General features: G+C 67.1%; 212 protein-coding genes and 4 pseudogenes (2 of these 216 only partly in view). 107 read left to right on the forward strand and 109 right to left on the reverse strand.

Annotation, left to right across the window (positions count from 1 at the left end):
- The 3 genes in view from FHT32_RS19390 to FHT32_RS19400 are tightly spaced (at most 48 nt apart) and all read right to left on the reverse strand, a layout consistent with a single transcriptional unit that may run on beyond the window.
- A protein-coding gene (locus tag FHT32_RS19390) for a thiolase family protein (protein ID WP_176666233.1) crosses the window boundary here: on the reverse strand, positions 1-431 show its 5' end (the start). The gene continues 724 nt to the left of window position 1, outside the view; 431 of the gene's 1,155 nt are visible here — the first part of the coding sequence; its start codon is at positions 429-431; the stop codon falls past the left edge of the window.
- Complete coding sequence (locus tag FHT32_RS19395; protein ID WP_176666234.1) at positions 428-856, reverse strand: Zn-ribbon domain-containing OB-fold protein; 429 nt, start codon at positions 854-856, stop codon at positions 428-430. Before FHT32_RS19395 ends, FHT32_RS19390 begins: the two co-directional genes overlap by 4 nt.
- Before the next feature lie 48 nt (positions 857-904).
- Positions 905-1,891, reverse strand: coding sequence for a tripartite tricarboxylate transporter substrate binding protein (locus tag FHT32_RS19400; RefSeq protein WP_176666235.1), 987 nt, complete (start codon positions 1,889-1,891; stop codon positions 905-907).
- Positions 1,892-2,082: 191 nt separating this feature from the next.
- Between FHT32_RS19400 and FHT32_RS19405 the strand changes: the two genes are divergently transcribed.
- Genes FHT32_RS19405 through FHT32_RS19430 form a run of 6 tightly spaced genes read left to right on the forward strand, consistent with a single transcriptional unit; the run spans position 2,083 to position 9,341 of the window.
- Positions 2,083-2,943: an IclR family transcriptional regulator gene (locus tag FHT32_RS19405; RefSeq protein ID WP_256099066.1), complete on the forward strand. Its 861-nt coding sequence runs from the start codon at positions 2,083-2,085 to the stop codon at positions 2,941-2,943.
- A gap of 38 nt (positions 2,944-2,981) precedes the next feature.
- The gene (locus FHT32_RS19410) at positions 2,982-4,127 is read left to right on the forward strand and encodes an acyl-CoA dehydrogenase family protein (protein ID WP_026346441.1); all 1,146 of its coding nucleotides are present in this window, start codon (positions 2,982-2,984) and stop codon (positions 4,125-4,127) included.
- Between the two features lie 21 nt (positions 4,128-4,148).
- A complete protein-coding gene (locus FHT32_RS19415) occupies positions 4,149-6,275 on the forward strand; it encodes an acetate--CoA ligase family protein (RefSeq protein ID WP_176666236.1) in 2,127 nt (708 codons plus the stop codon).
- Positions 6,272-7,378 (forward strand): CaiB/BaiF CoA-transferase family protein, encoded by a 1,107-nt coding sequence (locus FHT32_RS19420; protein ID WP_176666237.1) that lies wholly within the window; start codon positions 6,272-6,274, stop codon positions 7,376-7,378. The genes FHT32_RS19415 and FHT32_RS19420 overlap by 4 nt, the downstream gene beginning before the upstream one ends.
- Complete coding sequence (locus FHT32_RS19425) at positions 7,375-8,379, forward strand: nitronate monooxygenase (RefSeq protein WP_176666238.1); 1,005 nt, start codon at positions 7,375-7,377, stop codon at positions 8,377-8,379. Before FHT32_RS19420 ends, FHT32_RS19425 begins: the two co-directional genes overlap by 4 nt.
- Positions 8,376-9,341 (forward strand): nitronate monooxygenase family protein, encoded by a 966-nt coding sequence (locus FHT32_RS19430; RefSeq protein ID WP_176666239.1) that lies wholly within the window; start codon positions 8,376-8,378, stop codon positions 9,339-9,341. Before FHT32_RS19425 ends, FHT32_RS19430 begins: the two co-directional genes overlap by 4 nt.
- Here FHT32_RS19430 and FHT32_RS19435 read toward each other — a convergent pair.
- Positions 9,296-10,318 carry a substrate-binding domain-containing protein gene (locus tag FHT32_RS19435; protein WP_176666240.1) on the reverse strand — a complete coding sequence of 341 codons (1,023 nt, stop codon included), beginning with the start codon at positions 10,316-10,318 and terminating at the stop codon, positions 9,296-9,298. The genes FHT32_RS19430 and FHT32_RS19435 overlap by 46 nt on opposite strands.
- Positions 10,319-10,464: 146 nt before the next feature.
- On the opposite strand from FHT32_RS19435, the gene FHT32_RS19440 reads away from it, so the two are divergent.
- The 7 genes from FHT32_RS19440 (at position 10,465) to FHT32_RS19470 (ending at position 16,127) form a co-directional block, all read left to right on the forward strand.
- Positions 10,465-11,328, forward strand: coding sequence for an SDR family NAD(P)-dependent oxidoreductase (locus tag FHT32_RS19440; protein WP_176666241.1), 864 nt, complete (start codon positions 10,465-10,467; stop codon positions 11,326-11,328).
- An 8-nt stretch (positions 11,329-11,336) separates the two neighbouring features.
- Positions 11,337-12,329 (forward strand): tripartite tricarboxylate transporter substrate binding protein, encoded by a 993-nt coding sequence (locus FHT32_RS19445; protein WP_176666242.1) that lies wholly within the window; start codon positions 11,337-11,339, stop codon positions 12,327-12,329.
- A gap of 7 nt (positions 12,330-12,336) precedes the next feature.
- Positions 12,337-12,909, forward strand: coding sequence for a carboxymuconolactone decarboxylase family protein (locus FHT32_RS19450; RefSeq protein ID WP_176666243.1), 573 nt, complete (start codon positions 12,337-12,339; stop codon positions 12,907-12,909).
- 16 nt (positions 12,910-12,925) lie between these two features.
- Positions 12,926-13,903: a tripartite tricarboxylate transporter substrate binding protein gene (locus FHT32_RS19455; protein ID WP_176666244.1), complete on the forward strand. Its 978-nt coding sequence runs from the start codon at positions 12,926-12,928 to the stop codon at positions 13,901-13,903.
- Positions 13,900-14,757 (forward strand): SDR family NAD(P)-dependent oxidoreductase, encoded by an 858-nt coding sequence (locus FHT32_RS19460; protein WP_176666245.1) that lies wholly within the window; start codon positions 13,900-13,902, stop codon positions 14,755-14,757. The genes FHT32_RS19455 and FHT32_RS19460 overlap by 4 nt, the downstream gene beginning before the upstream one ends.
- A 72-nt stretch (positions 14,758-14,829) precedes the next feature.
- The gene (locus FHT32_RS19465) at positions 14,830-15,339 is read left to right on the forward strand and encodes a nuclear transport factor 2 family protein (protein ID WP_176666246.1); all 510 of its coding nucleotides are present in this window, start codon (positions 14,830-14,832) and stop codon (positions 15,337-15,339) included.
- Positions 15,336-16,127 carry an SDR family NAD(P)-dependent oxidoreductase gene (locus FHT32_RS19470; RefSeq protein WP_176666247.1) on the forward strand — a complete coding sequence of 264 codons (792 nt, stop codon included), beginning with the start codon at positions 15,336-15,338 and terminating at the stop codon, positions 16,125-16,127. Before FHT32_RS19465 ends, FHT32_RS19470 begins: the two co-directional genes overlap by 4 nt.
- A gap of 21 nt (positions 16,128-16,148) precedes the next feature.
- On the opposite strand, the gene FHT32_RS19475 is transcribed toward FHT32_RS19470, so the two are convergent.
- The 8 genes from FHT32_RS19475 to FHT32_RS19510 all read right to left on the reverse strand — a co-directional run bounded on the left by FHT32_RS19475 (position 16,149) and on the right by FHT32_RS19510 (position 24,756).
- The gene (locus tag FHT32_RS19475) at positions 16,149-17,462 is read right to left on the reverse strand and encodes a hypothetical protein (RefSeq protein WP_256099067.1); all 1,314 of its coding nucleotides are present in this window, start codon (positions 17,460-17,462) and stop codon (positions 16,149-16,151) included.
- A 106-nt stretch (positions 17,463-17,568) separates the two neighbouring features.
- Positions 17,569-19,800 (reverse strand): LamG-like jellyroll fold domain-containing protein, encoded by a 2,232-nt coding sequence (locus tag FHT32_RS19480; RefSeq protein WP_176666248.1) that lies wholly within the window; start codon positions 19,798-19,800, stop codon positions 17,569-17,571.
- A 612-nt stretch (positions 19,801-20,412) separates the two neighbouring features.
- The gene (gene aroQ / locus FHT32_RS19485) at positions 20,413-20,856 is read right to left on the reverse strand and encodes a type II 3-dehydroquinate dehydratase (RefSeq protein WP_176666249.1); all 444 of its coding nucleotides are present in this window, start codon (positions 20,854-20,856) and stop codon (positions 20,413-20,415) included.
- A 31-nt stretch (positions 20,857-20,887) separates the two neighbouring features.
- On the reverse strand, positions 20,888-21,709 hold the full coding sequence (gene aroE / locus FHT32_RS19490) for a shikimate dehydrogenase (RefSeq protein WP_176666250.1): 822 nt from the start codon (positions 21,707-21,709) through the stop codon (positions 20,888-20,890).
- 13 nt (positions 21,710-21,722) lie between these two features.
- Complete coding sequence (locus FHT32_RS19495; protein ID WP_176666251.1) at positions 21,723-22,952, reverse strand: CaiB/BaiF CoA-transferase family protein; 1,230 nt, start codon at positions 22,950-22,952, stop codon at positions 21,723-21,725.
- Entirely contained in the window at positions 22,949-23,410 is a 462-nt protein-coding gene (locus tag FHT32_RS19500) for a MaoC family dehydratase (RefSeq protein ID WP_176666252.1), read from the reverse strand. The genes FHT32_RS19495 and FHT32_RS19500 overlap by 4 nt, the downstream gene beginning before the upstream one ends.
- A gap of 27 nt (positions 23,411-23,437) precedes the next feature.
- Positions 23,438-23,830 carry a VOC family protein gene (locus FHT32_RS19505; RefSeq protein WP_176666253.1) on the reverse strand — a complete coding sequence of 131 codons (393 nt, stop codon included), beginning with the start codon at positions 23,828-23,830 and terminating at the stop codon, positions 23,438-23,440.
- Entirely contained in the window at positions 23,827-24,756 is a 930-nt protein-coding gene (locus tag FHT32_RS19510; RefSeq protein ID WP_176666254.1) for a ketopantoate reductase family protein, read from the reverse strand. The genes FHT32_RS19505 and FHT32_RS19510 overlap by 4 nt, the downstream gene beginning before the upstream one ends.
- Before the next feature lie 102 nt (positions 24,757-24,858).
- Between FHT32_RS19510 and FHT32_RS19515 the strand changes: the two genes are divergently transcribed.
- The gene (locus tag FHT32_RS19515; protein ID WP_176666255.1) at positions 24,859-25,815 is read left to right on the forward strand and encodes a LysR family transcriptional regulator; all 957 of its coding nucleotides are present in this window, start codon (positions 24,859-24,861) and stop codon (positions 25,813-25,815) included.
- A gap of 156 nt (positions 25,816-25,971) precedes the next feature.
- Here FHT32_RS19515 and FHT32_RS19520 read toward each other — a convergent pair whose 3' ends face one another.
- Positions 25,972-27,240, reverse strand: coding sequence for a hypothetical protein (locus FHT32_RS19520; protein ID WP_176666256.1), 1,269 nt, complete (start codon positions 27,238-27,240; stop codon positions 25,972-25,974).
- A 532-nt stretch (positions 27,241-27,772) separates the two neighbouring features.
- Here FHT32_RS19520 and FHT32_RS19525 point away from each other — a divergent pair.
- On the forward strand, positions 27,773-28,210 hold the full coding sequence (locus FHT32_RS19525; protein WP_371132231.1) for an SRPBCC domain-containing protein: 438 nt from the start codon (positions 27,773-27,775) through the stop codon (positions 28,208-28,210).
- 143 nt (positions 28,211-28,353) lie between these two features.
- Here FHT32_RS19525 and FHT32_RS19530 read toward each other — a convergent pair whose 3' ends face one another.
- Genes FHT32_RS19530 through FHT32_RS19540 form a run of 3 tightly spaced genes read right to left on the reverse strand, consistent with a single transcriptional unit; the run spans position 28,354 to position 30,681 of the window.
- Complete coding sequence (locus tag FHT32_RS19530; protein WP_176666257.1) at positions 28,354-29,106, reverse strand: nitroreductase; 753 nt, start codon at positions 29,104-29,106, stop codon at positions 28,354-28,356.
- The gene (locus FHT32_RS19535; protein ID WP_176666258.1) at positions 29,090-29,671 is read right to left on the reverse strand and encodes a DUF4863 family protein; all 582 of its coding nucleotides are present in this window, start codon (positions 29,669-29,671) and stop codon (positions 29,090-29,092) included. The genes FHT32_RS19530 and FHT32_RS19535 overlap by 17 nt, the downstream gene beginning before the upstream one ends.
- A gap of 14 nt (positions 29,672-29,685) precedes the next feature.
- The gene (locus tag FHT32_RS19540) at positions 29,686-30,681 is read right to left on the reverse strand and encodes a tripartite tricarboxylate transporter substrate-binding protein (RefSeq protein ID WP_176666259.1); all 996 of its coding nucleotides are present in this window, start codon (positions 30,679-30,681) and stop codon (positions 29,686-29,688) included.
- Between the two features lie 134 nt (positions 30,682-30,815).
- Between FHT32_RS19540 and FHT32_RS19545 the strand changes: the two genes are divergently transcribed.
- Positions 30,816-31,796 carry a LysR substrate-binding domain-containing protein gene (locus FHT32_RS19545; RefSeq protein ID WP_176666260.1) on the forward strand — a complete coding sequence of 327 codons (981 nt, stop codon included), beginning with the start codon at positions 30,816-30,818 and terminating at the stop codon, positions 31,794-31,796.
- A gap of 331 nt (positions 31,797-32,127) precedes the next feature.
- On the opposite strand, the gene FHT32_RS19550 is transcribed toward FHT32_RS19545, so the two are convergent.
- Both FHT32_RS19550 and FHT32_RS19555 read right to left on the reverse strand, forming a co-directional pair.
- Entirely contained in the window at positions 32,128-32,448 is a 321-nt protein-coding gene (locus FHT32_RS19550) for a type II toxin-antitoxin system RelE/ParE family toxin (protein WP_176666261.1), read from the reverse strand.
- Positions 32,448-32,726: a type II toxin-antitoxin system Phd/YefM family antitoxin gene (locus tag FHT32_RS19555; RefSeq protein ID WP_176666262.1), complete on the reverse strand. Its 279-nt coding sequence runs from the start codon at positions 32,724-32,726 to the stop codon at positions 32,448-32,450. Before FHT32_RS19555 ends, FHT32_RS19550 begins: the two co-directional genes overlap by 1 nt.
- A 263-nt stretch (positions 32,727-32,989) precedes the next feature.
- Here FHT32_RS19555 and FHT32_RS19560 point away from each other — a divergent pair.
- Positions 32,990-33,205 (forward strand): annotated as a pseudogene (locus FHT32_RS19560) (transketolase C-terminal domain-containing protein); the annotation flags it as partial.
- 253 nt (positions 33,206-33,458) lie between these two features.
- Here FHT32_RS19560 and FHT32_RS19565 read toward each other — a convergent pair.
- From FHT32_RS19565 to FHT32_RS19585, 5 genes are all read right to left on the reverse strand, one after another.
- Entirely contained in the window at positions 33,459-34,145 is a 687-nt protein-coding gene (locus FHT32_RS19565; RefSeq protein ID WP_176666263.1) for a GntR family transcriptional regulator, read from the reverse strand.
- Positions 34,146-34,217: 72 nt separating this feature from the next.
- Positions 34,218-35,672, reverse strand: coding sequence for a dihydropyrimidinase (gene hydA / locus FHT32_RS19570; protein ID WP_176666264.1), 1,455 nt, complete (start codon positions 35,670-35,672; stop codon positions 34,218-34,220).
- Between the two features lie 23 nt (positions 35,673-35,695).
- Entirely contained in the window at positions 35,696-36,418 is a 723-nt protein-coding gene (locus FHT32_RS19575) for an amino acid ABC transporter permease (protein ID WP_176666265.1), read from the reverse strand.
- Between the two features lie 48 nt (positions 36,419-36,466).
- On the reverse strand, positions 36,467-37,300 hold the full coding sequence (locus tag FHT32_RS19580) for an ABC transporter substrate-binding protein (RefSeq protein WP_176666266.1): 834 nt from the start codon (positions 37,298-37,300) through the stop codon (positions 36,467-36,469).
- A 75-nt stretch (positions 37,301-37,375) separates the two neighbouring features.
- Complete coding sequence (locus FHT32_RS19585) at positions 37,376-38,272, reverse strand: dihydrodipicolinate synthase family protein (RefSeq protein WP_176666267.1); 897 nt, start codon at positions 38,270-38,272, stop codon at positions 37,376-37,378.
- A gap of 108 nt (positions 38,273-38,380) precedes the next feature.
- Here FHT32_RS19585 and FHT32_RS35310 point away from each other — a divergent pair, with 108 nt between their 5' ends.
- From FHT32_RS35310 to FHT32_RS19600, 3 genes are read left to right on the forward strand one after another with little or no spacing between them, the layout of a single operon-like run.
- Positions 38,381-41,329 (forward strand): FAD-dependent oxidoreductase, encoded by a 2,949-nt coding sequence (locus tag FHT32_RS35310; RefSeq protein ID WP_176666268.1) that lies wholly within the window; start codon positions 38,381-38,383, stop codon positions 41,327-41,329.
- Between the two features lie 5 nt (positions 41,330-41,334).
- Positions 41,335-42,582: a M20/M25/M40 family metallo-hydrolase gene (locus FHT32_RS19595; RefSeq protein ID WP_176666269.1), complete on the forward strand. Its 1,248-nt coding sequence runs from the start codon at positions 41,335-41,337 to the stop codon at positions 42,580-42,582.
- Positions 42,583-42,605: 23 nt separating this feature from the next.
- Entirely contained in the window at positions 42,606-43,076 is a 471-nt protein-coding gene (locus tag FHT32_RS19600) for a hypothetical protein (RefSeq protein WP_176666270.1), read from the forward strand.
- A 286-nt stretch (positions 43,077-43,362) separates the two neighbouring features.
- Here FHT32_RS19600 and FHT32_RS19605 read toward each other — a convergent pair whose 3' ends face one another.
- The 3 genes and pseudogenes from FHT32_RS19605 to FHT32_RS19615 form a co-directional block, all read right to left on the reverse strand.
- Positions 43,363-43,779, reverse strand: a complete 417-nt coding sequence (locus tag FHT32_RS19605) for a phage integrase family protein (RefSeq protein WP_176666271.1) — start codon at positions 43,777-43,779, stop codon at positions 43,363-43,365.
- 286 nt (positions 43,780-44,065) lie between these two features.
- Positions 44,066-44,569 (reverse strand): annotated as a pseudogene (locus FHT32_RS19610) (hypothetical protein); the annotation flags it as partial.
- Between the two features lie 89 nt (positions 44,570-44,658).
- On the reverse strand, positions 44,659-45,651 hold the full coding sequence (locus tag FHT32_RS19615; RefSeq protein ID WP_176666272.1) for an acyltransferase: 993 nt from the start codon (positions 45,649-45,651) through the stop codon (positions 44,659-44,661).
- 178 nt (positions 45,652-45,829) lie between these two features.
- Here FHT32_RS19615 and FHT32_RS19620 point away from each other — a divergent pair, with 178 nt between their 5' ends.
- Entirely contained in the window at positions 45,830-47,704 is a 1,875-nt protein-coding gene (locus FHT32_RS19620; RefSeq protein ID WP_176666273.1) for a CocE/NonD family hydrolase, read from the forward strand.
- 2 nt (positions 47,705-47,706) lie between these two features.
- On the opposite strand, the gene FHT32_RS19625 is transcribed toward FHT32_RS19620, so the two are convergent.
- Complete coding sequence (locus FHT32_RS19625) at positions 47,707-48,594, reverse strand: LysR family transcriptional regulator (RefSeq protein ID WP_176666274.1); 888 nt, start codon at positions 48,592-48,594, stop codon at positions 47,707-47,709.
- A 97-nt stretch (positions 48,595-48,691) separates the two neighbouring features.
- Here FHT32_RS19625 and FHT32_RS19630 point away from each other — a divergent pair, with 97 nt between their 5' ends.
- A complete protein-coding gene (locus FHT32_RS19630) occupies positions 48,692-49,441 on the forward strand; it encodes an SDR family NAD(P)-dependent oxidoreductase (RefSeq protein WP_176666275.1) in 750 nt (249 codons plus the stop codon).
- Between the two features lie 7 nt (positions 49,442-49,448).
- On the opposite strand, the gene FHT32_RS19635 is transcribed toward FHT32_RS19630, so the two are convergent.
- The 20 genes from FHT32_RS19635 to FHT32_RS19730 form a co-directional block, all read right to left on the reverse strand.
- Positions 49,449-52,211 carry a winged helix-turn-helix domain-containing protein gene (locus tag FHT32_RS19635; protein ID WP_371132205.1) on the reverse strand — a complete coding sequence of 921 codons (2,763 nt, stop codon included), beginning with the start codon at positions 52,209-52,211 and terminating at the stop codon, positions 49,449-49,451.
- On the reverse strand, positions 52,192-52,818 hold the full coding sequence (locus FHT32_RS19640; RefSeq protein ID WP_176666276.1) for a response regulator transcription factor: 627 nt from the start codon (positions 52,816-52,818) through the stop codon (positions 52,192-52,194). Before FHT32_RS19640 ends, FHT32_RS19635 begins: the two co-directional genes overlap by 20 nt.
- Positions 52,819-52,850: 32 nt before the next feature.
- Positions 52,851-53,480 carry a response regulator transcription factor gene (locus tag FHT32_RS19645; RefSeq protein WP_176666277.1) on the reverse strand — a complete coding sequence of 210 codons (630 nt, stop codon included), beginning with the start codon at positions 53,478-53,480 and terminating at the stop codon, positions 52,851-52,853.
- 96 nt (positions 53,481-53,576) lie between these two features.
- A complete protein-coding gene (locus FHT32_RS19650; protein ID WP_176666278.1) occupies positions 53,577-54,071 on the reverse strand; it encodes an Ohr family peroxiredoxin in 495 nt (164 codons plus the stop codon).
- A gap of 50 nt (positions 54,072-54,121) precedes the next feature.
- The gene (locus tag FHT32_RS19655) at positions 54,122-54,493 is read right to left on the reverse strand and encodes a c-type cytochrome (RefSeq protein ID WP_256099068.1); all 372 of its coding nucleotides are present in this window, start codon (positions 54,491-54,493) and stop codon (positions 54,122-54,124) included.
- Positions 54,494-54,503: 10 nt separating this feature from the next.
- Entirely contained in the window at positions 54,504-55,079 is a 576-nt protein-coding gene (locus FHT32_RS19660; RefSeq protein ID WP_176666279.1) for a YceI family protein, read from the reverse strand.
- Between the two features lie 178 nt (positions 55,080-55,257).
- On the reverse strand, positions 55,258-56,013 hold the full coding sequence (locus tag FHT32_RS19665; protein ID WP_176666280.1) for an SDR family oxidoreductase: 756 nt from the start codon (positions 56,011-56,013) through the stop codon (positions 55,258-55,260).
- A 23-nt stretch (positions 56,014-56,036) separates the two neighbouring features.
- Positions 56,037-56,516, reverse strand: a complete 480-nt coding sequence (locus FHT32_RS19670) for a carboxymuconolactone decarboxylase family protein (RefSeq protein WP_145760058.1) — start codon at positions 56,514-56,516, stop codon at positions 56,037-56,039.
- A gap of 197 nt (positions 56,517-56,713) precedes the next feature.
- Entirely contained in the window at positions 56,714-57,727 is a 1,014-nt protein-coding gene (locus FHT32_RS19675) for a bestrophin family protein (RefSeq protein WP_176666281.1), read from the reverse strand.
- Between the two features lie 102 nt (positions 57,728-57,829).
- Positions 57,830-58,429, reverse strand: a complete 600-nt coding sequence (locus FHT32_RS19680) for a peroxiredoxin-like family protein (RefSeq protein ID WP_176666282.1) — start codon at positions 58,427-58,429, stop codon at positions 57,830-57,832.
- Complete coding sequence (locus FHT32_RS19685; RefSeq protein ID WP_176666283.1) at positions 58,426-58,632, reverse strand: hypothetical protein; 207 nt, start codon at positions 58,630-58,632, stop codon at positions 58,426-58,428. Before FHT32_RS19685 ends, FHT32_RS19680 begins: the two co-directional genes overlap by 4 nt.
- A 173-nt stretch (positions 58,633-58,805) precedes the next feature.
- Complete coding sequence (locus tag FHT32_RS19690; RefSeq protein WP_176666284.1) at positions 58,806-59,624, reverse strand: alpha/beta fold hydrolase; 819 nt, start codon at positions 59,622-59,624, stop codon at positions 58,806-58,808.
- Between the two features lie 590 nt (positions 59,625-60,214).
- Positions 60,215-60,478, reverse strand: a complete 264-nt coding sequence (locus FHT32_RS19695) for a ubiquitin carboxyl-terminal hydrolase 14 (protein WP_176666285.1) — start codon at positions 60,476-60,478, stop codon at positions 60,215-60,217.
- Between the two features lie 331 nt (positions 60,479-60,809).
- Entirely contained in the window at positions 60,810-61,334 is a 525-nt protein-coding gene (locus tag FHT32_RS19700) for an Ohr family peroxiredoxin (RefSeq protein ID WP_176666286.1), read from the reverse strand.
- Positions 61,331-61,771: a carboxymuconolactone decarboxylase family protein gene (locus FHT32_RS19705; protein WP_176666287.1), complete on the reverse strand. Its 441-nt coding sequence runs from the start codon at positions 61,769-61,771 to the stop codon at positions 61,331-61,333. Before FHT32_RS19705 ends, FHT32_RS19700 begins: the two co-directional genes overlap by 4 nt.
- Before the next feature lie 6 nt (positions 61,772-61,777).
- Positions 61,778-62,971 (reverse strand): bifunctional alpha/beta hydrolase/OsmC family protein, encoded by a 1,194-nt coding sequence (locus FHT32_RS19710; protein ID WP_176666288.1) that lies wholly within the window; start codon positions 62,969-62,971, stop codon positions 61,778-61,780.
- An 11-nt stretch (positions 62,972-62,982) separates the two neighbouring features.
- A complete protein-coding gene (locus FHT32_RS19715) occupies positions 62,983-63,369 on the reverse strand; it encodes an OsmC family protein (protein WP_176666289.1) in 387 nt (128 codons plus the stop codon).
- A gap of 27 nt (positions 63,370-63,396) precedes the next feature.
- A complete protein-coding gene (gene wrbA / locus FHT32_RS19720; protein ID WP_176666290.1) occupies positions 63,397-63,999 on the reverse strand; it encodes an NAD(P)H:quinone oxidoreductase in 603 nt (200 codons plus the stop codon).
- 130 nt (positions 64,000-64,129) lie between these two features.
- The gene (locus FHT32_RS19725; RefSeq protein ID WP_218088309.1) at positions 64,130-64,498 is read right to left on the reverse strand and encodes a hypothetical protein; all 369 of its coding nucleotides are present in this window, start codon (positions 64,496-64,498) and stop codon (positions 64,130-64,132) included.
- 48 nt (positions 64,499-64,546) lie between these two features.
- A complete protein-coding gene (locus tag FHT32_RS19730) occupies positions 64,547-65,326 on the reverse strand; it encodes a sensor histidine kinase KdpD (protein ID WP_176666291.1) in 780 nt (259 codons plus the stop codon).
- 547 nt (positions 65,327-65,873) lie between these two features.
- On the opposite strand from FHT32_RS19730, the gene FHT32_RS19735 reads away from it, so the two are divergent.
- The 6 genes from FHT32_RS19735 (at position 65,874) to FHT32_RS19760 (ending at position 72,781) form a co-directional block, all read left to right on the forward strand.
- Positions 65,874-67,814 (forward strand): winged helix-turn-helix domain-containing protein, encoded by a 1,941-nt coding sequence (locus tag FHT32_RS19735; RefSeq protein WP_176666292.1) that lies wholly within the window; start codon positions 65,874-65,876, stop codon positions 67,812-67,814.
- Positions 67,815-67,977: 163 nt separating this feature from the next.
- Positions 67,978-68,874 carry an RNA polymerase sigma-70 factor gene (locus FHT32_RS19740; RefSeq protein WP_176666293.1) on the forward strand — a complete coding sequence of 299 codons (897 nt, stop codon included), beginning with the start codon at positions 67,978-67,980 and terminating at the stop codon, positions 68,872-68,874.
- Between the two features lie 156 nt (positions 68,875-69,030).
- A complete protein-coding gene (locus tag FHT32_RS19745) occupies positions 69,031-70,035 on the forward strand; it encodes a LysR family transcriptional regulator (protein WP_176666294.1) in 1,005 nt (334 codons plus the stop codon).
- Between the two features lie 309 nt (positions 70,036-70,344).
- Complete coding sequence (locus FHT32_RS19750) at positions 70,345-71,172, forward strand: alpha/beta fold hydrolase (RefSeq protein WP_256099101.1); 828 nt, start codon at positions 70,345-70,347, stop codon at positions 71,170-71,172.
- 24 nt (positions 71,173-71,196) lie between these two features.
- The gene (locus tag FHT32_RS19755; protein ID WP_176666296.1) at positions 71,197-72,060 is read left to right on the forward strand and encodes a hypothetical protein; all 864 of its coding nucleotides are present in this window, start codon (positions 71,197-71,199) and stop codon (positions 72,058-72,060) included.
- 7 nt (positions 72,061-72,067) lie between these two features.
- Positions 72,068-72,781 carry a dienelactone hydrolase family protein gene (locus tag FHT32_RS19760; RefSeq protein ID WP_176666297.1) on the forward strand — a complete coding sequence of 238 codons (714 nt, stop codon included), beginning with the start codon at positions 72,068-72,070 and terminating at the stop codon, positions 72,779-72,781.
- 108 nt (positions 72,782-72,889) lie between these two features.
- Here FHT32_RS19760 and FHT32_RS19765 read toward each other — a convergent pair whose 3' ends face one another.
- Entirely contained in the window at positions 72,890-73,348 is a 459-nt protein-coding gene (locus FHT32_RS19765; protein WP_176666298.1) for a carboxymuconolactone decarboxylase family protein, read from the reverse strand.
- Between the two features lie 232 nt (positions 73,349-73,580).
- On the opposite strand from FHT32_RS19765, the gene FHT32_RS19770 reads away from it, so the two are divergent.
- The 13 genes from FHT32_RS19770 to FHT32_RS19830 all read left to right on the forward strand — a co-directional run bounded on the left by FHT32_RS19770 (position 73,581) and on the right by FHT32_RS19830 (position 86,189).
- A complete protein-coding gene (locus FHT32_RS19770) occupies positions 73,581-74,204 on the forward strand; it encodes a glutathione S-transferase family protein (protein ID WP_176666299.1) in 624 nt (207 codons plus the stop codon).
- A 164-nt stretch (positions 74,205-74,368) separates the two neighbouring features.
- A complete protein-coding gene (locus FHT32_RS19775; RefSeq protein WP_176666300.1) occupies positions 74,369-75,418 on the forward strand; it encodes a glutathione S-transferase family protein in 1,050 nt (349 codons plus the stop codon).
- 143 nt (positions 75,419-75,561) lie between these two features.
- Positions 75,562-76,956: an amidase gene (locus tag FHT32_RS19780; protein WP_176666301.1), complete on the forward strand. Its 1,395-nt coding sequence runs from the start codon at positions 75,562-75,564 to the stop codon at positions 76,954-76,956.
- A gap of 28 nt (positions 76,957-76,984) precedes the next feature.
- Positions 76,985-77,881 (forward strand): tryptophan 2,3-dioxygenase, encoded by an 897-nt coding sequence (locus FHT32_RS19785; RefSeq protein WP_176666302.1) that lies wholly within the window; start codon positions 76,985-76,987, stop codon positions 77,879-77,881.
- A 160-nt stretch (positions 77,882-78,041) separates the two neighbouring features.
- Entirely contained in the window at positions 78,042-78,725 is a 684-nt protein-coding gene (locus tag FHT32_RS19790; RefSeq protein WP_176666558.1) for a nitroreductase, read from the forward strand.
- Positions 78,726-78,790: 65 nt separating this feature from the next.
- A complete protein-coding gene (locus FHT32_RS19795) occupies positions 78,791-79,741 on the forward strand; it encodes a ring-cleaving dioxygenase (protein ID WP_176666303.1) in 951 nt (316 codons plus the stop codon).
- Positions 79,742-79,832: 91 nt separating this feature from the next.
- The gene (wrbA, locus tag FHT32_RS19800) at positions 79,833-80,462 is read left to right on the forward strand and encodes an NAD(P)H:quinone oxidoreductase (protein ID WP_176666304.1); all 630 of its coding nucleotides are present in this window, start codon (positions 79,833-79,835) and stop codon (positions 80,460-80,462) included.
- 135 nt (positions 80,463-80,597) lie between these two features.
- Complete coding sequence (locus FHT32_RS19805; RefSeq protein ID WP_176666305.1) at positions 80,598-81,521, forward strand: LysR substrate-binding domain-containing protein; 924 nt, start codon at positions 80,598-80,600, stop codon at positions 81,519-81,521.
- Positions 81,522-81,641: 120 nt separating this feature from the next.
- Positions 81,642-82,772, forward strand: coding sequence for an iron-containing alcohol dehydrogenase (locus FHT32_RS19810; protein WP_176666559.1), 1,131 nt, complete (start codon positions 81,642-81,644; stop codon positions 82,770-82,772).
- A gap of 115 nt (positions 82,773-82,887) precedes the next feature.
- Positions 82,888-84,123: a hypothetical protein gene (locus FHT32_RS19815; RefSeq protein ID WP_176666306.1), complete on the forward strand. Its 1,236-nt coding sequence runs from the start codon at positions 82,888-82,890 to the stop codon at positions 84,121-84,123.
- A 30-nt stretch (positions 84,124-84,153) separates the two neighbouring features.
- Positions 84,154-84,906: a hypothetical protein gene (locus FHT32_RS19820; protein ID WP_176666307.1), complete on the forward strand. Its 753-nt coding sequence runs from the start codon at positions 84,154-84,156 to the stop codon at positions 84,904-84,906.
- 65 nt (positions 84,907-84,971) lie between these two features.
- The gene (locus FHT32_RS19825) at positions 84,972-85,625 is read left to right on the forward strand and encodes an acyloxyacyl hydrolase (protein ID WP_256099069.1); all 654 of its coding nucleotides are present in this window, start codon (positions 84,972-84,974) and stop codon (positions 85,623-85,625) included.
- 156 nt (positions 85,626-85,781) lie between these two features.
- Entirely contained in the window at positions 85,782-86,189 is a 408-nt protein-coding gene (locus tag FHT32_RS19830; RefSeq protein ID WP_176666308.1) for a cupin domain-containing protein, read from the forward strand.
- A 14-nt stretch (positions 86,190-86,203) separates the two neighbouring features.
- On the opposite strand, the gene FHT32_RS19835 is transcribed toward FHT32_RS19830, so the two are convergent.
- Complete coding sequence (locus FHT32_RS19835; RefSeq protein ID WP_371132206.1) at positions 86,204-87,013, reverse strand: helix-turn-helix transcriptional regulator; 810 nt, start codon at positions 87,011-87,013, stop codon at positions 86,204-86,206.
- A 96-nt stretch (positions 87,014-87,109) separates the two neighbouring features.
- On the opposite strand from FHT32_RS19835, the gene FHT32_RS19840 reads away from it, so the two are divergent.
- Positions 87,110-88,303, forward strand: coding sequence for an MFS transporter (locus FHT32_RS19840; RefSeq protein ID WP_176666309.1), 1,194 nt, complete (start codon positions 87,110-87,112; stop codon positions 88,301-88,303).
- A 16-nt stretch (positions 88,304-88,319) separates the two neighbouring features.
- Here the strand turns inward: FHT32_RS19840 and FHT32_RS19845 are convergent, their stop codons facing one another.
- Both FHT32_RS19845 and FHT32_RS19850 read right to left on the reverse strand, forming a co-directional pair.
- Entirely contained in the window at positions 88,320-90,083 is a 1,764-nt protein-coding gene (locus FHT32_RS19845; RefSeq protein WP_176666310.1) for a GMC family oxidoreductase, read from the reverse strand.
- A gap of 11 nt (positions 90,084-90,094) precedes the next feature.
- Positions 90,095-90,841, reverse strand: coding sequence for a gluconate 2-dehydrogenase subunit 3 family protein (locus FHT32_RS19850; protein WP_176666311.1), 747 nt, complete (start codon positions 90,839-90,841; stop codon positions 90,095-90,097).
- Between the two features lie 331 nt (positions 90,842-91,172).
- Between FHT32_RS19850 and FHT32_RS19855 the strand changes: the two genes are divergently transcribed.
- Positions 91,173-91,514 carry a hypothetical protein gene (locus FHT32_RS19855; RefSeq protein ID WP_176666312.1) on the forward strand — a complete coding sequence of 114 codons (342 nt, stop codon included), beginning with the start codon at positions 91,173-91,175 and terminating at the stop codon, positions 91,512-91,514.
- Positions 91,515-91,551: 37 nt separating this feature from the next.
- Here the strand turns inward: FHT32_RS19855 and FHT32_RS19860 are convergent, their stop codons facing one another.
- On the reverse strand, positions 91,552-94,281 hold the full coding sequence (locus FHT32_RS19860; RefSeq protein ID WP_176666313.1) for a winged helix-turn-helix domain-containing protein: 2,730 nt from the start codon (positions 94,279-94,281) through the stop codon (positions 91,552-91,554).
- Positions 94,282-94,523: 242 nt separating this feature from the next.
- On the opposite strand from FHT32_RS19860, the gene FHT32_RS19865 reads away from it, so the two are divergent.
- The gene (locus tag FHT32_RS19865; RefSeq protein WP_176666314.1) at positions 94,524-96,011 is read left to right on the forward strand and encodes a catalase; all 1,488 of its coding nucleotides are present in this window, start codon (positions 94,524-94,526) and stop codon (positions 96,009-96,011) included.
- Between the two features lie 203 nt (positions 96,012-96,214).
- Positions 96,215-97,132 (forward strand): MBL fold metallo-hydrolase, encoded by a 918-nt coding sequence (locus FHT32_RS19870; RefSeq protein ID WP_176666315.1) that lies wholly within the window; start codon positions 96,215-96,217, stop codon positions 97,130-97,132.
- A 227-nt stretch (positions 97,133-97,359) separates the two neighbouring features.
- On the opposite strand, the pseudogene FHT32_RS19875 reads toward FHT32_RS19870, so the two are convergent.
- The 7 genes and pseudogenes from FHT32_RS19875 to FHT32_RS19905 form a co-directional block, all read right to left on the reverse strand.
- Positions 97,360-97,737: pseudogene (locus tag FHT32_RS19875) on the reverse strand (transposase); the annotation flags it as partial.
- Positions 97,738-97,809: 72 nt separating this feature from the next.
- A complete protein-coding gene (locus FHT32_RS19880) occupies positions 97,810-98,202 on the reverse strand; it encodes a chorismate mutase family protein (protein WP_176666316.1) in 393 nt (130 codons plus the stop codon).
- Between the two features lie 10 nt (positions 98,203-98,212).
- Entirely contained in the window at positions 98,213-99,256 is a 1,044-nt protein-coding gene (locus tag FHT32_RS19885) for a tripartite tricarboxylate transporter substrate binding protein (protein WP_176666317.1), read from the reverse strand.
- Between the two features lie 245 nt (positions 99,257-99,501).
- A complete protein-coding gene (locus FHT32_RS19890) occupies positions 99,502-101,406 on the reverse strand; it encodes a phage integrase family protein (RefSeq protein ID WP_176666318.1) in 1,905 nt (634 codons plus the stop codon).
- Complete coding sequence (locus FHT32_RS19895; protein WP_176666319.1) at positions 101,403-101,666, reverse strand: hypothetical protein; 264 nt, start codon at positions 101,664-101,666, stop codon at positions 101,403-101,405. Before FHT32_RS19895 ends, FHT32_RS19890 begins: the two co-directional genes overlap by 4 nt.
- A 1,738-nt stretch (positions 101,667-103,404) precedes the next feature.
- The gene (locus tag FHT32_RS19900) at positions 103,405-104,496 is read right to left on the reverse strand and encodes a ParB/RepB/Spo0J family partition protein (protein WP_176666320.1); all 1,092 of its coding nucleotides are present in this window, start codon (positions 104,494-104,496) and stop codon (positions 103,405-103,407) included.
- 324 nt (positions 104,497-104,820) lie between these two features.
- The gene (locus FHT32_RS19905; RefSeq protein ID WP_256099070.1) at positions 104,821-105,975 is read right to left on the reverse strand and encodes an AAA family ATPase; all 1,155 of its coding nucleotides are present in this window, start codon (positions 105,973-105,975) and stop codon (positions 104,821-104,823) included.
- A gap of 697 nt (positions 105,976-106,672) precedes the next feature.
- Between FHT32_RS19905 and FHT32_RS19910 the strand changes: the two genes are divergently transcribed.
- Complete coding sequence (locus FHT32_RS19910) at positions 106,673-107,986, forward strand: RepB family plasmid replication initiator protein (protein ID WP_371132207.1); 1,314 nt, start codon at positions 106,673-106,675, stop codon at positions 107,984-107,986.
- 103 nt (positions 107,987-108,089) lie between these two features.
- On the opposite strand, the gene FHT32_RS19915 is transcribed toward FHT32_RS19910, so the two are convergent.
- On the reverse strand, positions 108,090-109,916 hold the full coding sequence (locus tag FHT32_RS19915) for a sigma-54-dependent Fis family transcriptional regulator (RefSeq protein ID WP_256099071.1): 1,827 nt from the start codon (positions 109,914-109,916) through the stop codon (positions 108,090-108,092).
- A gap of 256 nt (positions 109,917-110,172) precedes the next feature.
- Between FHT32_RS19915 and FHT32_RS19920 the strand changes: the two genes are divergently transcribed.
- The 3 genes from FHT32_RS19920 to FHT32_RS19930 all read left to right on the forward strand — a co-directional run bounded on the left by FHT32_RS19920 (position 110,173) and on the right by FHT32_RS19930 (position 112,795).
- Positions 110,173-111,648: a benzaldehyde dehydrogenase gene (locus FHT32_RS19920; RefSeq protein ID WP_176666324.1), complete on the forward strand. Its 1,476-nt coding sequence runs from the start codon at positions 110,173-110,175 to the stop codon at positions 111,646-111,648.
- Between the two features lie 35 nt (positions 111,649-111,683).
- Complete coding sequence (locus FHT32_RS19925; RefSeq protein WP_176666325.1) at positions 111,684-112,451, forward strand: coniferyl-alcohol dehydrogenase; 768 nt, start codon at positions 111,684-111,686, stop codon at positions 112,449-112,451.
- A gap of 101 nt (positions 112,452-112,552) precedes the next feature.
- Positions 112,553-112,795 (forward strand): hypothetical protein, encoded by a 243-nt coding sequence (locus FHT32_RS19930; RefSeq protein ID WP_176666326.1) that lies wholly within the window; start codon positions 112,553-112,555, stop codon positions 112,793-112,795.
- A gap of 52 nt (positions 112,796-112,847) precedes the next feature.
- Here FHT32_RS19930 and FHT32_RS19935 read toward each other — a convergent pair whose 3' ends face one another.
- Positions 112,848-113,873, reverse strand: coding sequence for a PASTA domain-containing protein (locus FHT32_RS19935; protein WP_218088312.1), 1,026 nt, complete (start codon positions 113,871-113,873; stop codon positions 112,848-112,850).
- Between the two features lie 19 nt (positions 113,874-113,892).
- On the opposite strand from FHT32_RS19935, the gene FHT32_RS19940 reads away from it, so the two are divergent.
- Complete coding sequence (locus FHT32_RS19940; protein WP_176666327.1) at positions 113,893-114,942, forward strand: helix-turn-helix domain-containing protein; 1,050 nt, start codon at positions 113,893-113,895, stop codon at positions 114,940-114,942.
- A gap of 121 nt (positions 114,943-115,063) precedes the next feature.
- Here FHT32_RS19940 and FHT32_RS19945 read toward each other — a convergent pair whose 3' ends face one another.
- Complete coding sequence (locus FHT32_RS19945; RefSeq protein WP_176666328.1) at positions 115,064-115,939, reverse strand: helix-turn-helix transcriptional regulator; 876 nt, start codon at positions 115,937-115,939, stop codon at positions 115,064-115,066.
- A 100-nt stretch (positions 115,940-116,039) separates the two neighbouring features.
- Between FHT32_RS19945 and FHT32_RS19950 the strand changes: the two genes are divergently transcribed.
- Together FHT32_RS19950 and FHT32_RS19955 are read left to right on the forward strand one after the other, a co-directional pair.
- A complete protein-coding gene (locus FHT32_RS19950) occupies positions 116,040-116,513 on the forward strand; it encodes an ester cyclase (protein ID WP_176666329.1) in 474 nt (157 codons plus the stop codon).
- A 597-nt stretch (positions 116,514-117,110) separates the two neighbouring features.
- The gene (locus FHT32_RS19955; RefSeq protein ID WP_218088314.1) at positions 117,111-117,866 is read left to right on the forward strand and encodes a DUF4303 domain-containing protein; all 756 of its coding nucleotides are present in this window, start codon (positions 117,111-117,113) and stop codon (positions 117,864-117,866) included.
- A gap of 189 nt (positions 117,867-118,055) precedes the next feature.
- Here the strand turns inward: FHT32_RS19955 and FHT32_RS19960 are convergent, their stop codons facing one another.
- Entirely contained in the window at positions 118,056-118,337 is a 282-nt protein-coding gene (locus FHT32_RS19960) for a hypothetical protein (protein WP_176666330.1), read from the reverse strand.
- 114 nt (positions 118,338-118,451) lie between these two features.
- Here FHT32_RS19960 and FHT32_RS19965 point away from each other — a divergent pair, with 114 nt between their 5' ends.
- Entirely contained in the window at positions 118,452-119,054 is a 603-nt protein-coding gene (locus FHT32_RS19965; protein WP_176666331.1) for a hypothetical protein, read from the forward strand.
- Positions 119,055-119,409: 355 nt separating this feature from the next.
- Here the strand turns inward: FHT32_RS19965 and FHT32_RS19970 are convergent, their stop codons facing one another.
- On the reverse strand, positions 119,410-119,760 hold the full coding sequence (locus FHT32_RS19970; RefSeq protein ID WP_176666332.1) for a hypothetical protein: 351 nt from the start codon (positions 119,758-119,760) through the stop codon (positions 119,410-119,412).
- 108 nt (positions 119,761-119,868) lie between these two features.
- Between FHT32_RS19970 and FHT32_RS19975 the strand changes: the two genes are divergently transcribed.
- The 8 genes from FHT32_RS19975 (at position 119,869) to FHT32_RS20010 (ending at position 127,544) form a co-directional block, all read left to right on the forward strand.
- On the forward strand, positions 119,869-120,930 hold the full coding sequence (locus FHT32_RS19975; protein WP_256099072.1) for a ThuA domain-containing protein: 1,062 nt from the start codon (positions 119,869-119,871) through the stop codon (positions 120,928-120,930).
- A gap of 106 nt (positions 120,931-121,036) precedes the next feature.
- Complete coding sequence (locus tag FHT32_RS19980) at positions 121,037-123,259, forward strand: PQQ-binding-like beta-propeller repeat protein (protein ID WP_176666333.1); 2,223 nt, start codon at positions 121,037-121,039, stop codon at positions 123,257-123,259.
- Between the two features lie 40 nt (positions 123,260-123,299).
- Entirely contained in the window at positions 123,300-123,374 is a 75-nt protein-coding gene (gene pqqA / locus FHT32_RS35440) for a pyrroloquinoline quinone precursor peptide PqqA (RefSeq protein WP_080898329.1), read from the forward strand.
- Between the two features lie 54 nt (positions 123,375-123,428).
- A complete protein-coding gene (pqqB, locus tag FHT32_RS19990; RefSeq protein WP_176666334.1) occupies positions 123,429-124,349 on the forward strand; it encodes a pyrroloquinoline quinone biosynthesis protein PqqB in 921 nt (306 codons plus the stop codon).
- Between the two features lie 90 nt (positions 124,350-124,439).
- Positions 124,440-125,126, forward strand: coding sequence for a pyrroloquinoline-quinone synthase PqqC (pqqC, locus tag FHT32_RS19995; protein WP_218088335.1), 687 nt, complete (start codon positions 124,440-124,442; stop codon positions 125,124-125,126).
- Positions 125,123-125,392 (forward strand): pyrroloquinoline quinone biosynthesis peptide chaperone PqqD, encoded by a 270-nt coding sequence (gene pqqD / locus FHT32_RS20000; protein ID WP_176666336.1) that lies wholly within the window; start codon positions 125,123-125,125, stop codon positions 125,390-125,392. Before pqqC ends, pqqD begins: the two co-directional genes overlap by 4 nt.
- Positions 125,370-126,548 carry a pyrroloquinoline quinone biosynthesis protein PqqE gene (gene pqqE, locus FHT32_RS20005; RefSeq protein WP_176666337.1) on the forward strand — a complete coding sequence of 393 codons (1,179 nt, stop codon included), beginning with the start codon at positions 125,370-125,372 and terminating at the stop codon, positions 126,546-126,548. The genes pqqD and pqqE overlap by 23 nt, the downstream gene beginning before the upstream one ends.
- 12 nt (positions 126,549-126,560) lie before the next feature.
- The gene (locus FHT32_RS20010) at positions 126,561-127,544 is read left to right on the forward strand and encodes an alpha/beta fold hydrolase (protein ID WP_371132208.1); all 984 of its coding nucleotides are present in this window, start codon (positions 126,561-126,563) and stop codon (positions 127,542-127,544) included.
- Here the strand turns inward: FHT32_RS20010 and FHT32_RS20015 are convergent.
- From FHT32_RS20015 to FHT32_RS20035, 5 genes are read right to left on the reverse strand one after another with little or no spacing between them, the layout of a single operon-like run.
- The gene (locus FHT32_RS20015) at positions 127,525-128,907 is read right to left on the reverse strand and encodes an ELWxxDGT repeat protein (protein WP_176666338.1); all 1,383 of its coding nucleotides are present in this window, start codon (positions 128,905-128,907) and stop codon (positions 127,525-127,527) included. The genes FHT32_RS20010 and FHT32_RS20015 overlap by 20 nt on opposite strands.
- Positions 128,908-128,964: 57 nt before the next feature.
- The gene (locus tag FHT32_RS20020; protein WP_176666339.1) at positions 128,965-130,245 is read right to left on the reverse strand and encodes a TRAP transporter large permease; all 1,281 of its coding nucleotides are present in this window, start codon (positions 130,243-130,245) and stop codon (positions 128,965-128,967) included.
- On the reverse strand, positions 130,242-130,805 hold the full coding sequence (locus FHT32_RS20025; protein ID WP_176666340.1) for a TRAP transporter small permease: 564 nt from the start codon (positions 130,803-130,805) through the stop codon (positions 130,242-130,244). The genes FHT32_RS20020 and FHT32_RS20025 overlap by 4 nt, the downstream gene beginning before the upstream one ends.
- Positions 130,802-131,257, reverse strand: a complete 456-nt coding sequence (locus FHT32_RS20030) for a type II 3-dehydroquinate dehydratase (RefSeq protein ID WP_176666341.1) — start codon at positions 131,255-131,257, stop codon at positions 130,802-130,804. Before FHT32_RS20030 ends, FHT32_RS20025 begins: the two co-directional genes overlap by 4 nt.
- Before the next feature lie 20 nt (positions 131,258-131,277).
- Complete coding sequence (locus FHT32_RS20035) at positions 131,278-132,279, reverse strand: TRAP transporter substrate-binding protein (RefSeq protein WP_176666342.1); 1,002 nt, start codon at positions 132,277-132,279, stop codon at positions 131,278-131,280.
- 151 nt (positions 132,280-132,430) lie between these two features.
- Between FHT32_RS20035 and FHT32_RS20040 the strand changes: the two genes are divergently transcribed.
- Positions 132,431-133,213, forward strand: coding sequence for an IclR family transcriptional regulator (locus FHT32_RS20040; RefSeq protein ID WP_176666343.1), 783 nt, complete (start codon positions 132,431-132,433; stop codon positions 133,211-133,213).
- Positions 133,214-133,238: 25 nt separating this feature from the next.
- Entirely contained in the window at positions 133,239-134,255 is a 1,017-nt protein-coding gene (locus FHT32_RS20045; RefSeq protein ID WP_176666344.1) for a TRAP transporter substrate-binding protein, read from the forward strand.
- 226 nt (positions 134,256-134,481) lie between these two features.
- Here FHT32_RS20045 and FHT32_RS20050 read toward each other — a convergent pair whose 3' ends face one another.
- On the reverse strand, positions 134,482-135,378 hold the full coding sequence (locus FHT32_RS20050) for an oxidoreductase (protein WP_176666345.1): 897 nt from the start codon (positions 135,376-135,378) through the stop codon (positions 134,482-134,484).
- Between the two features lie 87 nt (positions 135,379-135,465).
- On the opposite strand from FHT32_RS20050, the gene FHT32_RS20055 reads away from it, so the two are divergent.
- On the forward strand, positions 135,466-136,350 hold the full coding sequence (locus FHT32_RS20055; RefSeq protein ID WP_176666346.1) for a MurR/RpiR family transcriptional regulator: 885 nt from the start codon (positions 135,466-135,468) through the stop codon (positions 136,348-136,350).
- A complete protein-coding gene (locus FHT32_RS20060; protein ID WP_176666347.1) occupies positions 136,350-137,210 on the forward strand; it encodes a DMT family transporter in 861 nt (286 codons plus the stop codon). The genes FHT32_RS20055 and FHT32_RS20060 overlap by 1 nt, the downstream gene beginning before the upstream one ends.
- Positions 137,211-137,358: 148 nt before the next feature.
- Here FHT32_RS20060 and FHT32_RS20065 read toward each other — a convergent pair whose 3' ends face one another.
- The gene (locus FHT32_RS20065; protein WP_176666348.1) at positions 137,359-137,877 is read right to left on the reverse strand and encodes a hypothetical protein; all 519 of its coding nucleotides are present in this window, start codon (positions 137,875-137,877) and stop codon (positions 137,359-137,361) included.
- A gap of 171 nt (positions 137,878-138,048) precedes the next feature.
- Between FHT32_RS20065 and FHT32_RS20070 the strand changes: the two genes are divergently transcribed.
- Positions 138,049-138,786, forward strand: coding sequence for an IclR family transcriptional regulator (locus tag FHT32_RS20070; RefSeq protein ID WP_176666349.1), 738 nt, complete (start codon positions 138,049-138,051; stop codon positions 138,784-138,786).
- Between the two features lie 359 nt (positions 138,787-139,145).
- On the opposite strand, the gene FHT32_RS20075 is transcribed toward FHT32_RS20070, so the two are convergent.
- Complete coding sequence (locus FHT32_RS20075; RefSeq protein ID WP_176666350.1) at positions 139,146-140,135, reverse strand: tripartite tricarboxylate transporter substrate binding protein; 990 nt, start codon at positions 140,133-140,135, stop codon at positions 139,146-139,148.
- A gap of 145 nt (positions 140,136-140,280) precedes the next feature.
- Here FHT32_RS20075 and FHT32_RS20080 point away from each other — a divergent pair, with 145 nt between their 5' ends.
- The 5 genes from FHT32_RS20080 (at position 140,281) to FHT32_RS20100 (ending at position 144,766) form a co-directional block, all read left to right on the forward strand.
- Positions 140,281-140,838 carry a VOC family protein gene (locus FHT32_RS20080; protein ID WP_176666351.1) on the forward strand — a complete coding sequence of 186 codons (558 nt, stop codon included), beginning with the start codon at positions 140,281-140,283 and terminating at the stop codon, positions 140,836-140,838.
- Positions 140,831-142,342, forward strand: coding sequence for a bifunctional 3-(3-hydroxy-phenyl)propionate/3-hydroxycinnamic acid hydroxylase (locus FHT32_RS20085; RefSeq protein ID WP_176666352.1), 1,512 nt, complete (start codon positions 140,831-140,833; stop codon positions 142,340-142,342). The genes FHT32_RS20080 and FHT32_RS20085 overlap by 8 nt, the downstream gene beginning before the upstream one ends.
- A gap of 159 nt (positions 142,343-142,501) precedes the next feature.
- Complete coding sequence (locus tag FHT32_RS20090; RefSeq protein WP_176666353.1) at positions 142,502-143,350, forward strand: fumarylacetoacetate hydrolase family protein; 849 nt, start codon at positions 142,502-142,504, stop codon at positions 143,348-143,350.
- 13 nt (positions 143,351-143,363) lie between these two features.
- Positions 143,364-143,678: a nuclear transport factor 2 family protein gene (locus tag FHT32_RS20095; protein WP_176666354.1), complete on the forward strand. Its 315-nt coding sequence runs from the start codon at positions 143,364-143,366 to the stop codon at positions 143,676-143,678.
- A gap of 116 nt (positions 143,679-143,794) precedes the next feature.
- Positions 143,795-144,766, forward strand: coding sequence for a tripartite tricarboxylate transporter substrate binding protein (locus FHT32_RS20100; protein ID WP_176666355.1), 972 nt, complete (start codon positions 143,795-143,797; stop codon positions 144,764-144,766).
- 220 nt (positions 144,767-144,986) lie between these two features.
- On the opposite strand, the gene FHT32_RS20105 is transcribed toward FHT32_RS20100, so the two are convergent.
- From FHT32_RS20105 to gabT, 7 genes are all read right to left on the reverse strand, one after another.
- The gene (locus tag FHT32_RS20105; RefSeq protein WP_256099073.1) at positions 144,987-146,465 is read right to left on the reverse strand and encodes an NAD-dependent succinate-semialdehyde dehydrogenase; all 1,479 of its coding nucleotides are present in this window, start codon (positions 146,463-146,465) and stop codon (positions 144,987-144,989) included.
- A 61-nt stretch (positions 146,466-146,526) separates the two neighbouring features.
- Positions 146,527-147,492: an agmatinase gene (speB, locus tag FHT32_RS20110; protein ID WP_176666356.1), complete on the reverse strand. Its 966-nt coding sequence runs from the start codon at positions 147,490-147,492 to the stop codon at positions 146,527-146,529.
- Between the two features lie 14 nt (positions 147,493-147,506).
- Positions 147,507-148,325, reverse strand: a complete 819-nt coding sequence (locus FHT32_RS20115) for an ABC transporter permease (protein ID WP_176666357.1) — start codon at positions 148,323-148,325, stop codon at positions 147,507-147,509.
- Between the two features lie 22 nt (positions 148,326-148,347).
- A complete protein-coding gene (locus FHT32_RS20120; RefSeq protein WP_176666358.1) occupies positions 148,348-149,604 on the reverse strand; it encodes an ABC transporter permease in 1,257 nt (418 codons plus the stop codon).
- Between the two features lie 34 nt (positions 149,605-149,638).
- Positions 149,639-150,667: an ABC transporter substrate-binding protein gene (locus FHT32_RS20125; protein ID WP_176666359.1), complete on the reverse strand. Its 1,029-nt coding sequence runs from the start codon at positions 150,665-150,667 to the stop codon at positions 149,639-149,641.
- Between the two features lie 76 nt (positions 150,668-150,743).
- Positions 150,744-151,850, reverse strand: coding sequence for an ABC transporter ATP-binding protein (locus tag FHT32_RS20130; RefSeq protein WP_176666360.1), 1,107 nt, complete (start codon positions 151,848-151,850; stop codon positions 150,744-150,746).
- A 27-nt stretch (positions 151,851-151,877) separates the two neighbouring features.
- Positions 151,878-153,170, reverse strand: coding sequence for a 4-aminobutyrate--2-oxoglutarate transaminase (gabT, locus tag FHT32_RS20135; RefSeq protein WP_176666361.1), 1,293 nt, complete (start codon positions 153,168-153,170; stop codon positions 151,878-151,880).
- Between the two features lie 171 nt (positions 153,171-153,341).
- Between gabT and FHT32_RS20140 the strand changes: the two genes are divergently transcribed.
- On the forward strand, positions 153,342-154,751 hold the full coding sequence (locus FHT32_RS20140) for a PLP-dependent aminotransferase family protein (protein ID WP_176666362.1): 1,410 nt from the start codon (positions 153,342-153,344) through the stop codon (positions 154,749-154,751).
- Positions 154,752-154,867: 116 nt separating this feature from the next.
- On the opposite strand, the pseudogene FHT32_RS20145 reads toward FHT32_RS20140, so the two are convergent.
- From FHT32_RS20145 to FHT32_RS20175, 7 genes and pseudogenes are all read right to left on the reverse strand, one after another.
- Positions 154,868-155,026, reverse strand: a pseudogene (locus FHT32_RS20145) (ketopantoate reductase C-terminal domain-containing protein); the annotation flags it as partial.
- A gap of 83 nt (positions 155,027-155,109) precedes the next feature.
- On the reverse strand, positions 155,110-156,900 hold the full coding sequence (locus FHT32_RS20150; RefSeq protein WP_176666363.1) for an acyl-CoA dehydrogenase: 1,791 nt from the start codon (positions 156,898-156,900) through the stop codon (positions 155,110-155,112).
- A 108-nt stretch (positions 156,901-157,008) separates the two neighbouring features.
- Positions 157,009-157,545 carry a MarR family transcriptional regulator gene (locus FHT32_RS20155; protein WP_176666364.1) on the reverse strand — a complete coding sequence of 179 codons (537 nt, stop codon included), beginning with the start codon at positions 157,543-157,545 and terminating at the stop codon, positions 157,009-157,011.
- A 74-nt stretch (positions 157,546-157,619) separates the two neighbouring features.
- On the reverse strand, positions 157,620-158,426 hold the full coding sequence (locus FHT32_RS20160; protein WP_176666365.1) for an alpha/beta fold hydrolase: 807 nt from the start codon (positions 158,424-158,426) through the stop codon (positions 157,620-157,622).
- Between the two features lie 118 nt (positions 158,427-158,544).
- Positions 158,545-159,762, reverse strand: a complete 1,218-nt coding sequence (locus FHT32_RS20165) for a 2Fe-2S iron-sulfur cluster-binding protein (RefSeq protein WP_176666366.1) — start codon at positions 159,760-159,762, stop codon at positions 158,545-158,547.
- Between the two features lie 6 nt (positions 159,763-159,768).
- Entirely contained in the window at positions 159,769-160,620 is an 852-nt protein-coding gene (locus tag FHT32_RS20170) for a xanthine dehydrogenase family protein subunit M (protein ID WP_176666367.1), read from the reverse strand.
- The gene (locus FHT32_RS20175; protein ID WP_176666368.1) at positions 160,617-162,998 is read right to left on the reverse strand and encodes a xanthine dehydrogenase family protein molybdopterin-binding subunit; all 2,382 of its coding nucleotides are present in this window, start codon (positions 162,996-162,998) and stop codon (positions 160,617-160,619) included. Before FHT32_RS20175 ends, FHT32_RS20170 begins: the two co-directional genes overlap by 4 nt.
- 431 nt (positions 162,999-163,429) lie before the next feature.
- On the opposite strand from FHT32_RS20175, the gene FHT32_RS20180 reads away from it, so the two are divergent.
- The 13 genes from FHT32_RS20180 to FHT32_RS20240 all read left to right on the forward strand — a co-directional run bounded on the left by FHT32_RS20180 (position 163,430) and on the right by FHT32_RS20240 (position 175,174).
- Positions 163,430-163,747, forward strand: coding sequence for a non-heme iron oxygenase ferredoxin subunit (locus FHT32_RS20180; protein WP_176666369.1), 318 nt, complete (start codon positions 163,430-163,432; stop codon positions 163,745-163,747).
- The gene (locus FHT32_RS20185; RefSeq protein WP_176666370.1) at positions 163,744-165,015 is read left to right on the forward strand and encodes an NAD(P)/FAD-dependent oxidoreductase; all 1,272 of its coding nucleotides are present in this window, start codon (positions 163,744-163,746) and stop codon (positions 165,013-165,015) included. The genes FHT32_RS20180 and FHT32_RS20185 overlap by 4 nt, the downstream gene beginning before the upstream one ends.
- Before the next feature lie 9 nt (positions 165,016-165,024).
- The gene (locus FHT32_RS20190) at positions 165,025-166,335 is read left to right on the forward strand and encodes an aromatic ring-hydroxylating dioxygenase subunit alpha (protein WP_176666371.1); all 1,311 of its coding nucleotides are present in this window, start codon (positions 165,025-165,027) and stop codon (positions 166,333-166,335) included.
- On the forward strand, positions 166,332-166,847 hold the full coding sequence (locus FHT32_RS20195; RefSeq protein ID WP_176666372.1) for a nuclear transport factor 2 family protein: 516 nt from the start codon (positions 166,332-166,334) through the stop codon (positions 166,845-166,847). The genes FHT32_RS20190 and FHT32_RS20195 overlap by 4 nt, the downstream gene beginning before the upstream one ends.
- Positions 166,848-166,864: 17 nt before the next feature.
- Positions 166,865-167,860, forward strand: coding sequence for an amidohydrolase family protein (locus FHT32_RS20200; protein WP_176666373.1), 996 nt, complete (start codon positions 166,865-166,867; stop codon positions 167,858-167,860).
- 23 nt (positions 167,861-167,883) lie between these two features.
- Positions 167,884-168,927, forward strand: coding sequence for a 2,5-dihydroxypyridine 5,6-dioxygenase (locus FHT32_RS20205; RefSeq protein WP_176666374.1), 1,044 nt, complete (start codon positions 167,884-167,886; stop codon positions 168,925-168,927).
- Positions 168,924-169,568, forward strand: a complete 645-nt coding sequence (locus tag FHT32_RS20210; protein ID WP_176666375.1) for an isochorismatase family protein — start codon at positions 168,924-168,926, stop codon at positions 169,566-169,568. The genes FHT32_RS20205 and FHT32_RS20210 overlap by 4 nt, the downstream gene beginning before the upstream one ends.
- Positions 169,569-169,657: 89 nt before the next feature.
- Positions 169,658-170,836: an ABC transporter substrate-binding protein gene (locus FHT32_RS20215; RefSeq protein WP_176666376.1), complete on the forward strand. Its 1,179-nt coding sequence runs from the start codon at positions 169,658-169,660 to the stop codon at positions 170,834-170,836.
- 15 nt (positions 170,837-170,851) lie between these two features.
- Positions 170,852-171,721 (forward strand): branched-chain amino acid ABC transporter permease, encoded by an 870-nt coding sequence (locus FHT32_RS20220; RefSeq protein ID WP_176666377.1) that lies wholly within the window; start codon positions 170,852-170,854, stop codon positions 171,719-171,721.
- Positions 171,718-172,731, forward strand: a complete 1,014-nt coding sequence (locus tag FHT32_RS20225) for a branched-chain amino acid ABC transporter permease (protein WP_176666378.1) — start codon at positions 171,718-171,720, stop codon at positions 172,729-172,731. Before FHT32_RS20220 ends, FHT32_RS20225 begins: the two co-directional genes overlap by 4 nt.
- The gene (locus FHT32_RS20230; protein ID WP_176666379.1) at positions 172,728-173,495 is read left to right on the forward strand and encodes an ABC transporter ATP-binding protein; all 768 of its coding nucleotides are present in this window, start codon (positions 172,728-172,730) and stop codon (positions 173,493-173,495) included. The genes FHT32_RS20225 and FHT32_RS20230 overlap by 4 nt, the downstream gene beginning before the upstream one ends.
- Entirely contained in the window at positions 173,476-174,198 is a 723-nt protein-coding gene (locus FHT32_RS20235; protein WP_176666380.1) for an ABC transporter ATP-binding protein, read from the forward strand. The genes FHT32_RS20230 and FHT32_RS20235 overlap by 20 nt, the downstream gene beginning before the upstream one ends.
- A gap of 103 nt (positions 174,199-174,301) precedes the next feature.
- Positions 174,302-175,174 (forward strand): LysR substrate-binding domain-containing protein, encoded by an 873-nt coding sequence (locus FHT32_RS20240; RefSeq protein ID WP_176666381.1) that lies wholly within the window; start codon positions 174,302-174,304, stop codon positions 175,172-175,174.
- Here the strand turns inward: FHT32_RS20240 and FHT32_RS20245 are convergent.
- From FHT32_RS20245 to FHT32_RS20275, 7 genes are all read right to left on the reverse strand, one after another.
- Positions 175,171-176,118: an IS481 family transposase gene (locus FHT32_RS20245; protein ID WP_176666382.1), complete on the reverse strand. Its 948-nt coding sequence runs from the start codon at positions 176,116-176,118 to the stop codon at positions 175,171-175,173. The two genes, FHT32_RS20240 and FHT32_RS20245, sit on opposite strands and share 4 nt — an antisense overlap.
- Before the next feature lie 120 nt (positions 176,119-176,238).
- Entirely contained in the window at positions 176,239-177,222 is a 984-nt protein-coding gene (locus tag FHT32_RS20250) for a Bug family tripartite tricarboxylate transporter substrate binding protein (RefSeq protein ID WP_176666383.1), read from the reverse strand.
- 114 nt (positions 177,223-177,336) lie between these two features.
- Positions 177,337-178,113 (reverse strand): enoyl-CoA hydratase/isomerase family protein, encoded by a 777-nt coding sequence (locus FHT32_RS20255; protein ID WP_176666384.1) that lies wholly within the window; start codon positions 178,111-178,113, stop codon positions 177,337-177,339.
- A gap of 13 nt (positions 178,114-178,126) precedes the next feature.
- The gene (locus FHT32_RS20260) at positions 178,127-179,317 is read right to left on the reverse strand and encodes a CaiB/BaiF CoA-transferase family protein (RefSeq protein WP_176666385.1); all 1,191 of its coding nucleotides are present in this window, start codon (positions 179,315-179,317) and stop codon (positions 178,127-178,129) included.
- A 43-nt stretch (positions 179,318-179,360) separates the two neighbouring features.
- Complete coding sequence (locus tag FHT32_RS20265) at positions 179,361-180,140, reverse strand: SDR family NAD(P)-dependent oxidoreductase (RefSeq protein ID WP_176666386.1); 780 nt, start codon at positions 180,138-180,140, stop codon at positions 179,361-179,363.
- Between the two features lie 11 nt (positions 180,141-180,151).
- Entirely contained in the window at positions 180,152-181,288 is a 1,137-nt protein-coding gene (locus FHT32_RS20270; protein ID WP_176666387.1) for a thiolase family protein, read from the reverse strand.
- 6 nt (positions 181,289-181,294) lie between these two features.
- Positions 181,295-181,651 (reverse strand): Zn-ribbon domain-containing OB-fold protein, encoded by a 357-nt coding sequence (locus FHT32_RS20275; protein WP_256099075.1) that lies wholly within the window; start codon positions 181,649-181,651, stop codon positions 181,295-181,297.
- Between the two features lie 187 nt (positions 181,652-181,838).
- On the opposite strand from FHT32_RS20275, the gene FHT32_RS20280 reads away from it, so the two are divergent.
- Both FHT32_RS20280 and FHT32_RS20285 read left to right on the forward strand, forming a co-directional pair.
- Positions 181,839-183,032 (forward strand): 2-methylaconitate cis-trans isomerase PrpF family protein, encoded by a 1,194-nt coding sequence (locus tag FHT32_RS20280; RefSeq protein WP_176666388.1) that lies wholly within the window; start codon positions 181,839-181,841, stop codon positions 183,030-183,032.
- Entirely contained in the window at positions 183,029-183,808 is a 780-nt protein-coding gene (locus FHT32_RS20285; protein WP_176666389.1) for an SDR family oxidoreductase, read from the forward strand. The genes FHT32_RS20280 and FHT32_RS20285 overlap by 4 nt, the downstream gene beginning before the upstream one ends.
- A gap of 75 nt (positions 183,809-183,883) precedes the next feature.
- On the opposite strand, the gene FHT32_RS20290 is transcribed toward FHT32_RS20285, so the two are convergent.
- Positions 183,884-184,690, reverse strand: coding sequence for a helix-turn-helix domain-containing protein (locus FHT32_RS20290; RefSeq protein ID WP_256099076.1), 807 nt, complete (start codon positions 184,688-184,690; stop codon positions 183,884-183,886).
- Positions 184,691-184,835: 145 nt separating this feature from the next.
- On the opposite strand from FHT32_RS20290, the gene FHT32_RS20295 reads away from it, so the two are divergent.
- Genes FHT32_RS20295 through FHT32_RS20315 form a run of 5 tightly spaced genes read left to right on the forward strand, consistent with a single transcriptional unit; the run spans position 184,836 to position 190,523 of the window.
- Positions 184,836-186,866: an FUSC family protein gene (locus tag FHT32_RS20295; protein WP_176666390.1), complete on the forward strand. Its 2,031-nt coding sequence runs from the start codon at positions 184,836-184,838 to the stop codon at positions 186,864-186,866.
- A complete protein-coding gene (locus FHT32_RS20300) occupies positions 186,863-187,069 on the forward strand; it encodes a DUF1656 domain-containing protein (protein WP_176666391.1) in 207 nt (68 codons plus the stop codon). The genes FHT32_RS20295 and FHT32_RS20300 overlap by 4 nt, the downstream gene beginning before the upstream one ends.
- A 27-nt stretch (positions 187,070-187,096) precedes the next feature.
- Positions 187,097-188,083: an HlyD family secretion protein gene (locus tag FHT32_RS20305; RefSeq protein ID WP_176666392.1), complete on the forward strand. Its 987-nt coding sequence runs from the start codon at positions 187,097-187,099 to the stop codon at positions 188,081-188,083.
- Entirely contained in the window at positions 188,080-189,534 is a 1,455-nt protein-coding gene (locus FHT32_RS20310; protein WP_256099077.1) for an efflux transporter outer membrane subunit, read from the forward strand. Before FHT32_RS20305 ends, FHT32_RS20310 begins: the two co-directional genes overlap by 4 nt.
- 53 nt (positions 189,535-189,587) lie before the next feature.
- Positions 189,588-190,523: a LysR family transcriptional regulator gene (locus FHT32_RS20315; protein WP_176666393.1), complete on the forward strand. Its 936-nt coding sequence runs from the start codon at positions 189,588-189,590 to the stop codon at positions 190,521-190,523.
- A gap of 150 nt (positions 190,524-190,673) precedes the next feature.
- Here the strand turns inward: FHT32_RS20315 and FHT32_RS20320 are convergent, their stop codons facing one another.
- On the reverse strand, positions 190,674-191,564 hold the full coding sequence (locus tag FHT32_RS20320; protein WP_176666394.1) for a LysR substrate-binding domain-containing protein: 891 nt from the start codon (positions 191,562-191,564) through the stop codon (positions 190,674-190,676).
- Between the two features lie 112 nt (positions 191,565-191,676).
- Here FHT32_RS20320 and FHT32_RS20325 point away from each other — a divergent pair, with 112 nt between their 5' ends.
- Genes FHT32_RS20325 through FHT32_RS20365 form a run of 9 tightly spaced genes read left to right on the forward strand, consistent with a single transcriptional unit; the run spans position 191,677 to position 199,216 of the window.
- On the forward strand, positions 191,677-192,690 hold the full coding sequence (locus FHT32_RS20325; RefSeq protein WP_176666395.1) for a tripartite tricarboxylate transporter substrate binding protein: 1,014 nt from the start codon (positions 191,677-191,679) through the stop codon (positions 192,688-192,690).
- A gap of 10 nt (positions 192,691-192,700) precedes the next feature.
- Positions 192,701-193,519, forward strand: coding sequence for an alpha/beta fold hydrolase (locus FHT32_RS20330; protein WP_176666396.1), 819 nt, complete (start codon positions 192,701-192,703; stop codon positions 193,517-193,519).
- Between the two features lie 52 nt (positions 193,520-193,571).
- On the forward strand, positions 193,572-194,999 hold the full coding sequence (locus tag FHT32_RS20335; protein WP_176666397.1) for an FAD-dependent oxidoreductase: 1,428 nt from the start codon (positions 193,572-193,574) through the stop codon (positions 194,997-194,999).
- Positions 194,996-195,814, forward strand: a complete 819-nt coding sequence (locus FHT32_RS20340) for a sugar phosphate isomerase/epimerase (RefSeq protein WP_176666398.1) — start codon at positions 194,996-194,998, stop codon at positions 195,812-195,814. Before FHT32_RS20335 ends, FHT32_RS20340 begins: the two co-directional genes overlap by 4 nt.
- Positions 195,801-196,616 (forward strand): shikimate dehydrogenase, encoded by an 816-nt coding sequence (locus tag FHT32_RS20345; protein ID WP_176666399.1) that lies wholly within the window; start codon positions 195,801-195,803, stop codon positions 196,614-196,616. Before FHT32_RS20340 ends, FHT32_RS20345 begins: the two co-directional genes overlap by 14 nt.
- The gene (locus tag FHT32_RS20350) at positions 196,613-197,503 is read left to right on the forward strand and encodes an alpha/beta fold hydrolase (RefSeq protein ID WP_176666400.1); all 891 of its coding nucleotides are present in this window, start codon (positions 196,613-196,615) and stop codon (positions 197,501-197,503) included. Before FHT32_RS20345 ends, FHT32_RS20350 begins: the two co-directional genes overlap by 4 nt.
- Before the next feature lie 23 nt (positions 197,504-197,526).
- Positions 197,527-198,321 carry an SMP-30/gluconolactonase/LRE family protein gene (locus FHT32_RS20355; RefSeq protein WP_176666401.1) on the forward strand — a complete coding sequence of 265 codons (795 nt, stop codon included), beginning with the start codon at positions 197,527-197,529 and terminating at the stop codon, positions 198,319-198,321.
- A complete protein-coding gene (locus FHT32_RS20360) occupies positions 198,305-198,589 on the forward strand; it encodes an SMP-30/gluconolactonase/LRE family protein (protein WP_176666402.1) in 285 nt (94 codons plus the stop codon). The genes FHT32_RS20355 and FHT32_RS20360 overlap by 17 nt, the downstream gene beginning before the upstream one ends.
- Before the next feature lie 24 nt (positions 198,590-198,613).
- A complete protein-coding gene (locus FHT32_RS20365; RefSeq protein ID WP_371132209.1) occupies positions 198,614-199,216 on the forward strand; it encodes a nuclear transport factor 2 family protein in 603 nt (200 codons plus the stop codon).
- On the opposite strand, the gene FHT32_RS20370 is transcribed toward FHT32_RS20365, so the two are convergent.
- The gene (locus FHT32_RS20370; protein ID WP_176666403.1) at positions 199,177-199,458 is read right to left on the reverse strand and encodes a hypothetical protein; all 282 of its coding nucleotides are present in this window, start codon (positions 199,456-199,458) and stop codon (positions 199,177-199,179) included. The two genes, FHT32_RS20365 and FHT32_RS20370, sit on opposite strands and share 40 nt — an antisense overlap.
- Before the next feature lie 108 nt (positions 199,459-199,566).
- Between FHT32_RS20370 and FHT32_RS20375 the strand changes: the two genes are divergently transcribed.
- Both FHT32_RS20375 and ligD read left to right on the forward strand, forming a co-directional pair.
- Positions 199,567-200,505 (forward strand): Ku protein, encoded by a 939-nt coding sequence (locus FHT32_RS20375; RefSeq protein WP_176666404.1) that lies wholly within the window; start codon positions 199,567-199,569, stop codon positions 200,503-200,505.
- Between the two features lie 31 nt (positions 200,506-200,536).
- A complete protein-coding gene (gene ligD / locus FHT32_RS20380; RefSeq protein WP_176666405.1) occupies positions 200,537-203,074 on the forward strand; it encodes a DNA ligase D in 2,538 nt (845 codons plus the stop codon).
- A gap of 134 nt (positions 203,075-203,208) precedes the next feature.
- Here the strand turns inward: ligD and FHT32_RS20385 are convergent, their stop codons facing one another.
- Entirely contained in the window at positions 203,209-203,991 is a 783-nt protein-coding gene (locus FHT32_RS20385) for an exodeoxyribonuclease III (protein ID WP_176666406.1), read from the reverse strand.
- Between the two features lie 56 nt (positions 203,992-204,047).
- Positions 204,048-204,392, reverse strand: a complete 345-nt coding sequence (locus tag FHT32_RS20390) for a hypothetical protein (protein WP_176666407.1) — start codon at positions 204,390-204,392, stop codon at positions 204,048-204,050.
- 371 nt (positions 204,393-204,763) lie between these two features.
- Here FHT32_RS20390 and FHT32_RS20395 point away from each other — a divergent pair, with 371 nt between their 5' ends.
- The 3 genes from FHT32_RS20395 to FHT32_RS20405 all read left to right on the forward strand — a co-directional run bounded on the left by FHT32_RS20395 (position 204,764) and on the right by FHT32_RS20405 (position 206,423).
- Entirely contained in the window at positions 204,764-205,096 is a 333-nt protein-coding gene (locus tag FHT32_RS20395; RefSeq protein WP_256099079.1) for an SDR family oxidoreductase, read from the forward strand.
- A gap of 136 nt (positions 205,097-205,232) precedes the next feature.
- Positions 205,233-205,505 carry a hypothetical protein gene (locus FHT32_RS35445; protein WP_176666409.1) on the forward strand — a complete coding sequence of 91 codons (273 nt, stop codon included), beginning with the start codon at positions 205,233-205,235 and terminating at the stop codon, positions 205,503-205,505.
- A gap of 108 nt (positions 205,506-205,613) precedes the next feature.
- Complete coding sequence (locus tag FHT32_RS20405) at positions 205,614-206,423, forward strand: polysaccharide deacetylase family protein (protein ID WP_218088315.1); 810 nt, start codon at positions 205,614-205,616, stop codon at positions 206,421-206,423.
- Positions 206,424-206,560: 137 nt separating this feature from the next.
- Here the strand turns inward: FHT32_RS20405 and FHT32_RS20410 are convergent, their stop codons facing one another.
- From FHT32_RS20410 to FHT32_RS20455, 10 genes are read right to left on the reverse strand one after another with little or no spacing between them, the layout of a single operon-like run.
- Positions 206,561-208,420: an FAD/NAD(P)-binding protein gene (locus tag FHT32_RS20410; protein WP_176666410.1), complete on the reverse strand. Its 1,860-nt coding sequence runs from the start codon at positions 208,418-208,420 to the stop codon at positions 206,561-206,563.
- Complete coding sequence (locus FHT32_RS20415; RefSeq protein WP_176666411.1) at positions 208,410-209,339, reverse strand: DMT family transporter; 930 nt, start codon at positions 209,337-209,339, stop codon at positions 208,410-208,412. Before FHT32_RS20415 ends, FHT32_RS20410 begins: the two co-directional genes overlap by 11 nt.
- Positions 209,332-212,382, reverse strand: coding sequence for an AMP-binding protein (locus FHT32_RS20420; RefSeq protein WP_176666412.1), 3,051 nt, complete (start codon positions 212,380-212,382; stop codon positions 209,332-209,334). Before FHT32_RS20420 ends, FHT32_RS20415 begins: the two co-directional genes overlap by 8 nt.
- Positions 212,379-214,166 carry an FAD-binding oxidoreductase gene (locus FHT32_RS20425; protein ID WP_176666413.1) on the reverse strand — a complete coding sequence of 596 codons (1,788 nt, stop codon included), beginning with the start codon at positions 214,164-214,166 and terminating at the stop codon, positions 212,379-212,381. Before FHT32_RS20425 ends, FHT32_RS20420 begins: the two co-directional genes overlap by 4 nt.
- Positions 214,163-215,188, reverse strand: coding sequence for an ABC transporter ATP-binding protein (locus tag FHT32_RS20430; RefSeq protein WP_176666414.1), 1,026 nt, complete (start codon positions 215,186-215,188; stop codon positions 214,163-214,165). Before FHT32_RS20430 ends, FHT32_RS20425 begins: the two co-directional genes overlap by 4 nt.
- A 4-nt stretch (positions 215,189-215,192) precedes the next feature.
- Positions 215,193-216,206 carry an ABC transporter ATP-binding protein gene (locus FHT32_RS20435; protein ID WP_176666415.1) on the reverse strand — a complete coding sequence of 338 codons (1,014 nt, stop codon included), beginning with the start codon at positions 216,204-216,206 and terminating at the stop codon, positions 215,193-215,195.
- Positions 216,203-217,114, reverse strand: a complete 912-nt coding sequence (locus FHT32_RS20440) for an ABC transporter permease (RefSeq protein WP_176666416.1) — start codon at positions 217,112-217,114, stop codon at positions 216,203-216,205. The genes FHT32_RS20435 and FHT32_RS20440 overlap by 4 nt, the downstream gene beginning before the upstream one ends.
- Entirely contained in the window at positions 217,111-218,088 is a 978-nt protein-coding gene (locus FHT32_RS20445; RefSeq protein ID WP_176666417.1) for an ABC transporter permease, read from the reverse strand. Before FHT32_RS20445 ends, FHT32_RS20440 begins: the two co-directional genes overlap by 4 nt.
- A gap of 38 nt (positions 218,089-218,126) precedes the next feature.
- Positions 218,127-219,155 carry a M14 family metallopeptidase gene (locus FHT32_RS20450; RefSeq protein ID WP_176666418.1) on the reverse strand — a complete coding sequence of 343 codons (1,029 nt, stop codon included), beginning with the start codon at positions 219,153-219,155 and terminating at the stop codon, positions 218,127-218,129.
- Positions 219,152-220,744 (reverse strand): ABC transporter substrate-binding protein, encoded by a 1,593-nt coding sequence (locus tag FHT32_RS20455; protein WP_176666419.1) that lies wholly within the window; start codon positions 220,742-220,744, stop codon positions 219,152-219,154. Before FHT32_RS20455 ends, FHT32_RS20450 begins: the two co-directional genes overlap by 4 nt.
- A 169-nt stretch (positions 220,745-220,913) precedes the next feature.
- On the opposite strand from FHT32_RS20455, the gene FHT32_RS20460 reads away from it, so the two are divergent.
- On the forward strand, positions 220,914-221,789 hold the full coding sequence (locus FHT32_RS20460; protein ID WP_176666420.1) for a helix-turn-helix transcriptional regulator: 876 nt from the start codon (positions 220,914-220,916) through the stop codon (positions 221,787-221,789).
- Between the two features lie 42 nt (positions 221,790-221,831).
- Here FHT32_RS20460 and FHT32_RS20465 read toward each other — a convergent pair whose 3' ends face one another.
- On the reverse strand, positions 221,832-225,677 hold the final stretch of the coding sequence (locus FHT32_RS20465; RefSeq protein ID WP_176666421.1) for a DUF4781 domain-containing protein. The gene runs 5,988 nt beyond the window's last position; 3,846 of the gene's 9,834 nt are visible here — the last part of the coding sequence; the start codon falls outside the window, past its right edge; it ends in the stop codon at positions 221,832-221,834.

Genomic DNA, 225,677 nt, shown 5'->3' on the forward strand with positions numbered 1-225,677 from the left:
GCGAACTTCACCGCGGGAACGTTGGCCGTCTCGCTCAGGCGGGCGAGGCCTTCCTTGTCGGCCGCGCGCCGGGCATCGCCGTGCTTGTCCACGCCCACCGCCAGCACCACGTCGCTGACGCCGCGCGCCACCTCCATGCACGCCTGCCGGAAGGCGAAGGAGCCCGATGCCGATGCGTTCTCGACCTGCGTGACCGCCAGCCCGCTCGATCCGAGGTGCCGCAGCATCACGCGCCCGGCCGCCATGCCGATGGAAGTGGTGCCCACGTAGGCGCTGTTCACCTGCGGCCAGGCCAGCCCCGCATCCGCCAGCGCGGCGCGCACCGCAGTCAGGCCGAGGTGCGTGTAGGGCGTCTCGCTCGGAAACTGGTAGGCATGCATGCCGATACCGGCCACGTACACGCCTTCGTTGTCGTCGATCCAGTTGCTCATCGCGCCGCCCCCTCTGCCGCGACGAAGCGGCAGGCGAAGGTCTCGCCGCCGGGCTGCGCCACGCCGATGGCGCGCAGCGCCATGCCGACACGCAGGGCCGACTCGTCCGATCCAGCGATCACGCCCTCCTCGATGAGCCCGTCATCGATGAGGATGTCGGCGGCGATGCGCGGCACTTCCATGCCGGGCAGCAGCGGCACATGCAGCGTGACGTACTCCAGCAGCTTGCCGCCGCCGGGACGCGCCACTTTCTCGGCGCCCTGCAGCGGATCGCCGCAGTGGCTGCAGCCGGGCACGTTGGCGGGAAAGACGAGCTTGCCGCACGCCGGACATTGCGCGAAGAGGAACTCCAGCGACTCGCCGTCGGGCGCGAGTTGGTAGAGCGTTGGATGCTGTGGCTGGAGGCCACGCAGGTCAGTGGTCATGGGGCTGATTTCCTGGTTTTGAAAAAAGGTCGGCAGGCGACGCGCGGACTACTCCAGCTTGGCGCCGGAGTTCTGAACCACCTCGCGCCAGCGCGTCATCTCGGACTTGACGAAAGCGTCCAGCTTCTCGCCGCGCATGCCGCGCATCGGCACGCTGCCGAACTTCTCGGTGGCAGCCAGAAGCTCGGGATTCACGATGACTTCCGCCATGGCGTCGGCCAGGCGCTTGACGATGGCAGCGGGCGTCTTCGACGAGACGAACATGGCGCCCCATGCGCTCGACTCGGCGCCGGGGTAGCCCAACTCGGCGACGGTCGGCAGGTCGGGTGCGCTGCCCAGGCGCGACTTGCCGGTGACTGCCAGCGCCTTGAGCTTGCCCGACTGCACGAAGGGCAGCACCACGGCCGCGTAGTCGAAGGCCAGGTCGAGGTTGCCGGAGATCAGGTCGGTCAGCGCCGGGCTGCTGCCCTTGTAGGGCACGTGCGTCATCTTGATGCCGGCGGTCGTCTGGAAGAGCTCCGCCGTCAGGTGCGTGGCCGTGCCCGCGCCCGCCGAGCCGAAGTTGAGCTTGCCGGGGTTCTTTTTGGCGTACGCCACCAGCTCGGGCACCGTCTTGAACGGCTTGTTCGGGTTGATGACCAGGATCAGCGGCGACTCCGACATGCCGTGCACGGCCGTGAAGTCCTTGACCGGGTCGTAGCGCACGTTCTTATAGAGCGCGAGGTTGGCCGCGTGCGTGCCCTGCGTGCCATAGATCAAGGTGTAGCCGTCCGCCGGTTGGCGTACCGCGTATTCCACGCCGATGGAGCCGCCGGCGCCGGGCCGGTTGTCAACGATCACCTGCTGGCCGAGCTTCTCCCCCAGCTTGAGCGCAAGCAGCCGGGAAGTGTTGTCGGTGATGCCGCCCGGAGGGAACGGCACGACAAAGGTCAGCGGCTTCGAAGGCCAGCCGTCAGCTTCGCCGGCCGCATGCACGGCAGTGGCTAACAGGAGCGCGCTGCTGGCAGCGGCGAGGGCTTTGAGGAAGGTTTTCAAGGGTTGTCTCCGGGTTTTGTGACGCGATTCGATTGCGTTTTTTCTACGAATAGACGTAGACTACTTCAACCCCTCGTTGTTTGACAACCTTGTTTTCTCCCTCTCCGCAGGAAATTTTCGATATAAATCGCCGGCAAATGCATGAATCCCGTAGCTATGATCGATAACTTCTACGACCTATCGGAGGATCCATGCCAACCATCGTCCCTGCAGCCGCCCGCACGATGACCCTGCTCGAAGTCTTTGCGCGCGAAAAGCGCGAGCTGTCCAACTCGGACCTGGCCCGCCTCATGGACCTGCCTGAGAGCAGTTGCTCCGACCTGCTGCATACGCTGCACGAGCTGGGCTATCTGCTGCGCACCGCGCGCAGCCGGCGCTTCTATCCGACCGCGCGCCTGCTGACGGTGGCCAAGGAGATCTCCGCGAGCGACCCGCTGTACGCCGTGGGTGCCGAGGCCTGCGAACTGCTGCGCGACCGCACCGGCGAGACCGGCCTGTGCGGCAGGCTGGAGAACGGCGTCGTGAAAGTCATCGCGCTGAGCGAAGGCCGCCACGCGCTGCGCTACATGCAGCACGTGGGCGACAAGCTCGCGCTGCACGTCTCCGCCCTCGGCAAGGCGATCCTCGCTGTCGGCACCCCGGAAGAGGCGGCGCGCCAGCTGCGCCTGAAGCCGCTGCGCGTGCTGGCCTCCGGCACGCTCACCGACCTGTCCGAACTCGAAGCGCAGGTGGAGCGTGCGCGCGAACAGGGCTGGATCTGGGTCGAGAACGAAGGCAGCGAAGGGCTGACCGCAGTGGCCGTGGCCGGCCAGATCGGCGGCGAGACGCTGGCCCTGTCGGTGGCCGGGCTCACCCATCGCATGCGCGACCAGCGCGAGCGCTGCCTGGAGGCGCTGCAGGAGGTCAAGGCCATCGTCTTCCGCAAGCAGGCCGCCGAGGGCGCCACGCGTGAGCAGCCGGCGACGGCATCGGCCTCTTCTTCTCCGGCTTCTTCTTCCTCTTCTTCCTCTTCCCGCCGCGGCACCAAGGCCTCGCCTCCCGCAGAGCCTTGAGCACCGCCCATCTTCATCACCAACAAACAGGAGACAACGTGTACACTCAGACTGCAGAACAAGCCATGCTGCGCGACAGCATCCGCCGCTTCATGAAGAGCGAGGTCGCGCCCATCGTCGCGCGCCACGACCAGGAGAAGACCTTTCCCTTCGAGCTGCTCAAGCCCTTGTCGGAGTTCGGCTACCTGGGCGGCCGGCTGTCGGAAGAAGAAGGCGGCATGGGCCTGGACCAACTCACCTGGGCGATGCTGATGGAGGAAGCGGGTTACGCCTGGCTCTCGCTGCGCACGATCCTCAACATCACCAACGCGGCGATCAACAAGCTCGCGGCCGAGGCCACGCCCGCGCAGAAGGAGCGCTTCCTCAAGCCGCTGCTGAACAATGAGCGCCGCTGCTTCAGCGCCATCAGCGAGCCTGGCACGGGCTCCAACATCGCGCAGGTGCAGACCCGCGCCGACCTGCAGGGCGACCACTACGTGCTCAACGGCCGCAAGCTGTGGATCACGAATGGCGCCTTCGGTGACTTCGGCATCGTCGTGGCGCGCACCTTCAGCCCCGACTGCCAGGGCCAGCTCTCCACCTTCCTGGTCGAGAGGGATGTTTCCCCCTATGAAATGCGCCGCGTCGACACGATGGTGCTGCGCAGCACCGGCACGGCCGAGCTGGGCTTCGACAACGTCAAGGTGCCGCGCGAGAACTTGCTGGGCGAGGAAGGCGGCGCACTCAAGAAGATGCTGATCGGCCTGGACAGCGCGCGCGTGAACATCGCGATGGGCGCCGTGGGCGCCGCGCAGTCGGCGCTCGACCTCTCCATCGACTACGCGCGCACGCGCACGCAGTTCGGCAAGCCCATCGGCAGCTTCCAGCTGGTGCAGAAGCTGATCGTCGACATGACGATCCGCGTGGAGGCCGCACGCGCGCTGGGCCTGCGCGCCGCCGCCGCACTCGACTCGGGCCATGACGCGCGCACCGCCGCGTCCATCGCCAAGCTCTACGCCACAGAAGCCGCCCACGAGGTGGCCAGCATGGCACTCCAGGTGCACGGCGGCCTGGGCTACGCCACCGATTACCCCATCGAACGAATCTTCCGCGACACCCGCGGCGGGACCATTCCGGAAGGCACGACCGAAGTGCAGACGCTGATCGTCGGGCGCGAGATCCTCGGCATCTCGGCCATCGCCTGAACGCCGCGGGAGTCGCACAGCATGACCCATCCGGCCTTCAGCACCGACCTGTCACGCCTCATCCATCCGCGCGCCATCGCCCTCGTCGGCGCGTCCGAGCGGCCGCAGAGCATCGGCGGGCGCACCCTGAGCAACCTGCTCGACCATTCGCAGATCGACGGCGAGCTCTACCTGGTCAATCCCACCAAGACCGAGCTGCGCGGCCATCGCTGCTGGCCCAGCATCGCCTCGCTACCGCAGACGCCAGACGTCGCCGTGATCGCCGTTCCCGCGTCGGGCGTCATCGCGGTGATGGAGGAATGCGCAGCCCGGCGCGTGCCCTTCGCGATCATCCTCACCTCGGGCTTCGGCGAGGCCGGTGCCGAGGGCGAGCGGGCCCAGGCCCGGCTCAAGGAGATCGCCGAGCAGGCCGGCATGCGCATCTACGGCCCGAACTGCCCCGGCCTGACCAACGTCAACGCCCGCCTGGGCATGACCTTCTCGCCGTCGTTCCCGCACGACCTGGTCAAGGGCCCGATCGGCCTGGCCACGCAGGGCGGCGGGCTGGGGCGCAACGTGATGCAGGCGATGGAGCGTGGCATCGGCATCGGCCTGTGGGCCTCCACCGGCAACGAGGTGGACCTGGAGGTGGCCGACTTCATCCATTACATGGCGACCGCGCCGGACATCAAGGTGATCGTGACCTTGCTCGAAGGCATCAAGGACGGCCCGCGCTTCCTGGCCGCGCTGCAGTGCGCGGCGGACAACGGCAAGCCGGTGATCGCGCTGAAGGTCGGCAAGTCGGAGTACGGCCAGCGCGCCGCGCAGTCACACACGGCCTCATTGACGGGCTCGGCCGAGGTCAACAGCGCGGTGTTCCGCCAATACGGCGTGATCGAGGTCGACGACATCGACGAGCTGGTCGACACGGCCTGGCTCTTCGCGCGCGCCATGCCCGGCGAGCGCGAGGAGATCGGCGTGTACTGCTCCTCGGGCGGCACCACCGCGCTGACCGCCGATGCAGTGGGCACCGCCGGCCTCACGCTGGCCGAGTTCGCTCCCGAGACCACCGAGTTGCTTCGCAGCAAGCTGCCCGATTACGCGGCCATCAACAACCCTGTCGACACCACGGCCGCCGTGCTCAGCGACGCGGACCTCGTCGAGAGCACGCTGGGCGCGGTGGCGGCGGACCCCAACACGGGCTGCGTTGTCACGCCGATCGCGCTGGACTACGGCGAGACCACCATCCGCATGGCGCAGACCATCATCGCCGCGCAGAAGCGTGTGCAAAGCCCCATCGTCCCGATCTGGATGAGCGACCGGTTGGGCGAGGGCTACCGCATGCTGGTTGCGGCCGGGTTCGCGCCGCCGCGCTCGGTCGGCAAGGCGATCGCCGCCATCAGGCGCTGGACGGAATGGGGCCGCTGGCGCCGCAGCGCGGCCGGGAGCTCTGTGCGCCGCCTGCCGACGGCCGTGCCCGCAGCGCCGGCCGGTGCCTTGCGCAACCTGTCGGAACTGCAGGCCAAGGCCCTGCTGGAGAAGGCCGGCATCCCGCTGCTGCCGGTGGCGGTGGCGCGCACGCGGGAAGAGGCGCGCCAGCTCGCCGATGGCATGGGCTACCCGGTGGTCGCGAAGATCGCAAGCCCCGACATCCTGCACAAGTCCGACATCGGCGGCGTGCGCGTCGGCATCGCCGACGGCGCGCAGCTGGCGCTGGCGTGGGACGACATCATGGCTTCGGCCAGGCATCACAAGCCCGATGCCGCCATCGACGGCCTGCTGATCGAGAAGATGGCACCGGGCGGCGGCGTCGAGCTGATGGCTGGCGTCACACGCGACCCGGTGTTCGGGCATGTGATGACCTTTGGCCTGGGCGGTGTCTACGTGGAGATCCTGCGCGACGTCACGCGCCGCCTGCTGCCGCTGAGCCCCGAGGACGCCGCTTCGATGGTGCGCGAGATGCGCTGCTTCCCGGTGCTCGACGGCGCGCGCGGCCGCCCCGTGGCCGACGTGCCCGCACTGGAGCGGCTGCTGATGGGCGTGTCCGAGTTCGTGACGGCGAATGCGCAGCGCATCGAGGAGATGGACCTCAACCCGATCTGGGTCGGCGCGCGGGGCGAAGGCGCCGTGCCGCTCGATGCGGTGATCGTCGAGCGAGGCGCCGCATGAGCGCCGCCCGCCCGCTCGCGGGCATCACCGTCCTCGACTTCAGCGAACTGCTGCCCGGCCCCTTCTTCACGCAGAACCTCGCGGAGATGGGCGCGCACGTCATCAAGGTCGAGCGCCCGCCCGGCGGCGACAACGCACGGCGCATGGGCCCGGGCGGCTTCGAGGCGGTCAACCGCGGCAAGCTCAGCCTGCTCGCGGACCTGAAGGACGAGGCGCAGCGCGCCCGCATACACGAGCTCGTGGCGCAGGCCGACGTGCTCGTGGAGTCGTACCGACCCGGCGTGATGGCGCGCCTGGGCCTGGACTACGCGAGCCTGCGCGAGCGCTTTCCGCGCCTCGTGTACGTCTCGCTCAGCGGCTACGGGCAGGAGGGGCCGTGGGCGCAGCTGCCCGGCCACGACATCAACTACCTCGCCGCGGCGGGCGCGCTCGCGGTCTCGGGTGAACCCGGCGGCCCGCCCACGCAGAACTTCGGCCTGCCGGTGGCGGACCTGTGCGGCTCGATGTATGCGCTGTCGTCCACGCTGGCGGCGCTGCTGCAGCGCGAACGCACGGGCTGCGGCCAGCACCTGGACGTGGCGCTGGCCGACTGCGTGCTGCACTGGATGAACCCGCGCCTGGGCACCTACCGCGCCGACGGCGCGGACAGCCTCGAGCGCCAGCGCGCGTCCACGCAGCTGAAGCCCGCGTACGGTAGCTTCAGCTGCCGCGACGGGCAGCACCTGAGCGTCGCCGCACTCGAAGACCATTTCTGGGCGCGGCTTTGCGAGGTGCTCGACATGGGCGAGTTCGCAGGCGAGGCCTATCGCACGCTGGGCGCGCGCAAGAAGCAGGCACAGGCCATCAACGACCGCATTGCGCAGCAGCTCGCCGCGCGCGATTCGGCCGAAGCCTTCGAGACGATGGCGCGCAAGGACCTGCCCGTCGCGCCCGTGGTGCCGCCTGCAGATCTCGCTGCGCTGCCGCAGTTCGCGCAGCGCGGCCTGCTCAACGGCGCCGAGGCGCTGTCGCTGGTGCGCTTTCCGGTGCCGCTCGCGGGCGTCGATCCGTCGGCGCTGGGCGACGCGCCCGGCCTCGACAACGCACGGCAGCTGCTGCAGTGAGCCAGCCACCGCTGCCCACGCGGCTGACGCGGCTCTTCGGCCTGGCCTACCCGATCCTCGGCGGCGGGCTGATGTGGCTCTCGGACGCCCGCTACGTCGGTGCGCTCACCAACACGGGCTGCATGGGCTTCATCACGCCGCGCTCCTTCGATGGTGAAGCCGCGCTACGCGAGCAGCTGCGGCGCTGCAGCGAGATCACCGGGGGCCGTCCCTTCGGCGTCAACCTCACGCTGTCGGCGCGCCCGCAGGCCAACGCCGGTGTGCAGGGCTCGTTGGAGACCGCGCTGGCGCATGGGGTGCGCCACTTCGAGACCGCGGGCTATGCGCCCGATGCGCTGATCCGGGCCATCCACGAAGCCGGCGGAATCATGATCCACAAGGCATCGAGCGTGCGGCACGCCCTCGCCGCCCAGGCGGCCGGCGCCGACGCGGTCGCGCTGGTCGGCATGGAGGAAGGCGGGCACCCCGGCGCCAACGAGCTGCCCACCATGCTGATGGGCGCGCTGGCCACAGCGCGCGGGCAGTTCCACGTTCCGCTGGTGCTGGGCGGCGGCATCGGCCACGGCAGCCAACTCGCCGCGGCACTCGCGCTCGGTGCCGACGGTGTGCTGATGGGAAGCCGCTTCCTCGTGAGCGACGAGGTCTCGGCCCATGCGGCCTACAAGAAGCACCTGCTGGGCTGCGACGAGCACAGCACCATGCGCCTGCTGCACACGCTGGGCAACACCTGGCGCGTGCTGCGCAACGACACCGCCGCGCAGGTCGACGCCATCGAGCGCGCCGGCGCGGCCGACCATGCAGCCTTCGGCGGCCTGCTCGACAGCCGCGTGGCGCGCGACCGCTGCTACGGTGACGGCGACTGGCGGGGCGGCATGCTCTCGCTCGGGCCCGCCATCGGCTTCGCCACGCGCACCGAGCCGGTCGCCGCGATCGTCGAGGAAATCATCCGGCAGGCACGCGCTGCCGTGACGCACCTGAACGCATCCACCGCACTGCAATGACCCAAGTACTCCCATTCCTCGACCGACTGGCTCTGCCACTCATCGCAGCGCCCATGCTGCGTGTCTCCGGCATCGAACTGGTCTCCGCCGCTTGCGTCGCAGGCGTGATCGGCGCCTTTCCGACGGCCAACTGCCAGACGCTCGACGAATTCGACGCCTGGCTCACCCGCCTGGACGAAGAAGCCGCCGCAGCGCCCGGGCGCACGGCGCCCTACTGCCCCAACCTCATCATGCGGCGCGACCCCGCGCGGGTGATGGCCGAGGTCGAGCTGATCGCCAGGCACCGCACGCAACTCGTGATCACCAGCGTGGGCTCGCCTGCCGCGGTGGTGCCGCGCCTGCACGAGGCCGGCTGCCGCGTGTTCGCCGACGTGACCTCGCTGCACCATGCAGTGCGCGCCATCGAGTCGGGCGTGGACGGCCTGGTGCTGCTCACCGCGGGCGCCGGCGGCCACACCGGCTGGGCGAACCCGTTCGCCTTCGTGCGCGCGGTGCGCGGCGTATTCGACGGACCCATCGTGCTCGCGGGCGGCCTGTCGGACGGTGTCGCCCTGCGGGCCGCCAGGGAGCTCGGCTGCGACCTCGGCATCATGGGCACCCGCTTCATCGCCACGCAGGAGAGCCTGGCGAGCGGCGACTACCGGCAGATGCTGGTCGACAGCTCGATCGACGACGTGCTGCTCACGCGCGGCTTCACCGGGCTGCCCGCCAGTTTCCTGGCGCCCTCGGCACGGCGGCTGGGCATCGACATCTCGACGCTCGACGAAAGCATCTCGGTAGAAGAAGCGAGAAGACGCTACGGCGGCGGCGCCAACGCGGCGCCCAACCAGCGCTGGACCGACATCTGGAGCGCCGGCCACTCGGTGTCCGGCGTGCGCGCGGTGCCGACGGTCGCCGAGCTGGTGGATGCGCTCGTTCAGGAATACCGCGGTGGCGCGGCTACCGAGTCGCGCTCGATATAGCGCAGCCCGACGCGCGCCTTGCGTTGCGGCAGGCCGTTGTCGGCGATCCGCGTGAGCAGCAGGTCGACCAGGCAGCGCGCGGTCTCGGCCTGATCGATGTCGAGCACGCTCACCGCGGGGTCGTGCTCGGCGGCGAAGGGCGTGTCGCCGATGGCGACCACCGAGATGTCGCGCGGCACCTGGAGCCCGCGCGCGGCGATGGCGCGCAGTGCGCTGTTGAGCATGTGCGTGCCCTGCACGATGAGTGCGGTAGGCCGGTCAGGCCGCGCAAGCAACTCGGTGACCTCCGCCTTGACCGAGGCCGTGACGCTGCGCGCCTGCACCAGCAGATCGGGCACGGACAGGCCCGCGGCCTGGAACGCCGAGCGAAAACCCTGCACGCGGCGGCGCACCGGGCGCGTGTCGCCCTGCCAGAGCACGAGGGCGATGTCGCGGTGTCCCAGGCCGAGCAGGTGCTCGACCACGCGCCGCACACCGCCCGCGTGGTCGATGAGCACCGCGTCGTGGGCGCCGCTGACCTCGCGGTCGAACACGACGGCCGGCATCGGCAGCACCCGCAGCGCCTCCACCAGCGCCGCGTTGCGCTCGTTGCCGGGCGCGAGGATCACGCCGTCCATGCCGCGCTGCGTGAACGTTCCCAATGCCTTCGTTTCGCGGTCGACGTGGTTGGCGCCGTTGGCCAGCAGCAGCAGGTAGTCGTGGCGCAGGAACTCGTCCTCCAGCGCGCGGAACACCTGCGCATACAGCGGGTTCGAGATGTCGGGCAGCAGGCACCCGACGGTGCGGCTGAGCCGTGAACGCAGCACGCGCGCCGCGTGGTTGGGCCGGTAGCCCAGCGCCGCCGCCGCCTGGTTGACCTTCTCCTGCGTGGCCGCCGACGCGCCGGCGCCGTTCATCGCGCGCGATGCGCTGCCCAGCGAGACGCCCGCCAGGCGCGCCACGTCGCGCAGATCGATCTTCTGTTTTCCTGAATTCATTCGGATGGAGATTCCCTTGCGAGCAAGGAGACGGGGGACTGGGACGGGGTGAATCTTAGGTGACAGCGGGCGAGGGTTTCCACCATTTCGGAAACGTTTCCAAAACTGAACCATGACCGCAACGAAAGACGAAGAAGGAGACACGCATGTCCTCGCCAGCCATCCAGCCCGGGCAGCAGCTTTTTGCCGAAGCGCTCGGAGACCTCCGCCCCTCCGCGCAACGCCTCGATCAGCGGCGCATCCTGGTGGTGGGCGCGGGCCAGCGCGACATCGACGACCCCGATCCGCCCGTGGGCAACGGCCGGGCGATCTCGCTGCTGTTCGCCCACGAGGGCGCGACGCTGACTTGCGTCGACATCAACCCCGTCTCGCTGCAGCAGACCTGCGACCTGGTGCGCGCATCGGGCGCGACGGCCCAGGCCGAGGTGGCCGACGTCGCGCAGCCGCAGGCCGCTGCCACGACGGTGGAGCGAGCGGCGCAGAAGATGGGCGGCCTCGACGGCCTGGTGATGGTGGTGGGCGTGGCCAGCGGGCTGTCGCTGGACAACCAAACCGCCGAAGCCTGGGACCGCGAGCACGCCACCAACGTGCGCTCCTGCATGCTGTTCGGGCAGCAGGCGCTGCGGCACATGGCGCCCGGCGGCTCCATCGTGCTGCTGTCGTCGATCGCCGCGCTGCGCAACTCCAGCTTCAACCCGGCCTACGAGACGACCAAGGCGGCGCAGGTGTCGCTCGCGCGCTCCATCGCGATGGCCGGACAGGCCAGGGGCGTGCGCTGCAACAGCATCCTGCCCGGCCTGATGGACACGCCCATCGGCCGCGCGGCGACGCGCCGCAGGTCCGATCGCCTCGCGATGCCGCTGCCCTTCGGCCGCCAGGGCACGGGCTGGGAAGTGGCCTATGCGGCTCTGTTCCTGATGTCGCACGAAGCCTCCTACGTGAACGGCCACGCGCTGGTCGTCGACGGCGGCCTGACCGGCGGCATCGCCGCACCGCGCGCCTCGGCCTGAGCAAGACCATGCAGCCGCTGCACAGACGCCGTTTCCTCCAGGCAGCCGCCTGCACGGTCGCGGCGCCGCACCTGGGCGCCGCAATGGCGGCACGCGACGATGCCTACCCCAGCCGGCCGCTGCGCCTGATCGTGGGCTTTCCCGCGGGCGGATCGGCCGACCAGTCCTCGCGCCGCCTTGCGGAACAACTGGGCCGCCAGTTGGGCCAGCCGGTGATCGTCGACAACCGGCCGGGCGCCTCCGGAAACATAGCGGCCGCGGTCGCGGCGCGCAGCGCACCCGATGGCTACACGCTCTTCTACGGCAGCAACGCGACCCACGCGATGAACGTCAGCCTCTATCCGAAGCTGGACTACGACCCGGTGAAGGACTTCGCGCCCATCGCGCTCGAGGGCAAGGTCTACAACGTGCTGTGCGTCAACCCAGCCTTCGAGGCGCGCGACCTCAAGAGCTTTATCGCGATGGCCAGGGCGAAGCCCGAACGGGTTGCCGTCGCCACGCCCGGGAACGCCACCAGCGGACATCTGTCACTGGTGCTGCTCAACCGCGCCGCCAAGGTGCAGCTCGCGCACATTCCGTACAAGGGCAGCGCGCCGGCGCTCACCGATGTGCTTGGCGGACAGGTGCCGGCAATCTTCGACAACGTGGCGGGCAACCTCGCCTACATCCGCGGCGAGAAGATCCGCCCGCTGGCCGTCACCTCGCGCAGCCGGCTGCCGCTCCTGCCGCAGGTGCCGACCTTCGAGGAATTGGGCCTGCCCGATTGCGAGATCGCGGCCTGGGGCGGCCTGTGGGCGCCCAGCGGCACGCCGCCGCCCATCATCGACAGGCTCAACCAGGAAGTGAATCGGGCGCTGCAGACCGCGGCAGTGGCCGATCGCATGCGCGAACTGACGATTGACCCCCAGGGCGGCACGCCCCAGGCGCTCGCCGAGTTCGCGCGCAGTGAAACCCTCCGGTGGCGCGAGGTGATCCGCGCCGCCGCCATCCGACTCGACTGAAAAAACCATGGCTCGCATCCCCTACTTCGACCTCGCCGAGGCGCCCGCGGAACTCCACGCATTGCTGGGCGGGCGCCCACCGCTGAACATCTACCGCATGGTCGCCCACGGCGGCGCCACCGCGCAGGGCTTCCTGGCCCTGGGCTCCAGCATCCTGCGGCACTCCTCGCTGCCGGTGTCGCTGCGCGAGCTGGTGATCCTGCGCGTCGGCGCGCTGTGCGGCTCCAGCTACGAGGTGACCCAGCACCGCCGCGTGGCTGCGCAGGCCGGCGTGCCGGCCACCAAGGTCGAGGCGGTGCTCCACCATCCGCAAGGCAGCATCGCGCGGCAACCCTTCGACAGCCTCGAATGCCGCGTGCTCGACTTCACCGATGCCGTCGTGCGCCAGGTCAAGGCACCGCGCGAGATGTTCGATGCGCTGGCCGCCGAGCTGCCGCACCAGCAGCTGATGGAGATCGTGATGACCATCGGCTACTACATGCTGGTGTGCCGGGTGCTCGAGAACTTCGAGGTCGACCTGGAAGGCAGCGACGTGCTCGCTGGCCACGCCCCATGGGCCGAGATCCTCAGGCAGAACTGATCCAGGAGACACACAGATGAACCTCAACCGCCGGCAATTCGCCGTCGCCACCGGCCTGTTCCCGCTCGCTCCGATGCTGCGCGCCCAGGAGGCAACCTATCCCGCCAGGCCCATCACGCTGGTGGTGCCGTTTTCGGCGGGCAGCGTCGTCGACCTGCAGGCCCGCGTGATCGCGCGCGTGCTCGCCGCACGACTGGGCCAGCCCATCGTGATCGACAACAAAGTGGGCGTGAGCGGTTCGATCGGCGCCGAGTTCGTCTCGCGCGCGCCGCCCGACGGCTACACGCTGCTGCTGGGCACGCAAGGCACCCAGGGCACCAACATCGCGCTGTACAAGACGATCCGCTACGACCCGGTGAAGGACTTCGTGGCCATCCACGGCCTCTCGGGCAACCCGAACGTGCTGGTGGTGAACCCCAAGCTCGGCGTCGGTTCGGTGAGTGAACTGGTCGAGCTCGCGAAGAAGAATCCGGGCAAGCTCAATTTCGGCTCGGGAGGCAACGGCACGGGCGGGCACCTGTGCCTGGAGCTGCTGCAGACGCGCACCGGCGCGCGCTTCACGCACGTGCCGTACAAGGCGACTTCGGCGGCCCTGGTGGATCTCGTCTCGGGCAACGTCGATGCGATGTTCGACTTCCTCCAGACCGCCGCGCCGCACATCCGAAGCGGCAAGCTGCGCGCGCTGGCGGTCACGCGCGGACAGCGCATGCCCATGCTGCCGGAGGTGCCGACCATGGCGGAGGCCGGCTACCCGGGTGTCGAGTCGCTGACCTGGGGCGGGTTCTTCGCGCCCGCGAAGACGCCGGAGCACATCGTCAAGCGCCTGTCGGTGGAGACATCGGAAGCGCTGCGCTCGCAGGAAGTCAAGAACACGCTCGAATCGGCGGGGGGCTTCATCATCGACATGCCGCATGCGGAGTTCCAGGCCTATGTGGCCAAGGAGGCCGTCAAGTGGACCGACGTCCTGCGCACGGCAGGGGTGACGCTGGAATGAGCGCGTCGTCCATACCGCGCACACTCGCCGCGCCCGCCGTGGCCGCCGTCACCAGTGCCGGCGGCGGCATCGGCCGCGCGCTGGCTCTGGCCTGCGCGGGCGAAGGCATGGCCGTGGCGCTCGCCGACGTCGAGGTGGAGGCGCTCGCAGCCACCGAGGCGCTCGTTCGATCGATGGGCGTGCCCACGCTGGCGCAGCGTTGCGACGTGAGCCGCGCCGCCGATGTCGAAGCCTTCGCGCAGGCCTGCGACGACCGCTTCGGCGGCGTCGACTGGCTCTTCAACAACGCGGGCGTCGCCGTGCTGGGGCCCGCCTGGGCCGCCACCGATGCGGACTGGCAGTGGGTGCTGGGCGTGAACGTGCTGGGCGTCGCCAACGGCGTGCGCAGCTTCGTTCCGCGCATGCGCGCACGCGGCCGGCCCGCCCACGTGATCAACACGGCGTCGGCCGCCGGGCTCGCGACGCTGGCAGGCTCCGCCGTGTACAGCGCGAGCAAGCACGCGGTGGTCGCCTTCTCGGAATGCCTCGCGCACGACCTGGAACAGGCCGGTTCTCCGATCGGCGTGACCGTCGTCTGCCCTTCGCTGCTGCCCACGGGCATCCACGTGTCGCAGCGCAACCGGCCCGACAACCTCGCCGATACCGTCGCACCCGCGGCGGGCTATGACGAAAGGGTGCGCGCAGGCATGGCGGCATCCCCCATCGACGCGACGGACGTCGCCTCGGCCACGCTGGCTGCCGTGCGCGCGGGGCGCTTCTACGTCATCCCGCACGCCCACACGGGCGCTTCGGTCGAGAAGCGCATGCACGCGATCCTCGCCGACTTCGGCAGGGAGCACCCTGACGCGGGGTGAGACGGCGCCCTCTTCCCTCAACACGACGGCCCTGCACTGCCAGGGTCGAGCACTTTTCCAGGAGACTTCGAAATGAACACCGAATCCAGCGACAAGCTCGCACAGGTCGCGCAGCAACTGCAGGCCCTGCAGCGCCGCGTCGACCAGCTTGAGAGCGTGGAGGCCATCCGCGCCCTGCGTGCGCACTACCACACGCTGGTCAACGAGGACCAGGGGCCCCGCCTGCATGAGCTCTTTGCGCCCGACGCCAGCATCATCTACAACGGGCGCCCCGAGGTCTTCGGGCGCGAGGCCATCCGCACCTTCTTCGAGAACTTCCCCGTGCAGTACGCGCGACAGTTCATCCACCAACACGAGGTGAGCGTCGACGGCGACACGGGCACCGGCCAGTCCTACCTCGACGGCCGTCCCGTGCACGGCGGCAAGAGCTTCTACGTGGTGGGCCGCTTCGACGACGCCTACGTGCGTATCGACGGCCAGTGGTACTTCAAGAAGGTGGTGCTGACCGTGCACTACATGATCGAGGCGGCAGAGCACTGGGAGACCCTGCTCCCGGTGAAGAAGAAGGCGGAGGCCGCATGAGCATCGCTTCGCTCTTTAACCTCGCCGGGCGCAGCGTGCTGGTCACCGGCGCCGCCAGCGGCCTCGGCCTGGCATACGCGGAAACGATGCTGGAGGCCGGTGCGCGCACGCTCATGACGGACATGGATGCGCAGGCGCTGGACACGGAGGTGCAACGCCTGAAGTCGCGCCACCCACTCGTGGAAGGCGCGACGCTGGACGTCGCCGACGCCGCGGCCGTGGATGCCCTGGTGGACGACATGGCCGCGCGCCACGGCGCCATCGACTGCGTGTTCGCGAACGCGGGCATCAGCGCAGGACGCGGGTTCGTCGTGGAGGCGGGCCAGTTGGAGAACATCGACCTCGCGCACTGGGACAAGGTCCTGCGCATCAACCTCGACGGCGTGCTGCACACCGTGCGCGCGGCCGCTCGGCACATGAAGCCGCGGCGGGAGGGACGCATCGTCGTGACCACGTCGATCGCGGGTCTGCGCTCGGAGTCGCTCTCGGGCTACGCCTACGTCGCGTCCAAGGCGGCGGCGAACAACCTGGTCCGGCAGGCTGCCATGGAACTGGCGCCACACAACGTGCTGGTGAACGCCATCGCGCCCGGCCCCTTCGCCACGAACATCAACGGTGGGCGCCTGCGCCTTCCGGAATCGGCGGAGCGCATGCGGACCCACATCCCCCTGGGCCGGGTGGCCCAGTGCGATGAGATCAAGGGGCTGGCCCTGCTGCTGGCCTCGCCTGCTTCCAGCTACATGACGGGGGCGGTTATCCCCGTCGATGGCGGCGCCTCGGCGCGATAGCCGTCGAGCGGCAAGAGCCGGCTACTTCAACGCGGCGCCGCCTCGCGCGAGGTATTGCGCGGAAAGGCGCGCGAACTGGCCGCCGTCGGTAGCGATTGAGGTCTGGTTGCCCCAGCCGGGGCCAAAGACGATCCCGAAGGTGTGCATGTCGCCGTATTCCTGGGTGTTGGTCAGCATGTAGTCGACGCGGTTGTCGCGGTAGTGCCCGTCGGTGCCGCCGGGCGTGTCGGAAGGAACGCCCATGGGCGTCTGCCACCACAGGATCGGCAGGCCGTTGCCCAGGGCTGCGCGATAGTCCGAATACTGCTTCTGCGAATCGTGGAAGTTCGGGCTGGTCTTGTTGCTCGCGTCCCAGTAACGATCGCTTCCGTTCTGGCATCCGTCGGGCCTCGGCGTTACCTCCCGGCAGCCCGCGTCGCGGTCACTGGTCTGGGCGACGATGAAGTCCGCCTGGTTCGCGCCGGCGGTTTGCATCATCGCGCCGATCTCGGCGGGCGTGCCGTTCCAGAACGCGGGCGGGAACCCGATCAGCGCCTTGGGCGCGACCTTCCGGCCCATCTGCACGACGCACTGTCCGAGGCCCGCGATGGTGTCGGGCAGCGTGCTGCATTCCGGCTGACCGCTGACGAGAGCGCGAATCTTCGTCAGATCGTGATCGGACCGCTTCCCTGCAGCGAAGCCCCAGAAGTCCGGCTCCACGTTGATCAGAACGGGTTTGTCCCGCTTCGCAATGAGCTGGTACATCAGTCGGACCTGGCCCCAGTATTTGTCCATGAAGGCCGCATCGACGGTAGTGTCGACATTGCCCTCGCCGTTCGCCGTCATCTGATAGAGCGTGAACATGGGCACCGCGCCGTAAGCTTGGGCGTCCTGCGCGAACTGGGTGACGAAGGCGCCACCGGCGTTCCAGTCGGGCCAGCCGCCTCCGTTGTAGCCCACGATCCCCACAAGGTAGTGCTCCACAATGTCGGGGTGGATGTCCTGGCTCTGCAAGTCATCGGTGGAATTGGCGCTCAGGCCAACCAGCACCCGGGCAGGTTTGCCGAGCTTGTTCGCCAGGGCGACGGTGGCCGCGACGGGTACGGTGCCGCCGCTCGTACCTCCATTGCCGCCCTGGGTGCCGCCGCCGGAGGCGTTGCCGGCCGTTTGGCCTCCGTTGTTCTGGCCGCCGCTGCCCTGGCCCGCATCGGCTGGATTGCCGGCGCCGGACTGGCCCGTCGGGCTGCCGGCCAGCGGAATGCCTGCCCCTCCGCCGCCGCCACTTCCTCCGCCACAGCCGAAGAGCAGCAGCGAGGCCATCAGCGCGGAAACGCAACGTCGAGAAAGAATGTCCATGAGAAAAGTCCGAAAGGTCGAAGGGAAACAAACACCGGCACGCGTGTGAAGGCGCACGCCGGCTCGGGTTCAGGGTAGTCCGGGCAGCGCGGCTACCCGACGACGCTCAGCGGGCGAGGTTCGCGATGAATGCCGCATCCTTTGCACCGCTGTAGATGCGGAAGTCCTGCATGCGCCCCTTGAAGTACGGATCGCCGCCGTACTGGGAGCGCCCCAGCCAGGTCCGGGTGGTCTTGCCCATCTGGAAAGGAGTCATCCAGATGCCATCCGCGGTGGCCACCTGCGCGCCATCCATGTAGAGCGTTCCCACGGTGCCCGAGAGCGTGACCGCCAGGTGCACCCAGCGCCCGGTGGGTGTCTCTCCGCCGGCCACCGACTCTTCCTTCCAGAACTGATTGCGAGAGCCTGAAAAACGCAGCTGCTTGTTGCCGTCGCGAAGGATGAGGATCATGTAGGCCACGTCGTTGGAACCGAAGTCGAAAACGCGTGCGATGACCGACGCCGTATCCCAGTAGACCCACACCGCGACCGTGAAATCGCCCAGGGCCGACACGGCTCCGTCGGGCAGCTGGATGTGGCCGCTGCGGCCGTCGAGCTGCACGGCGCTTCCGCCGTTGCGTCCTTCGCCCCAGCTCGTGCCGCCGATCAGCTGCCCGTGCAGGCCGCGGCCGCTGGCGTCGTTAGCATCGCCGTTGAGCGGCAGGTGCAGCCACAGCTCGCCCGGGACCGCCACGCGCAGGGTGTCCGCGCCGGTCATCTCTCCGGCGTCGGTCACCGCGTCGATCCGGTAGTACCAGGTGCCCTGGTCGGGATCGTCGGTGTAGGTGCGTGGGTCGGTGACCGGCGCGAGGGTCGTGAACGGACCGTTGGGCGACGCCGCGCGCTGCACGAGGTACTGCGAAGCGCCTGCGGTGCCCCACCACGACAGCTGCACCTTTCCGTCGTTCAGGAACGCGCTCAGCCCGCTGGGCCTGGCGGCAGGGACCGGATCGCGTGCATAGAGCAGCGTGCCGATGCCCGGCTGGTCTCCGCCGTCGACGCGCTCGGGCCGCATCTTGTCGAGCATCGCCTTGGTCCAGGGGGCCGAGAGTCCCTTGCGGCTCACATAGTGGCTGTAGATGAGGTCCCAGTTGGGCCGCGGGCTGTTCGTGCCCGCCGCAGCGGTCCCCGCTCCGTGGACACCGTCGTAGGGGGCGAACGGCATCGTGTACAGCGCGTTGCCGTTGGCATCCGCGAGGTTCGTCTTGGCCACGTACTCCGCACCGGCCAGCAGCCGGTTGTTCCAGTAGCCGAAGAGGTCCTCGCCCTGGTTCCAGGCCATCTGGCACAGCATGCCGGCCAGCGAGATGCCGAGTGTGGAGTGGCCCTGGTCGCGATGGCTCTCCTGCCATTGACCGAGGTAACCGGGGTGCACGTAGTAGACGTTGTTGGCGCTCGCGCCGCAGCCACGTCCGCTCTTGTAGTAGTTGCTCGCCTCGGCGACCAGGTCGGGCCGGTCGCAGAACACGCCGATCGCATAGACGGCGCAGATGTTGGCCAGGTCCCAGTTGGCCCAGTAGTGGGTGACCTTTCTGATCTCGGTGCCGTTGTGGTTGACCAGGAAGTCGTGGGCCTTCGGGTAGAACACCTTCAGCAGCATGGCCTGGAAGCGCGCGACGTCTTCCTTTGCCCAGCCGGGGTAGCTGCGCATCAGTTCGGCGGCGTTGGCCCACTGGTTGCCGTAGAGGCCCGAGGCGAGGAAGACGTTCGAGTTGCCGCCCAACTCGGTCAAGGTCGACGACCACGCATTGAGGAACTCCACCGCCTTCTTCGCATAGCGCTCGTCTTTGGAGATGTTCCAGCGCAATGCGAGATGAAGGGCGCGCACCATGTCGCCGATCATCTGCCAGTAGTTCTCGCCATCGACGCCGCGCGTCACCAATGCCAGGGGACGCGGCTTCGCGTCCAGGTTGGTGTTGTTCGTCTTGAGCATCATGTTCAAGCCGCCCACCCAAGGCTCCGCATTGGCGGCCAGCTTGTCGCGGATGCGCTGTAGATCGTCTTCCGTAACGAGCAGGCCGGGGTGCACGATCTTGCGTACCTGGGGCTCAGGGGCGGTCGGCTCGGGCGCTGGGGTGTCGGGGGTAAGGGGGGCAATGGGCGTATCGGCGCCGGCGACAGCGGCGGGGGTGGCACCCGGTGACTGCTGCGCGGTGGCTCCCCCTATCGGCGAAAAACTTCCGCTGCTACCACCTCCGCAAGCGGTCGTGCCGAGAGCGAGTGCGCTCGCCGTGCCGATGAAGAAGGTGCGCCGGTCCAGCAGGGTCGCATTCTTGTCGTCGTCCGAGGGATGTGTCATTTTGCGTAAATATGTAAACAAATGAATCTGCAAGCTGCATGCCATTCACTTCGATCGCTCGATGAAATGAAATCGGTAAAACCGATGGATGCATTGCGCGTGTGAGAAGGACACGCAGCGGCAGAAAGTGACATTCGTTGTCACATGAGAAGCCGGCGAGGCGACATTGAATGTCACTGCCCTTTGGCATGTCCGCACGAGTTCGACCGGCACGACAGTGCAAGGCTTAGGAGTGTGACCTGTACAAAGGCCGGAACGAGCGCTGAATTGCCTCTGAAAATGAGCGACTGAATTTCATTTTCGGAATGACCGGAAGCACTGCAACTTGCTTGCGTTCATTCCATCTCGAAGGCGCAGTGATGCCGACGCTTTCGCCGAACGCGACATCGTCTTCTTGCAATCGGCGTTGCAGCACCGACGCTCGCCATGACATCGAAAGACGGGCGTGCGGTGATCAGCGACACCGCGTTTTCTTTCCCCTCCGGGTCAATGCAGGCCCCGGCTCCTCGCAACCGTCCGCCTCATGTTCCTCAAGCGGCGCGGATATCTCGCTGCGAACCCGCTACGGCGTCGCCCTGCTTCTCCGGGCGGGCTCGCGCAACTTGCTTCTGCTTAGAGAGCGCTTCGCGCCGCCGACACGGCAGCACGCAAGGCGAGCAGGTAGCTGTCCAGGCCGAAGCCGCAGATCTGGCCTTTCACGATGTCCGCGAACACCGAGTGATGCCGGAATTCCTCGCGCGCATGGATGTTGGACATGTGCAATTCGACCACCGGTACCGTGAGGATCGCCAGCGCATCGCGGATGCCGTAGCTGTAGTGCGTCCATGCGCCTGCGTTGATCAGGACCGCGTCGACGCCGTCGGCGAAGCCCTGGTGGATGCGCTCGCACATGGCGCTTTCGCTGTTGGTCTGAAAGCTCTCGACCTCGGCGCCCAACTCCTTGCCGAGCGCCTGCAGCTTCGCGTCGATCTCGGCGAGCGTCGTGGTGCCGTACTGCTTCGGATCGCGCTTGCCGAACATGTTGTGGTTGATGCCGTGGAGCATGAGGATCTTCATGGGGTCTTTCCTTCTTGCAGCTATAGCGGCCTCAGGCCAGCGGGACGGTCATGCGCTCGATGACCGGGCGGGTGTCGGGCCGCACGCCGCGCCACCACAGGAAGGCTTCCGCCGCCTGCTCGACCAGCATGCCCACGCCGTCGGCGAGCTTGGGCACGCCGGCGTTCTGCGCGAGCCGCAGGAAGGGCGTCAGGCCCTTGCCGTACGCCAGTTCGTAGGCCAGCCCTGCGTTCTGGAAGGTCTCCGCCGGCACCGGTGGCAGTTCGGCCTTGAGGCTGGCCGAGGTGCCGTTGATGACGATGTCGAAGCGCTCCCCGGCCAGGTCCGCGTAGGCGCGGGCGTGCACGGGGCCGTGCACCGCGAACTGCGCAGCGAGGTCGACCGCCTTCGACAGGGTCCTGTTCGCGAGCACCAGTTCGGCCGGCTGTTGCGCGAGAAAGGGCAACAGGGCTCCGCGCACCGCACCGCCAGAACCGAGCACCAGCATGCGCGCGCCCTTGAGGGCGAAACCCAGGTTGCCCTGGATGTCCCTGGTCAGCCCCACGCCGTCGAAGTTGTCGGCAATGATGCGGTCGCCTTCGAATTTGAGCGCATTGGTGGCACCGGCCAGCTCGGCACGCTCCAGCCGCTCGGTCGCCAGGGCCAGCGCCTGCAGCTTGAATGGCGCCGTCACGTTCAGGCCGAGCCCGCCCGCCTTGCGAAATGCGTGCGCGTCGTCCGCGAAGCGCTCGAGCGAGCCTTCGATGGCGCCGTATTCGATGTCCTGGCCGGTCGCCTGCGCGAAGCTGCCGTGGATCAGCGGCGACTTGGTGTGGCCGATGGGATTGCCGATGACGGCGTAGCGGTCGGTCATGCTGCTTTCCTCCTCAAGCGCTGTAGAGGACGCCGTCGGCCTGCATCTCGGCGATCTGGGCGGCGTCGTAGCCCAGGCTCGCGGCAATCTCGGCGTTGTGCTCGCCGAGCTCCGGCGCCACCTGCGTGATGGAGGTGTCGCTGCCCGACATGCGAAAGGGCAGGTTGGGCAGGCGGATCTTGCCCAGCACCGGGTGCTCCTGTTCCACCACCATGCCGCGCGCCTGGATCTGCGGGTCGGCCAGCACTTCGTCGATGCGCTGCACCTTGGCGCAGGGCACGTCAATGCCGTCGAGCATCTTCAGGATCTCGGCCACGGGGCGCTGCGCCACCCACGGGCGGACCACTTCGAGGATTTCCAGACGGTTTGCGTTGCGCCCGGCCGCGCCGTGCAGGCGGGTGTCGCCTCCGAAGCCCGCGGGTCCGCCGTTCTGTTCGACGAGCGCGGCGAAGCGCTTCCATGCGTCGTCGACCTGCGCGGCGATGACCAGGTCGCCGTCCTGCGCGCGGAACACGCCGTACAGGGTCGAATTGGGCATGTCGTGGCCGGTCTGCACCGGTACTTCCTTGCCGCCCGACAGCGTGTAGCACTGCACCGCGTATTCGTGCATCGACACCAGCGTGTCATACAGCGCCATGTCGATGTGCTGTCCACGGCCCGACTTCACGCGGCCCAGCAGCGCTGCGTTGATCGCCGCCACCGCGTGGATGCCGGTGTACATGTCGCCGAGCGAGATGCGCAGCAGCGGCGGCGCCTCGCCGGGGTTGCCGACCATCTGCATGATGCCGCTCTTGGCTTCTGCAATGAGACCGAAGCCGGCGCGGTGCGAGTCCGGTCCGGTATGGCCGTATGCGGAGATCGAGCAGTAGACGAGGCCCGGGTTGGTCTCGGCCAGCTCCGCGTAGCCCAGGCCCAGTTTTTCGAGCGCACCGGGGCGGTAGTTCTCGACGAACACGTCGGCGCTGTCGACCAGCTTCTTCATCAGGGCGCGGCCGCGCGGGTCCTTGGTGTTGACCGACAGGCCCTTCTTTCCCATGTTCTGCTGCAGGAAGTAGCCGCTGTGGTCGCCGACGAACCAGGCGTGCTGGCGGCCGGCATCGCCGGTGCCCGGGCGCTCCACCTTGATGACTTCGGCACCCAGCGCCGCCAGGCAGCGGCCCACGTAGGGGCCGGCGAGGAAGTGGCTGTAGTCGATGACGCGGATTCCCGCCAGCGGCAAGGCCTGCCGTGCTGCCGCGTTCATGCCGGCCTCCTGGGCACCATCACGCGATGCTCGCCCTTCTGCACCACCTCGTCGCGCTGGTTGATCAGCTCGGACGGCAGCACCAGGATGCCCCAGCCAGGCTTGCTCTTCGATTCGCGCTTGGTCTCGACGCGAAATCTCACCCGCACCGTGTCGCCGAGCTTGATGGGCGCGACGAAGCTCCATTCCCAGCCCAGCGACATGCCGGGCATGAAGCGCATGTCGCTCCTGGTTTTCAGGCCGTCTGCGATCGAGAGGCCGAACAAGCCATGGGCCACACGGGTGCCGAAAGGCGTGGTGCGCGCGTAGGCCTCGTCGGTGTGCACGGGCGTGTGGTCGCCCGTGAGGTCGGCGTAGGCCATCACGCGGGCTTCCGTCACTTCGTACGGTGGGCTGATGCATTCCTCGCCGACGACGGCGTCGTCCCAGTACTTGTCTTCGATGGTGAGTGTGTTCATGGTGTGCGTCTCCGGTTCGAACAGGGGTCAGGCGCGTGGATCGATCGCCAGCGCCTTGGCAACGGCGCCGGGGCTGGCCTGGATGAATTCGACGGCCAGGCCATCGGGCAGGCGCAGCCAGTTGCGGCCCTGCGGCATCTCGGTGACGCCGAAGGCGTTGGCGGCGGCCAGCGCGGCCTCGAGGTCTTCGCACATCACGCCCAGGTGGCCCAGCCGCCCTTCGGGGCCGTCGTAGTCGGGCTTGGCCATGAACTGCATGCCCCCGAGCGTCCAGTACTGGATGGGCTCCTCGACGGTGCCCTGCACCTCCCGCATGGTCATGCCGCACACGTCGTGGAAGAACTTGATGTGCCAATGGATGTCGCGCACCCAGATGGCGACGTGCTCGACATAGGCTTTGGGTATGGCCTGGGTGGTCATTTCGCCTCCATGCGGCGTTCGATGCCCTTGACCGCGGCGACCAGCGTCTGGTTGACCGGCGTCGGTATGTCGTATTTGCGGCCCACGCGCACCACTGCGCCGTTGATGAAGTCGATCTCGGTGATCGAACCCTTCTCCAGGCTCTGCAGCATCGAAGTCTTGAATTCGTAGGGCAGACCCTCTGCAGCCATCAGCCAGGCGTCGCGCGGCGCCTTGATCGACAGCTTCACCCCGCTGGCCTCGGCAACCGTCATTGCTTCCGCGACCGCGGCGATGGCCGTGGCTTCGATCTCCGGCACCGCGTAGAGGCTTCCGTAGACCTGGCCGGTGATGCCGCTGAGCGCACCGGTCGCGACGTTGATCAGAAGCTTGTCCCACATCGCGCCGAGGATGTTGCCGCTGACCTCGCAAGGCAGCTCGGCGCGCTCGAACTCGGCGGCGATCGCCTTGGCGCGTTCGCTGATGCGGCCGTCGATCTCGCCGATCACCGTGCGCTTGCCCTGCGTGCCGGCAATGACATGACCGGGAGCGAGCATCACCCCGCCGACGTAGGTCTTGCCCGCCAGCACATGGCCGGCGCCCACCACTTCGGAGAGGATCTCTTCATGGCCCATGCCGTTCTGCAGCGACATCACGGCAGTGTCGGGCCCCACGATGTTGCGTGCTCCTTCGATGGCTGCACGCGTGTGGAAGGATTTGACCAGCACGATGATGAGGTCGGGGGCCTCGAGCTTCGTGCTGTCGAGCGCCGCGCGGACCCGGACGACACGCTCCGATTCACCGACCTTCATGCGCAGGCCGTCGCGGTTGATTGCGTCGACGTGGGTCTGGAAGGGGTCGATCAATGTGACGTCGGACCCCGCCGCAGCGAGGGTCCCGCCGATGGCGCAACCCAATGCGCCGGCGCCGAGAAAGTAGATTTTCATGTGAGCCTTCGTTCGGAATGACCTGACGATAGGTTCCTGTTCCCATGTTGCCCATAGCATGGGTTGAATGATCTACATTTCGTATTGAAATGGAGGTGCCGCTTGGACCACGACGACGACATCGAAGACGACGCGTCCCTTCTCAGCATCAGGCTGCTGCGCCTGTTCGACCTGCTCTACAGCACGAACAGCGTGACGCGGGCCGGCGAGGCGATGGGCCAGAGCCAGCCGACCGTGAGCAACTGGCTCGCCAGGCTGCGCCGGCAGCTGGGCGACGATCTTTTCGTCCGCACCACCACCGGCATGCAGCCCACGCCGCGCGCGCAGGAACTGATCGTGCCCGTGAGAGAAGCCCTGGCCGCGCTGCGCCGCGTGGCCGCGCCCGCCGAAGCCTTCGATCCGTCGGTCGCGACGCGCCGCTTTCGCATCTGCATGACCGATGCCAGCCACATCACCCTGCTGCCACGCTTGCTGGCGCATGTGCGGGCGGTCGCACCCGGCGTTCGCCTGGAGGCCGCGCGGATCGACGACCAAACCGCCCAGGCGTTGCAGTCCGGCGAGGCGGACCTCGCGATCGGCCTGGTGCCCCAGCTCGAGTCGGGCTTCTACCAGCAGGTCCTTTATCCCCAGGACTGGGTGTGCCTCGTGAACGCGCGCCATCCGCGCATCGGCGCCAGGGGATTGCGCCTGCGCGAGTACAAGGCCGAGGCCCATGTCGGCATCGTCGGAGGCACCGGCGTCTTGCTGCTGGAGGCGGCACTGCAGCGGCAGAAGGTCGAGCGCCGTGTGTTGCTGGAGCTGCCGGGGTTCCTTGGCCTTGCGGCCGTCGTGTCCACGACCGACCTGATCGCGACCGTTCCGCGCCATATCGGCGAGACCCTCGCCGGTTCAAGCGCAAGCGCCTTGAAGGTCCACGGTTGCCCGGTGCCGGTACCGCCCTTCACCGTCAAGCAGCACTGGCACGCGCGCTATCACCAGGACCCGGCCAGTCGCTGGCTGCGCGCCTTGTGCGAAGAGCTGTTCGCAGCCAAGCCCTCCAAGGCCAGGTCGCGAAACTAGCTGCCCGAACGGCATGCGCGTGGACCTCGCCGGCACGGTGCGTCGATGCGGCGATACGGCGGGGCGCTCGCTCCTTGTTTTTCTCGAGTACTGAAACCGTCTTGAAGCGCAGAACCTCGGCCGGGCCCCGGTCGACTTCGCAGACTGCAGCGAGACTCAACCTGCGGGGACGAAGCCTTTCATCTGCTGGAACACTTCCTGGTGACCGAATGTTCCCTGCGAAAGTTTGAAGTACCGAAGGATGATGCGCTCGATCACACAGGCGGCGTTGTTGTATGTCTCGGGACTGGGATGCCCCGCCTGCCACCCCTTGTCGGAGAAGAGGCGCATCAGGTCGTCGAGCGTGCAGGGCCTTCCATCAAGGCTGAGCGGCGTGTTTTTTTCTTCGGCGAAGATCCGCTTCAGCGTTTCCACGCGAGCCTGGTTCCAGTACAGATTCTTCGGATCGTTCGGCCCCTGCAATGCCTTCTTGACGATGCGGTCCCGGCGCAGCGTCTTGTTGTCGTCGTCCTTGATCAGGTCCATCTCGAAGGTCGCGAGCATGTCCTCGCCGCCCGCGACCATGAATGCCGGGTAGAGCCCGTCGTCCGTCTTCTGATAGTTCTTCGCGAGATGGGGATGAGAGGTGGTTTGGGGACGCTTGCGAAACGGTGCCTGGATGGAAACGAATTGCTGGGTCGGCGACGCAAGGTCCTTCGGTTCGGGAGGAGGTACCTTGGCGAACGGCTTCGGCACAGGCTGCCTCGTCGGATAGCCGACCCCGATCCCAACGATGGGCTTGGCGAGCTGCTTGTGCAGAGCCACGACATTTCTCTTCACGCTTGGGCTCGTGTGCCGAGTTCCTTCTGTCTGCACCACATCCTGGTCCATCAGCAGAATGCGCTGCGGCCGGTAGGGCAAGGAATCCGCGAAGGCCAGCGCCGCGGCGCGTGCAGCGCCGAAACCCGTCATCTTCCCTCCGTCCCAACCGATCAGATGCACGTTCCGGAAGCGCCTCATGATGTTGGACAGCGCGCCCTGATAGGGCCTGAAATCGAGCGTATGAACCAGGATATAGAGCGGTTCGTTGCGAAGGTTCATCGGATGCCACGCGAGGCTGTAGTCTTCGTCCAGTTCGCGGGCGAGCTTCAGGGCGCTCCCGCCGCTGATGACGAAGACGGGCACGTTGGCAGAGCGCAGATGCGGCTCATGCGCAGGCCCCGCGCGAAGGAATGAGAACCAGCCGGTGCCCTCCAGATTGGGGTTGTCGTTCTGTGTCGCGAGCAACCGGCAGATGTCGACGCGCCTTTCCAGCACCTTCTTCATGCTCTGTATCGCTGCGACGCTCTGGAGCTTCTCGACGATCACGGGCGCGTACTTGCACTCCGGACGCGTCCCAAGATCGACCCATCTGGGATTGATCGTGATCTCGATAGGGTCAGACATGTTTGCATCCTTTATCTCGATTGGCGCGGCGGCCGGAGTCATCAGCGCGTCGGCGAGGGCCCGTTCAACACACCTGGCTTGCGCCAAGCTGGCGGCAAGTCCACCGCACGTGCGTGCGGTTGCGGCCAGTTGAGCCACTGAACTCTCGCGTGACGAGCAATATGTGGAAGAACAACTGAAGGCCCAGCCAGTTCTGCGGAAGAGTGCTCTCAAATGCCACCACGCAGCGGCAACGCTGCCTGGCGACAGATCATTTCGCTCCAGCCAAGGCAATGACCATCCCGCGAATATAGGAGGGGGTCGAACCCCTTAATACGCATTTCTTAATCCTCGGCACAACGGCAGGGAAGGTCCGAACAACTCGCGATCCCGGGCCCGCCATGCGCGTGCTGCCCATGAGATCAGGCCTGCCGTGCAGCAGATCGACGGCTTGCTCCACAGAACGTCGCCCTGCATGATTGGCGGTCTAGTTCGCACCTTTGCCAGGCGCACCGGACGCATGTCCTTTCAAACAGTCCAGTAATCCATCCGCATTGCGGCCGACCCTCAACAGATATGGGCCGCGCTTACGGATCCCGACGCCGGGAAGAGATGGCGCAACGCGCATTTCAAGACGGACTGGCAGCCTGGGAGTGCCATCGAAATCGAAGCGATCATCGGAACGGCGCGCTACAGGGACAAGGGGCAAGTGGTCCAGTCCGAGCCGCCTTCGCTGCTTCGATACACCTATTGGTCCCGGGTGTCCGGTCTGCCGGATGCGCCGGAGTCCTACTCGTCGATCACGATGGCGCTCGAGGCCGAGGGCACGGAAACGGTCCTGACGGTCACGCAGCAGGTGCCGCCCTCGCCCGTACGTCGTGACAAGGGCTGGGAGGTCGGGGAGGATTCAGGCTGGCACCACATCGCGTTCTACTGGCGCGTGACGCTCCCGATCCTGAAGAGGGCCGTGGAGGAGCGCCAAGGAGACTGAAGGGGCGGCGGATTGTCTCGATGCCGAGCCCTGATGCGAGCGCTCAGCGTCCCCAGAACCGCGCCAGTCGTCCCACCTTGATCAAGGACCTCTGGGCGCTGCGGGTTTGGCTGCAGCTGGAGGACCGATTGCGCGAGTTCGCTCTATTCAGCTTGGGCTTGGACAGCAAGCTGCGAGGCTGCGGTCTTGTCGGCCTGAAGGTCAGAGACGTCGAACCCCGCGTCGGACACGAATGCTTCCACACCCTGCCGCGGCATCGCCATGCCATTGGCCGGTGCCGCAGGGTCGCCGAAGCCCATGGCCATGCCGCACACCGTGAGTTCGTTGGACTCCATCCGCAGGTGCCGCGCGATACGCGCGTGGAACGGCGCGAAGGACACCTGCGGGCAGGTGTCGATGCCGCGAGACTTCGCCGCGATCATCACGCCCTGCATGTACAGGCCGAGATCCAGCCAGCTGTGGTGGCCCAGCCGTGCATCGATGCTGAAGATCAGCCCCACCGGCGCACCGAAGAAGCTGAAGTTGCGTTCGGTCTGCGCCGCGCGCGCCGCCGTGTCGTCGCGGTCGATGCCGAGCGCGCCGTAGTAGCGCACTGCAAAGTCGGCCCTGTGCGCGCACAGCGCCTGCGGCAGCGGGTCCGGGAAGTGCGAGGGCGCAGCGAAGTCGCCGCACCGGAAGGCCATCGCGAGGTCCTCGCCGAAAGCCTTCAGCGGCGCGCCCGCGAGCACGTGCACACGCCACGGCTGCGTGTTGGAATTGCTCGGAGCGCTCGCGGCCACGGCCAGGATCTCGAGCACCGTGTTCCGCTCCAGCGTTCGCGGCAGGTAGGCACGCACCGACCTGCGCGCGCGCAGCACGTCGTCCACGCAGCGACCCGCGTCAGGCGGCAGGCTCATGCGTCGGCTCCTGGGCCTGCGGTGCGGCGTGGTACGCGATGCGGCCCGCGGGCAGGAAGAACAGCGCGATGACGGCCCCTCCCCTCGCCTCCGGATAGTGATGGCTGCCAGGCGCAGGCGCGGTCCAGCCGGCCTCGCACCAGCCGTTGGGTCCGTTGAGCGCCGCACCCGGGTTCAGTGGCACGACCATGTTGAGCTCGCCGTAGGGGTGTGCGTGGTACTGGCCGCGGTAGGTTCCCCCTGGATGACCCTGCGTGTTGCCGCGGCTGTCCATGTAGACCGCCGTGATGCTGAAGTACCGCGTGCGCTCGGAGGGCTCCGCGATGCGGCTGCGCCGGTAGATGGGGCCGTCGAGCGCCACGTTCGCAGCCCAGCCGTCGCGCACGCCCTGAGTGACCAGCTGCGCGAGCGTGCGGTACAGCTCGCTGTGCGGACCGCAGGCCTGGTTGAGCCAGCGCTCGGTCTCGGTGCCGGCCGTCATGTCCTGCACCTGTTCGAGGAAAGGAATGGCGCAGGCGATCAGCGCCTCGCGGCCCGCGTGGTGTTCGTCGTTCTTGGGAATCATCGGATGCCTTTCTGTCATTCGTCGGAGCGAAAGCCCGAGGCGCGGACCACCGGGCCCCAGGACTCCCGCTCGCGCTGGATCAATGCCGCGTACTCGCGCGGCGCGAGGGTGCCGACCTCCAGGCCCACCTGTTCGAAGGCCGCCAGCAGCGCTGGATCCCTGGCGGCGACCCCTATGGATTCGTACAGCGCGTGTACGGTGGCCGCGGGCGTGCCCGGCGGCGCGAACACGCCATAGGTCTCGGCACCGCGAATCTCGGCGTGGCCCTGCTCGGCGAAGGTCGGTACGCCGGGCATGAAGCGGGAGCGTTTCTCGCTCGCCACGCCGAGGATGCGGATGCGGCCTTGCTGCAGGTACGGCAGGAAATCCGCCACGAAACCGAAGTACGCCGGGATCTGCGCGCCGACCAGGTCCTGCATCGCGGGTGCGGAGCCCCTGTAGCCGACGTGCTGCAGCTTCAGCCCGGCCGCTTCCGAGAGCTGGTAGCCCAGGAAGTGCGCCATCGAGCCCGCCGCCGGCGAGGCGTAGCTGGCACCGCCGGGCGTACCGCGCACCCACCGCACGTAGTCCGCCAGGTTCCGGACGGAAGCCGGCACGGCATTGCTCACCGCGAGCGCGCAGTTCGCCGTGACCAGCGGCGACACGGGCGCGAAATCGGCGGCGGGGTCGTACATGAGGCGCGTGTACACGTGCGGGTAGATGGTCAGCGCCGAGGTCTGCGTGCACAGCAGCGCGCTCGCATCGGGCCGCTCCCGCCTGAGCTGGCTGCTCGCGATGCGGCCCGCCGCACCCGCGCGGTTGTCGACGATGTAGGCGCGGCCCTGCTTGCGCCAGGCCTCGGTGAGCTGCCGGGCGGTGGTGTCGAGCGTCCCGCCCGCGGGGTAGCCGACCAGCAGCTTGCCGGTGGGGCCGACGCCCTGACCCAGTGCGTGCGGCAGCCATGCCGCGGCCGGTGCCGCGAGTGCCGCACGTGCAAAGGCGCGGCGGGAAAGTCGTGCGTTGATGTCCATGTGCTGACCTCTTTGTGCCCGAAGGCGGGAATGCGGCGAATGATCGGCGTACCGTGAGTTGTATGGAACTGATGCCTTTGCAAGTTCACAATGCGCGAGATTCAATTCATGACAACCACCTCACGGAGACGGCGATGAGCATCGGCCGCATGGACCTCAACCTGCTGAAGGTGTTCGACGCCGTCTACGAAGACCGCAACCTCGTGCTCGCGGGACGACGGCTGCACCTGAGCCAGTCGGCCGTGAGCCATGCGCTCACACGGCTGCGCGAGGTGGTGGGCGACGAGCTGTTCCTGCGCACCGGCAAGGGTCTCGCACCCACGGGCCGGGCCAGCGCCATGGCACCGGTGCTGCGCGACGCGCTGCGGCGCATCGAGGCCACGCTGGGTGTCGAGCCGTTCGAGCCCGCGCACTCGTCGCGGCGTTTCGTGATCGCCGCGAACGACCATGTCACCGCGGTCATCGTCGCGCCGCTGCTGCGTGCGCTGCAACAGGCCGCACCCGGCGTGGACCTGGTGATCCGCCCCTCCACCCGGCTGGACCTGGCCGAGCAGATCGACCTCGGCCGCATCGACCTCGCGATCGGCATCTTCTCGCAGGTGCCCGTGCGACTGAATGCAGACACGCTCATGACGCAGGGCGAGAAGATCCTGATGCGCAAGAGCCATCCGGCCTCGCGCCGCAAGCTGCAGGTGAAGGACCTGGCCCGCTACCCGCTCGTGACCTTGTCCGTGGGCGGGCAGGAAGAGGGAGCGGTCGACGGCTTCATTCTGGAGCGCGGGCTCGCGCGCCAGTCGGAGATGTTCGACCGGCACGCACTCGAAGAAGCGCTGCGCGGCACAGATCCGCCGCCCCGGCAGCGCGTGACCGTGCCGCACGCGCTGGCCATCCCGGCGCTGCTGCGGGACAGCGACATGCTGTCGATCGTGCCCGCGTCGCTGGCGCAGGCGCTCGCGCGCGGCGGCGATCTGGTTGGGCGCCAGCCGCCATACCGCGCCGGCCAATCGGTCACGCGGGCGGTCTGGCACCGGCGCAACGACCACGATGCCGGACACGTGTGGTTTCGCGGGATGGTTGCAGCGGTCGCGAAGGTGGCCTGTCGAAGCAGCCAATGAAGCCTTCCTTCCGGCCCCGCCCCCTCGACGAGGGCCGCTGAGCGATAGACACCGGCCCCAGGGGCTGTCTACGTGATCGCGGCCGAAACGCCAGCGATCAACATCATCCGTGCGCTGGTGGCAGCGGCACATCCACACCTCGCTCCGGACGAGCCCCGGGGCGCTCGCGCGCTCGAATCAGCGGCCGAGCGGAATCGCCGAAGCCCACGGCCCGCACGGTGAGGCGCAGCCGTCAGGGACAGCGCTGAATGCTTCATCGAGATAAAGTCTTACCGAACATTGAAGGACCGTACGTACCCGAAGCCGCAGCAAGGCACGTCGCACCCATCCATCAGATTCGCAGAAGGCGCTTCATCAAAAGCGTTGGGTAGTCCTGCCGATGGCCCGCCACGGCGTAAACGACGGTGTCATCGTCAATACGCCGGTAGACCAGCTTGTGGTGTGAGGTAAAGACGTTCTGGTACTCGAAGATGCCGACGGAAGCAAGCTCCGATACAGGCGCCCCCGTCAAGAAACCTGTGTCGACCAGGGCCAGCTTCTCGAAAATCTCGTCTTCGGCCTTGAGCCAGTCGGATTCGCTCCACTTGTCGAGCATGTACTCCTGAAGCGAAAGCAAGTCCTCCTGGGCATCGGGAAGAATGCGGACGGCCATTACTTGCGGCGTTGGCGAGCCGCGGCCAGTTGCGCGCGGGATTCGGCAGCGGAAATACCTTGACCCTGCATGCGATCCTTTTCACCCAACGCCATGATTTTCAAAGCGGCGATCAGCGACTCTTTTTCCTGGAACTGCCTGACGCTCTCGATCACCATGGTGGCCTCTCCATTCTGGGTAATGAAGAAAGGCGTGCCGTTCATCTCCAGGTCTTCGGAAATCTGGGCGGCGTGGCTCTTCAGGTAGGAGATTGACTTGATGTTGGAGATGGAAGGCATAGCAACTCCCGAGGTGCGAAGGACTGAATTTAGTACCGAATTTAGTTGATGTCAAGGAGGGGCGCACGACACGGGAATGCGCGCATGGTGGGCGTGCAGGCACTTGGCGCAGATCGCGCGCCGCCATGCGGTGCGCGAAAACCGCTAGCAAGTATTCATTCGGCCGCCCGCCCCTACGGCAGAAGCGGCGTGTTTGCGAATGAAACCGAAAGCCGTTCGATGAAGATAGTGACTGGTGTGGAAGCCGAGAAGACCTTCACGCATCCCGTCGTGAGGTGGTGGTCGCAGAGAACCACTCGGTGATCGGCGGCCTTGGAGAGGCTGTTGCGAGCCTCCTGATGCGAGCAGGTGTCATGCTTCCATTCCGCCAGATCGGCCTTCCCGATCTCTTTCTCGACGCAGGGGCGCTGCCGACCTTGCACGATCGCTACGGGATTTCGACGCAGGCCATGAGCCAGCAGATCAAGGGCTGGCTCTAGCCGCAGACAAACCAGTTCGACCACGAGAACGAGCGAGACCCACTGAATCTGGGGCAGCCAGTCCCTCCCTCTGCCCTGCGGCACCCCGCAGGCTGTCAGACGTGCACTTCCCAGGATTCAAGAGTGATCAACGGTCGATGGTGTTCGATGCGATCGGTGCCACCTGCAAGCGCCACGGCTTCAGCCCCGCGCTGTTTTCGGCCTGGCAGATGCAAACGGGCACGCCTTGCGTCTCCCCTTGGACGCCGCGGAACTACTCGACGAGCGCGCGCTTCACGTCTTCCTGCAGATTGCGCAGGTGCTCGCGCATGGCCACGCGTGCGCGCTCGGCGTCGCGCGCGCGCAGCGCGCGAACGATCTCGCCATGCTCGTCGTGGTTTTCCGGCTGCCGGTGCAGCGGACTGTGCAGCCGGAAGAGCCGCGCATTGACGCGCAGTTCTTCCACCAGCCGCGGGAACACCACGTTGCCGCTGGCCGTGGCGATCAGCAGGTGGAAGCGGTCGTCGAAGTGCCAGTGTTCGGTTTCGCTGTGCTCGCTGCCGCCGAGCGTCGCGATGTCGGCCTCGAGCGTGTCGATCTCGGCATCGGTGATCTTGCCCACCGCCAGCGCGATGGCCTCGCACTCGATCACCTCGCGCGCGCGCATGCAGTCGAAGTACTCCTTGGTTCCCAGGGCGCGCACGGCGTAGGAGCGCGCGTCGCGCCGCACCAGCAGCCCCTCGCCCGCCAGCCGCACCAGGGCCTCGCGCATGGGCGTGCGCGAAATGCGCAGGTCTTCCGCCAGCCGTGCCTCCTGCAGCGGGCTGCCGGCCGATATCTGGCGATCGAGGATGAGGGTGCGCAACCGGTCGTAGGCCTGTTCGGCCAGGCTGGCCGAGCGCACCTCCAGGGGGGCGATCGTGATGGTGGCGGGCTGCGAGGGGCTGGGAAGGCTGGGCATGCGGGAAAGGGCGAAAGCCTCGAGGGCGGGTGAGCTTAGCAGGGCCGGCCAGGCGGCCTCAGCGCCATTCTTTCAGAGCCATTTGTCCAACGGATTGCCGTCGTTCGGCGCGCGCGGCCGCAGGCACGGCAGGAACTGGCCGGAGCCGGGCTCGGCCTGGAACACGCCGTCCTGCCACACGATGCGCCCGCGCGAGACGGTCAGGCCGGGCCAGGCGCGCAGCCGCATGCCCTCGTAGGGCGTGTAGTCGGCATCGTGGTGGAGCATGTCGTTGGACAGCAGCTTCTCCTGGCCCTCGGGGAACATGTCCCACACCACGAAGTCGGCATCGCTGCCCACGGCGATGGTGCCCTTGCGCGGGTACAGGCCGTACAGGCGCGCGGGGTTGGTGGCGGTGAGCTCGACGAAGCGGTGGATGTCGACGCGCCCCTTGAGCACGCCTTCGCTCATGAGCAGCGGCAGGCGGGTTTCCACGCCGGGAATGCCATTGGGGATGCGGTCGAAGGAGGCGTTGTCGCCGGCCACGCGCTTGCCGTCGCTGCCGTTCATGTTGAAGGGCGCGTGATCGGACGAGACGATGGTGAAGAGCCCGCTCGACAGGCCGTTCCAGATGAACTGCTGGTTCGCCTTGTCGCGCGGCGGCGGGCTGCAGATGCAGCGTGCGCCGTGCATCGGGTCGTCGGGGTCGATGCCCAGGTCCTCGGCGCTCAGGAACAGGTACTGCGGGCAGGTCTCGGCGTGGATGGGCAGCCCGCGCCCGCGCGCCCAGTGGATCTGTTCGACGGCCTCGCGGCCCGAGACGTGGACGATCAGGATCGGCGTGTCGACCAGTTCCGCCAGTGCGATGGCGCGGTGCGTGGCCTCGCGCTCCACTGCCATCGGCCGCGAGTTGGAGTGATAGCGCGGCGCGGTGAGGCCCGCGTCGAGCAGCTGCTCGGTGAGCCAGGCGATGCAGTCGCTGTTCTCGGCGTGGATCATCGTCATCGCGCCGTGGCGGCGGGCGGTGGCCAGCACTTCGATGATCTGGCGATCGTCCAGCTTCAGGTCGTCGTAGGTCATGTAGATCTTGAAGGAGGTGTAGCCCTTCTCGATCAAGGCGGGCAGCTCGCGCTGCGTCACGTCGCGCGTGGCGTCGGCCACGATGAGGTGGAAGGCGTAGTCGATCACCGCCTTGCCCTCGGCGCGGCGGTGGTAGTCGTCCACCGCCTCCTGCACGCTGCGGCCCTTCTGCTGCGCGGCGAAGGGCAGCACGGTGGTGGTGCCGCCGCAGGCGGCCGAGCGCGTGCCGGAGAGGAAGTCGTCGGCGAAGCGCGAGCCGTCGCTGGTGGGCTGGTCGAAGTGGCAGTGGCCGTCGACGCCGCCTGGCGTGACCAGCCGGCCGCGCGCGTCGATCTCGCGCGCGGCGCTCGCATCGAGCCCCTGCGCGATGGCGCAGATGCGGCCGTCGCGCACGCCGATGTCGGCGGTGTAGCGGTCGCCGGCGGTGGCGATGTCTGCGTTGCGCAGGATCAGGTCGTAGGTGCGCATGGGGCGTGCGTTCTTTCTAGCTTCTAGCGCTGCTCGAGCGCGGGCTCGGCGGGTACCGCTGCCGGCGTGGAGCCATTGCCATAGGCACGGCCATAGTGGCGCTCGATGCGGCGCTGGACGAAGTCCCAAGCGGTGGTCATGAGCAGGTAGTAGATGGCGGCAACGATGAAGAGCTCCAGCACCATGAACTTCTCCTGGATCAGCACCTGCGTGCGGCGCAGCAGCTCCTCCATGGAGATCACCGAGGTGATCGAGGTGGTCTTGAGCAGGCCGTTGATGCTGTTGCCCAGCGTGGGCACGATCAGGCGCATGGCCTGCGGCAGCACGATGTAGCGCATGGTCTGCGCGCTGCTGAAGCCCACGGCGCGCGCCGCGTTGGTCTGCCCCGCGGGAATCGACTGGATGCCGCCGCGCACGATCTCCGCGAGGTAGGCCGCCTCGTTGAGGATGAGGCCCAGCAGCGCCGACTCGATCACCGAGAGCTTCAGCCCCAGCTGAGGCAGGCCGGTGAAGATGATGATGAGCTGCACCAGCAGCGGCGTGCCGCGGAACACCCAGATATAGAAGTGCGCCGGGGCTGCCAGCCAGCGGTGGCTGGACAGGCGGGCCAGTGCCAGCGCGCAGCCCACCACCATCCCGCCCGCGATCGCCGCGAGCGTGAGCCACAGCGTGGTCACCGCGCCGCTGAGGATGTACGGGTTGAACAGGTAGTCGAAGAAGCCCGACCAGCTCCAGCCTTGTCCCATGGAAGTTTCCTTCGCTTGCTCGATGGCGATGCGGACGACGGCGCCCCGTCAGCTCGCCGGGCCCTTGACGGCCACGGCACCCTCGGCGGCCTTGACGCCGTACTGGTCGAACAGCTTCTGGAAGCTGCCGTCGGCCTTCATGTCGTTCATGACCTTGGCCATCGCGGCGGCCAGCTCCTTGTTGCGCGCGGCCAGCGCGACCGGCGTGGGGAACAGGCCGTTGAGCACGCGCTCGAAGTCGCCGCGCTTCTGGTATTCGGCGCCGGTCGAGTCGATGGACAGCGCCACCTCCACCTGCCCAGCGCGCAGCGCCTGGAAGGCCATCGCGAAGTTCTCGAAGGTGCGGATGGTCATGCCCTTCATGCCCTTGTCGGTGAGTTGCTTGTCGAGCTCGCGCGCCTTGCGCTCCTCGAAGCCACCGAGCTCCACGCCGATGCTCTTGCCCGAGAGGTCATCGGGCTTGGCGATCTTCAGCGGGTTGCCCTTGGCTGCACTGATGCTGATGGCCTGGTCTTCGTAGACGAGCATCTGCATCAGCTTGGCACGCTCCTCGGTGAAGAAGATGCCGGTGTTGATCACGTCCCAGCGGCCGGCCTGCAGGCCGGGGATCATGGCCGAGAACTCGATGCGCACGTACTCGGGCGTGAGGCACAGGCGCTTGGCGATCTGCTCGCCGAGCTCCACGCGCATGCCCTTGAGCGCGCCGGACTGGTCGACGAACTGCATCGGCGGCAGCGTCGGGTTGACCGACATGGTCAGCGTACCCTTCTTGACGAGGGCCGAATCGGGCACGGGCGACTTGCAGGCCTGCTGCGCGTTCGCGGCGCCAGCGAAGGAGACGAAGAGTGCCGTTGCCGACGCGAGAGCGGGAAGCCGTTTCATGGTGTGGTCCTTGAGGAGGGGATCGAGGCGACGAGGTGGGAAATCGGGTGAGATGGAAACGAGGTGCCGGGTGCTTCAGGCGCGGATCGAGTCCAGCAGTTCGAGGCGCGCGAGCTCGCGGCGCAGCTCGGCGGCATCGGCATCGGGCAGCGGCAGGCGCGGGGCGCGGGGCTTGCCGACGGGCAGGCCCATCATCGACAGGCCGTCCTTGGAGGCCGCGACGTAGCGGTGGCCGCCGACCCAGCGCACGATCGGCAGCATCTTCTTGTAGAGCGCGAGTGCCGCAGGCATGTCGCGCTCGTCGGCCACCAGCTCGAACAGGCGCGCCGACATCTTCGGGATGAGGTTGGAACACACGGCCACCCAACCCTGTGCGCCGAGCCAGAACGACTCGTAGCCGAGGATGCCCGCGAACACGGTCATGCGGTCGCCGCACAGCTCGATGATTTCGCGCACGCGGGTGACTTCGAGCGTCGACTCCTTGATGTACCTGCAGTTGTCGATGCGCGAGAGGCGCGCCACCAGTTCGGGCTTGAGGTCGACGTTGGCGGTGGCCGGGTTGTTGTAGACCATGATCGGAATGCCGATCGCCTCGCCCACCTTGCGGTAGTGCTCGAACAGCTCGTCGTCGGTGGGCGTGCTGTAGAAGGGCGGAATGATCATGACGCCGTCGGCGCCCATGCTCTCGGCCTCGCGGCTCAGCCGCACGCACTCGTCGGTCCACTCCGCGCCCGTGCCGATCAACACCGGCACGCGTTTTGCAGCGGTGCTCACGCAGGTTTCGATCACCTGCTGGCGCTCGTCGGGCGTCAGCGAGAGGAACTCACCGGTGCTCCCCAGGGGGATCAGCCCGTGGATGCCTTCCTCGATTTGCCAATTGACCAGCTTCTTCAGCGCAGGCACGTCCACGTGCTTGCCGTCGGCGGTCATGGGGGTGATGAGCACCGTATAGGTGCCGCGGAACGCTGTCATGGGCAGTCCTTGGGAAAATTCGGGACAATTCGGTATATGTATACGTTGAGTATACGTATACAATTGAGTGCGTCAATCGTAAGTTGACGTTCTTCCTTCGCACTGCCCATGAGCGCCAGACTGACCCACCCTTCCATCACCCCGGCCGGACGCCCCGTGCGCTTCTGGTACGACGGGCAGCCCGTGGAGGGGCTGGAGGGCGAGACCATCGCGGCGGCGCTGGCGGCCGGCGGCATCAAGGCGATGCGCCACACCCGCCGCGGCGAGCGCCGAGGTCTTTATTGCGGCATGGGCGCGTGCTTCGACTGCCTCGTCACCGTCGATGGGCAGGCCAGCCAGCGCGCCTGCCTCACGAAAGTGGCCGACGGCCAGCAGGTGCGTTCGACCCAGCCCGTCGGCACGCCCGACGATCCGCTGCAGCCGCTCGCACCCCAAGCTGGCGCCGAACCCGAACGCGGGCAGGTCGACGTGCTCGTCGTCGGCGCGGGCCCGGCCGGGCTTTCGGCCGCGCTCGCCGCGCGCCAGGCCGGCGCCGACGTGCTGGTGCTCGACGAGCGCCCCCAGCCCGGCGGCCAGTTCTACAAGCCGCTCGCGCCGTCGCACGAGGCGCCCTCCCCGGCCGACCGCCAGTTCGCGCAGGGCCTCGCGCTCGAACATGAAGTCCGCGCCGCCGGCGTCGTCATCGCCTCGGGCGCGCAGGTCTGGGCGGCCTTCTCTCCGCGCGAAGTGGCCGCGCTCGTCGACGGGCGCGCCTGCGTGATCGGCTGCCGGCAACTCGTCATCGCACCCGGCGCGTACGAGCGCCCCGTGCCCTTCCCCGGCTGGACCCTCCCCGGCGTGATGACCACCGGCGCCGGCCAGACGCTGGCGCGCGCCTACCGCGTCGCACCCGGACGCCGCGTGGTGATCGCCGGCAACGGGCCGCTCAATCTGCAGCTCGCCGCGGAGCTGCTCGCGGGCGGCGCCGAAGTCGTCGCTGTGCTGGAGTCGGCCCCACGCCCTTCGCCGCGGCAATGGCGCCATCTGCTGAGCGCGGCGTGCACGGCGCCCGATCTGCTGCTCGACGGCTGGCGCTATCTGCGCAAGCTGCGCGCCCACAAGGTGCCCGTGCTGTGGGAGCACGCCGTCGTATCCGCGGAAGGCACCACCGGATTGAGCTCGGCGCAGGTGGCTCAAATCGATGCCCGAGGCCACGCACTGCCCTCCACGCTGCGTCGCCTCGAAGCCGACACGCTCTGCCTCGGCTACGGCTTCATCCCCTCCACCGAACTCGCGCGCATGCTGGGTTGCGAGCACCGCCTCGCGCCCCGCCATCTCGGCTACCTGGCAACCGTCACGCAGGAAGACGGGGCCACCAGCCTGCCCGGCGTGTACGTGGTCGGCGATGGTGCCGATCTCGGCGGCTCCCGCGTCGCACTCGCGCGCGGCACGCTGGCGGGCACCGCGGTCGCGCGCAACCTCGGCCTGAAGGCCCCCGAGCCCCGCGAGGCCACTGAAAAGCTGCATCGCGCCGAATGCTTCCAGCAGGCGCTGTGGTCGATCTACGCGCCGCCGCCCGTCACTCTCGCGGCGGTGCCCAACGAAACGCTGCTGTGCCGCTGCGAGGAAATCAGCTTCGGCTCGGTGCGCGAGCAGATCCGTGCCGGCAGCGACACGCTGGCCGCGCTCAAGCGCAACACCCGCCTGGGCATGGGACGCTGCCAGGCGCGCTACTGCGGCGTCACCGCCGGCCGTCTGCTGGCCGAGATGACCGATCGGCCGCCTCAGGTGGAACAGTACTTCGCACCGCGCCCGCCCGCCAAACCGGTGCCGGCCGGCGCGCTCGGCTTCGAGAAACCCGAATGGGGCGGCCACAAGCCCGCCATTACGCCCAACCTCGCGCGGCCGGTGGAGCAGCCACCCTTCGAGGGCACGCTGCGCACCGACGTGCTCGTAATCGGCGCCGGCGTGCTCGGCTCCTGCCTCGGCTACTACCTTTCAAAGGCGGGCCAGGACGTGACGGTGGTCGACCGCGACGACATCAACCTGCAGGCCTCTGGCGCCAACGCCGGCAGCCTGCACGTGCAGCTGCTGTCCTTCGACTTCGGCACCAAGGCGCAGGAAGGCGGCGGCCCGGCCGCGGCGACGCTGCCGCTCGGGCCGATGTCGGTGCGCCTGTGGCAGGAGATCGAGGCCGACTGCGGCGAGGACCTCGAGATCAAGATCACTGGTGGCCTCATGGTGGCCGACAGTGAAGCCGGCATGCGCTTCCTCGAGGCCAAGGCCGCGCTGGAGCGCAGCCACGGCATCGACGCGCAGGTGATCGACGGCACGGAGTTGCGCCGCCTCTCGCCCGCGCTCTCCGAGCAGCTGCTGGGCGCCGAGCTCTGCCCCATGGAAGGCAAGATCAATCCGCTGCGCGCCACCTACGCCGTCGCCCGGCGCGCGCAGCAGCAGGGTGCGCGCATGCTGCGCGGCTGCGACGTGCAGTCCATCGAGGCGATGCCCGGCGAAGGCGCCGGCTTCATCGTGCGCACCTCGAGCGGCAGCATCCACGCAGGGCGCGTCGTGAACGCGAGCGGCGCCTGGTCGAGCGCGGTCGGCCGCATGCTGGGCGTGAACATCCCCGTCAAGGGCGCGCCGCTGCAGATGATCGTGACCGAGCCCGCGCCGCCGCTGGTCAACCACCTCGTCGCACATGCCGACCGGCACCTGAGCCTGAAGCAGGCCACCAGCGGCGGCCTCATCATCGGCGGCGGCTGGACGGCCGCCTTCAGCGAGGACATGCGCCTCAACCGTGCCGAGCGCGAAAGCATCGAAGGCAACCTCTGGGTGGCAGCCCACGTGCTGCCGGCCGTGCGCGGGCTGCACATGGTGCGCTGCTGGGCCGGAATGAACGTCAACATCGACGGCGCGCCCATCCTCGGCGAGGTGCCCGGCCGCCCCGGCTTCTACAACGCCGTGACCTCCAACGGCTACACGCTCGCCCCCGTCACCGCGCGGCTGGTCACCGACCTCCTCGTGCGCAGGCGCACCGACATCGACATCAGCCCCTTCCTCATCGACCGCTTCCTCTGACCGCCATGACCGAAAACGCTTCCCCGCGCGACACGCTGCGCGACTACATCGACGCGCACTTCGACGAGCAGGTGCGCACCCTCGCCGAACTCGTGCGCTGCCCCTCCGACAACCCGCCGGGCGATTGCGCCCCGCATGCCGAGCTCACCGCCCGGCTGCTCGAAGCCATGGGCTTCACGGTCGAGCGCCACGAAGTGCCCGCCGAGCACGCGGCCGCGCACGGCATGCGCAGCGTGACCAACCTCATCGTGCGCGAGCGCTTCGGCGACGGCCCGGTGGTGGCGCTCAACGCACACGGCGACGTGGTGCCGCCCGGCGCAGGCTGGAGCGTCGACCCCTACGGCGGCGAGGTGCGCGACGGCTGGCTCTACGGGCGCGGCGCCGCCGTGTCGAAGTCGGACTTCACCACCTACGCCTTCGCGATGCGCGCGCTCAAGCACCTTGCGGCCGCCGGCACACCCCTGGCCGGCAGCGTCGAGCTGCACCTGACCTATGACGAGGAAACCGGCGGCATGACGGGCCCGGAGTGGATCCTCTCCAAGGGCCTGAGCAAGCCCGACTTCGTGCTTTCCGCCGCCTTCTCGCACCACGTCGTGGTGGCGCACAACGGCTGCCTGCATCTCGAGGTCGTTGTGCGCGGCACCTCGGCGCACGCCGCGCGGCCCGACACCGGCCACGACGCGATCGAAGCCGCGGCCACCCTGCTGCCCGCGCTCTACCGCTACCGCGACAGCCTCGCCGACCGCCCGTCGCGCACGCCGGGCATCACCCATCCCACGATGGTGGTGGGCCTGATCGACGGCGGCATCAACACCAATGTGGTGTCCGACGTGCTGACCCTGCGCATCGACCGGCGCATCGTCCCCGAAGAGTCGCCCGAGGCTGTCGAAGCCGAGCTGCGCGAGGTGATCGAGTCGGCCTGCCGGCCGCTGCCCGGTATCTCGGTCGAGATCCGCCAGATCCTTCTGGCGCGCCCCTTCGCGCCTGCGCCGGGCGCCGACGAATTCGCCGAGCTCGTGTGCCGCGAGGCCAGCGAAGTCATGGGCAAGCCGGTCACGCCGATTGGCGTGCCGCTGTACACCGATGCGCGCCTCTACAGCGAGGCGAGCATTCCCACCGTGATGTACGGCGCAGGCCCCGAGTCGCTGCTCGAAGCCAACGGTCACCGCGCCGACGAGCGCGTGCCGCTGGACGAACTGCGCAAGGCCACACGCGTGGTCGCCAACACGCTGCATCGGCTGCTCACACGCTGACTCCCGTCTCGTCGGCGACGCGCATGGCCGAAATCAGCACGTCGAGCGGTGCCGCGATTCCGGTGCGCGCCAGTGCAAGTTCCCTGATAGCCGCATGGCCAACCCGTGCCGGCTCATCCACGGCACCAGGGCACCAGGGCAAAGGCAACCCTGAATCGCTTGGCGCGTCCTCCCATGTTTTGGCGATGAAGAGACGCTGCAAACCTTTACGCTTGCAGCAGCACGGGCATGCGGGCTCGACGAAGCCCCGGCCCCTCATCACCATCCGCACCATGACCGAGACAGAAACCTTGCCCGACGAGGAACTGGGCGCCCAGGCCACGCAGTGGCGCCGACGAGCGCTGCAAGGCGACCTGCATGCCCGTGGCATTGCCCATCAGCTGGAGGCCGAACTGCGCCGGCGCGCCGGCGCCCTCCCCCCTGACTACGAGATGCTGGACCTGCGGCCGCTCGAGCATCGGCAGGTCAAGCGACGCTGGTGGAAGCCCTGGTGATCCGGCCGCGGCGCGCCAGGCTTGCACACCCATGCGGGTTCGACGCGGAAGTGACCTGATCGGGCGAAACGCTCGATCAGGCTGCCCTTCGCCGAAGGCCAGGCACGCAGGTCCGCGTCGAGCGTCCATCGCATGCAGATGGCGCCTCGGCCTCATGTGTGTCCTCACGGAAAGTGCTCGGCGGGTTCGGGGATCGCCACCCAGTCGTGCTTTCCTTCCTCCCGGACCGAGCGCTGGCACAGAAGGATGAGGGAACGCCTCCTGTGTTCGCCGACCGCCGCACGGATCAGGCTGCATGCTCCGATGCCGCCTCGCGACACGAGCCGCTTGCGCGGGCCTTCAGGCCCCGGGGGTTCACGCGGATGCCCGTGCTTTCCTGTTGTTCATGCAGCCACTGCACGAGACGTTCGGCGCGCGTGACGCCGATGCCGCGCACCGGATACCACCAGGTGGTGCCCGTGTCGTTGATGCGCTGCGCCAGCTGTCTCAGCGTGCCGAAACCCGCCTGCGCGAGCCGTTCGGACAACAAGGGATCGAACCAGATCGCCACGCTGTCATGTGCCTGCGGCGCGTCCGCGCGCGATCGAACCGCGTCCCTCTCCCATGCGCGGGGCGTTCCGGTCTTCTGTGCGCTCAGCGGATGATGTGGCCTGCCCGTGACCGCTCCCTTCGCCTGAACGGCAATTCGCGGGGTGCTTTTCATGCGTCTCCTGTCTGGGTTCTCGTGTGCGCACGGAAGGGCGCGCGCGATCGGCTTCGCCCCGCGACCCGCGCACACCGTGGATCGGAATCGAACAGACCCTGCACGGGACATGCCAGGCGCCAGGGCGTTGATCCACAACGGTATTTCTGGCGCACCGGGCCGCCGATGTGCGCCATTCAGACAAATTGCATGCCCAAGCTTCGGACATGTGTCTGAACAGCGATCAGTATTTACCAGATGAGCGGGCCCGTGCGATACACCGGTACGCCCGGATTTCAAGACCCCCAGCCAGCACCTGTGCCATGACCCCGTCTCCGCCAGGATGCCTGAGCAGCGACTGGTGCAAGCGCATCAACGGCGCCGGCAGATCCAGGAACGGCGTGCCGTTGCGCAAGGCGCCCGGTTTGCGCTGCACCAACTTGATGTAGTGCTGCCGGTCGTAGCTGGTCTGGTCGCTGCCCGGCAGCCGGGCATGGCTGGCCAGGCCAGCCGCTCGACGTAGCCGTCGAAGGGGAGCGGCATGGGCATGAGGTGATGCTTCTCCAGCTCCCACATCTCTGCCACGGTGAGCTGCCGATGGATTGGGTGCGTGGTGTCACTCCACACCGAACGACACCGCTCGCTCGGCCAGGCATTGAGTTCGATGAACGAGCCAAAGCGCCGGGTTGCGGCTGGGGTAGGCCACCAGCCAGAAGGCTCGGCTGGCGCACAGCTTCATGTGCGCCACTTGCACGTTGTAGAACACGCCACCGACGACCATGGCTTCGACGCTCCAGTCGCACTTGAGGGCCCCTTAGTACGTGTGGTGACTTCGAGCAGCTCTTTTCTTGATCTTTCGCAGACCGACGAATCGCCTGTTCGCCTCTGGAACAAGGGCTCCTACGAAAGCCGAAACGACTCGCCCCGGCTGGCTCGCCACCTCCGAAGGGGCACATCAACTGCGTGAAAGCAGATCGCGGCCAAGGTGACGGACAACGACAAAGTCACGCTCAGCTTGAGCCACGGGGATGTCGACTTGGCAAATAGCGAAACTATGGGAAAGTGCCAAAGGTAGATCCCATACGACAGTCTGCCGATGTAGACCAACGGTGGCCAGGAAAGCAATCGGCTCCTCGCGCTCGCGGCCGCATGGCAGATCAGCACGAAGGCGGCGAGCTCCGCCAAAGTGATGCGAAGTGTCACCGCTTCGAGCTGATCCGCGGTCGGTAGCGACGGCAGTGCAGCATCAAACGCGAGTGCGCCAAGGGCAACCAACAACGCCCATCTTGAGACCCTGAACTGAGTCAGTGCTGCGATCGCACCAAGCATGATGCCGCTCGTGCGCGTATCGAAGCTGAAATAGGCCTGCTTCCACCCCAACGTCCACGCAACGCCATAGCGCCACGCGGTGATCACCGCGAATGCAGCCAGAAGCCATGTGACCGGGCGGCGCGTCCGCAGAAGCAGCGGCAGCAGAAACGGCCAAAGCAGGTAGAACTTCTCCTCGACGCCGAGTGACCACGTATGCCCAATGGTGTTCGTCGGGTTCCAAAAGGCCAGCGCGTAGTCGTAGATATAAAGCGCGCCGAGCGTGGCGGCGAGCCACTGGGTATCCGAAGGCCACAGAAAGGGAGCTAGCGCCAGGTAGGCCGCAAGCAGGAGTAGCAGGGTCGGATAGAGCCTGATGGCACGGCGCACATAGAAGCGAGCAACATCGATGGCGCCGCTTCTGTACTCCGCCGCCAGCAAAGAGGTGATGAGGAACCCGGACAGCACGAAGAAAACGTCCAGCCCCACGAACCCGCCCCTGGCTCCCGGCATGCCGCAATGGAACAGGACGACGGCGAGCACCGAAATGGCACGGACGCCGTCGAGCGCTGGGTTGTATTGCATGGATGGAGGCGCCCACGGCAGCGGGCCGAAAGCGCGGAATTATCACGCGCACGTGCCGGCCCTTCTCGTACGCAGGATCTCCGCGGCAACCCACGCCCTCCTGGCGAAAAGCGATACGCTTCGGGCGCGCCCCGCATACGGAGGCGCCACCCGAGGACACGAACTCCCGACACAGGATATGAAGAGAGCCATTTCAGCCGCACTGGTGCTCGCGGCGGCCATGGTCGCGCCGCTGACACACGGCCAGGAGCCCCAGCTGGATCCCGACACAGGCTTGCCCGCATCACGCCCCTTCGCCTTCCCCGACCTGGGGGGCGTTTCGCCGTTCTGGTCCGCCCGCCGCACCGGTTACATCACGACCTCGGACGGAACACGGCTGCGCTACAGCGTTCTCCTGCCGAAGGGAAGCGGCAGGTTTCCAGTGATCCTGACCCTCAATGGCTACGACGCCGGCTCCATCGGCGGCGCGCCCTACCTCAGGCACAAGACATCCATGTCCGTCGAGCTCGACAAGCGGCTCGTGGAGGCCGGCTACGCAGTGATGGGCGTCAACGCGGCGGGCACGGGCTGCTCGAACGGCAGACTCGAATACATCCGCCCGCAGTTGGGCCTGCACGGCGCGCAAGCCGTCGAGTTCGCCGCGGCGCAGCCATGGTCCGACGGCCGCGTGGGCATGGTCGGTTCGTCGTACAGCGGCTCGTCCCAGGTCGCGACGGCGCAGAACCGGCCGCCGCATCTTCTCGCCATCGTCCCGGGCATGGTGCTGACGGACTACCGCGACGCCATCGCGCCGGGCGGCGTACCGGCGCCGGGATTCCTGACGCCCTTTCGGATGCTTTTCCGTGCCTTCTGGAGCGAACTCGTCGCCGAGGTCGCCAAGGAAGAACGCGACGCCGATTGCCTGAAACAGGTCGAGCAGAACCTCAAGGCCGAGGAAACGAACTCGGGCATGCATCTCTCCGTGGCACACCCCCTGCGCGACGAATACATGAAAACCCTCGACCTGGCGCGCCATGCGGATCGCATAGACGCCCCCGTCCTTTCCCTGGAAGCCTTCCAGGACCAGGCCATCACACCGCGCAGCAGCCACTACCAGAGCAGGCTAAACCCTGAAAAGCTGTGGCTCTACCAGACGAACGGCCCGCACGACATGTATCTTGCCAAGGCTTTCCAGGAGACGGCCATCCGCTTTCTGGACCGCTTCGTCAAAGGACAGGACAACGGCTTCGAGCGCGACACGCCCCGCACCACGGTGTGGATGGAGGCATCCCGCACTGGCGACAGCGTGCTGGATCGACGCTCTTCACCCAAGCCGCGCTGGCTCATACGAAAGGGGCCAATCAGGCCGGCCGACCTGTCTGTCAAGGAATTCCACCTGGGCGCCGGCAATGTTCTTTCCGAAACGATCACCTCAGGTGCTGCCGACGCGTTCGACTATCCCGGCACCGGCGTCGTCGTCAACGACGTAACCGGCACCACCTTCTGGGGCCCGCTGCCGGGCGACTGGAAGAAGGCCAGCGTGGCCTACACCTCGCCGGCCCTCGAGCAGGACATGATGGTCTACGGCCCCGGCAGCGCCGACCTCTGGATCATGGCCAACGCCGGGGATGCCGACATCCAGGTGACGGTCACCGAACTGCGACCCGACGGCCAGGAAACCTACGTCCAGCGCGGCTGGCTGCGGCTGTCCAACCGTAACCTCGATACCGCGCGCTCGACGCCGCTGCTCCCGATCCATCTCGAGGATCCGGGGCAACTGATGCCACTGCTGCCCGGTCGGCCGGTCTTCGCGCGCGTCGAGATCAACAAGATGGGCCACTATTTCCGCAAGGCTTCCAGGCTGCGCATCTGGATCGATACGCCGGCCCAGACGGGCGGCCTCGTGTTCGACACCTTCACGCAGCAGCAGCGGGTGTACGTACTGCACAACGCACGATACGACTCTGTCGTGCGCCTGGGCATCCTTGCGGATGTCGAAGGCCCGCCGACCTACCCGGAGTGCGGCCGGATGCTGCTGCAGCCCTGCCGCCGCGACCCTCTGGCCGGCCCCTGAGCTCAGGACAGTCGCGCGATTTCCGAGGCGACGAACTCGATGAAAAGGCGCAGGCGCGCCGGCGCCTGCCGCCCAAACGCGTGCAAGGCGGAAATGGACACGGGCGGCAGCGGCCGGCGCGGCAGCAGGGGGACCAACCGGCCCGCTTCGATGTCGTCCTGCACGAACAGGCGCAGGACCTGCGCGACACCGAGGTCGCCCAGCGCCGCGATGCGCAGCGCTACGCTGTTGTCGGCATCGAATGCGCTGTCTGTGTGCAGCACCGTGCCGTCGGCGAATCGGATGGGAAACGCCTTGCCGCCCAGCATGTAGCGCACATGCGCGTGCTCGCGCAGCGCCTCGACCGAGTCCGGCATGCCTCGGCGGGCGATATAGCCGGGCGACGCGACCAGCACGAGCGGCATCTCGGCGAGGCGGCGCACCGTCAGGTCGGAATCCGCGATCCGGCCGGCGCGGATCGCGACGTCGTAGCCCTCTCGGATCAGGTCGACCTGCCGATCGACCAGGCTCACCTCCAGCTTGACGCCTGGATGCCGGGGAATGAACCTCTCGACCACAGGACCCAGAAGAATGCGTCCGAGATCGCCGGGGGCGGTGACGCGCAGCAACCCCCGGGCGCCGCTGACAGGCTTCACCACATCGCTCGCTTCATCGAGCGCGCGCAGCAAGGGAGCAATCCGCTCGTAGTAGGCGCTGCCCTCCTGGGTCAGTGACAGCACGCGCGTCGAGCGCTGAAAAAGGCGCACGCCGAAATATTGCTCCAGGCGCGCTACGCCCTTGGAAACCGCCGACGGTGAGGTGCCGAGCACTCGTGCGGCCGCGCTGAACGAGCCGGCCTCCACCGTACTTACAAAGGCGACCAGGCCGGGTGCGTGATCAAGGGGGTTCATTGCGGACTCCTGGGCACAAGTGTTTCCATTTCTACCCACTACTTCATTGGCAGGGGGAACCTAGATGGAAGTCTTCTGCATCAACCAAGGAAACTTCATGCAAAGACTCTCCGGCAAAGTCGCCCTCATCACCGGCGGCAACAGCGGCATCGGCCTCGCGACAGCCCAGGCCTTCGCGGCCGAAGGCGCTCGCGTCGCCATCGTGGGAAGGCGCCAGGACGCCGTCGATGCCGCGCTGGCACATCTCGGATCGGATGCAATGGGCTTCGTCGGCGACGTCGCCGATCTCTCGATGCACGAACGGCTGATAGAGGTCGTCAAGAACCGCTTCGGTGCCATCGACATCTACATGGCGAACGCTGGCACAGCCATCCTCGAGCCCTCCTCGGCCGTCACAGTGGACAACTTCGACCTGCAGTTCGCGATCAACACGCGCGCGGTGTTCTTTGGCGTGACCCGCGCATTGCCCCTCATGCGCGACAAGGGGTCGATCATTCTCACGAGCTCGATCGCTGGCACCAAGGTCATGGACAACCATGCGGTCTATGCAGGCAGCAAGGCGGCCGTCGAAGCCTTCGCGCGCAGCTGGGCACTGGAACTCAAGGCGCGCGGCATCCGGGTGAATGTACTGAGCCCCGGGCCGGTCGATACGCCCATCCTGGCGAAGCTCGGCATCTCCGACGACGTGCGCCCGGAGTTCGACAAGCAGATGGCCGCCGCGATCCCGTTGGGCCGCATGGGCCGGCCCGACGAACTCGCGAAAGCAGCGCTCTTCCTGGCCAGTGACGACAGCATGTACGTCACCGGCGTCAACCTGAAGGTCGACGGCGGCATGTCGCTGACCTGAAACCAGCTCAGGCAGAAACGTTGCCGCGCTCATCTCCCATGCGGGCCAGATCGCGCGCGGCACGCAGTTCCCAGGCATGGGCGCCTTGCGCGCGAGCAAGCTCCAGGGCCTGCCGGCAAAGCGACTCCGCCATGCCGGCATTTCCCTGCAGTGCTTCACGCCGGGCCATGGCCCGGTACACCTCGGCCGCGCTCCACTGCCCTCCTCCGCGCATCGCACGCGCCAGCAGATCGTCGTCCACCCATGCCAGGCAGAAGGTCACGAGCATCTCCCGGCGTGGCATGTCCATGCCGAGGGCCTTGCCGGCCACCTGCTCGATGTAGGCCTTGCGCTCCTCGGCGGCATCGAATTCCTCGAGCCTGAGTGCGTCGTCGTAGCACGATGCCCATTCGTGCCAGTAGTCGAGCCCCTTCGACCGGGTCTCGCGTAGCATCGCATCGACCCATGCGCGCGCCGTCGGCCGCTCACCGGTCCAGATCGCCACGGGACAGATCCAGAACAGCGCGACGCACAGCGACATCGCGTGACCCAGTGCCTCGGCCTCCTCAACACAGCGCCGCGCGGTGCTCATCGCCGACTGCATGTCGCCCTGGATCCACAGTGTCCTGGCCAGGATGGCCATGGCCGTGATGCGCGCATCTGGCTGGAAGGTATTGCCCTGGTTGTGCCGGATGGCAGCATCGACGTCCATCGCGGCTTCGGCGTGCGTCTGCGCCTCTGCCAGCGCGCCGCAGAAGAAGCTTGCGAGCGCGAGCATGCGATGCGACAGGTTGCGCGTCACGTCGCTCTCAGACTGGAGCGCATAGGCCCTCAGTGCCTCGGCATGCTGCAACGCAGAGGGATAGTCCCCGCGCGTGACGTTGAGCGCGCACAAGCCCCAGCGTGCCTGGAACTCGAGGGTTCTCACCTTGAACGCCAGCGCGGCATCCAGGGCGCGCTCGCAGGCCTGCGTCATGTCCGCCACGCTGCCGCCGGTGTGCCACAGCGCGTTGTAGAGCGCCAGTTGAAGCCAACCGGCAGCCAGGTGGTCAGGTCGCGGCAGCGTCTGCACATAGGTCAATACCGTCCGGACCCGGTCGCGGTACTCGCCGACCTCCGACAGGCGGAACCACAGCGGCGCCGAGCCAATGGTCAACGCCCCTGCGATGTCCGGATCCTCGTCCTGGGCCACGCTGGCGTCCAAGGCCGCGCGGACGTCGTCCAGCAGCGTGCCGTAGCACTGCACCCACTCTCGGGCATCGAGCGAGGCCAGGTCGGCCGTGGCGCTGCCCATCAGGTCGAGCATCACCCGCGCGTGCCGCCTTGACACCAGTTTCTGCTCTCCCGCGCGCAGCATGAGTGCCTGGGCATAGCTCCGGGTGGTGTCGAGCAGCCGATAGGGGCGGTGCACTCCTTTCTCTTCGTCATAGACCACGAGCGACTTGCTGGCCAGCGAGATCAATGCATCCGAAGCCACGTCGGGATCCAGATCGCTCGCAACGACGCTGAGCGCCGCCTCGGCATCGAAGTGCGCTCGGAAGATCGACAGCCTGCGAAACAGCATCAGCTCGGGCGCGCCAAGGAGGCCCACGCTCCAGTCGAGCGTCGCCGCGAGCGTGCGCTGCCGTGGTAGCACGGCCCGCCGGATCGTCGAATGAAGACGCATGTGGTCGTCGAGCCTCAGCGCGAGATCGCTGGCTGACTGCGCGCCAAGACGTGCCGCCACCAGTTCGATGGCCAGCGGGATGCCGTCGACCTGCTGACAAATGCGTGCGAGCGGGGCCGCGCTCGCATCGTCGAATGCATCGGTGCCCGCCGCACGGGCGCGCTCGACGAGCAATTGCACAGCCGGTGAGTCCAAGGCGTTGGCCAGCGAGACGGAGGCATCCTCGTGTACCGCCAGAGGCAGGAGCCTGGACACATGCTCACCCTCGATGCGCAAGACCTCGCGGCTGGTCGCGAAGATGTGCAGGTCCGGCAATGCGGCGAGGAACCTGTGGAGCAACGGCGCCAACGTCTCGATGACGTGCTCGCAGTTGTCGACCAGCAGCAGGGCTTGCGTGCCTTCCAGGCGCTGGATGATGGCCTGCGCGACCTCCGGCACGTCGCCGCGCACCCCCAGGGCGCGCGCGACCGTACTCAGCACGTGCTCCTGCGAAGTCAATGGCGCCAGATCGATGAAGCAGACGCTGCCACCGTGAACCTCCCTGTATCGCTCCGCGACACGCACCGCCACGCTGGTCTTGCCCACGCCACCCGCCCCAACCAGCGTGACCAGTCGGCTCTCGGACAGCATGGAAAGAAGCCGCGCCATCTCGACGTCGCGTCCTATCAGCTTAGAAAAGCGCACGGGCAACGCCGCCAATACGGCTGCATCTTCCTCGATGGGGGCAGAAGCCTCTGCGAGTGCGACGACCTCGGACGGGCCGAATTCACGACGAACCCTGCCCAGGAAGATATAGCCGCGAAGCGGGATATTGGAGATCCACTCGACACAGCCATTCCCGTCATCGGGCTCGCCCAGCGCCTTTCGCAGGATCGACATGTGCACGCGGACACTGGCTTCCTCGACCACGACGTCAGGCCACACCGCCGCAAGCAGTTCATCCTTCCCGACGACCTCCCCCGCTCGCTTCAGCAGCTCGAGCAGGAGGCCGAAAGCCCTGGAGCCCAAGCGGATCGGCAATCCATGACGTTCAAGCCGCCTTTGCGCCTCCCACAGCGAGAACGATCCGAAGCGCCAGACGCACGAGCCGGCTTCGGCCGATGCGTCAGGCACGAACCAATCCACGTTGCGTGGCCTGGATTGCCACCTGCGCACGCGAACGGACGTGCAGCTTCTCGCATATCCGGGCGACGTGCGCCTTCACGGTGTTGGCCGAGATGTCGAGCTTGCGCGCAATGCCCTTGTTGCAATCGCCCTTGACGAGGAAGCGCAGCACATCCTCTTCCCGGGCGGTCAGCCAGGTGCGAGGGGGGCAGCTGTCGAACAGTGCCGCCGCGCGGTTGCAGAGATAGTGCGAGCCGCCTCGCGCCACATGGCGGATGGCGTCGACCAGTTCGAGCGGATCGGCGCTCTGGAGCAGATAGCCACGCACGCCGCTGTGCATGGCTTGCGCGATCTCGCCCTCCTTGTCTTGGCGTGTCATCACCACGACGCGAGGTCGAGGGAGATCCCGCAGCGAAGCATCTGCACCGTTGCCAATCTCCGACGAGGCCGCCAGCAATCCCATTGCACTGCCGTAGTCCGTCACGACCACGTCGGCGCAGCCCCGGTGAATGTCCGAAGCGGCTTGAACGTCGAAGTCCGGCTCCCGGTCGAGGAGCGCGACCAGACCTGCCATGACAAGCGGGTCCGCGTGCCGGACCCTGACGGAGATGATGGAGTTTTGTGACATGGCGGAGAAACTCGGAGACTTTGGAAAGGTGTTCAGGCTGACAACGGCACATCGGCGAGAGGGTGCCGGGCATCCAGCAGCCCGCGGCGGATCGCTTCGGTGATCGCGCCCGTGCGCGTCTGCTCGCCGAGCTTGGCCAGGATCGTCTTCACGTGCGTCTTGACCGTGCCTTCGCTGATACCGAGCAGCCGCCCGATGTTCTTGTTGCCCAGGCCGCACGCCATGTGCTGCAGCACTTCGAACTCGCGGGCAGTCGGGACGGACTGGACCAGCGTGTCCAGCACCCGGTCCGCCGCCGACCGCGACAGGTAGCGGCGCCCGCCGGCCACACAACGCACCGCATCCGCGAGCTCGTTGGCCGAGCAGTCTTGCAGAAGGTAGCCACGCACGCCGGCGTCGACGGCGCGGCGGATCTGCCACCCACGGTCCTGCTCGCTGACGATGAGAAGCGATGCCACCTTGGCTGCGCCGCGGCGCGGTGCCGCAGCCCGAAGCATCCCGGTCGAATAGTCCGCGACCACCACGTCGACCTCGCCGAGGCTCTCGGGTTGGACGGTGAAATCGGTGCTGGAGCGCAGCAGCGCGGCGATGCCCGTGGCCACATACGGGTCGTGATGTGCGATCGACACGTTGATCCTGAGGGCGTGGGCCAGTGCGGTCATGGGCGCGGTCCTTCTTGAAACCATGGCTGGAGTCTGGGTAAAGGGCGTTCCGTACGCCAGTTAAAGCCTGTCAAACCTTGTTAAGAGCCGGCGCGGTTATGCGGCGAGCGCCACGATGCTGGTCATTCCGTTTCGCGCCAGCTTCGCGTAGGGGCAGAACCGCTCGGTATGGCGCACCAACTCTTCGGCAAGGCTCTTCTCGACACCCGGCAGGTGGATGGTGACGTCGGCCGTGAGCATGAAAAGGCCGTCCATGGGATCGCGCCCGAATGCCACCGACACCTCGACCCGGGCGTCCACGAGAGGGATGCCCTTGCGAGTCGCCAGCAAGTTGAGCGCGCCATGGAAGCACGCTGCATAGGCTGCGGCGAACAGCTGCTCCGGATTGGTCCCGCCACCTCCGCCACCGAGTTCGACGGGAAGCCGCAGCGCTATATCGAGGCACCCATCGTTCGAGCGAGCAACGCCCGAGGCGCGTCCGTGTGCTGCCTTGCCCCCGCTCACGGTGACCTTGGTCGAGTAAAGGGGTTGGAATTCCGGTCCCCGGTACCTGTTCAGGAGGGAGACAGGGGGAGGTTGCAGCTTGGTCATGGTCGAGATTGCACGGAAGGACGCGGTGCGCCGAGCACCGCGCCCGCGGACTATTTCAGCGAGGCCAGGTAGGCGATGAGGTCGGCGCGCTGCTTGGCATCCGCCAGCCCGGCATAGGGCATGACGTTGCCCGGTACAGCACCCTGCGGATTCGCGATGTAGGCATCGAGCGCTTTCGCATCCCACGGGTAGCCCGCGCCCTTCATGGCTCGACTGAAACGAAAGCCCGGCGCGCTACCGGCCTGACGCCCGATCACGCCTTGCAGGCTGGGACCGACGCCATGGCTTCCGTCGATCGAGTGGCAAGCCGCGCACTGGGCGTAGACCTGCTTTCCCGCGACCACGTCCTGGGCGTTCGCAGCGAAGGCGACCAGGAGAATCCACACGAGGCCGAAGAGCGGAATGGTTCGACGCATGTTCATTTCAGGCCCCTCAAGGCGTCTCCAGTTCGAAGGCAGCGCCAATGATCAGTCCGACCTCCTCGCCGATCTGCGGCAGCGCAGCCATGACACCAAAGTCGCTGCGGCGAATCTTGCCGCGAATGTCGAAACCGATCGTGTAGACCTGCTTTGTCGGATTGACGCCTGCGCCGACGAAGCTCGCATCCATCACGATCTCGCGAGTGACCCCGTGCAATGACAGGTTGCCGGCCACCTGGAAGCTCCGGGCCGCCAGGGAGACCGGCGACGTCGACGTGAAGGTCATGGCCGGAAAGCGCTCGGCGTCGAGCCAGTCGCGACTGCGGAGTTCTTCGTCGAGCACGCGGCTCGAGGTCAGGACATTGGCGACGGGCACCGACACCGTCAGCGCTCCCGCGCCGGGTTGCGGCGATGCGATGTCGAGCACGCCCGAAGGACTCAGGAACTCGCCGTAGTAGGTGGAGATGCCGAAGTGCGACACGCTGAAAAGCACGCGCGTGTGCACCGGGTCCAGCCGATAGTGGCTGCGGCGTACCGCACTCAGCTCCTGCGGCAGGGTCGTTGTGGGGGATCTGACGGTATCGGTCATGTCTCTGGATGGAGCCGAATGGCAGTTTGCTGGCCGGAGCTCACGACCTCCGCCGAGAAGGCCGCAGCGCAAGACTGCGCACACGTCAGGGGACGCCTGTCGTGTGTGCCTGCTTTGGTGGCCTGTCGCGGCGGAGGCGCTCGCATCGAGGGAGCCCCGGCAGCGCCTCGGAGACGCGTCAGCGCGGCGCCTTGGGCAGCGCGAACCAGGCCTCGAAGTTCAGCGCACCGATGCGCGGATTCGGCCCCGGCACCAGGGTATCGTCCTTCAGCTCGGCGCCGAAGTAGAGCGTATGCACGTCGGGCACCACGGTGCGCTTGTCGTTGGTGGCCTTGAGGTAACGCGCCACCAGATCCGACAGGCGAACGCGCTCGGGACCCGCGATCTCGACCACACCGTTGCGCGGCTGGCCCAAGGTGTAGTCAGCGACTGCCGCTGCCACGTCGTCCGACGCGATGGGCTGAACGAAGGCCGGCGACAGGTGCACGGAGTCGCCGTCGGCGCCCGACTGCGCGATCGAGCCCAGGAACTCGAAAAACTGCGTCGAATGAACGATGGTGTAGGGGATGCCGGAATCGCGGATGAGTGCCTCCTGCGCGATCTTGGCGCGGAAATAGCCGCTCTCGCTCAGGCGGTCGGTACCAACCACCGACAGTGCCACATGGTGCTTGACGCCGGCCTTCGCCTCGGCCGCCAGTAGGTTGCGCCCCGAGGTCTGAAAGAACTCGAGCACGGCCTTGTCTTCGAACGACGGCGAGTTCGCCACGTCCAGCACCACCTGCGTGCCCGCCATGGCGACATCCAGGCCTTCACCGGTGATGGTGTTCACACCCGACGCGGGCGAAGCCGCGACGACTTCATGTCCAGCCTCGCGCAGCTTGTTGACGACCTTAGAGCCGATGAGGCCAGAGCCGCCGATCACGACGATTTTCATGGGGTACTCCTTGTGCGATGGGTTCAGGAAAGCTTGGCCTTGTCCAGGCCGAAGACCTTGTCGGAAGAGCCGGGCACCGTCTTGAGGGCGATGTTCAAGCGGCTCCACGCGTTGGTGGACATCACCAGGAACGTGAGGTCGGAGATTTCCTTTTCCGACAGCTGCGTGCGCACGCGCTCGTAGATCTCGTCGGGCACGCCTTGCTCGGACAGCTTCGTCAGCGCCTCGGTCCAGGCCAGCGCTGCGCGCTCGCGCGGGATGAAGAGCGTCGAATCGCGCCATGCGGCCAGGTGCAACAGGCGCAGTTCACGCTCGCCCTGGATCTTGGCCTGCTTGACATGCATGTCCAGGCAGAAGGTGCAGCCGTTGAGCTGCGAGGTGCGGATCGCGACCAGATTGCGGATCGGCTCTTCGATCGAGCCTTCTTTGATGGCGTTGAGGAACTCGACGAACTTCTTGAAAATCTCGGGGGACTTTTCAGCGTACTTGATGCGTTGGGTCATGGTTGGGTCCTTGAAGAATCGGCGGATGCCTGGGCTCAGGGCGACTGAGCCACCGTTCACGAGGGTTCGCAAAAGAGAGACTTGATGCTAGGTTTCGTCGCGCCCGGCCGGTAGCCATGCAAGGGGCCTCACCGTGTTGATCGATGCGCACCAATGCGCACCGATACGCGCAACCAGGCCTCGCAAGGCGCTAGGCCTCAAAGAATGATTTCGTGGACCGGTACCGGCAGCACGGGCAGATCGGTCTCGCCGATGAACTCCTTCATCTCGCGCTCGATGGTCCTGGCGATGAGCGTGATGGGTACGTCATTGGCGCTTCCCTCGAACGGGTTTTCGGTGCTTTCGCCCACCTGTTCGAGCGAGGTATACATCCACGAGATCGTGGCGCTGAAAGGAATCACGAGCCACACCATGCAACCCTGCATCAGGCCGCTGATGCCGTCGTTGAGCTTGTCGAACTCCTTGAGGAGCCCGAATGGCAGGAGAACACAGAACGCCCACACGAACAGCGTATTGATGATCGCGTACTGCCGCGGGTAGGGATAGTTCTTCAGGCGCTCCGCGCGCCCCTGCTGGTCGATGAACTCCTTCTGCAGTTTGTTCAGTTCGATGTACGTGGTCAGGGACAGGTCGCCCTGATCGTGAAGCCGCCTCAATGCCCGGCTTTGCAGCCAGAGCACCTGCGTCGCCTTGAGGCTGAGCCTGACCTCATGGATCTGTGCATGCTCGGAGTTCGAAAGATGTCTGCGCAGCTCGTCGTCGATAGGTGTCTCGCGCTCGGGGATCCGATAGATATCGCGGTACTCGACGTTCGACGCCTTCTCCATCGTCTCCCACGGCCTGGCACTGCGCAGCTCGTAGCGCAGGCAGGTCAGCCATGCGACGTGACGATCGATGAGTTCGCGCGCGTCGATGGGGCTGCGCACGAAGCCACCGACGCTCGCGCCCCAGAACCGGCTGCTGTTGAGGATCGAGGTCCAGAGGTGCTGGGCCTCAACCGTGCGGTTGTAGGTCTGCACGTTCTTGAAGCCGACGATGAAAGAGGTTGCGGTACCCAGCAAGCCCACCACGGTCAGGGGAATGGTGAGCCACCGCAGCCCGAGCACTTGGTAGAGCAGCACGGGCACGGTGCCGACGGCCAGCAGCAGATAGATCTGTCGCCGCGTCCAGGCGATGAACTCGGAAACTTTGTAGGTCTTGCCTAGGTGCATGGTGGACTTTCGGAGATGCGAAAGAGCGAGCGGCCGCCCGTTCGGCGGATGCGCGCTCGCTCTGGATGGATTTCTGAGGGTGGGCGGCAGCCCGTGCGGTCGTCAGGGCCGCTGTCGCAGGACCTCGATCGCGGCGACGACCTCGCGCGGACGCGTGCGTTCACGCACGTCTTCCTCGATCGAGGCAAAACAGATCTCGCCAGTGCTGTCGATCACATAGGTGGCGGGAACCGGCAACACCCACTGCCCGTTGCCGTTCAGCACGGGGATGTCGGTGCCGACGCTGCCGTAGTAGGCCACCACGTCGGGATGCAGCGTGTAGGCGAGCCCGAAGCCGTTGGCAGCCTCGAGGGCGCAGTCGCTCAGCACGGTGAACCCGAGTCCGTTGTCCTGGGCCGTGCGCATCGAGTGCTCGGGCAACTGCGGCGAGATGGCCAGCAAGCTCGCGTCGAGCCGGGCCAGCGCGTCAGTGTACTGTCGCCATTCGCGAAGCTGGAGGTTGCAGTAGGTACACCATCCGCCACGGTAGAAGACGACGACCAGCGGGCCGCGCCGCCAGACATCCGAGAGATGCACAGGCTTGCCCGAGGCGTCCGGCAGCGTCACGTCGGGTGCCTGGGTTCCGATGCGCAGAGCCCGGGCCGCGATGCCGGTAGCATCGAACACGGCATCGGCTTCGCTGAGCGCGTCCTCGGGGTTCATTGCGTGCGCTCCAGTGCTGAACCGGGGCCCGCGGCCCGATGCGCGGCAATGGCGACACCACCGGAAGTGTCCTGCAATGCCTCGTAGGCAGCGAGGATGGAGCCGGCGAAGACCGCCGTAGTCAGTACCGCGATGCCCACGGCGTCTTGCAGGCGGCGCGACAGGCCGCCGATGTCAGGGAGAGAGCGTCGCAACGGGTTCATGAAAAATCTCCAGGGCGGTAGAGCATCGCCACCGGCGCTCATGCGCCTTTCAACGAGGCCGACCAAGCGTAGTGCTCGCCAAGGAGTGCCGGTAGACCGGCACAGGGGACCACGGTGTTGCACGACGGGCAACAATGACTTGTGCGATGCCCTGCCCGTGCGTCGCGGCGGCATCAGGGCTGCTGTGCATCCGATCCGGCGGCTTCGACGATCAGACGGGTCACCGGGCCCGGCCTGGAGATCATGACCACGTGCGACGCCCCCTTGACCACAATGGTCTTCATCGACTTCGCGCGCTCGGCCATGAAGGACAGCGCAGCCGGAGGAATGTTCTTGTCCCTGTCACCGTAGATGAACCAGGACGGCACGTTCTTCCATGCGGCGGCGGGTGCCGGTTCGGCCAGCGCCGACTGCGTGATCGGACGCTGTGATACGGCCATGAGATGCGTCGTGTTCGGCGCCACGTCGGCGGCGAACTGGCTGCCGAATTTGTCCTGCAGGATGTAGAGATCCTTGTTGCCGTCGGCCAGCGCGACCGGCGGTGCCAGCGCGGGCCCCAGCGTGCTGCCTGGGAACTTGCCAGACAGGTCCGCCGCGGACTCTCCGACCTCAGGCGCGAACGCGGCTACGAAAACCAGCGCCTTGACGTTGCGTTTTCCCTGCGCAGCGGCGGAGATCACTGAGCCGCCGTAGGAATGACCGACGAGTACGACAGGGCCTTTCACGGAGTCGACGACTGCGCCAACATAGTCCGCGTCGAGTTTCACGCCCCGCAGCGGATTCGCGACGGCGATCACATGGAAGCTGCGCGCCCGCAGTTCGCGCGCCACGTCGTTCCAGCTCGCGGACTCGGCGAAGGCGCCGTGCACAAGCACGATGGTGGGCCGTTCCGACGATACGGCCGCACTGGCCGTGCTGGCTGGTGCCGTCAAATGGATTGCCGCAATGCAGGCGATCGCGAAAGCGCGAGCGAGGGTGAAGAGTCGAGTCATGGTGTTTCCTTCGAAGATGAGTTGCTCGGTGAGTGGACGGGTCGCCCTGGGAAAATCTGTTGAGTGGCGGGGTCGTACTCAGCTCGCCTGGAGTCCGCGGTGCAGATGTCCGGCACCAGCACGGGACTTGCTACCGCTCCCGTGGCGAACTTCAACTCCGCGCTGGCTGCTTCGCCACTGGCCACCGCCGCGGCGCTCGCCATCGTCAGCAGGCAAACGGCCATGTAGCCCCAACGCCAGGCGAAGTCCATCGGACCTTCCGGCGTAGTTCGCGCAGCATGCCGCGACGCACACGGCATCGCGTCGAGCCGTGTCCTCTGCCCGTTGCGCGGCGCGCGTGCACGACGCGCGGCGCCCGGTGCAGGAGACGAAACCAAAGTGGAAATACGCAGCATCAGGTGATTCCCCAGAGGGCACCAAGCCCTGACCCCAGGACGGCTGGAGGGCCGGTCCGCGAACATCGCGGGACGATCTGGATGCTAGGTTTCGGTCTCTTCGGGTGGTAGCCTTGCGAGAGGTACTTCCATGTTGCATGCGGGGCATCAATTCGACACGACGGACACGCGAACGGCAGGTGCGCGCGCTACGAATCAGCCCCTGACGTGAACTTCATCCACGTAGCACCAGCGCCAGTCCTCGCCGGGTTCGATCGACTGGACCAGGGGATGGCCCGTCATGTGGAAATGCTTGGTGGCGTGTTTGTGTTCCGACGAGTCGCAACAACCGACGTGTCCGCATGTGAGGCACATGCGCAGATGCACCCAGCGACCGCCGATGCGCAGGCAGTCTTCGCATCCTTGGCTGGAAGGGGTGACGGAGTGAATCTGATCGAGGTGCGTACAGGTCGTGATCATGCGGTGGTCCTTGAAAGGCGCCCTCCACCCGTCGCGTCGCCGTGTTGCTGATCGGATTTACGCGGGAGTTTCCGCGCCGACGTGAGTTCGTCCCGTGCACGAACGGATGGAAAGTGCACGCCTCATTACAGCCGCCTCGGCAATCTGACACCCGTCATCTTCGTTGCGACGGGCGGAAGGCAAATCGTCAGGCCGCGTGACTCGCGGCCCATGAGGAAAATCGTAGTTTTGAACGCTGCGCCCCGGTAGGCATGTGGCGCGGAAGACGGTGTTGCCCTCGATTCACCAATGCGCGCTGCATTGCCCGATACAAATCCCCATCGAAGCGGACTCAGACAAAGCGGATCGTCGAGCGCATGCCTACGCGCGACATCTTCATGTAGGGGCAGATGCGCTCGGCTTGCGCGACGAGTTCGGCTGCTTCGCGGGCGTCCATCTGCGGCAGGCTGACTTCAAGCTTGGCGGTAATGAGGAAGAGTCCGTCGACAGGATCGCGCCCGAACGAAACCGTGGCCGCAATATCGATGTGCGGCGGAAGACGCGTGCGCATGGACGACGCAGCAATCGCCATGGCACCGTGGAAGCATGCCGCGAAACCGGCTGCGAATAGCTGCTGTGAATTGGTTCCGCCGCCGTCGCCGCCCAACTCCGTCGGCTGCCGCAGAATCAAGTCGAGGTTGCCATCGTCGGATACGGCTCTCCCAGACACGCGCGCATGCCTGGCCTCTCCGCCGGAAACGGCAACGGTCGTGGTGTAGAGCGGAAGGATCTCGTCGCCGGTGTAGGGCGCCAGGAACCGGGCATGCCCGCCGGGATAGCCTTCTGCGTCACCAGGCTCGTCGGCGAGCACGATCATTGCAACGGCCCTCGCGTCGGCGCGCAGGCCTTCCGGCTGCGGGCGTTCTCCAGTGCGATAGCCAGGCTGAGCGCCACGAGTTCGTTGTGCTCGAAAACGGCAGCCACCTGGAGGCATCGCGCTCGCCCCACGCCGGCTTCGCCCGCCGTGACCAAGGCCTCGGCCCAGGATAGTGCGGCTTTCTCGCGCGGCGTGAGGCCTGTCCCGGCATCGAACCAGTCCGAGACCAGCATGAGTTTCCTGACTGGGTAGCCCGCACCGAGCAATGCCAGGAAGTGGGCATCCGTCCTCACGTCGTTGCAATTGAGCTGCGACACCCTGAGATGCGCAAGATCAACGAGCGTCTGGGGAAGCCTCGACGCCGCGATCCAGCGGTTTACGATTTCTGCAACGCGCTCGTGAGCTTCGCCACGCATGGCAAGTGTCTTCACTTTCATCACCACTCAGGACTGTGGGTCGAAAGCGATGGCGTCGAAGCCCGAGCCCTGCTCGAGCGTTCGATGGACCGGACACTTCTGCGCGACCTCCAGCAAATGGGCGCGCTGTTCGTCATCCAAGGCACCCTCGATGGCAACCTGCCGACTGAAGACATCCGGGGGCGAGCGGTCCTTGTCGCGACGATGGTTCACTGCCGTGCGGATGCGGGTCACCGGCCATCCTCTGCCATCGGCGTAATGGCGCAGCGTCATCGTGGTGCATGCGGCAAGCGCCGACGACAGCAGGTCATAGGGCGTCGGCCCGGAGCCGAGCCCGCCAGCGGTCTCGGGCTCGTCGGCCAGCCAGCGGGAGCCACCTGAGCGCAGCGCCAGCTGGAATTTGCCCAAGCCGGTCTCCTCGGCCACAGCATCCGCCGGCTCAGCTGGTGAGATGGCCGGCTCCGGCAGATAGCGCTGGGCCCAGACAGCTATGAGGCTTGCCGCATATTCGGCATCCTCGCGTCTGGACAGCAGATGGTCCGCATCGCCGAGCGATACGTAGCTCTTCGGGTGCCGGGCCGCAAGGAAGATATGCGTCGCGTTCTCGATGTCGACCGTCTGGTCGCGCGGTGCGTGCAGCACCAGCAACGCCCGGCGAAGCGCACCGATGCGCGCGCCCTGGTCATGCCCTCGCAGGTCATCGACGAAGGCCTTGCTCACAGACATCGGTCGTCCAACGACCTTCAGGAGCGTTTCCGGCTCGCCATCCAGTCGCGCCAGTCCCTCGGGGTCGAGCAGGTGCAGCACATGCCCAACATCGAACGGTGCGGCGATCGTCGCCACGGCGCGCGCACTGTCGATGCTGCCCGCCGCCGCGAGAATGGCCGCGCCGCCCAGGCTGTGTCCGATCAGCAGGTCGGGCGGCATGCCCGCGTCCTTCATCGCTTCAGCGGCCGACACCAGGTCCTGCACGTTGAGGCTGAAACTCGAATCCGCAAAACTGCCTTCGCTGTCGCCAAGGCCGGTAAAGTCGAAGCGGAGCACGCCGATGCCGGCGCTAGCCAGAGCGCGGGCCACGCGTACCGCGGCCAGGTTCTTCTTGCCGCAGGTGAAGCAGTGCGCGAAAAGCGCCCAGCCGCGCTGTATGCCTTCCGGCATCTCCAGTGTGCCCGACAGGCGCTGGCCCTCGCGATTGAGGAAATCGAATGAGCGAGTTGGCATGGTGTCTTCCTTCAGGCCACGGTTGTACGAATTCGCACGCCTGACTTCAGCGTCAGCGTGACCGGCGTGCGCTCGGCGATCTCAGCCAGTCTCGCTTTCTGCGCCTCGTCCAACCCAACGATGCGAAGCGACCGTTCCACAGCCATGACATCGCCATCGCGCGACAGATGCAACTTCACCTCCACGGATTCGAGCGGCCACTTCTTGAGATTGGCATACATGCGCAGCGTGATCGCCGTGCATGCACCCAGGGCCGCGATCAGCAGGTCATAGGGCGCAGGGCCGGTGTCTGCGCCACCCAGCGAGGATGGCTCGTCCGCGACGAGCCTGTGGCGGCTGCCCACCTCTATCTGCGTGCGGTAGCCATCGCGACCGATTGCTGCAATGCCATGCGTCATCAGCGAACCTCGTTCTCGAACGGCGTGTCAGGCTACAAGGCGATTGGCCAGCCGCGCCACATGCGTGCCTTGGAAGCGCGCGATCGAAAGCTCGTTGGCGGACGGCATGCGCTGGCCGTCGGCTCCGGCGAGGGTCCCCGCGCCGTAAGGTGAGCCTCCGGTGATCTCGGCCATGTTCGTCAGCCCCGTGCACGAGTACGGCACGCCGACGACCAGCATGCCGTGGTGCAGCAGCGCCGTATGGAACGACGCGATGGTGGTCTCATGGCCGCCGTGTTGGGTGGCTGTCGACGTGAATACGCCGCCGAGCTTTCCGATGAGCGCGCCCGTGGCCCAGAGGCTGCCGGTCTGATCGAGGAAAGTTCGCATCTGGCCCGCCATGCCGCCGAAACGCGTGGGCGTACCGAACAGGATGGCGTCGTAGCCCGGAAGCTCCGCCACCGTGGCGATTTCAGCGTCCTGTTCGACTTTGGCGCCCGCCTGGCGCAATGCCTCGGCGGACATCGTCTCCGGCACACGCTTGACGGTGGCTTCACCGCCGGGAACCGAGCGCACGCCTTCGGCGACCGCTTTCGCCATCTGCTCGAGATGGCCATACATGCTGTAGTAAAGAACGAGGATCTTGCTCACGATGAGGGACTTGAAAGAAGGATGAGATACGGCAATGGCGTCGGGCGAATAGTAGAAAGGCAGGCCGATGGGCACTAGGCGTTTGCCAATGACTACGGTGTTGACGCCTTCGCACCAATCGAGGTGCGGCTCAGTCCTGCAGCAACGTCGCGTCGCGCCAGCACAGCAGGGACAGCACTACGCCTTCGCCGTCGATCTCGAATTCGTCCGGCAGCGGGCCGTCGATCCATTCGAGCTGCACGGCACCTGCCAGTTGCTGCCGAAGCTCTTGCTCCCAGCCCGGACCGCGCGCCATCCAGGTCAGATTCGCATCGTCCCCGTCGGGTGATGACGCAAGCATCACGACGACACGCATCGCTGGCAAGCCGCCGCCCCCTGTGGGCTGGATGGCCCAGAGGCGCTGGATGGCAGCGTTGGCGTCATACCAGCTCGAAAGGACGGTGGACGAAGGCACGTCCTGACGACGTGCATCGAGAGAAGGGTCGAGGGATATTTTCATGAAATGCAATCCATCAAGCGCCGGGGCGCGGGTCGGGAATTCGGGTGCTCAGGAATGGGAGCGGCGATGAAGAGGAATCCACACGTTGAATTCGGCGCCATGGCCGATGCCCGCCGACGTCGCCTTGACGAAGCCGCCATGCGCCACCGTCAAGCCGTGAACAAGTGCGAGGCCGATGCCGAAACCGCCATGAGAACCATCGGCGGCAGCACCACCCTGGCTGAACAGGCCGAAGACGTGCGGCAGGAATTCGGGCGCGATACCGCAGCCGCGGTCCTCGACGCAGATGCGGGCGAAGCCGTCCTCCGCGCGGAGACGTACGACGATCTCGGCCCCTTCGGGCGAGAACTTCATGGCGTTGTCCAACAGGTTGCCGACGATCTGCTCAAGCCGTACCGCGTCGGCATGGCAACGGATCGGATCGCTGGCTTGCACCTCCGTGCGGATACGGCCACCGCGCCAGTTAGCGTCCAGCACAGCAGCTAGGCGCGCCACCAACTCACCCAGGTCCACCTCCGCGCAATGTAGTGCGAGCTTGCCGGTACGCACCCGTGAGAAATCGAGCAAGTCATTGATGATCCGGGTCTGGCTCTCGATGGCGCGCTGGATCGATTCGGCGATACCGCGGATGTGCCCCGATACGGTCGACGCGGGCAATCGTTGCAGGAGCCCAGCGTTCATCTGGATGATGTTCAGGGGCTGCTTGAGTTCATGCGACACCACGGCCAGGGCCCGGTCCCGGGTCGCGCAGCGCAAGTGCAGGGCCGCGCGAGGATCGAGGATCGCTGCCGAGGCGCCTTGGTGATCGGGTTTGGGCAGGGCACTCATGTTCGCTGCGGATGTGCGAGGAAACAGGCAGCGGCAAGCGGGTGCGCGCTGGGCATGGAAGAAGGAGTCATGGGTCATCCGTTCGGAAGTCGACTGAAGGCGTTGCGAGCGGCGCGATCGTAGGAGCCCGCCGCCGCCGCTGGAAGGCATGTGCCGCGGCCCACCGTGTTGTCGGGCAGGCACCAATACCAATCCACCACGAACACGAGGTCGGCATCGTTAGCCGTTTCGGGATGCATCGTCCGACACAGGGCCCATCGACATGGCCCGGCCAGACCTACGATGACCAGCCGGATCGCTCCGGCGAAGCAGTCGCGCAAGAGCTGGAAAAAAACCTGTCACAAAACACCCGGCCCGAACGTCTTTGGTATGGAGACGCGGACGCGTGTCCGGCCGGCATGCAGCCCCGCAGCGACCTGGCCTGCAGTGGCAGCGGCCTCCTGGATGGACCCGATTTGCCGATCAAGACCTCTACCGAATTGACCATGAGCGCTCGCCGAGCCATCGCATGCGGCCTTGCCCGACACCCTTGCTGACGGAGTTCCGCATGTCATCACTGCCTGCCTACCCGCCACAGGCGACCGCCGAAGTCCTATGGCGCTTCGGTCCCTTCGTCGTGTACGAAACACAGCGCCGACTCGAACGCACCGGAGAGGCCGTTCGGCTGGGCTTCCGCTCCTTCGAGCTGCTGCTCCAACTGGTCAAGCACGCCGGCAAGGTGCTCGGCAAGGATGAGTTGCTCGCTACCGTCTGGGCCGGCGTGATTGTCGAGGATGCCAGTGTTCGCGTGCAGATGTCCATGCTTCGCAAAGCCCTGGGCCGACCGGGCGCCAGCGACGACTGCGTCGAATGGATCTCGAACATTCCACTGCAGGGCTATCGACTCAACGGCAGGGTCCTGCGCGAATGCACCGACACCACCCGCCCCGGAACGCTCTCGATGGCGATCGCGGCGTCCTTTGCATCCCAGTCCGCCGCCCCCGCGTTCACGAAGCTGCCGACGCGGCTGACCCGACTAATCGGCCGAGAAGCCGACCTGAAACGGCTGCTGACGGCCATGGACACCAGCCGCATCGTCACCCTTGCGGGCCTTGGCGGCATCGGCAAGACGCGTCTCGCCATCCACACTGCGGAATGCCATCAGACCCGGACGGGCATGCAGATCGCCTTCGTCGACCTTTCGCCACTGATCGGCGAAGACCACGTGGCGGGAGCCTTGGCGCGGGCGCTGGGAGTGCCGTCCGACGCACCCGACACGATGCATGCAATTCACCGGCAGCTCGAAGGGCGCGATGTGCTGCTGCTGATCGACAACTGCGAGCACGTCGTGGACGCACTCGCACCCTTGATCGCCGGACTGCTCGCTGCGCTGCCCAAGCTGCGCATCCTCGCTACAAGCCGGGAGGCTTTCCGCATGGAGGGCGAACGCGTGCTGCGACTGGCGCCGCTCGTCGTGCCCGAGACGGACCGATTGACGTTGGCCCAAGCAATGCGCTCTGCGGCGGTCGAACTGCTGGTGGAGCGGGCGCAGGCCGCCGGCGCGCGCCAGTTCGGCGATTCGGACGGCGCGCTTCTTGCGCGGATTGCACGGCAGGTCGATGGCATCCCGCTGGCCATCGAACTGGTGGCGGCGAGGCTGGGCGTGCAATCGATCAACGACCTGGCGTCGCGACTGAACGACCACATGCGGCTCTACTCCGCCGGCAACGCGACGGTACTTGCACGGCATCGAACGCTTGCCGCAGCCCTCGACTGGAGCATCGCGCTGCTGAACCCGCAGGAGCTCAGCCTCTTTCGCCTCCTGTCGGTCTTTCGAGGCCGGTTCGACCTGAATTCCGCGCTGAGGCTCGCCGAAGGCGACATGGACACCGAATCCGCCTTCGATGCCTTGATCTCGCTGGCCAACAAGTCGCTGGTCTCCTTCGACAACAGCGATGCAGTTGCGCCTTATCGCCTGCTCGGCACGACAAGAAGCTACGCGGCCAATCTGCTCTCACGGACCGGCGAATCGCCCGCACTGGGGCGACGGCACGCCGAACTCATGCGCAGCCTCATGGACGAGGCCACGGCGCAGCTGCCCAGGCTCGACATCGATTCGTGGACCGAGCGATACGCCCATCACCTGGACGACGTGCGGGCCGCCCTCGACGCCTGCCTTGCGCAGCCTGGCGGCACTGAGGCTGACACGACGACCGACATGGAGGTCGGCGTGGCGCTTGCCGTTACCTCCGCGCCGCTGTGGTTTCAGGCCTCGCAGGCCGAGGAGTATCGCAACCGTGTGCTCACCACCATCAACCGCCTCGAGCGGCTGCCGGGTGCTGATGCGAAGACGGTTACCGGGCTGCGCCTTGCGCTGACCGCTCGCCTCACTCTGCGCCCCGAGCCACACAGCGAGCGCCTCGGCATGGAAAGCGAGGCGAAGGCGCTCTACTTGAGCGCCGCTCGCTCCGGACCGGGCTCTGCGTCAAACCGCACCCCCCAAAAGTAGCAGAGGAAGCTCTCGCCAACACAGGCTGCCGCATTGGCAACGGGCTCCTACGCTTGCAACATCTGCGAGTCCCTCCGAAGTGACAAGCAGGCCGTCACAGGCGCGGGGGGCGGCACGTCTTCTTTGGCACGGGGCTTCTCCGCAAGAACCATCCACACACCTCATGAACGACACAGACGGCACCAATGAGATCAGCAACGTCTTCGACAGCCTGCGGCCACGGCTGCACGGCATCGCCTACCGGATGCTCGGCTCGACCGAGGAAGCCGAAGACGTCGTGCAGGACGCCTGGCTGCGCAGGCGCCAGGCGACGAACGGTGCCATCGACAACGAGGAAGCCTGGTTGGTGTCGACCGTCACCCATCTGGCGATCGACCGGTTGCGCAGCGCGAAGGTGGAACGCGAGCACTACATCGGCATGTGGCTACCCGAACCGGTGATGTCCGACAACTCGCCCTCGCCGGAGCAGATGCTGGAGAAGGCGGAGTACATCTCGATCGCCTTTCTCACCGTGCTGGAGCGGCTCTCGCCGGAGAGTCGCGCGGCATTCCTGATGCGCGAGGTCTTCGGCGCCAGCTACGGCGATATCGCCCACATCCTGGGCAAGACCGAAGCCGCCAGCCGCCAGCTCGTGCACCGGGCGAAGCTCCAGATCCTCGAGAAGCGCAAGCGTTTCCGGGTCGCGCCGGAGGAGCACATCCGCCTGCTGAAGGAATTTTCCGAGGCGGCGCAGCGCGGGGACTTCGCCGCGTTGCGCTCCCTGCTGTCGGACGACGCCGAGTTTATCGGCGACGGCGGCGGCAAGGTGCCGAGCTTCGACGCTCCGCTCAAGGGCCGCGACCGCATCGCGCAGCTCTATTTCGCGACCAGCAGGCGGTACGGAGACAAAGTGCGCATGCGGATCGCACCGATCAACGGCGAATGGGGGTTCCTGCGCTTCATCGACGGCGTGCTCGAGTCCGTGCAGTCGGTGGAGACCGACGGCGCGGGAATCACCCGGATCCAGGCCCAGAGAAATCCGGAAAAGCTGGCCGCGCTGGCCTCATTGCTGAAGTTCTAGAGGCTCACTCGCCCTCCCGAGCAGCTCGGAGGTGGTGCCCGGACCGGTCATAACAAACATTGACAGGCATTAACTGGTCCTTGTTTGCCGTCGCGCGCAGAGTGCTCGTTGTGAGAAGGCCGTCCCCACGGCCTTCATGCCACCGAGATGCTGCAAATGACGAATTCTTCCCTGCCCTGCCCCACTTCCATTCCCCTCACGCCGCGTGCGGACCCGCTGGCTTCGAGCTTCGCGACCAGCTATGCGGGTGTCGTGGCCTTCATTGCCGTCGTGACCGAAGGCAGTTTTGCCCGCGCAGCGGACCGGCTGGGCATCGGGCGATCCGCGGTGAGCCGCAGCGTTCAGAAGCTGGAGGATCAGCTCAATGTCAGGCTCTTCACCCGGACCACGCGGAGCACCTCGCTGACGCGGGAAGGCGATCTCTTCTATGCCAACTGCCACACCGGAGTCGACCGGATCGTCCAGGCCGTCGAAGAGATGCGTGACCTGCGCGAGGGCCCACCGCGAGGGCACCTGCGCATCAGCTCGTCCGTCGGCTTCGGCCGGCGCGTGGTCGCCCCTTTGCTCGGCGATTTCCTTGCCGCGTACCCGGAAGTATCGATCGACTTGCTGCTTAACGACAAGCCGACCGACTTCACATCGGACCGCGTGGACATCGCCTTCCGCAACGGCCGTATGGAAGACGCACAGATCATCGCCAAGCAGATCATCCCCATGCAACTGCTGGTCTGCGCCTCGCCGGGCTACCGGGATGCGCATGGCCTGCCGACCTCGCTGGACGAACTGATGAGCCACCAGTGCATCAACTTTCGCACCGCCTCGGGTCGCGTCGCCGAGTGGGAATTCAAGGCGGACGGACTGCTCCGCAGGTTCGCGCCGGCGTCAAAGCTCACCTACAACGATGCGGACCTGGTGCTCCAGGCCGTACTCGATGGACACGGCATCGCGCAAATGGCGGGATACCTGATCTGCGAGCCGCTGCGCAAGGGCTCGCTGGTGACCTGCCTGACGCAGCACGTCCCCGACGACCACGGACACTACATCTGCTACCTGAGCCGGCAGCATCTTCCCTCACGTATGCGCGTCTTCATCGACTTCATGACGACACGCATCCGCGCGGCGGACCTCCAATGCCTCACGGACCTCGACGCACCGGATTAAACGTGCACCGCCGTCTCCGGACGCGTATTGGTGCGCGCCCAGCAACAGCGTGCGTCCCTTCGCGAATCTACCGGCGCGCGAATGCCGAACCTACGATGGCTTCCGTCTCACGGCATTCGCGCTGCACAGGTGCGCCGTGTTCGTAATCCGGATCTCCACCCCGTCTCAAAGGAAATCATGACCACACCTCAGAACCCCTCGCGCAGAAACCTGATCGCATCCAGTGCGGCCGTTGCCACCGGCTCGCTCGCGATGGGCATGCACGGTGCCGCCGCGGGCGCCCCCGGTTCCGGCAACCGCGACCCGAAGATGACCAGCGACACCGTCACGATGAAGGACGGCACGCGCATCTACTACAAGGACTGGGGCAGCGGCCCGGTGGTCACGTTCTCGCATGGCTGGCCCCTCAATGCCGACGCGTGGGACGGGCAGATGCACTTCCTGGCGCGCAACGGCTTTCGCGTCATCGCGCACGACCGCCGCGGCCACGGCCGCTCGACGCAATCGTCGTCGGGCAACGACATGAACGGCTACGCCGACGACCTGGCCGAATTGTTCAACGCGCTCGACCTGAAGAACGTCTCGATGGTCGGCCACTCCACTGGTGGCGGTGAGGTGGCCCGCTACATCGGCCGCCACGGTTCGAAGCGCGTGGCCAAGGCGGTGCTCATCGGCGCGGTGCCGCCGGTCATGGTGAAGTCGGCTTCGAATCCGGAGGGTCTGCCGATCGAGGTCTTCGACGGCATCCGAGCGGGCGTGGCGGGAGACCGTTCCCAGTACTACAAGGACCTGGCCGTAGCCTTCTACGGCGCGAACCGCAGTGGCGCGAAAGTGTCGCAGGGTGTGCTCGACCAGTTCTGGCTCTGGAGCATGCAAAGCGGCCAGAAGAACGCCTACGAGTGCGTGAAGGCCTTCTCGGAAACCGACTTCACCGAGGATCTGAAGAAGTTCGACGTCCCCACCCTGATCATGCACGGCGAGGACGACCAGATCGTTCCCGTGCACGACTCCGCCAAGAAGTCCGCAAAGCTCATCAAGGGCGCCAGGGAAATCTACTATCCCGGCGCACCACATGGACTCACCGCGACGATGCAGGACAAGGTCAACGCGGACCTTCTTGCCTTCCTGCGCAGCTGAACACGGTCATCCAACCCCTTCGCCATGCTGAACCTCCTACTGCAGACCACGATCGAAGAACAGCCCGATGACTGGGACATCTCGCGCTTCAGCCGGCTGGCTTCATTCCTCGCCGCACTGAGAGACAAAGACGGGGGCCTTGCCTTCCGGGTGACCGCCCGCAACCGCACCCAACGCGGCACGCCGGACCCGGTGCTGTCGATCTTGGACGAATCGGACGTAGACCAACTCTGGCTTTTTGCGGTAGACGGGGGCGACGGCTTGACCGACGCAGACTGCATGGGAATCAGCCGGTTTCGCCGCCTTGGTGGCGCGCTCATGGTGACCCGGGACCACATGGACGTGGGAAGCTCCATCTGCAATCTGGGCGGCATCGGGGCCGCCCACTACTTCCACAGCCACAATCGAGAACCCGACGAGAGCCGGCACTGCGTCGACGACACCTACGCCACGAACATCTCCTGGCCCAACTACCACTCGGGCGCCAACGGCGATTTCCAGCGTGTTCGTTCGGTCGGCAGCATTCACCCCGTCATGCGCGACCGGCAGTCCTCGACCGGCGTCATCCAATACCTTCCCTCGCACCCGCACGAAGGGGTGGTCGGAGTGCCGGCGGATGATTCGACGGGTCGGGTGGTCGTCGAAGGACAGAGCCTCGTCTCGGGCCGACGCTTCAACATCGCCGTGGCGTTCGAGCGCTCGGAACATGGTGGTCGCGCCATCGCGCAGTCGACCTTCCATCATTTCGCCGACTACAACTGGGATCCCGCCTGCGGCTGCCCGACCTTCGTGGCCGAATCGCCCGGCGACGGCATGGCGCGGTTCCCCGAGGCATTGCGCTCGACCAAGCAGTACGCCAGCAACCTCGCCTTCTGGCTCAGCGCCTGAGCCGGTCATGCAAGACACACTCCGCATCACCACCGGCGAGGGCGCCTTCTCGGCGTATGTCGCACGCCCCGCAAGCGCGGGCACAGGCGCAACCGCGCCGGCCATCGTCGTGATCCATGAAGTCTTCGGCGTCAATGCTGACATGCGGCAGTCGTGCGACGAACTCGCCGCGCACGGCTACCTGGCGATCTGTCCCGACCTGTTCTGGCGCATCGAGCCGGGCATCGACATGACCGATCGCACGGAAGCCGAGCTGGCGAAAGCCATGTCGCTCTACAACGCCTTCGACCTCGACGCCGGCGTGCGCGACATCGCCGCCACCATCGCAACCGCACGCGCACTGCCTGAGTCGAACCACCGAGTCGGTCTCGTCGGCTACTGCCTCGGCGGCCTCATGAGCTACTTGACTACTGCTCGCGCAGCCGCTGATGCCGCGGTGGCCTACTACCCCGGCAATGCCGACAAGCACCTCGAGGAGGCAGGCGGCATCGGCAGCCTGCTGATGGTGCATCTCGCGGAAGAAGATGAGTACATCCCACCCGACGCACGCAGGCAGATCGTCGCAGCCCTGGGAAAGAGTCCGCAGGTGCAGCTCCACAGCTACCCGGGATGCCATCACGCCTTCGCGCGACACCGCGGCACCGCCTATGACGCGCAGGCTGCAGGCCTCGCGAACGGCAGGACCCAGGCGTTCCTGGCCCAACACCTGAAGAGCGGCTGAGATTCGCCGCGCGCGGTACGTGGCTGCGATGGCCCTGGTCCTCTCCCACTTCTTTTCCTTAATAAAAAAGCCGCTGGCGTGTGCACGACACGCCAGCGGCTTTTTCGCTTATTCGAGCGGCTGCGTCGACGGAGGCGTGCGCATGCCAACGGCCATGCGGTTCCACGCGTTGATGGCGGCGATCGTCCAGCTCAACTCGACGATCTCCTGGTCACTGAACTGCTTCTTGAGCGCTTCGAAGGCCGTGTCCTGGTCACCGTGCTGGTCGGCAAGGCGCGTCAGTTCCTCGGCCCAGGCCAGTGCCGCGCGCTCGCGCTCGTTGTAAAAGCTGGTCTCGCGCCAGGTCGACAGGCTGTTCAGGCGCTGCCAGGTTTCACCGTGCTTGCGCAGGTCGCGCGCGTGCATGTCGAGGCAGAAGGCGCAGCCGTTGATCTGGGAGACGCGCGTCTGCACGAGTTCCATGAGCGAATGACCGAGCGAGGACTTCGCGATCGAGACGTTGACGCCCGCCATCGCTTGATAGGACTTGGCAGAGACCTCGGTCCAGGGTAGTCGGGGTTGGTTCATATTGGATATTCCTTTTGGGACGGACAATGAAAAACGGGGCGCCTTGATGAGTGGCAAGCCCTTTGCTTGGCAGACGGACACATGCAGTGCGTCGTCTGGAAACACATTAAGGAATCGCTACCGCTCGCACTTCAGCCGTTGGTATGGCAACCACCTCCCCCTTTTGCAGGGGCTGCACATTGGAGGGAGAATCGAGTGCAATTCATCGTGCGCCCATCCGTTGGAGTCCACCATGCTGCGTCTCTATGACAGTCGCCTGTCCGGCAACTCATGGAAGGTCCGCATCCTCCTGAGCCAGCTTGGACTGCCTTACGAGCGTGTCACGCTCGACATCCGCAAAGGCGAAACGCGTGATCCTTCGTTTCGACGGATCAGCCGTTTTGCTCGAGTGCCCGTGCTCTTGCTGGAGGATGGCCGCCCCATCGTGGAATCAGGCGCCATCCTGGTGCATCTCGCCGATGGCACCCGCTATTTGCCGGATGATCCACATCTTCGAACTGAAGTGATGAGCTGGCTCTTCTTCGAACAAGCCGATCTTCAGAAAAGTATTGCTACAGCACGCGTGCTCCACTTGTACGGACTCGCCAACGACCAGATGCAAGACATCGCGCGCTATCACGCCGACGGATACCCTGCACTAGAGAAGTTGGACGAATGGCTTCTCCATCACACTTGGCTCGCTGGTGACAGCTACACCATCGCCGACCTCGCGGCTTCGGCCTATGTGTCGCTCGCCGAGCAAGGAGGCTACGCGATGGCGCGATTCTCTGGCATCGAGGCATGGGTGGCACGCGTGCAGGCCCAGCCTGGATGGGTACCTCTGCTTCACGGGGAGGGCACCTCGTCCAGCGCCTGAGTGCCGCCATCGTTCGGATTTCAGGGACCGAGCGTGCAAGCTTTGCCGCCTTCTCACCTCTGACCAAGCTGCCTACGATTTGATTGCCTTCAACGCGTCGTTGAACGCAACCCCGCCGATCGATAGTTGCTGCGCCTGCCTCGCAGGCCGCCAAGAGGACCGTGATGACGAACACCGAACCGCTGATGGAAATGGCCGCCGCCGCACGCGCTGCCGTGCTCGACCTGAACCGAATCACCGTCGTGGGCGGCAGCCCGGATCCACGGTTCGAACTGTTCCATGCGGCAAGCTCCCTGTGCTCGCAGAAGGTCCGCACGGTACTCAACGAGAAAGCGCTTTCCTACCGTTCCAACGACATGCGCATCCTGGGTTCGATGGAGCCCACCGGACTGGTGCCGGCCGAGCACTACAGCCCCGCCTACATCCGACTACGGCTGGTCGCCGCAAGAGAGTTGGGGCGCGGTTTCGTCTCCGGGTATAGCGGACGCACCTCCGTGGAGACGGAAGGGTTCGATCCCTGCGTCGTGCCGCTGCTGGTCGACCATCAGGAAGGCCGGGTGGTCGCCGATTCGCAGCGCATCTGCTGCTACCTCGATGCTGTGGACCGCCAGCCGGTGCAACTGATTCCCGACGATCCCGCTTCACGCGAGGAGGTGATGCGTCAGGTCGGCATCGTCGACCGGATTCCCAACGGCGCGCTGCTCTATGGCTTCCATCCCGACGCCGACCTCAGGCCCGAAGCGCTCAAGACCTCGATGCGAACGGTCTATCACTACAAGGTCATCGCGCTCGAGCGGCTGATCGCCGATAACGCCGGCGATCCCGAGCTGGTGGCCGCCTATCGCGCCAAGATCACGAAGGAAATCGGTGGCAAGCAGGTGTGTCACGATCCGGAGTTCCAGCGTGCCGCACGCCGTCGCGTCAGCCAGTTGCTGGAGAATCTCGAACTCGACCTGGGCAAGGGCTCTTTCGGCTGCATCAACGGCCACCCCTTCTCGCTCGCGGACGTACTGTGGGGCGTCAATCTCGTACGCATCAACTACCTGGGACTCTCCTCGCTGTGGGAAGCCCTGCCCGGTGTTGCTCGCTACTTCGAAGTGCTTTGCAAACGGCGCTCGCTGTGCGAGGAAGCGATCGGGGCCTCGATCGCCTCGATGCCGCACTCGCGCTTCATGGATTCCGTGGCCAGCTGCCTGGCTGAAGCCACGGCCTGAACTTCACGGCGGCGCACGCCTCGCCCCCCCGCGTCCGCTGCATTTCCCGCCCCATCGATCGTCACGTCTTTCATGACGGAGATGGACACGCACGTACCTTGCAAACCGTTGGGCCACCCATTCCGCCTGTGCCCCTGACTGCCATGACAAACAAGAGCGATCACCGTCCTGTAGGCGCCATCCCTCGCGCCCCTGGCCTTCGCAGCGCGTTGCAGGCGCTGGCCCAGCGGCACATCACGGTGTCGGGCTTGGTCGAGCAGGCGCTCGACGCGGCGGAGTCTTCCAAGCGCATCCTTCGTGCATTCGCCGCTATCGACGAGGAGGGTGCCCTGCGCGCCGCGCGGGAGAGCGAGCGGCGCTACGCGGAAGGACGCACGCGCCCCCTCGAAGGACTGATCGTCGGCGTCAAGGACCTGATCGACACACAGGGCCTCGAAACCAGCTACGGCTCGGCGGCCTGGCGCGGCCACGTCCCCACCACCGATGCGGACCTGGTGACTTCGCTTCGCGAGCGCGGCGCGATCGTTCTCGGCAAGACCACTACGCACGAGTTCGCGTGGGGCGTCACCACATCCAGCACGGTTTTCGGCGACACGCTGAATCCGCTGTACCCGACGCGCATTCCCGGCGGATCCAGCGGTGGCGCGGCCGCGGCCATCGCCTACGGTGCCGTGGCGGCGGGACTGGGCACCGACACCGGTGGATCGGTGCGGATTCCGGCGGCGCTTTGCGGCGTCGCAGGCTTCAAGCCGACGTACGGCGTGCTCCCGACGCGAGGGATATTTCCGCTGGCCCCCTCGCTGGACCACCCGGGACTTCTGGGCGAGACGGTCGACGACATTGCCATCCTGGCCGGCGCCTTTTCCATCGATGCGCTCGGAGACCGGAGCTTCTCCCGAGCCCGCCTCGGCGTACTCCGGGAGGTGCCGCCCGTGCCGGCGACCGCGGAGGTGGCATCGGCCTTCGATGCGGCCGTCACGACACTCGGCGAGTTCTTCGCCTGTGTGAACGTCGAAGCCGAAGGGCTGTTCGACGGCGCCTACGAGGCCTTCGCACACATCGTGCTGACTGAAGGGGGTGCCGGGCACTTCAGGCACAACGATGCGGACCGGATTGCCGCGCACTACAGCCGCGAAACCGTGGAGCGCCTCGAACGCGCCAAGGCGATGACGCTCGGCGAATATGCCATCGCCCATCAGACCCGAAGAGACTTCACAGCCAGGCTGCACCGCGCCATGGCTCGCGTCGATGTCCTCGTGCTCCCGACGTGCCCCTGCACCGCGCCGGCTCTGCATGAAAGCTCGATCCGCATCGGCGCGTGGACTGGCACCGTGCGCGAGGCCCTGATGGCCTACACCGCACCTTTCAACGTCGCGGGGTTTCCAGCGATCTCGATACCCCTCGCACCGCGCGACGGTCAGTTGCCTTCCGCGCTGCAGATCGTCGCCAGGCCGGGCCATGACGGCGCGCTCCTGCAGGTGGCGCGGCAGATGGAACAGCTGCTTCGCACCGAAGCCCCCGCATCACCGATGCGCTGACAGATCCCCACGGAAACAGGAGCACAAGATGAGCAACACCACGCAATCCACGGACCGCCCCACGCCTGGCACCACGCCCCCCGGCCAGACACCCTACAGCGCATGGATACAAACCGATACGCTGCATTCGCTGCAGCGCACTGTCAGCGACCATCCCGGCGAACATGCATGGATCACCCACGTACAGGTGTCGGAACTCTACTGGATGCTCATCATCAAGGAGATGCAATCGGCGCAGCGCTTCCTGCGTGCTGGCGATCTGCCGCAGGCCTACAGGACGCTGCAACGCGTCTCGGCCCACCATGCACCGCTGGACGCGATCTGGCGCTCGATCGACTGGATGACGCCCAACGATCTGCTGGCCATACTTTCACGCGCCGTCGGCACCTATGGCCAGGACACGGCCCTGCAAGGCTGGACCTACCGGCAGATGGTCTATCTGTTCGGCATCAAGCAGGCCGTGCACCTGCAGCACTTTGAGCCGCAACCGCAGCGCCTGGCGCAGCTGCGCCAGGCGCTGGCCGAGCCCAGCCTCTACGACGACGTGCTCGCCTACTTGCAGCGGCGCGGCATGAACGTGCCCCGCGCGCTGCTCGAACGCGATGTGAGCGCACCCTATGCCCCGAGCAAGGAAGTCGAGCAGGTGTGGCGCGACATCTATGCGGCGCCGGACAAGCACTCCGAGCTTCAGCAACTCGGCGAAGTGCTGGCCGACATCGCACAGGGCTTCTGCAACTGGAAGTTCCGGCACCTGATGGCCACGCGCCGCACCTTCGGTGCGCGGCCGGCCTACTTCGGCACCGAAGGCGTCGCGTGGCTCATGCCCACGCTCGAGGAGATTCCGTTCCCCGAGCTCTGGTCGTCGCGCACCTTCATCGGCGATCCGCCGCCCGTGTGTCCGCACATGGCTGGACAACGCCGCTGAAAGTGTTCGCGGGCTCCCGGTCGTTCGCGATTCCGGGACCCAATGTGCAAGCAATGGGGTCTTCCCGGGCAGCCGGGGCGTACCTACGATTTCCAACCATCCACCGCGAAAGCGAGAAAGACGAGCCATGTCAGCCAACCTCTTGATGGAGCCTACGCCCATGCACACGACGCCGTTCATCGACGACCTGATCCGGGAGCGACGCAGCAAGCGCGGCTTCGTCGACCGCGCCGTTCCGCTCGATGTGGTGAAGGACATTCTCTCGGTGGCCAAGTATGCGCCGAGCTCGAGCAACACGCAGCCCTGGCGCTGCTACGTCGTGACCGGTGAGGCCCGCGAGCGCGTCACCAAGGCCGCAGTGGCGGAGTTCCGCGCCAACCACGACAAGCTGGCGCCGGAGTACCCGTTCTTCCCGCAGCCCCTGCACGAGCCCTATTCGACGCGGTTCAACACCTTCCGCGGCCAGCTTGGCGACGCACAGGGCGTGCACCGCAGCGACAAGGTCGGGCGCATGCGCGACGTGGAGCGCCAGTTCCTCTTCTTCGACGCGCCAGTGGGCATCATCTTCACCATGGACCGCCGCCTGGAGTGGGCCAGCTTCCTGTGCTACGGCTGCTTCCTGCAGAACGTCATGCTGGCTGCCAAGGGACGGGACCTCGACACGTGCCCGCAGCAGATCTGGTCGCTGCAGCACCACGTGCTGCGCGCCGAGCTCGGCATCCCGGCCGACGAAATGGTGATCGCCGGCATGTCGATGGGCTGGGCCGACAACGACCTGCCCGAGAACCGCATGACCCTGCAGAAGCACGAAGTCGAGAGTTTCGCGTCATTCATCGAGCAGTGACGAACCACCCTGCCGCCATCGCGACGGTCGCATCCATCCGCATCCAACAAGAGAGGACTCATCCCATGTCGATCATCAAAGGCTTCCACCACCTGACGGCCTGCGTCAGCGGTGCTCAGGAAGACGTGGACTTCTACGTCAAGCTGCTAGGCCAGAGCCTGGTCAAGAAAACGGTGCTGCTGGACGGCGAGGACCCCGTCTACCACCTCTACTACGGCAACGCCCAGGGCGATGCCGGCACGCTGGTGACCTCGTTCCCCTTCCGGCAGAAGGGCGTGAAGGGCCGTCGCGGCTCGGGCCAGATCAAGGTGATCAACTACTCGGTGCCGGCAGGCTCGCTTCACTTCTGGCGCGATCGCTTCCGCGCCCACGGCGTGACCTTCGATGCCGACGTGGTCGAGCGCTTCGGTGAGCAGCGGCAGCGCTTCCAGCACCCATGCGGCATCGAGTTCGACCTGGTAGCGTCCGACCGCGACACGCGCCCTCCGTGCACGGCCGAGGACATTCCCGCCCAATACGCGATCCGCGGCGTGCACAGCATCACGCTGTCGCTGCGCGAGGTGGCCGAATCGATCATCTTCATGCAGGACGCCCTGGCGTTCCGCTATGTCGGCGAGTCGGGCCCGCACCACCGATTCGAGACCGCCGATGGCGTACCCGGCACGATCGTCGAGTTCCTGCACGAGCCGGACCGGCTGCAGGGCTCGTCGATCTACGGCGAGGGCACCATCCACCACGTCGCCTTCGCGGTGGACAACGTGGAGCAGCAGATGCAGATCAAGGAAAAGCTGATGTCGATGGGTCACATCGACACATCCGAGTCGGTCAACCGCAACTACTTCCGCTCGATGTATTTCAAGATGCCCGGCGGCGTGATGTTCGAGGCCGCCACCACCGACATCGGTTTCGCGATCGACGAGGAACCCGGTCATTTCGGCTCGGAGTTCCAGCTGCCTCCATGGCTGCGCGCCCGCAGGGACGAACTGCTGGGCCGCCTGGAACCCATCACGGTCTGAGCGCCGCCCGCTCTTCCACGACGCCTCCCGGAGCAGGCAGCTCCGGGGAAGCGTCTGCTTTTCTTCTTGTCACTCGCCTACTGGCAAAGTCATGTCCAAACCCAAAGTCCTCATTGCCTTCTATTCCCGCAACAGCTCCACCGAACGCCTCGCCAACGCCATCGCGCAAGGCGCGGCGGCCGAAGGGGCCGAAGTGCGACTGCGCCGCGCCCGGGAGTTCGTCGCTCCGGAAATCATGCGCGATGTGCCCGAGTGGTCTGAGCGCGCCAGCGCGATGAACGCGAAGTACGAGGCGCCGACCGAAGCCGATGCCGACTGGGCAGATGCCGTCGTCTTCGGTACGCCGACGCGCTTCGGCTCCATCGCATCGGAGCTCAAGGCTTATATCGATTCCTTGGGTGGCCTCTGGTTCCAGGGCAAGCTCAACGGAAAGGTCGGCTCGGTGTTCGGCTCGACCTCGTCGAGGCACGGTGGCAACGAGGCGACGCTGCTCTCTCTGTACGGCCCCATGGCGCACCTCGGGCTCATCATCGTCCCGCTTGGATACGCCGACCCCGCGATGTTCGCCGCAGGCACGCCCTACGGCGCGACGCACGTCTCCCACAAGGACTCGGTGATGCCCGCGGCTGAAGAGCTCGCGGTGGCCGCCTACCAGGGGCGTCGCGTGGCGCTCACCGCGCGGGCGCTGCGCCTGCCGAAAGCCGTTGCCGAAGCGGCCTGAGGGAGCCAGGAAGCAGGCTGCAGGAGTGGTGATGGCACCCGCTGCGCGGATCGCCCCTGGCGCTATGCTCGGGCCACACTGCCGCCTCGCGCGGCATCCCACCACCCTCTTCCCAGCGCTCTTCGCAGGCCGCCGATGTTGGATCTGAAGGATGTCTTCTACTTCGTGCAGGTCGTCGACCGTGGAGGCTTCACGGCCGCCGGCACGGCATTGCGCCTGCCGAAGTCGACCTTGAGCCATCGCGTCCAGGAGCTGGAGAGCTACTTGGGCGTGCGACTTCTCAACAGGACCTCGCGGCAGTTCGGCATGACCGACATCGGCAAGGAGTTCTACGAGTACGCCGTGGCGATGCTGCACAGCTCCGAGGTCGCCGAAGAGGCCGTACGCCAGCGCCTGACCGAGCCCAGCGGCGTGATCCGCCTGACCACGGCGGTGGAGATCGCGCAGTTCGCGCTGCGCGAGATCCTTCCTGTCTTTCTCAACCAGTATCCGAAGGTGCGCGTGATCGAGATCGCGACCGACCGGTACGTGGACATCGTGGGCGAAGGCTTCGACCTAGCGATACGCGGACACACAGCCCCGCTGCAAAACTCCACGCTGGTGCAGCGCGCGCTCGCGGATGTGCCGTGGTACCTGTTCGCGAGTCCAGCCTATCTCAAAAAGAACGGTGTTCCCGAAAGCCCGGCCGATCTTGCGCAGCACGCAACCGTCGCGATGGTACGCAACGGCCCGCTCCAGTGGCAGTTGCACGGGCCGCACCGCGAGGAGATCGTGATGCCCATCGATCCACGCTTCCAGAGCAACAACATGGTCGCGCTGAAGGAAGCCGCGTGCGCCAGCCTGGGCATTGCCGCGCTGCCGGGCTACATCTGCCGCTCGGAACTGCGCTCCGGCGCCCTTCAGCAACTGCTGCCCGACTGGTCGGCTGCGGATGCGCGCATTTCCGCGCTCATTCCCTTTCGCACCGGCCTGCTTCCGGCGGTGCGTTCGCTGGTCGATTTCCTAGCGGTGGAAATCCCGGTCATCACGGCCTTCGACCACCCTTCGCACTTCGTCTAAGCCCCTCCAACGCCCCGCGCCGTCGTCCACACACATGGACGCTGTGTCTGGCAAACAGCGGCTTGTGACCCGGAGATGCCCAGCCTATCTTGTCGGTCCGACATACAACGTGCGACCGACATGAATCACTTGAACTGCTTGCCGCAAGAAGGCATCTACTGGGGCCAACACATCCTGCAGGGCGTCGTTGCACGGCTCGGCGATCATGGCATCCATCGACCGATCACTTTCACGGTGGCGCCTCTGGAAGCCCTCTACCGCAGCTGCGTCCAGCCCAACCTGAAGGAGCAGGCGGGCAGCTTCACGGAACTGCCCGCGCACGTGCCGGACGTCGCGGTGCAGGAAGGGCTCGACGCCTGCCTGCAAGCCGGTGCCGGATCGATCGTCGCGCTCGGCGGCGGATCGGTGCTCGACGCGGCCAAGGCGGTATCGCATCTGCATCACGAGAAGACCGGGCGCTACCTGCCCATCACCGCCTTGCCCACCACGCTGTCGGGCTCCGAGTTCTCGCACTACTTCGGCATCACCGAGACAGACGGCCCGCAGAAGTTCAAGCGCAGCTATGCGGTGCGCGAGACGGTGCCGAAGGTGGTCGTGATCGATCCGGTGCTCGTGTCCGACACCCCGCGCTCGCTGCTGCTCGCATCGGCCGTCAAAGGCATGGACCATGCGGTGGAGGGCATGCGCAAGGTCACGAAGGAGCATCCTCACGCGATCATGGCGGCCAGCGGCCTAGCCCGGTTTCTGCACATCCTGCAGAAATGGCCACAAGCTGTGGAAACACGTGCGGCGCTCGAGCAGGGGCTGGTGACGGCCGACGACCTGCTGCAATTGCAGCTCGCGGCGTGGCAGTGCTACTTCTCGCCAGCTTCGGTCATCTATGGCCTCAGTCACCGCATCGGCCACATCTTGGGCGGCACCTTTGGCCTGCCGCACAGCGTGACCTCCTGCATCACGCTGGCACCGGTGATACGTGCCTGCGCTGACTTCTACGGGGACAAGCTCGGCGTCTTCGCCGCGACGCCCTCCAGTGCTTCGCAGAATGCAGATGTTGCAGCCCACCTGGCCGAACAGATCTCGCAGGTGGTGAAGTCGCTCGGCCTGCCCGACCGCATCAGCGCGTTCGATCTCGATCCGGCCAAGCTCCCCGAGGTCGCCCGGCTGCTGAAGAAAAACTATCCCAATGAAGTGGCCGATCTCGGCGACAACGCGAGCGTCAAGCTCGACGAGTTGCTGCAGAGCCTGTGGTGAACCGAAGGCGCCATTGGTGCCTTGCGGACAACGCCGTGGTCCCTTGCTCATGCCTACCGCCGAGACGCGCGCGTTCCTAGCATCGATGGGGTCCCTTTCCCTTCCAGGAGCTCCCATGCGTCTCAGCACCATCACCGCCGTCCTTGCCTGCGGCCTTTGCACAGCCTTCGGCGCCGCCGCCGCGGACGTGAAATCCATCTCACGCATTGCCGCGGGTCCCGGCAATACCCTGTTCATCGCCGACTGGAAAGTCGCCCGCGTTCACGCGATCTCGTTGCCAGCGGCGCCGCAGCAGCCCTCTGGCTCCGCTTTCAACATCCTTGACCTCGAGTCACTGCTCTCCGCCCAGGTCGGCGGCGCCAAGGTCACGGTGGAGGACATGGTCGTGCGGCCCGGCACCGCACAGGTGTACGTCGCCGTGAGCTACGGCAACGCGAAGACGCCCGCACTCATCATGGTCACCAGCGACAGGAAGGCGCGCCGCATCGACCTGAAGGCAGCGGCTTCGACCTCCGTCGCCCTGCGCGACGCCCCCACCACGGACTACAGCTTCTGGAAGGAAACTCCGGAGCGCAGCTTCACCGTCACCGACATGAAGTGGCGCGATGGCGAGCTCTTCGTGGCCGGTCTTTCGAACCAGGACTTCGCCTCGACGCTGCGCCGGATCAGATACCCGTTCGACTCGAAGCAGTCGATCACCTCGGTAGAGATCTATCACGCGGGCCACAACCTGATCGAGACGCGCGCCCCCATCCGCGCGATGAGCTTCGCGAGTTGGGGCGGCAAGCCGTACCTGGTCGCCGCCTACACCTGCACCCCGCTGGTGACGATTCCGCTCGACGACCTGAAGGACGGCGCACACATCCGTGGCAAGACCGTTGCCGAGCTCGGCTATGGCAACACGCCGGCCGACATGATTTCCTACTCGCGCACCGAGCAGGGCAAGACCGAAGACTTCCTGCTGCTGGCCAACTTCGACCGGGTGTCGAACATCATCCCCGTGTCGCAGCTGGAGGCGACGGGTTCCCGACCCGGCATCGAAAAGCAGGTGCCCTTCGGGCAACTCGCCGGCGTCGAGGTGATGCAGGCGCCACTGGCCGGTACGCTGAGGCTGGACAACCTCGACGAGAAATCGTTCGTGGTGGTACGCCGCCGGCTCGAGAAAGACGCGCTGCAGCTCGTCTCCATCGGCAAGGAACTGAGCTTCCGTCTGACCGACCATGTCTCGGAATACGCTTTCGCGGAGTACAGCTTCAAGGGCAACGACTTCCAGCTGCAGAACATCAAGCCGCGGCAGGACATGCTGCTGAAGGACGAAGGATTCCCGGACCTGATCAAGGCATCGGAGTAAGCGGTGCCTCTTCGTCGACTGTGCGGCGCCATGGCGCTCGCTGCGGCCCTGCACGGCTCGCACGCCGCCTCCCTTACGCCGCCAGCACCATCTCCGGCAACCGTGCAGGTGGTGCGCGTGCAGCCGTCCGCGAGCCAGGTGCCGGCCAACCTTCTGCGCCTTTCCATCGAGTTCGCGACGCGGATCGAAGGCCCAGTGCTTCCAAGGATCGCGCTGCTGCGTCCTGATGGGAAGCCCCTTGCGCAACCCTTTCTCGAGCAGGAACTCTGGTCCCCCAGTGGCCGGATTCTGACGGTGCTGCTGCATCCAGGGCGCGTCAAGACCGGGCTGAACGCGCGCGAGGCCCTGGGACCAATCCTGGTTGACGGCGACGACGTGACATTGACGCTCGATGACCGTCCCATCCAGCACTGGCGCGTCGGCCCCGTGGACACGAACGGTCCCATGGCTTCGGCGTGGCGCCTGTCGCCGGTTCGCGCCGCATCGAGGCAGCCGCTCGTCGTGACCCTGGACGGCCCCATCGACGGCCGGGACGCCGATTACCTCGCGGTCGCCGACTGGCGCGGCCGACGCGTGAACGGCCGCGCGCTATTGAAAGACGGCGAGAGCATCTGGACATTCACCCCGCGCACGCCTTGGCGCGCGGGCGAGTACAGGCTCGTCGCGCGCGGCACCCTTGAAGACCCGGCCGGCAATCGCCTGAACGGGCGCTTCGAGACGCCCACCGACGTGCCAGCGGTCGCAGCGACCGACGCCGCGCTGGCGTTCACCGTGGCTCCCTAGCCCTCATCGACCGGTACGCACAGGCACACCATGCGCCTGCCCTGACCCTCTGAATCTCTGATGCCTTGAACGACACGGTGGTGCCCGTGCCGTTCGATACCTCCGCAACGCAAATGTCCGATCCAACTCTCCGTATGGCCCCCAGGGGGGCTCAACTCCGTCTCACGCGCCATGCCGCGGCAGCGGCCCTGCTCGGCCTGGGCGCATGCCTTCCACAGGCGGCTAGTGCCGAAACCTCATTGCTCCAACCCTCTTCCTTCTTCACGCAACTCGGCTCTGCGCACAGCACCCGCGCCCTGACGGCAGGGCTTACCTGGGACATGCCTTATCGGTGGCAACTCGGCACCGGAGAAGTGAGCAGCTATCTCGAAGCCTCGTACTCGTACTGGCACATCCAGTCGCGGGACCGGGCCGGGCTTTCGCAGCTGTCGCAAGTCGCGCTGGTGCCCGTGCTGCGCTACCGGCCCGACGACGGGGCGTCCCCGTGGTTCGTCGAGGCAGGGATCGGCTTGACGGTGACTTCATCCGTCTATCGAACGAGGCAAAAGAGTTTCTCGACCAGCTTCAACTTCGGAACGCACTTGGCAGTGGGTCGAAGCTTCGGCGAGCGCGGCCAGCACGAAATTTCGTTGCGGCTGGAGCACTTCTCGAACGCCGGCATAAAGCATCCGAACCCTGGAGAGAACTTCATCCAGGTCCGCTACGCACGGCGCTTCTAGCGCGTCGTAGTACCTCAAAGGGATAGACCGGCCTGCCCCGTCGAGGGCATGGCAATCCAGCGCTCACCCGGCAAAGTGAGCCTTCAAGAAGATCGACGCTTCGCGTCGATCGTTGCAACCCGGCCCGACATGACGGGCCATCGAAAGGAAGAACCAATGTCTTTGATCAGGAAAACCGGAAGCCGAATCCTGCTGGCGTGCAGCGTCTTGCTCACACAGCACACGATCGCCGCGCCTGCGGCCATCGTGACGCCGCTGCTGACGCACGACCTGCCCAACATTCCCGGCAAGGAAGTACTGATGATTAGCGTCGAGTACCCCCCGGGCGCGGTCGACCCGGTCCACAGGCACGACGCGCACGCATTCGTGTACGTGCTCGAGGGCTCGATCGTCATGGGCGTCAAGGGCGGCAAGGAGGTCACTCTCACCAAGGGTCAGACCTTCTACGAGGGGCCGAACGACATCCACACCGTCGGGCGCAACGCGAGCAGCACGCAGTCGGCCCGATTCACTGTGACACTCATCAAGGACAAGGGCGTCGACTTCTTCATTCCGGTGAAGTAAGCAGTGGGGCAAACTCACCGGCCGTGCGCAAGGCGCTGTTCGGCGAGGTAGCGCGCCGGTGGCTTGCCCATCGCCTTCTTGAACATCGCGATAAACGAGCCTACCGAGTCGTAGCCCAGGTCGACGGCCACCTGCTGCACCGACTGCCCCGAAGACAGCCACTGCAACGCCACGATCAGCTGCAGCCGCTGGCGCCATCGGCCGAAGGACATGCCCGTCTCGCGCCGGATTAGGCGTCCGAAGGTGCGCTCGCTCATCGCAAGACGCGATGCCCACTGCGTGGCGGTGGAGCGTTCGGCGGGGTCGGCCATCAACTCCGCGACCAGCCTGCGCAGGCGTGGCTCGTCGGACACCGGCAGGTGCATCGGCTCCGCGTGCATGCGCACGAGCTGGTCGAGCACAACGGCATGGAGGCGCCCGATTTCGCCGTCAGGCACATCGCCCCCGGGAGGCGTAGCCAGATGGAGGATGAGTTCTCGCAGCAGGGGCGAGATGCCCACTGCGCAGCAGTCCCGCGGCATGTCCGCGGCGTCACTCGCCACGAAGAGAAAGCACACATCCGCATCGGCCGTCAGGCGGTTTCCATGCGGCACGTTGCCTGGAATCCAGAGCCCGCCTTGGACGGGCGCCATCCACAGCGCGCCGGGCACCTCGCAGGTCATGGCGCCATGCAACACCATCACCAGCTGTCCCTGGGCATGCGCGTGCATCGCCAGCGCTTCGTCGTGCCCAAGGGGACGAATCCGCCATGCCGCGACGTCGGCATCCATCTTGTCGAACTCGAAGTTCCAGGGGCCTGCTCGGTCGGAGCTCACGTTTTTCATTTTGACCGGATTCGCGAATCTTCTGTCAGTCGGCAGTCATCCCGAAAGGGGCGTCATCGCTAGATTCAAGAGCGACACAGCATCACTTCCAACACCATGCATTCTTCGACTTCACAGGTGCGCTCCTCGCAACACTCTGTACTGCTGCTGATCGGCATCCTCTGCACCGCCGCCAGCCTGCGCGCACCAATCACCGCGCTGGGCCCGCTGCTCGAACCTGTTCGCGCGAGCTTCGCGCTCGGCGCCTCCGCGGCCGGCCTGCTGACCACGCTGCCGCTGTTCGCGTTCGCCGTGGTCTCGCCCTTCGCGGCTGGCGTTGCGCATCGCTTCGGCCTGGAGCGCGTGCTGTTCGCGGCCCTGGTCCTGCTGATCGCCGGCATCGCCGTGCGGTCCGCAGGCACCACGTTCGCGCTGTACGTAGGCACCTGCGTCATCGGTAGCGCCATCGCCGTCGCCAACGTGCTGCTGCCCAGCCTGCTGAAGCGCGACTTTCCTGCTCACGTGGCCAGGCTCACGGCCTGCTATGCGCTGGCAATGATCACCGCCGCCGGCCTGGCATCCGCCGTCGCCGTCCCGCTGGACCAGGCGCTCGGTGCCGGATGGCCGACCTCACTGGGCAGCGTCGCTTTGCTTCCGCTGGCCGCTGCCATCTTGTGGCTTCCGCAACTGCGTCTTCGCACGACCTCGGCGCCCGGCCTCGCGACGGAGGCACCGGGTGCCTCGGTATGGAAGGCTCCGCTGGCCTGGCAGGTCGCCGCCTACCTCGGGCTGACCTGCTTCATCCATTTCGCCGCCATCGCGTGGCTGCCGTCGATCCTTCAGGAAGCCGGAGATTCGAGTGCTCGTGCTGGTGCGCTGCACGGATGGATGCAGCTGGCGGGCGCCATTCCCGCGCTGCTGCTGATGCCGCTGCTGCAGCGCATGCCCGACCAGCGCTGGATCTCCTTCGCGTCTCCGGCGCTGAGCGCACTCGGTCTAGTAGGCCTGCTCGCGATGCCTTCACTGGCACCCCTCTGGGTCTTCGCATTCGGCATGGGAATGGGCGCCGCGCTGATCCTGAGCCTCGCCTTCGTAGGGCTACGTGCAGCCAACCAGAAGATCGCGGCGTCTCTCTCGGGCATGTCGCAATGCATCGGTTACCTGCTCGCGGCCGTCGGACCGACATTCATCGGTTTCCTTCACGGGTCCTCGGGAAGCTGGACCACGCCGCTCGTGGTCTGCGCGGTGCTTTGCATCGCGATGTGCGCGCTGGGCCTCTCGGTAGGCCGGGCCAGGCACATCGGGGCCTGAGCCACGCGGCCCCCGCTCACAACATCTGCGGCTGGCGGGCATAGCGCACGAGGTCGTCGCCCAAGCGCAGCGCCAGCGCCGCGAGCGGCCCCGTGGGGTTGTAGCCGGCGTTGTGCGCGTAGACCGAAGCGCCGACTACGAAGAGGTTCTGCGCATCCCAGTGCTGCAACCGGGGAGACACCACGCTCGTCGCGGGATCGACGCCCATGATGGTTCCACCGGTGGTGTGCGTGGTCTGGTACTGCCTCGCGTCGAAGTCACCGCGTCGCGGCTGAGGTGCGCCGACGATGGTGGCGCCCATGGCACGCGCGATGCCCGCAGCCTTGCCTGTCACGTACTCGCTCATCCGGTGGTCGTTATCGTGGAAATTGAAGGTCATGCGCAGCAAGGGCTGGCCGTAGGCGTCGCGGTAGACCGGGTCGAGGTCGAGGTAGTTCTCACGGTGCGGGTAGTTGCTTCCGTGCACGGCCACGTTGAAGGCGTGCGCGTACCAGTCCGCGTTGGCCTGCTTCCAGGCGGTGCCCCAGCGCGGCGTTCCGGCAGGCAGCAGGCGCGAATTGATCGGGCGGCCGTTGGTCACGTTCGCGTAGATGTAGCCGCCACCGAAGAAGCCCAGGCCGGTGTGGTCGAAGTTGTCGCCGTTGAACTCATCCACCACCATCTGCGAGGCGCCCGTAGCCATGAAAGGGTTGATCCATCGGTCCTTGAAGAAAACGGGCACGGACGACATCACCTGGTAGCAGAAGTTCTTGCCCACCGCGCCCTTGCCGGTCTTCGGGTCGTAAGGCTTGCCGATGCCGCTCGCGAGGAGCAGCTTGGTGTTTGTCATCGTGAAGCCGGAGAGCACGACGACGTCGGCCGGCTGTTCATACTCCTGCGCAGTCCCTAGGTCGATGAACCGCACGCCGGTCACACGCTTGGCCGTGCGGTCGTAGTCGATGCCTGTCACCTGCGCGTGCAGCCGGATCTCGAAGTCGCGGTGCTTCTGTAGCATTGGATAAAGCAACACTGCGGGGCTGGCTTTGGCATTGGCTTCGCAGAAGAAGCGCTCGCAATGGCCACAGTACTGGCACGGCGCCAGGTTCACTCCGTCCGGATTGGTGTAGGCGCGCGGCGAGTTGGCCGCCGGCAGCGGGAACGGCTTGTACCCCAGGCTCTGCGCAGCGGCCTGGAAGATCCGGCCCGATTCCAGGATCTCCAGCGGTGGCTGGGGAAAATCCCGCCGTCGCGGTGCTTCGAACGGATTGCCGCCATCGATGAGCCGTCCGCCGATGTTGCCCGCCTGCCCCGCGATGCCGAAGAGGCGCTCGAAGAGGTCGTGATACGGTTCCATCTCCGCGTAGCTGACGCCCCAGTCCTGGACCGTCATCTCACGGGGTATGGCCGCCTTGCCATAACGACTCTCAAGGTGGGTGCGCAGTGTGGGGTCGTATTCCGCCCAGCGCCAGGTCTGCCCGTTCCAGTGGTTGGCCGCGCCGCCCATGCCGTCCCCGGGGAGGAAAGCCTCCATGCGGCGGATAGGCAGGGCCTGTTCGCTGGCGGCGTGGCGCAGCGTGTAGGTCTCAGTGGCCCAGTTCTGCACCAGGCCATTGCGTACGCCCCAGCGCAACTCGTCGCGCTGGTTGGGTAAGGTCGCTGCGGCGCTGCCGGTGAGATCGCCACCGCGTTCGAGCACGAGCACGTCGATGCCGGTGTTCATCAGTTGCCGCGCGGCAAGGCCCGCGGTGAGGCCGCCGCCGACGAAAACGACGGTGCGCCTGGGTAGTTTCTTGAGTGTCATGGCATCCGCCTTCAGCTGAAGTCCTCGATCGACTGCGGCGCCGCTGCACCTGGATAGGGCCGGCCGCGGTACTCCACGACATTGCGTGCGTGCAAGGCCGGCAGCCCCGGATAGCCAACCGCCCGCCAGAAGGCCTTGTCGCGGTTGCCGCCGTAGAGCGGATCCGCGAAACAGGCCTGCACGAACAGCGGATAGAAGCAGTTGTCGAACCACTCGCCGAGCGCGAAACGTTCGTCGTCCCATCTGCCGGCCGCAACGTCCTGGAGCAGCCCGTCGAGCTCGGTGGGGTTGAGTTGTTCGATGGCCTTGCCCGTGCGCCGACGGATTTCCCGATTCAATGCGGCGACTCCGGCCTTGAACTGCTCCTCCGGCGTCAATGGCGACTGCATGCCGTGCTGCGGCTTGCCGGGTCGCCACGGGCCTTGGCGGTAGAGCCGGTCGCCGCGCCCCCAGGCACCGGCCAGTTGCCGGTCGATGTAGATGTGCAGGCCGCAATCGACGCCGTTCGGCGTGAGCGAGTCGGCGGGACACATCATGTTGACCAGGGCTTCGACACAGGCTGCCTCCCGGGGCCCTAGCGACAGGTAGCCTGACTCGCGGGACTTCTCAGCGTCGCGGGCTGCGGCATCTCGCGCCGGAGCAGGTGGAGTGCCTGCTCCGCCGAGCAGCATGGGCGCCGCAAGCGCCGCGCCGGACGCGCCGCCGAGCCGGCGCAGGAAGAGACGCCGCGCGGGCGGCTCTCGGTCATCGATGGGCATGAGATTCTTTCTTGAACGAGAGTGCGGCCGAGTGCGCGCCACACAGGCAGCCATTGCCACCTCGCGGCCTCGACCTGCGGTACTGTTGGGCGCTCATGCTATGAAGCCGACACGTCGACCGGTAGGCCGGTTTAGGGAACCAGCGGGTTGCGCAGCCAGCATCAATGGCACGCGGGCAGGTCCGCTCTCACCAGGGTGCTCGCGCCCTCACAGTTGCCTGGCTGGAAACACCGCGATGCGGCAGAGCAGCCTTCCGCCCCATGCGTCGCCCTGCCTAGCATCGACTCCCACGTGTCACGATATTCCGCAACATCGATCACGGGGTGAGCACATGAATCCATCAATCCTCAAACAGGAAGGCATCGCGCACCAGGACAGCGGCGGTGTCATCTCCGAACATCGCTCGTTTGGATTCCGGCCTGCCTTCCGCAACACGGAAACGGGTCGTGTCTACGCCGCGCGCTTTGCCGACGGCCGGCTCGCGCCGGTCCACATGATCGACGGCCTGCCCGACGAGGTGGTCGTCGCGCGATCGGTCACCGGCAAGGCGTTGTCGTTGAAGTCGTCAGTGCAGTCCGGGTTCACCCGGAACGGCCGCTTCTACGACCACGACCAAGCTGCGGCGTATCTGGCGCGTCGCTTGGCCGATTCGTGCCCTCGGGCATGGACATAGGGCGACCAACCGTCCCATCGCCCCATCGCTCGGCCTGCTATGCGTGGTCCGGGCCGGACCGCATGACGGCGAGGCTCCGGGCAGCGCGCAGTTCCCAGCCCTTCGCGCGCTGCTGCCTGGCCGTCTCGATCGCGCGCAGGTAGAAGCCCTCGGCTTCGTCCGTCATGCCACGGCGCTCGCTGCGCCAGCCCGCGGCGCGCCAGACCTCTGCGGCGCACCACAGTCCTTCGCCTTGCGCGAGCCGCTCGATCAACTGGTCGTCGAACCAATCGGGGCAGAACGTCACGAGCATTTCCCTGCGCGGTGCGTCATAGGTGGCGAACCGTGCAGACACGTCCTGCACGAGCGGATGCCGGTCGTCGGCCGTCGCGAGCTGCAGTCCCTGCTGGAACCACTCGGCATACCGGAGCCAGCCCAGCAAGCCACGGCGCTGCGCCTCCTCCATCATCAGCGCGACCCACCGGCGCGCCAACTCCGTCTCGCCAGACCAAAGCGCGACAGGACAGGCGCCATACAGCGCGGAGCACACCGAGAGGGAGTTGGCCAGCAATTCGGCCCGGGAAACGGCGGCCTGGGCAACCTCGAGTGCCTTGGCCGTATCGCCTTGCACCCACAATGTGCGGCACAGCACCGCCATCGCCGCCACGCTCGCATCCGGCCCGAGCATGTTGGCATGCGTGCGCCCGGCGCCGGCGGAGATGGCGATCGACGCCTCGCTGTGCTGTCGGGACACATCGAACTTGCCGCAGAAATGATTGGCCATCGCGCTCACGCGGTGGGAAAGGATGAGTGCGGCCGGGTCCTCCCCCGACCGTGCAAGCGCAAGAACAGGCTGCGAGTGCCGCAGGGCCGCGGCGTACTCCCCGCGAAACATATCGTGCGTGCAGCGGCCCCAGCGTGCGCGCAGCTCCAGCACCGGCATCTTGAGCGCCAGCGCGCCCGCCAACGCCTGATCACAGACGGCATTCAGGTCGTCGTTCGAGCCCCGGGTGTTCAGCAGTGCCGTGATCAAGGCGGTTCTCAACCAGGTTGCGCTCTCCAGATCGGGTTCGGGTTGCTGCTCAATCAGCGTGAGCGCCGCCGCGACCCTCTCGCGGTATTCGGCCACTTGCGAGAGATGGAACCACAGGGGCATCGACGCGATGACCAGCGCCGCGCCCAACCCGGCGTCGGGCTGCCACACCAGGCAGACCTCCAGCGCGAAGCGAACGTCGTCGAGGCGGTACGCGTAGCGCTCGCCCCAGGCCTGTTCGGCCAGTTGCGCCAGCTCAGCCGTGGCTGCTTTCATCACATCGAGCATGTACGACGCATGACGCCGAAGCATGGCCGGGTATTCGTCGCTGCGTTCGAGCAGCGCACTCGCGTAGCTGCGCGTGGTGTCCAGCAGGCGATAGGGCGAGACGCTGTCGCTAGTGTCGAAGAAGATCAGCGACTTGTTGGTCAGCGAGATCAGCGCGTCGAACGCGACATCGCCATCCATGTCGGCGTTGATGCCGAGTGCTGCGGCCACGTCGAAGCGCCCCCGGAACACCGACAGCCGGCGGAAGAACCGCAGCTCCGTCTCGTCCAGCAGCGCGATGCTCCAGTCGAGCGCGGCGGCCAGCGTGCGGTGGCGTGCCGAGACGGCCCGATTGGCGATGGCATACAGTCGCATGTGATCGTCCAATGTGCGCGCCAGATCGGCGACCGATTGCACACCAAGACGCGCCGCCACAAGTTCGATGGCCAACGGAATGCCATCGACCTGCCGCGAGATCCGGGCCAGCAGAGGACCGTGCGCTTCATTGAATACACCTGCGCCCGCCGCCTTGGCGCGCTCGACCAGCAGCCGGACCGAGGACCACTTCAGGGCCTTGGCGAGAGGCACCCCTTCCGCGCCGGGAACCGCCAGCGGCGGCAGCCGCACGACGTACTCGGCCGTCACCCGAATCGACTCGCGGCTGGTCGCCAGGATGCGCATTTCTGGCAAGGCGATCAGCAGCTCGTTGATCAATGGCGCGAGCACGTCGATGACGTGCTCGCAGTTGTCGATCAGCAAGAGTACCTTCTGTCCGGCAAGGCTCTGGACGATGGCCTGCAAGGTGTCGGGCATGTCGGCGGCGGCCCCCACCGATCGCGCCAGAGTGCCTGGCACGTGGTCCTGCGAAATCAATGACGAAAGATCGGCAAACGCTATCGGCGCGGCACGCTGCAGCTGATAGCGCTCCGCGACATGGATCGCGACGCTGGTCTTTCCGATGCCTCCCGTGCCGACGATGGTGACCAATCGGTTGGCCTCAAGCGCTGAAAGGATGCTCTGCACATCGGCTTCACGACCGACCAGTTCGGTCAACCGGGCCGGCGGCTTGGCAAAAGAAGAAGGAGCCGGGAAAGGCGGCGGCGCTTCGACGACATCAAGAGGCTCGCGATGCACCCTGGCGTTGAATCGATAGCCCCGCTGGGGCACGTTGGAGATCCACTCCTCGCAACCGTCCCCTTCGCCCGGCCGCCCGAGCGACTTTCGCAGCATCGACATGTGAACGCGCACGCTGGACTCCTCGACCACCACGCCCGCCCAGACCGCCGAGAGGAGTTCTTCCTTGCCGATGAATTCGCCGGGCCGCTTGATGAGCTGAAGCAGCAGGTCGAAAGCACGGGGGCCGAGCCGCACCGCTTCACCCGAGCGCTCGAGCCGGCGCTGCATTTCCTTGAGGATGAAGGGGCCGAAACGCCAGCGAACCTCCGCCAGATCAGTCCGTTCGGGCGACTCAGCGGCGCGTTCTTGCATGGGTGGTTCGCGGTGCGACGGAGGGATTCGAGCGGCTCATCTGCTGCCTTCATGTTAGACGAAAACATTCACTGGACGAACCGTTCTGGAGATGCAGGGCGAGTGCCCTCCGCCTAGCTCATCAGAGGTTTCGACGCACCATCCCATCGTGTGCCGCGACCTCTACCCAACGGCAGATGCAGGCATGCGCGGAAGATTCTTAGAGTGGAAAGACAGTGAACACCAACGACAAGAGTCTTTCCATGAATACCCCACCCGAGCAGTCGAACAAGACTTCTCTGACTACCGCCTTCGGCGCGCCAGTGGCCGACAACCAGAACAGCCTGTCGGCCGGACCGCGCGGCCCGCTACTCATGCAGGATGTGTGGCTCATCGAGAAGCTTGCCAACCTGAACCGCGAGGTCATTCCCGAGCGTCGCATGCATGCCAAGGGCTCGGGCGCATTCGGCACCTTCACCGTCACGCACGACATCACCCAGTACACCCGCGCCAAGCTCTTCGGCGCCGTCGGCAAGAAAACCGAGATGTTCGCGCGCTTCACCACCGTGGCCGGCGAACGCGGCGCGGCCGATGCCGAACGCGACATCCGCGGCTTCGCGCTCAAGTTCTATACCGAGGAAGGCAACTGGGACCTGGTAGGCAACAACACGCCTGTGTTCTTTCTGCGCGATCCACGCAAGTTTCCCGACCTCAACAAAGCCGTGAAGCGCGACCCGCGCACGAACATGCGCAGCGCCACCAACAACTGGGACTTCTGGACGCTGCTGCCCGAAGCGCTGCATCAGGTCACCATCGTGATGAGCGACCGCGGCATCCCGGCGAGCTACCGCCACATGCACGGCTTCGGCTCGCACACCTACAGCTTCGTCAACGCGCGCGACGAGCGCTTCTGGGTCAAGTTCCACTTCAAGACGCAACAGGGCATCAGGAATCTCAGCGATGCCGAGGCCGCGAACCTTGTGGGTGCGGACCGCGAGAGCCACCAGCGCGATCTTTTCGATGCGATCGCGCGCGGAGACTTCCCCCGATGGACGCTGCACGTCCAGATCATGCCCGAGGCCGATGCCGAGAGCGTGCCCTACCACCCCTTCGACCTCACCAAGGTCTGGCCGAAGAAGGATTACCCCCTGGTGGAGGTGGGCGTCATGGAGCTCAATCGCAATCCAGAGAACTTCTTCGCCGATGTGGAGCAAAGCGCCTTCGCGCCCAACAACCTCGTCCCGGGCATCGGGGTGTCCCCTGACAAGATGTTGCAGGCGCGCCTGTTTGCCTATTCCGACGCGCAGCGCTACCGACTGGGCGTGAACCATCACCAGATCCCGGTGAACGCCGCGCGATGCCCCGTGCACAGCAATCATCGGGACGGCGCGATACGCGTCGACGGCAACTACGCCGGCCTGCCCCACTACGAGCCCAACAGCTTCGGCCAGTGGCAGGAACAGCCCGGCTATCGCGAGCCTCCCCTCAGGCTGCGCGGCGATGCCGACTTCTGGAACTTTCGCGAAGACGACGCCGATTACTTCAAGCAGCCCGGTGACCTGTTCCGTCTGATGACGCCTGCGCAGCAGCTGGTGCTGTTCGAGAACACGGCACGCGCCATGGGTGATGCGCCGGAGTTCATCAAGCGCAGGCACGTCGGCAACTGCGCCAAAGCGGATGCAGCCTACGGCGCGGGCGTTGCGAACGCGCTGGGACTGGCTACGCGTTCGGCGCAAGGATCCGCAACCTGAGGATGACATGTTTGGTGCGTTTCAGTCACCACCGTGTGCCCTTGTGCATGCCTACCGCATCGGTCCTGTCCTGCCTACTCTTGGCGACATGCGGCCTCGTGTCGTGATCCGCGCCCGACAACCCCACTGTTGAACGGCACGTCCTGCCAGCCCCGGGCTGGCTCGGCTCGAGTGATCGAGCTACCTCTTTTGGAGATTCCGTCATGTTTTCCGTAGATGAAACCCAGCAATCGGGCACCAAGAAAGTCGAAGAGCTTGTGCCGTCCCGCTATGCCTTGAAAGTCGGCGAGATTGAGGCGCTGGTGGTCAGCGACGGCGTGCTGCCGCTGCCTACTTCGACGATGGCCACCAATGCAGCCCCCGCCGATCTTGCGAATTGGCTCAGCGACATGTTCATGCCACCCGACAAGTACGACTGGCCGCTGAACGTGATGGTGGCCCGCAGCGGCGCCCAGACCATCCTCATCGACGCTGGTCTGGGCGGTCAGTTCTCGGGCTTCCCGCGTGCCGGTCAGTTCCCCCAGCGACTCGAAGCCGCCGGCATCGCGCTCGAGTCCGTCACCGATGTGATCCTGACTCACATGCACATGGACCACGTAGGCGGGCTGCTGGTCCCGGGCGTCAAGGAACGCCTGCGCCGGGATGTGCGCATTCATGTCTCCGAGGCCGAGGTCAAGTTCTGGACCTCGCCCGACTTCACTCGCACCGTCATGCCGAACCCGGTGCCTGAGGTGCTGCGGTCGACAGCCAAGAGCTTCTACGAGGAATACCGCGACAAGCTACAGACCTTCGAAGGCACGCGTGAAGTTGCGCCGGGTGTCATCGTTCGCCACACCGGCGGTCACACTCCTGGGCACAGCGTGGTCGACCTGGTGTCAGGCGGTGACCGGCTGACTTTCGCGGGGGACGCCGTGTTTCCGGTCGGATTCGATCACCCCGACTGGCAAAACGGTTTCGAGCACGACCCCGAGGAGGCTGCTCGCGTCCGCATGCGCCTTTTCCGGGAACTGGCACAAACCGGCGGGCTGCTGGTTGCCGCCCACCTGCCGTTCCCATCGCTAGGCCACGTCGCGGTTGATGGCGAGGCGTTTCGCTGGGTTCCGATCATCTGGGATTATTGACCGCGCAGCCACAGCATCTGAAAGGCAATGTGACACAACTGAACTAGCCGCAAGGAGTTAGACATCAGCCAGGGGTCGGCAAAAATTCGCCTGGCGATTCCCGCTTCGGAGCGAGGCGTACAGCAGCGATCGTCGGCGCTGGCGCGTAGATGCTGAGGGGGCATCGTTGGTGATGGATTCCAAGCCAACGATAGATATCGTGGGAGCCTGCGAGGTTACTTGCTATGTCACGAACGACGCTGCGTCCAATCATGCAGCGGCAATTCGAAGATCCGGCTGGCAGGTTGGAGTGGCAGACGCCCCAGCACGTCGCACAGATACGCGTACGGGTCGTACCCGTTGGCGCGCGCCGAACGCAGAAGGCCCTTCACGGCTGCGGCCCGTTTGCTCGCGCGCAGGCTGCCCCCGAAGAGGCAGTTCGACCTGCCAAGTGCAACGGGCCTGATCCGGTTCTCAACCCAGTTGTTGTCGATGGGCAGTCGCCCGTCTTCCAGGTAGCGCGTCAACGCGACCCAGCGTCTTCGGCTGTAGTACAAGGCCTTGGTCGTCGCTGAACCGTCCGGCACCTTCTACCGCTGCGCATCCAGCCATTGCTTGGGCGCGTCGGCGAAGGTGCAGCGGGAGCGCGAGGCCGCAGCGCCCTGGCCGGCACTCGTTCGAACAGAGGGCGTACAAGCTCATCCGGAGGTTGCGGACGCGCCGATGATCTCGTCCTCGAGCCTGCAGGTCTCGGTGATGATCAACTCGTAAAGCGTGCGCACGAACACGGGACTCATGCCGTGCTCGACGGCAAAGACTGCCGCGCGCTCCTGCACGATGCCGATGCGATGGGGCTGCATCATCGGAATTGCGTGGTTGCGCTTGTGAAGACCGATACGGCAGCAGCAGACAAGCCTTTGCCTCAAGACCTCAAGCAGCGACCTGTCCAACCCGTCGAGCTCGTCGCGCAGCGACTGCAGGACCTGCTGGGCCGTCTCGCTGTCGGCGACGAGGCCCGTGCTTGCGCCTTCCGGAGCCGGGGCCACGGCCTCCTGGGGCCCGGTCGAATGCGACTGTTGTGCTGATGTCATGTGGATTTCCTTATTCGAGCCGGATGCCTTGGCTCGCGATGATCTGGGCAAGCGCGGCCGTGTCCGCCTTCACCCGGCGCACGAGCGCCTCGCCCGAGAGGCCAACGGCCTCGTAGCCGTGCTGGAACAGCTGCTGTCGCACTTCGGGCAGCCGGATGACTTCCGCGAGCACCCGGTTCAGGCGCTGCACGATGGGCGCCGGCAGGCTCGCGGGCGCCGCGGCGGCCGTCCAGATCTCCAGTTCGAAATCCTTCAGCCCCACTTCCTGCAGGCTTGGGTAGTCCGGCACGAGTGCGGAGCGGCGAGGCGAAGTCACGCCGATCGCGCGCAGCTTTCCGGCCTTGACCTGTTCGTCGGCGAGCCCCGGCGGAAGCAGCGCCAGCTGCAGTTGCTCACCGATCAACCCGGTGATGACCTGCGGATTGCCCTGGTAGGGCACGTGCATGGCGCCGATGCCGGTGCGCGCCTTCAGGAGTTCCATGCCGAGGTGGCCAATCGTTCCGATGCCGGGCGAGCCGTAGCTCCATCTGTTGCCCGCGGCACGCGCCGCATCGAGAAAGCCGCGGGCGTCCGTTCTCGATGCCTCCGGCGTCGTGGCGAGCACCAGCGGGGCGGTGCAGATGATGCTGAGCGGCACCAGATCCTTCTGCGGGTCGTAGGAGAGCGCCGGATTGAGGATCTTGGCAATGGTCATGTTGCCGTTGATGAGGATGCCGATCGTGTGCTGGTCGGTGGACTTCGCGACGATGTCCGCAGCGATGTTGCCGCTGGCGCCCGAGCGGTTCTCGACAATCACCGGCTGGCCCAATGCCTTCGCCATGGGCGCGGCCAGTACGCGTGCCACGAAGTCCGGCGAGGAACCGCCACCAAAGCCGACGACGAGGCGCAGCGGTCGTGTGGGCCAGTTCAGGCCCGAGCTGCCCGCGGGCTCCGGTGGACCAAGGTTCGGGCGGCTCGAACCGGGTGTTTGCGCGCAGGCGATGCCGACACAGGCGAGCACGCCGGCCAGACACAGCAGACGCGCGGAGAGCGATCGAAAAAGATGAAGGGACATGGGTAGGACGTTGGAGATCGAAAGCCCAAGTCTTTCTCCGGCTGCGCACAGGATCAACTCCTGCCTGGGATGCAAAAAGCATCACCGCACGGCGTCGTCGCGGGAGTCTGGAATGTCCACGCACGCGCGTGGTCCGAGGCTTGTCATGCTTGCTTGCTACGCAAGATCGTGGCGAACGCGAGGCCGATGAACGGGCCGCGGCTGGCAGCGACAGGAACCGTCCGCCGCGAAGTCTCCGTGGGCGGTCACGCCCCTGGCCAGGGGCGTGGCTGCTTCGGCAGATACATCGAGGTCGTGCTCGGCAAGGCATGGCCCAGGTTGTTCTGCACGACCTGCAGGGGCAGCGGCGCACGCCCTTCCCTGCCCTGCAGCGCGTGCGCGCCGTGGGTATGGCGCAGCCAGTGGGTGCTGGCCCTGCGCAGGCGCTCCGCATCCGCCGCATCGAGGCCCTGGGCAGCACGCGCGAGGAACGCCTTCATGGCCTGGTAAAGCCCAGAGGACGACCATGCGGGCGGATGCTCGCCGCCCGCCCCGAACCGGGCCAGCACCGCGATACCACGATTGCCCGGCGCATCCGCTTCCCTGTCGAAGCCATGGCGCGCGAGCTCATCGGCCAGTTCGTCGACCAATTCGTGGGGCACCGGCACCTGGCGGCGGACGCCGCCCTTGCCACTCACTGACAGCGACCAGGCCGCCGGGGCCGCGTCGCCGGGCGTCGAGGCGGGCTGACGTCGCAGATCCCCGCAATGCGCGCCGGTGATCTCGTTCAGACGCAGCCCGGTTGCATAGAGCCAGCGCATGCCCCTGCGCAGCCGCCGTCCGGCTTCGGTGCCTATGCGAGCGTGCAGCAGCCTGTCGATGTGGTCCCACTGCGCGAAGCTCAGGGTGCGATTCGCGCCGAGCGGCCCCTGGGAATCCCGAGGCAATGCCGATGCCGCGAAGGGATTGCCCGTCACATAGCCTTGGCCCTGCAGGAAGGCGAACAGGCTGCGAAGGATGATCAGCGCCTGGCGCAGCGTCACCGGTGTCAGCGCGCCCTCGAGCGGGCGCCACATCGGCGACCAGCGCTGGTTGTGGCGCGATCCGCACCAGGCCGCGGGCGGCGCGGCCAGAAAGGCCTGGTAGGCGCCCGCGTCCTCATGCGTCAGCGAAGACAGCGCCTTGCCACGCTCCAGCACGGACCACAGCAGCAATCGCTCCGCTTCCTTGCGGTAGGACCGCTGCGTGGACGAGAGGGTGCCTGGGGCCGCGCCGGGCTCCCCTTTGGAGGCCAGCCAGGCGCCGATCGCCTCGTGGTCGTTGGCCGCCGCGAGGCGACAGGCCTCGCGCGGCGCGCGACAGGCCCCGGTGCGGCCGTCCAGCCCAGCGGGCAGCACGAACTTCTCGTAGGGCAGCAAGGCGGTGGCGGCGGGGACCACCGCCGCCAGGACGGCGGGGCGCAACTGCCGGCGCGGCTGCACCGCATGCGCGCCGACGCGCAGACCGAGCACCTGCTCGTTCGCGTGCAGCCAGTCCAGGATCCGGCCCGCCTTGCGTTCACCGACACCCGGCACATGGACCCACCAGCGCGCACCGGCGCCATTGATGCGCTCCACCAGTGCGGACAGCGTCGCGAGGCCCGCGCGCTCCAGCCGCTCGGCCAGCACAGGATGCAGCCAGGCGGCCACGCCGTCCCCTGCTCGGGGATCCTTTGCGACCAGGTCCTCCAGCCAGCGCAGCGCCTCCAACTGCCGCTCGATGACGCGCGCGCGCCGGGTGGGCCGGCCACCGCCTCCCGCCCGTCCTGGCTGCGCGGCGCCTGCCTGCCCGAAGGCGGCTTCGTAGGCCTCGATCTGCTCGGCCTCGGAGAAATCCTCCATTCCCTGGGCCAGTGCGAAATCGGCGAGGCTCGGCAGGGCCGGTGCGGCCGTGAAGCGTTCGGGGTCGAGCAGAATCAGGCGGGCCGTGCCAGGTTTCTGCTCGCGGCGCGCAGCCGCGGCGAAGGCGTCGCGGATCCAGGCGATCGTGCGTCGCACGGTGCGCAGGTCGACGTGCTCGCCTTCCAGACGGAGGTAGCGGTCCCAGGCGTCGCGCTCGTCGACGCCCTGGGCGAGCGCGCGCATGAACGCGAAGTGGCCGCGGTGCAACCGGCGCGTGGGCGCTTTCTTCATGGGGACGTGGTGGAATCGCCGGCCACATCGGCCTGCCAGAACCTCCACCGGCGCCGGGGTGCATCGGTGCGAGGCGGCAATTGACGGGCTCGACTGGCTCGGATGCGCTGGCGCAGCTCGACCTCGAGGGCATGGGCCACGCCGTAGGCCTGCTTCACGCCACGCAAGGCCTGCGTACGCCATTCCACGGCCAGGCGCTCGAGCTCTTCGTCGCTCAGTCCGGCCAGTTCCTCGGGGCCCGGGACAGGGTAACGGCTCATCGCCTTGCGACCATTTTTCTGCGCACGGCGATGGCCAATCTTGTGCAGCGGCGGTACACCGGGCCGGGGCTCGGCGCGTGGCCTCGACCACTCTCCCTGCGGCCGGTGTCCCCGGCGGTTTCGAATCTCATAGTGCGACCTCCCCTTCGTTGTCCATGTCGAGATTTTGCATAATCATCAATCCTAATTCTAGGTGTTTGTTGCTACGTTTTGGAGAAACCATCGGCGATCTGAGCGCTAACTCCTTGATTTAATTACACCTTTTGGATCGCCGGAAGGCCAGATTCAGGCGCTGGGAAGAAGTGGATTCACCACAGCTGAGGAGCTTGATTCGCTTTGGCCGCCAAGTCGTTGTCACTGCTAGTGACGAGACGCTAGGCCACGCATGATTCCATCGCGCCAACGATCCATGACCGTTTGCGCGTATCGAGCCCCGGACCGGATCGAGGTTCGTCGTAGCCGTGACGACTGGGCAGGCAGGCCAACGAGCGCGGCATGGACGGAAATGGACGGCTCCTTCGTCGCGCCGCCGACGTCGCTCCGGGATGGAGCGGCGATGTACTCGGGATTCGGAGATATCCGAGATCGGGCATCGGCCTGAACGGCGCTATTCCAAAAGACGTCGACGGCGACAGTTGAATTCAAATTGGAGTGAGTGCACACAATCATTCTCACCGCCGCCGCGGTGCGATGGGCTTTGAGCCGCGACGGATCGTTCTTCTTCTGGGGCCCGGTCAGGACACCCCGACGCTTTCATCTGGCCGGGCCACAGGGCACGACCACAGTCCCCAGAAAGGGCCTTTTAGCTCACCGCGCTTTCACGCTCCCCTGCCCTTTCGGAAATCCCATTGGCACTCACATGAAGAGCGAATCTGCCGTTCTCGTGTGCCCGACTTCTCCTCCTGAAGCGCTCGACGAAGGATTTCAGGAGAGCCTCTCATGAGAGGTTTTGCATCACCCTATGGCGTCAGCGCGACGAGCGGTGTTGAAACGCGCGCTTCACTTGGCACCAAATGCCCATTGGCGATGCAACGACTTCCTGCAGCGAAGCCGCCGAGACTGCGGTCCCTTCGACCCTGCCCTCGCCTTCAACTCGGGCGGCCGGGCGCGAACTCCACTGACACGAACTTCCGCGCGTGGCACCTCGCACCCCTTTTCACGAACCGCAACGATCTGGCCCGGAGCCATATGAACCTGCGCCTCTGTGCCATTGCAGTATTCCGAGCCGTGCGCGGAGGACTCTTGTCGCCCGACCGTTGGTTGGTGACAGCTTGGGCTCTCGGGCACTACGGACCTGCCGCAGGGATGGAAACCTGGTTTCCACGACAGGATCCGGCCGCCTTGGACGAGATGGCCCGGTCTAGAGATCACTTCGCGGCGGGACCGGCCGATGGCACCGGTTGAAACACTGTCCGGTGCCGGCGCAATCGCGGTGGAAACCTGGTTTCCAGGCGGCAGCCATAGCTTCTTCGATTGCCCGCACGGATCCTGCAGACCCTGCGCCTTGTACAACCGGCGACGCATCCGGACTGACGGTTCGACCAGTCCTGCAGAGGCAGAAGGCATCGCGAGACTCGGGGGTACGCTCGCGGGTCTGTCGGCTCTCGCCGCCCTGCGCCGGGATTGCCGGGCGGGCCGGCAACCAACGCCGAGGGATACGCCGGGGTGGCCATACCCGGATGGTTGACGAAACGCCCTTCGCCGCTCGGTTGCGAAGGGCTTGCATCGGCTCGTGAACCTAGCCGAGCAGCTTGACCCTTTGCAGCGTCTCAGCCAAGGATTTCAGGAGCGCTTCCGATGGAAGCCCCGCAACCGGCCCTGGCAGCAGGGTCAGCGTGACGGTACCGTCGGGCGCCCTCAGGCACGAGCCCACCGTCTGGCCATCGCACGTGATCGCGAGCTTCTCCGGCTTCGCGACCGCCTCCACGCCAAGCAACCGAGCCACGACGGCCGCCGGCGCGAGCTTCTGACCACGGATCTTCTCGGCGCGCTTGAGAATCCCTCGGCGATCTTTATCGAGGGCCGCATTGAGTTGCTCCGCATGGCGATGCTGGACTTCCAGCGGACTGCGGAAGCACTCCAGCACGGCCGACGGCAGCTGCGCCACCATCAATGCCTTGCGGACCCAGGTATGGCTAACGCCGAGCTTCTCAGCCAACTGGCGCTGGGTCGGGAAGAGCTGCTCCTCGAGCGCCCGCTGGTACATCACGCCCTGCTCATAGGGAGAAAGATCCGCGCGCTCGCGGTTCTCGCGGTCCATGGCTGCGAAGAGTTCGGCGTCGCCAAGTTCGTCGAGCCAGACCGCGGCCAGGACAGGAATGCCAAGTTCCAGGCACGCGCGGTGACGACGATGGCCGAAGACCAGTTCGTACTGGCCGGCCTGGTCCGGGAGCGGTCGCACCAGGATCGGCTGCACATTCCCGCCGGCTTGTTCGATATCGGCCTTGAGCCCGGCGAACTCCGCGTTCTCGAACGAGGCCGGATGACGATTGGCCCAGCGGGAGACGCGGATGCTTGCGGGGTCCAGCTTGCGTGTCGGAGTCGACCCGTCGTACTGGCGCAGCCGCTCGCGCAGGGTGGCCAGTTCGCCTTCCACCACTTGCATCTGGCCGCGGAATGCCAGCATCTGGCCGGGGCCTGTGCGCGGCGCGAGCGCTCCGGCCTGCGCCGGTGGAAACCTGGTTTCCACGGCGGTGGCCGCAGCGCCGGGAAGAACCGGAGCGATCGAAGGCGCCGGGGCCGCAGCGGACTCCGGGGCTGCCGCGGGCATAGGCTCCGGAATCGACAATCCGGCGGTCAGGGCTTCTAAACGTTTGCGGGTACTAGCCATTGACACCTCCCTGGCGATGGAAACCTGGTTTCCACGCGGATCGCGTGGCCTGAAATGAACCGCCCGCGAGCGAGCCCACCGATCGGAGCGCGCGGCATGGAAACCTTGTTTCCACTCCGCCAGCCGCCGTCCACACGTGGAAACCTGGTTTCCACGCAGCGCCGACCGCTCCCAGCCGACTGGCACTCCACCTGATGTTCGGAAAGACGGCGGCCTGCCAACCGCAGCCCGTCGCGACGGGACAGGGCAGGGACCGCGAGTCCTTGCTGGAAACCTGGTTTCCACGCCACGTCGACGCACCTTCCGGTTCGTGCATGCGGGGCCTCATTGCGCCTGGCCCTTGTCCGACCAGCTGCTCACCACCGACTGCTCCACGAGGTCCACGAAGGCATCATAGGCATCGGACGCGCGCTTGTAGGTCTTGGCAGCCCCCTCGTACTTCTGCACGTCATAGACCGTTGCGAACTCGGCGGCCTTGTTGCTGGTCACGCTGGTCTTCGGAATCTCCACCGGCAGGGTGTACTCGCCGTAGGTCGCCTGAATCCATTGCCGGACCGCCGGCGTCGCCGGGTCGCTCGGATCGACCCGGCTGAGCAGCACGTGCAGGAAGTCGAACGCCTTGCCGGCGCGCTCACCGCTTTGCGCATCGAGGTTGCTGCCCAGATCGGCCAGGAGAGACCAGAACTGCGCGGACGACGCGAAGTCCAGACCGGACGGCGGCACCGGCACCACGATGCCGTTGGCCGCCCACAAGGCATTGATCGTCACATAGGAAAGCGATGGGGGAGTGTCGATGACGATCACGTCGTAGAGATCCCGCACGCTCTCCAGCCCGGCGTTGAGCACGTCCCAGAAGCGCGCGCCGGGTTCCTGCATCTGCCGCGCCGGCAGCGCGAACTCGGCCGAGAAGAGGAAGGGGGCGGCGGCCACGAGGTCCAGCCCGTCCCAGTAGGTAGAGCGGATCGCGTAGCGGATGTCCGACTGGCTGCCGTCGCACAGCGGCGCGATCGTCATGTCCTCGCTGATCTCCGCCTCCGGCAGCAAACCGTGCAGGGTCGTGAGCGACCCCTGCGGGTCGGTGTCGATGGCCAGCACCCGGTGGCCGCGAAGGCTCAGCCCTTGGGCCAGCACCATGGCCGTGGTCGTCTTGGCGACGCCGCCCTTGAAGTTACCCACCGCGATCGTGAAGGCCTTCTTGCCGGCAGGGCGCATCTTGTCGGTGCGGTAGGTTCGCGTCCACCTGCGCAGTTCGCTCAGTTCGAAGTTGCGCTTGCCGCCGGCAGGCGTCAGCCGACCGCTGGGCAGGTCTTCCTTGGTGATGCGGTAAGCCACGTGCGCCTTGTCGACGCCGCACAAGGCGGCCAGTTGCGCCGTCGAGTAAATCGGCGCAACCTTGCGGGCCTCGGGTGCGAGCAGGCGACCGCGGATCTGCTCGATCATGGAACCGGCACGCGTGGCCAGGTTCGCGATCCGTGGCATGTCGATGCGCGCCCGGGCAGGAGAGGGGATGGAAGGGGAGGGCGTGGAAACCGGGTTTCCAGCGCCGGCGGGAGCGGGCAGTGCCATGTGAAAGCGACCTCATTCGACAGAATTCAGCCATTCTATGGGAATCTGTCGAATGAACAAGATTCACAAAGAACACCACCTGACAAGACGCCCAACTGTGAGAACCGTTGGGGAATCACGTGAGACTTTCTGGGATTCCAGAGCCGGACGCACCTGCGCGAGCTCCGATTTCGGGTTCGCTGGCCCCTTCGGCGTCCCAAAGATGCTCGGTAAGGCGGTAGAAGCAGGCGCAAGGTGATCGAAATCGCTCCCTCTGCCTCCACCAACCCTTGTCCACTCACCTCAAATCCCAAGCGTCCGCACATTCCCGCTCCCCAAACCCCAGCCGGTCTCACATTAAATCCCAAGGAATCTCACGTCAAATCCCAGCGTTACTCACAGAAACCCTTCCAAGTCCTTGTCAGACAAAAAGAAAGTGCTCCGCCAAATATTCAATATCCCCAAGTGTTAGTTCTTCAAAGATTCAAGAGCCCTTTCGTGATCTGTAAATTGACCTCTTCACAAAACGCGGGCATGATGTGAAACCATAGATACCCGAAAGCAGCCCATGGAAGAGGGCGAAGTCCCACGACAGCCGCCCAAACCTGCGTCTCCTCCCGATGAGCAGAGCGTGGCCAAGGCCAACGAAGCCATCGCGATCCGGCCCAAGCGCGGCCGGCTCACACTGCTGTCGCGCCGCATCTACAACGCACTGCTCTACCATTCGCAGCGCCAGGGGGTCGACGAACCCGTCTACAAGCTGGCTCTGAGCGAATTGATCGGTGACGCCCGCTTCAACTCCAACAACACCGAACTGCTCAAGTCCCACCTGCGCGACATGCAGGCCACCACCATCGAGTGGTCCACCAGCGGCACGGGACTGAAGCGCTGGGTCTCCTCGCAGCTGTTGGGCACCGTCACCATCGAGGAGCAGGGCAGGGGACGCCCTTGCACCATCACCTGGCGCTATCCCGAGGAAATCCGCGAGCGGCTGGTCAAGCCGCTGCAATACACGCGCGTGCTGTTGGAGATCAGCGGGCAGATGCGCAGCTATCCCGCCGCCGTGCTCTACGAGATCGGTGCGCGCTATCTCAGCTCGCCAAGTCGCCTCTCGATGCGCGAGGACGTGCTGTGGTGGGCCGCGGTCCTGACGGGCCGCAGCGACATCACCGAAGTCGACTACCGCTTTCTCAAGCGCGACGTGATCAGCAAGGCGCTCGCCGAGATCGAAGCCCTGTGCGAAGACTTCAGCCTCGAACTCATCGAGCACAAGCGCGGCCGCCGCATCGAGGAGATCCAGTTCCGCGTCCAGCCCAAGGTGCAGCAGCGCATGGGGGCAGCCGATGATCCGAGCCGCAACGTCTTCGACCTGGAACTGGTCGGCAAGCTCATCGCGCTCGGCCTCAAGCAGGACGAGGCCCAGGACCTGTACGCCACCACCGACGAGGGCCAGTTGCGCAGCACCCTCGAGCATGTGGAGCAGCGCCTGCGCAGCCAGACCCTGCCCGCGCTCAAGTCCTCGGCCGCGTACTTCAAGGACGCGCTGAAGAAGGGCTATGCCGGCATGAAAGGCGCAGGCGAGCCGACCGCCGCTGCGCCGGCCCTGCTTTCGCCCGCGCAGGGGCGCGCAGGCGCCTCGTTGGGCACCGAGGACCGCATGCACCGGATCCGGGAGCTTTGGGAAAACGACCGCATGCAGAAGGCCAAGGCGCTCTACCTCGAGATGCCCGAAGCCATGCAGGCCGAGATGCGCTCGCGCTTCGAGGCCGAACGGCTGGCGGAAATTGCCGCGCCCATCGCCCGCGCCTGGCGCCGCGACGGCCCCGCCAGCCGCATTGCCGGCACCACCTTCCACCGCTGGCTGGCGCAGATCACCTGGCCCGAGGATCCTTCGGATCGCGTGCTGCTCGATTTCGCACTGGCCCAGGGCGTCGCGGGGATGTGACCGCGCGGCTGGCCTTGCCCCGCGCAATGGCTGGGTGCGTCGGAGTGCCGATGAACCCGGAGACGACAAGCGGGGTTGTCGATACCGAACGGCCAGCCTGCCGTCAGCTTGCGACGCCGCGCTTGCGCGCCCGGTAAGCCAACTGCGCACGCGTGATGCCCAGTGCGCGTGCGGCGGCGGACAGGTTTCCTCCGCATTGCGCCAGCGCGTTCTTGATCAGCGTCTCTTCCATCTGTCCCCATGAGCCGGGGCCCGGGGCGCCATCCGCCGCCGCCTGGTTTGCAGAAGAGTCCGATGAGACCGGGGCGCTGCCAGCCCCGCTCAGGTGGCCATCCGGTCGTATCGACAGCACGTTCTTGTCGAGCGCCTCGCCGCTCGTGAACAGATGATGGACGTCCAGCAGCATTCCCTCGGGGGCGATGATGACGGCGCGCTCGATCAGGTTCTGCAGTTCGCGGATGTTGCCGGGATAGTCGTAGTTCAGCAGCGCCCTGACCGCGGCCTGCGTGAAGCCCGTGGCCGGCCGGCCGTGCTTGCGGCCATAGTGCTGCAGGAAATGGCTCATCAGCAGGGGCACGTCGTCGCGCCGTTCGCGCAGCGGCGGCAGGTGGATCGGAAAGACGTTGAGCCGGAAGAACAGGTCGTCGCGGAATCGGCCTTCGCGCACAGCCTGGCGCAGATCGACGTTGGTCGCCGCGATGACGCGCACATCGACCGTGACGCTGCGCGTGCCGCCCACGCGCTCGACGTCGCCCTCCTGCAGCGTGCGCAGCAGCTTGCCCTGGGCCGCGTAGCTCAGCGTGCCGATCTCGTCCAGAAACAAGGTGCCGCCATGGGCGCGCTCGAAGCGGCCCGGACGGGACGCGCCCGCGCCGGTGTAGGCGCCGCGCTCCACACCGAACAGCTCCGACTCGATCAGCGTCTCCGGAATGGCCGCGCAATTCACCGCGACGAAGGGCTTGTCGCGCCGCGGGCCGATGCTGTGCAGCATGCTGGCGAACTTCTCCTTGCCGACGCCGGACTCGCCGGTGAAGAGCACCGTGGCCGTCGTCGGCGCCACGCGGTGCAACAGGTGGCAGGCCGCGTTGAAGGCCGCGGACGCGCCCACCATCGCGTCGTGCCTGCGTGGCGCCGCGGGCAGATGCGCGGCCTGCGGTGTCGATGCGCCGTGCGGTGGCGAGCCGACGAAATCGCGTGCCCGCAGGTAGCGCATGTCCTCCTCCACGTCGTCCCAGCGCTCCGCGGATTTGCCGATCACGCGACAGTGGCTCTCGCCCATCGAACGGCAGGCCACCTCGCGGAACACCACCAGCCGACCGAACAGGGTGCTGACGTACCCGGTGGCGTACCCCACCTGCATCCAGCAGGCGGGCGAACCGCCGATGCCGTAGGCCGCGATGTGCTCGTCGTCCTCGCTCGAGTGGTGCCAGATGAACTCGCCCTCGTAGTCCGAGGTCTCGGGGTCGTAGCGCACGTGCACCAGCTCGACCTTCACGACGCCTTCCAAGGCATGCAGGCGCGTGCCGGCGATGGCGGCCGAGGCGGGTTCGGCCTCGGGCCACTGCGCGCGCACCAGCTGCGCGTCTCGCGCACCGCTCACGTAGCCCGCGCGCGTGAAGAGACCCCGGGCCTTCTCCTGGCCCAGGCTGTCGATCAGCTCGCGCCGCAGCGAACCCAGCGCCTCGGTGTGCAGCAGCACCATGCGCTGGTCCTGCAGCCAGATGCGGCCGTCGCCGGGCGAGAAGAACAGGCATTCGCTGATGTCGGCGATCGTCGGATGCGCTTCGCTGCCGACGTGGGAGGCCTCGAAGCGGCCCAGCGCGCGTGCCACTTCGTCGCCGTCGAAACGCCCGAGCGCGGCACCGGTGGCGCGCGCCACCTCGGCCAGCGAGATCCGTGGCGGGAGGGATGAAGCGGGGGATTTGGTCAAGGTCGGCTTCATCTTTTGGTGAAACGAGCGGCCGATTCTTGATGATTTGGTGAAATCGGGGATCAGGGTAAACCAGTTATCCAAGATAACCAGTCGGTCCTCGGGATTCCACCTAGTTCTCCTCTGAGAACAGCCTCGTGGCGTGACCCCGAATGACGCGCCGCTGCGCCCTTGGTACGACCGTTGCGCAAAGGAGGCCGTGCCGCAGGCGGTTCAAACCTCGGCCAGCCGATCAATTTTTCTCAAGAGGCAAGTCATGGATGTTTCCGAGAAGCCGGCGTTCCTGGACGCAGCGGCATGGGCGGGCAAGGTGTTCAACGGCGCGTGGGTCGCGCCCGCGGGGGGCGTGCGCGACGTGGTCGAACCGGCCACTGGCAGGGTGATGGCAAGCGTCGGCATCGCCGACGCGCAGGACGTGGCGCGGGCCGCCGCCGCCGCGGCACAGGCGCAGAAAAGCTGGGCGCAGACGGCGCCGCGCGAGAAGGCCGCGGTGTTCCACCGGGCCGCGGCACTGTTCCAGCAGCACTTCGATGAGCTGGTGCTCTATGTGGCCCGGGAGACCGGCGCGATCCTGCCCAAGGGGCAGCACGAGGTGCGCGAGGCCATCACCCTGTGCCATTTGGCAGCGGCCATGCCGCTGCAGGCGCAGGGCCAGGTCCTGCCGAGCGCGAGCGGCACCACCAGCCTCGCGCGGCGCGTTCCGCGGGGCGTGGTCGGCGTGATCTCGCCGTTCAACTTCCCGCTCATCCTCACGATCCGTGCCGTGGCGCCGGCCCTCGCGACGGGCAACGCCGTGGTGATCAAGCCCGATGTGCGCACGCCCGTGAGCGGCGGCTTCATGCTCGCGCGCGTGTTCGAGGAGGCAGGCCTGCCCGCCGGCCTGCTGCAGGTTCTGCCCGGCGATGCGGTCGCCGGTGAGGCCCTGGTGACCGATGCGCACGTGCCGATGATCGCCTTCACCGGCTCGCCCGCCGTGGGCCGGCGCATCGGAGAGCTGGCGGGGCGGCACCTGAAGAAGGTGACGCTGGAGCTCGGCGGCGCCAATTCGCTGATCATCCTGGACGATGCCGACCTGGACATCGCCGCGAGCAACGCGGCCTGGGGTGCCTACCTGCACCAGGGGCAGATCTGCATGGCGACCAACCGCATCCTCGTGCACGAGCGCATTGCCCCCGCGTTCACGCAGCGGCTGGTCGCGAAGGCGCAGCACCTGCCGGTGGGCGACGGCGCGAGCGGGCATGTGGCGCTCGGGCCCCTGATCGACGCGAAGCAGCGCGACCGCGTGCATGCCATCGTGCAGGACAGCATCGCCGCCGGCGCGCAACTGCTCGCCGGTGGCGTCAGCGAGGGTCTCTTCTACAAGCCGACGGTGCTGGCGGGCGTGAAGGCCGGCATGCGGGTGTACGACGAGGAGGTGTTCGGCCCCGTCGCCAACATCATCACCTTCGAGACCGACGATGAAGCGGTGACGCTGGCCAACAACAACCAGGGCAGTCTCGCATCCGCCGTGATCTCCCCCTCGATCGGACGGGCCATGGCGATCGCCGCGCGACTGAACTCCGGCATGGTCCACATCAACGACCAGACCGTCAACGACGAGTGCGTCAATCCCTTTGGCGGCCCTGGCATCGCCGGCAACGGCAGCAGCGTGGGCGGCCCGGCCGACTGGGAGGAATACACCCAGTGGCAGTGGCTGAGCATCAAGCAGGCGCCGCATCCCTATCCATTCTGAGCGTGCCGTCGACCAATTCCACAAGGAGACATTTCATGCAGCTTCAAGGAAAAACCATCGTCGTCACGGGCGCCTCGTCGGGCATCGGCGCCGAGGTCGCGCGCGTGGCGCGCTTCGCGGGCGCCCGCGTCCTCGGCATGGACCGCAACGACCCGAGCCTCACGCTCGACGGCTTCGTCAAGGCCGACCTGAGTTCCGCCGCCACCATCGACGCGGCCGTGGCCCAGCTGCCAGAACGTTTCGACGCACTGTGCAACATCGCCGGCGTGCCCGGCACGGCGCCGGCCGGGCTGGTGGCCGACGTCAACTACCTGGGGCTGCGGCATTTGACCGAGCAGGCGCTGCCGCGCATTGCGCGCGGCGGTGCCATCGTCAATGTGGCGTCCATCCTCGGTGCCGAGTGGCCGCAGCGACTGGAGGCCCACAAAGCGTTGGCCGAAGCCCGAGGCTTCGAGGCCGGCGCCCAGTGGCTGCGCGACCATCCCGTGCCTCAGCAGACCTGCTACCAGTACTTCAAGGAGGCGCTGATCGTCTGGAGTGCCACGCAGTCACAGCAGTGGTTCCTGACGCACGGCGTGCGCATGAACTGTGTCGCGCCAGGCCCGGTCTTCACGCCGATCCTGGGCGACTTCGTGAGCATGCTGGGCCAGGAGCGGGTGCAGGCAGATGCGCACCGCATGCTGCGCCCCGGTTTCGCCGACGAGATCGCGCCGGTGATCGCATGGTTGTGCAGCGACGAGGCGCGCTGGATCAGCGGCGCCAACATCCCCGTCGACGGCGGCCTGGCATCGACCTACATCTGATGCGGTCTGGCCCAGGCCCCGACGGGGTGCCCGTGCCTGCCGCCTCGCGCCCTGGCCGCCGCGCCGTGCATGGCGCACGCTGACCTTTGCGGATGCTCGAGATGGAAAAAACTGATGTTCTTGTGACGACGATCGAAATGGCGCGCGCCGGCCTGGGCTTCAATCCTCCTGACGCCCTCGACTGCATCTCCGACCTGATCGGCCAGGAGGATCCGGAGGATGCGAGCCATGACAGAAACGTCGAAAGACTGCTTCGGCTGGGGGCCTGCATCTGGAGCCTGAGGCAGGCCCTCCTGGCACCGGGCCCTGCCGGGACCAGGGAGGCAGCAGGGTGGCCCCGCTGATCAGGCGTTCACCGATGCGGTTCGGGGAGTGAAGACGGGGAGCGCGGCTGCATCAGCGGCACTTTGCGTCGTAGCCGACGACGTTCGGAAGACCCTTCTCCCCTGCGGTGATGACCGACAGCGCACCGGCCGTGCCGGCATAGCTGAAGCTGCAGTAGGCGAGGCCCGTGCCCGCGCAGGACTCGACCTCGACGATGCCGCGCTTGATCAAGCCCGCCTGGCGCGATTCGCCGTCCGGCTTCACGCGCACCGGCTTCCAGCCCTTGTCGGCCAACGCCTTGCGCGCCTTGTCGATCGGCATGCCGTACACGTTCGGCACGACGGCCTTTCCCTTGCAGACGGACTCCTCGTCGGCCAACCTGCCCAGGCGCACGGTGCCGTCGGCCTCGACGCGCAGGTCGCCCACCGGCGAGCCGACGATGTCGCCGTCCCACACCCGCACGGCACCGCCTTCCAGGGGCGTCAGGTTGCCGATGGCCGTGTCCTCGGCCGACTTGCCATAGGCCAGTGCAACGAGCCTGTCGCCGTCGAACACCCCGACATTGCCCTGCGTGATGTTGCATGTGCCGCTGGTCCCCGCCTCCAGCTGGCCGGCGAAACCGAGGGCGCGATAGGAACCCAGCGGCAGATCCGCCATCACCGCCCAGCCTTGCGCTGCCACCGCCTTGGCCGCGGCCGATTTCGGCTGGATCACGAAAGATGGGCAGCCGCCTCGGTCGCTGGCGCTGCCGCCGGCTCTGGGCAAGCTGGTGATCGCCCTCATCCGGATGTCCTTCAACTCGGAAATCACGCGCAGCGCGGGCGCATTCGAATTCGGTTGCGCGGCCGCCGGCAGCGAAAACGCGAGGCCAAGCGTGATCGCTGCCCCCCAAGCGGCAGGTGTATCGACGAGATTCAGAAAAAAGTGTGACAGCATGGCGAGAGATTCGGAGCAAGCAGACTTCAAAGCGTGGCCAGCGCCATGATCGTCGAAGCGTAGCGGGCATGGCGATGACCAGTTTCCACCCGATGTAGATGCAATTGCACCTGGCGCCCGCAGCGCGGGAGCCGCGCCGATCGGCGATGATTCCTGGGTCATGAGAAGAGAGCCCGTTGCCATGGATTCGCTGGATGCCGTCCCTGTCTTCAGATTTGCCACCGCCGACTATCCCGAACGGGACCGATTTCATCTCTGGGTCAAGGACAACCTGTGCGACTGCAGGTTCGAGGATGACGGTTGCGGCGCGTTCAACGCCGAGGCCACCGGCGCCGCGCTCGGTCCGCTGGTCATCTCGGGGCGGCGCTGGCCCAGGCGGCCGCGGCCGTTGACCTATGCGGTCCATCGCAATGCAAGGCGCATCCGGCTGGACGGCCAGGAGTCCTTTCGCTTCACACTGCTGCTCGGTGGACAGGTGACCCGCCGCGCCATGGGGCCCGATTCCGTCAAGAGACCTGGCGATCTCTTCTTCTACGACGTCGCGCAGGCCAACGATTGCATGGTCGAAGCCGGTGACGTGATCAGCGTCGTGGTGCCCCGGCATCTCCTGCCTGGATCCGCCGCGCTTGTGCACGACCAGACACTCAGGAGCGGCATCGGCCGCCTGCTGGGCGACCAGCTGCTGTCGCTGTTTCGCAATCTCCCCACCTTGCAGCAGAAGGATGTGCCCAGCGTCGTCCAGTCGACGTTGCTGCTGATGGCCGCCGCCGTTTCACCGACTGCCGAGGCAATCCACGAGGCCAGCAGTCCCATCCGCCGGGTGCTGCTCGAACGGATCCGGCACTACATCGACGCGCACTTGCTCGAGCCCGATCTGACGCCCGAGCGGATCTGCAGGGAGGTCGGTGTGTCGCGGGCCAAGCTCTACCAGCTGTTCGAGGAAGAGGGCGGGATCATGCGGCAGATCCGGCGCAGGCGACTGCGCCATGCCTACCACGTGCTCAGCGATCCACAGCGTCGGGATGTGCGGATTGCGGAGATCGCCTGGAGCCACGGCTTCTCGGACGAGAAATATTTCTACCGCCTCTTCAAAGCCGAGTTCGGCCACACGCCGAAGGAGACGTCGCAGCGTCGGGCCAATCCCGTCTTCCTGCCGTACGGTCGCCTCCCGTCGGACGCGGGGAGCAACCTTTCCGGATGGACGCTGCCATTCGGCGTGCTCAACGACTGATCAGAAGTGTTGGGGCGGGGAAGCCGCCGGCCGCGAGGCATCGTCATGGCACTTTTCATGACGGCGCCGACGGCCAGCGGTCGCCCGGCATCGGTGCCGATACCCGTCAGTCGCTCGGACGCTAGCGGTGAGCGGAGCTGGGAGGTTGTGCATCACGCTCCTTCCTGCGGCGCTCCAGCAGCTCGACCTTCCTCATGCTCGGTGCATCGACCGGCGTGTAGACGACGAGCCGCATGTCTGGCGACTCTTCGACCATGAAGGAGCTTTGCTCCAGTTCCATCCGGCCGACGCCGCGCACCTCGAAGCGCTTGGTCCGGTCGGTGCGCATGCTGACGTCATGATCGGGCCACCACTGCCGGAACTCCGGGCTTGCGATCTGCAGGCGCTCGATCAATGCCAGGAAGGCCGGGTCGCCGCGATGACGCCCGAATTCGACACGAAAGCGCGCGAGCATCGCGCGTGCATCGGTTTCCCACTGCGGTATCGCCGCACGGTGCGCCGGGCTCGCGAACACCAGCCACAGCATGTTCCTGTCTTCGGGCGCGATGGCCGAGAGATCGCCGAACACGGCCGACAGCGCGTCGTTCCAGGCAATCACGTGCATCGAGGCGGTGGCAAGGTACGCGGGCCCGGTGACCGCATCGAGCATGCGGCGCAGGTGCGGCGTGACCGCCAGCGATGGACCGGGCACGATCGGCGGCGGACGGTTGTGCGCCAGCGTGAAAAGATGTGCACGCTCGGTCGCATCGAGCTTCAGCGCCTGGGCGATGCGATCGAGGAAATGTGCCGACACCTCGATCTCGCGTGCCTGCTCCAGCCACGTGTACCAGGCGAGGCCGACGCCCGCGAGGTGGCAGACCTCCTCGCGCCGCAAGCCCGGCGTGCGCCGCCTAGCCGTTGTCGGCAGGCCGACTTCCGCGGGCTTCAAACGCTCGCGGCGGCTGCGCAGGAACGCGGCCACTTCGGCACGCGCCTGGGGGCTGGACGGGTGGGTCATTGCGTGAGGCTGGTGGTTCCTATACCTGGATAACTTCCTGTCTTGTCGAGGGATATTAGGCGTTCTACGCTGGGTTTTTCAACCGACGAAGGAACACCCGATGACCTCCATCGCCCGTACGAGGGAACGCTTTCTGGACTTTCGCAGCCGGCTCTACGGTCGGCACGACCTCACGGCCGTCGACGACCACCTGCATCCGGAATTCTCGAGCCACAGCGCCAATGTCCGTCCTTTGCTGGAAGCGGCCCGATCGAGCGGCGGACGGCACGTCGATGTGCGGCCCGCGTACAAGGAATTCGTGAAAACCTTCTACGTCGGCTTGCCCGACCTCAGACCGGTGCGCCAGGAGGTCATGGTCGAAGACGAAGGCCTCATGGCGATGACGCGGTGGGAGGCGACGCACACCGGCGTCTTCTTCGGCGTGCCAGCCACCGGCAAGGCGCTGCATTTCTCGACGGCGGATCGCTATCGCCTGCAAGACGGACTATTGGTCGAGCACTGGGATGTGGTGGATGCGCAGGAGGCGTGGCTCGCGCTCGGCATCGTCGTTCGCTCTGGGGCTGGCGAGGTGTGAAGAGCCTGCGGCCGAAGCAGCGCATTCGCACTCCCCCCGTTGGAGTGCGTCGGGTCAGGTTGCGGTCTCGGTAAATTCCTACATCCAGTGCGAGAGGACGGTCCAGAAAATTCATGGATGCTCAGAACTCTGCTTTGCATTGTGGCGAGTCCGGTCATTGCACTCGCCGTGCTGGTCTTCGGTCTGCTGGCGGCGCTGGCCCATCTCGTCGCAATGCCCGCGCTGTATCTCTGGGAACGCCGGCTTGAGCGAAATCCTCTAGGCGGGACTGATGGGTCGGCACACGCTTCTGGCCGACTCGCTTCGAGGGAGGACGCCGGAACCGACGAGCTTCGTACGACATCTCGAACTACCCGGGAATGATTGCATCGCCTTTCGGCCTGCGACCACTTTCCGAGCGGAGATTCAGCCGAGGCACTCAGTCGTGGGTCTTCGTCGAACGGACGCTCGCCCAGCGCAGGGCAGACGAATCGTTCTCCGCATTGGATACCCCTGATGTCCACCGCTCCGGCAAAATTCGGCTGCAAGAAGCCCCTTGAAGGCCTTCAGCAAGAAGGCTCGCGGTGGCACTGCGACCTCAGAAGGAGTTCTCCGCCGATGACCTGGTCACTGTTCTATCGCTTCGACAACGAGGTGCCCACGGACTTTCACGAACTGCGCCAATTCGGCAATTCGCTGTGGGCCGCGAACGGCAAGGTGCACACCATGGGGCACTCCATGGTCGCCGAGTTCGCAAATCCCGAAGCCGCAAAGGAAGCCCTCGCGCAGCGAAGCAACGAGATCGAAGCGCAAGGCTACGAGCGAGTACGCCACGGCATACACGATCCCGCTCGAATCGACTTCCCCTTGCTCACCGCAGAGATTCGCGAAGGTGCTCGCCACACCTTCCAGGCCATCCGCGCGGCCCATCCTGACAAGACCATCCGCCTTTTCGCGCTTTACAGCGATGACGGTGCGATGACCATCGTCCATGCTGCCAGCGATCTCTCCTTGGGCGCTCCGGGCGACATGGACGATGAAAGCGAGGTCTGGAGTTCCGCCGAATGGCCCTACACGGAGGGCGGTGAGTTTCTCGACATCGCTTACCGCATGATCCTGGCATGCCATCGCAGCGACTTGCCTTGCGACGTTGAATTCGACGTCCTGCGAGCGGGTCTCTTCGAGGCCTGCATTGCCGCGATGGAACAACTTGACCGTGAAGGTTTCTTCGGCACGGGCGAGGCGCGTGAAGAGGTTGTGCTGCTATGCCAAATCGAGGGCAACGAAGACATGGAAGGCTCGATCGGCAGACTGAACACTTCGCGTGTGGTGGGTCGGCTCGAACGCTGGATCAAGCTTTGCCAATCAGCTTAGATTGGGACTGGCGGATCGCCGGATAAACCCGAGACTTCGCCTGAGGGATTGCTTGACGAAGTTTCCAGGGACTGCCATTCAGGATGGAGTCGCGCCCGTCCAAGTCGGCCAAGACCAGTCGTACCCTTGCATCTCTAGAAGAAGATGAGCCGTGTGACCATTTCTACAGCACCGTGCGACCCGACCGCCTCACTGGTAAGCGAAGTCCGGCGAATCACGAATCTCGGTGTGCTCGACGTACAGGACCGACTTTCGACCGGAAAGCCGCTGTTCGACCAAGAGCTTTTTGGAAACCGAGTGGAAGACGTTTTTGCCAAGGCGCGAGCGCTGCTTGCGGCGCTGGAGAGTAGCGGACATCAACCTCTTGTCAGCGAAGCGGGTCGGCCAATCACGCCCCAGATTCTGCGGAACATCTTCCTGGCTTCGGAGGAGGACGTTGAGGTTCACCGCCGGCTCGATGACCTCGGGCATGCCTAGCGATAGGTGGAACACGGCCACATGCAGTCATTCTGCCAATTGCCATCCAATTGCCAATCGTCCCGAGACTGGCTGTTCGCGGCCATGCCAATCTAGAAGCCTTCGAGAATGCCTCCATCAACTGAAGCCCTGCAACGGCTGAGCGACTTCGTTTCTGGCAAAACCCCAGCGCCTGAGTTCGAGCAGCAGCTCTACAACGATCCGGACATTGAAACGTTGCTCTCGGCAGAGAACGCTCCTCGATTTTGCCAAACGGGAACGACGCTTTTCCACTATCTGATCGAACTTGACTTCAGCGACCCAGGCCACGTGCTCAGTGCACAGGACGTATTGGTCTCGTTGCTTCAGAAGCACGGAATGAAGACAGCGCCGGCCGGGGGGCCAACGGCGGAGTATGCGCTGCTGCTCGATGCCCAGCCGCGCTGGCTCGACGCGGACGTCAAGTTCCTTGCCTCGTTGCTCGAAGCCGCGCCAAGCCTGCCTTCCAAACAGAGAAAGGCATGGCTGCGTCAGAGAATCCTGGAGCTGTTCAGGTATGTGAACCAGCCCCCGCGCTGGTTGCAGCCTCCAGCGTGGCCCATCGGAGATGCCGGCCCTTTGGTCTTCCTGGGGCAATTTCCTGTCGCCGACTACTTTCATGATGAGGCGGCGGTGTATGTTTTCCATGACCCTGCGAAGGACGCGTTCACAACATTCGTTCAGCGCTGCTGAGCTCGCGACATGAGGGCAATCACCAAGATGCCTACTCGCGGCCGGACGGCCGCCGTGAACGCTGATCACGCGTGCTGAAGGACCGCCAGCAACAAGCCGGGACGTCCCGGTATTCGGCTGACGCACACCCGTTCACCGACAGTCCAGCCAATCGATCGCAATACTCCACCAGGAGGTCCTTCAGGACGCGTATCTTCCTCGCAGGACGTTGGCCGGGCGTTCGGATGACATAGGCGCTTGCCGGAGGTGGCGCTTCATGAGCGCTAGGTGAAGTTCAGGGAGCACGCGGCCTGGACACCGACCGAGATGCCCAGCAGCATGAATGCGGCCGCGCCTTGCAGGGCGAGTCGCTTCATCAGGCGATGGCACGAATGACCACGCCCGGCGGCTGTGTCGCATGCATGTGTGACCCCGTTCGTTCTTTTGAATTCGGATGCATTGCGTTGTGCGGCAATGCCGGAACGAGCGTAACGACATGCTCGATGAAGCAATCCCATGGCCTTTTCTGGCTTCTGTGATGCCTATCGAAAGAATTACTTTGATGACCGGGGAAGTACTGCACGCACTGCTGCCTGTGGTCGATGCGTAGCTTGCCGCGGCCGTCCGGCGAGCAGGCCTTTCCATGGCCGGTTTGCGCGTCCAGCGGCGGGTGATCCCCCGGTCCATAGAAATAGGAAGGGATTTCCATAATGGAAATAGTTTCCATAAAATTCCTATGATCGCCCCCGGTCAGTCCTGCCGCAGCGGACACGGGCCGGCCAGCATCGGCAGAGCGCTCGCACTCTGCGCCATCGATCAGAACGAGGAGACACCCTTGGAACTTGCCAAATCATTGACTCTCAGGCTCGCCTTGGCGGCGGCCGTGACGCTGGCCGTGACTGCATGCGGAGGAGGAAGCGGAGGAGGGGGAGGAGTGCCGCTCACGGCCCTTCCCGTGTCGCCGGCAGCACCGAGCAATCCGACAGAGCCTGCGGGCGAGACACCGGTTCAGCCGACGGACCCGGTTGCCGAAGCCCCCGACGACAGCTTCGACACCTACTACAACGTCTGCAGGGGAACGAATCCCAAGTGCTACAACGACTGGGGCGCCTTTGCTTCGACGCCGGACCGGGTGCTGGTCTATTCGCGCACCGCGGGGCCGCGTCATGCCGTGCTGGGCACGCCGATGGCCGCTGGTTTGAACCCGGTGATGAATCCGGACAACGTGATGCAGGCGGGCCTGGTTCGCATGCTGTCGGCCGAAGGCATCACGGTCGATTGGACGGAAGATGTCGCGGTCCTCAGCAGCCGCATCAACAACTACAAGGCGATCATCTTCGCGAGCTCGAACCGCGACACGCTGTGGAACGGCGCGGTCAGCACGAGCCAGGACGCCGCGCGCACCGCGCTGCGCAACTACATGCGCCGCGGCGGCGGCTTCGTCGGCCTGCACAACGCATTCGGCGCGGAATACAACTGGCCCTACTACGAAGGCCTGCTCGGCAACGCGAACTTCTACAACCACGGGCCGAACCGCGCCGGCGACGTCGAGATCGTCTCGGACGATCCGTCGACGAAGGATGTGCCCAAGCGCTTTTCATTCCAGGACGAGTGGTACAACCTCATGCCCTTCCCCACGAAGGTGAAGTTCCTGGCCAAGGTCGACACCTCGACGCTGAAGCCGCTGACGGCGGCGCCGCATCCGGGCCATGCGGACTTCCATCCCGTCGCCTGGTGCCAGTACTACGACGGCGGCCGCGCATGGCTCACGACCCTCGGGCACAACGCCCACTCGTTCACCGCGGACCTGTCGGGCGTAGGGGCCATCGAGTTCCAGAAGCTCGTGGTCCAGGGCGTCAAGTCGGCCATGGGTCTCACGCCCTTCTGCACTGAATAGCGACCGAGCAACGAGCCTGCGAGGCCGGCTTCGCGCACCGCGCACTGCCCGCGGTGCGTGCGGCCTCGCGCACATCCGTTCCCAACCTCACCAAGTAGAGACATCCATGAACCAAAGATCATTGGTCACGCTGCTGGTTTCCTGCGGCGTGCTTGCATCCCCCTTGTTGCTCGGCGCTTGCGGCGGTTCGAGCGGCGGCGGCGCGCCGGTGCTGCCTGTCAGCCCGGCCCCCGCGCCACCGCCGGCATCGAGCGCGCCGCCACCGGCATCTCCGCCGGCGGCCGCCGCGCCCGCGGCCGACCTGTCTGACTGCTGTACGGCCGGCGACAAGGACTTCCCCAAGGTGGGCGGCAATCTGGGCAACCAGAACTACTCCAGCCTGCGCAAGATCAACAAGGGCCTCGTCGGCCAGCTGGGGGGTGCCTGGGTCAACCAGATCGAGGGCGGCATGACCACCGGCACCAACCAGAGCACGACAGTGGTCGTCGACGGCGTGCTCTACATCGAGTCCGCGCTGGGCAACGTGATCGCGGTGGACGGCAAGACCGGCCTCACGAAATGGAAATGGACCACGCCCTACGGTGCCATCACCCGCCGCGGGGTGGCCGTCGCGAAGGACCTGGGCCTGGTGTTCACCGTCGCCACCGGCAACCGCCTGGTGGCGCTGAGGACGGACACAGGTGCCATTGCCTGGATCAAGCAGTACCCGAGCAGCAGCACCGACCCCGACTACCAGGGCGCGCTGCAGAAAGTGGCGCTCGTCTATCACGACAAGCGGCTCTACCTCGGCACCAACGACGGCAATCGCGGTGCGGCGTTCTCCGCCGATGCGTTGACGGGCAAGGTGCTGACCTCGTTCTGGGGCGTGCCGCGCGCCGGCGAGATCGGCTACGACACCTGGGGCGGTGCCGCCGAATCGGAACGCACCGGTGCGACCCCGTGGATCCATCCCGCGGTGGATCCCGAACTGGGCCTGGTCTACTGGACCTTCGGCAACGTGCGCGGCGGTTCGTCGCAGAACGGCTCCACGCGCCCGGGCCTGAATCTCTTCGCCAATTCGATCGTTGCGCTGGACCTCAAGACCGGCGAATACAAGTGGCACTTCCAGTCCGTGCACCACGACATCTGGGACATGGACAACGTGATGTCTCCCGTGCTCGCCGACGTCAAGATCGACGGGAAAGACCGCAAGGTCGTGATCTACGGCAGCAAGACGGGCATGTACTACATCCTCGATCGCAAGGACGGCAGCGCGCCGCTGGGCATCGACGAGGTGCCCGTGAAACAGGACGCCCGCCAGGCCAGCTGGCCGACCCAGCCATTCCCGCGCCAGGGCGCCTGGACCGAGACCTGCATCGTGGACCAGCCGCTGGGCACGGCGGTCCCCGGCGACCCCAACCGCGCGGTCCCGAACTACGTGAAGGGCTGCCTCTACGACGCGCACTGGGACGTGCCGATCCTCTCCATTCCGGGACATGGCGGCGGTGCCAACTGGAACCACCAGTCCTTCAGCCAGCGCACGGGCCTGGTCTACACGGGCATGGGCTACGTGTCGGCGGCGCACTCGCTCACCGAATCGAGCAACGGCCTGCGTCCGCCGGGCACCTACATGACCGGTGCGGTCGTGGCGGTCGATCCGAGCACCAACCTCGTGAAGTGGAAGAAGCAGATGCCGTACTCGCTGGCGCACGGCAACGGCATCCTGAGCACGGCCTCTGACCTGCTGTTCATCGGACAGCCCGACGGCAACCTGCTGGCCCTGGATGCGCATGACGGCAGCGAACTGTGGCGCTTCCAGACCGGTGCCGCGATCAGTGCCAGCCCGGTCTCCTACGAGATCGATGGCGAGCAGTACATCGCGGTGTTCTCGGGGGGGACGGGCATTCCGTACGGCGATTCGGCACCGCGCGGCGATCGCCTGTGGGCGTTCAAGGTCGGCGGCTCCGTCGCGCCCGCGCCCACGCCGGTGCCGCCCGTCGTGCGCCGGCCGGTGTCGGGTTCGGCGGTGGAAGGCGCGGCATTGCCGACCCCGAACACAGTGTTCCTGGCACGCGTGCAGACCGCCGCGAACGAGCCGGGCACCACCGAATCGACGGCCGTGAATGCCATGACGCCAACCTTCATGCGCGTGCCGGCGAACACCACCGTGACCTTCACCAACCCGGGGGCCAATGCGAACACGCACTGCGCCACGCAGTTCTTCGAAGGCAGATTCGATTTCAGGCTGGCTCCGGGCCAGTCCGCGACCCACACCTTTGACACGCCGGGCGAATACTTCTACAACGACTGCCATAGCCCGCGCCCGACGGGCAAGATCGTCGTGTATTGATCCCGTCCCTCAATCCCCCAACCACTGAAGGAGCAATGCGATGAAATGGTGCAAGCCTGAGTTCGAAGAGCTGCGTTTCGGCTTCGAGATCACAATGTACATCTCCGCGCGCTGAGCGCGGCCCCGACGGCACCGGCTTCGCGCCGGTGCCGTCTTTTTCTTGTCCCCCATGAAGATTCTGGTTCTTGGTTCGGGAGCGGGCGGTGGCTTCCCTCAATGGAATTGCAACTGCCGCCTGTGCGCCGGCCAGCGAACCGGGCAGGTCCGGGCCCTTCCTCGCACGCAGAGTTCAATTGCCGTGTCGGCCGACGGCGAACGCTGGGTGCTGCTGAACGCGTCGCCCGACATCGGCGCTCAGCTGCGCGCCTCGCCGGCGCTGTGGCCTCGCCATGGCCTGCGCGATTCCGCGATCGAGGCCGTGGTGCTGATGGATTCGCAGATCGACCATGTCGCGGGGCTTCTGAGCCTGCGCGAGGGATCGCGGCTGCAGCTGTACTGCACACCCGAATCCCATGAAGACCTCACCGGCAGCCTGCCGTTGTTGAAGGCGCTCGAAAGCTACAGCGGTGTGAGCTGGCATCCGATGCCGCTCGAACCCGGCGGCGGTACGTGGCACGAGATCGCCGGCCTGCGCCTGCAGGCCGTGCCGGTTCCCGGCAAGGCGCCCCCTTACTCGCCGCGCCGGCAGGCCGAGACGCGCAGCGACAACGCGGCCGTGCTGATCGAGGCCCCGGCCAGTGGCCGGCGCGTGTTCTATGCACCAGGCCTCGCACGGGTCGGCGAGGCCGAACGCAGGTGCCTCGACGGCTGCGATACCGTGCTGGTCGACGGCACCTTCTGGACCGAGGACGAGATGGTCGCGGCGGGCCTCGGCAAGAAGCACGCCGCCGACATGGGCCACCTGCCTCAGTGCGACGGACCGCACGGTCCGGGCATGCTGAAGGCGCTGGACGCCTGCACCGCGCGCAGGAAAGTACTCATCCACATCAACAACAGCAACCCGATCCTCGACGAAGACGGGCCGGAACGCGCCGAGCTCGTGCGTCGCGGCATCGAGGTGGCCTTCGACGGCATGGAACTGGAGATCTGACGCGTGACGCAACAGCAACAGCAACAACAACAACAGCAGCAGACGCAGACGCAGCAGGAGCCTTGGTCGCCGCAGGTCTTCGAATCGCAGCTGCGCGCGATGGAGTCGCGCTATCACAGCCATCATCCGTTCAACCGGCGGCTCAATGCCGGCGAACTGCAACCCTTCCAGGTCCGGGGCTGGGTGGCGAACCGGTTCTACTACCAGTGCCGCATTCCCGTGAAGGACGCGGCGATCCTTTCCAATTGCGATGACCGCGCAACGCGCAGGCGCTGGGTGGTGAGGATGCTCGACCACGACGGGCACGGCGACCACGAGGGCCCCCACGCTGGCGGCATCGAGATATGGACCCGCCTGGGCCTCGCGACCGGCCTTCGGCGCGATGTGCTGGAGTCGCACGCGCTCGTCCTGCCCGGCGTGCGCTTCGCCGTGGATGCCTACGTCAACTTCGCGCGCACGGCGCCCTGGCAGGAGGCCGTGATCTCCTCGCTGACCGAGATGTTCGCGCCGCGCATCCACAAGGACCGGCTCGCGGGCTGGCCCACGCACTATCCGTGGATCGACACCTCGGGCCTGGACTATTTCCGCAGCCGCATCCCGCTGGCCGACCGTGATGTCGAGCATGGCCTGGAGGTGGCGATGCAGTGGTGCACCACGCGCGAACGGCAGGTTCGTGCCCTGCAGATCCTGGGCTTCAAGCTCGACATCCTCTGGGCCATGCTCGACGCGATCGAGAAGGCCTATCCCGACGACCTTGCGAAAGAACAGCAGCCATGACCGGATGGACCGACAGCGCACAGCCGGCACTCGGCACGATGTACAGGATGCAATGGGAAGAGGCGCAGCAGTGCCATGTGCTGCTGTTTCCCGAGGGCATGATCAGGCTGAACGAGCCGGCGGCGGAGATCCTGAAGCGCTGCGACGGCAAGACCTCGGTCGCGGCGCTCGTGGCCGACCTGGAAAGCACCTTCGGTGAACCCGATCTGCGTGCCGACGTGCTCGAGTTCCTGGAGCAGGCCCGTGGACGCCACTGGATCCGGTGAGCGCGGCCGCGCGGGCGCTGTGAAACCGCCGCTGTGGCTGCTCGCGGAGCTGACCTATCGCTGCCCGCTGCACTGCGCCTTCTGTTCGAACCCCGTGGACTACACGCGCTACGGCAACGAACTCGACACTGGCGAATGGATTCGCGTGTTCCGCGAGGCGCGCGCCATGGGGGCCGTCCAGCTGGGGTTCTCGGGTGGCGAGCCGCTGGTGCGCGATGACCTCGAGGAACTCGTCGCGGCGGCGCACCAGCTCGGCTTCTACACCAACCTGATCACCTCGGGCGTGGGCCTCGTGCCGCGGCGCGCCGAGGCGCTGAAGAAGGCCGGCCTCGATCACATCCAGCTGTCGTTCCAGGACTCCAGCCGCGAGCTGAACGACTTCCTGAGCTCCACGCGCACCTTCGACCTCAAGCAGCGCGTGGCCCGCACGATCAAGGACCTGGGCTATCCGATGGTGCTGAACTGCGTGATGCACCGGTACAACCTGCCGCATGTCGGGCGCATCATCGAGATGGCCGAATCCATGGAGGCGGATTTCCTGGAGTTGGCCAACGTGCAGTACTACGGCTGGGCATGGCGCAACCGCGAGATGCTGATGCCTTCCCGCTCGGCGCTGGCGAGCGCCGAAGCGGTGGTCGAGGCGCACCGGCCGCGCCTCGATGGGCGCATGAAGATCCTCTGGGTGGTGCCCGACTATGCCGAGGGAAAGCCCAAGCCCTGCATGGCCGGCTGGGGCAGCGTGTTCCTGGTGGTGGCGCCCGACGGCGTGGCCCTGCCGTGCCACAGTGCGCGAATGCTGCCCGGGCTGGAATTCCCCAACGTTCGCGAGCACGCCGTTCGCAGCATCTGGCACGACAGTCCGGCTTTCGGCGCCTACCGCGGCACCGGCTGGATGAGCAGCACTTGCGCAAGCTGCGACGACCGGGAAAAGGACCACGGCGGCTGTCGCTGCCAAGCCTATCTCCTCGCCGGCGACGCGGCCGCCACGGACCCGGTCTGCCCGAAGAGTCCGCGCCACGCGGAGGTCGAGGCCATGGTCACTGCCGCGGCTGGCGTGGGCGACACCGGCGGCACGCCGATCCGTTTCGTGCCCGGCGCCAGGCGGTCGGGCGAACTGGTCTTTCGCACCGACGCCAATGCACGGGCGCAGGGCTGAGCGGACCCGCGTGTGACGGATGGTCCTCGTCCGATCGTCCACCGGCTGCCGCTGGACGGCGGGCACGTCATGCATGTCGAGGAGCATGGCGACCCGGCGGGCCTGCCTGCGCTGGTGCTGCACGGCGGGCCGGGCTCGGGCAGCTCGCCGGTGTTGCGCCGCGACTTCGATGCGAGGCGCTACCGCATCATCTGCCCCGACCAGCGAGGGTCCGGTCGCAGCACGCCGGCAGGCGCGATCACGGCCAACACGCTCGCCGATCTGCTGGACGACCTGAGGCGCTTGCGCGATCACCTCCGGATCGAGCGCTGGCTCGTGGTGGGCGGCTCCTGGGGCGCCACGCTGGCTTTGACTCATGCACTGGACCAGCCCGGCGCCGTGGCGGGCCTGCTGCTGAGGAACGTGTTCCTTGCGCGCGCCCGCGACATCGACGGCTTCTTCGCGAAGGCGGTACGCCACGGCGACCCCGAGTGGCGCACGTTGTGGAGCGAGGCGTGGCGGCGGCAATGTCCGATCACCGACGTGATCGCGGAGAACTTGGCGCATGGAACGCCGGAACGCCAGTGCCGGATCGCCGCGCTCTGGTTCGGGTGGGAGCAACGCATGGCCACGGGAAGGCCCGCACCGCAGCCCGACGACGCAACGCTGCAGCGGCTGGTGGCGCGCTATCGCGTGCAGAGCCACTACCTGAGGCATGGATGCTGGCTGCGCGCGCCCACGCTGCTCGAGCGTTGCGCCGCATTGCCCGCGGTCCCCACGCTGATCGTGCATGGCACGAAGGACCGCCTGTGCCCGCCGCAGGGCGCCCGGGCGCTGGCGCATGCATTGCAGGGGCGTGCCATCCTGCGGTGGGCGCCGGGCGCCGGCCACGACCCGACGCACCCGGCCATCGCGGCAGCCATGCGGCAGGCCTTGAACGACTACGCGCTCACGCAGGCCTTCAGCGGCGCCGGCGAGTCCGCGCCCGGCATGCGGATCAGCGCAGGCGCTGGCTGAGCGGATCGCCGACCAGGACCACCCGGCCGTCCTTGCGGTGCGCCCACAGCCGTTCGTTGCCGTTGCCATCGTCTGCAACGAAGAGCACCGAATTGCCCAGCTGGCGGAAACCCTGCGGCATCGCATGGCGTGCGCCCGACGCGATGTCCGCCACGGCGCGGGTGCCCGCTGGCGTACCGTCGCTGGTCCACGGTTCGACGCCGCTGGCGCTGCCGCCGTTGGCGGAGAACCAGAGCCGGGAGCCGACGACCGAGAAGCGCGCGGGCGATCCGTTCTGCGCGCCCGGCGCGATGTCCTTGACCAGCACGGTCCCTGCGGCCGTCCCGTCGCTGCGCCAGAGCTCCGCGCCCGAGGCGCCGTCAGTGGCGGCGAAATAGAGCCGGCCGCCCATGGCCGTCATCGGGCTGGAAATGGCGCCGGACGGTCCCGGGCGGATGTCCTTCACCAGTGTGGTTCCGACCTCGGTGCCGTCGCTCTTCCAGAGCTCGAGGCCGTGCACGCCGTCGTCGGCAGCGAAGTACAGGGCGCGGCCGAGGGCCGTCAGGTGCATCGGTCGGGAGGGTTCGGGACTGGGCCGCAGGTCTTTCACCATGCGTGTGCCGCGTGCCGTGCCGTCGCTCTTCCACAGCTCGATGCCATGCACGCCGTCGTGGGCGGTGAAATAGAGTTCGTCGCCTGCCGCCGTCAGGTTCTGGATGCCTGCGTCCTCGGGGCCGGGCCGGATGTCCTTCACCAGGCGCGTGCTCTCGGGCGTGCCTTCGCTGACCCAGAGTTCGTGACCGTGCTCGCGCGTGGTCGCGGTGAAGAACAGACGCTGCCCGGCCACCGTGAGCTGGCGTGCCACCGCGCGCGGGCCAGCGTCGATCGAGGACACGCGCGCCGTGGTGGACGCGGTGCCCGCCGTCTTCCACAGCTGGAATCCCGAACGCCCGTCATTGGCCACGAAGTACAGCGCGTCGCGAAACACCGTCAGCTCGCTCGGCAGCGCGCCTTCTTCGCCCGGCTGAAGGTCGATCACCAGGGCGGTGCCCGCGGCGGTGCCGTCGGTGCGCCAGAGCTCGATCCCGTGCACGCCATCGGTGGCCGCGGTGTAGACGTGGCCCTTGAACGCCGTCTGGCCGGAGGGGAAGGCGCCCCGGAAGCCCGGGCGGATGTCCTTGAGCATCGCGGTACCTGCGCGGCTGCCGTCCGTGACCCACAGCTCCTGCCCGCTTTCGACATGGAAGGCACTGAAGATCATCTTTCCGCCCAGTGGCGTCAGCCCCGTGGGCGAAACGAAAGCCAGCGGCTGGCGCTGCTCCGGCAGCACCTCGCGGTCGGGTGCCTGCGCGGCCGCGGGCAACTGCGTCAGGAGCGCGAGCATGCCCAGGAAGATGCGGCCACGCCGCCGCAGGCCGGAAGAAGCGGACCTCGCCACCGCCTAACCCCCGAACCATCGCGCGGGCGCGATGACCAGTTGCGGGAATGCGACCATCACGAACAGGATCGCGAACTCGGCAATCATGAAGGGCACCACGCCGCGCGTGACGTCGTCCATCGAGATCTTCCCGACGCCGGCCACCACGTTCAGCACCGTGCCCACCGGCGGGGTGACCAGTCCGATCGAGTTGTTGATGATGAACAGCACCCCGAAGTACACCGGATCGATTCCCGCGGCCTTGACGATCGGCATCAGCACCGGCGTGAGGATCAGGATGGTCGGCGTCATGTCCATCGCCGTGCCCACGACCATGACGAGCACCATGATCGCCGCCATCAGCAGGACCTGATTGCCCATGAAGGGCTGCAGCAGGCCGACGACCTTCGACGGCAGGTCGGCCACGGTGATGAGCCATGCGCTCACCATGGCCGCGGCGATCAGAAACATCACGATGGCGCTGGTCTTGGCCGCGCTCACGAAGATGCCGTAGAGGTCCTTCCACGTGATCTCCCGGTACACCACCGTCGACACGAACAGTGCGTAGGCGGCGGCCACCACGGCCGCTTCGGTCGGCGTGAACACGCCCATGCGCAGGCCCACGAGGATGATCACGGGCAGCATGAGCGCCCACAGCGCCTTGCGGAAGGCCGAAACGATCTCGGCCGAGGACTTGCGCGGCGGCGGAACGATCTTCTCGCGCCGCACGAGCCATGCCCAGGTGATCCACAGGGCGCCGCCGATGAGCAGGCCGGGCACGATCGCCGCGAGGAACAGCTTGGAGATCGACACGTTGGCGGCCACGCCGAAGATCACGAGGCCGATGCTCGGGGGGATCACCGGGCCGATCACGCCGGTGGCCGCGATGAGGCCGCCCGCGCGTGCCTTGTCGTGCCCCGCGCTCACCATCATCGGCAGCAGCAGCGCGGTCAGCGCGGCGGCGTCGGCCACGGCCGAGCCGGAGAGCGCCGACAGCAGGCAGCCGGCCATGATGGTCACGTAGCCCAGGCCCCCCTTCACATGGCCGACCAGCGCGAGCGCGAAGTCGACGATGCGCTTGGACAGGCCGCCGACGTTCATGATCTCGCCAGCGAGCATGAAGAAGGGAACGGCCAGCAATGGGAAGCTGTCGGCGCCGCCGATCACGTTCTGCGCAAGGATCTGTGCGTCGAACAGGTCGAGGTGCCACATCAGCGCCACGCCGCTCGCGAGCAGCGAGAACGCGATGGGAATGCCCATCGCCATGGCCAGCAGCAAGGTGCCCACGAAGACGAGGATGGTCATCGGCGCGTTCCCTGAGCGTCGTTGTTCGCGCCGAGTATCTGCTGGAGCTGCACGGCTTCCTCCGACTCCTGGACCATCACGAGGTCGCTCTCGGCGATGCGCCCGGTGAGCAGGCGCAGCAGGTCGAGCGCCAGGATCAGGCCGGCGAGCACGGAGAAGACCACGCCCGAGGCATAGACGATGGCCATCGATGCGCCGGTGACGGGTGCGGTCACGTCCCAGTTGATGCGCGCCTGCGCGACGCTGCCCTGGAACAGCAGCCAGACGATGTAGAGCATGACGACGTGCCCGACGGCCAGGCAGACCTTCTTGCCCAGGGGCGGCAGCTTCTGCACCACCATGTCCACGCCCAGGTGCCCGTGCTCCTTCAGGGCGACCACGGCGCCCAGGAAGGTCATCCAGATGAAGAGCCAGCGAGACACTTCTTCGGACACCGTGATGCCCGAGTTGAAGCCGTAGCGCAGCACGACGTTGCCGAAGACGAGCACGACCATCACCGCGAGCGCGGCCGCGATCAGCGCCTCGATGCCGCGACAGCACCGGTCGATCCAGCGGCTCATGCGGCGGCCTGCGCTTCGGTCTGCCTGTGCATCTCCACCAGCGCGCGCAGGGCGGCCAGGTACGACTGGGGGCCCAGTCCCTGGATCGTGCCCTTGACCGCCGGCGAGATGATCGAGTGGGCGCGCCAGGTTTCGCGCGCGGCGATGTTGGACATGTGCACCTCGATGGTCGGGAACGGCATGGCCTTGATCGCGTCGTGCAGCGGCACGCCGTGCTGCGTGAGCCCGGCGGGGTTGACCAGCGCGCCCTGCGCGTCGTCGATATGCGCATGAAGGAAGTCGATCAGGTCGCCTTCATGGTTCGACTGGAGGGTCTCCAGCGTCGCGCCGAGTTCGCCGGCCAGCGCCTGCAGCCGGGCATTGATCTCGGCGAGCGTGGTCTTGCCGTAGATGTGGGGTTCGCGGCGTCCGAACAGGTTCAGGTTGGGGCCGTGGAGGACGAGTATCTTCATGGAGGTGGCGCGTGGCGCGGTCATTGTTTGCGGATGCGGGCGAGCTCTTCGTTGTAGAGCTTGACGATGGCGGGGTCGTACTGGGCCGCGAACTTGTCGATCGCCGGCTTGGCGATCTCGCGCATGCGCACCTGCTCGGCCGCGCTCACCTCGTTGAACTGGGCGCCCTTGGCCTGCAGTTCGCCCACGGCCTTCTGGGCCGCCGCCCGGCTGACCTGGCGCTGGTAGCCGCGCGCCTCGTCGGCGGCCTCGTGCATCATCTTCTGCTCGGCGGGGGACAGCGAGTCCCAGAACTTCTTGCTGACCAGCACGATGTTGGCGGCATACACGTGATTCGTCGTGCTCACGAACTTCTGTACCTCGAAGAACTTGTTCGACAGGATCACCGAATACGGGTTCTCCTGGCCGTCGACTGCCTTGGCTTCGAGCGCGCCGTAGAGTTCTGCGAACGGCATCGGCACCGGGTTGGCCTTGAAGGCCTTGAAGGTCTCCAGGAACACGGGGTTGGGAATGACGCGGATCTTCAGGCCCTCGAGGTCCTCGGGCCTGCCGATGGGACGCTTGCTGTTGGTGACGTTGCGAAAGCCCAGGTCCCAGTAGCCAAGGGCCACGAGGCCTTTCTCGGGCAGCTTGGCGACGAGGGCCTGTCCCAGGGGGCCGTCGAGCAGGGCGTCGGCCTGGGCGAAGCTGCTGACGGAGAAGGGGAAGTCGACCAGGCCGAACTCCTTGACGATGCCCGCGAGCGACGTGGTGGCCGGCGCCGACATCTGCTGCACGCCGCCTTGCAGCGCGGACTGCTGCTGCATCTCGTTGCCGAGCTGGGAGGCCGGGAACTCCTGCACCTTCATCTTGCCGCCGCTCTTGGCCGCGAGCAGCTCCGCGAAGCGCTTCACGCCGAAGCTCACCGGATGGTCCGCATTGTTGAGATGGCCGAAGCGGATCACCCGTTCCTGTTGGGCCCAGGTCGGGGCGACAAGGCCGATGCACAGGCCGGCGGCGGCAAGCGTACGAAGAAGTTTCACGGAAGGTCTCCAGAGGAAGGCGGAAAGGACTGACTGCGGCGATTCTGAGTTTTTCGGAAAATCTTTCCATTATGGAAATCCCTTCCCGTGATCTGATAGAGTGATGCCGTCGCGACAGGCGGCTGGGCGCGATTGAACCGGGAGACATCAAATGAGCGAGATGCTGGGACGCAGCTTCAAAGTGTTGGAATACCTGGCGGAACATCCGCAGGGTGTTGCACTGTCCACGGTGGCCAGTGAGTTGAAGATCCCCCTGAGCGCATCGCACCGACTGCTCACGGAGCTGATTCGCTGCGGCTACGTACGACAGAACCTGGGCGACGGTCACTACGTGCTGACCATCAAGCTCGTCTCCGTCGGCCTGTCGTTCCTGAGCAATTCGGGCATCGTGGATGTGGCCCAGCCGCTGCTGGACCAACTCGCGGCAGCCTCGGGCGAACTGGTGCGCCTGGCGGTGGTCGACGACGAAGACCTGACCTTCGTGGCCAAGGCGCAAGGGGCCACGCACGGGCTGCGCTACGACCCGGACATGGGGCTGTCGGTGATGCTGTCGTGCAGCGCCGCGGGGCATGCCTGGCTCTCGACGATGAGCGAAGACGATGCGATGGCCCTGGTGGCCAAGAAGGGGCTGGGCAAGCCGGAGGACTTCGGCCCGAAGGCGCCCACCACGCTCAAGGCGGTGATGGCCTATGTGAAGGCCGCCCGCCAGCGCGGCTTCAGCATGATCAACGAGGTCTTCGCGCCGGGAATGACCGCCATGGCCGCCCCGGTCTTCTCCGTCAACGGCGCGGTGATCGGCGTGGTCACCATCGCGGGCCCGGCCGTCAGGCTGACGCCGCAGCGGATGGAGGCGCTGGGGCCGGCGCTGCTCGGCACGGCCGAGGAAGTCGCACGCGCCAGCGGCGCCTCGGCGCTGTTCAAGAAGAGAGCCTGACAACCCCAACGAGGAGACAACCGCCATGAAGAAGAATCCGATTCGCAAGCTGCTCTGGGCCGCGGTGGCCGCCACGGCTGTGCTTGCCGCGCCAGGTGCGGTCGCACAGGTCAAGGAGCGCACGCTCAAGTTCGCGTTCCAGAACCAGACCGGCCATCCGCAGGCACAGGGCGCGCAGAAGTTCGCCGATCTGGTGGCCGCCAAGTCCGGCGGCAAGATCACCGTCAAGCTGTTCGCGGGCGGCGTGCTCGGCGGCGACCTGCAGACCGTGTCGGCGCTGCAGGGCGGCACGGTGGAGCTCACGGTGCTGAACGCGGGCATCCTCTCGGCGCAGGTGAAGGAGTTCGCGGCCTACGATTTCCCGTTCCTGTTCAACAGCGGCAAGGAGGCCGATGCGGTCACCGACGGCCCCTTCGGCCAGAAGCTCATGGCCAAGCTGGAGGACAAGGGCCTGCACGGGCTGGGCTATTGGGACCTCGGGTTTCGAAATCTCACCAACAGCAAGCGGCCGATCACGAAGGCGGACGACATCGCAGGCCTGAAGATCCGCGTGATCCAGTCGCCGATCTACATCGACATGTTCGCCGCGCTGGGCGCCAACGCCACGCCGCTGCCGTTCCCGGAGCTGTATTCCGCCCTCGAGCAGAAGGCGGTCGACGGCCAGGAGAACCCGAACACCACCATCCTGTCGTCCAAGTTCGCCGAGGTACAAAAGCACATCACCCAGACCCGGCACATCTACAACCCGCAGGCGCTGCTGGTCAGCAAGAAAACATGGGACGGCATGAGCGCCGAGGAGAAGAAGATCCTTGCCGAAGCCTCGGCCGAGGCAACGGCGTTCCAGCGCCAGGCCTCGCGCGGCGCGGCCGACAGCGCGCTCGATGCCCTGAAGGCGGCGGGCATGACCGTGTCGGAATTGCCGCCGGAGGAGATGGCCAAGCTGCGCGCCAAGGTCAAGCCGGTGATCGACAAGTACTCCGCGTCCGTGGGCGAGGCCACCGTCAAGGAGTTGATGGCGGAAATCGAGAAAGCGCGGAAGTAGGTCGCTTCGCCACCCAGCGCACCGGAGCAGCCGAATCGGGCACGCGGGTGTTTCAAAAACCTGCGGGGCTCGTCGGTAGGGCGGTGGCCTGGAAGTCGAAGGGCAAGGTTCGAACCGAGGTGCGCGGCGTCACGGGGGTGATTGCATCGGACTCGATGACTGTGCGCTGAGGACTCGAGCGGCCAGGCCGGCGGCAAGGAAGGACAGCAAGAGCGCAGGCCGGCAGTCAGCCAGAGCCGTCGCTCGCCGCCGCGAGCAGCGGCACCAGGACGTCGCTGATCGGCGTCGGAATGCCGTGAGCCCGGCCGCGACGTGAGACCACACCATTGCGAATGTCCCATTCGAGCGGCCTGCCGGCTTCGCGATCGGTGAGGATGGATGTGCCCATGTCGGCGGGAGACGCCTGGAACTTGTCGAGGATCGCCTGCGGCACCTCGTCGCCAAGTTCGGCGCCCTCGGCGCGGGCCACCGCCAGACATTCCTGCAGATAGCCCAGGGTGAGACTGGAGATGTCGGACCGGCCGAACATGCCCGAGCGACGATGCGTGAGCGCCATGAGTCCGGCCACCGCGTTCTGCAGCAGCTTGCGCCAGGCCAGGGATTTGAAATTTGGCGCCAGCTCGACGAAGCAGCGAGTGCCTTGCATGGCCTCGGCGATCACGCGGGAAGCCGGCGTGTCCGGCAAGCTCAGGCGAGCGTCGCCACGCAAGCGCACCGAGCCATCGGATTGCGCCTGTGCGGGAAACCACACGACGGCAGGCACGATCCGCCCACGCGGGCAATGTGGAGCGACCCTCTCCAACTGCTCGACGCCGTTCTGCAGAACGCACACCACCGTCTCCGGACCGGTCAATGTGCCAAGCCATGCTGCGGCCGCCTCGATCTGTGTGGCCTTGACAGCGAGAAACACGAGATCGACCGGGTGCTCGATCTGGGTGCGATCCGCGTGGACCGGACCGGGAATGGTGATGAGGCGATCGCCATCGCGCAGCACCAGTTGATCGCGGGACGTGCGACCGCACAGCAACGGCGTGCGCCCGACCTCGTGCAGCACCGCCGCGATCGTGGTGCCGATGGCACCCGGCCCCACGACGGCCACGGATGGACTGCGTTCTGGATTCATGCAACGGGACTCCTGCGGCTTTGTTGCAGAGCACGCCTGCTTGCGCGGCGGTTGTCTGCTTCGGATGAGAGATGTAATATATTCCAAATGAATGAAGAAGTTGGTAATGGAGTTTCTTCGGACGAAGCACGGCTCGGGCAATGGATAGGGAGCATCCAGGCCCGCTGCGGCGATCTGGCCGCCAGCGAAGCGAAGGTCGTGGCTCTGCTGCTTGCCGATCCTTTGTTCGTCGGCGCGAGCACGACCGCGCAGGTTGCGGCTCGTGCCGGTGTTTCGCCACCGAGCGTTGTCCGCGCCGCACGTGCCATCGGGTTCACCGGGTTCACCGAACTCAAGATCGAGATCGCTCGTGCCCGGGGCACGACCCGGTTCTTCGCGCCGCCTGAGGTGCTCGCCGCGGATGCGACGTCGGCCGCGGTGCTCGAAACATCCATCCGCGCAGGCACCGACGCACTGACCGCGCTCGGCGGGGCCGTCGAACTCCCTGCGTTCGAAGAAGCGGTCCGCTCGATCCAGTCTGCGCGACAGGTCATCGCATTCGGTGCCGGACCGTCGGCGACGGTCGCTGCCGACGCGGTCTTCCGGCTGCGCGCAGTCGGCGTGACGACCATCGGCATCCAGGACTACCTGTCGGCCATAATCGCGACGCGCCTCCTCGGCCCCGGCGATGTCGTCATCGCCGTCAGTTCGACCGGACGCACTTCGACCACGCTCGCCATCGCCGATGCAGCGTCGTCCGCCGGGGCTTCGCTCATTGCCATCACCAACCAGTACGGCACGCCACTGGCGACCCTCGCGGATATCGCGCTGGTCGTCGGCGGTGCGCCGCTGCCGGCGCAGATGGCCGCAGCGGGGAGTCGGCTGGCCCAACTCGTCGTGATCGACGCGCTGGTCGCAATGCTCGCGCTGCGCGACCCCGAGCGCAGCCGCCTGGCAGAGCGGGCAGGCATCGACCTGCCCGACATCTGCTGATGCAGCCCGGCACCGTCGCGCTCGTGCTCGCCGCCGCGGCAGCCCATGCGCTGTGGAACATCGCCTCGAAATACAAGCGCGGCGACACCTTTCTGTTCGTCTGGGCCTATACCTGCGCCTCGGCGCTGCTGTGCGTGCCGATCGGCATGGCCCTCGTGGCCAAGGGGCAGCAGGTGCTTGATTGGCGGCTCGCGGTGGGTTCCGCCGTCTCGGCCGCATTGCACATCGCCTACTCCCTGATCCTGCAGGCCGGCTATGACCGCGCAGAACTGGGCGTGGTCTATTCGGTCGCCCGCGGCACGGGACCCATGCTGACGATGCTGTTCGCGGTTCTCCTGCTGGGGGAACGGCTCACCACGGTCGCCATGCTCGGAGCGTTGCTCATCGTCGCGGGCATCCTCGTCGTCGCGGGCAATCTGTTCGGAGGCGGACCCCGCCGTCCGGTGCCGGGGATTCTCTGGGGGGCCGCGACAGGTGCCACCATCGCCGCATACACCCTCTGGGACAGCTACTCGGTCACCTCGTGGCACCTGGCGCCCGTGAGCTATTACGCAGGCACGCTCCTGCTGCAAGGCCTGATCCTGACACCCATCGCGCTGCTGCGGCGGCATCGGATCCCCGATGTCCTGCGTGCCAACGCAGTGCCGATTCTCGTCGTTGCCGTGTTGTCCCCGCTGGCCTACATCCTCGTTCTCACCGCCATGCTGAGTGCGCCCGTGGCGCTGATCGCGCCGCTGCGCGAGTCGTCCATCGTCATCGGCGCTTTTCTGGCGTGCTGGCTCTTTCGTGAGGGCCAGCTCGCACGCCGCATCGCCGGGGGAGTGATCGTGCTGGCCGGGATCGCGGCGATCAGTCTTTGATGTTTCGGCGGGCCGACACTACGGATCCGATCTGCTGCGACGAGCCAAGGGACTTGTCCGATGGTTTGGTGTCCGGTTCGATGTTGTCGATCGATGTCGCGCAGCACTTGGCAGCGACGGTGTCTTGAACGCGACGGCCGACGCGCTGTCACCGTCGCCGGCCGGATTTGTCCCGTCCACTTCGCGTCCCCGCTGGCGATCTGGGATATGGCGGCTTTGAGCCGCTGGCTCGCCCGGCCCCTTTCATGATCAGCACAGCGAGTACCGCACCGGCTCCGGCAAAGAGCGCACACGCAAGCAGAAAGCCAAATGGCGCCTGGGCCAGCACGATATCTGGAGCTCCCCAGGGGGCGGGAATGACGCCTCTGGAGAGGCCTCGCACGGCAATGAAGAGAGGTGCACCGCCGAAGAGGAAGGCGAGAAAGATGCCGAAGACCTTCAACTGCCATGGCGACAGCACGGTGCGCTCGAAACCGCTGTCCTCGAACGATCTATCTCCGAGGACGGGGAGGTCGAACAGGACCATCGCGAGCGCGAAGAACGCGACGAGCACTGCCGGGATGAGAAGGATTGCTGCCAGCCCGGAACCGTCCGAACGCATCCGGATCGCGAGATAGGCCGAACCCAGGAAGATGACCAGCGCAACGGCCCTGCGAAGCAAACTCATCGGCGACTCCAGTGTGTCAGCTCAGATCGAGACGTATGGCCTCGACTCGGGCCAGTACGCCGGCCCGATATATTGTCGGCGTCGCGCAAGGGGCACGAGCTGGATCGCATCTCGCAGCACCTCCTTGTCGCGTCATTACATCCTGGAGAAATTTGCGTGCCGGAAAAATCCATGTCCAGCTTGGGACGCATGTTGGGAGTCCTCGATCTTTTCGACGACACGCACCTGACGCGCACTGCGGACGACATTTCGGCGGCACTGGACGTGTCGCTGCCAACGGGCTATCGCTATGTGCGGATGTTGCTCGAAGCCGGTCTGCTGCAACGCGTCGAGGACTCGCACTACGCATTGGGACCTCGCATCATCCTGCTCGACCACTACATCCGCAAGGCGGACCCGGTGCTGCGCGAGGGCATTCCGGTGATGCGCGAACTGGTCGCCGCGACCGGGTTCGACTGCGTCCTCTCCGGCCTCTTTGGGATGCAGGCCCTGGACACGCATCGCGAGATGGGAGGGGCTCCAGCCGCCCTCGCCTATGGGCGTGGACGCCCCCGCCCATTGTTCCAAGGCGCGGCACCGAAGGTGTTGTTGGCCAATTTCACGCCAGCGCAACTGCGCAAGGTCTTCGACGCCCGCCACGACGAAATCATTCGCAGCGGATTGCCCGCGGACTGGAGCGAATTCCGCCGTGGCTTTGCGGCGATTCGCAAGGCAGGCCACTACGTATCGATCGGTGAGCTCGAGCCACAGCTTGCGGCGGTGGCCGCGCCGATCCTGAAGACCGACGGTGGCGCATGGGCCGCGATCTCGCTGGTTTTCGATACGTCGCGCCTGGCCATCGTCGATCTCGAAAAGATCGTTCATCTGATCACCGAGGGCGCCTCGCGTATCGGAGGGCGGCTGGCGTAGGCCAGCTACGGCGCAGCGTTCAGCCGGCGCGTTGTCGACCTGCGCCGTCTCTTCACAACCGGCACGATGAGCTCTGGCTGAGACCTGCTCTCCGGCCTCAGGGCCGCAACGCCGAAGAAGTTGTGCCACAAGTGAAGAGCGCCTCGGGCAGCTCGGCGGCGGCATGCAGACCGAGTCCGGCCGGTACGGCAAAGGTGAGCGCGGAATGTGCCACCACGCGTGTGGCGTAACCGTCGCCGTCGACCAGGTCGTTGTTTGAGAGAGAGAGCGCATGGTCAGCAGACCTCGACGTGGGTGCCGTGGCGCCGGTCGGGCCCCGCGATCCGGGCAAGCGCAAGAGACACGGGCGTCATGCGTCCTCAGTCCAGCCTGACGCCCGCGGCACGGATCACCTTGCCCCACATCGCGCGGTCGGCCTGGATGAAGGCGGTGAATTCGGCCGGCGTGTTGCAGCGCAGCTCGCCGCCGTAGTCGCGCCACTTCTTCGCCAGCTCGGGCGACTGGCACACCTTGGCCATGGCGCTGCTGAGCTTTTCAAGAATGGCCGGTGCGGTGCCGGCGGGCGCCAGCAGGCCCTGCCAGGCGATGGGCGTGTAGTCGGGCAGGCCCTGTTCCGCGAAGGTGGGCACGCCGGGGAAGCTCGGGTGCCGCTCGCGGCCGGTGATGGCCAGCAGCTTGAGCTTGCCCGCCTGCACGTTGGTGGCCGCGGCGGGCAGGCCGTCGAACATCAGCTGGATCTGGCCGGCAAGCAGGTCGGCATACGGGCTGTTGCTGTTGTAGGGCACCAGGTTGGACTTCACGCCGGCCTCCCTGTTGAACCACGCCGCCGACAGGTGCGAATAGCTGCCGATGCCCTGCGTGGCCACGTTGATCGAGTCGGGCCTGGCCTTGAGCTGCGCGATCAGTTCGCGCGCGTCCTTCGCCTGCACCGAGGGAGTGGCGATCAGCCCGGTGTTGAGCACGCCCAGCAGGCTGATGGGCGCGAAGTCGCGCTCGGCATTGAAGGGCAGCTTGCCGTAGAGGTGCGGCACCACCGACAGCGAGCTCGTGGTGCCGATGTAGAGCGAATAGCCGTCGTTGGGCGCCTTGGCCGCCACCTCGGTGCCAATGATGTTCGAGGCACCCGGACGGTTCTCCACGTAGAAGGTCTGGCCCAGGATCTTCGTCAGCTCCGCCGCCAGTTCGCGGGCATTGGCGTCGGGCCCGCTGCCCGCGGGGAAGGGGGCAATGATGCGCACCGGCTTGGTGGGGTAGTCGGGCTGGGCATTGGCAGTGGTGCCCGACAGCGCCAGCACTGCTGCCAGCGGGAAGGCCGCGGCCGCCGCGACGAGCTTTTGGATGGGGGTCATGAATGTCTCCATATGCGAATGCGGGCAGGCTGCACGCGACGGGATCATACGAAAAACATGTCAATTATCAAAATAAGATAATTGAGATATGATTTGTTTGTCGAATCCAGAAAAGAGATGCTTCGTTATCGAAGGAAGACAATCCATGCCATCCAAATCTCCTCTCCAGCTGCAGTTCAGTCACATCGGCCTGTACGTCACCGACCTGGACCGCATGGCCGGCTTCTACAAGCGCGCCCTGCGATTCACCCAGACCGACGCAGGCGACCTGGGTCCGGTGCGGCTGGTCTTCCTCAGCCGTGACCCGAACGAGCATCACCAACTGGTCCTGGCGACCGGCCGACCGGCGGACATGGCCTTCAACGTGGTCAACCAGCTGTCCTTTCGCGTGCCCGACCTGGCAACGCTGCGCGCCTTCCATGGCCGGCTGCTGGACGAGGGCGCCACGGACATGCACCCCGTGACGCATGGCAACGCGGTCTCCGTCTACTGCCGCGACCCCGAGGGCAACCGCCTCGAACTGTTCATGGACACGCCCTGGTATTGCGACCAGCCGCTGCGCGAGCCCATCGACCTGTCTCAGTCCGACGAGGCCATCCTGGCCCGGGCCGAGGCCATCGCGAAGCGCTTCCCCAAGTTCATGACCCGCGTCCAGTGGCAGGCCGAGGTCGCGCGCCGCATGCAGGAAGACCAGAATGTCTGAGCGCCCGCCCGTGTACGACGTGGCCATCGTGGGCCTGGGCCCGACCGGTGCCACGCTGGCCAACCTGCTGGGTGCGGCCGGCCGCTCGGTGCTGGTGATCGAGAAGGAGGCCGGCATCTTTCCGCTGCCACGGGCCATCCACTACGACGGCGAGGTGCTGCGCATCTTCCAGGCGGCGGGACTGCGCGAGCAGGTGCTGGCCATCTCGCGGCCGGGCACGCAGGGCATGCATTTCGTCAACGGCGCGGGGCAGACCCTGCTGATCCGCGGCGGGACCGCGGCACTGGGGCCGCACGGCTGCGCCAACAACTACTACTTCCACCAGCCCGAGCTCGAAGCGGTGCTGCGCGAAGGGCTGGCGCGCTTCCCGCAGGTGGATGTCCGGCCGCGGACCACGCTGAGCGCCATTGAAGCGGACGGCGACGGCGCGACGCTGCACTGCCGTCAGGGCGACAGCCACGGCAATGACGGCCCGGCGTTCGAGGCCCGCGCGCGCTGGGTGGTCGGCTGCGACGGCGCCCGCTCTCCGGTGCGCCAGCACATCGGCAGCCCGATGGTGGACCTCGGCCTGCGCCAGCCCTGGCTGGTGTTCGACGTGGTGCTGAACGAGGCGCTCGACCTGCCGCCGCACACGGTGCAGCACTGCGATCCGCGTCGGCCCATGACCTACTGCAACGTGGTGGGCGACCGCCGCCGCTGGGAAATCATGGTGCTGCCCGACGACGACTGCGAGGCGCTGGTGCAGCCCGACAATCTCTGGAAACTGGTGGCCCCCTGGGTGAGCCCTGCACAGGCGCGGCTGGAGCGCGCGGCCATCTACACCTTCCATTCGGTGATCGCCGACGGCTGGCGCCAGGGCCGGCTGTTCCTGGCGGGCGATGCCTGCCACCAGACGCCGCCGTTCCTGGGACAGGGCATGTGCGCGGGCATCCGCGATGCCTCCAACCTGGGCTGGAAGCTGGATGCCGTGATCGGCGGACGCGCCCCCGAATCGCTGCTGGACACCTACGAATCAGAGCGCAAGCCGCATGTGCGCGCACTGATCGAGCTGGCCGTGCGCCTGGGCGGCATCATCCAGACCACCGACCCGGCCGCCGCGGCCGAACGCGATGCGCGATTCGTCGACGGCGAGCCCGAGGTCTTCGAACTGCCGCCGCAGCTGCTGGGCCAGGGCGCCTTCGACGCGCAGCAGCAGGACCTGGCTGGCCGCCCGTTCCCCCAGCCGCGCCTGGATGACGGCCGGTTGCTGGACGAACTGCTCGGCCGCCGCAGCGCCGTCATCGGCCGGCGCGCGCTGCTGGAGCGCGTGGCACCGGCCACCGCCGAGCGCTGGGCCCGCAGCGAGGCCCTCGTCATCGACCAGCCCGACGCTCAGCTCGACGCGTGGCTGCGCAGGCACGAAGCAGGGGCCGTGATCCTGCGGCCCGATCGCTACATCGTTGGCGTGGCGCGCACGCAGGCCGAGCTCGACCGCATCTCCCAGCACCTGCCGGTGGCGCCATGACGATCCACGCGATCCGCCCGGTCCGCCTTCCTCGCGATCGATCTCTCACGGCAGGCGAGCGTCGACCCTGAAAAAAGTCCGCTTGACCACGTGGCCGCGACGCGGTGCCCGGGTCGGCCGGCCTGGAACCTCCCACCTTCTCAATCCAAAGGAACCACCATGAAACTCATCAGCTACCAGTACAACGGCAAGGACAGCTACGGTGCCGTCGTGGGCGACCGCGTGGTCGACCTGCGCGAAGTCTTCGGTGCACAAGCACCGGACCTCAAGGCCTTCATCGCTGCGGGCCTGGCCGCCAAGGCGGCGGCGCATGTCGATGCCGCGCGTGCCACCGTGCCGCTGTCGGAGGTTCGGCTGCTGCCGGTCATTCCCAACCCCGGCAAGATCTTCTGCATCGGCCTGAACTACGGCGAGCACATCCGCGAGACCGGCAAGGAGGCGACTGAGAAGCCCGTGATCTTCCTGCGCGTGGCCGATTCGCAGTTGGCCCACGGCGAGGACATCGTGCGCCCCGGCGTTTCGCAGCGGCTGGACTACGAAGGCGAGATCGCCATCGTCATCGGCAAGGGCGGCCGGCACATCAGCGAGGCGCAATCGTGGTCGCACATCGCCGGCTACAGCTGCTACAACGACGGCAGCGTGCGCGACTGGCAACTGCACACCTCGCAATGGGCGCCCGGCAAGAACTTCTGGAAGACCGGCGCCTTCGGTCCCTGGATGGTGACCGCCGACGAGATCGCGCCCGACCAGAAGATGACGCTGGTCACCCGCCTGAACGGCCAGGAGATGCAGCGCGCCACCACCGACATGATGGTGCACAGCATCCCGCGCCAGATCGCCTACATCTCGGCCTTCATCCCGCTGGAGCCCGGCGACGTGATCGTCACGGGCACGCCGGGCGGCGTGGGCAACAAGCGCACGCCCCAGGTGTTCATGAAGCCGGGCGATGTGTGCGAGATCGAGGTGGACGCCATCGGCGTGCTGCGCAACGGCATCCGCGACGAGTGATGAGCGCCGCGCCATGACGAGTGTCGACGACGATCTGCGCGCGCTGGAGGCCCGCCGCCGCGACACCATGCTGGCCGGCGATGTGAAAGCCTTGGGCGCGCTGCTCGCGCCCGATCTCCGCTACGTGCACTCCACCGGCACGGTCGACTCGCGCGGCAGCCTGCTGCACAAGCTCGCCACGGGCGTCATCGCCTATCGGCAACTCGAGCTTGCACCGCTGGCCGTGTCGTGTTGCGGCGATGCGGTCATCGTCGCGGGCGAGATGCGGGCCGAGGTGCTGCGCGGCGGCGAGCTGCGGCAGGTCGCCAGTAGCTACCTGGCCGTCTAGCGGCGGCAAGGGACGGACTGGGAACTGGCTGCCTGCCAGGGCACCGCTTCGCCGGCCAGCTGAAGCGGCCCGGCCGGGGCGCCCGCCTCGGCCTCACAACTATCGGGAGACAACCCATGATCGACTTGCTGCGTGCTACCGGGAGGGCCGTGCCCGGACTGCTGCTGGCCGCCCTGGCCCTCTGCGCCTCGGCGCAGGACTTCCCGAACCGCCCTGTGCACATGGTGGTGCCCTTTGCCGCTGGCGGTGGCCTCGACCTCAACGCCCGCAACCTCGGTGCGGCGCTGTCCGAACAGCTGGGCCAACCGGTGGTGGTGAGCAACCGCGATGGCGCGGCCGGCACCATCGGTCTCAATGCCGTGGCGAGCGCCCAGGCCGACGGCTACACGCTGGCCTTCACGCCGGCGGTGCCGCTGTCGAGCGAGCCGCATCGGCTCAAGCTGGCGTATGGGCTCGACAGTTTCCGGCCCGTGTGCCAGGTGTTCGACAACATCTTCGCCGTTGCCGTGCCGGCGGATTCGGCCTGGCGCAGCATGGCCGACCTGCTCGCGGCGGCGCGCAAGGACCCGGGCGGTGTCAGCTACGGCACCTCCGGCACAGGCTCCATCCCGCACCTGGGCACCGCGGACATCGAGGCGGTGACCCATGTCAGCCTGGCGCACGTGCCCTACAAGGGCGATGCACCCATGCTGCAGGATCTGTTGGCCGGTCGCCTCGGATTCGGTGCCGTGCTGATCAGCTCCATCACCGGCCAGCTCGGCAGCGGCGCCTTGCGCCTGCTTGCGGTCTATGCCGACCGGCGACACCCCGCCTTCGGCCATGTGCCGACGCTGAAGGAGTCGGGCGTGGACGTGGTGCAGGCCAGCTTCGGCGGCTTGCTGGCGCCCGCTCGTACGCCGGACGCCGTGGTCGCGCGGCTGGAAGCAGCCTGCCGGCAAGCGGTGGCTTCGCCGCGCTACCAGGACTGGGCCCGCGGGGCCAACCAAGTGGTGGACTTCCGCCCCGGTGCAGCCTTCGAGCATCAACTGCGCGAAGACAGCCGCTCCAAGGCAGCCACGCTGCGCCGTCTCGGGTTGGCCGCGCGCTGAACGGACCGCGTCTGCGTCCTGTTCTGCCACAGACTCCATGATCGGCGAGATCGTCTGCTCGCTCGCCCAGGCCATCGGCCCGGGACGCGATGAGCCGTCGTCAAGTACTCGTGCTTCCGGGGTTGTGGTGCGGCAGGAATCCCCGTCCGATTCGCCTGCCGATGGCTCCGTCACGACCACCGCGGCTGGCCCGGAGGACGACTTCGCACCTGTGCTGCGTTCAGCGCCGGATATCGCCCAGGCAGAGGTACTTGATCTCCACGTAGTCGTCCATGCCGTGGTGTGAGCCTTCGCGGCCCAGGCCCGACTGCTTCACGCCGCCGAAGGGCACGTGCTCGGTGGCGATCACGCCAGCGTTGATGCCGACCATGCCGTATTCCAGCGCCTCCGCCACGCGGAAGATGCGGCCCACGTCGCGGGTGTAGAAGTAGCTCGCGAGGCCGAACTCGGTGTTGTTGGCCGCGTCGATGCCGTCCTGCTCGGTCTTGAAGCGGAACACGGGCGCGAAGGGCCCGAAGGTTTCCTCGCGTGCGCACAGCATGTCGGGCGTGGCCTCGGCGATGACGGTCGGCTCGAAGAACTGGCCCTGCAGCCTGTGGCCGCCCGCGAGCACCTTGCCGCCCTTGGCGACGGCGTCGTCGACGTGGCGCTGCACCTTGTCGAGGGCCGCATCCTCGATCAGCGGGCCCTGCACCACGCCCTCCTCGAAGCCGTTGCCGACCTTGAGCGCCTTGACCCTGGCGGCGAACTTCTCGACGAAGGCGTCGTAGATGCCTTCCTGCACGTACAGCCGGTTCGCACACACGCAGGTCTGGCCGGCATTGCGGTACTTGCTCGCGATGGCGCCCTCGACCGCCGAATCCACGTCGGCGTCGTCGAAGACCAGGAAGGGCGCATTGCCGCCCAGTTCCAGCGACAGCTTCTTGACCGTCGGCGCGCACTGGCTCATGAGGATGCGGCCCACCTCGGTGGAGCCGGTGAAGCTCAGGTGGCGCACGACGTCGCTCTCGCACAGCTCCTTGCCGATCGCGATGCTGTTGGCGCTGTCGGCCGTGAGCACGTTGAGCACGCCCGCGGGAATGCCGGCGCGCACGGCCAGCTCTGCGGCGGCCAGCGCGGTCAGCGGCGTGAGCTCGGCCGGCTTGATGACCACCGTGCAGCCCGCAGCCAGCGCTGGCGCCACCTTGCGGGTGATCATCGCGAGCGGGAAATTCCACGGCGTGATCGCCGCGCACACGCCGATGGCCTGCTTGAGCACCAGCAGGCGCCGGTTGTTGTCGAACTGCGGCAATACCTCGCCGTTCACCCGCTTGGCCTCTTCGGCGAACCACTCGATGAAGCTCGCGCCGTAGGCGACCTCGCCCTTGGCCTCGGCGAAGGGCTTGCCCTGCTCGGCGGTCATCAGGCGGCCGAGGTCTTCGGTGTGGGCGATCAGCAGGTCGAACCACTTGCGCAGCACGATGCTGCGCTCCTTGCCGGTCTTGCCGCGCCAGGCGGCGAGCGCCTTGTCCGCCGCGGCGATGGCGCGCGCGGCATCCGCGCGCACGAGGTTGGCGACGTCGGCCAGCTTGCGGCCGGTGGCCGGGTCGTTCACGTCGAAGCGGCTGGCGCCGGCGACCCATTCGCCCGCGATCAGCGCATCGGTCTTGAGCAGGGTGGGGTCGTTCAGCAGTGCAAGGGGAGAAGTCCTGTCGTCCATGGTCTCGTGTGTCGTGTTGTCTCGAGGAAAGAAAAAGAGCGGCGGCGGCGCGCCGCCAGTGTCAGCGGTAGGGCACGCCCGGAAGCACGCAGAGCATTTCGTAGAGCAGGTTGGCCCCCAGCAGCGCGGTGTTGCCGCTCGTGTCGTAAGGCGGGCTGACCTCCACCAGGTCGGCGCCCACCACGTTCAGGCCGCGGCAGCCGCGCACGATCTCCAGCGCCTGCGGCACGGTGAGCCCGCCGATCTCGGGCGTGCCGGTGCCGCCGGCGAACGATGGATCGATCCCGTCGATGTCGAAGCTGATGTAGACCGGGTGCGTCGGCCCGATGCGCTCGCGCACCTGCGCCATCAGCGGTGCGAGCGACTGGTACCAGACCTCGTGCGCCTGCACGACGGTGAAGCCCTGTGCGCGCGGCCAGTCGAAATCGTCCGCCGCGTAGCCGGTGCCGCGCAGGCCGATCTGCCAGACCTTGTCGCAGGCCAGCAAGCCCTCTTCGACGGCGCGCCGGAACGGCGTGCCGTGGGCAATGCGCTCGCCGAACATGTCGTCGTTGACGTCGGCGTGCGCGTCCACGTGCACCAGCGCGACCGGGCCGTGCTGGCGCGCCACCGCGCGCAGGATCGGCAGCGCGATCGTGTGGTCGCCGCCCAGCGTCAGCGGCGCGCAACCGGCGGCCAGCACCGTGTCGTAGAAGGCCGAGACGATGGCCAGCGACTTGTCGAGCGAGTAGGTGTTGATCGGCACGTCGCCCAGGTCGGCCACGTTCAGCCTGTCGAAGGGCGCCGCGCCGGTGGCCATGTTGTAGGGCCTCAGCAGTGCGGACTCCGCGCGGATCTGGCGCGGGCCGAAGCGCGCGCCCGGCCGGTTGGAGGTGCCGATGTCCAGCGGCACGCCAATGAAGGCGGCGTCCAGCCCTTCGGGGGATGTGGCGCCGGGCAGCCGCATCATCGTGCCCGGGCCGGCGAAGCGCGGCATCGTGTTGCCGCCGAGCGGCTGGTTCGGTGTCGTGGTGGTGGTGGTCGGCATCGGGTGTCGTGGGTTCAGCGCCGCCGTCCGCGCAGCCATTCGAGCGCGAGCAGCAGCGCGGTGGTGAAGACGATCAGCAGCGTCGCCACTGCGGCGATGGTGGGCGAGATGTTCTCGCGGATGCCGGTGAACATCTGCCGCGGCAGCGTGACCTGGTCCGGCCCCGCGAGGAACAGCGTGACCACCACTTCGTCGAAGGAGGTGGCGAAGGCGAACAGCGCGCCCGAGATCACGCCCGGCGCAATCACCGGCAGCGTGACGCGCATGAAGGTCCTGAATGGTGTCTCGCCCAGGCTCAGCGACGCGCGCACCAGGTTCTGGTTGAAGCCGGCCAACGTGGCGAGCACGGTGGTCAGCACGAAGGGTGCGCCCAGCGCCGCATGCACCACGATCAGGCCGAGGTAGGTGTCGGCCAGTCCGAGGGGTGCGAAGTAGAGATAGGTGGCGACTCCAACCACTACGATCGGCACCACCATCGGCGAGATCAGCACGCTCATGAGCAGGCCCTTGAACGCGAAGTTCGTGCGCGACAGCCCTACCGCGGCGAGCGTGCCCAGCACGGTGGCGAGCAACGTGGCAGCCGGCGCGACGATGAAGCTGTTGCGCGCTGCACGCGCCCACTCGGGCGATTCGAAGAGGTTGCGATACCACCGCAGCGACCAACCCGGAATGGGGTAGGCCAGGAACGAACTGTCGGAGAACGACAGCGGGATCACCACCAGGATCGGTGCCAGCAGGAAGGCCAGCACCGCGACGCAGCCGGCGCGCACCAGCCACCAGCCGAGCTTGTCGGCGAAGGTGGCGTAGGCCGGGAATTGGGGAAGCTTCAGCATGACTGTGTGTCTTTCTGGCTGCTCAGCCCAGGCTCAGCTCGGCCTTGCCGATGCGGCGGTACACGGCGTACAGCACCAGCGTGGCGACCAGCAGCACCGCGCCCAGCGCGCAGGCCATGCCCCAGTTGATCTCGACGTTGGTGTAGCGCGCGATGTAGTAGCTCAGCATCTGGTCGTCCGCGCCGCCGAGCAGCGCCGGCGTCACGTAGTAGCCGATGGCGAGGATGAAGACCAGCAGCGCGCCGGCGCCGATGCCCGGATAGGTTTGCGGCACGTACACGCGGAAGAAGGCCGCCAGTGGCGAGCTGCCCAGCGAGACGGCCGCGCGCAGGTAGGTGGGCGGCACGCTCTTCATCACGCTGTACAGCGGCAGGATCATGAAGGGCAGCAGGATGTGCACCATCGCGATGATCACGCCGGTGCGGTTGAACAGCAGCGCCAGCGGCTGCTCGATCAGGCCGAGGCCCATGAGGCCGCGGTTGACCAGCCCCTCGGACTGCAGCAGCACGATCCACGCGGCCACGCGCACCAGGATGGATGTCCAGAACGGCACCAGCACCAGGATCATCAGCACGTTGGCCTTGCGCGCCGGCAGCGTCGACAGCCACCACGCCAGCGGATAGGCCAGCAGCAGGCAGAAGAAAGTGACCACGGCGCTGATCTGGAAGGTGCGCAGCAGGATGCCGGCAAAGGCGCGCTGGTCGGCGGGCATGCGCTCCACCTCGCCGGCCACGTCGCGCCGCAGGTCGACCGAGGCGAGCAGGTAGTCGGGCGTCCAGCGCGAGCCGTTCTTGGCGATCGCCTGCCAGTACGGCGCCTCGCCCCAGCGAGGATCGAGCTCCAGCATGCGCGCCTTGATCTCCTCCGGCGTGCCGGTGATCGGAAGCGCCCTGAAGGCGCCCATCACCAGTGAGCGGGCGCCCGCGATCTCGGTGTTGAGGCGGCGCGCCAGGGCGCCCGCGTCGGAGCTGTCGGGCAGCTGGCCCAGATCGGCCGCCATGGCCGCATAGGCTGCGGGTGCAGGCGCCTCCTTGCGGTTCCAGCCGTCGAGCGCGCGCACGGTGCGCGGCAGCGCGTTGGCCACTTCGGGGTTCTCCACCGCCCGCTGCAGCAGCGCCACGATGGGCACCAGCAGCGTCAGCAGCAGGAACACCAGCAGCGGCGCCGTGAGTGCGAAGGCGCGCCACTTGCGGCGGGCTTCGGCGCGCGCCAGTGCGCGCCGCAGTTCGCCGGGGGGCGCTTCCGCTGAAACCAGGGGAACAGACGTTGCCGCGTGCATGGCCTCTTTCGCGTTCGCTGGTTCGTCGGTCTATTTACTGCGTGGCCCAGGCCGCGAAGCGCTTCTCGAGCGCCTCGCCCTGGTCGGCCCAGAAGCCGACGTTGAACTGCAGCGCGTCCTTGGCATTGGTGGACGAGGTCGGCAGGTCGGCCAGGATCTTCGGGCTGAGTGAGGCCAGCGCCTTGGTGTTGGTGGGGCCGTAGGCGATGTTCTGGGCATACACCGCCTGGTTGGCGGGCTGCATCGCGAACTGGATGTACTTCAGCGAGGCTTCCTTGTTCGGCGCGCCCTTCGGGATCACGAGGTAGTCCAGGTCGTAGATGCCGCCGGGCCAGTAGATCTTGAGGTCGCGGCCTTCGCGGTTGGCCGCGTCGATGCGGCCGTTGTAGACGGTGGTCAGCACCACGTCGCCGGCCACCAGGAACTGCGGCGGCTGCGCGCCGGCCTCCCACCACTGGATGTTCGGCTTGAGCTCGGTGAGCTTCTTGAACGCGCGGTCGGCGCCTTCCTTGGTGCCGAGCACCTTGTAGACGTCGGCCGGCTTCACGCCATCGGCCATCAGCGCGAATTCGAGGTTGTAGCGCGCGCCCTTGCGCATGCCGCGCTTGCCGGGGATCTTCTTCACGTCCCAGAAATCGGCCCAGCTCGTGGGCGCGGTCTTGAGCTTCTCGCCGTTGTAGGCCATCACGGTCGACCACACGAACAGGCCCACGCCGCAGTCGGTGACGGCGGCCGGCAGGAAGTCGGCCTTGCTGCCGATCTTGGAATAGTCGAGCTTCTCGAAGAGGCCCTCGTCGCAGCCGCGCGCGGCGTCGGGCGACTCGACCTCGACCACGTCCCAGGTGACCTTCTTTGTCTCCACCATGGCCTTGATCTTGGCCTGCTCGCCGTTGTATTCGACCGGGATGATCTTGGTGCCCGTCTTCTCGAAGGGCTCGTAGTAGGCCTTCTTCTGGGCATTGGCGTTGGCGCCGCCGAAGTTGACCACGGTGAGCTGCTGCTGGGCGAAGGCCGGCAGGGCGAAGCTGGCGGCGACGGTACAGGCGAGGAGGGTCTTTTTCATGGTGGAGTCTTCCTGGGGTGATGGAGTAATGGAAGGAGAAAGGGAACGCGAACGAGGAAACGGCAATCGGCCGGGGTCAGGGGGCGTAGATGCGCGCATGCGCCGTCGGGAACTCGAGCACCACCGCCTCGCCGGCCTGCGGCGCGGCGGCGCCGTCGAGGCCGCTCAGCGGCAGCTTCACCGTGGCCTCGGCCTGGCCCGCGCCGACGCTGCACAGCAGCCGCAGGTGGTCGCCGAAGTAGATGACGCGCGCCACCTCGGCGTCGAGCATGTTGGCGCGCTGCACGTCCGCCCGGCGGTGCAGCACCACCCGCTCGGGGCGGATGCAGGCCTCGACGGCCGCGCCCGAAGCCGCGCCGCTCACGTTGAGCCCGCGCAGCACGCGGCCGTCGGGCAGCCTCATCTCGGCATGCCCGCCGCCATGGCCCTGTTGCGGGCTCAGCTGGCCCTTCAGCACGGTGTTGTCGCCGACGAAGCCGGCCACGAAGCGGTTGGAAGGCGCCTCGTAGAGCCGGTCGACCGTGTCCAGCTGCTGGATCACGCCTTCGTTGTACACCGCCACGCGGTCGCTCATGGTGAGCGCCTCGCCCTGGTCGTGCGTCACGTAGACGAAGGTCACGCCCAGCTGCCGGTGCAGGTCCTTGAGCTCGAGCTGCATGTGCTCGCGCAGCTGCTTGTCGAGCGCGCCGAGCGGCTCGTCCATCAGCACCAGCTGGGGCTCGAACACCAGCGCGCGCGCCAGCGCCACGCGCTGCTGCTGGCCGCCCGAGAGCTGGCCGGGCAGGCGGTCGGTCATGCCGCGCAGCTGCACCATGTCGAGCGCGCGCTGCACGCGGCGCTGCTGCTCGTCCTTGGGCACCTTGCGCACGGTCAGTGGGTAAGCCACGTTCTGGCCCACGCTCAGGTGCGGGAACAGCGCGTAGTTCTGGAAGACCATGCCGAAGTTGCGCTTGTGCGGGGGCGTGCGCGTGATCGGCCGGCCGTCGAGCAGGATCTCGCCCGAGGTCGGCGACTCGAAGCCCGCCAGCATCATCAGCGTGGTGGTCTTGCCCGAGCCCGAAGGCCCGAGCAGGCTCAGGAACTCGCCGCGATGGATGTCCAGGTCGAGCTGGCGCACCACCAGGTGCTCGCCGTCGTAGGTCTTCTGAACGCGCTGGAAGCGCACCAAGGGTTCAGCAGTCATGGAGGATGTCGGCAAAGGATCGGTCGATCAGCGCAGTGCGGCGAAGCTGTCCGCGAGAAGCGCCAGGCCTTCGTCCACAAGCAAGTCGGATGCCGTGAGCGGCACCAGCACGCGAATTACATTGCCGTAGGTGCCGCATGACAGCAGGATTAACCCGCGCCGCGCCGCCTCCGCGACCACCTTGCGGGTCAGCGCCGCGTCAGGTCGGGCGGTGTCGCCCTCCTCGAACAGCTCGATGGCCACCATGGCGCCGAGCCCCCGCACGTCGCCGATGGCCGGCACCCCGGCCGCGATGCGGCGCAGGCCGGCCGTGAGCCGCTCGCCCAGCGCGCGGCTGCGCGCCAGCAGCTGCTCATCGTCGAACACCTTCAGCACCGCGAGCGCCGCGGCGCAGCCGATGGGGCTGCCGGCATAGGTACCCCCCAGGCCGCCGGGCGCGGGGGCGTCCATCACTTCGGCGCGGCCCACCACGCCGGAGATCGGGAAGCCGCCCGCCATCGACTTGGCGGTGGTGATCAGGTCGGGCGCCACGGGCCACTGTTCGCTGGCGAACCAGGTGCCGGTGCGGCCCGCGCCGGTCTGCACCTCGTCGGCGATGATCAGGATGCCGTGGCGGTCCGCCAGTGCGCGCAGGCCTTCGACGAAGTCGTTGGGCGCCACGTAGAAGCCGCCTTCGCCCTGTACGGGCTCCAGAATGAAGGCCGCCACGCGCTCGGGCTCGATGTCGTTCTTGAACAGCAGCTCGACCGAATGCAGCGCGTCGTCGACGCTCACGCCGTGCAGCGCGTTCGGGTAGAGCGCATGGAACACCTCGCCCGGGAAGGGGCCGAAGCCGACCTTGTAGGGTGCCACCTTGCCGGTCAGGCCCAGCGTCATCATCGTGCGGCCGTGGTAGCCGCCGGTGAAGGCGATGACGCCGGGTCGCCGGGTGTGGGCACGGGCGATCTTGACCGCGTTCTCCACCGCCTCGGCACCGGTGCTCAGGAAGATCGACTTCTTCGCGAACTGGCCCGGCGCCAGCGCGTTCAGCCGCTCGGCCAGTTCCACGTAGGGCTCGTAGGCAAGCACCTGGAAGCAGGTGTGCGAATAGAGGTCCGCCTGCGCCTTGACGGCGGCCGTGATCTCGGGGTGGCAGTGGCCGGTGTTGAGCACCGCGATGCCGCCGGCGAAATCGATGTAGCGGCGGCCCTCGACGTCCCAGAGCTCGGCGTTGGCGGCCCGGCTGACGAAGATTTCATGGGCCTGGCCGACGCCGCGCGCGACGGCCGCGCTGCGGCGGGCCATGAGGGCGGCATTACTGAGGTGGGGTTCGCGTTGCATGGGGACGACCTGTGCTTGAGTGCTGGGAGGAAAGGAATGCCGGCACTCTAGGTCGCCCGATCCGGACCGGCCATGTACACCGGAAGCGGTCGTCCGGAGGACTGTACTGGTCTTGTATCCTGTACATACTTTCCTCAATATGGTGCAGGCCGGACCGCCGGAGACACCCCGATGCTCATTCTTCGCCCCGAACAGCCAACGCCATTGGTGAGCCAGATCGTGGAAGGGCTGCGCGGACTGATCGGCGCCCAGAAGCTCAAGGCCGACACCAAGCTGCCGTCGATCCGTGCCTTCGCCGCCGCCCACGGCGTCAGCGTCTTCACGGTGGTCGAGGCCTACGACCGGCTGGTGGCCCAGGGCCTGCTGGTCTCGCGCGCCAATGCCGGCTTCTTCGTCAAGCGGCGCAGCGAGGAGAGTGCTGTCGGCACCGCCAGCGTGCCCCGCGCGGATCCCCGCTTCGACGCGCGCTGGTACCTCCAGCAGATCTTCGAGAACCGCAACCTGCCGCTCAAGCCCGGTTGCGGTTGGCTGCCGCACGACTGGCTGTTCGAGGACGGCATGCGCCGCAGCCTGCGCCATCTGGCTTCCGAAGGCAGCGACATCGGCGGCTATGGCCTGCCCTTCGGCCACATGGCGCTGCGCATGGCGACGGCGGAGGCGCTTTCGGAACAGCAGATCGTGGTCGAGGCCGCCCAGGTGCTGCTGACCCAGGGCTCGAGCCAGGCGCTGGACCTGGTCGCGCGCCGCCTGCTCAAGCCGGGCGACCGGGTGCTCGTGGACGATCCCGGCTATCCGAACCTGATGTTCATGCTGCGCTTCCTGGGCGTAGAGATCGTCGGCGTGCCGCGCACTCCGACGGGCTACGACATGCCCGCGCTCGAGGCGCTGCTGGCGGTGCACCACCCCAAGGCCTTCTTCACGCAGCCGCGGCTGCAGAGCCCGACATGCTCCATGGCCTCGCTGCCGCAGCTGGTGCAACTGCTGCAGCTGGCGCAGGCGCACGACTTCACGCTGGTGGAGAACGACATCTACGCCGAGATGGACGCGTCGATGCGCCCCTCGCTTGCGAGCCTGGGGCAGCTGCGCCGCGTGGTCTACGTGGGCAGCTACTCGAAGACCATCTCGCCGAACATCCGTGTCGGCTACGTGGTCGCCCAGCCCGAGCTGCTCGACGAGCTGGCGCAGCTCAAGATGATCTCGGGCCTCACATCGTCCGACATCACTGAGCGCCTGGCCTTCGGCACCGTGACCGACGGCCGCTGGCGCAAGCATCTCAAGGCGCTGCGCGAGCGCCTCGCGCAGGCGCATGGCAGTGTCGCGCGGCGGCTGAGCGGACTGGGCTTCGAGCTGTTCCATGAGCCTGCGGCCGGCATGTACCTGTGGGCCCGGCATCCGGACATCACCGACAGCGCCGAACTCTCTCGGCGCGCCGCGACCCAGGGCATCATGCTCGGCCCGGGCCAGCTGTTCCTGGTCAACCCGCATCCCACCGGCTGGCTGCGTTTCAACGTCGCCTTCAGCGAGGACGAGCGCCTCTGGCGCTTCTTGGAGCGCAGCATCGAGGAGCGTCCGGCCGACTGAGCCGGGGTGGGGCGGGACTGGGCCGGCTCGACGAGGAGTCCATGCTGACGACTCCGCCGAGGACGCCAGCGGCAGGCCCCACGGTACGTGGGAGCAAGGAGAGCGCAGGCTGGCAATCAGCCAGGGCCGTCGCTGATCGGCGTCGGAATGCCGTGAGCCCGGCCGCGACGTGAGACCACACCATTGCGAATGTCCCATTCGAGCGGCCTGCCGGCTTCGCGATCGGTGAGGATGGATGTGATGTTCATGCGGGCGGCCTCAAAGGTTAGCGCGATTGTGAATCGTGGCTTCGGCAGCAGAGGAGAGAGCCACCGGGCTTGACCTTCGTCGCGCGGGGGAAGAGGCTTGCGTCCTTGCTTCAGAAAGCCTCGAGCGCCAGCGCCGTCACGCTCTCGGCACCGTCGACGATGCTGTCGCGCATGCCCGGCACCTTGTTGAGGATGTGCTCGGCGTAGAAGCGCGCGGTGGCGATCTTCGCCAGCATGAAGTCGGTGTCGAAGCTGCGCGAGGCGAGGTCCTGCGCAATGATCAGCGAGCGCGCGAGCTGCCAGCCGGCCACCAGGTTGCCCGCGAGCATCAGGTAGGGCACGCTGCCCGCGAACACCGCGTTGGGCGATGCCTTGGTCTGGCCCGCCACGAAATCGACCACCTCGACGAAGGCCTCGCGCGCGGCCTTCAGGCGCTTGAGCACGGCCGCCGCGGCGGGGTTGTCGAGCTTGGCCAGCTCGGCCTCGGTCTTCTCGATCTGCGCGGCGATCGCCTTCGCCGTCTGGCCGCCGTCGCGCGCCGTCTTGCGGCCCACGAGGTCGTTGGCCTGGATGGCGGTGGTGCCTTCGTAGATCGTCAGGATCTTGGCATCGCGGTAGTACTGCGCCGCGCCGGTCTCCTCGATGAAGCCCATGCCGCCGTGCACCTGCACGCCCAGCGAGGCCACTTCGAGGCTCATCTCGGTGCTGTAGCCCTTCACCAGCGGCACCATGAATTCGTAGAAGGCCTGGTTCTGCTTGCGCGCGTCGGCGTCAGGGTGATGGTGCGCGGCGTCGTAGGCGGCAGCCGCCACGCTGGACATCGCGCGGCAGCCTTCGGTGTAGGCGCGCATCGTCATCAGCATGCGCTTGACGTCTGGGTGATGGATGATCGGCGCGCTGGTGTTGATGGAGCCGTCCACCGGGCGGCTCTGCACGCGCTCCTTCGCGTAGGCCACGGCGTGCTGGTAAGCGCGCTCGGCGATCGCGATGCCCTGCATGCCCACCGCGTAGCGGGCCGAGTTCATCATGATGAACATGTACTCGAGGCCGCGGTTTTCCTGGCCCACGAGATATCCGATGGCACCGCCGTGGTCGCCATATTGCAGCACGGCCGTGGGCGACGCCTTGATGCCCATCTTGTGCTCGATGCTCACGCAGTGCACGTCGTTGCGCTCACCGAGCGAGCCGTCCTTGTTCACGAGGAACTTCGGCACGACGAACAGGCTGATGCCCTTCACGCCTTCGGGCGCGCCGGCCACGCGGGCGAGCACCAGGTGCACGATGTTCTCCGCCATGTCGTGCTCGCCGTAGGTGATGAAGATCTTGGTGCCGAACACCTTGTAGGTGCCGTCGGGCTGCGGCTCGGCGCGGCTGCGCACCATGGCGAGATCGCTGCCGGCCTGCGGCTCGGTGAGGTTCATCGTGCCGGTCCACTGGCCGCTCACGAGCTTTTCGAGGTAGGTGGCCTTGAGTTCGTCGGAGCCGGCGGTGAGCAGCGCCTCGATGGCGCCGTCGCTCAGCAGCGGACACAGCGCGAAGCTCATGTTGGCCGAGTTGAGCATCTCGCCGCAGGCCGCGCCGATGGTCTTGGGCAGGCCCTGGCCGCCGAAGTCCGCCGGATGCTGCAGCCCCTGCCACCCGCCCGCCACGTACTGCGCGAAGGCTTCCTTGAAGCCCGGCGTGGTGGTCACCGCGCCATCCTTGAACGACGAGGGATCGCGGTCGCCCGCCACGTTCAGCGGCGCGATCACGTCCTGGTTGAAGCGCGCGCATTCTTCGAGCACGGCCTGTGCGGTTTCCAGGCCGGCGTCCTCGAAGCCCGGCAGCTTCGCGATCTCGCCGATGTTGGCCAGGTGTTCGATGTCGAACAGCATGTCTTTAAGGGGCGCGACGTAACTCATCTCGATTTTTCTTTCGAAGCAGATCCAAAGTAAAAGAAGGACTCGGCCCCTCCCGAACAGGAGCGCCGGGCACACGGTAGGACGACGCGGAGCTTCGAGCCAGAAGGGCTAGCCCTGCTTCTCCATCTTCTCGTGGGCATCCACGAGCTGAGCCAGCAGCTTCATGAAGACGGCGCGATCCTCGGGCGACAGCGGCTCGATCAGCAGTTCCTGCGAGCGGTGGATGCTTTCCTGCAGGTCGTTGATCAGGTTCAGCCCGTCCTGGGTGATCACCGACAGCCTCGATCGACGATCGTCCGGATTGACGCGAGTCTCGACCAGCCCCTTGTCGACCAGGCGCTTGACCACTTCGGCCGTCGTCGTTCGATCCAGTGAAAGCTCGCGACCGAGAGCCTTCTGATCGAGCCACGGATTCATCGAAAGCGCGGTCAACATGCCGATCTGCAGCGGCGTGATGCTCTCGGACTTGCAGAGATCGAAGAAGATCGCCTGGCCGATCTGAGTGAGCCGGCGGATCAGGAAGCCCGGACGCCGCCACATGACTTCGCGCAGCGGATTGAATGGCTCTGGACCCTTGGGCTTTGGCGCTTCCACGTCCGTGGTGCCACCTGTCTTCTTCCGGGCGGGAGAACGCTTCGTCATCATCTCGAGATCGCCAATAGTGTCAGCCGGCGAGTGTATCGGCTCCCCCATATGCAAAGGAACGAGAGCGCCCGCCACTACAGCAGGTCGACCTCGAGGTACTCGCCCAACAGGCGGTGGAAGTCCAGCTCGTCGTCCCACGGGATCATGTGGCCGGCGCCGCTGGCCGTGCACTGCTTCAAGTGGGGTGCGAGGGTTTCGATCTCCGCCAGGTCTTCGGCGAGCACCACGCCGCCGCGCCCGGCCGTCATGAGCAGCCCGGGCGTCTGCAACCTCGCCAGATCGGCGTGGATGTCGTCGCCGTGAAAACCGGCATGCGCCCGGACCACCGCCTCCTCGCTGCACGTGTGGAGCCACTCGGCGCGCAGCTGCAGTTGTTCGTTCGTCCAACTCGGCGCGTAGGGACGCAGTTCGTCGGCCGTGATGCCCTGGATGGCCGTCCGGATGGAATCCACATACCACGACAGCGGCACGGGATAGGGGCGGCGGCCGGGGCCGGAGACGGGCGGATCGATCAGCAGCAACCTGTCGAGGCGGCGCGCGTCGCGCGACGCGGCGCGGATCGCGACGCGCGCCCCCATGGAGTGCCCCAGCAGCGTGACCGACGACCACTCCTGGACCTCCAGCAGATCGAGCACGTCGCCCGCCATGGCGTCGAGGCTGGCGTCCATGCCGGGCACGCTGGAGGACAGGCCCCGCCCGCGGAAGTCCAGCACATGGACGTCAAAGTGGCGAGCCAGCCGCTCGGCGACGAAGCCCCACGTGATGGCCGGGCTCGTGATGCCGGGCAACAGGAGCAGCCGCGGGCCCTGGCCGCCATAGCGCAGCAGGTGCAGCCGAACCCCGTTGGCGCGCACGTGGTAGCCATGAAGAAATGAACTCATTGCGACTCCGAGGTGTTCCATTCACCGACTGCTCCCGCCCCGGCTGGCGACGCAAACGGCATCGACACGAACCTTCGCCGCTGCGCTGGAAGGGATGCGGCAGCCGGCACGAACGGTCTCATGACTGCGGCGGCCTTCCGAACCAGCCTCGAATGCGGCTCCACAGCACGCTCCACATCATCGCGGCCATGGAGACCGTGGGCTGCGGCTCGTCGATCGAAGCCGCCTGCCCGCTCAGCCGACGGGAGATCTGCTTGCCGAAGTCCGCCACCATGCGGCGTACGAAATCCTTCACGAGCCCCGAGCGCGAGAACTGCGCGAGCGGCCCCTGAAGCGCGTAGATCATGTCCACGTGGACCCGGGTGCTGTCGGCAGCCAGCGCTTCGAGCCGATAGGTGATGTCGCCCTGGGTGCGCGACTTGCTCAGGCTGTCCTGGCCCGCACCTCGAAGGACAGCGCGCCTGGCGGCATCGTCGCGTTCCAGCCGGGCCGCCCCGGCGAAGGCTGCGGACATCGGCCCGAACTTGATGGCGATCGTGCCCTTGACTCTTTCGCCCTCGTGCGACTCGATGGTCGCGCCCGGCAGGCAGGACGCCACTGCGGGCAAGTCGCCCATGAATGCCCACACCCGGTCGACCGGATGAGGCACGTCGAAATGGACCTCGATGGCGTTGCCTTTCGCCTTGGCCTTGGCCATCGCCACGGGATCGACCTCCGCCATGTCCGCCGCGGCGGCCGGACCGGATGCCGCGGTCCTGCCGGGCGACGGCACCGGCGATTCGGTGGGCGCCGCTGCAGCAACGCGTTTCAGCGCGACCGTTCGCGGTGCGACCAGTCGCTGGCGCAGCTGCTCGAACTGCGCGTCGGGGGTGTCGCGCTGCTGCTGGAGCACCTCCAGGATGGCGTCGACGATGCCCTGGTAACCCGTGCAGCGGCACAGGTTGCCCGACAGCTCGAGGCGCACGCGCGCTTCGTCGGCGTCGGGCAGGCGAAGCACGATGTCACGTGCCGTGGTCAGCATTCCCGGCGTGCAGAAGCCGCACTGCAACGCATGGTGGCGCGTGAATGCCTGCCGCAGCCGCTGCATCGCCGCATCGCCGTCGTAGCCCTCGATGGTGGTGACTTCCCGGCCTTCGCATGCCACGGCGAAGGTGATGCACGAGCGCGTGGGCTGGCCGTCGATGAGCACCGTGCAAGCGCCGCACACGCCGTGCTCGCAGCCGAGGTGGGTTCCGGTGAGGCGCAGTTCGTCGCGCAGGAAATCGCCCAGATGCACCCTGGGCTCGGCCGGCCGGCTGATGCTGCGACCGTTCACTTGAATGGCAATCGGGTCCAAGTCTTTTTACTCCGCGTGTTTGGCACCGGCCAGGACGCCGGACTGCTCGAGTGCACGCTCCAGGCAGGCGGTGAAGAGCTTTTGGTCGATGGCGTCGCGTTCAGGGAGCGCGGCGCGCACGGCCGCCCGTAGCGACTCGCGGCCGGCCGCGCCGGCACCGCGGTGCGCGATCTCGGCTGCGAGCGCAAGCAGCAGAAGGGGAGGGCCGTCGGCCGCCCCGAGGACGATCCGCGCACGCTCGCGCGAAGCGTCGAAATACACCGCCGCACTGGCTTCCGCGAACTCGCCCGGCTTGCGGCAGACCTTGTGATATCCCCAATGCATGGAGGAGGTTTCCGAAGGCACGGCGACCGACACGATCAGTTCATCGGACTCGAGCACGGTCGTGTAGGCGCCGAGCATGAACGCATCGGCGTCGATCGTGCGTTCGCCGCGCGGCGACCTGACCACCAGGCGCGCGCCGAGTGCCGCCAGCACCACCACCCAGTCGGCTGCGGGGTCGGCATGCGCCAGGCTGCCGCCCACGGTGCCTCGGGTACGGATCGCGCGGTAGGCGATCCCGCCTGCGACCTGGCGCATGGGATGCGCGGCCAGCGGCGAGTGCACGCCGTCCTCGATCTCCGCATGGGTGACGGCGGCACCGATCTCGATCCAGTCGCCCTTGCGGCTGACAGTGCGCAGGCTGGGAATCTGCGCGACGTCGACCACGTGGGCAGGCCGCGCCAGCCTCAGGTTGAGCATCGGGCCGAGGGACTGGCTCCCGCTCATGGCCTTCGTGGCGCCTGCGCCTGCCGCCAGTGCAGCGATCGCCTCGCCGACATCGAGGACGCGCGTGTATGCGAACTTCGGCGCTTTCATCGGGCGTGCTCCTCTTCGCGATTCGCGCCCTCGAGGGCCGCGAGCAGGCGGCGCGGCGTCAGCGGCGTCATGAGCACCTCGGCAGCGCCGGTGCCGCGCAGGGCGTCGTTCACCGCGTTGAAGATCACCGCCGGCGGCGCGATCGCACCGCCTTCGCCCACGCCCTTGGCTCCGAATTCGGTGTGCGGCGAAGGTGTCTCGAAATGGTCGATGCGGATGCGCGGCACCTCGGTGGCGCCCGGAAGGATGTAGTCGGCCAGGGTGGAGGCCAGCGGCTGGCCTTGTTCGTCGTACGGACTCTCCTCGTACATCGCGGTGCCGATGCCCTGTGCGATGCCGCCAATGGTCTGGCCCTCCACGATCATCGGATTGACCATGGTCCCGCAGTCCTCCACGACCACGTAGTCGAGGATCTCGACCTCGCCGGTTTCGATGTCGACGGCCACCACCACCGCGTGCGTCGCATAGGTGAAGGTGCCGGTGTCGACCTTGGGCTTGTATGCACGGGACACCTCCAGGCCGCCGAGATGAACGTCGGCGGGAAGGTCCTGCGGCGTGAGGTACCACGCGCCCCCGACCTCCGACAGCGGGATCGACTTGTCGCCTGATACGGCGCGTCCTTCGATCAAGGCGACGGTCTGCGCATCCACACCCATGAGGTAGGCTGCGATCGACTGGATGCGCGGCAGCAGTTCCTTGCACGCGACAGAGATGGCGCCTCCCGACATGACGGTGGCGCGCGAGGCGTAGGTGCCCGAGGAAAACGGCGTAAGCGCCGTGTCCCCATGCACCACCCGGATCCGTGCCACCGGAATGCCGAGCACGTCGTTGGCGATCTGCGCGAAGCTGGTCTCCATGCCCTGGCCGTGCGAGTGCACGCCCACGCGCACTTCGAGTCCGCCGTCCGCGGTCATCCTGACGACCGCCTGGTCGAAGCCAGGCACCACCGGCAGGCCCCAGTTCGCGAACACGGTCGTGCCGTGGGCGGACTGCTCGGTATAGGTGGCCGTGCCGAAGCCGATCAGCCGCCCGTCGGGCTCGCCGCGCGCCTGGCGCTCGCGCACGGCCTTCAGTCCGATCATCTCCACGGCGCGGCGCAGGCTTGCCTGGAAGTCGCCGCTGTCGAAGTGCTTGTTCGCCACGTTCACATAGGGCATGGCCGAGGCTGGAACCAGGTTCTCCAGCCGTACCTCCCACGGCTCGCGCCCCACCTCGCGGGCCACGGCGTCCATGAGCAGCTCGATCGCGAAGCAGACGCCGGTGCGCGCGACGCCACGGTAGGCCATGAATCCCGGCTTGTTGGTCGCAACGCACAGGGTCTCGCACCGATAGCCGCGGAAGCTGTAGGGCCCGGGCAGATTGCCGATCGCCTGGCCAGGCTCCAGGCCGACGAAGAAGGGGTAGTAGGAATAGGCGCCGCCGTCGATGGTGATGACGGCATCCAGCGCCAGCAGCTTGCCCGTGCGGTCCGCATAGGCCGTGAGCCGGTAGTGATGCTGGCGCGTGTTGGCGCCGACGATCAGGTGCTCGCGCCGATCCTCGAGGTAGCGAAACGGCGTGCGATACGTCTTGGCCAGCCAGGCGACGCAGAGGTCTTCGGGATAGAGCTGTCCCTTGTAGCCGAAGGCGCCGCCGACGTCCGGTGACACGACCCGCACGGCTTCCTCGTTCATCGCGAGGTGCTGGGCGATGCCCACGCGTAGCAGATGCGGGACCTGGGTGGCGCTGACGACCACGAGCTGGTCGGTCTGGAAGTCCCAATAGGCCAAGACAGATTTTCCCTCCAGCGGCACGATGCATTGGCGCGACAGCTCGACCGTGCGGCTGACCTTCACCTCGGCCTTCGCGGCGAGTTCTTCGAAGTCGCGATCGGCCCGCAGCGTGAGAAAGACGTTGTCCTTCCATTCGGGGTGCATGAACTCCCCCGTGGCCGCAAGCGCGGAATCCGCGCTGTGGTACACGGGCAGTTCGTCGTACGAGACCTCCACTTCCTCCAGCAGGTCTTCCGCCATGGCGCGCGTCGGGGCCACCGCCATCGCGATGGCCTCGCCGACGTGACGGACCTTGCCCGACGCCAACGGCGGCAGTGCCGAGTACTGGTAGGTGGGCACCGAAGACGGCGATCCGATGTCCGCCGCATCGGACATCATGTCGCGCAGGAACACCTTCCCCGCGAGCGCCTCGGGAATCTCGACGCCGGTGACGACCGCATGCGCGAGCGGGCTGCGCAGGAACGCGACCTCCTGCAGGCCCGGCAGCACGAAGTCCCCCACGAAGTTGCCTTTTCCCACAAGGTGGCGCGCGTCCTCCTTGCGAGGCACCCGGGCGCCGATGCCCTCGCGCTTCAACAGCCTCGCCGGAATGTCTGCTCGGTCCATGCGTTTCCTTTTCCTTGACTGGTTTCCTGGTGCCGGACTCCATCGAGTCCGCCCATGCCCGGCACTGCCCTGGTGATCGACGCGCAAGAAAAAGTCCCTTCGCCGCACCCCGCACAAGGGCCTTGACCGCCAACGTGCGTTTCGACATCTGAGTCGCACGATATGACAGTTCACTGGCACAAGTATATGGCCGATGTTGGAGCAATGGAAGACAGCCGCTGTCGATGCAAACCCTAACAGATCGATATCTCGAAAGTGGTGCATCTGCATTGGCATTTTCGCCCCTTTGTGGCGTTTATTTCCTGCATGCTGAATCCAATCTGGTGCAGCGTCGGACAGTAAAAACCCGTACTTGAAATCACAGGAACGTCCAACTAATATGACAGTTCACTGACTAATTATGAGAGGTCCGGAAATCACCGGATGGAGCCATGAACTGGATCAAAGTCGCTTCGGCGCGAGAGCTGAAAAACGATGAAGCGAAAACCGTCAGCGTCGAAGGCCACGGCGTCGCGCTGTTTCGTATCGACGACGAGTTCTTCGCCACGGACAGCATGTGCACGCATGCCACTGCGCTGCTGTCGGAGGGCTATGTCGAAGACGGCTGTGTCGAATGCCCGCTGCACCAGGGCCGCTTCGACATCCGCACGGGCAAGGCGATGTGCGCGCCGGTCACCGTGGACCTGCGCACTCACGCCGTGAAGCAGGAAGGCGATGACATCTACGTGATGTCGCCGGCCGCGAAATGACTTCGCCCGGCATCGTCATCGTTGGTGCGGGCCAGGCTGCGGCGGTCGCCGCCCATGCGCTGCGCGAACACGGCTACCGCGGACGCATCACGATGCTGGGGCGGGAGCGTCACAGGCCGTATGAGCGCCCCCCGTTGTCCAAAGCCGTGCTGGTGGCGGCCGAGGAGCCGAGCCTCGACGTCCTCGCGCAGGACGCCTGGGCACTTGGCGACATCGATCTGCGAAGCAACGCCGATGCGGTAGCCCTGGATCTCTCGAAGCGACAGGTTCGCCTTGCCGACGGCCAGGTGCTCACGTACGACATGTGTTTGATCGCCACGGGCGGCGAGGCCAGCACGCTGGCGTGCGCACCGGCGGGCCGGCCGCACGTGCACTACGTGCGCACCCTCGACGACGCGCGGCGGTTGCGCGCGGCCCTTCAGGGCAAGCCGCGGGTCGCGATCCTGGGTGGCGGCTTTCTTGGCCTCGAGATCGCCAACTCCGCGTTGTCGGCCGGCGCGGCGGTGACCGTGATCGAGCGCGCGACGTCCCTGCTCGATCGGTTCCTTCCGCCGGAAGCGTCTGCGTGGCTCGAATCCGGTCTGCGGCAGGCAGGCGCGCGGCTCCTGCTCGGTACTGCCCTCGAAGGCGTCCAACCTCTGCCCGACGGCCGCATGCGCCTGTCGACCCATGCCGGCGATCTGGAGGCGGACGAGATTGTCGTGGCCATCGGCCTCTCGCCCAACGACGCACTGGCCCGCGATGCGGGCCTGGAGATCGCGGCGGGCGGCGGCGTGCTCGTAGACGCGCAGTGTCGCACCAGCGACGAGCACGTGTTCGCGTGCGGCGACTGCACCAGCCAGCAACGCCCGGGGCACGCGACGCCGAGGCGCCTGGAGTCCTGGCAGAACGCCAACGAGCAGGCACGCACCGCCGCGGCCGCCATGCTCGGTGCGGCCGGCCCAGCGCCGGCGGTGCCCTGGTTCTGGACCGACCAGGGCCAACACAACATCCAGATGCTGGGCCTGCCGGGCCCCGGTCTCGAATACGTGCGCCGGGGCGATCCGGCCGCCGGCAAGGCGCTGTGGATCGGCCACTGCGGTGGCGTTCCGCTGCACGGCGTGGCCATCAACGCCGGCGCCGATCTGCGCGCCATCCGGCCCCTCTTCGAGCAGCGGCGCCCGGTGCTGCTCGACGAATTCCTGCGGGACGCCACCGATCTGCGCGCATGGGCCAAGCAGATGCGAGGCGGCACCCCTTCCACCGTTCAACCACCCCTCACAGCCTAAGGAGCTTTCATGTATCAATCGCAGGCGGTCATCGGCATCACGAATGCCCGAAAGAATCCGCCCCTGGAGCAGTGCGTCTGGCCCGCGGACGCGCTCAACAACATTCCGGACTGGGTTTACACCAGCCAGGCCATCTACGACCAGGAGATCGAGCGCATCTTCCGCGGCGACACCTGGAACTTCGTCGCGCTGGAAGCCGAGATCCCGAACCCCGGCGACTACAAGCGAGGTTACGTCGGCGCCACGGCCGTGGTGATCGTTCGCGCGGAAGACGACACGATCTCCGTCTTCGAGAACCGCTGTGCCCACCGCGGCGCCGAATTCTGCCGCTCCAGCCACGGCAACGCGAAGGAGTTCGTCTGCCCCTACCACCAGTGGTCGTATGACCTCAAGGGCAACCTGCAGGGCGTTCCGTTCAAGCGTGGAATCAACAAGGTTGGCGGCATGCCGCCGGACTTCAAGAACGCGGAACACGGTACCCGGCAGCTTCGCGTGGCCACGCGCAACGGCGTGGTGTTCGCCACCTACTCCGACAAGACTCCTCCGCTGGAGGAGTACATGACCAAGGAGATCGTGGAGGAGTTCGACGTTCCGTTCTCGGGCAAGAAGCTCAGGATCCTGGGCTACTGCCGCAACGAGCTTCCGTGCAACTGGAAGATGTACCACGAGAACCTCAAGGACCCGTATCACGCGACGCTGCTGCACTCGTTCCTCGTGGTGTTCGGCCTTCTGGTGCCCGGCATCAAGTCGATCGTCTTCGCCGACAAGGAACATGGCCGCCACGGTTACATGGCGTCGTCCAAGCCCGACCAGGTCTATGCCACTGTCGCCGCCGACGACAAGGCGGAGATGCGGTCGTTCAGCGACAACCTCCGGCTGCGCGACGAGCGGTTCCTGGACTACGTGCGCGAGTTCGATTCGCCCTGGTCCGCCAACATGATGACCATGTGGCCGAACCTGATCGTGCAGCGCCAGATGAACACGATGGGCGTGCGCCAGATCATTCCGAACGGCCCGAACAGCATGGTGATGCAGTGGACCATGTTCGGCTATGAGGACGACACGCCCGAGATGACGCGGCACCGCCTTCGGCAGGGCAACCTGATGGGCCCCTCCGGCTTTCTGGGCCTCGAGGACAACGAGGCATTGAAGTTCGTGCAGGAGGGCATCCGCAATTCGTCCACCGACAACAACGTCGTCAAGCTCGATGCGGGCCACCAGGGAACGGCGCGCAACCTGATCTCGGAGTCGTGCATCCGGTCGCTCTACCAGTACTACCGGGAAGTCATGGGCATCCGTGTCGCGGAGATGGCAGCATGAAAGAGCGGCTCGCCTACGCCAGGTCCACGATCTCGCCGCGCCGCGCGGCCGAGCTGCGCACCGAGGTCGACTCCTTCCATGTCGAGTACTGCGCCGCCCTCGATGCCAATGACATCGAGCGCTGGCCCGAATTCTTCAGCAAGGACGCGACCTACCGGATCACCTCGCGCCAGAACGCGCTGCTGGACATGCCCGTGGGCCTCGTCTACTGCGAGGGCCTGGACATGATCACCGACCGCGCGCTCGCGGTGGCGCATTCGCAGATGTTCGCGCCACGGCACATGCTGCATGTGCTGGGAATCACGCGCGTGCTTCAAGACACGGGCGACACGATCAGCTCGCAGACGCCTTTCATCCTGATGCAGACCCTGGTCGAGGGGCCTTCCACCGTGCATCTCGCGGGCATCTATCACGACCGCTTCGTGCGCGACGGCGAACGGCTGCTCATCGCAAGCCGCGAGGTGGTGCACGACACGGAAATTCTCGACACGGCCCTGGCGTACCCGGCCTGAATCCATTGAGGACCCCAATGAATCCAACCCCCAAGATCGCGCTCGAAGAGCACTTCAGCGCCCCGGGCTTCGACGCCTATTCCGCGAAGTACACGCGAGCGCTGCCGGCCGACTTCGTGGCGCGGCTCGACGCCAGGCTCGGCGACTTCGACGACCAGCGCCTGGCCGAGATGGACGCCGGCAACATCGAGTACGCCGTGCTGTCGCAGACGATGCCCGGCGTACAGGCCGAGACGGACGGCGCCGCCGCCGTGCGGCGCGCGCGCGAGAACAACGAGTTCCTCGCCGAGCGCGTGGCACGCCATCCGCAGCGCTTCGGCGCCTTCGCGCACGTCGCGCTCCAGGACCCGGCGGCCGCAGCTCGAGAACTCGAGCGCACCGTCGTCGAGTGCGGCTTCAAGGGCGCGCTGATCAACGGCCACACCCTGGGCCGCTATTACGAAGGCAGCGAGTTCGACGTGTTCTGGGAGCGCGCGGAGGCACTCGGCGTGCCCATCTATCTGCACCCCAACGCGTTCAGCCAGCCGCCGGCGCTGCTGGAGGGCATGCCGGTCCTTCAGGGGGCCACCTGGGGCTGGGGCGTGGAGACGGCGGGGCACGCACTGCGCCTGCTGTTCGGCGGGGTGTTCGACCGCTTCCCGCGGCTGACGCTGCTGCTGGGCCACATGGGCGAGGCACTGCCGTATCAACGCTGGCGCATCGACAGCCGCTTCGCCGCGTATCCCTCAGGCATCAAGCTGGCACGCAAGCCCAGCGAGTACATCGGCAGCAACATCCTGATCACGACGTCCGGCGTGTGCTCCGCGCCGGCGCTGCTGGGCGCCATCGGCGAGCTCGGCGCCCAGGCCGTGCTGTTCTCCGTGGACTACCCCTACGAATCCACCGCCGAGGCCTGCGCCTTCATCGAGCAGGCGCCGCTTGACGCACGCACCCGCGAGCTGGTGTGCCACGGCAATGCGCGCCGGCTCTTCAAGCTCGGCAGCCCGCAGGACCTTGCGCTCCTGCAGATCTGACACTTTCAAACAGAGGACGAAACATGCCAGTCAGCGATTATCAAATGGTCAAGGCCTGGGACGAGGTTCTGAAGCTCAGCAAGGTGGAGCGCGGACAGAAGGTCTCGATCCTGTGCGGTCCCCACACCCATCCGCAGACGCTGCAGACCGCCACGATCGCGGCGCAGGCCGCGGGCGCAGTCGTCACCCGGATCGAGCTGCAGCCCATCAACGCGGAGAAGGCGCCCAGCCGCGACCTGATGAACTACCTGGGGGAAACGCCCCTCACCAACAACCCGGTCGCGCTCGCGGCCATGAAGAACAGCGACATCGTCCTGGACCTGATGCTGCTGCTGTTCTCGCCCGAGCAGATGGAGATCCTCGAGTCGGGGACGAAGATCCTCCTGGCCGTCGAACCGCCCGAGGTGCTGGTGCGGGCTGTGCCCACGGAGGCCGATCGCGAGCGGGTGCTCGCCGCATCGAAGCTGCTCAAGGCCGCCAGGAAGATGCACGTGACTTCGCCGGCCGGCACGGACGTGACCTTCAAGCTCGGCGATTACCCGACCATCTCCGAGTACGGCTTCTGCGAGGAGCCCGGGCGCTGGGACCACTGGCCCAGCGGCTTCCTCTTCACCTTCGCCAACGAGGGCGGCAGCGACGGCACCATCGTGATCGATCGCGGCGACATCCTGCTGCCGCAGAAGAACTACGTCTCCGACAAGGTCACCATGCAGCTGCGCGAAGGCTTCGTGCGCAGCATCGAGGGTGACATCGACGCCACCCTGCTGCGCGAGTTCATGGAGGCCTACAAGGACCCCGAGGCCTACGCCATCGCGCACATCGGCTGGGGGATGCAGCCGCGCTGCTACTGGCACACGCTGTCGCTGGTGGACCGCGAAGCCACTTCCGGACAGGACGCGCGTGCGTTCGAAGGCAACTTCCTGTTCTCGCTGGGCCCCAACAACGAGGCCGGAGGGCCTCGCACCACGCCGTGCCACCTGGACATTCCCTTGCGCAACTGCACGGTGAAGCTCGACGACGTCGTCGTGGTTCGCGACGGCAAGGTCATCGACGAGGCCTTCCGATGAGCGCCGATCCGGACATCTACCAGAAGCAGGGCTTCGGCAATGCCGTCGCGCCGAAGGCGCCGTACGGCCTGCTGATCATCGACTTCGTCAACGGATTCGCCGATCCGCTCAAGTTCGGCGGCGGCAACATCGAGCCGGCCATCGAATGCACTCGCGGCCTGCTGGCCGCCGCGCGCGAGCGCGGATGGCCCATCGTCCACACGCGGGTCGTGTACCAGGACGATGGCGCCGACGCCAACATCTTCGCGCTCAAGGTGCCGCCCATCCTGGCCCTGCGCGAGGACGCGCCGCAAAGCCAGATCGTCGCGCAGCTGCAGCCGCGCAGCGGCGAGCTGGTGCTGCGCAAGATCCATCCGTCGGCTTTCTTCGGTACCTCGCTGGCTTCCTGGTTGTCGCAACGCGGCGTGCAGACGCTGCTGATCGCGGGATGCACCACCAGCGGGTGCGTCCGCGCCAGCGTGGTCGATGCCATGTGCCACGGCTTTCGACCCCTGGTCGTCACGGACTGCGTGGGCGACCGGTCGTTGCAGGCGCACGAGGCCAACCTCTTCGACATGGACCAGAAGTACGCGACCTTGATGCCCCGCGACGCCGCACTGCAGGCGACTGAAGCAGCGCAGCCGCACGGCGTGCTGGCCTGAAGCCAGCCCGAGCCCACGATTCCCGACCCACCTCTCGTCAAAACCCGGGCGAATGCCCCGCCAGCGACCCCCACTACCTGGAGAAGAAGATGACCCTCAAACTCGTTGCCGCGATCGCGGTCTCACTCGCGACGCTCGCGCTGCAAAGCCGCGCCGACGTCATCAAGGTGGGTGTGATCGCACCCATGTCCGGATCCTTCTCCGCGGTGGGGCAGACCTGGGAAGGGGCGACCAAGGCCTACCAGAAGCTCAACGGCACCACCGCGGGCGGGCACACGATCGAGGTCATCTACCGCGACCTGCCTGACATCAATCCCGCGCAGGCCAAGGCACTGGCCCAGGAGCTCATCATCAAGGAAGGCGCCCAGCACATCGCCGGCCTGTACTTCACGCCCGATACGCTGGCTGTCGCCGCGCTCGCGCAGGAGGCGAAGGTGCCCGTCGTGATCTTCAACGCGTCGACCTCGTCGCTTCTCGAGAAGTCCGACTACCTGCTGCGCACCTCCTACACGCTGCCGCAGATGGCCGTGCCGGTGGCCAAGTACGCGCTCGAGAAGAACGTGAAGAACGTCGTGTCGCTGGTCAGCGACTTCGGTCCCGGCCTCGACGCCGAGAAGGCCTTCAACACCGCGTTCGTCGCCGGAGGCGGCAAGCTGCTCGAGGCCATCCGCGCGCCGCTGAAGACGACGGACTTCGGCCCCCTGATGCAGCGCGTGAAGGCGCTCAAGCCCGATGCGCTGTACGTCTTCGGTCCTGGAGGGCCGGCCACCTACGCAATGATCAAGGCCTACAACGAAGCAGGGTTGAAGGCCGCGGGCGTGCGCTTCCTGGGCACGGGCGAGACGGATGAAGACCAGCTGCGCGCGATCGGCCCCGAGCTGCTGGGAATCGAGACCGGCATGTTCTATTCGGCGACGCACAACTCGCCGCTGAACAATGCCGCGGTCAAGGCGCTGGCCGAGGTGGCACCCAAGGCCATCCCGACCGTCCAGCTCGCGAATGCGTACGACGGCCTGCATGTGATCTATCACATGGTCAAGGCAACGGACGGCAAGCGCGACGGGCCCAAGGGCCTTGCCGCCGCCAAGGGCTTCTCGTGGGAGAGCCCGCGCGGCCCGGTGAAGATCGACCCCGCCTCCCGCGAGTTCGTGCAGAACGTCTACATGCGGGTGGTCGAGAAGGATTCGTCGGGGCGCTTCGTCAACCGCGAGTTCCGGACCTTCGAGATGCAGCCCGACTACGGACGCATCCAGGGCGCGGCCAAGTAACGCAGAGACTGCAGCATGTCTTTCGCGCTTCTCAGCAGCATCCTGATCGACGGCGTGACGTACGCCATGATCCTGTTCATGATCACCGTGGGCCTGTCGATGACGATGGGCCTGATGCGTGTGGTGAACCTGGCCCATGGCGCCTTCGCGATGCTCGGCGGCTTTCTTGCGGCGAGCATTCCTCAGCGCCTGGGCGTGCCCATCGGGCTGGGCTTCGTGCTGGCGATCGCCATCGTGGCCCTCCTGGCGGTGATCTTCGAGCGCACCCTGCTGCGCCGCTTCTACCGCCGCGACGATCTCGACCAGATGCTGGTGACGATAGGGCTGATGTTCGTCGCGACCGCGGCGGTCAACCTGATGTTCGGATCGTCGGTGACCTCCGTCGCGCTTCCCGAGGCATTCAGCGGCTCGGTGGACCTGGGCTTTCGCTCCATTCCCCGGCACCGGCTCATCGTCGTCGCCTGCGGGCTGCTGGTGGTCGTCGTCCTGTGGCTCGCCGTGGACCGGTCGTCCTTCGGCATCCGAGTGCGCGCTGCCGTCGACAACGCGCCCATCGCCCGGGCCATCGGCATCGACACGACGAAGATCTACGCAGCCACCTTCGCGATCGGTGCCGCGCTCGCGGCGCTGGGCGGCATCGCCGGTGCCGAGATGCTGCCGATGGAGCCGACCTACGCCTCCAAGTACCTGGTGATCCTCCTGGCCGTCGTGGCCGTGGGAGGAAACGGAAATCTGTTTGGCTCTTTCTTCGCAGCATTGCTGCTCGGCATCGTGGAGACCTCGATGAAATACATGGTTCCCCAGTTGGCATCGGCTGCCTTCTTCCTGACGATGATCGTCGTCCTGCTGTTCCGGCCCCAGGGGCTGTTCGGGAGGCAGGCATGAGCGCAGTGATTCCGCCCATGGCGATGGCTGCGGCGTCCCGCGCTCACCCGTGGAAGCACTTGCGCGCCGAGATCGTCCTGACGCTGGCCGGGCTGCTGGCCTTCGTGCTGTTCCCGCAGGACCTCGGGTTGCTGACCAACATGGCAACGATGTCCATCTTCGCGCTGTCGCTGAGCCTCGTCCTCGGGCAGGCGGGCATCGCGACCCTGGGCCAGGCCGCGCTGTACGGCACCGGTGCCTACGTCGCGGGCTGGACCGCGCTGTACCTGACGGCCGATCCGGTCGTCGGACTGCTGCTCGGCGGCCTGGGCGGAGGGCTGATCGCGCTGCTCAGCGGTGCCGTGATGCTGCGCTCGACCAAGCTCACGCTGGTCATGCTCACCATCGCCGTGGCGCAGTTGCTGCTCGAGCTCGCCAACTGGGCCCGATGGCTCACCGGCGGCGACGACGGACTTGCCGGCTTCGAGGTCGCCCCGCTGTTCGGCATCTGGGAGTTCAACTTCATGGGCCACACCGGCTACTTCTACGCGCTGGGCGCGCTGGTACTGGTGTACTTCCTCGTGCGCAACCTGGTCGAGTCGCCCTTCGGCCTGACGGCCAGGGCGATCCGACAGGACCCGGGCCGCGTCCAGGCGCTGGGCGGGCGCGTGTACCTGCACCTGCTGGCCGTCTACACCATCGGCGGCGTCGTGGCGGGCCTGGCTGGCGCATTGACCGCACAGACCAGCAAGGTGGCCAATCTCTTCATGCTGGACTTCACGACGTCCGCGGGTGTCGTGGTCATGATCGTCCTGGGCGGCACGCGTCGCCTGTCGGGTGCGGTGCTCGGCACCGTCGCCTACATGACCATCCACCACATCGCATCGACGTTGAATCCGTACCACTGGCTCTTCGTGATCGGTTCGATGCTGATCTTCGTGCTCATCGTCCTGCCCGAAGGCCTGGTCGGACTCCTGGACCGGGCCGCGGCGTGCGCCAGGCGTCTGGGCGGCAAAGGAGGAACCCGATGACTCCCCGGCTGCAAACCCGCAACCTGTGCCACTCCTTCGGCGGCCTGGCCGTCACGCAGAACGTCACGCTGTCGCTCCCGCAGGGCGCCCGCACGGCGCTGATCGGGCCGAACGGTGCCGGCAAGACCACGCTGGTCAACCTGCTCAGCGGAGCGATTCGCCCGAAGTCCGGCGACATCCAGCTCGACGGCCGCTCGATCGTGCAGTTGCCGCAGTACGCAAGCGTGCGCAGCGGCATCGTGCGCACGTTCCAGATCAGCCGCCTGTTCAAGGACTTGACCGTGGCGGACAACGTCAAGGTCGCGGTGCTTCAGCGGCTGCGCGCCTCCATGCAGTGGTGGCCTTCGCCGGCGCGTTCCGCGCGCGTGCACGACGAGGTCCACGAGACCCTCGGCATGCTGGGCCTGAACCCCTTTGCGGATCGGGTGGTGGGGCGTCTGGCGCTCGGCGAGCAGCGGCTTGCGGAGATCGCGCTCGCGCTCGCCATGAAACCCGAGGTGCTGCTGCTGGACGAGCCCGGCGCCGGCGTGCCGCAGGGGGAAGGCGGCCGCATCATGAGTGCCATCGAGAGTCTTCCGAAGGACCTGTCGGTGCTGCTCATCGAGCACGACATGGACCTGGTGTTCCGCTTCGCCTCGCACATCATCGTCCTGGTTGCCGGCGCGGTGATGGTGGAGGGGTCGCCGCAGGAAGTCGCGGCCAACGAACAAGTCAAGCAAATCTACTTCGGACGGGACGGCCACCATGCCCAGCACCCCCATTGAACTTCGGTTCGACGACGTCACGACCGGCTACGCCGGCGTGCCCGTGGTCGAGCATCTGAGCTTCAGCGTGCGCGAAGGCGAGCGCCTGGGGCTGATCGGGCGCAACGGCGCCGGCAAGACGACGACGCTGGCGACCGCGACGGGCCTGGCCGATCTGATGAAGGGGCGCGTCCATTTCGGCGGCAAGGACATCAGCGGCGCCAGCACCTTCGCACGCGCTCGCGCCGGCCTCGGCTACGTGCCGCAGAGCCGCGACATCTTCCCCTCGCTCACGGTGGAGGAGAACCTGCTGTCGGGCCTCCAGGGGCGCTCGGCGGCCGTGGCGCTTCCTGCGGTCTATGAACTGTTCCCGCGATTGAAGGAGCGGCGGCGCAATGGCGGCACCCAGCTGTCGGGCGGCGAGCAGCAGATGCTGTCCGTGGCGCGGGCGCTCGTCGGGCAGCCGCGCATCCTGCTGCTCGACGAGCCACTGGAGGGCCTGGCCCCAATGGTGCGCGAGGAGCTGATGGACGCCATCGTCCGCATGAGCGACAAGCTCGGCGTCGGATGCATCCTCGTGGAACAGCACGTGGACGTCGTTCTCGACTTCTCGACGAACGTCATCGTGCTGGAGCGCGGCGTCGCCGCTTATGCCGGTTCGGCAGCCGCGCTGGGCGAGGACGAGGAACTCCTGAACCGCACCATCGGGATCCAGAAATGCTGAAGCGGATGCCTGCTGCGCGATCGCTATCGTGGCTGCGCGTGCCGGCGCCGGCTCGCGCCCTCGTCGGCAGCGGCGGCTGAATGCGGCACGGGTCCGATCCGCCATGCAGAACCTTCGCGCTCTCCTGAGCCCGCTGCGGGCTTTCGATGCGGTGTACCGGGCCAAGGGAGTCTCGCGGGCAGCCCAGCTGCTTCACGTCACGCCCGGGGCCGTGAGTCAGCAGATCAAGCAGCTCGAGGCCGGGCTGGGCGTGCAGCTGTTCCAGCGGTCCGGCCGCGAGATCGGGTTCACGGCGGCGGGCGAAAGGCTTGCCCACCGCGTCTGCGATGCCTTCGACCGCCTGCAGGACGCACTCGGCGACCTGGCCGAGCATCGGAGTGAAAGAAGGCTGCGCCTCAAGGTGACACCGAGCCTGGCCATCCGCTGGCTTGTTCCGCGCCTGCATGGCTTCTACGCAGAGCACCCCGACATCGCACTGGAGATCGCAACGATCGCCATGGCCGACGACATGCGGCTCGAAGGCGCAGATTGCGCCATCCGCCATGGCATGGGCGAGTGGGCCGACGTCGAGCTGGACCATCTCTTCGATGACGAGTTCGTCCCGGTCTGCGCACCGGGCCAGGCGGGGCCGTTGCAGACACCTCGCGACCTGCTGCAGGCCAACCTGCTGCACTCCATGATGCGGCCGCAAGCGTGGCCGCTCTGGTTCGGCTCCGCCGGCCTTGCGGATCCCGCCCGTTCGCGCGGCATCACGCTGGCGAATGCCGCGTTGTGCTATCAGGCCGCCGCCAATGGCCTGGGCATCGCGATGGCCCAGCGTGCCTACGTGGAAGACGACCTTCGAACCGGCCGCCTGGTGGTCGCTGTCGACCACATGGCACGGACGGAACTCGGCTACTACCTCGTCTGCGACCCGATGAAGGCGGCTACCGCCCCGGTGCGGCTGTTCAGGGAGTGGATCCGGTCGGTCCGCTAGTTGTGAAGCGTCAAGAGGTTGTTTGCAGATTTGAGCCTGGATATGGGTGCGATGCGGCCGATGCCGCTGTGCGGGCGATGCCAGTTGTAGTGGTGCTGCCAGTATGCGAGGGCATCGGTTCGCTCAGCTGAGTTCTGGTACGTCCAGCCGTAGGCCCACTCGCGCAGCGCCGACTGGATAAACCGCTCGGCCTTGCCGTTGGTCTGTGGCCGGTACGGCCTGGTGAACTTGTGCTGCACGCCCAAGGCCTTGCAGGCAGCAGCGAACTCCCTCGAACGGAACGCCGAGCCGTTGTCGGTCAGCAGGCGTTTGACACTTACACCGAGTCCGGCGTAGTACGCCACGGCGTTGTGCAGGAAGTCGACTGCCTCTTGCTTCTTCTCGTCGGGATGCATGGCCGTGAAGGCGATGCGTGCGTGGTCGTCGATGGCCACGAACAGCGTCTCCCATCCCGCTCCATCGACCGAGTCGCGCCGATTGCCTGTGACGCGGTGGCTGGGCCGAACGATGCGCCCAAGCTTCTTGGTGTCGATGTGCAGCATGTCTCCGGGCGCGTCGTGCTCGTAGCGAACCACGGGCTCGGCAGGCGCGAGGTCGCTGAGCCGGGACAGGCCCGCACGGGCCAATACCCGGCTCACGGTGGACGCTGAGACGCCTACGTAGCGCGCAATGCGCGACTGCAGCATGCGGCGTTTGCGTAGCTCGACGATGAGCAGGGCCTTGGACTCGTCGATAGCCCTGGGTGAGCGCGCCGGCCTGGAGGACGCATCGGCCAGGGCGGCTTGGCCGCCTGAGAGATACCGGCCCAGCCACTTGCGGGCGGTTTGCGCTGTCACGCCTTGGGCAGCAGCGGCCTGGGCCGCATCCAGGCCATCCAAGGTCATCTGTTTGACCATCTCGAGTCGGCGGGCGAAGGTAAGTCGGGCATGCTTATGGGTGTTCATCCGGTTGGGCGTCCTGAGTGGATTGGGTGTTTGGCGACTTCCAGTCTCTCAAACCCAATCCGGATGAACACCGGATACAACCTATTGAAGCTTCACAGCTAGTCGTGCCCCGGGGGCCTGCTAGTCGGCCTTGAAGCCCGAGGCCTTGACCACGGGCTCCCAGAATGCGCGCATCTCTGCGAACCTGGCGCGTGCATCGGTGGGTGAGCTTCCCGCGTTCACGAAACCGAGCGCGCCGACCTTCTTCGCGAACTGCTCCGTCGCAACCGCCTTTCGCACGGCGTCGCTCCATTCAGCGACGACGGGTGCGGGCGTCCCGGGTGCCAGGCAGATGGCCAGCACGCCAACCGTGGTGAGTTCCTTGCGGCCGAGCTCGGCGAAGGTCGGCACGTTCGGCAGGAGCGCGGAGCGTTGGGACGAGGTGACGGCAAGCACGCGCAGCTTGCCGGCCTCGTGGTGCTGCGCGAAGTCGCCGACCGTGGAAGTGCCCGCTGCGATGTTGGCGCCGGCAAGGTTCACGATCATCGGGGCCGCGCCCTGGAAAGGAACGTCCTGCAGCGGCGCTCCAATGATCTTGCCGATCTGCAGCCCCAGGAAATGCGTAGGCCCGCCCGATGCCGCATGGCCGAAGTTGGCGTTCTGGGGATGCGCGCGCACCCACTGGGCGTATTCGCCGAAGGACTTCACCGGTGAAGACGACGGCACGGCGAGAGCCATCGCGAACTCGACGACGGTCGACACCGGGAGGATGTCGCGCTGCGGGTCGTAGTTGAGCTTGTTGAAGACGAAGGGGTAGATCGACGTGAGGAAGTCGGGGCACAACATGGCCACGCTGCCGTCGGCCGGTGCGGCGCGCATCGCGTCGATCGCGATCCTTCCGCCGGCGCCCGGCTTGTTCTCCACCACGACCGTGCGGTGGAGCGGGTCGTGCAACTGGTCCGCGAGCGCACGCGTCACCACGTCGAGGGTGCCGCCTGGCGAGAAGCCCACAAGGATCCTGACTGGTGGCCGGCTGGCTTGCTGGGCGATGGCCGGCGGTGCGCCGACGAAGGCGGCGATGGCGAGTGCGAGGCTGCAGCGCCAGGAAGCAGACAGTGTCTTCACGAGATGCTCCAGGAGGAAGGTCGGATCGGTTGTCCGGATGCAGGCAGTGCAGGGCAGGGCGGGCGGACCGGAGGCGGCGTCTTCGTCGACGCCGTCGTCCTCCGTTCGAGGAACTCAGCGACCACGGAATACCGGAGCGCGCTTCTCGGCAAAGGCGCGGCGCCCCTCCAACCGGTCCTCGCTGTCCCTGAGCAGCCCGAACGCCTGGCGTTCCAGCGCGAGCCCGCCGGCCAGGGGCAGCTCGCGCCCGTTCATCGCGAGGCGCTTGGCGGCCGTCATCGCCAGCGGCGCATTGGCGGCCATCTTGCGCGCGAGCCCGATGGCCGTTTCCTGCAATGCCGAAAGCGGTACCACCTTGCTGACCAGACCGATGCGCAGCGCTTCGGCGGCATCGATGCGTTCACCCGTCAGCAGCATCCACATGGCATCGGACTGGCCTACCGCGCGGATCAGACGCTGCGTGCCGCCCGCCCCCGGGATGCTGCCGACGCGCACCTCCGGCAGGCCGAACTGGGCGTTGTCCGAACAGATGCGGATGTCCGCCAGCAGGGCCAGCTCGAGTCCGCCGCCGAGGGCGTAGCCGTTGATCGCCGCGACGATGGGCTTGTCGGTGTGCAGCGTGCCGAAGTTGAAGTGCCGGTTGCCGCCGCGAAAGACTTCACGCGCGACGCCATCGCCCGACGGCATCGTCTTCTTGAGGTCCGCCCCCGTGCAGAAGGCACGCTCGCCCGCACCGGTGAGGACGAGCACGCGAACGTCCTCGTCGTTGCAGACCCGGTCCCAGATGCCGAGCAGCTGCTCGTTGGACTCCGGGTCGATGGAGTTCATGGCCTCGGGCCGATTCAGGGTGACGATGGCGACGCCATCCTGGACTGTGTAGACGATGGGCATGGTTTTCCGTTCTTCAGGTCTGGGAAGGGCTGGCTGCGGCCACCGAGTCGATGGCGCCGGCTGGCATGCCCAGCGCGGCCAGCACCTCGCGGGTGTGCTCGCCGAGCGTGGGGGCGGCGCGTCGCGCACGCGGCCGCTCGCCCACTGCGCCGAGCACGCTGCGCGTCAGCGTCAAGGTGCCGGCGACAGGATGCTGCACGCTTTCCGCGAGCGCCGCCTCGACGAAGGGGGCCGACTGCGCCACCTCGGCATAGTCGTTGATGGGGCCGCAGATGATGTCCACCGCCGTGAACTTCTCCAGCCAGAAGGCGCGCGGATGCGCGAGCATGCGAGCTTCCAGCAGGCGCAGCAGCGCCTGGCGATGCTGCAGCCGGCTCTTGTTCTCTGCGAAGCGCGGATCGCAGGCGAGTTCCGGTGCGCCGATGGCGGCACACAGCGCCTGCCATCGGGCAGGGTGATAGGCCGCGACCATGATCCACCCGTCGGCGCATCGCAGGGCCTCGTTGGGCGTCGAATAGGGCGCCGCGTTGCCCTGCGGTCCGGGCACGATGCCGTCCGCGAAGTAGGACGCGAAACTCACGTGCTGGAGTGCGATGGCGCTGGCGAACATGCTGGCCTCGACGTGCTGGCCGAGGCCCGTGCGTTGCCGCTCCTGAAGGGCGGCCAGCACCGAGATGGCCGCCAGCGAGCCGGTGACCAGGTCGACGACCGGCACCGGCACCTTGCAAGGCTCTCCATCGGGCGCCCCGGTGACACTCATCAGGCCGCTCACGGCCTGCAGCACACCGTCCACGCCGGGCAGATCCCTGCTGGCGCCATGCTGGCCGTATGCCGAGACCGAGCAGTAGATGAGCCGCGGGTTGTCCGCGGACACCGTGGCGTAGTCGAGCCCGAACCGCGCCATGACGCCGGGACGGAAGCTCTCGACCAGCACATCGGCCTGCGCGATCAGCTCCTGCGCGGCCTGCCGGTGCGACGGCTGCTTCAGGTCGAGCACGATGCCGCGCTTGTTGCGGTTCAGCGCCAGGAAGGCGACGCCTTCGCCGTTGACCCATGGCGAAAGGGCCCGCGAGAGATCGCCCGTGGGCGTCTCGACCTTCACCACGTCGGCGCCGAGGTCGGCCAGGCACAACGTGCAGGTCGGCCCGGCCATCACCTGCGTGAAGTCGATCACTTTCAAACCGGTCAATGCATTCGCGAGCATGTGATCTTCAGCCTTGTTCGATTTCTGTCGGCGCGATCCGGCTCTATACCGAGGGGCTGCCGAGGCTGCGGCCGCCGCAGACGTACAGGAGCTGGCCGGTGACGTAGCTCGAGCCGGGTTCCGCGAAGAACCGCACCGCTTTGGCGATGTCCTGCGGCTGGCCGATGCGCTCCATCGGCACGGTCTTGTGGAGGCTCTGGCGCACTTCTTCGGTGAGCGTCGCGAACAGCGGCGTCTCCACGATGCCCGGCGCGACGGCGTTGACGGTGATGCCCTTGCGCGCATATTCGAGCGCCAGCGAGCGGGTCAGGCTCACCACGGCGCCCTTGGAGGCCGAGTACGCCGCCTGGCCACGGTTGCCCAGCCATGCGCGAGAGCCGATGTTGATGATGCGCCCGAACCGGTTCTGCGCCATCTGCGCCAGGACCGCCTTGGCGCAGATGAACTGCGAAGTCAGGTTGATCTCGATGACGCGGCTCCAGAACGCGAGATCCATCTTGGAGACCAGCTTGTCGCCGCCGATGCCTGCGTTGTTGACCAGGATGTCGATGCGTTCGTGCGATGCCAGCAGCCGGGCCACCGCCGCCTCCACATGCTCCACGGAGCTGACGTCGACCTTGAAGGTGGTCACGTCGGCACCTTCGCTCGACAACGTCCGCTCGGCTTCGTTCAGCGCGGCGTCGTCGAAGTCCCACAGCGCAATGCGGCAGCCCTCCTGTGCAAGCTCGCGGGCGATGCCCAGGCCGATGCCCTTGGCGCCGCCGGTCACGACGGCGACGAGGCCCTGCAGCGAGGCGGGCGCGATGGTGCTTGTCTGGTTCATGGGGAGTGCCATCAGAGCGAAAGAATGTTGATCGAGCAGGCGGCGTGATCGACGCCCCAGATGCCGCCGCCCGTGACCTGCGTGAGGCCGATGCGCGCGCCCTGCACCTGCCGCGCGCCGGCACGGCCTTGCAGCTGTTCGCAGACCTCCACGACCTGCGCGACGCCGGTCGCACCCGGCGGGTGACCCTTGGCGATCAGTCCGCCGCTGGGGTTGACCGGCACGCGGCCACCCAGGGCGGTCGCGCCGCTTTGCAGCAGGCTCGCCGCATCGCCGCGCTGGCAGAGGCCGAGGGCTTCGTAATAGAGCAGCTCGGAAATGGTGAACGCGTCGTGCACCTCCAACAGGCTGAGGTCCTCGGGCCCGATGCCGGCCTGCTCATAGGCCAGCCGGGCGGCACGCGCGGTGATCTCGGCCTCGGTCATGTCGACCGGCGCGGTCTCGAACAAGCCCGACTGCACCACGGATGCCAGCACACGCACAGGCTTGGCGGCGCCCCTGGAGGGCCTGGTGCTGAGCACGAGGGCCGCGGCCCCGTCCACCACGGCGGGGCAGCACTGCAGCAGCGTGAGCGGCTCGGCCACCGGGCGCGACGCCAGCACCTCCTCGCGGCTCGCCAGCTTGGCGAACTTGGCGATCGGGTTCAAGGCCCCGTGCTTGCGGTTCTTGACGGAGATGTCCGCCAGCGTCTCCAGCGCGAGGCCGTGATCGTGCATGTAGCGCCTGGCACGCATGGCGTACAGGGCGGGCATGATCATCCCGCGCCTGTTGTTCCAGTCCTTCTGGCTGAGCTGCAGCGGGCCGCCGCCGAGGCTGCTCAGGTGGTCCATGCCGAACACCACCACGGTGTCGTACTGGCCGACCTTGAGCGCCTGCAGCGCGAGATTCAGCGCGGTGGCTCCGCTGGAGCAGGCGTTGTCCACGTTGTAGACCGCGCCGCCGCCGGCATGCAGTTCACGCAATGCACGCTGCCCGGGCAGCATGGCACCGAGCGCGTTGCCGCAGTAGAACGCCTGCACCTCGCCGAGCTGCGTGCCGGCATCGGCCAGTGCGTCGAGGATGGCCGCCTGGGCCATCGCCTCTTCGGTCAATTCGGGGAAGCGGCCGAAGTCAGTGATGCCGACGCCGGTGATCAGTGGTTGCTTCATGGCGCGTCACTCCTGGAATGCATAGTCGGGCGTGCCGTCAGGCAACGCGAAGGGCACCACCCGCAGGCGGGCACCGAGGGCTGGCGGCTCGGCGCTGTACAGCAGCCGGCCGAACGCGCGCACGCCAGGTTCGAAGTCGACCATGGCAAGGCCATAGGGCTGCTTGTCCTTGCCCGGGTGAACGACCGTGAAGCTGTAGAGAGAGCCGATGGGCCCGAGCTCGATGTCTTCAACCGTCTGGTCGTCGTGGGTGAATTCGATGGGTGGGAACTGGGCTGGCTGGCCGGCCACGCGGGTCGCGACGAGCACCATGCCGCCGGGGGTTTCACGGAAGGGGGATTCCGTTCGCTTGATGATCTTCAAAGGTGTCTCCTGTTCGTGTGGAGCTCGCCACAGCGAAGGAAAGTATCGAGATCCAGGTCCCCTCGGTCATTGGATTTCTGCTAGGCGCTCTTTAGCGGCGCTTAACGATTCGACGCATGCAGTCCAGCTAAACAATGGCCAGCAGAACTGAAAGGACAGCGGCCAGCGCGATCTGCATACTGAGCCGATGAAAGAACAAATTCGCGTACCGGTCACCTTGATGCGCGGTGGCACCAGCAAGGCTGTTTTTCTCTCGCAGCACGACGTGCCCACCGACCCACAAGCGCGTCTCCGATTTCTTCTTGCTCTGTTCGGCAGCCCCGACGTGCGCCAGATCGACGGTCTCGGCGGCGCCGATATCCTGACGAGCAAGTGCGCCATCATCGGGCCGCCTTCGCGCCCGGACGCGGACATCGACTACACCTTCGTGCAGATCGGCATCGACCAGCCCACGGTCAGCTTCGAGATCGTCTGCGGCAACATTTCGTCGGCCACCGGGGTCTATGCGTTGCAGGAGAGGCTGGTTCCGGTACAGGAACCCGTCACCACCGTTCGGGTCCACAACACGAACACCGGAAAGATCCTCCGGATGGCCGTGCAATGCGCCGACGGCGAGCCGCGCGTGGAGGGCGATAGCGAAGTGGATGGCGTGCCCGGCACCGGTGCAGAGGTGGCACTGGACTACTCCGACACCAGCGGCTCCACGACCGGCAAGCTGCTGCCCACGGGGCAGGCGCGCGATTGGGTCCACGTGTCGAAGCTCGGCCGTGAAATACCGGTGTCGGTGGTCGACGTCGGCACGGCGTGCGTGTTCATCCGCGCGGCGGACCTTGGCATCACTGGCACGGAACTACCGGGCCAGCTCGGCCCCGAGATCTACGAGATGGCCGAGGAGGTGAGGCGCTGGGTCGTCGAACGCTGCAATCTTCCGTCGTCCGGGATCCTGACGCCGTACCAGATCCTGATCAGCGAAGCGCAGGACTACCGGACCATCGCCGGCGACCGCGTCGTGCAGTCATCGGAGATCGACTTCGTCGCGCGCATGGTGCTCAACGGTGGCGCCATGCACAAGGCGTTCCCTGGCGGGGGCTCGGTGTGCCTCTCGGTCGCAGCGCAGATCGCAGGAACCGTTCCGTCTGAAGCGCGGGGCACGCATGCGGGCCCGACGCGCATCCGCATCGGCCATCCGAGCGGGGTGCTCAAGATCTTCGCGAATGTCGAGCGTGCGGGCGAGAACGAATGGACGGTGCGCGAGGTGCACTTCACGCGCACGGCGCGGCGCCTGTTCGACGGAACGGCCTATGTGCGGCGATCGCGCCTCGAGGTGCCCGCAAAAGAAGGCACGTCCATGTGTGCGAGTACGGCGGTGACGTCGCCATGAGTGCCCAGGATCTTTTCTCGCTGCAGGACCGCACAGCGCTCATCACAGGTGGCTCGCGAGGCATCGGCCGCATGATCGCCGAGGGGTTCCTGGCGCACGGCGCACGTGTCTACATCAGCGCGCGAAAAGCCGAGGCCTGCGACCTGGCCGCGCGGGAGCTCGCGAGCGCGGGCTACTGCGTATCGCTGCCGCACGACGTGTCCACGGTCGCGGGCTGCCAGGCGATGGCCGACGCCTACGCCCGCCATGAATCGATGCTGGACATCCTGGTCAACAACGCAGGGGCTGCATGGGGAGAAGACTTCGATGCTTTTCCGGAGAGCGGCTGGGACAAGGTGGTCGACCTGAACCTGAAGACGCCTTTCTTTCTGACGAAGGCGCTCGCTGGACCACTGCGCGCCGCGGCCAAGGCGCGGGTCGGGAAGATCATCAACATCGCTTCCACTGACGGCATCGGACTCAACCCGCAGGAGAACTACTCCTACGTGGCGAGCAAGGCAGGACTGGTTCACCTGACGCGGCGCATGGCGATGCGCCTGGCGCAGGACAACATCGCGGTCAGCGCCATTGCGCCAGGGGCATTCCCCTCCGAGATGAACCGCAATGCCCGCGACCATGGGGAGGCGCTGTCGGAGCACATTCCCGCCCGTCGCATCGGCACGCCGGACGACATCGCAGGCGCCGCCATATTCCTGGCCTCGCGGGCGGGAGACTACGTGATGGGTGCCACCCTGGTGGTGGATGGCGGCGTGACCCACGCGCGCCCCTACCGGTGAAGTCCGGAGGCGGAACTTCGGCTGCGTTCATGCCGGCACGGCGTGATGCCGGCCGATGGGGCGCTCCGGCGACTCTCATCCTCCGGCCATCAGCCGGTCATTGATGTACGTGGCGGGAGGCTTGCCGAACGCCTTCTTGAACATCGTGATGAAGGCCGAGGGCGACTCATAGCCGAGGTCGTAGGCGACCTGCTGCACGGTCGCTCCCCCGGACAGTTCCCGCAACGCGACCATCATGTGCAGCTGGCGCCGCCAGCGTCCGAAGCTCAGGCCGGTCGAGGCTGTGCACAGCCTGTTCAGCGTACGCTCGCTCATGCCGAGCTGGTGGGCCCAATCCTTCTGCGTACGGCGGTCGGACGGGTCGCGCATCATGGCGCGCGACACCTTTCGCAGCCGCGCATCCTCGGGCATGGGCAAGGAGACTTCCTCCTTCGGCATGGCGCAGAGCTGGTCCAGCAGCACATGGGCGAGCCGATCGGTCGGACCGCCGGGCTCATAGGAGGGCGGTTGTTCCGCCAGGTACTGGATCATCTCGCCGAGCAGCGGGCTGATGCGCAATGTGCAGCAGCTGGCAGGCAAGGGCGCGGCATCGCGCGCAACGAACAGATAGAAGATCACCGCGTTCGCCGTGCTGTGGTTGCTGTGCGGCGTTCCGCCCGGAATCCACACGCCCGCCTGGGGCGGGACCATCCACATCGCACCGGGCACGTCGCAGGAGACCGCCCCGCGCAGCGCCATGACCAGCTGGCCGGAACGATGTATGTGAATCGGAACCTCGCGCTCGCGCTCCTCGACATCCACGCGATGTGCCATGACAGGGACTGACGGCTCGTAATCCAGGTCGAGACTGGCGCGAGACGCCGTACGGACCGAGCGGTTCATCCGGGATGACCGAAAAGAGAAGTCATTTGTCCAAGTTTACGATTCCTGCCTCGCGTGCGGATACCTAGCATCGATACATGCAAATGATTCGCAACAAGTTCCAGGCCGGATCGACGCCTTCGAACCCGATCCCCAGGCGCGCCGCATGATCACGCGGCCTCGTTTCTCCAGGCAGGAGTGGCTCTTTTCGCTCAAGAGCTTTTTCGCGGCCATGCTCGCGCTTTACCTGTCCAGCCGTTTCGGGCTGCCCCGACCCTTCTGGTCCATGATGACCGCGTACATCGTCGCCCATCCTCTGGCGGGCCATGTGCGCTCGAAGTCGCTCTACCGCCTGTGCGGCACCGTGCTGGGATGTGCGGCCACCGTGGTGCTGATCCCGTCGCTGTCCGGGTCGCCGGTGCTTCTGTCGCTCGCGCTGGCGCTGTGGGTGGGCTCGTGCCTCTACCTGTCGCTGATGGACCGAAGCGCGCGCTCCTATGCCTTCATGCTCGGAGGCTACTCTGCGGCGCTGATCGGCTTTCCGCTGGTGGACGCGCCTGCGGCGATGTTCGACACCGCCATCGCCCGAACCGAGGAGATCGCGCTCGGGATCGTCTGCGCGAGTCTCGTGCACAGCGTCGTCTTGCCCACCAGCCTTGCGCCTTCGCTCCTCGGGCTGATCGACCGCACGCTGGGCGATGTCCGCCGGTGGGCCGGCGACCTGATGAGCCCTGATGCCGAGGAGGAGGTTCGCAAGCGGCTGGCACAGGACAGGCGGCGCATCGCCACCGACATCACCCAGTTGCGCCTGCTCGCAACCCACGTGCCTTTCGATACCGGCGGCCTGCGATGGACTCGGCATGCCGTGGGCGACCTGCACGACGGCCTTGCGGCACTGGCGCCATCGCTTTCGGCCCTGGAGGACCGGCTCGCAGCCTTGCGCGATGCGACAGGCGGTGTGCCCGAACCGGTCACGCGGGCCATGGCGCAAGACAGCGCCTGCCTCGATGCCGAGGCGCCACCCGCCGCCTTGGACGGCGTCCTCGCCGCTGTCCGGGCTGAGGGCGTGGACCGGCGGAATTCGCTCTGGGTGCGTGCGCTGAGCATCGACGTGGCCGCTCATGTCGACGAGCTGGTCGCGCGATGGCGCCGGTGCAACGCGCTTCGCGCCGACATCGCCGCCGGGCTGGTCGGCCATGCGTCGCCTCCGAAGCGGGCAGAGGCTTCGCGGCCTTCGGTCCTCCACGTGGACAGGGGCCTGGCGCTGCGCTCCGCATTCACGGTCGTGCTTTCCACCTGCACTGCATGCACGGCGTGGATCTTCAGCGGTTGGCGCGCGGGATCGTCGATGGCCATGGCGGCAGCGGTCTTCTGCAGTTTCTTCGCCACCATGGACGACCCCGTGCCGGGCATGCACAAGTTCCTGATCGCCCTGCTGTGGTCTATGCCGGTGTCTGCCTTCTACATCCTTGGCGTCATGCCGCTGGCGCATGACTTCGGCATGCTGGTGCTGTGTATTGCGCCCCTGTTCCTGGTCGTGGGCGGCTACCTGGCTCGTCCGGCAAGCAGCCTCACGGCACTGGGCATGTTTTTCGGCGTGGCCGGCACGCTGGCCCTGCACGACATTGCCAGCGCCGACTGGGTCAGCTTTATCGAGGGCAATCTGGCGCTCTTCGCGGGTGCACTGATTGCCGCACGCGTTACCGCCATCGTGCGCAGCGTGAGCAGCGAATGGAGCGCGCGGCGCATCCACCGGGCCACCTGGCGCGATCTTTCCACGATGTCCAGGAGGGCAGCGCGCCCGAAACGCGCGCTGGCGCGTGACGCATTCGCCGGCCGCATGCTGGACCGCATCGCGCTGCTGGTTCCGCGCACGGCTGGCGGCGCCGCGGACCAGGGCAGCGAGGCGGCGCGGCTCGCCATGCGCGAACTTCGCATCGGCGCGAGCATTGGCCTCCTTCAGCAGCATCGCCACCTGCTGCCCGAAATGCCTGTGAGCGAGCTGCTGGCCGCGCTCGAGCGGGCCTTCCTCCTCCAGGCCAAGGCATCGCCGTCCCGGCTCGACGCGCTGTTGCCGCAGATCGATCGGTTGCTGGCCCTTTGCCTCGCAAGCACCGCGTGCGAGCCCGCTGTCTCGGCCCTCGTGGGCTTGCGCAGGGACCTCTTTGCTTCTGCGCCTTCGGACCTCCAACCATGATCGAAACAAGCTTGTTCGGTATCTACGTTCCCGGCCCGCTCCTGCTCGCCGGGGGCGCGATGGCTTGTGCCTGGTGGGTTCGCCGCCTGCTGGCGCTGCTGGGGGTCTACCGGTGGGTGTGGCATCCACCGCTCTTCGATCTGGGGCTGTACGTCCTGTTGCTCTATGCGCTCGTCCGGCTGGCCGGCGCCATCTCCTCCTGAACTGATCCGTTGCCCTGCTGCTCGACCATGAATACCAAATCCGTCCGTCTTCCCGCCTGGCTGTCGCGCCCGGCTCCATCCTTCTTGCGCATGCTGTTGACCGCGCTCGTCGCTGCCGGCGCCTGCTGGGCTGCCCAGCAACTCTGGGACCACTATGAGCTGGCGCCTTGGACGCGCAACGGCCGGGTGCGGGCCGATGTGGTCCAGGTGGCTCCCGATGTTTCCGGTATGGTGGCCGTCGTGGCGGTGCGCGACAACCAGCCCGTCATGGCGGGCGAGTTGCTCTTCTCGATCGACGAAGCCCGCTTCACGCTGGCGCTGCAGCAGGCCGAGGCTGCAGTCGCGGCGCAGCGCATCGTCATCGACAACCAGCGGGTCGCGCTGGCCCAGGCGCAGCGCGAGCGCCGCCGCAACGACGAACTGGAGGGCCTTGTCGCGCAGGAGGTGCGCGAGCAGTCGCGCCTGCGTGTCGAGCAGGCCAGGGGTGCGCTGCTGGCGGCTGAAACGGCCCTGCGCCAAGCGCAGGTGGCGCTCGATGTGGCGCGCCTGAACCTGCAACGCGCCGAAGTGCGCGCGCCGGCGGCGGGCCGTGTCACCAATCTCGATCTGCGCCAGGGCGCCTATGCGACCGCAGGCCACCCCGCACTGGCACTCGTGGCTGACGGCTCGATCTACGTCGAGGGCTACTTCGAGGAAAACAAGCTGTCGCGCATTCGGCTGGGCGACCGGGTGCGTGTGACCCCCATGGACGCGCCCTCGCTCGAAGGCGAGGTCGACAGCATTGCCGCCGGCATCGGCGACCGCGACCGCAGCACCGGTGCCAACCTGCTGTCCAGCGTGAGTCCCACATTCAACTGGGTGCGGCTCGCCCAGCGCGTTCCGGTGCGGGTGAAGCTCGACCCGCTGCCGGCCAATGCTCGCCTGATCGTCGGGCAGACTGTCTCCGTCGAGGTGATGGAGGCTCGGGAAGCTTCCACCGCCGCCGCGGCCCGCGTTCAGGAGCCGAGGTCATGAAGCCACCTCGCGTCCTTGCTCTTGCAACCGCCGCCGCATGTGTGATGCTGGCTGGCTGCGCCCATGGCCCCGTCGGCCCCGACTACGTCGCATCGGCCGCGCTCACCGCAGCGCAGTCCGCTTCGGCCGGCCCCTTCCTCTCCGGCGGCGCGGCCACATCGGATGCAACGATGCCCGCGCACTGGTGGCGCCTTTTCGACGACCCGCAGCTCGACGGCCTGATCGCCCGGGCCCTGGCGCACAACACCGATCTGCGGCAAGCCCTGGCCACCTTCGAGCGTGCCATGGCCCGCGAGGCCGAGGCGCACGGAAGCGAACAACCATCGATCACCCTCAATGGCGGTCCGAGCTTCGGTCATGTCTCGGGTTTGTCGGTGCTGCAAGCCGACCATGCGCCGCCGAGCCGGCTCAACTACAGCATGGGCATGGGCGTGTCCTACCAGCTGGACCTCTTCGGCCAGTTGCATCGCGCCATCGAAGCTGCCGAAGCGGATGCCGGCGCCGCGCGCGCCGCGGTGGACTTGGTGCGCGTGAGCGTTGCCGGCGGCACGGCGCAGGCATATGGCGCGGTGTGCGCCACCGGGCTGCAGTTGCGCGTGGCACAGGCATCCATGCGCCTGCAGGAGGACGCTCTCGGGCTGACGCGGCGGCTGCAGCGCGCGGGCAAGGCCGGAACCATGGACGCCGCGCGTGCGCGCGCCCAGCTCGAAACCCTGCGTGCCGCGATTCCCCCGTTGGAAGCCCGGCGCCAGCAGGCGCTGTACCGGCTCGCCGTGCTCACGGGTTCGCCGCCGCGCGACTTTCCCGAGGCCCTCAGCCATTGCGAGCAGCCTCCACGCGTGGCCGGGTTGCTGCCTGTGGGCGACGGCGCTGCGCTGCTTGCCCGGCGCCCCGACGTGCGGCAGGCCGAACGAAGCCTGGCCTCCGCGACGGCGCGAATCGGTGTCGCGACGGGCGATCTCTATCCCAAGGTGACGCTGGGCCTCTCATCGGCGTCCGCCGGCTTTGTCGAACGGTTCGCCAACCGCGAGACCTTCAGCTACAGCGTGGGGCCGCTGATCAGCTGGTCTTTTCCCAACACGGGTGTCGCGCGAGCGCGCATCACCCAGGCCGAAGCAACGGCTCGCGGCGCAGTCGCGCGATTCGACGGAACCGTGCTGAATGCGCTGCGCGAAGCCGAAGCCGCGCTGGACACCTACGCCCGCGAACTCGATCGCCATGCGGCTCTTGCTGCCGCACGCGACCAGAGCCTGACCGTGGCCGATCAGGCGCGGGCGCTGCTGATCAACGGGAAGGTCGGCCAGCTCGATGCGCTGGACGCCCAACGCACCCTGGCCTCGCACGAAGCCGCGCTGGCTGAGTCGGACGCCCGGTTGGCAGAGTACCAAGTCGGCGTATTCATGGCCTTGGGTGGCGGATGGGAGAGCGGCTCCGCTGCGCCGCACCAGTGAGGGCGAAGCGCAGTCGTCTGCAATGGGCCGCTTTGCAAGTGACGGGATGAAAGATGGACGGATTCGAGCTTCTCAGGACCTTTGCGGAAGTGGCCTTCCAAGGCAGCTTCTCGCGCGCGGCCGGCAGGCTCGGTATCTCGAAGGCCAGCGTGAGCAAGCACGTTGCAGCACTGGAGTCCCGCTTCAATGTCCGCTTGCTCAACCGCTCGACGCGTTCAGTCTCCCTCACCGATGCAGGCCGCTTGCTGCAGGCGCGATGTGCGCCCCTGATGGAGATGATCGAGCAGACCACGAGCGAGCTGCAGGCACGTGGCTCGCACCCCAGCGGTCGCCTGCTGATCACCGCGCCCCACGGAATGGTCCAGACCGCGTTTCCGCGCCTGCTGGGAGATTTCCTCACCCGCTATCCCGACGTGCAGCTCGACCTGAAGCTGAGCAACCGCATGATCGACCTGGTCGACGAAGGAGTCGACATCGCTTTGCGCTTCGGGCGGATCGGCGACGAGAACCTGATCGTACGGCGCCTGCGCCGGATGGGGCTCACACTTTGCGCGACGCCGCGCTACTGGGCGCGGCGCGGCATCCCGCTACAGCCTGATGACATGCGAAAGCACGATGTCCTCGCATACTCCGTCACGCCAGGGCCTCCACAGATCGCATTCGAAGTGGACGGCCAGCCGTACAACGTGCCCATCCGGGGACGCATGGACGCCAACGATGCGAGTGCGTTGATCGGCGCAGCACTGGCGGACATCGGCGCGGTGTGCGTTCCCGACCTGCTTGCGCAGCCCTACGTGGAAGGCGCCCACCTGGTCCCGGTTCTCCAGGATTTCATGCCCAGCGACATCTGGCTCTATGCGGCCTATACACAGCGCCGCCAGAACAGCGCCGCGCTGCGTGCGCTGCTCGAGATGCTGGAACTTCGCATGCGGGACAGCGTGCCTTCCCCTGCGGCCTTGGCAGGCGCTGCAGCTGCGCCGCCTGCTTGAGGGTAGACCAAAGCTTCCCCCATTCGAGCCCCGACCCGGGGCGTTCGGCCGAGGAGGATGCTGCAGGGCGCATGGAGGCCGCTGCCGGGCGGACCGATGCCACGACGAGAGAGCCCATCGTCGGCGCGGCTTTTCGCGACTGCCGCTGGCTCAGCGCCTTGCCCTGCGCAGCTTGTGGATCAGGAACGCCTCCAGCAGCTCGACCGCCTTGCGCCCCGGACCCGGAGTGGCCGCCAGCCACACTTCGCATTCGGGCATCCCGGGCATGCCCTCGCGCGCACCCAGCACCTTGAGCCGCTGCGAGATCGTGGCCTCCCGGAAGACGCCGATCGCGATCCCCGCGCGCACGGCGGCCTCCAGCCCCGTGACCGTCGTGCTCGTGTAGGCGATGCGCCATGGAATGCCCGCCTGGTCGAGCGCGTGCGTAGCCCAGTCGCGCAGCATCGCTCCCTCGGGGTTCAGCGCCAGCGGCAGCGGGCGCTGCAGGTGCGTGGTGGAACCCGCGGTCGAAGCCCACACCACGCGCGACTTCGAAAGCCGAAGGCCTTCGCCCGAACCCACCGGTCCGATGCCGATCACGAGGTCGTAGCGTGCGCCGAGTTCCCTGTGCATCAGCGCCGACACGCCGTGCTGCAACTCGACGTGGATGCGCGGATGGAGCTTGCAGAACTCCGCGATGAGCGCAGGCAGCACGCGCGTGGCGTAGTGTTCGATGGCGCCGATGCGGATGCTGCCCGAGACCTCCTGCGCGTCGATGTCATGAAAGAGCTGATCGTTCAGGCTCAGCATCTGGCGCGCGAGCGGCAGCAGCTGCTGGCCCTCCAGCGTCGCAGCGAGCTTGCGCGTGCCGCGCTCCACGAGCTGCACGCCCAGCTGCTCTTCGAGCCGCTTGAGCTGCATGCTCACCGCCGACTGCGTGCGCGACAGCGCCTTGGCCGCCGTGGTGAAGCTGCCCACGCGCAGCACGGTGTCGAGCACGCGCAGCAGATCGATGTCGACGGTATGGCTGCGCGGAGCGCGAGGCGGGGTGGATGCGGGCACAGGACTCCCGGGCAAGGCATCACGAAACGTGATGCGAGGGATCATAAAGTATCACGTCGCACGCTGCATGACGGGCCAAGAATGCGTTCAACAACAAGTGACGGAGACAGCCATGCACACCGATTCCGACTTTTTCTCGCGCCGGCGCCGCCTGCTGTGCGGCACGCTCGCCGCCTCGGTCCTACCGGCCTCGCTCGTGCCTGCAGCCGCGAGCGCAGCGGCGGGCACCTGGCCGCAAAAGCCGCTGCGCCTGATCGTCGGTTTTCCGCCGGGCTCGTCGCCGGACATGCTGGCGCGCGCCGTGGCCGAACCGCTCGGCCAGGCGCTGGGGCAGCCGGTCATCGTCGACAACAAGGTCGGCGCCGCGGGCAGCATCGGCGTGGCGTCCGTGGCGCGGGCCACCGATGGCTACACCATCGGCCTCACGGGCAACGGTCCGCTGACCACGGCCAAGGCGCTCACGCCTTCCACACCCTACGACGTGGCGCGCGACCTGCGCCCCATCTCGCTCGTGGCCACCAGTCCCTTCGTGCTGGCCGGAAGCATGGCGATGCCGGCCACCGACCTGCGCGGCTTCCTCGATTTCGCCAAGGCGCAGGGCGACAAGCTCAGCTACGGCTCCATCGGGCCGGGCTCGGGCTCGCACCTCGCGATGGAGCTGCTGAAGACGCACACGGGCATCCGCGCCGTGCACGTGCCGTTCCCCGGCTTTCCGCAGGTGGCGACGGCGCTGATGGGCAAGCAGATCGATCTCTCGTTCATGATTCCGTCGATCGCCGTACCGCAGGCAAAGAATGGGCGGCTGCGCCTGTATGGCGTCAGCACGGCCGCGGCGTTCCCCGGCTCGGGCGACGTGCCGCCGATCCAGTCGGCGCTCGACAGGCAAGGCTTCGACGTCGCCTCGTGGAACGCGGTCTTCGGTCCGGTGAACCTGCCCGCACCTTTGGCCGAGCGGCTCTCGCAGGAGATCGCGCGCATCCTGCAGACGAACGAGGTGAAGCAGCGCCTGCTCGAACAGGGCTGGCTCGCGGCCGGCAGCGCGCCGGGCGTCCTCGCGCACAAGATCGCCGAGGACACCGCGATGTGGGGCGGCGTGATCCGCCTGACCGGCGCGCGCGCCGAATAGGAGGCGTGCGATGCAACGCAGGCAGGTCTTCACCGCCGGCCTTGCCGGCGCCGCCGCTGCGCTCGTGCCGCCTGTGCGGGCGGCCGAGATTGCGGCCGATCCAGCGTCCAGGCCGGCCTTCGTGCTTGTGCACGGTGCCTGGCATGGCGGCTGGAGCTGGTCGCGCGTGGCGGCACGGCTGCGCGCGGCGGGACACGCGGTGCATACCCCCACGCTCACGGGTCTCGGCGAGCGGCGGCATCTGCTGTCGCCGCAGGTCAACCTCGACACGCACATCGCCGACGTCGTCAATCTGCTCGAGTGCGAGGAGCTGCAGAACGTCGTGCTCGTGGGCCACAGCTATGGGGGAATCGTGATCTCGGGCGCGGCGGACCGCGCCCGCGACCGACTGCGCCAACTCGTGTTCCTGGATGCCCTGCTGCTCGATTCCGGCAAGAGCCTGTTCTCGGACTTCCCCGAGGCCGTGGTGCAGCAGCGCCTGAAGACGATCCGCGAAACCGGTGCAGGCGTGGGCGCCGCTCCTGCGTTGCCGCCTTCCGCCTTCGGTGTGAAAGACGCCGCCGATGCGGCCTGGGTGCAGCGACGCATGACGCCGCAGCCCGTGGGCACCTACCTGCAGCCGCTGCAGCTGAGGGCGCCATTGGGCAACGGCCTGCCGAAGACCTACATCGAATGCACCACCGAGCCGATCGCGACGCTGGAGCCCACCAAGGCGCGCGTGCGTGCGGACGCGGGGTGGCGCACACGCACCCTTGCCACGGGCCACGACGCGATGGTCATTGCGCCGGGCCCGCTGAGCGACATGCTGCTGAGCGAGATCGCTGTCTGATCCCCTTCATCCATTCATTCACTTCCACATTCCTTCTTCTCGAAAGCCCGCGATGGGAACCCTCACCTCCGAAGAACGCTATTTCTTTCGCTCCGACGTCAATGCTCGCCAGAGCCAGCGCCGGCAGCGCGTACCCGGCGGCCATGTCAGTGAGCCCGCGCGTGACGTGCCCGTGCACACGGAGTGCGACGTGCTCGTCCTGGGCGGCGGGCCGTCGGGGGTGGCCGCTGCCGTGGCGGCCGCGCGCAACGGTGCGCGCGTGGTGCTGCTGGAGCGCTACAACCACCTGGGCGGCCTCTCGACGGGCGGCCTCGTGATCTGGATCGACCGCATGAGCGACTGGCAGGGCCAGCATGTCATCCAGGGGCTCGCCGCGGAGTTCATGGCGCGCATGGGTGCCGAGGCCGTGGCCGGCCCGCCGCGCGACGAATGGGGCTCGCAGGACCCCGACGCCGCCGCGTATTGGGGCCTGCGCACGGCCGCCTTCCATGGCGTGGTCACGCATTCGCCGACCATCGACCCCGAGATGCTCAAGGGCGTGTACCACCAGATGGTCCGCGAGGCGGGCGTCGACCTGATCCTGCATGCCTGGATGGCCGCGCCGATCCAGGAGACGGGCCGCGTGAAGGGCGCGATCTTCGAGAGCAAGCAGGGCCGTCGCGCGATCCTGGCGAACGTGGTGGTGGATACCACCGGCGAGGGGGATCTCTACGCGGCGGCGGGCGCGGCCTTCGAATCAGACATCGACGCGCACGACATCCACCATTGCATCAATACCTCATGGCTGTTCGCAGGGGTGGATATGCAGCGCTGGCTCGACTTCAGGGCAGGCGAACCGGAGGCCTTCTCGGCCTTCATGGCGCGCGGGCGCGAAGCGCTGGGCAGCTTCGAGAAGCCGATCGTCTCGTGGCGCCCCGACGTCGCCACCTTCCTCGGGCCGCGCAAGGCAGGCTACAGCGCGCTCGACGTGGACGAGATGACGCAGGTCGAATGGGAGTCGCGCCAGAGCATGAACGAGCACCTGGCTTTCTATAGGGCGCATGCCCCGGGCTTCGAGAAGGCGTGGGTCATGCTGATGGCGCCGCAGATCGGCACCCGCCATGGCCGGCGCCTGGTGGGTGTGAAGCGCGTGCTGCGCAGCGCGTGGGATGCCGGCGCGGTGGAGCCCGACGAGATCGGCATCAGCCCGAGCCCGTCGCCGCGCTTTCCATCGATCTCCGTGCCCTACGGCGCGCTGGTACCCGCGTCGCTCGACGGTGTGCTTGCGGCCGGCAAGCACATCGCCTGCGACACCAACTCCCATGGCTTCCTGCGCGAGATCCCTCAGTGCTGGCTCACGGGCCAGGCGGCCGGCACGGCGGCGGCGCTGGCGGCCGATAGCGGCGTGCTGCCGCGCGACGTGGATGTGACGCGGCTGCAGTCCCTGCTGCGCGCACAGGGCGTGCCGCTGCGCGAGGCCAGCGTGCCGGTGACAGCATGAAGTTCCGTCTCTCGCTCGCGCACCTGGGCATGCTCGATGCGTCTCCGCCGCTGCTGGTCGAGGCCGCGCATGCGGCGGGCTTGCGCGGGGTCGGCATCCGCCTTCAGCCCGCGCGACCCGGCGAGGCGCCGTTCCCGATGGAGGAGGGCGGGCCGATGCTGCGCGAGACGCTCGCACGCGTGCGCGACCTGGGCATGACGGTGCACGACATCGAGATCGTGCGGATCAGGCCGGACTTCGACGTGCAGGCGCTGTCGGGCGTGCTCGCCTCGGCCCAGCGGCTGGGCGCGCGCAGGCTCATGGTCAACGTGGACGATCCGGACCTGGTTCGCGCGGCGGACAACATCGGGGCATTGGCCGCCCGCGCCCAGTCGCACGGCCTCATGCTGGGCCTCGAGTTCATGATCTACACGGCGGCACGCTCGCTGCGCATCGCGCGTGAGCTCGCCGTCGCCTCGGGCTTCCCTGCGGTTCGCGTGCTCGTCGACGCGCTGCATTTTTTTCGCGCGGGCGGCGTGCCCGACGAGATGTCCGGCCCGTACATCGATCGCGATTTCATGCAGGTCAACGATGCGCTCGCGCGCCGCCACCCCGGCCTGTCGCCCGCCGAGGAAGGCCGTGCGCACCGCCTGTTCCCTGGGGAGGGCGAGCTGCCCGTGCACCGCCTGCTGGCGCACTTGAACGACGACGCCATCCTCTCGATCGAGGCGCCGAGCGCCATCCGCATGGCCACGCTGGACGTGCATGCGCGCGCGGCGGCGGCGTGCCGTGCCACCCGGGATTTCTTGCAAGGACATGGCCATGACCACGAATGACACCCTCGGCGGACTGCGACTGGACGGCCAAACGACCGTCCTGGGCATCATCGGCGACCCCATTGCGCAGGTGAAGGCACCCCTGCCGTTGACGCGCTTGCTGCAGGCGCGGGGCATCAACGCGGTGTTGGTGCCGCTGCATGTGCACGGCAACGGGGTCGCGGCGTTGCTGAGCGCGCTGCATGCGGTGCACAACGTCGAGGGCATCGTCGTCACGGTGCCGCACAAGCAGCGCGTGGCTGGTCTGTCGATCGAGCTGATGCCCTCGGCAAGGCAGGCACAGGCGGTGAACGTCCTTCGCCGCACCAGCGGCGGCTGGCAGGGTGACCTGCTCGACGGCGCGGGGTTCGTCGCAGGGCTCGCGCGCAACAGCTTCCACGTGAAGGGGCGCAGCGTGGGGATGGCCGGTGCGGGGGGCGCAGGCAGCGCGATCGGGCTGGCCCTGGCGGCGGCGGGTGCGGCGTCGATCCACGTGCACGACGTTGATGCCGCAAAGTGCGCGGAGCTGGTCGAGCGCCTGCGCGCGCTCGGACATGCGGCGGGCCGTTGGGACGCGGCAAGCCCTCGCGATCTCGTCGTCAACGCGACGCCCATGGGCATGAAGCCAGGCGATGCCTTGCCTTTCGCACTCTCGGCGATCCAGGCCGGCCAGACGGTCGCGGAGGTCATCATGGAGCCCGCCACCACGCCTTTGCTCCTGGAGGCGCAGGCGCGCGGCGCGCGCATCGTCCACGGCCGGCACATGATGAACGAGCAGCTCGAGGCGATGGCCGACTTCTTCTTCGGCGAGGCGCAGCCATGAGCGCGCCGTTCTTCCCCGGCTTCGAGGTCCATCGCGCCGAGCTTGGCGACGCCACGATCCACGCCGAGGTCGGCGGCAGCGGCCCGCCCTTGCTGCTGCTGCACGGCTATCCGCAGACGCATGTGGCGTGGCACCGCGTCGCGCCCGCACTCGCCCGGCATTTCACGGTCGTTGCGCCCGACCTGCGCGGCTACGGCGACAGCACCGGGCCCGGCGGCGATCCGTTGCACATCCATCACTGCAAGCGCACCCTGGGCGGGGACCAGGTCGGGCTCATGAAGACGCTGGGCTTCGATCGCTTCGCCATCGTCGGCCACGACCGCGGCGCACGCGTGGGCTACCGGCTGTGCCTCGACCAGCCCGGCGTGGTCAGTGCCTTCACCTCGCTCACGGTGGTGCCGACCGAGGTGATGTGGCGCCGCGCGAACATGGACTTCGGGCTCAAGGCGTTTCACTGGTATCTGTTCGCGCAGCCGTTCGACCTGCCCGAGCGCTTGCTGGACGCGGATCCCGCGTACTTTCTCGACTGGTCGCTGCGCTGTGCGGTGCTCAGGTTCGACGCGGTCACGCCCCAGGCGCTCGCCGAATACCACCGTGCGTTCGCCAAGGCGTCGGTGCGCCACGCAATGATCGAGGACTACCGAGCTGCTGCGTCGATCGATCTTCGCCACGACAACGAAGACCTCTCCGCCGACCGACGGATCGCCTGTCCGCTGCAGGTGCTGTGGAGCGCATCGAACACCGCGCGGCCCGACCCCGTGGAGATCTGGCGCCAATGGGCCGACCATGTGGAGGGCGCGGCCATCGACTGCGGCCACCTGATGGCGGAAGAAGCACCCGACGAGGTGCTGGTGCACGTGCTGCCGTTTCTGCAGCGTCACGCCTGACGATCGAAAGGAGAGACCGAGCCATGCGACTGCCGATGATCCTTGCGGCGCTGCTGTGCGTCCTGCAAAGCCACGCCGAAGTGCCAACACCGGCGCGACAGCAGGAGTTCTTCCCCGCGCCGAGCTTCGAACTCGTTCACTCGGGAGGCTGCGGTGTGATGGAAGGCATCGCGAGCGCCTCGGATGGCAGCGCGTATTTCACCGAGATCACGCGTTCGGTCGGCTGCTCCGACGCGGGCGGCGTGCAGGGTGGCCGCATCTGGGTCGTACCGCCCGGCGGCAGGCCGCGCATCTTCCGCGAGCCCAGCAACATGGCCGCCGGCCTGGCCATCGACGCGCAGGACCGGATGGTCACCGCCGAGGGCGCCGATTACGGCGGGCGCCGCGTCTCCATCACCGACTTGCGCACCGGCGCCTATCGCGTTGTCGCGTACTTCCACGAGAACCGCCAGTTCAACGCGCCCAACGACGTGGCGATCGATCGCGCGGGCCGCATTTATTTCTCGGACTTGCGCCTCTTCGGCCCCGAGACGATCGAGCAGCGCATCAACGCCGTCTACAGGATCGATCCGCCCGAGCCCGGCGCCAAGGGGCTGCGGCCGCTCACGCGCATCCTCGGCGACAACTCGAAGATGAACGGCGTCGAGCTCTCGCCCGATCAGCGAACCCTTTACGTGGGCCTGTGCGACCCTGGTACGAATGCGCTCGGCGAGCAGGGGAAGGCGGCGCTCGACCGTACCGGAGCGGGCGGCCTCGTCGCGTACCCCCTCGATGAGTCTGGCCGGCCGGGGAGCGGCGCGCGTGCTGCTCGATCTTGAGAAGTCAGGCTGCGTCGACGGGATGGCCACCGACAACGAAGGCAACGTCTACCTCGCGCTGCCCAGTGCCGCATCGGGACCCGGCATCTATGTGATGACGCCGGCCGGCGTGCTGGCCGCGCGCCTGGCGCTGCCCCACAACGAAAGCCCGGTCAACCTGGGATTCGGGCGGGGGCCGGAGGCGGGCACGCTGTATGTCGCCACCGTCGGCGCAGGCAAGGTCTATCGCTTGCGCACCGGCAAGACCGGCTCGCTGCCGCCGCGTTGAGTTTTTTTGAAGTCGAACAGGAACATGGACATGACCGATGCATGGAGCGACAAGCTCGCAATCCGCGAGCTCGTCGAGAACTGGGCCGTATGGCGCGATGCCGGCGACTGGAAGCGCTTCGCCACCGTGTGGCACGACGATGGCTACATGCACGCGACGTGGTTCCAGGGGCCTGCGCGCGAGTTCATCCGGGTCACCCAGGAGGGGATGGCCAAGGGCGTGAGCATCCTGCATTTCCTCGGCGGCACGTCGATCGATTTGGCGGGCGAGCGCGCCATCGCGCAGACCAAAATGACGATCTCGCCGCGCGCAGAGGTTCAGGGCGTGCTTTGCGACGTGGTGTGCACGGGGCGCTTCTACGATTTCCTCGAGAAGCGCGATGGCCGCTGGGGTCTGGTCGTGCGCCAGCCCATCTACGAGAAAGGCCGCATCGACCCCGTCGACCCCGCCGTGCCGCTGCAACTCGACACGGACCGCCTGGCTGCCTTTCCTGCGGGCTATCGTCACCTGGCTTATGTCCAGACCCAGATCGGCTATGCCGTGAAACGCGACATGCCGCAGCTGCAGGGAGCGGAGGTCGAGGCACTCTATGCGCGCGGCCAGGCGTGGCTGGACCAGGAGAGGTAGTGGTGTTCTGGCGTGGAAAGCGCGGCGAACTGGAGATGAAGCATGCCGGCGACCGGCAGGTGCCAAAGGTCGTAGCGCTCCTCGCCGCTCTTGAACGAACCTGCGAATTGCTCTTTCAACGCACTTGACGAGAAAACCATGTCGCCGCCGGGCAGCGTGGCCAGGGTGCGCGGCCACCGGATACGTCGTCGGCGGCGAATGCCGATGGCACTGGCACTTATCTGCCCTCCGGGTTCGCTCATGTCCCACAAGGACCAGAGGCCCGATCCGGAAAAGTCGAGGTTTCGAGGTGGTTTCGGCACGCCGATCTCACTTGCTACATCTCCCGTGCGGCTCGAAAGGAACTCGACATGGCCACTGGCAGCAGAACCCTCTGGAAAGGCGCCATCACTTTCGGACTCGTCCACATCCCGGTGGGCCTGCACACTGCAAGCGTCGAGCAAGGCATCGATTTCGACTGGCTGGACAAGCGCAGCATGGACCCTGTCGGCTACAAGCGGGTCAACAAGAGGACTGGCCGGGAGATCGACAAGGACAACATCGTCAAGGGCTTCGAGTACGAGGACGGCAAGTACGTGGTGATCTCGCCCGAGGAAATCGAAGCCGTCTACCCGCGCACCACCCAGACGATTGAGATCCAGCGCTTCATCGACGCGCAGGAGCTCCCCTTCCTTTATCTGGAACGCCCCTACTACGTCGCGCCGATCAACAAGGGCCAGAAGGTCTACGCGCTGCTGCGAGAGGTGCTCCTGAAGACCGGCAAGGTCGGCCTGGCCAAGGTGGTGATCGCCACCAAGCAACATCTGGCCGTGCTGGTGCCCTCCGGCAAGGCGATGGTGCTGAACCTGCTGCGATGGGGCGATGAGGTCAAGACGCTCGAAGGCCTCGATCTGCCTGCCGCGGGGATGAAGGGCGCCAAGGTGAGCGCGGCGGAGATGAAGATGGCCGAGCAGCTGGTCGACAGCATGTCGGGCAAATGGAACCCGGAGGACTTCAAGGACGAGTTCAAGAGCGCCGTCATGAAGATCGTCCAGAAGAAGGTCAAGGCCGGCGACACCGAGACCGTGATCGAGCCCGAGGAAGAAGCGCCCGAGGACAGCTCGAACGTGATCGACCTGACCGAGCTGCTCCAGCGCAGTCTCAAGGGTGGCAAGGTCTCCAAGGCCGACGCTCCCGCCGCGCGGAAGCGCACTGCCAAGGCGGCAGGCAAGTCGGGCGGCACCGCGCGGAAGACCGCTTCGAAGGCGGCTTCGAAGAAGGCGGCGACTCCCACCCGAAAGGCGGCTTGAGCACGCACTCCGCCCCTGCGAAGGACGCCCGATGGCCAAGAGCGATGCGCTGTCCACGTACAAGGCCAAGCGGAACTTCGCCGTCACCGCGGAGCCCGCCGATGGTGGCCGACCCAGCCCGCACGCGCTCACCTTCGTGGTGCAAAAGCATGCCGCCTCGCGGCTGCACTACGACTTCAGGCTCGAGCTCGACGGGGTGATGGTGTCCTGGGCCGTGCCCAAGGGGCCGAGCTTCGATCCGAAGGAAAAGCGGATGGCCATCCACGTGGAAGACCATCCGATCTCCTATTCCTCGTTCGAAGGCACGATCCCGCCCAAGCAGTACGGCGCGGGAACCGTCATCGTCTGGGACAACGGCACGTGGGAGCCGGTGGGCGATCCCCGCGCGGGCCTGGCCGCCGGGAAGCTGGTGTTCCGGCTGCACGGCCAGAAGCTCGAAGGTCTGTGGGAACTCGTGAAGATCGCCAAGGGTGGTGAGCGCCAGGAGCCCTGGATCCTGTTCAAGAAGAAGGATGCCTTCGCCCGCCCCCATGCCGAGTACGACGTGATCACGGCCCTGCCGGACAGCGTCATCGCCAGGCCCCTCAAGTCGCCCGGTCGCGAGGCGGCTGCGCCTGGAGCGAAACGCGCCGGCAAGGCCCCCGCCCCCCCCAGGCCGGCGCGCAAGAGCGCGCTTCCCGCCGAGATCAAGCCGCAGCTGGCAACCCTCGTCGCGGGCGTGCCTGCAGGTGGCGAATGGCTCTTCGAGATCAAGTTCGACGGCTACCGGTTGATGGCCCGATTCGACAAGCGCAAGGTCGCGCTCATCACCCGCGGCGGTCACGACTGGTCGGCGCGCATGCCGACGCTGGTGCAGGAGCTCGCCGGGCTGGGCCTTCATGCGAGCTTCCTGGACGGCGAGATCGTCGTGCTCGGCGACAACGGTGCGCCGGATTTCAATGCGCTGCAGAACGCCTTTGACCGGGGCCAGGGTGCCGAGCACATCGTGTTCTTTGTCTTCGACGTGCCTTTCTTCGAAGGGCACGACCTGCGCGAGCTCCCCCTGTCGCAGCGCCGACAGCTGCTGCGGGACTTCCTCGCGGAAAAAGCCACCGACCACGTGCGCTTCAGCGACAACTTCGAAGCCGATCCCGCATCGCTGCTGCGCTCCGCTTGCCAGATGCAGATGGAAGGCGTGATCGCCAAGCGCGCCGATGCACCGTATGTTTCCCGGCGCAGCGAAACCTGGCTCAAGCTCAAGTGCAAGCTTCGCCAGGAGTTCGTGATCTGCGGTTACACCGACCGGACGGACCGCACCGATCAGGTCGGGAGCCTCCTGCTGGGCATCCACGATGACCGCGGCAAGCTGGTGTCCGTGGGGAGTGTCGGCACCGGCTGGAGCAGCGAGGAGGCCAGCGAGCTCAAGCAGAGGCTGCTGCCGCTGGCCGCGGCGACGTCCCCGTTCGACAAGGGCGACCCCAGGCCGGGCCGCTGGTCCAGGCGCAAGGCGGGCAGCGAGCGTTGGGTGAAGCCCCGGCTGCTGGCGGAGGTGAGCTTCGCCGAGTGGACCCCTGACGACCAGATCCGGCACGCGTCCTTCATCGGACTGCGCGACGACAAGCCCGCGAAGGTCATCGTTCGCGAGCGGCCCCGGCAGTTCGGGACATCCGCCGCACCGCCCGGTCGAAAGATTGACGGATCGGCGGTGGCCTCCGTCAAGGTGAGCCATGGCGAGCGCGTGATCGACGCGGCCACCGGCGCCACCAAGCTGGACCTGGTGCGCTACTACGAGTCCGTCGCGCAGTTCATCCTGCCGCATCTGAAGGGGCGGCCGTGCTCGCTCGTGCGCGGTCCCTCGGGGGTGGGCGGGGAACTGTTCTTCCAGAAGCACGGCGAGAAGATCGGCATTCCCGGCATCACCGAGCTGCCTGAAGACCTGTGGCCGGGCCATGCGGCGCTGCTGGAGATCGGCAGCGCCCAGGCGCTGGCAGGCGCGGCGCAGATGAATGTCATCGAGTTCCATACGTGGAATTCCACCGCGAAGAACATCGACAGGCCGGACAGGATGGTGTTCGACCTGGACCCCGGCGAAGGAACGACCTGGGAGCACGTGCAGGAGGCGGCAACGCTGGTGCGCGCCATGCTCGACGCCCTGGGGCTGCAGGCCTGGCTCAAGACCAGCGGCGGCAAGGGCCTGCACGTCGTCGTGCCGCTGGCACCGCGCTACGACTACGAGACCGTCAAGGGTTTCTCGCAGGCCATCGTCCAGCACCTGGCACGAACGATCCCGGCACGCTTCGTGGCCAAGAGCGGGCCGAGCAATCGCGTCGGCAAGCTCTTCGTCGACTATCTGCGCAACGGCCATGGCGCGACGACGGCGGCAGCGTTCTCCGCGCGGGCCAGGCCCGGGCTCGGTGTCTCGATGCCCGTGGCCTGGGACGATCTGGGGCAGCTCAAGAGCGGTTCGCAGTGGAACATCCAAACCGCGCGCGAGTACCTTTCCTTTCGGGCGGAGGATCCTTGGAAGGGCTATTGGAAGAAGCGCCAGCCGCTCGCTGAAGCGATGAAGCGGCTCGGGTACAGGAAGTAAGCAGGCCCATCGCCGCGCCTTGCGCCGCGAGGCCGACGGCGCTTCTGTCCGGCGGTAGGTTCGCCCTTCTGGCCAGAGCCCCACCAGCGTAGCCTGCGTGCTGCCGAGGACCACGCCGATGCAGGCGCGTTTGTCTACGCTTTTGGCATGTCGAGTTCGATCCAGGCCGGCGCATGGTCGCTCGCACCGGTGCGCCCGCGCACGTCGCGGTCCACGCCAGCATTGCGAAGCATCGGTGCGAGTTCCGCGTTCAGCAGCAAATGGTCGATGCGAAGCCCGGCGTCGCGTGGATAGCGGTTGCGCCAGTACGTCCAGAAGGTGAACGGTGCGCGCTCGGGATGGCACGTGCGGATCGCGTCGGTCCAGCCTTGCTTGAGAAGCTGTGCGAACGCCGCCCGGCTTTCGGGTTGCAGCAGCGCGTCGTCGCGCCATGAGGCCGGGTTGTAGATGTCGGCATCGGTCGGCACGACGTTGTAGTCACCGGCCAACACGACGGGCATGCCGCTAGCGAAGAGTTTCTCCGCATGTCTGTTGAAGGCCTCGAACCACTGCAGCTTGTAGTCGAACTTCGGCCCCGGCTGCGGATTGCCGTTGGGAAGATAGAGGCAGCCGATCAGCACGCCGTCGACCACCGCCTCGATGTAGCGGCTCTGCGTGTCGGCTTCCATGCCCGGCACGCCGCGTCCGATGTCGATCGGCGTTTTTCCGCGCGCAAGGATGGCGACCCCATTCCAGGCGCGCTGCCCGAGTGCGACGATGCCGTAGCCCGCACCCTGGATCGCATCGATGGGCAGGTTGCCATCGGGACTCTTGAGTTCCTGCAGGCATGCGACATCGGGCTTCGTCTCGGCCAGCCACTCGAGCAGGCGTGCGAGGCGGCTGTTGATGCCGTTGATGTTGAATGTTGCGATCTTCATCAGGCCCAACCAAGAGACGGAATGGCGGGGCGAACAGGCGCGAAATCGCGCGCCCTCTATCCCGCCGATCGCTGGACAGGAGCGCAGGCGCCGTCCGAGGTGGTCCTCGACCGTTCGACAGGCACGCGCGAGAGAAGCTCGAAGGCCGGTCGCGACCTGTGCTCGCGCCGCACTGGCACGACCGTTGCGGGCTGTGGCAATGTCGCGCCCAACGTCTTCGCCAAGCCGGCGAACCGAAGGTCTGCCTCCTTGCGCAGCCTGGCAATCTGCTCGATGCCGTGGTTCGGAATGCCCCGGCGTCCGCCCTGCGTGCGCTGGTGAAGCTGATGGATGGCCGTGTAGGCGGCGGCTTCCGCCGTCAACCAGTCAATGAAAGCAGCGTGGTTGACTTCTTCGGCCATCGGTTTCCTTCAGTGGTGTTGCGCGGTGAATCTAAAGGTCTGCCCAAAGTCGCTTGTAGTCCGCCGCCGCCAAGGTTCGCCCGAATGCGCCGTCATGCGGTTCTCCTCGGCCCGACAGCAACATGGTTCATGAGCCCACCGGTTCCGTGGCCGGATTGCCGATCGCCACGAAGAGCGGCTTTCAGCTCGGCTGCGTAATGCGGTGACCTGGAATCGCCGGCCTGGAAAAACGGCTTGGCTGACATGCGCAGGACGCGTGCGCCCCCTTCGACGCCCCGTGTCTGCCATCCCGGTCGGTCCCACGTCCCGGCCAAGGTCAGAGCCTTCTCGACTTTCTTGCCGTTGCTCGGACGAATTGGGATGCGAGCCCATTGATCTTCCGGCGTCCTGGCGCGCAAGCCTTCGCCTCATGCGGTCGTGAAGACCGCCGTCATGCGGCGCTGGAAGCCGCCGCCCGGCAGTTGGCACGCGAGCTCGCTCCCGTGCGTGTCTACGCCATCAGCCCTGGTCCGGTGAATACGCCGAGCTGGCGGCTGATGGACGACGCCAGTAGGACCGCGATGTTCGCGAGGCTCGACGGTACGCTGCCCGTGGGCTTCGCGGCCGACGAAGACGATACCGCCGCGGGCTACCTGTTTGCGATGCAGGCGCGAGCGCTCACGGGCGCGGTGATCGACATCGACAGTGGCGCGCTGGTGGCCTGAGCATGGCGTCCGCGGCGCATCCCCGGCTTGATCATGTGCTGCTCGTTGTGCGGAACGCGCAGACGACGCTCTCGTTCCTGACGGACGTAGTCGGCCTGCGCATCGGGCCTCGTCCGGCATTTCGCTTCCCCGGCTGGTGCTCTACGCGGGGGCGCAGGCCCTCGTACACCTCGCGCTGCGCCGGGACAATCGCGGGCCTGCGGCGCAGGTAGGTGCCCTGCGCGCTCCGGGCGCCGGCGTGGTGGATCACGTGGCTTTCCGGATCGCCGATGCGCGGGCAATCCGCCAGCGGCTGAAGGATTGTGCCTGGTCGTACCACGAAGCGAACGTGCCTGGAAGGGGCGTGCGTCAGTTCTTCATCGCGATTCCAGAGGGGCAGGTGGTCGAGCTGGTGACCGCCGTCCACTGAAAGACGAGACCCCTTGTCTTCTTCTCTTCTCATTCCATTCCACGAAAGATTGATACGTCCACATTTCATGCACCCCGGCGCAGTTTCTGGCCCGACGGAATCCGCCTGGTGGTGTTCGTCTCCATGCAGTTCGAAGCCGGCGCACAAGGCGAACACGACAACGGCGTGCCATTTCCGCCACTCGCCGAGAACGTGCCCGACCTCCCGGCGCGCACCTGGTTCGACTATGGCGTGCGCGAAGGCATCCCTCGCATGCTCGACCTGTGGGATGCGCATGGCCTGCAAATCACCTTGCACATGACGGGACAGGCGGTCGAGCGCAATCCGGCATTGGCGCGCGAGATCGTGGCGCGCCGGCATGAAGCCGCCGCTCACGGCCAGACCTGGACACCGCACTGGACGTTGACCGAAGCCGAGGAGCGCGCCTCCTACGCTGCCAACATCGCGGCGATCGACAGGCCACGGGCATGCGTCCGGTCGGCTTCAATGCCTTCTGGCTGCGTGGCACGCCCCGGACGTTGGGTGTGTTGCAGGACCTGGGCTTCACGTACCGCATCAATGATCTGTCCAGTGACGCCTTTGACCACAAGGGTGAACGGCAAGCCCTTCGCCATCGTTCCCTACACCCTGCGCAACAACGACATCGCGCGCTGGGGCGCCGAAGGCCCGCTCACGGCCTCGGCTTTCGGTCAAGAGCTCAAGGACGAATTCGACCAGCTCTACGAGGAAGCCGCCCACCGACGCCGAATGATGTCGATGTCGACCCACGACCGCATCGGCGGCACGCCAGCGCGCGTGAAGGTTCTGGGCGATTTCCTGCGCTATGCGAAGCAGCACCCAGGCGTGGTGTTCATGCGCAAGGACCGGATCGCGGAACTGGCGTTGAGTCTGCCTGATGTGCCGGTCAAGGCCATCTGATCGGGTCAGACGCGGCGGCCACGACCTCGCAGGCGCAGCGCGATATGAGCCCCTTCTTTCGGGCAAGTAATGAACGCATTTCATCCCGCCCCCGTCCCTCGACCAGTCGGGGCACGTCTCGTCCTTAGCAGTTGCGCTCAAGCACAGGGCGAGTCCGCCCTCGGCACCCCCCTGCCAGGCGTCGCCGCGAGTCGCTCCCACAAGGCGCCGAGTGCCAACTCAATGTTGTCAAAAACCCTTGACCTGCTCTTGGGGGACGGCAGGTAGTGGTTGAAGTAGCGCAGGCCTTCGGTCGGCACGCCGATCAGCGTCAACTGCCGCACGGGCAGACCCGTCGCGTCGAGCGGATGGCCGGCCACGTCGGTGCGAGGCACTCGCCGTCGGGTGTGTGCCGGTTCGGGCGGCGCGGTGCCGGTACATAAGCCTGAGCGGCACAGGGCAGCGAGCAGGGAGCCATCCCTGGTGTCGATGCCGCGCTGGCCTGCCCGCGCATTCACCAGATGATCGAGACAGGCCACGATGGGTACCTCGAATGCGCTGGAGCGCGCCCGCCAGACGCCGAGCGCCGCATCGCGTTCGAGCATAGGCGCCGGGCCGAGATCGGCACGCAGAAGCCCGGCGCGCATCAATGCCAGCCATTCGAGCCCTCGCCGGATCGGAGGGCCGACGACCAGCTGCGAGATCCGCGGGGCCACGACATCGAAGAAACGGTGGCGCGATGCCGGGGCGAGCGCATCGAACTCCACGGCTTGACGAATGAAGCCGCGCAGTACGCGCAGCAATTCGACCGCGTGCTTGTATGGGCTGTGTGCCTCGCCCTTGCGCGATTCGTCCACGTCGAAGCGCAGCCAAGCTGCGAAGGCGGCGCTGAATTCCGCGCTGCTGCGCGGCGCCGGTAAGGGTACGGACGCGGATTCCGATGCGAGCAGCCTTTCAGGCGAGAACGTGGTCATCGATGGGAGCTTCGCCTCGCAAAAATCCCTCACCTCAGCGGGTGCGAGCAAGGCAAGCACGCGCCGGCACGCCGCGGCAGCATCCGGGCCTTGTGGCAGCGCTATCGCGCGCATCAGGTAGGCCGCTCGCATCTCGGCCGCCAGCACGCTCAACAGGTCTTCGTCGAGCAGCAGGCCCTTGGGGCCGCGTGCCGCGCGTCGCGAGGCCAGATAGGCATCGGTGCAGTAGATCGGCGCGAAACTGCCCGATAGGTCGAGCGATTGCGCGGGACGGCACGCGAACGGCATGCCGCTGCGGGAGTGCACGAACATGACGGGTTCCCGGCCACTCGGCAGGTATTGCAGCATGTCGTCTTCGTCGCGCATGAAGCGCCCGCCCCGCCCGGCCGTGAGGGCTGCCACCACGTCGACGGCCACCAGTCCGCCGCCCGAGATGCCCACTGCCGATCCGACCTCGATGCGGGCCTGCAGCGGCGCGAGAGGATATGGGGCCAGCGGCGTGGCCGGAGATGCCGGCCGTTCGACCTCGGAACGTGCCAGCCCATAGCCGGTACAGAGAAAGACGTGGTCCACCGTGAGCGCAGACCCGTCGCCCAGGCGCACGCACGCCCGCTCGTTAGCCACGATCGAGACATCGAGCGCGCGATGGCGCACCTCCGAGATCCGAAATTGCGTGGGCGCGTTGTCGCACAGCACTGCATACACGTGCCGAAGGTAGGCGCCGAAGAGTGCGCGAGGCAGAAAGCCGTGGGGATCGGCCACGATGTCGCGCGCCTCGCGCAGCCAGTCGATGAACGCCATGGCGCCCGTGAGCGGCGCTTCGCCGAAATGACGTGCACTGAAGCTGTCGAGCTGGCCGGTGACGGTGTTGAGCAGCAGGAAGTCTTCCTGGTGGGGCTTGTGCAGGCCCGGGCCCGGCTCGTCGGGGTCGATCACGTGCACGGTGAGCGCAAGCCGTGGCCACCGGCGCGCGGCGGTGACCAGTCTATCGAGCACCGCCAGACCCCAGGGTCCGGCGCCGACGATCGCGATCTCAACCCGCACGGCGCAGCTCCCCGCTGGGCCTGCCCGGCAGCGTGACCAGCATCACCCCGGCGACGATCAGCGTGCTCGCGGCCAGCAGGCTCCAGTTCAAAGGCTCCGCGAGAAAGACCACGCCGAACGCCACGCTCACCAGTGCCCGCAGATATGCGTTGCTGGTGGTGGTGACCGGGCCCAGCGTGCGAATCAGCCTGAAGAAGATCACGCTGGCCAGCGCGGTCGACAGCACCGCGAGGGCCAGCAGTGCCAGCGTGGCCTCGAGGCTTGGCGTGAGCGTCCAGGGCCGGTCCATGGCCAGGCTGAAAGGCAGCATGGTGAGCCCGCCGCACAGCAGCGAGCCGGCCGCGGTGACCACGGCGGGCTGGTCGCCGAAGCGATGGCCGAATACAGCCCCGCACGCATACGACGCGCTCGCGCCCAGGACCGCAATGACCGCGAGAAAGTCGCTGCCGCCCAGCGCAGCGTGGGAACCGAGGCCGGCGATCCCGGCGACGCCCGCAAGGCCGAGCAGCACGCCCACGAACTTCGTGAACACGAAGGGCGCCGAGCCGACGACGAACACCGACAGCATGAAGGCGAACAGCGGCACCGTGGCGTTGAGAACGCCCGCGAGCCCGCTTGCGATGTGCTGCTCGCCCCAGCCGATCAGCGTGAACGGCAGCGCGCCCTGCAGCAGCCCCTGCACCCAGAGCGCCCCCCAGCGGCCGGCGCGCGTCGGGAGCGTGAAGCCCTTCGCCAGGGCCAGCGCCGTCAACAGCGCGCCGCCGAGCAGGATGCGCGCCGCAGCCAGCGTGGCCGGCGGATAGCCGGCCACCGCCACCTTGATCAGCGTGAAGGAGCCGCCCCAGAGGATCGCGAGCAGCACCAGCAGCATGTATTCGCCCGGCGGCGCCGGGGCCCTTGTCCCTTGTTTCTCAGGCATGGCTCAGTGCCTCCAGGTGTGAGCAGTAGTCGGTGAAGCACTCCTCGATCTCCGAGGGCGAAAGCAGGCCGGCGCGGTACTGGAACTCGACGTGCGTGGCGTCGTGCCATCCGCGGATCAGCATGAGCAGGTCGTACTTCAGCCGGTAGCCGCGATCGGCGTGCCGCGGCGTCGCAAGTCCGGGCGCGTCGCCATCGGCCTGGGGCATGAAGTTGAGCGAGAAGCCGGTCAGCGGGTTGCGGTCCGCGCCGGGGGGCAGGCCCAGTTCGTCGAGCACCTGGTCGAACTGGAAGTCCTGGTGGCGCGCGGCCAGCGCGATGCCGTCGCGCACGCGCTCGACAAGCTGCCCGGGCGACAGCGTACCCAGCCCCGTGACGCGCAGCGGCACCAGGTTGATGAAATCGCCGATGGCCTGCGCGACCTGCGGGTGGGCACGGCCGGCCAGCGGCGTCACGACCACCAGGTCGTCGCATTCGGTCAGCGCCGCGAGCCAGCGGAAATACGCGCCCACGTACAGCACATAGGGCGTGCACTTCAGGCGCCGCGCCGCCGCCACGACCGCATCGCGCAGCGTGCCGCTCATGGCGGCCTCGATGGCATGGCAGCGTTGCGGATCGTCGCAGCGCAGCCTGTCGGGCATATAGCGGTGGCGGTAGGGCGCGGCGAGCAGCTCGCGGAAATGCGAGCGCGCGGCCTGTGCCGAGGCGTTGCGCGCGCCGGCCCAGGCCGCGATGTCGCGCATCGACGGCGGGGCATCCGTCGTCCAGGGTCGGCCCGCAAGCCGGGCGGCCAGCTCGCGCCCGAGCAGGCCCTGGCTCGTGCCGTCGCTGACCAGGTGGTGGACGGTCCACAGCAGCCGTCGCCGCCTGCCGGGCAGGACGAGCAGGGTCGCGCGGAACAGCGGTGCGTCGGAGAACAGCGCGATCTCCGCCTCGCCCTGGGCCACGCGCAGCGCGTCGATGCGGCGCGCCAGTGCTTCCGCGTCGAGAGCGCTCAGGTCGCACAGAGCCACAGGAACGTCTTCCGTCGGCACGATCGACTGGCGCACGGCGCCTTCCTCGTCATGGTCGAAGCGCAGGCACAGGCTGTCGTGGCGCAGCGCGATCTCTGTCAGCGCGCGGCCTACCGCATAGGCGTCGACTTCGTCGGGCAGTTCGAACAGCGCGACCATGTTGCACCAGTTGCGGTTGCCGCCCGCGCAGAAGGTGCGGAAGTAGCGCCGCTGCTGCGGGCTCAGCGCGAACCAGCGGGTGCGCGGGGCGGGCGGGATCGGCGCCGGCGCGGCCGAACCGGCCTCCTGCAGCTGCCGCGCCAGCTCGCGCGCGGTGGGCGCGTACATCAGCAACAGCGGCTGCGCATGCACGCCGAGCCGTGCTTCGAGCTCGGCGCACAGCCGCATCGCCGCGAGCGAGTCGCCGCCGAGCGCAAAGAAGTCCTCGTCGACGCCGACATGCGCCTTCCGCAGCACCAGTGCGATCGCTGCGGCCACGCCGAGCGCGAGCTCGTCGACATCCGCGTCGGAGGCGGCGGCAGCGGCGTCCGCGCGCGGCGCAGGCGCGGGCAGGCGTGCGCGATCCAGCTTGCCGTTGGGCGTGAGCGGCAGCGCATCGAGCGCGATCAGGTGGCTCGGTATCGCCGCCGCCGGCAAGCGCTCCGCGAGGAAAGGGCGCAGGCTCCGGCGCACGGCCTGTGCATCGGCGTGCGTGCTGAAGTAGCCCACGAGCTGCGCGCCGCCTTCCTCGTTCGTCACGCACACCACGGCCGCGTCGGTCACCGACTCGTGCGACTGCAGCACCGCCGCGACGCCGGCGGGCTCGATGCGGGTGCCGAGGATCTTGACCTGATGATCCTTGCGTCCGCGCAGGTGCAGCGCACCCTGCGCGTCCAGAAAGCCGAGGTCGCCGCTCAGGTAGGCCGGCTGCCCGTCGAGCACGATGAAGCGCGCGGCCGAGGGCTCCTCCGGGTCTAGATAGCCCAGCGAGCGGTGCACCGTGCGGATCGCGACCTCGCCGGGCTCGCCCGGGCCTGACGCCTGCAGCGCCTCGTCGAGGATGCGCACGTCGACCTCGGGCAGCGGCAGGCCGCAGCACTGGATGCCCTCGGGCGCCGGGTCGGGCACGCGGGCGCAGAACTTGGCGAGCGTGGTTTCGGTCGGCCCGTACAGGTTGTAGACCGCGCTCGAAGGAAACGCCGTGCGCCAGCGCCCGACCAGCGCACTGCCCAGTGGTTCGCCTGCGAACAGCGTGTGGCGCAGCGTAGCGTTGCGCGCGCCCGCGGGCAGCGCCGCCAGGCAGGCCTGCGCCAGCGACGGCACCGCGTGGAGCACGCTGACGCCCATCCTTGCGAGCCAGTCCGGCACTTCAGCCGGTGTCGGCGGGGCGTCTGCCGGCGGCAGGCAGCCGGTCACGCTCGCGACGATCGGCAGCAGCAGGTCGCGCAGCACCACGTCGAACGACAGGCGGGTGAGCACACCCACGCGGTCGCCGGGCTGGAGGCCGAGCATGCCGGCTTCCCAGGCCAAGAAATGCGCGAGGCCGCCGCGCCGCCCGAGGATGCCCTTGGGCCGTCCGGTCGTGCCGGAGGTGAAGAAGATGTAGCAGCCCGCATCGGGCGCGATCTTCGGCAGGCCCAGGTCGTCGAGCGTCCACCCGGCCTGCGGCGATGCAACGCCCGCGACACGCCGGATGCCGTCGGCCCCGAGCGGCGACTGCATCGCGAACTCGATGGCAAGCGTGGCGGCCGCCGCGTCCAGCATCGCCTGCTTGCGCGCCGGCGGCAGCGCCGCGTCGACCGGCACGGCGACCACGCCCTCGAGCAGGCAGCCCACGAGCATCGCCGCCAGTCCGCGCGAAGCCACGCCATGCAGCACCACGCGCTCGCCAGCCTTCACGCCTTGCCGGCGCAGCAGCGACACCTGCGCGACCACGAGTGCCGCGAATTCGTCGCGCCTCATGGCGCCGTCGTCGTCGATCCAGAGCGTCGCCGCACCGGTGCGCAGGCCGTCTCGCAGTAGCGCGGTGAGAGATGGTCGCGGCGCGTTCACAGTGTCACCTCGAACACGTCGGCAAAGCGGCGTGGGTGGTAGAGCGTGTGCATCGCATGGGGGCCTGCCTCCAGCGCGCAGGCCACGGCCTCCGCGACGGCCGGCGACTGCGCGAAGCCGCCGGTGTTGTGGCCGCCGCTGAGCACCATCTTGCCGCCTGCGTCCGCTTCCTGAACTTCGAGCACTCCCAGGCCCGAGGGCGTCCAGGGCCGCACGCAGAAGCGCGGACGCTCGCCGAGCATGCCGGACTCCCTGGCACGCCTGAACTTGTCGCCGAAGAGTTCCTCCGCCGTTTCCATCACGCAGCGCGCGAGTTCGGGCAGGTCGGCCAGGCGTACGTCGTCGGCCGAGACGCCGACGAAGCCATGCCCCGAGCTGCAGTGCAGCACCGGCCGCCCGGCGGCGTCGCGGCCCGGTACCACGTTGGCGCCCTGGGCCGCTTCGCTGCTGGCGAATGCGCGCCGGCGCACCTTCAGCGGCGTGTTCAGCGCGGCGCCGTCGTTCGGCAGTGTGACCCACATGCCGACCATCGCGCCGATGGCGGGCAGCCCCGCTATCCTCGCGGCAAGGGTGTGCGCCTGCGCGCCGGGGGAGAGTACATAGTGGTCGGCTCGCCGCAAGGCATCGTTGACGACGATGCCTGTCACCGCGCCCGAACTGGCATGCCGCACCTCGCTCGCCTCATGCTGCCAGTGGAAGCTCGCGCCGAGGCGCTCGAGCAGCCCGATCAGGTTGCGGCAGAACGAGACGATGTTGAGCGAGAACCCTTGCACATCGAGCGCTCCCGCGATCGCTCCCTCGTTGATCGCGCTGCCCAGCGCGGGCTCGCGCTCGCGCAACCGCGTGAGCGGGACCGTGCCGATCAGCGCACCGATCTCGGCCTCGGCCGTCTGCGCCGAGCGCAGGGACGCCTCGCTCGGGTAGATGCGCAGCAGCCGGCCGACGTGGTGTGTCTCGCGCAGCAGCTCCGGATAGAGGCTGAAGAGCTCGCGCCACAGCCGGTGGCTCTGCCGGTTGAAGCCGACGATGTCGTTGCCATAGAGCAGCGCCGCCCAGGGTGGCACCTGTTCGAGCTGGTCGATCCAGCGGCGGTCGGCGTTCGACATCGTCTCGTAGTCGCGAGACAGCCAGCCGTCCCGCGAAATTCTAAGGCGGAAGCGCGGCGTGTCCCGCGGCGTATAGAGCGGCGAACAGGCCAGGTGATGGCGCGATTCGTTGTACGAGAAGATGCGCGCGTCCCTGCCGCCGAAGGTCGCGCCGGCGCGCTCGGCGTGCGGCGTGTCGCCCCGGCGCGGATCGGCCATGCGGTCGTACACCGACACGCGATGGCCGCGCCGGCACAGCGTCAGGGCCGTGACCAGGTTGACGACGCCCGCGCCGACCAGCATCACCTCGCCCGGCGCACCGGCCACCGCCTTGGCGGCCGGCTCATGCCTCGGCCGGCACATGGATTCCGCAAGCACGAAGGCTTCGTACTCGGCGCGCTCCCAGTTCGATCCGGTCACGAAGGCGCAGCGCCCTTGGAGCGTCGATGGATCGATGGCGACCCGCGAGGCCGAGAGGCCGCAGAAGATGAAGCGGCAGCCGGGGGGGCCGGCCGCGATGGCCGAGACCGCCTCGTACTGCGCCTCGCGCGCGATCACCACGTCGGGCGCGAGCGCGGCGAGCTCCGCGGCGACCTGGTGCGGCGCCTTGGCCGCGAGATCGGGCCGCAGCACGATGTTGCGCGCGACGAAGACATCGACCGATGCCCGCGCGAGCCAGCACATGACGACGATCTTCATGCGCTGCCCGCCCGCTCGATCAGATGGCAGGCGACCCAATGATCGGTACCCACGCGCACGAGCGCCGGTATCTCCTCGGCGCAGCGTCGCGTCGCGCGCGGGCAGCGCGGATGGAAATGGCAGCCGCGCGGCGGATTCAGCGGCGAGGGGATCTCGCCCCGGATCGCCACGAAGGCCTTCTTGCGCACCTCGAGTTTCGGCGCCTCGGCCAGCAGGCCCTCGGTGTAGGGATGCAGCGGCTGTTCGAACAGCGCGTCGGCGCTCGCCGACTCGACCACGCGGCCGAGGTACATCACCACCACGCGGTCGCTGATGTGCCGCACCACGCCGAGGTCGTGGCTGATGAAGAGATAGGTGAGGGCGAGCTCCTCGCGCAGCGCCATGAACAGGTTGATCACCTGCGCCTGGATGGACACGTCGAGCGCGGCCACGGCTTCGTCGCAGATCAGCAGCCGGGGCCGCACGGCCAGCGCGCGGGCGATGCCGATGCGCGCGCGCTGGCCGCCCGAGAACTGGTGCGGAAAGCGGCGCATGAAGCCGGGGTCGAGGCCGACCTTCTGCATCAGCGCAGCCACGTGCGCCTCCTGGTCCCCGGCGTCGACCAGCCCGTGCGCCACGGGCGCCTCGCCGATGATCTGGCGCACCCGCATGCGCGGATTGAGGCTCGCATACGGGTCTTGGAAGATCATCTGGACGCCGAGCATGTCGCGCCGGTGCGCGCTCGCCGAAAGGCGACGCTTGCGCAGCTCGGCGTTCTCGCCCTGCCACCAGCGCTCGCCCTCGCTCAGCGACTGCAGCCCCGCGGCCATGCGCCCGAGCGTCGACTTGCCGCAGCCCGATTCGCCCACCAGCCCCACCACTTCGCCGGGGCGCACGGCGAGCGAGACGCCGTCGACGGCGTGGACGGTGCGCGACGGCACCGGGGCACCGAACAGGCGCGCGATCTTTGCCGCGGCATCGGGCTTGCGGACAAAACGCTTGGCGCTGGCGCGCAGTTCGAGCAACGGGGTGACGGTGTCCATGGTGTCAGTTCGCAATCGCACAGGGAGAGGGCAGGGGCGCCGGGTGGAAGCAGCGCAGCCTGCGGCCGTCGAGCGCCACCAGCGGCGGCTCGTTGCGGCAGACCACGTCCGCGCTGGCGCAGCGCGCCTGGAATGCGCAGCCTTGCGGCAGCGCGAGCAGCGAGGGCGTCATGCCCGGGATCTGCTGCAGCGGGCGCCCGCGCGGGTTGCGCGACGGCGCGCTCGCGATCAGCCCGCGCGTGTACGGGTGGCGCGGCCGGTCGAGCACCTCGGCCACGGGGCCCTGCTCGACGATGCGCCCGGCGTACATCACCGAGACCGTGTCGGCCAGCCCCGCCACCACCGACAGGTCGTGCGAGATCCAGATCAGCGCGGTGCCCGAGGCGCGGCACAGGCTCTGCATCTGCGCGAGGATCTGGCCCTGCACCGTGACGTCGAGCGCCGTTGTCGGCTCGTCCGCGATGATCACGTCGGGCTCGTTGAGCAGCGCGATCGCGATCGCCACCCGCTGGCGCATGCCGCCCGAGAACTGGTGCGGATAGGCCAGCAGCCGCTCGTGCGGCGACGGGATGCCGACCTTGGCGAGCGCCGCGGCGGCGCGTTCGCGCGCCACGCGCTCGCTGACCCGGTGGTGCGCGCGCACCGCCTCGATCATCTGCGTGTCGATGCGCAGCACCGGGTTCAGCGTCATCATCGGATCCTGGAAGATCATCGCGATGCGATTGCCGCGCACGCCCTGCAGCGCGCGAGAAGACAGGCGCCGCAGGTCGAGCACCTCGCCGTTGCGCGGCGCGAGGCGCAGCCGGCCCGCCACCACCTGGCCCGGCGGGTCGATCAGCCCTATGAGCGAGTAGCCCGTCATCGACTTGCCAGAGCCCGATTCGCCGACCAGGCCCATGATCTGGCCGCGCTCGATCGAGAACGACACGTCGTCCACGGCCTTGACGATGCCGGCGCGCGTGGCGAACTGCGTCTTCAGGCCCTCGACGAGCAGCACGGGTTGAGATGCGCTCGTCATTGCTTCTGCAGCCTCGGGTTCGACACGTCGCGCAGCTGATCGGCGACGAGATTGATGGCGAGGATCGTGAGAAGCAGCAGGACGCCGGGGTAGAGCGACATCCAGTACTTGCCCGCCAGCAGGTATTGCTGGCCGTTGGCGATCAGCAGGCCGAGCGAGGGCTCGGTGATCGGCACGCCCAGTCCCAGGAAGGACAGCGTGGCCTCCAGCGAGATCGCGTTGGCCACCTGCAGCGCGGCCACCACGATCACCGGCGGCAGGCAGTTGGGCAGCAGGTGCCGCAGGACGATGCGCGTATCGCTCAGCGCCAGGCCTTGCGCGGCTTCGATGTATTCCTTGCGGCGCTCGACGAGCGCCGCGGCACGCACCGTGCGCGCGTAGTAGGCCCATTGCACCGCCACCAGCGCGATGGCGACATTGCCGACGCCCGGCTTGAGCACGGTGACCAGCACCAGCGCGACCAGGATTGCGGGAAACGACAGCTGGATGTCCACGATGCGCATGAGCAGCGCATCGAGCCGGCCGCCGGCGTAGGCCGCGAGCAGGCCCAGCGTCGCGCCCAGCGAAAGCGCCGCGAGCGTTGCCACCACGCCGATGCCCAGCGAGATGCGCAGCCCGTAGAGCATGCCCGAGAGCATGTCGCGGCCCTGGTCGTCGGTGCCCAGCAGGTAGAGCTTGCCCTGGCCGGCGGCATCGTTGCCGCCGTGCGAACCCGGCGGCAGGCGCGAGTCGAGGATGTCGAGCTGCGCGAGGTCGTACGGGTTCTGCGGCGCGAGCAGGGGTGCGAACAGCGCGGCGAGCATCAGCGCCAGCAGCACGGCCGCGCCGAGCACGGCGAGCCTGGAGCGGGCGTACTGCCGCAGCAGGCGGCGCAGGGGGGATTCGTCTTCTTCGAACATGGTCGTCATGCGCTTTGTTCGTCGAGCCGCACGCGCGGGTCGAGGCTCGAGTACGCGATGTCCACGAGCAGGTTGAGCAGGGTGAACATCGACACCACCACCAGCAGGTAGGCGACGATGACCGGGCGGTCGAGCGAGCCGATCGACTCGATGATCAGCTTGCCCGCGCCGGGCCAGACGAAGATGGTCTCGGTCACGGCGGCGAACGCGACCAGCGCGCCGAATTCCAGCGCCACCACCGTCACGATCGGCACGAGGATGTTCTTGAGCACGTGCACGCCCACCACGCGCGCCGGCGAGAGGCCCTTGGCGCGGGCGTACTTGACGTAGTCCTGCGTCAGTGCCTCGTGCGTGCTGGCCCGGGTGAGTCGCGTCACCAGCGCGAGCTTGAAGAGCGCGAGGTTCACCGCCGGCAGCAGCAGATGCTTCCAGCCTTCGACGCTGAAGATCGACAGCGAAAGCCCCAGCACCTCGCGCGTCGGCCCGCGCCCGCCCGCGGGCAGCCAGGCCAGCTGCACCGCGAACACGACGATGAGCATCAGCCCGACCCAGAAGGTCGGCAGCGAGAAGCCCAGGATCGAGCCGGTCATGATGCTCCTGCCTATCCACGAATGAGGCCGCAGGCCGGCCCACAGCCCGAGCGGCACGCCCAGCGCGATGGCGATCAGCATCGCGACGCAGGCCAGCTCGAGCGTGGCGGGAAGCCGCTCGAACACCAGCGAGATCGCGGGCACGCCATGGACGAAGGAGTTGCCCAGGTCACCGCGCAGCGCGTGCTGCAGGAAGTTCCAGTACTGAAGCGGCAGGGCCTGGTCCAGGCCCATGGCCCGCACGAGCCGCGCGCGCTCGGCCTGATCGGCGTCCATGCTGATCAGGATGTCGGCGGGATTGCCGATCAGGTAGACGCTGGCGAACACCAGCATCGACATCGCAAGCAGCACGCCGACGCTCTGCGCCAGGCGGCGAATCACATAAACCAGCATGAAGGTGAAGGTCCTGTATCGAAGGTTGCGCGTGCGCCCTAGGGCGCGAGCACCGGCACGCGTTGCATGAGGTAGCCGAGGCAGTCCTGGCGGATGGCGCGCAGGTCGCGCGTGAACATGGCGGCGACCGCGTGCGTCGAAAGGCAGACGTCGGCTCCCTTGCGAACCAGCATGCCGGCGATCGCCTCGCCGTCGAGCCGGTAGGCGCGAAGCGGTTCCGTGTCGGGGTGAGACAGCGTGGTGGCGATCACGTGGCCGGGCTCGAGCGCGCGGAAATTGAAGGATTCGATCTCTGGCGGCAGCTGGAGGTCGGCGGCTTGGCCGTCGCAGCTCAGCGTGAGGCCCTCGGCGACCTTGAGCATCGCGAAGGCCTGGTAGATGTCGATCGCCTTCGCGTCGTCGTGCGCGGTGCCGTCCCCGAAGTCGTCGGCGAGGCAGCGTTCGATGAGCGTCGCGGCCTGTGCCACGCCCTCGGCGTTGCCGATTTCCCCGCATTCGCAGCACACCGTCGGGCAGATCGGCGTGAACGCGGCGCCCAGCGATTGCGGCGCCTGGATGAGCACCGCGAGCGGCGAGAACATGCGTGCGAGCCGCAGATGCTCCGCGCCGGTCGAACTCAGGCAGGAATAGAGCGGATTGCGCCCCGAGTTGTTGTGCAGGTCGATGGCCAGGAAGACCTCGCGCTCGCGCATCGCTTCCATCACCCGTGCCGCCATGCGCTGGTGCGGCGTGGCCGGTACGGCGATCGGCCAGATGCGGTTGTAGTCCGGCTGGTCTTCCAGCCGGCGCACGCCGGCGCGCGCGGCCTCCACGTTGCCGACGAAGATCGAGAGGGCGCGAGGCAGCGGCTGGTTTTCGAACTTCGCGAGCACCGATTGCAGCGCCAGCAGGCCCGCGTCTTCGTTGCCGTGCAGCAGCACCGAGACGAACACCGGCCGGGGCCGCACACCGGGCAGGTGGATCAGCGTCGGTGCCGGCAGCACCTCGTGCAGCGTGCGCGCCGACGCGCCCATGAACGCGGGCGGCAGGTGGTCGAGCACATGCGGCAGGTCGGACATGTCGCTCACTTGCGGTCCTCCGCCTCGGCATGGACCTGCTGGGCCTGCGTGAACTCGTCGACGCGCGGCACCATCGTGAGGCCCTTGCGCGCGGCCCAGGTCGAGACCTGGTGGTACAGCGGAATGATCGCGTAGTCCTTCTTCAGCGCGAGCGCGGTGGCCTTTTGCAGCAGGGCTTCGCGCTTCGCGTCGTCGACGGTGTTGAGCGCTTCGTTCAGCAGCGCATCGAACTGCGGATTGCTGTAGCTGCTCCAGTTGGTCGCGCCCATGCCGCGCTCCTTGTCGGGCGTGGCGAGCAGGCCGCGCAGCGCGCCCGAGGGCTCGCCGCCGCCCACGCCCCAGCCGAGCAGGCCGAAGCCCAGTTCCTTCTTCGAGGCGCGCCCGACATAGGTCGCCATCGGTGAAACCTGCACCTTGGTCACGATGCCGCCGCGGGTGAGCATCTGGCCGATGGCCTGCGCGACCTGCTTGTCGTTGACGTAGCGGTCGTTCGGCCCGAACAGCGTGAGGCCGAAGCCCGCGGGATAACCTGCCTCGGCGAGCAGCTGCCGCGCGCCCTGCACGTCGACGCCATCGGGCTTGAGCTCGGGGTTGAAGCCGAACATGCCGCTCGCGGCCAGGTTGCCGGTGGGCACGCCGAGCTGGTCGAGCACGCGCTCGGCCAGCACGCCGCGATCGATCAGCTTGGAGATCGCCTGGCGCACGCGCGCGTCCTTCAGCGGATTGCGATCGAGCGGCTTGCCGTCCTTGTCGGTGACGAAGGGCGAGGTATCGCGATGGTCGGTGTAGAGGAACATCACCCGGCTCGACACCTTGGTGAATACGCTCAGGCTCTTGTTCTGGCGGAACTGGGAGACCAGGTTGGCCTGCACGTTCTCCACCAGGTCCACGTCGCCCGACAGCAGCGCCGACATGCGCGCCGATTCGGCCGGCAGGGCGCGCAGCGTGACGCCGGACCACGCCGGCTTCGAGCCCCAGTACCCGTCGAAGCGCGCGAACTGCACGCCGGTGCCGGGCGTGAACTTCACGAGCCTGAAGGGGCCGGTGCCGGCCTGCACCTTCGCCTGGTTGAAGTCGTCGCTGCTGGCCTTCTCGGCCGACTTGCGCGAGACGATGAAGATGCGCGTGAGGTCGTTCGGCAGCAGCGGCGCCGGCGTGGCGGTCGTCAGCTGCAGCGTGAGGCGGTCGACGATCTTCTTGCCCGTGATGGCACGCGTGTAGGCGGCGAACGAGCTCGGGCTGTTCACGATGGTCGCGGGACGCTCGAGCGAGAACACCACGTCCTGCGCGGTGAGCGGGCTGCCGTCGTGGAACTTCACGCCGTCGCGCAGCTTGAACTCCCAGGTGGTGTCGTCGATGGCGCGCCACGAGGTCGCGAGCGCGGGTGTCAGGCGTGCGTCGGCGTCGAGCGCGACGAGGGTTTCGTAGGCGTGGCTCACCACCGCGCTGATCGCATCGTTGTTCACGAAATGCGGATCGACCGATGAAGGATTGCTGCTCAGCCCGATACGCAGTTCCTGCGCATTGGAAAGACATGCAAGGCATGCGAGAAGCGCGCCGCACAGCAGCGCGCGCCAGTGACGCAGGGTCGGTCTCATGGGTTCTGTCTCCGTTGGAATTCCGGTTGTCGCAACGGTTCGGGATTCATAGAATCCAGCCCGCCATCGACACACATTCATGCGCTTGAATCGTTGGATCCGTGGGCGCAAATCGATGCCGGGACATTAGCAAGCGGCGGCTTCCCCGCCATGTAGATTCTTAGCTTCCATGGAACTTCTTGCATCTTCCTATTGGCGCGACAAAGAGTTGGCAGGCCTGCAGTTCACCGCCAACCGGTTCGTTCAACGAGAGATCCGGGCGCACCGGCATGGCGGCTACACGCTGTCGGTTTCCGATACCGAGTTGCATGTGAGAACGAGCGCCGGCGTCACCGTGGTGCCCCCTGGTGCGCTGCTGCGCATCGGTCCGCAGGTCTGGCATTCGATCAAGGCGCGAAGCACGCCGTGGCGCGAGGACGCGATGTACTGCAGCGTGGCGGTTGCGCGCTGCGTGAACCCGGTGCCCGAGGCGGACGACGGCATGCACGGGCCAGAGCCCGAACCGGTCTCGGTGTTCGCGTGCGAGCCCTGGGGGCGCGAGTTCGCGCAGTGCCACAGGCTGCTGCACGAGATCGCGGACACGGGCCGCGAGGACGCGGGCATCGCGGCGCGCGCACTGGTGCGCCGCCTGCTCGCGCAGTGGATCCCGATGCAAGCCGGCAAGACGACCGAGTCAGGCGAGGCGGACGATCGCCTGCGCCGCTCCTACGGCCTGATCGCCACCGGCTTCCAGCAACGCCTGACGCTCGACGACCTTGCCGAGGCGGTCAACTGGCATCCGATCCATCTGCACCGCCGCTTCAAGGACGCATGGGGCTTCACGCCGCACGAGCTGCTGGTGGGGCACCGCATCGAATACGCGCGAGACCTCATGGCCGGCGGCGCCCGCGTGACCTATGCGGCGCACGCGGCCGGCTTCAGCGACCAGAGCCACCTGCACAAGACCTTCATGAGCACCTACGCGGTGGCGCCGAGCGAGTACCGGCGGCTGTCGGCGCTCGATGCGCTGCAACCGCCGGCGGCGAGGAACGGCATCGTCGACTGACGCCGCGCGACCCCACGCGGCCCCGCACGGGTCGCGTCCAAGTCAGGCGAGCAGTACCTCCGCCGCCTTCGTGCGCTGGGAGTGGCCCGGATCGACGTTGAGGAAGCCCGACAGCGCCGGGTTGACGGGCTGCAGCGGGTCCTGCGCCGTACCCGCATCGAGCATCGCCTGGAGTTCGACGGCCGTGGGCTGCATCGTGTCGACGATGAAGCGCACGCCGCCGCGCTGGGGATGCGTCGGTGTCGGTGTCGGCGTTGGCGTCAGAGTTGGCTTCGGATTCGGTGTCGGGTTGGGCGTTGTCGTCGACTTGGGTATCGGTGTCGGAGTGAACGTCAGGGTGGGGGACGGAGTCGGCACCGGCGTGGTCGTCTGCGAAGGAGTGGGCGTCGGTGTGGGTGTAGGAGCCGGCTGCTGCGGCTTCTTGTTCTTCTCGTGCATCGACCATTCCTCGGCCGCCACCCGTGCGGCGACGGCCACGCCCAGCAGAACCAGCGGCGCCGCGCCGCGGCGGATCCAGCCGTGCGAGGTCTCGGTCGGATTCGTCCTGGCCTCTCCGAGCGGGGCGTTGAAGTAGTTGGTCAGGCGCGAGTGGTAGACCATCGGTCCCATCTGCCGGTTCGAGCGGTATTCGTCGATGTAGTCCTTCTGCGTGCCGCGGAAGATGCCTATGTCGCTCGCCACCTTCATCAACTGCGGTGTCGCGAGGTCCCATTGGCCGGCGCGGATGTACATGTAGGCCTGGATGCTGTCGGAGATCGTCAGGCCGATCGTTCCGCTGGAGTCGCCCCACGACGAGAACTGCGCCAGGCGCTGCGTGAAGGTGCGCTTGACCATCGGGCCGCCGTCGGGTGCCACGCCGTCGTGCGTGACGGCCTTCGGGTTGCCCAGGCCGATGAGGGCGCGCCTGAACCACGAGTAGCCGTTGGTTGCCTTGTAGACCGGCAGCGGATTGCCGTCCTTGTCGAGCGGCGCCGTGGTGGCCTTGGGCGGCGGCGTCTCGCCGGCCTTGGGGGCCGGGGCCTCGGTCGATCCGCGCTCGCTCATGACGTGCCCGCCGCGCGCCTGCGCGATCGATGCATAGCGGTTCGCCACGCTGGCGCCGAGGCCGGTGGCGTTGCCCACCGCATAGTGCAGGCTGCCCTCGTTGCTGATCCACTGGCGCACGCCGTCGAGCGTGGTGATGTCCCAGGTCCACTGGTGGCTCGGCGCGTCGAAGAAGGGGTTCAGGTACAGCCGCGTGCCCGCCGAGTGGCTCAGCCCGAAGCTCAGCACGCGCGCGCCGAACAGCGCGCGGCCCACCGGCGAGTTCGGCGAGGTGAGCTTGCCGGGGCTCTGGTCCAGCACGGCGCGCGAGCGTTCGTCCGACGGGTTGGCGCGCAGCGTTTCCGTGGCCATCGCGATGGTCTGGCGGTCGGCCTTCGGAATGCCGCGGAATGCGCCGCGGGCGCCCGTGGTCTGGCGCGCGACGGTGTCGAGCGGAATGCCCTCCAGCGTCTTGAGCGCGGCGTTGACGTCACCGCTCTTGTTCGCCATGGTCTGCACAGCCTCGCGGTAGCGCGCGCGGTCCGCGCCCGGCACGTTGCGCAGCAGGCGCCCGCGCACGAATCCCGCATGCTGGGTGCCGCGTCCCACTTCCGGTGCGGTCATCAGCAGCGCCGCGGCCTGGGTGTCGCGGGGGTTTGCGTTGAATGCCTTCAGCGCCTGGGCGTAGTCGTTGCGAAGCGCCGGCGGTATCCGGTTCAGCCAGCCGCGCTTGCCGATCACCGGGCGAGCGCTGCGCTCGATCGCGCCCTTGTAGAGCGTGTCGAGGGCGGTTGTGCTGTCGGGGTTCCTCGACAGGATCCTGAGCGCCTTGGCATAGTCGTGGCGGCCCTCGATGCCGCGCCGCGCCGCGTGCCAGCTGTCGAGCTGGCTCTTGAGCTGGAACAGCGAGGCCTCGCGCTTGGCCGGATCGGCGATGTTGCCGATCAGCGCGAAGGTGTCCTGGTCCTTTGGGTTGAGGTACTTCTGCAGCCGGATCTTGCCGCCCTGCTTCAGGCCCGCGATGCTGCCGCGGTAGAAGAAGGCTTCGTAGGCGTAGCGAAGGAACACGGCGCGCGCACCGACGTAGCCGCCGAGCGAAGCGCCGGCGACGCCGAGCGCCGGGTTGGTCATGTGCAGGCCCAGTGCCGCGCCGCCGAAGCGCACGGCGCCATAGAAGGCCGCGCCGGTGCCGACCATGTAGCCGACCGACTTGAGGAAGATCTTCCTCTTCTGCGCCGGCGTCATCACCTGATCGTTCTGCTCCATCGTCTTGTGCGGATCGACGAAGACCTCGCCGGGCTTCGGCGCATGCGCGGCCTGGCGGTTGCTGATGCTGACGGGGTGTATCGCGCCGTCGGGGCGCACGCCCACGATGCCGTCGACCTGCGCCTGGGTGAAGCGTCCGGTGGCCGCGACCTGGGCCATCTCGGTTTTCGGGCCGATCAGCCGCACCACGCCCACGAGGCCGCTGCCTTCGGCGTTCGCATGCGCGGCCGCCGCCGCGCGCGCGGTCTCGAAGCTGGAGTACACGTGCGATCGGTCGAGCAGCGAGAAGGTGGCGTCGGGCGCGCCCTGGTTGAGGCCTGCCGCGTCCCGGGCCAGCACGTAGCGCCCGCCGACGTAGTCCGGCGCACCGATGAAGGAGGGCGCCTGGCCGCGTGCCCATTGCATGAAGCGCGTGCGCAGCGGAACGTCGCGCGCGGCATGGCCGTCAGGCGAGCCGGCGCTTGCGAGGTAGTGCGTCTGCTCGACGTCCTCGGGCGTGGCCGGGGCCTTGCTTGCCTGGAGTTCTCGCATCGTGGCCGGGCCCGCGTAGGCGGGGCGCGGCTTGGTGTAGTCGCTGCCCCCTTCGAGCAGCGCGTCCATGTCGGGCTCGACCATCGCGAGGCCGGTGGACTCGCCTGCCTGGTGATTGGCCGCCGCCGTGCTCGGTGCTGCCGGCGCGGTTGCGCCTTCGCGCCATGCGGCCGAGCGCACGTTCGGAATGCCGATGGGCATCGGCTTCCCGTTCGCACCGACGTGCACCGAACCCATGATCTCCTCGGGCGTCGCGCGGCCGCGCTTCGTCAGCGGCGCCATGGTGCCGTCGGGATGGATGCGGTACACCCACGCGCCGCCCTTCTGCTGCGCCGCGGCGGAGGCCTCGGCGAAGGTCCCGAAGGTGTTGTTGCGCTTGGCGCGCACGCCGGTGCCGCCGTACATGGTTTCGCCCGGCGCCATCGGATGGACGGCGAAGCGCACGTTCGAACCCGCGGCGGGGTCCTCGGTGATGCGGGCCGTCACCGCGGCCTCGTCGGGCGAGGGCTGCAGCGGCCGCAGCCCCGAGCCGGGCTCGCTCGCGCGCTGGTGGAACGCGACGAGCCTGTCGCCGCGCAGCGCGATCTGCAGCCAGCTGCGCCCGTTGCCGAGCGTGGTCGGCGGCAGGGGAGCGCCGTGCGCATCCACGCCGGTGGCGGCGGGGTCCCTTGGCTGGCCGGCCGTCTTGACGGAGGGCGTGTCGGTGTCGCCGCGGCCGGTGCCGGCGGTGCGCGGCAGCTCGGGCGCGATCGGTCTTGTCGCGCGCGGGGGCTCCGGCATGGCGGATGCGGCGCGGGGCGCGGTGGGTTGCGCACCGGCCGGCTCGATCGACAGGCCCGGCCGAAAGCGCGCGTAGACCGGGGTGCCCTGCACCGCGATGTCGTCGTAGACGGTACGCCCGTTCTCGCGGATTCCGACGATGGGCAGCGACTGCAGCGGCTCGGCCTTGAGTGCGCCACCGTTGTAGGAGCTGCCTTCGTTGCTCAGGGAGATGCGCCGGGTGTAGAGGGAGCCCGGCGCGTTCGCGTCGCGGTTGTTCATCATGACCGACTCGGTTGCCGCGTACAC

This window comes from Variovorax sp. SG517, assembly GCF_013376045.1.
Taxonomy (GTDB): Bacteria; Pseudomonadota; Gammaproteobacteria; order Burkholderiales; family Burkholderiaceae_C; genus Variovorax.

Excerpts from the sequence above, each read along its gene's own strand:
- FHT32_RS20225 (WP_176666378.1), top strand. The coding sequence starts at position 171,718 with ATGAGCGCAGTGATTCCGCCCATGGCGATGGCTGCGGCGTCCCGCGCT.
- FHT32_RS20180 (WP_176666369.1), top strand. The coding sequence starts at position 163,430 with ATGAACTGGATCAAAGTCGCTTCGGCGCGAGAGCTGAAAAACGATGAA.
- FHT32_RS20090 (WP_176666353.1), top strand. The coding sequence starts at position 142,502 with ATGAAACTCATCAGCTACCAGTACAACGGCAAGGACAGCTACGGTGCC.
- FHT32_RS19925 (WP_176666325.1), top strand. The coding sequence starts at position 111,684 with ATGCAGCTTCAAGGAAAAACCATCGTCGTCACGGGCGCCTCGTCGGGC.
- FHT32_RS19955 (WP_218088314.1), top strand. The coding sequence starts at position 117,111 with ATGACCTGGTCACTGTTCTATCGCTTCGACAACGAGGTGCCCACGGAC.
- FHT32_RS20385 (WP_176666406.1), bottom strand. The coding sequence starts at position 203,991 with ATGAAGATCGCAACATTCAACATCAACGGCATCAACAGCCGCCTCGCA.
- FHT32_RS20050 (WP_176666345.1), bottom strand. The coding sequence starts at position 135,378 with ATGAATCCAGAACGCAGTCCATCCGTGGCCGTCGTGGGGCCGGGTGCC.
- FHT32_RS19805 (WP_176666305.1), top strand. The coding sequence starts at position 80,598 with ATGTTGGATCTGAAGGATGTCTTCTACTTCGTGCAGGTCGTCGACCGT.
- FHT32_RS19645 (WP_176666277.1), bottom strand. The coding sequence starts at position 53,480 with ATGACCGCACTGGCCCACGCCCTCAGGATCAACGTGTCGATCGCACAT.
- FHT32_RS20120 (WP_176666358.1), bottom strand. The coding sequence starts at position 149,604 with ATGCACGCGGCAACGTCTGTTCCCCTGGTTTCAGCGGAAGCGCCCCCC.
- FHT32_RS20045 (WP_176666344.1), top strand. The coding sequence starts at position 133,239 with ATGAAGAAGAATCCGATTCGCAAGCTGCTCTGGGCCGCGGTGGCCGCC.
- FHT32_RS19575 (WP_176666265.1), bottom strand. The coding sequence starts at position 36,418 with ATGGGACAAGGCTGGAGCTGGTCGGGCTTCTTCGACTACCTGTTCAAC.
- FHT32_RS20415 (WP_176666411.1), bottom strand. The coding sequence starts at position 209,339 with ATGCCTGAGAAACAAGGGACAAGGGCCCCGGCGCCGCCGGGCGAATAC.
- FHT32_RS19440 (WP_176666241.1), top strand. The coding sequence starts at position 10,465 with ATGTCCTCGCCAGCCATCCAGCCCGGGCAGCAGCTTTTTGCCGAAGCG.
- FHT32_RS19880 (WP_176666316.1), bottom strand. The coding sequence starts at position 98,202 with ATGACATCAGCACAACAGTCGCATTCGACCGGGCCCCAGGAGGCCGTG.
- FHT32_RS19470 (WP_176666247.1), top strand. The coding sequence starts at position 15,336 with ATGAGCATCGCTTCGCTCTTTAACCTCGCCGGGCGCAGCGTGCTGGTC.
- FHT32_RS19615 (WP_176666272.1), bottom strand. The coding sequence starts at position 45,651 with ATGCAATACAACCCAGCGCTCGACGGCGTCCGTGCCATTTCGGTGCTC.
- FHT32_RS20440 (WP_176666416.1), bottom strand. The coding sequence starts at position 217,114 with ATGACGACCATGTTCGAAGAAGACGAATCCCCCCTGCGCCGCCTGCTG.
- FHT32_RS20290 (WP_256099076.1), bottom strand. The coding sequence starts at position 184,690 with ATGAACCGCTCGGTCCGTACGGCGTCTCGCGCCAGTCTCGACCTGGAT.
- FHT32_RS20040 (WP_176666343.1), top strand. The coding sequence starts at position 132,431 with ATGAGCGAGATGCTGGGACGCAGCTTCAAAGTGTTGGAATACCTGGCG.
- FHT32_RS20130 (WP_176666360.1), bottom strand. The coding sequence starts at position 151,850 with ATGACTGCTGAACCCTTGGTGCGCTTCCAGCGCGTTCAGAAGACCTAC.
- aroQ (WP_176666249.1), bottom strand. The coding sequence starts at position 20,856 with ATGAAGATCCTCATGCTCCACGGCATCAACCACAACATGTTCGGCAAG.
- FHT32_RS20245 (WP_176666382.1), bottom strand. The coding sequence starts at position 176,118 with ATGAACACCCATAAGCATGCCCGACTTACCTTCGCCCGCCGACTCGAG.
- FHT32_RS19690 (WP_176666284.1), bottom strand. The coding sequence starts at position 59,624 with ATGACTCGACTCTTCACCCTCGCTCGCGCTTTCGCGATCGCCTGCATT.
- FHT32_RS20140 (WP_176666362.1), top strand. The coding sequence starts at position 153,342 with ATGCTCATTCTTCGCCCCGAACAGCCAACGCCATTGGTGAGCCAGATC.
- FHT32_RS20270 (WP_176666387.1), bottom strand. The coding sequence starts at position 181,288 with ATGAAGCAACCACTGATCACCGGCGTCGGCATCACTGACTTCGGCCGC.
- FHT32_RS19460 (WP_176666245.1), top strand. The coding sequence starts at position 13,900 with ATGAGCGCGTCGTCCATACCGCGCACACTCGCCGCGCCCGCCGTGGCC.
- FHT32_RS20330 (WP_176666396.1), top strand. The coding sequence starts at position 192,701 with ATGCAACGCAGGCAGGTCTTCACCGCCGGCCTTGCCGGCGCCGCCGCT.
- FHT32_RS19750 (WP_256099101.1), top strand. The coding sequence starts at position 70,345 with ATGACCAGCGACACCGTCACGATGAAGGACGGCACGCGCATCTACTAC.
- FHT32_RS19810 (WP_176666559.1), top strand. The coding sequence starts at position 81,642 with ATGAATCACTTGAACTGCTTGCCGCAAGAAGGCATCTACTGGGGCCAA.
- FHT32_RS20230 (WP_176666379.1), top strand. The coding sequence starts at position 172,728 with ATGACTCCCCGGCTGCAAACCCGCAACCTGTGCCACTCCTTCGGCGGC.
- FHT32_RS19865 (WP_176666314.1), top strand. The coding sequence starts at position 94,524 with ATGAATACCCCACCCGAGCAGTCGAACAAGACTTCTCTGACTACCGCC.
- FHT32_RS19960 (WP_176666330.1), bottom strand. The coding sequence starts at position 118,337 with ATGCCCGAGGTCATCGAGCCGGCGGTGAACCTCAACGTCCTCCTCCGA.
- FHT32_RS19475 (WP_256099067.1), bottom strand. The coding sequence starts at position 17,462 with ATGGACATTCTTTCTCGACGTTGCGTTTCCGCGCTGATGGCCTCGCTG.
- FHT32_RS19850 (WP_176666311.1), bottom strand. The coding sequence starts at position 90,841 with ATGCCCATCGATGACCGAGAGCCGCCCGCGCGGCGTCTCTTCCTGCGC.
- FHT32_RS20075 (WP_176666350.1), bottom strand. The coding sequence starts at position 140,135 with ATGACCCCCATCCAAAAGCTCGTCGCGGCGGCCGCGGCCTTCCCGCTG.
- pqqB (WP_176666334.1), top strand. The coding sequence starts at position 123,429 with ATGAAGATTCTGGTTCTTGGTTCGGGAGCGGGCGGTGGCTTCCCTCAA.
- FHT32_RS20205 (WP_176666374.1), top strand. The coding sequence starts at position 167,884 with ATGCCAGTCAGCGATTATCAAATGGTCAAGGCCTGGGACGAGGTTCTG.
- FHT32_RS20185 (WP_176666370.1), top strand. The coding sequence starts at position 163,744 with ATGACTTCGCCCGGCATCGTCATCGTTGGTGCGGGCCAGGCTGCGGCG.
- FHT32_RS20065 (WP_176666348.1), bottom strand. The coding sequence starts at position 137,877 with ATGAGTTTGCTTCGCAGGGCCGTTGCGCTGGTCATCTTCCTGGGTTCG.
- FHT32_RS20240 (WP_176666381.1), top strand. The coding sequence starts at position 174,302 with ATGCAGAACCTTCGCGCTCTCCTGAGCCCGCTGCGGGCTTTCGATGCG.
- FHT32_RS20015 (WP_176666338.1), bottom strand. The coding sequence starts at position 128,907 with ATGCTCGCGCTCCTGACGCAGTTGCCCGCGGCCGCGCAGGCACCCGAC.
- FHT32_RS19735 (WP_176666292.1), top strand. The coding sequence starts at position 65,874 with ATGTCATCACTGCCTGCCTACCCGCCACAGGCGACCGCCGAAGTCCTA.
- FHT32_RS19580 (WP_176666266.1), bottom strand. The coding sequence starts at position 37,300 with ATGAAACGGCTTCCCGCTCTCGCGTCGGCAACGGCACTCTTCGTCTCC.
- FHT32_RS20125 (WP_176666359.1), bottom strand. The coding sequence starts at position 150,667 with ATGAAAAAGACCCTCCTCGCCTGTACCGTCGCCGCCAGCTTCGCCCTG.
- FHT32_RS19600 (WP_176666270.1), top strand. The coding sequence starts at position 42,606 with ATGGCCGAAATCAGCACGTCGAGCGGTGCCGCGATTCCGGTGCGCGCC.
- FHT32_RS20425 (WP_176666413.1), bottom strand. The coding sequence starts at position 214,166 with ATGAAGATCGTCGTCATGTGCTGGCTCGCGCGGGCATCGGTCGATGTC.
- FHT32_RS20030 (WP_176666341.1), bottom strand. The coding sequence starts at position 131,257 with ATGAAGATACTCGTCCTCCACGGCCCCAACCTGAACCTGTTCGGACGC.
- FHT32_RS20260 (WP_176666385.1), bottom strand. The coding sequence starts at position 179,317 with ATGCTCGCGAATGCATTGACCGGTTTGAAAGTGATCGACTTCACGCAG.
- FHT32_RS19965 (WP_176666331.1), top strand. The coding sequence starts at position 118,452 with ATGCCTCCATCAACTGAAGCCCTGCAACGGCTGAGCGACTTCGTTTCT.
- FHT32_RS20080 (WP_176666351.1), top strand. The coding sequence starts at position 140,281 with ATGCCATCCAAATCTCCTCTCCAGCTGCAGTTCAGTCACATCGGCCTG.
- FHT32_RS20160 (WP_176666365.1), bottom strand. The coding sequence starts at position 158,426 with ATGAGTTCATTTCTTCATGGCTACCACGTGCGCGCCAACGGGGTTCGG.
- FHT32_RS19900 (WP_176666320.1), bottom strand. The coding sequence starts at position 104,496 with ATGGCTAGTACCCGCAAACGTTTAGAAGCCCTGACCGCCGGATTGTCG.
- FHT32_RS19640 (WP_176666276.1), bottom strand. The coding sequence starts at position 52,818 with ATGTCACAAAACTCCATCATCTCCGTCAGGGTCCGGCACGCGGACCCG.
- hydA (WP_176666264.1), bottom strand. The coding sequence starts at position 35,672 with ATGCGCACCTACGACCTGATCCTGCGCAACGCAGACATCGCCACCGCC.
- FHT32_RS19895 (WP_176666319.1), bottom strand. The coding sequence starts at position 101,666 with ATGAGCCGTTACCCTGTCCCGGGCCCCGAGGAACTGGCCGGACTGAGC.
- pqqD (WP_176666336.1), top strand. The coding sequence starts at position 125,123 with ATGACCGGATGGACCGACAGCGCACAGCCGGCACTCGGCACGATGTAC.
- FHT32_RS19500 (WP_176666252.1), bottom strand. The coding sequence starts at position 23,410 with ATGAACACACTCACCATCGAAGACAAGTACTGGGACGACGCCGTCGTC.
- FHT32_RS20085 (WP_176666352.1), top strand. The coding sequence starts at position 140,831 with ATGTCTGAGCGCCCGCCCGTGTACGACGTGGCCATCGTGGGCCTGGGC.
- FHT32_RS19655 (WP_256099068.1), bottom strand. The coding sequence starts at position 54,493 with ATGAACATGCGTCGAACCATTCCGCTCTTCGGCCTCGTGTGGATTCTC.
- FHT32_RS20055 (WP_176666346.1), top strand. The coding sequence starts at position 135,466 with ATGAATGAAGAAGTTGGTAATGGAGTTTCTTCGGACGAAGCACGGCTC.
- FHT32_RS20200 (WP_176666373.1), top strand. The coding sequence starts at position 166,865 with ATGAATCCAACCCCCAAGATCGCGCTCGAAGAGCACTTCAGCGCCCCG.
- FHT32_RS20315 (WP_176666393.1), top strand. The coding sequence starts at position 189,588 with ATGGACGGATTCGAGCTTCTCAGGACCTTTGCGGAAGTGGCCTTCCAA.
- FHT32_RS19775 (WP_176666300.1), top strand. The coding sequence starts at position 74,369 with ATGACGAACACCGAACCGCTGATGGAAATGGCCGCCGCCGCACGCGCT.
- FHT32_RS20300 (WP_176666391.1), top strand. The coding sequence starts at position 186,863 with ATGATCGAAACAAGCTTGTTCGGTATCTACGTTCCCGGCCCGCTCCTG.
- FHT32_RS19970 (WP_176666332.1), bottom strand. The coding sequence starts at position 119,760 with ATGGAAACTATTTCCATTATGGAAATCCCTTCCTATTTCTATGGACCG.
- FHT32_RS20220 (WP_176666377.1), top strand. The coding sequence starts at position 170,852 with ATGTCTTTCGCGCTTCTCAGCAGCATCCTGATCGACGGCGTGACGTAC.
- FHT32_RS19845 (WP_176666310.1), bottom strand. The coding sequence starts at position 90,083 with ATGACACTCAAGAAACTACCCAGGCGCACCGTCGTTTTCGTCGGCGGC.
- FHT32_RS19700 (WP_176666286.1), bottom strand. The coding sequence starts at position 61,334 with ATGATCGTGCTCGCCGACGAGCCTGGTGACGCAGAAGGCTATCCCGGC.
- FHT32_RS20390 (WP_176666407.1), bottom strand. The coding sequence starts at position 204,392 with ATGGCCGAAGAAGTCAACCACGCTGCTTTCATTGACTGGTTGACGGCG.
- FHT32_RS19755 (WP_176666296.1), top strand. The coding sequence starts at position 71,197 with ATGCTGAACCTCCTACTGCAGACCACGATCGAAGAACAGCCCGATGAC.
- FHT32_RS19495 (WP_176666251.1), bottom strand. The coding sequence starts at position 22,952 with ATGAACGCGGCAGCACGGCAGGCCTTGCCGCTGGCGGGAATCCGCGTC.
- FHT32_RS20460 (WP_176666420.1), top strand. The coding sequence starts at position 220,914 with ATGGAACTTCTTGCATCTTCCTATTGGCGCGACAAAGAGTTGGCAGGC.
- FHT32_RS19725 (WP_218088309.1), bottom strand. The coding sequence starts at position 64,498 with ATGAAAATATCCCTCGACCCTTCTCTCGATGCACGTCGTCAGGACGTG.
- FHT32_RS19830 (WP_176666308.1), top strand. The coding sequence starts at position 85,782 with ATGTCTTTGATCAGGAAAACCGGAAGCCGAATCCTGCTGGCGTGCAGC.
- FHT32_RS35310 (WP_176666268.1), top strand. The coding sequence starts at position 38,381 with ATGAGCGCCAGACTGACCCACCCTTCCATCACCCCGGCCGGACGCCCC.
- FHT32_RS19650 (WP_176666278.1), bottom strand. The coding sequence starts at position 54,071 with ATGACCAAGCTGCAACCTCCCCCTGTCTCCCTCCTGAACAGGTACCGG.
- FHT32_RS20170 (WP_176666367.1), bottom strand. The coding sequence starts at position 160,620 with ATGAAAGCGCCGAAGTTCGCATACACGCGCGTCCTCGATGTCGGCGAG.
- FHT32_RS19620 (WP_176666273.1), top strand. The coding sequence starts at position 45,830 with ATGAAGAGAGCCATTTCAGCCGCACTGGTGCTCGCGGCGGCCATGGTC.
- FHT32_RS20280 (WP_176666388.1), top strand. The coding sequence starts at position 181,839 with ATGAAAGAACAAATTCGCGTACCGGTCACCTTGATGCGCGGTGGCACC.
- FHT32_RS19790 (WP_176666558.1), top strand. The coding sequence starts at position 78,042 with ATGCACACGACGCCGTTCATCGACGACCTGATCCGGGAGCGACGCAGC.
- FHT32_RS20155 (WP_176666364.1), bottom strand. The coding sequence starts at position 157,545 with ATGATGACGAAGCGTTCTCCCGCCCGGAAGAAGACAGGTGGCACCACG.
- wrbA (WP_176666304.1), top strand. The coding sequence starts at position 79,833 with ATGTCCAAACCCAAAGTCCTCATTGCCTTCTATTCCCGCAACAGCTCC.
- FHT32_RS19420 (WP_176666237.1), top strand. The coding sequence starts at position 6,272 with ATGAGCGCCGCCCGCCCGCTCGCGGGCATCACCGTCCTCGACTTCAGC.
- FHT32_RS20355 (WP_176666401.1), top strand. The coding sequence starts at position 197,527 with ATGCGACTGCCGATGATCCTTGCGGCGCTGCTGTGCGTCCTGCAAAGC.
- FHT32_RS19660 (WP_176666279.1), bottom strand. The coding sequence starts at position 55,079 with ATGACCGATACCGTCAGATCCCCCACAACGACCCTGCCGCAGGAGCTG.
- FHT32_RS19745 (WP_176666294.1), top strand. The coding sequence starts at position 69,031 with ATGACGAATTCTTCCCTGCCCTGCCCCACTTCCATTCCCCTCACGCCG.
- FHT32_RS20335 (WP_176666397.1), top strand. The coding sequence starts at position 193,572 with ATGGGAACCCTCACCTCCGAAGAACGCTATTTCTTTCGCTCCGACGTC.
- FHT32_RS19840 (WP_176666309.1), top strand. The coding sequence starts at position 87,110 with ATGCATTCTTCGACTTCACAGGTGCGCTCCTCGCAACACTCTGTACTG.
- FHT32_RS19670 (WP_145760058.1), bottom strand. The coding sequence starts at position 56,516 with ATGACCCAACGCATCAAGTACGCTGAAAAGTCCCCCGAGATTTTCAAG.
- FHT32_RS20265 (WP_176666386.1), bottom strand. The coding sequence starts at position 180,140 with ATGAACCAGACAAGCACCATCGCGCCCGCCTCGCTGCAGGGCCTCGTC.
- FHT32_RS20430 (WP_176666414.1), bottom strand. The coding sequence starts at position 215,188 with ATGGACACCGTCACCCCGTTGCTCGAACTGCGCGCCAGCGCCAAGCGT.
- FHT32_RS19510 (WP_176666254.1), bottom strand. The coding sequence starts at position 24,756 with ATGAAAATCTACTTTCTCGGCGCCGGCGCATTGGGTTGCGCCATCGGC.
- FHT32_RS19595 (WP_176666269.1), top strand. The coding sequence starts at position 41,335 with ATGACCGAAAACGCTTCCCCGCGCGACACGCTGCGCGACTACATCGAC.
- FHT32_RS19935 (WP_218088312.1), bottom strand. The coding sequence starts at position 113,873 with ATGACCCAGGAATCATCGCCGATCGGCGCGGCTCCCGCGCTGCGGGCG.
- FHT32_RS20195 (WP_176666372.1), top strand. The coding sequence starts at position 166,332 with ATGAAAGAGCGGCTCGCCTACGCCAGGTCCACGATCTCGCCGCGCCGC.
- FHT32_RS19815 (WP_176666306.1), top strand. The coding sequence starts at position 82,888 with ATGCGTCTCAGCACCATCACCGCCGTCCTTGCCTGCGGCCTTTGCACA.
- FHT32_RS20455 (WP_176666419.1), bottom strand. The coding sequence starts at position 220,744 with ATGAGACCGACCCTGCGTCACTGGCGCGCGCTGCTGTGCGGCGCGCTT.
- FHT32_RS19435 (WP_176666240.1), bottom strand. The coding sequence starts at position 10,318 with ATGAATTCAGGAAAACAGAAGATCGATCTGCGCGACGTGGCGCGCCTG.
- FHT32_RS19585 (WP_176666267.1), bottom strand. The coding sequence starts at position 38,272 with ATGACAGCGTTCCGCGGCACCTATACGGTGCTCATCACCCCCATGACC.
- FHT32_RS20255 (WP_176666384.1), bottom strand. The coding sequence starts at position 178,113 with ATGCCCATCGTCTACACAGTCCAGGATGGCGTCGCCATCGTCACCCTG.
- FHT32_RS19685 (WP_176666283.1), bottom strand. The coding sequence starts at position 58,632 with ATGAACCCGTTGCGACGCTCTCTCCCTGACATCGGCGGCCTGTCGCGC.
- FHT32_RS20215 (WP_176666376.1), top strand. The coding sequence starts at position 169,658 with ATGACCCTCAAACTCGTTGCCGCGATCGCGGTCTCACTCGCGACGCTC.
- FHT32_RS20365 (WP_371132209.1), top strand. The coding sequence starts at position 198,614 with ATGGACATGACCGATGCATGGAGCGACAAGCTCGCAATCCGCGAGCTC.
- FHT32_RS19740 (WP_176666293.1), top strand. The coding sequence starts at position 67,978 with ATGAACGACACAGACGGCACCAATGAGATCAGCAACGTCTTCGACAGC.
- FHT32_RS19870 (WP_176666315.1), top strand. The coding sequence starts at position 96,215 with ATGTTTTCCGTAGATGAAACCCAGCAATCGGGCACCAAGAAAGTCGAA.
- FHT32_RS20020 (WP_176666339.1), bottom strand. The coding sequence starts at position 130,245 with ATGACCATCCTCGTCTTCGTGGGCACCTTGCTGCTGGCCATGGCGATG.
- FHT32_RS19835 (WP_371132206.1), bottom strand. The coding sequence starts at position 87,013 with ATGAAAAACGTGAGCTCCGACCGAGCAGGCCCCTGGAACTTCGAGTTC.
- FHT32_RS19450 (WP_176666243.1), top strand. The coding sequence starts at position 12,337 with ATGGCTCGCATCCCCTACTTCGACCTCGCCGAGGCGCCCGCGGAACTC.
- FHT32_RS19780 (WP_176666301.1), top strand. The coding sequence starts at position 75,562 with ATGACAAACAAGAGCGATCACCGTCCTGTAGGCGCCATCCCTCGCGCC.
- FHT32_RS19540 (WP_176666259.1), bottom strand. The coding sequence starts at position 30,681 with ATGGACATCAACGCACGACTTTCCCGCCGCGCCTTTGCACGTGCGGCA.
- FHT32_RS19715 (WP_176666289.1), bottom strand. The coding sequence starts at position 63,369 with ATGACGCATGGCATTGCAGCAATCGGTCGCGATGGCTACCGCACGCAG.
- FHT32_RS20310 (WP_256099077.1), top strand. The coding sequence starts at position 188,080 with ATGAAGCCACCTCGCGTCCTTGCTCTTGCAACCGCCGCCGCATGTGTG.
- FHT32_RS19785 (WP_176666302.1), top strand. The coding sequence starts at position 76,985 with ATGAGCAACACCACGCAATCCACGGACCGCCCCACGCCTGGCACCACG.
- FHT32_RS19940 (WP_176666327.1), top strand. The coding sequence starts at position 113,893 with ATGGATTCGCTGGATGCCGTCCCTGTCTTCAGATTTGCCACCGCCGAC.
- ligD (WP_176666405.1), top strand. The coding sequence starts at position 200,537 with ATGGCCAAGAGCGATGCGCTGTCCACGTACAAGGCCAAGCGGAACTTC.
- FHT32_RS19505 (WP_176666253.1), bottom strand. The coding sequence starts at position 23,830 with ATGACCACCCAGGCCATACCCAAAGCCTATGTCGAGCACGTCGCCATC.
- FHT32_RS19545 (WP_176666260.1), top strand. The coding sequence starts at position 30,816 with ATGAGCATCGGCCGCATGGACCTCAACCTGCTGAAGGTGTTCGACGCC.
- FHT32_RS19430 (WP_176666239.1), top strand. The coding sequence starts at position 8,376 with ATGACCCAAGTACTCCCATTCCTCGACCGACTGGCTCTGCCACTCATC.
- FHT32_RS19445 (WP_176666242.1), top strand. The coding sequence starts at position 11,337 with ATGCAGCCGCTGCACAGACGCCGTTTCCTCCAGGCAGCCGCCTGCACG.
- FHT32_RS19920 (WP_176666324.1), top strand. The coding sequence starts at position 110,173 with ATGGATGTTTCCGAGAAGCCGGCGTTCCTGGACGCAGCGGCATGGGCG.
- FHT32_RS20350 (WP_176666400.1), top strand. The coding sequence starts at position 196,613 with ATGAGCGCGCCGTTCTTCCCCGGCTTCGAGGTCCATCGCGCCGAGCTT.
- FHT32_RS19710 (WP_176666288.1), bottom strand. The coding sequence starts at position 62,971 with ATGCCAACTCGCTCATTCGATTTCCTCAATCGCGAGGGCCAGCGCCTG.
- FHT32_RS19550 (WP_176666261.1), bottom strand. The coding sequence starts at position 32,448 with ATGGCCGTCCGCATTCTTCCCGATGCCCAGGAGGACTTGCTTTCGCTT.
- FHT32_RS20375 (WP_176666404.1), top strand. The coding sequence starts at position 199,567 with ATGGCCACTGGCAGCAGAACCCTCTGGAAAGGCGCCATCACTTTCGGA.
- FHT32_RS19890 (WP_176666318.1), bottom strand. The coding sequence starts at position 101,406 with ATGAAGAAAGCGCCCACGCGCCGGTTGCACCGCGGCCACTTCGCGTTC.
- FHT32_RS20190 (WP_176666371.1), top strand. The coding sequence starts at position 165,025 with ATGTATCAATCGCAGGCGGTCATCGGCATCACGAATGCCCGAAAGAAT.
- FHT32_RS19535 (WP_176666258.1), bottom strand. The coding sequence starts at position 29,671 with ATGATTCCCAAGAACGACGAACACCACGCGGGCCGCGAGGCGCTGATC.
- FHT32_RS19705 (WP_176666287.1), bottom strand. The coding sequence starts at position 61,771 with ATGAAAGTGAAGACACTTGCCATGCGTGGCGAAGCTCACGAGCGCGTT.
- FHT32_RS20370 (WP_176666403.1), bottom strand. The coding sequence starts at position 199,458 with ATGAGCGAACCCGGAGGGCAGATAAGTGCCAGTGCCATCGGCATTCGC.
- FHT32_RS19530 (WP_176666257.1), bottom strand. The coding sequence starts at position 29,106 with ATGAGCCTGCCGCCTGACGCGGGTCGCTGCGTGGACGACGTGCTGCGC.
- FHT32_RS20210 (WP_176666375.1), top strand. The coding sequence starts at position 168,924 with ATGAGCGCCGATCCGGACATCTACCAGAAGCAGGGCTTCGGCAATGCC.
- FHT32_RS20345 (WP_176666399.1), top strand. The coding sequence starts at position 195,801 with ATGACCACGAATGACACCCTCGGCGGACTGCGACTGGACGGCCAAACG.
- FHT32_RS20325 (WP_176666395.1), top strand. The coding sequence starts at position 191,677 with ATGCACACCGATTCCGACTTTTTCTCGCGCCGGCGCCGCCTGCTGTGC.
- FHT32_RS19695 (WP_176666285.1), bottom strand. The coding sequence starts at position 60,478 with ATGATCACGACCTGTACGCACCTCGATCAGATTCACTCCGTCACCCCT.
- FHT32_RS19415 (WP_176666236.1), top strand. The coding sequence starts at position 4,149 with ATGACCCATCCGGCCTTCAGCACCGACCTGTCACGCCTCATCCATCCG.
- FHT32_RS19630 (WP_176666275.1), top strand. The coding sequence starts at position 48,692 with ATGCAAAGACTCTCCGGCAAAGTCGCCCTCATCACCGGCGGCAACAGC.
- FHT32_RS19605 (WP_176666271.1), bottom strand. The coding sequence starts at position 43,779 with ATGAAAAGCACCCCGCGAATTGCCGTTCAGGCGAAGGGAGCGGTCACG.
- FHT32_RS20175 (WP_176666368.1), bottom strand. The coding sequence starts at position 162,998 with ATGGACCGAGCAGACATTCCGGCGAGGCTGTTGAAGCGCGAGGGCATC.
- FHT32_RS20305 (WP_176666392.1), top strand. The coding sequence starts at position 187,097 with ATGAATACCAAATCCGTCCGTCTTCCCGCCTGGCTGTCGCGCCCGGCT.
- FHT32_RS20115 (WP_176666357.1), bottom strand. The coding sequence starts at position 148,325 with ATGCTGAAGCTTCCCCAATTCCCGGCCTACGCCACCTTCGCCGACAAG.
- FHT32_RS19625 (WP_176666274.1), bottom strand. The coding sequence starts at position 48,594 with ATGAACCCCCTTGATCACGCACCCGGCCTGGTCGCCTTTGTAAGTACG.
- FHT32_RS19555 (WP_176666262.1), bottom strand. The coding sequence starts at position 32,726 with ATGCCTTCCATCTCCAACATCAAGTCAATCTCCTACCTGAAGAGCCAC.
- FHT32_RS19930 (WP_176666326.1), top strand. The coding sequence starts at position 112,553 with ATGGAAAAAACTGATGTTCTTGTGACGACGATCGAAATGGCGCGCGCC.
- FHT32_RS19980 (WP_176666333.1), top strand. The coding sequence starts at position 121,037 with ATGAACCAAAGATCATTGGTCACGCTGCTGGTTTCCTGCGGCGTGCTT.
- FHT32_RS20025 (WP_176666340.1), bottom strand. The coding sequence starts at position 130,805 with ATGAGCCGCTGGATCGACCGGTGCTGTCGCGGCATCGAGGCGCTGATC.
- FHT32_RS19395 (WP_176666234.1), bottom strand. The coding sequence starts at position 856 with ATGACCACTGACCTGCGTGGCCTCCAGCCACAGCATCCAACGCTCTAC.
- FHT32_RS19760 (WP_176666297.1), top strand. The coding sequence starts at position 72,068 with ATGCAAGACACACTCCGCATCACCACCGGCGAGGGCGCCTTCTCGGCG.
- FHT32_RS19770 (WP_176666299.1), top strand. The coding sequence starts at position 73,581 with ATGCTGCGTCTCTATGACAGTCGCCTGTCCGGCAACTCATGGAAGGTC.
- FHT32_RS20445 (WP_176666417.1), bottom strand. The coding sequence starts at position 218,088 with ATGCTGGTTTATGTGATTCGCCGCCTGGCGCAGAGCGTCGGCGTGCTG.
- FHT32_RS19765 (WP_176666298.1), bottom strand. The coding sequence starts at position 73,348 with ATGAACCAACCCCGACTACCCTGGACCGAGGTCTCTGCCAAGTCCTAT.
- FHT32_RS19860 (WP_176666313.1), bottom strand. The coding sequence starts at position 94,281 with ATGCAAGAACGCGCCGCTGAGTCGCCCGAACGGACTGATCTGGCGGAG.
- FHT32_RS19680 (WP_176666282.1), bottom strand. The coding sequence starts at position 58,429 with ATGAACCCCGAGGACGCGCTCAGCGAAGCCGATGCCGTGTTCGATGCT.
- FHT32_RS19945 (WP_176666328.1), bottom strand. The coding sequence starts at position 115,939 with ATGACCCACCCGTCCAGCCCCCAGGCGCGTGCCGAAGTGGCCGCGTTC.
- FHT32_RS19795 (WP_176666303.1), top strand. The coding sequence starts at position 78,791 with ATGTCGATCATCAAAGGCTTCCACCACCTGACGGCCTGCGTCAGCGGT.
- FHT32_RS20295 (WP_176666390.1), top strand. The coding sequence starts at position 184,836 with ATGATCACGCGGCCTCGTTTCTCCAGGCAGGAGTGGCTCTTTTCGCTC.
- FHT32_RS20105 (WP_256099073.1), bottom strand. The coding sequence starts at position 146,465 with ATGGACGACAGGACTTCTCCCCTTGCACTGCTGAACGACCCCACCCTG.
- FHT32_RS20060 (WP_176666347.1), top strand. The coding sequence starts at position 136,350 with ATGCAGCCCGGCACCGTCGCGCTCGTGCTCGCCGCCGCGGCAGCCCAT.
- FHT32_RS20150 (WP_176666363.1), bottom strand. The coding sequence starts at position 156,900 with ATGAGTTACGTCGCGCCCCTTAAAGACATGCTGTTCGACATCGAACAC.
- FHT32_RS20070 (WP_176666349.1), top strand. The coding sequence starts at position 138,049 with ATGTCCAGCTTGGGACGCATGTTGGGAGTCCTCGATCTTTTCGACGAC.
- FHT32_RS19885 (WP_176666317.1), bottom strand. The coding sequence starts at position 99,256 with ATGTCCCTTCATCTTTTTCGATCGCTCTCCGCGCGTCTGCTGTGTCTG.
- FHT32_RS19665 (WP_176666280.1), bottom strand. The coding sequence starts at position 56,013 with ATGAAAATCGTCGTGATCGGCGGCTCTGGCCTCATCGGCTCTAAGGTC.
- FHT32_RS19675 (WP_176666281.1), bottom strand. The coding sequence starts at position 57,727 with ATGCACCTAGGCAAGACCTACAAAGTTTCCGAGTTCATCGCCTGGACG.
- FHT32_RS20100 (WP_176666355.1), top strand. The coding sequence starts at position 143,795 with ATGATCGACTTGCTGCGTGCTACCGGGAGGGCCGTGCCCGGACTGCTG.
- speB (WP_176666356.1), bottom strand. The coding sequence starts at position 147,492 with ATGCCGACCACCACCACCACGACACCGAACCAGCCGCTCGGCGGCAAC.
- FHT32_RS19480 (WP_176666248.1), bottom strand. The coding sequence starts at position 19,800 with ATGACACATCCCTCGGACGACGACAAGAATGCGACCCTGCTGGACCGG.
- FHT32_RS19855 (WP_176666312.1), top strand. The coding sequence starts at position 91,173 with ATGAATCCATCAATCCTCAAACAGGAAGGCATCGCGCACCAGGACAGC.
- gabT (WP_176666361.1), bottom strand. The coding sequence starts at position 153,170 with ATGCAACGCGAACCCCACCTCAGTAATGCCGCCCTCATGGCCCGCCGC.
- FHT32_RS19565 (WP_176666263.1), bottom strand. The coding sequence starts at position 34,145 with ATGCCCAGCCTTCCCAGCCCCTCGCAGCCCGCCACCATCACGATCGCC.
- FHT32_RS20340 (WP_176666398.1), top strand. The coding sequence starts at position 194,996 with ATGAAGTTCCGTCTCTCGCTCGCGCACCTGGGCATGCTCGATGCGTCT.
- FHT32_RS20235 (WP_176666380.1), top strand. The coding sequence starts at position 173,476 with ATGCCCAGCACCCCCATTGAACTTCGGTTCGACGACGTCACGACCGGC.
- FHT32_RS19520 (WP_176666256.1), bottom strand. The coding sequence starts at position 27,240 with ATGTCTGACCCTATCGAGATCACGATCAATCCCAGATGGGTCGATCTT.
- FHT32_RS20095 (WP_176666354.1), top strand. The coding sequence starts at position 143,364 with ATGACGAGTGTCGACGACGATCTGCGCGCGCTGGAGGCCCGCCGCCGC.
- FHT32_RS19455 (WP_176666244.1), top strand. The coding sequence starts at position 12,926 with ATGAACCTCAACCGCCGGCAATTCGCCGTCGCCACCGGCCTGTTCCCG.
- FHT32_RS19405 (WP_256099066.1), top strand. The coding sequence starts at position 2,083 with ATGCCAACCATCGTCCCTGCAGCCGCCCGCACGATGACCCTGCTCGAA.
- FHT32_RS19950 (WP_176666329.1), top strand. The coding sequence starts at position 116,040 with ATGACCTCCATCGCCCGTACGAGGGAACGCTTTCTGGACTTTCGCAGC.
- aroE (WP_176666250.1), bottom strand. The coding sequence starts at position 21,709 with ATGACCGACCGCTACGCCGTCATCGGCAATCCCATCGGCCACACCAAG.
- FHT32_RS19465 (WP_176666246.1), top strand. The coding sequence starts at position 14,830 with ATGAACACCGAATCCAGCGACAAGCTCGCACAGGTCGCGCAGCAACTG.
- FHT32_RS20285 (WP_176666389.1), top strand. The coding sequence starts at position 183,029 with ATGAGTGCCCAGGATCTTTTCTCGCTGCAGGACCGCACAGCGCTCATC.
- FHT32_RS20435 (WP_176666415.1), bottom strand. The coding sequence starts at position 216,206 with ATGACGAGCGCATCTCAACCCGTGCTGCTCGTCGAGGGCCTGAAGACG.
- FHT32_RS19820 (WP_176666307.1), top strand. The coding sequence starts at position 84,154 with ATGGCGCTCGCTGCGGCCCTGCACGGCTCGCACGCCGCCTCCCTTACG.
- FHT32_RS19730 (WP_176666291.1), bottom strand. The coding sequence starts at position 65,326 with ATGAGTGCCCTGCCCAAACCCGATCACCAAGGCGCCTCGGCAGCGATC.
- FHT32_RS19905 (WP_256099070.1), bottom strand. The coding sequence starts at position 105,975 with ATGCCACGGATCGCGAACCTGGCCACGCGTGCCGGTTCCATGATCGAG.